Raw genomic sequence first — 227,971 nt, forward strand, 5'->3', positions numbered from 1 at the left:
TACAGGGCTTCTCCGCCGGCGCGGAGCTGGGCGGCGTGTCGGTCTATCTGGCGGAGATCGCTACGCCCGGCCGCAAGGGCTTCTACACCAGCTGGCAGTCGGGTAGTCAGCAGGTCGCCATTATGGTGGCGGCGGCGATGGGCTTTATCCTCAACGCCGTGCTGGAAGAGAGCGCCATCCGTGAATGGGGCTGGCGTATTCCGTTCCTGTTTGGCTGTCTGATTGTGCCGTTTATCTTCATATTGCGTCGCAAACTTGAAGAGACACAGGCGTTCAACAACCGTCGCAGCCATCCCGATGTGAAGCAGGTGTTCCGCATCCTGCTGGCTAACTGGCAGGTGGTGATTGCCGGGATGCTGATGGTGGCGATGACCACCACGGCGTTTTACCTGATTACGGTTTATGCGCCGACCTTTGGCAAAAAAGTGCTGCTGCTCAGCGCCTCTGACAGCCTGCTGGTGACCTTGCTGGTAGCAGTGTCGAACTTTATCTGGCTGCCGATTGGCGGCGCGATCTCCGACCGCTTTGGCCGTAAGCCTGTACTGGTCGCCATGACACTGCTGGCGATCGTCACCACCTATCCGGCCCTGAGCATGCTGGCGGCGGCACCAGGCTTTTCGATGATGCTGGGTGTGCTGCTGTGGCTGTCGATGATCTACGGGCTCTACAACGGCGCGATGATCCCGGCGCTGACCGAAATTATGCCAGCGGAAGTCCGTGTGGCGGGCTTCTCACTGGCCTACAGCCTGGCAACAGCGCTGTTCGGTGGTTTTACCCCGGTGATGTCAACCGGCCTGATTGAGATGACCGGCGATAAAGCCTCGCCAGGTTACTGGATGAGTTTTGCGGCAGTTTGCGCTCTGGGCGCGACACTCTACCTCTATCGTCGTACCCGCAGTGCCGTCACGCCTGCCCATGAAACTGTTAGCTGAGGAACGGAAGATGAAACTGAAAACGATGTCACTTTATGCTGCCCTGCTGTTTAGCGTGGCAGGCAGCGTCACAGCGCAGGCAAAAGAACTGACGGTAATGATCTCCGGCGGGTTTAAAGCAGCGTGGGATACCCTGTCGCCACAATTCGCAAAACAGGAAGGGATCACCATCAACACCGTTGCTGGTCCGTCAATGGGTAAAACACCGCAAGCCATTCCTGCCCGGCTGGCACGCGGTGAACCGGCTGATGTGGTCATCATGGTTGGCGATGCGCTAAGCAATCTGCAAAAAGAGGGCGCGACGCTGCCAGGCTCACGGGTTGAACTGGCGGACTCCCGCATTGGCGCCGTCATTAAAAAGGGTGCCACACCCATTAAAATCGGCAGCGAAAGTGAGTTGCGTACTGCCCTGCTGAATGCCTCTTCCATCGCCTATTCTGACAGCGCCAGCGGCAAATATGTCAGCAGTCAGCTGTTCAAACGGCTGGGCATTGAGGATCAGGTTAAAGGCAAGGCGGTAGAAGTTGAACGCATCCCGGTCGCTTCCCAGGTTGCTGAAGGTAAATACGCCATCGGGTTTCAGCAGGTCAGTGAGCTGTTGCCTGTTTCAGGCGTAACCTTCATTGGTGAACTGCCGGACAAGCTGCAATACACCACTCGTTTTGCCGGTGCCGTGGTGCGCAGGTCAGCACAGCCAGATGAGGCAGCGAAGCTGCTGCACTGGCTCGCCTCGCCCGAGGCTCAGCAGGCTGTCCACGCCAGCGGCCTGCACACCGTGAAAGCGTCAAAACCGGTTAAAGTCGCTGATACTGTTCAATGATCAGGTTCTCCAGTTCGCTGGCGATATGTGACAGTATCCGGCCATTTTTGCGCAGCAGGCCCACAGTGCGTTTCACCGGTGGATCGGTTAACGGCACCGCCGTCAGCAGCGCGTGCTCGTAGCCAGGTAGCGACATGGCGGGGACGGCAGCAATGCCGAGCCCCGCCTCAACCATCCCCAGCATAGTTGTCACGTGCCGGGTTTCACAGACACAGGGCTTCTCCGGCATAACAGCCTGTAACGCCTGATCGAGCAGGTTACGGTTGCCGGAGGTTTTATCCAGCCCAATCCATTCATGCTGATAAAACGCCTGCCAGCTCAGGCTCTTTTTGCCTGCTATCGGATGGTCTCGCCTGCAGGCCGCCACGTACGGGTCATCCATCAGCGGCTGAAAATGCACATCCGGCTGCGAGCGGCTGGAAAAACTGATGCCGAAGTCAGCCTGCCCGCCAATCACCGCGTCATAGACGTTAGCCGCACTGCTGTCGATCAGTTTCACGCGTACGCGGGGATAGCGCACCTGAAACAGCCGGATGATGTTGGGCATGAAATAGTAGGCCGCTGACGGCACGCAGGCCACAGTAATCAGTCCGGTGCGGGCTAAGCTCACCTCACTCAGATCGGCCATGACCTCTTCAAAATCGGCCAGCAGCTTTTCCGAACGCTGAGCAAACGCATGCCCTTTCAGCGTCAGCGTGACGCGGCGTGTGGTCCGCTCAAACAGCTTAATACCCAGCGTGGTTTCCAGCTTATCGATGCGGCGGCTTAGCGCCGACTGTGAAAGGCAAATCGATTCCGCCGCCAGGCGAAAATTGCCAAACTCCACCAGCGCGCGAAAGGCGTAGAGATCGTTGAGATCGAAATTAACCGGCATGGTTTTCTCTTCCCTTAACCTGCATCAGACTTTTGTTCATCATTTTCATCGCCTTCCGTTTGACCAAAGTCGGACACGAATCTGCTGAGCAGTTGTTCCAGCGTATCACGATCGCTTTCCGGCCAGTGCCGGAAGACGCGCTGATAAACCTGCACACGTTGCGCATCGATTTTATCCGTCATCGCTCTGCCATCCAGGGTGATTGCTGCCTCGTTAATTCTTTTGTCCTGCCGGTTTTTCTGCCGCCGGACCAGTCCGGTCTCTTCCAGTTTCGCGACCTGACGACTGACCGTGCTGTAGTCACGCCCTACCCGATCGGCCAGTTCACCCACGCCGATCGGCCCGAACCGGCTGACCTGCACCAGAAGCGGAAAAAGCGCCCGATCGAGGTCGATACCCGCCGCTTTAATCATCGCTACATCGCGCTGGGGCCGGTTAAGCGCGCTAGCAATCGTCAGCAGACAATTGTGCAGCGCATCGTATTTATGTGTATTTTGCACACTTTTCATTGACGCCATCCAGAGGCAGGAATAATGTGTGTACTTTACACTTAATTGCTTATTATTAGAAGGACAGCAACCTATGAAAGCAGCCATCATTCGTCAGGCCGGTCAGAAACCACACTATGGGGATTTCCCCACTCCTCAGCCCGCTGAAAACCAACTGCTGGTTCGCGTGAAAGCCGCCGCCATGAGCCAGCTGGTCAAAGCACGGGCGGCAGGCACGCATTACAGCGCCACTGCGCCCTATCCTCTGGTGCCAGGCATTGACGGCACCGGTTACCTCGAAAACGGCGATGCCGTTTACTTTCTGACCTTTGGTACCGCGTCGGGCAGCATGGCGGAAAGTGTGGTGGTCAATGCCCGCTGCGTCATTCCGCTTCCTCCAGCGCTGGACCCCGTGGTCGCCGCCGCGCTTGCCAATCCAGGCATGTCTTCATGGGCCGCACTCACCCGCCGGGCTGAACTGCGCAAAAGGGAAACCGTGTTGATTAACGGCGCAACCGGCACATCCGGCCGCCTGGCGATTCGCATCGCCCGCAGTCTTGGCGCGGGCAAAATTATTGCGACCGGCCGGAACCCGGAGATACTGCAGCAACTGCTTAATGAGGGCGCAGACAGCGTCGTGACACTGGATGCTATGGCCGCTGAACTTCCTGCCCTGATGGCAGACGGCATTGATGTGGTGCTGGATTATCTCTGGGGTGAGAGCGCGCTGGCGATCATGGAAGCGGCGGTGCGAGGCGGTGATCATGTCGTTCGCTTCGTTCAGATTGGCTCACTCAGCGCACAGGAGATTCCTTTGCACAGTCATTTGCTGCGTGCATCCGGGCTGACACTGATGGGGAGTGGTCTGGGCAGCGTATCCAACGCAGACCTGATTGACTCACTGGCAGAACTACTACAGGCTGCCGGGCAGCACGGCTTTTCGGTGCCTTTTAAACCACGGCCTCTTTCTGAGGTGGATACAGCATGGGATGAAGATGACAGCCGCTGTCGAACAGTGTTTACGCTGTAGTCTCCCGCGGCATCAACAGCGCGGGCCTGCCTGTCGGACAAGCCGCCACTAACCTTCGGACGGCATCGGATGCAGAAAACGGTCAGGATAATCGGGCGTGAGAGCATGCTGCTCGCTATAGCGGCCAAACAGCTTATAGCGGTTTAACGCGATGCGGTCGTAAGCCGCGTTATTGATCACGTCCGGAAAGTGACGCAGCACCGCCAGCCCGCGCCAGGGTGCTGGCAGGTGCTGCATAACACGGAAAACCGCCTGCGCCCGCAGCCAGTGCTGATTACCGTCAATGTAGACAAGGGTGCTGATATTCTCTTCCGGCAGTCCGGCCCAGCGCAACAGCGCTTTGCCCTGCTCGCTCTGCACCGAGGCAAAACGGACCTGCCGCGCCAGATGGTGGCGCAGCAGAAACTGAACCCAACCATTACACAGCTTACAGACGCCGTCATAAAGCACGGCGCTTTCACCGGTTTGCAGATACGGGGGCGACGACATCCTGCAACTCCTCACTCCTCTGATGATGAGCTGAAGTGTAGCGGGTTCTGGTCAGTTGCTGTTGCAGCCAGTGGATAACGGCAGCGTGATCCTGGGCGCAGGCATCCACCTCAAACAACGGCCCCAGCGTCATTGGCCTGGCCTGTTGTGCCAGCTGATGAAGTTCAGGCAGGTACTCAGCGCCTGGATGCCCCGGCAGTCGCTGGGTCAGTCGCGCCTGATAGCGCGCCACCGCCACCTCCGGTTCAATCTTCAGCCACAGCTCAAGCACCTCTTCGACGCCCGCCTGTTGCAGTCCCTGCTCCAGCAGCGCGCGCGGCTGAAAACCAAACCAGGCATCGATCAGCCAGACCTGACTGGCGGGTGCCTGTTCGACGATGTTCCAGATCGCCTGATAGGCCGCGCAGCCCAGTTGCCGGTTACGCTGCCGATCGACCGGCGCAAAAGCGTGCATAAAAGGCTCTTTCAGGCTGTCCAGCGTCAGCACCGGCCAGCCAAAGTGTTGTGATAGCGCGTGCGTCAGGGTGCTCTTACCCGACGCCGGAATGCCGTTAACCAGCACCACGCGTTTAGGGGGGATATTTTGTGTCATAGGATATCGATAACCTCCGCGACACTGCTGGCCCGACGTAACCGGACCAGCGTCTCCTCATCCTCCAGCAGCGACACAATCGCGCGGATCCCCTCTTCAATGTGGGCGTTGCTGTCGCGCGCGCCAAACATAATCACAATGTCCGCCTTTTCACTGCCCTCAAACGAGATCGGTTCATTCAGCAGGATCATACTGAAACAGTCGCGGATCACCCCCGCTTCCGGCCGGGCATGAGGAATGGCAATTCCCTCCTCAAACACATAATACGCCCCATGGGCCAGGGTGTTCGCGATCACCGCATCCGGATAGGTGGCGTCGAGATAGCCGCCGCTAACCAGCGGTTCGGCGGCCAGCGCGATAACCTGACGCCAGTCCGTGGCGTCGATGCCAATCTGAATGGCGTTGGCCTCTTGCAATAACTGCTTAATCGTCATCAGCTCTCCTTAAATCGACTGGCGAACCACATTGCGTAATTCATCGATTTTGACAAACAGCGCATCAATTTCATTACGATAGCGACGGCTTTTCGCAAATAAACTTAATGCCCGGTTATATTCCAGCATTAATTGTTTTTGCGTTTCGCCATCACGCGGGTTAATTGCGAGCTGCTGCTCCAGTTGCGTTATTTTCTCGCGACTGACTTCCGCCAGATGATCCTGCTGCTGCTCGCTGGGTTGTTCCGCAGCCGGAGACTTTTTTAAGAATCCAAACATAGGCTCTCCTGCCCCCTATATGCCGGGGTGTCTCAGATTAATAGTGATGATAAAAACGTTTAACGCAATAATTCGGTGATGGCGACGCGGGTAATTAACGGAATAACTGCATCTTCTCTACCAGCACATTGGTCACTGCATCATTGGCGGGCACCAGGAAATTACGCACGCTGTCATTGACCTTGCCTTTCTCAAAGGTCGATTTGCACTGCGCCACCCACTGCACATTCATTTCGGTGCCGACATTGACCTTCTCAATCCCGCTGCTTACCGCCAGTCGCATATCTTCATCGCTGACGCCGGTGCCACCGTGCAGCACCAGTGGCGTGTGGGTTGCCGCCGTAATATCCGCCAGGCGCTGATGCTGAATATGCGCCTTCCCGGTGTAAAGGCCATGTACGGTGCCGATTGAGATTGCCAGCATATCAACGCCGGTCTCTTCAACGAAACGGCGTGCATCTTCCACCGGCGTAAACGCGATCGCCTCCATCTCCACACATTTACCATCTTCCGAACCGCCAATCGCACCCAGTTCCGCTTCAACTGAAACATTATGCGGACGCGCCATATCAATCACCCGGCGGGTATTGGCAATATTCTCTTCAATCGGCAGATGTGACCCGTCATACATCACGGAACTGAATCCGGCATCTATCGCCGTCTGAATCGCCGCTAAATCGGAACAGTGATCGAGATGCAAACAGGTCGGCACATTCATACTCTCCGACAGCGATTTAATGGCATCGACCAGCAACTTATGACCGAGATATTTCGCCGTGCCGGTGGAGATCTGAATCATTAAGGGACTGTTGGTCTTCTCTGCCGCTTTAAAATAAGCGGGCAACATTTCCAGGCAGTGAAGATTAAAAGAACCCACCGCTTTAAAGTCACGCTGTTTAGCCAGCTTTAACAGGTCGGCGAAATTATAAAGTTTCATGGATTTTTTCCTCTTGAGGTTTGGTGGATTTGCCGTTAACAAACCAGGCAAGCGCGGTAACAAAAGCAATAAACAGGGCAACAAACAGCCAGTTATTCTGGAAGGCGTGGCCGAGTACCAGGCCGGTACTGATGACGTCCGAGTCACTGAAGGTCACGCCGGTGAAGCCGTAGCTCTCCAGCATTGGCACCAGGATGGCGGGCAGAATGGTGATAAAGAGTCCGTGGACGAAGCCGCCGATCATCGCGCCGCGTCGTCCGCCCATGGCATTACCAAAGACCCCAGCGGTGCCCCCGGCAAAGAAGTTGGTCAGCAGTCCCGGCAGGATCATCGCCAGTCCAAACATCGGGAAGACGAGCATGCCAACGATGGAGCCGAGCGTGGTGGCGAGGAAGCCGACAATCACCGCGTTCGGGGCGTAAGGAAACATCACCGGGCAGTCCAGCGCCGGTTTGGCATCGGGTACCACGCGCATGGCGATGCCCCGGAAAGCAGGCACCAGCTCGTTGAGCAGCAGGCGGACACCGCTGTAGAGCACAAAGACCCCGGCCACGAACTGAATCGACTGCATAAAGGCGTACATCAGGTAGTTCATGCCGTTGCTGTACTGGGCAATGAATGCCGGACCGGCCGCCACGGCGGGGATCAGGTACATCGGCACCATCACCAGCGCCATCGACAGATAGGTATCCTGCAGAAACTTAAAGTTATCGGGCAGCTTCAGGTCTTCGGTGGAGCGCGATCCTTTGCCCACCACCTTGGCGACCGCCGCCGTGACCAGATAGCCAATGGTGCAGAAGTGACCCAGCGCCACATCGTCGGAGTCGGTGATACGCCGCACCACCGGCTGTGCCAGCGCGGGCATCACGACCGCCATGATCCCGCCGAAGATGCCGCCGGTCAGGATCAGCGGCAGGCCAGTCAGCCCCGCTTTGTAGCCGATGACAGCGCCAATCGTCGCCATCCACAGCAGGGCCTGGCCCGTCAGGAAGATATACTTAAAGGGTGTCAGCCGCGCGATGATGATATTGACGATAAAGATCACCAGCAGCGTCAGCGCCACTTCAGATCCCAGCTCACGGTTAGCCAGTCCGGCGATAGCGGCTACATCGGTGATATAACCGCGCATGCCAAAACCGTGGGTAAAAATGGTATTGAGGAACGTCAGCGTCCCCACAATAATATTGATACCCGCCATCATAATTAAAAAGCCGAGCAGGGTTTTAAAGGTGCCTTCCACCACCTTGCCTGCTGATTTCTTCTGCAGCAGCAGACCAATCAGCGCAATAAACGCGATCAGAATTGAGGCCTGCCCCAGCAGATCTTTTACCAGAAAGTCGATCACACTATTCATGGGCAGCGACCTTCTCGTTACGTTCTTTTAAAAAGGCCAGGATCTTCTGCTCTATTTCCACTTTATCGGTGAGCCGGTTAAGAATAATGACCCGTTTAATCTGCTCCGGACTGGCGTCGGCATTTAATACATCGGCAAAGGCTTTTTGCGTCAGGATCATATCTGACTTAAATGCATTCGCTTCTGAAATGGTGGTGTGATCGATATCAGCCTCAATTTCCAGTTTTTTTAATACTGCTTTTGCGCTCATCTCAATCGCAAAACTGGAGCCTAATCCACAACCACAGACACATAATATTTTCAGCATGGTTTTTCCTCACACTATATTGAGTTGTTTAGCGAGTTTGTAATGGTGCCCGTCAATATCGACCAGGCGTTTTTGCATGCTTATTAAATCAATCGGGATCGGTTTATTGCTGCCATTAATAATGACCGCTTTATTCCGCATGCCTGACTGAATACAACGCACCACTTCACTGGCCATAATGGTGCCCTGATAAATTTCTTCGCAGGTGGGATCACCATTGCGCAGTCCGTAACCGAGAATAGTTTTACGGATGCGTACGCCAATAAGCGGCTCAAGCTGTTTGATCAAGGTGTCGATCGCCCCCTGAAAACCGGGCGAATATTCACGGGTGTAGCCTTCTGAACAGAGGATGACCACGCTGTTCTGTTCGGCCAGCCGTCCGGTGATGCGCTGTGCCAGTTGTGGCAAAGGAATCTGGCACTCCGGAATCAGGGCGATATCCGCATTGGATTTAATCGCCGATTGCAGCGTTAATTCGCCGCAATAGCCGCCGAGTAACTCCAGCATAAAAACCCGGCCCGGTAAGGCGCGGCCGGTATTACGCAGCTTTGCGACCTCTTTTAATACCTGCTCGCAGGCGGTAGAAAATCCCAGCGTGTAATCACTGCCGAAGACATCATTATCGATGGTCATACCGACGCCGAAACAATTAACGCCAGACTCCGACAGGATGTGGAGAAACTGCAGCGATCCGTCACCACCCGCCATGATTAATACGTCAATACGTGCGCTTTTCAGCTGGCGCGCAATTAAATCATATTCGCTGCGCACCAGTTTCTTTTCCGTCCTTCCGGACTGCATCACCGGAATCGGGGCGATGGCAAAGTCGAGCAGATCGCGCTGGCTGATATCACGATGGTTATTTGCCAGAAGGCCGGGAATGCCGCCGTCAAATATCACCATCTCAGCCTGCGCGAGACGCCCTATCTGGAAGACAAAGTTATTTATTCCGGTGACATCCCCGCCACTGATCACCATTCCAATGCGCATTTCCCTCACCCCGCTGGCTTACTCTGCTGAGGGCCATTCTTCCGGTTCACGGCGTTGCTATTTGCAGAGGAGATCACAGTTACGCGCGGTATTTTTCGGGCAGGCGTGTTGACAGCAGTAGCTTAAGGCCTTTATTTGTGAGCTGAGTCACTCTATTCCAACTTATTACTTCACGGACGAATCAATACAAATCATCAGCTTAGGTTGCCGAACAGGTTTTTGATTTGGCCAACAGAATAACGAATGATCGGGCATAAAAATGGCATTGCGAATTTGTGACTTTCACCTCATTTTTCCCGGTTCTGGCCCGGTTCAGGCGATTAAAATAGTTTTTATCGGGAGGGCTGGATTATTCAGTGCACGTAAAAAAGGGAATATTTCAGGAGATGCAGGAAAGGAAGAAAAATGAATCAGGGGCGCAGCGAGCTGCTGCGCCCCACACACTTATTTCGCGTAAGCTTCGGTAGACAGCGTCAGGGTGACGTCGTCGCTTACCGCCGGGACATATTTGTCCAGCCTGAAGTCAGAACGCTTGATGGTGCCGGTGGCATCAAAACCAATCGCCTGCTTCTTCACCATCGGATGCTCGCCCTGCTTGTTCAGCGTGGCGTGCAGCGTAACAGGCTTAGTGATCCCTTTCAGGGTCAGGTTACCTTCAACGTCAAATTTGTTGTCGCCCTTTGCAACCACTTTGGTGCTGTGGAAGGTCGCAGTTGGGTATTTGGCCGTGTCGAAATACTCAGCGCCTTTGAACTCTTTGGTCAGCGCCGCAACATGGCTGTCGATTTTGCTGACTGGCAGGGTTACGTCAACGCGTGATGCTTCCGGATGATCTTTATCAAACACCAGCGTACCGGTTGCATCCGGAATATCCGCGGTAGGATTTGAGAAGCCAAAATGGTTCCAGGCCACAATGACAGACGTATGCTCAGGATTCAGCTGGTAGTGCATCGCCTCAGCCTGAGATAACGGGGCGTAAAGGGTAGCAGCGGCTAACAGGGGCAGTGCGATACGTTTGAAGTTCTTCACAGTCAATTCCTTATCCGGACAAAAGTGAACTGAGTGTGGTTCAGTTAGCCCGAAATAGACAGTGAAGAGATTTGTCCGTAATTTTCAAATAAATTCAGCAACTTTATATCGGGCGCTATACATTTTCTCCCCCGGTAAACAGCACGCGCCAGCGGCGGCGATCCTGAATCAGTGTGCGGTGCAGCTGTTGCAGATCGGTAAGGGTCAGCGCCTCTATCTGCGCCGCATCCGGTTCTGCCAGACCATTTTCACGGCGTAACTGCGCCAGTGGCTGCGCCACTTCCCGGCTCAGCAGACGCGTTTTCAGTGCCACCAGGTCACACTCTGCCAGCGTCTCGTTAAGGGAACGCAGGAAGTTGCGGCAGTAGCGCAACAGTGACAGCGCGCTGTAATCGGGCGACTGCAGCGCAAACACTACGCCATCTTCATCGGCACAGCGCATATAGCGGCTGTTAACGACATACCCTATAGGTTGTTCAACCCGATAGCGCTGGAAGAAACGCGGCTCGTAGATCAGCGCCAGCGCACGTAATGCCGCAAGCTGTTCAGGACGGTGCAGTGGAATAAACAGCAACAGCGCGTTGTCCGTACTGGCGTGCAGCAGACGCGTCATGCCCGTTTGTGTGGTCATGCGTTTTGGTGGCGTGTCAGGGTTAACCGGCAGCGACAGCGCGCTCAGCCGCCGGGCAATCAGCGAATGCAGCGCCGCGTTGCCGCCTTTAAGCGCCGCCCGCCAGCAATCCGGCGCAAAGGTCGCTGCCAGCTGATAAGGCAGCTGCTGCTGCAGCGCGCGGATTGCGATGCTTTCGACAGGTGACGGCAGGTTTGCCTCAACCGGCAGCGACAGTGCACAGACAATCTGGCTCAGCGCCTGATCAGTGACCGCCTCATCTGTCGTCAGCTGAAGCGTGAGCTGCCATACGCCCTCTACTTCCTGCCAGCAGCCGTTACCGCCCTGGTGACGCAGCGCAGCAAACAGCGGACGCAACCGCCGCCCCAGCGCTTCGCCCACCTCGGCGGTAAACGTTGAGTAAAACTCGGGTCGCAGAATCAGCACGGGGTTCGGGTTATCTGACTGATAATGCGGTAACGCCACCGACTCTTCGGGCAGGGGATCAGGCGTAATGGCGACATTAAGCGGATAGAATGTGAAATTCACCGCGGGCAGCGCGTCAGGTGGTGCTGGCTGCCAGTGGGTCAGTGCCAGACTGTAACCCTGTGTGATGAGGTTTTCTGATGGCGGTTGCGGCGTACAGCAGAGCAGGGTGCCCGGCGCGCTGTTAAGCCTCTCCAGCAACAGTAGCAGTACAGGCAGCGTTTCATCAGGCGCAAAGCCAACGGCGCGCTGACGGAGTTGCTCCATAAGTGACAACGTCACAAATCGTTGCTGACTAAGCTCATGATAGTGCTGATGCTGTGCCTCACCGATCTGGCTCAGTGCCTGCAGGTAGCTATCAATCAGCGCATTCACGGTTTCTGGCATCTCAGTTTCGACACCCAGCGCCAGCCAGAGCGCACCGCCTGCCTGATAGATCCACTTCAGCTCCAGCGTTTCCGCCAGCCCCTGCTCGCGCAGCGTTGCCAGCAGCGATCCGGGTGCCTCATCCAGCAAAAATTCACGCCACAAAGTGACACCGTCACTACTTTCAATCAGCCAGGTGCGCCATAACGCTGGCGAGGCGCTATCCGCCAGTCGCCAGCAGGTCTGGCTGTTCAGCTGCGGCGGTGGCAGATCCTGTTGCCACTGACCAGCAGGCAGCGCGCTGGCAAACTGACGTGCCAGCTGCTCCAGTTCATCCAGTGACTGCGGTCCCTGAAGCCAGAGCCGCATATTACTGGCGAAATAGTAACGCTGATGGAACTGACGCAGCGCCCGTTGCAGCGCAGACATCTCGTCGCCAAAGCTCGCCCGGCTGCCGATATGGAAGCGCTGAAATTCCGCAGGTGATTGCGCGGAATGCAGCAGTGCCGCTTCGATGCGGGATGGCTCATGGCGCTGCAACAGCTGATACTCGGCGTCAATCACCGCCACTTCCTGCGCGATGGCCTGATTATCCAGCAGCGGAGAGACGAGCATATCCTGAAGTCGGGCCAGCCCGTCAGCCAGCAACGACGGCGTCACCTCAAAGAAAAACGCGCTGCGCCGGGCCAGCGTGGTGGCGTTGACCTTCCCGCCCTGGGTCTGAATCCAGCTCATCAGCCGGCCCTCATCAGGCCAGCCGCTGCTGCCGGTGAACAGCAGATGCTCCAGCAGATGCGCCAGTCCGGGCCAGCGTTCTGGCTCATCGTGGCTCCCTGCACCCACCTGAATCAGGGCAGCGGCCTGGCTGGCATCTGCCTGATGCACCAGTTCAATCATCAGACCGTTTATCACCAGGCCGCGCGTTTTCATCAGAGGTTCCGTGTTTTGTAGATCAGTTGCGAGTTGCTGCGGTTACGGAACTGCAGCTGACCAATTTTAATGTCGCTGCAATCCGCCTCACGCCGGGCTTCAAGGATTTTGCCGTGATGCGGCGATTTGCTGCAGACCGGATCGGTGTTGTCGGCATTGCCGGTCAGCATGAAAGCCTGACAGCGACAGCCGCCAAAATCTTTCTCTTTCTCATCACAGGAGCGGCACGGCTCCGGCATCCAGTCGAAACCGCGATAACGGTTAAAGCCAAACGAGTTATACCAGATATCGTCCAGGCTTTGCGTCAGTACAGAGGGAAATTCCACCGGCAGCTGGCGCGCACTGTGACACGGCAGCGCCGTGCCCTCTGGCGTCACGCTGAGGAAGATAGCGCCCCAGCCACCCATGCAGGGCTTGGGTCGCTCTTCGTAGTAGTCTGGCGTCACAAACAGCAGGTTGGTCAGATTGCCGGTGGTGCTCATCCGCTCACGGTAGGTTTTCACCACGGCTTCCGCACGGGCGATCTGCTCACGTGTCGGCAGCAGACCTTCACGGTTAAGCTGCGCCCAGCCGTAGAACTGACAGGTCGCCAGTTCAACGTCATCTGCCTCCAGCTCAATACAGAGGTCAATGATTTTATCGATCTGATCGATGTTATGACGATGCAGCACGAAGTTCAGCACCATCGGATAGCCGTGGGCTTTCACCGCTTTCGCCATCTCCAGCTTCTGCTGAAACGCTTTTTTCGATCCCGCCAGCGCCGCATTCAGGGTTTCGTCACTCGCCTGGAAGCTGATCTGGATATGATCCAGACCCGCTTCGCTGAACGCATCCAGCTTCTTCTCGGTCAGGCCAATGCCGGAGGTGATCAGGTTGGTATAGAAGCCAAGGTCGCGCGCCGCCTTGATCAGCTCAGGCAGATCTTTTCGCACCAGCGGCTCGCCGCCGGAAAATCCGAGCTGAACGCTGCCCATCGCGCGCGCCTGACGAAAGACTTCGATCCACTGCTCAGTCGTCAGCTCCTTCTCCTGCTGGGCGAAATCCAGCGGGTTAGAGCAGTAGGGACACTGCAGCGGACAGCGATAGGTCAGCTCTGCCAGCAGCCAGAGCGGCGGATTCACACCAGGTTTATGCGGGGTCACGGAACTGTATCCACTTCTGTTCATAGGCTGACTGCAGGAATTCTAAGACGTCCGGACCCACGCCGCCCGCTTCCGGAAAACGGTTATCCAGGGTCGCGATAATCGCGGCGATATTCTGTTTGCCATCCACCAGCTCAAGAATGGCGGCGGCGGTTTCGTTCAGCTTTGCCATGCCTTCAGGATAAAGCACCACGTGCGTATCCTGAGCAGCTTCCCACTGCATACGGTAGCCGCGACGAAACGCGGCAATCGAGTTTTCATTCATCTGTTATACCAGTCGGGTGGTGTGCCACGCCGCCTTGTCTGTGACGGTGTGATAAGGCGGACGTTTCAGCTCGTAAGCCATGGTCATGGCGTCCAGCATGCTCCATAAAATATCGAGCTTAAACTGCAAAATTTCCAGCATCCGGTTCTGCGTTTCAGCGGTAGTGAAGTACTCCAGCGCCAGCGCCAGACCATGCTCCACATCGCGGTTCGCCTGACCCAGGCGGCTGCGGAAGTAGAAATAGCCCTCTTCTTTGATCCATGGATAGTGCTGCGGCCAGCTCTCAAGCCGTGACTGGTGGATCTGCGGAGCGAACAGTTCGGTGAGCGAGCTGCAGGCCGCCTCCTGCCAGTTGGCGCGGCGGGCGAAGTTAATGTAAGCATCCACCGCAAAACGCACGCCCGGCAGCACATGCTGCTCTGACAAGAGTTCTTCGCGCGTCAGACCGACCGCCTCGCCCAGCCGCAGCCAGGCCTCAATGCCGCCCTCTTCGCCATTGCTGCCGTCGTGGTCAAGGATGCGCTGAACCCATTTGCGGCGGGTCGCCGGATCGGGACAGTTAGCCATGATCGCCGCATCTTTTAGCGGAATGGTGGTCTGGTAATAGAAGCGGTTTGCCACCCAGCCCTGAATCTGCTCGCGCGTGGCCTGACCGTTATGCATCGCAATGTGATACGGGTGATGGATATGGTAGTAAGCGCCTTTGTCGCGCAGGGCCTGTTCAAAAGCCTGTGGTGACAGCGTGTCAGTGATCTGCATGATTTAGCCCTGAAGATGGATCGCCATCCCGTCCCAGCTCACCTCTATTCCCTGCCCCGTCAGAAACTGACGCTGCGGTGACTGCTCGTTAAGGATCGGATTGGTGTTGTTAATGTGGATCAGAATTTTGCGTCTGGCCGGCAGAGACGCCAGCAACGCCATCAGTCCCTGCTCTTCCGCCAGCGCCAGATGGCCCATCGCCTTGCCGGTGTTGTGACCCACGCCGGTAGCCAGCAGCTCATCATCCTGCCAGACGGTGCCATCAATCAGCAGGCAATCCGCTTTTTGCAGCCACGGCAATATCACCGCATCGGGCTCGCCCAGACCGGGTGCGTAGAGCAGCGTCTGGCCATTCGCCCGGTTTTCAATAAACAGCGCCACGTTGTGGCCGGCAAGCGGCCTGTCGCGGAAGGGCGAGTAAGGCGGTGCATTGCTGATAATGGGAATCGCCGTGAACTTCAGATCTGTGCAGACATCGACGCTGAACGGCGTCAGTGGCGCAATCGGCCGGTGCTGTAAGCCGCCATTCCAGTGGGTGAGCATCGGAAAGATCGGGAAGCCGGTGCTGAGGTCAGCATGCACTTCCGGCGTACACCACACCTGATGCGGGCAGCCTTCACGCAGGCTCAGTAGCCCGGTGGTGTGATCGATCTGGCTGTCGGTGAGGATAATCCCCCCAATCGCCGTGCCGCGCAGCACGCCCTGGCGGGTCAGTTCTGGCGTATGCAGGATCTGCTGGCTGATATCGGGTGAAGCGTTGCATAGCACCCAGTCTTCGCCGTTATCGCTCAGGATAATTGACGATTGCGTGCGTGCCTGGGCCTGAATCGTGCCATTACGCACGCCGTGGCAGTTGGCGCAGTTACAGTTCCACTGCGGAAATCCGCCACCCGCGGCTGAACCGAGGATTTTGATAAACATAGAGGAAAACCAGAAGTTGAAAAAAAATGCCCGCTCAGAGGGCGGGCAGAACGATTAACGGTTGGAGATGTACAGAGTGACTTCCAGACCGAGACGCATATCAACGAAAGTTGGTTTTTTCCACATGAGTTACTTCCTCTTGGTTAACAGTAAAAAAGCTGTCTGAAATCAGCGTGACCGGCAATGAATGAGACGGCCGTCACAATTTCCAGGCAGATGTTGCGCCAATGGCGCGTCGGGATCAAGTCCGGAACGTAAGGAAATTGTTATCACAGCCCGGTCAGTTGTAAAACCCGCTGCCAGTTTCCCCATGCCAGTTTCTCAGTCAGTGTCTGATCATAGCCTGCTTCCTGAAAAGCAGCGAGCAATCGCGGCATTCCGCTGACATCGCCCAGCGCTGCTGGCGGGGTAATTCCGTCGAAATCGGAGCCAAACGCCACATGGTCGCTGCCCATTATCTTCAGGAGGTGATCACAATGCTTAACAATTTCTGTTAATGGCGTGTCAGCGTCGCGTTTACCGTCGGCGCGCAAAAACGCATTACCAAAATTAATGCCGACCAGACCGCCGCTGTCGCGGATCGCCAGCAGCTGGTCATCGGTCAAATTGCGCGGTTGCGGACAGAGGGCGTGCGCGTTGGAGTGGCTGGCGACCAGCGGCGCAGTGGAAAGCCGGGCGGTTTCCTGGAACGTCTTCATGTTCATGTGCGACACGTCGATCATCATCTTCAGCTCACCCGCCTGCTGAATCAACCTTTCGCCGGCAGCGGTCAGGCCCGGTCCGGTGTCGGGCGAGCCGGGAAAACTGCCGCTGACGCCTTCACCAAAGCGACTGCGCAGATTCCAGAATGGCCCGATGCTGCGCACCCCCGCCTGCCAGAAGGCGTGCAGCTGTTCGCCCTCCTCGTCCAGCGCATCAGCACCTTCAATGTGAGCCACCATCGCCAGTACACCGTCGGCGCGACAGGCAATAATATCTTCACTGCTGCGGCAGAGTCGCGCCCGCCCGCCTGACGCATCGGCCAGCTGCTGCAGGATCTCAAGCTGTTGCCACATGATCTCCAGCGGGCGATACGGCTCATCGGCCCGAACCGGAACGGTGCGGGCGATATATTCCTGCGGCGGCACAAAGATCGCAAACAGCCCGCCACCCATTCCGCCCTGCTGAATGCGCGGAAAGTCGAGATGCCCCCGCTCAATACCCTGATAAAACGCCTGCGCGGGCGCATCACGATGATGCAGCCAGAGGTTAAGCAACAGATCGTTGTGACCGTCAAAAATCAGCATAAGCGTCCACCCAGTTAAACAGGCGACCATGCTAACCCCACCAGGCGGATTCATCAAACCAGAGCGCACGGAGGGTGTTGTCACTTTTGCACATCAGGTTGTCAGCGTTGCGCGCGCGGTTTGCAGGGCTTGTCGTCAGACTGGTAAAAAAACACAAGGAGAATACTATGCTGACCCAACCTGCTGATAAATATCGTGCCTCTCCGGTCGTGTCTCTGCCCGATCGCCAGTGGCCTTCACGCCAGCTCACCCAGGCCCCGCGCTGGCTCTCCACCGATTTGCGTGACGGCAATCAGGCGCTGGCAGAACCGATGGATCGGGAGCGGAAGATGGCATTCTGGGATCTGCTTCTGCGCTGCGGGTTCCGCGAAATTGAGGTCGCCTTTCCCTCGGCGTCACAAACGGATTTCGATTTTGTGCGCGACCTGATTGAGCAGCAACGCATCCCGGCGGATGTGACGTTACAGGTGCTGACTCAGGCACGCGAGGATCTGATTACCCGCACATTTGTGTCATTACAGGGTGTTCCGCGTGCCATCGTTCATCTCTACAACGCCACCGCGCCGCTGTTCCGCGAGCGGGTATTTAAACAGAGCAAAGCGGAAATCGTAGAGCTGGCCATCGCGGGCGCATGCCAGATCCGCGCGGAATGCGAGGCGCAACCCGGGACTGACTGGACCTTTGAATATTCGCCTGAGACCTTCTGCTTTACCGAGCCGGAGTTTGTGCTGGAGATTTGCGAGGCGGTAGCCGATGTCTGGCAGCCTGACGCGCAGCGGCCGATGATTATTAATCTGCCCGCCACGGTGGAGGTGAACACACCCAATGTCTATGCCGATCAGATTGAATTTTTCTGCCGTCACTTCAGCCGTCGTGACGCCGTCTGTATCAGCGTGCATCCGCACAACGATCGCGGCACCGGGGTAGCCTGTGCCGAACTGGCCCTGCTGGCGGGCGCTGACCGGGTCGAGGGCTGCCTGTTTGGTAACGGTGAGCGTACTGGCAATGTGGACCTGGTGACGCTGGCGCTGAATCTCTATACCCAGGGCATTTCGCCGCAGCTCGATTTCAGCCAGATGCATGAGGTGATTGAGGTGGTGACACGCTGCAACCAGTTGCCGGTTCATCCCCGTCATCCCTATGCGGGTGAACTGGTCTTTACTGCCTTCTCGGGTTCTCATCAGGATGCGATTAAAAAAGGGTTCGCCATCCGCGCCGAACGACAGGAGAAAGCGTGGCAGATGCCCTACCTGCCGCTGGATCCAGCCGACATTGGCTGCAGCTATGAGGCGGTGATCCGTGTGAACAGCCAGTCGGGAAAAAGCGGTGCGGCCTGGCTGCTGGAGCAGAATCATGGACTACAAATGCCACGTTCGCTGCAGCAGGATTTCAGCCGCTGTGTTCAGCATGAGACAGACCGGCACGGCGGCGAGATGACGCACTACGCGCTGTGGCAGCTCTTCTGCCGTCAGTATGGTGTCACACAGCCCATGGTGGCGTTACAGCGGGCGGACAGCCAGAGCGACAGCGGCGGGCAGACGCAGATCAGCGCCAGCGTAGTGGTTCAGGACCGCTCACTGACACTGACCGGCAGCGGCAATGGCTGGCTTTCAGCGGCGGTGAATGCTCTGCGCAGCGCGTTTGATCTGCATCTGACCATTGAGGACTATCACGAGCACACGCTGGGACGGCGCAGTGACAGCCGCTCGGTGGCCTATATCAGCTGCGTGGATGTCCGTGGTGTGCGGGCCTGGGGAGTGAGTATTGATAACGACACGGCCCGTGCCGCATTGCAGGCGCTGCTCAGCGCGGCAGGCCAGTTTCTAGAGGGGGAAAATAGTCCGTGGGCGCCACGCCCAGCAGACGACGAAACATCGCACTAAACGCACTGGGGCTTTCATAGCCCAGCTCCAGTGCCACCCGCAGCACGGAGTCGCCCTGCGCCAGTCGCGTCAGGGCGATGGCCAGACGGGCGCGCCGCACCCAGTCACTGAACTGCAGGCCAGTTTCGCGCATGAAATGACGGGCCAGGGTGCGGCCCGAAACGTTAAGGTGGGCGCTGGCGCGCAGCAGCGTCCAGTTTTCACCGGGTGTCTGCTTGATCTGCTCGCACAGCGCCTGTAAACGGGGGCTGTTGGGTGTCGGCAGTGCAAAAGGCAGCACATCCATGCCGCGAATCTCATCCAGAATTAACTCCATCACCCGCTCAGCCCGGCTCCCGGCGCTGTAGTGCTCCGGCAGGCTGAGGGCCGTGACGATTAACTCACGCAGCAGCGGCGAGATCTGTACCACCTGACAACTGGCGGGCAGATCGGCGCGCGCCAGTGGGTCGATAAAAAGGGTACGTGCCGCCACGCTGCCGGTAATCTGCAGCGCATGGCGGGTAAAAGCCGGGAGCCAGACGCCGCGGCTCGGCGGCACAACCCAGCTGCCAAACTCTGTCTCGACCCGCACCACGCCGCTCAGAGTATGGATCAGTTGGGCGCAGGCGTGATGATGCCAGGGTTCGCTGGCCCCGTGCAGGTAGTCGTGCGCCAGCGGCACCAGCGGGCGCGTACTGAAGTCAAAATGCTGCTGACTCATTGCGCCTTCAGGTAGCGGTAGATGACCGCCAGATCCTCTTCGCCGTGTCCGGCGTCAACCGCCTGCTGCCAGAGCTGCGCGATGTTCTCCAGCGCCGGTAATGGCGTCTCTGCCGCATCCAGCGCCAGGCGGGCATCTTTGAGCGCCCAGATCAGATGCATCTGCGGTGTATAGTCGTCGCTGGCGATCATCCCAAGCTTCATTTTCGCATAAGGCGCAGCCAGTGGACCGCCCTCCAGCACCTGCCAGAGATCGTCGGTGGAGAAGCCGAACTGCCCGGCCAGTTGGGTACTCTCCGCCAGGCTCTGCATCATGCCGATCAGCCAGCTGTTGATGACCAGTTTCATGCGGCTGCTCTTGCCCGCCTCACCCAGCCACTTTGTCCCTTTACTGATGGCGGCAAACACCGCTTCTGCCGCCTGCGCCCGGCTCTGATCGCCGCTGGCCAGCACCAGAATCTGTGCGTTCTCTGCGGGCGCTTTGGTGCCGGAGACCGGTGCGTCGATCAGTAAAAGATCGGGCCGTTTTTCTGCGAAAAAGGCGATCAGCGCGTCGGTTTTCTCGATGCCAATGGTACCCATCTGGCACAGCGTCGCGCCCTGCTTAAACGTCTCTTTCGCCTGATGCAGCACCTGCTCGGTGGTGTCGCCATCGGAGAGCATGGCAATCACCACATCCGCCTGACGCACCGCCTCTTCCGGCGAGTCAGCCAGCTGTAAACCGGCCTCCAGCAGATCCTCACCGCGTGCGCGGGTACGGTTCCAGCCGTGTACGCGAAAGCCTTTTTTCAGCAGGTTGGCGGCAAATGCGTGCCCCATTGCGCCTAATCCCAGAACCGCCACTTCAGGTTGTTGCATGTTGACTCCCCTGGTTTATCTGTCTGTATCCGACCCTGTCGGATGATTTATCACGGAAAAGCTGAATTCCAGCCTGGCGGTAAACCGAAAAAAAATCCAGCCCGAAACGGTGTACCCCATCGCATCAAACCCTTACCATACGCGGCGATTGTTTCACCTGATTCATTTACGCTTCTTTTTTAGGCCTCTGATAATGAAAATAATCTCTCTGCGTCAGGCGACGCTGCTGATGTTGCCTGCCATTTTGCCGCTGCCGCTGCTGGCGGCAGATAATCAAAATACGCTGGTCGTAACGGCCGCGCCGCCGGAAACGGGCCTTAACGAACTCGACACGCCTGCCGCCCTGAGTGTGGTCAGCGGCGACGATATGCGTCAGGCAGCACCGCGCGTTAATCTGTCGGAAAACCTCAGCAGCGTGCCGGGTCTGCAGATCCAGAACAGGCAGAATTACGCACAGGACCTGCAGCTGTCGATGCGTGGCTTCGGCTCCCGTTCAACCTACGGCGTGCGCGGTCTGCGCATCTACGTGGATGGCATCCCGGCCACCATGCCGGATGGGCAGGCACAAACCTCCAATATTGATATCGGCTCAATTGATCATGTCGAAGTGCTGCGCGGCCCCTTTTCTGCGCTGTATGGCAATGCCTCGGGCGGCGTGATCAACGTGACGACCCAGCAGGGACAGCAGCCAACCACGCTTGAAGCCAGCAGCTGGTACGGCAGTTATGGCAGCTGGCGCAACAGCGTCAAAGCCAGTGGTGCGACCGGTGACGGCAGCCACGCCGGGGATGTGAACTACACGGTCTCCGCCTCCCGCTTCACCACTCACGGCTATCGCGATCACAGTGCTGCGCAAAAGAACCTCGGCAATGCCCGGCTGGGCGTGCGGATCGATGATGTCAGTACCCTGACGCTGCTGTTTAACAGCGTTCACATTGATGCACAGGATCCTGGCGGTTTAACCGAAGCGCAATGGCGTGACAATCCGCGTCAGGTGGTGAGTAACGTTTCGCTCTATAACACCCGTAAAACGGTGGATCAGACTCAGGGTGGCCTGCGTTATCAGCGCCAGATGAGTGAAAACGACGACCTCAGCGTGATGCTCTATGCCGGGATGCGCGAAACCACGCAGTTCCAGTCAATTCCTGCCGCTGTTCAGCGCACTCCGTCTCATCCGGGTGGCGTCATCGCCCTGACCCGCCACTATCAGGGCGTCGATACCCGCTGGACCCATCGCGACACGCTGCTGTCGATTCCGGTGGCGGTGACCGGCGGCCTCGACTACGAAACTATGACCGAGCGCCGCAAGGGCTATGAGAACTTCACGGTCAGCAACGGCGTGACGCAGTTGGGTGAACAGGGCAATCTGCGCCGCAATGAACGCAATCTGATGTGGACGCTTGATCCTTATCTGCAGACCGCCTGGCAGCTGACCGATAAGCTGTCGCTGGATGCCGGCGTGCGCTTCAGCACCGTGAACTTTGACTCCAATGACTTCTATATCCGGCCTGGTAACGGTGACGACAGCGGTGAGGCGCGCTATCACAAATGGCTGCCCGCTGCGGCGCTGAAATATGCCTTTGACCCAGGCTGGAATGCCTATGTTTCTGCCGGTCGCGGCTTTGAAACTCCGACCATTAATGAGCTGTCTTACCGTTCAGATGACGCGACGGGCCTGAATCTGGGCCTGAAACCGGCCACCAGCGACACGCTGGAGATCGGCAGCAAAAAACGCATCGGCAATGGCCTGGTCAGCGCGGCGCTGTTCCAGACCGACACCCGTGATGAGATTGTGGCGGATGCCAGCAGCGGCGGCCGCACGACCTATAAAAATGCCGGTCAGACCCGTCGTCGCGGTCTGGAGTTAAGCCTGGATCAACAGTTCGCCTGGAACTGGCGGCTGAAGATGGCCTATACGCTGCTGGATGCGCGCTACCGCAGTAACGCCTGTGGCAGCGACAGCTGTGACGGCAATCGCATCCCTGGCATCGCCCGCAACATGGCCTATGCCGGACTCGGCTATCTGCCGGAACAGGGATTTTACGCAGGCAGTGAGGTTCGCTATCTGAGCCAGATCGCCGCTGAAGATCAGAACAACGTGAATACCCCGTCTTACACCGTGGCGGCGGTGAACAGTGGCTATAAGTGGCTGGTTGGGAACTGGACGCTGGATCTGTTTGGCCGGGTCGATAACCTGTTTGACCGGCACTATGTGGGTTCAGTGATTGTGAATGAGAGTAATGGTCGCTACTTCGAGTCAGCACCTGGCCGTAACTACAGTGTCGGTTTAACGCTGGGTTACGCCTTCCGCTAAAAGCATCCGGGCCACCCTGGCGGTGGCCCCGATCTACTCGCTAATCAGCCGCGTGTTTTCAACTGCGCCTTAATATCCTCACAGCTGCCGGTTTCACCCAGACGCGGGAAGATCAATTTTACGCTGTTGTTGTGGGTATCCATGTTCAGATCGGTCATCGCATCCGTGGCTAACGTGACGTTGTAACCCAGCTCATACGCCTGACGCGCGGTCGATTCCACGCCGATGCTGGTCGCAATACCGCAAATCACCACCTGAGTGATGCCGCGCTGTTGCAGCTCATCGTGCAGTGACGTGGCATGAAAAGCGCCCCAGGTTTTTTTGGTGACGGTGAGGTCATTCTGCTGCGGGGTCATCGCCGGAACCAGCGTCGCCCAGTCGGCAGGGAATTCGCCGCTGTGACGCCCCTGCTCGTTGCGGCCTGGCGCTCCACCGGCCACGTTAACCAGCACGACCGGCAGATCGTGTGCGCGAAACGCTTCGGCCAGATCGGCACAACGTTCGATCACTGGCTGCGGTTCGTGAACCAGCGGCAGCGCCACAATGCCATGTTGCAGGTCGATAACAATCAGCGCAGTTTTTGCATCAAGTGTGGTGACAGCCATGTTGAATCCTCGGGGTTAATCGTCAGTAAGTCGTTGCAATAGAGGGAGAATGTCGGTCAGCTGCTGCTGTTCTGCCGGGCTAAGCCGCGCATCCAGCGTCCGGACCAGCCAGTCATCGCGCATCGCGCGACTTGAGCTAATCACCGCGAGGCTTGATTCGGTGGGCCGATAGCGGGTTTTACGACCATCGTGGGGATCCGGCTCGCCGGTCACCAGTTCTGCCGCCACCAGCCCAGCGACAGTTGTGCCCATTGACTGAGTACGTACGCCCTCGGCAGCCGCCAGTTGCGTTACCGTCATTGCCCCGTCGCGCACCAGATGGCCCAACACCGCCACCTGCGACCAGGTGAGTTCGCCAGGCGGTGCCGACTCGCGTAACCGGCGGCCCAGTTTGCCCACCAGCATCCGCAGCATGGCAGCAGATTCAGTCAGATCGCTCATTACTCGTCTCCATCGATAAGCGAAAGTATAAAGATAGGAAGGTAAACTGTGTAGTTTGCTGCGGTATCAATTTGTAACGTCCGGGCGTTGCAGGTAGTGAATCAGGCTGTGGAAGCGCAGCGGTGTGCTGAGCGGGTTCCGGTAGCTGTGCGGCACGTCGGCCCTGAACTGAAAGGCTTCACCGGTAAGCAGACGCCGCCAGACATCCCCGACACCCAGCAGCAGTTCACCTTCAATCACCACTACCTGCTCCACGCAGCCTGCTTCATGGGGCGAAGAATGACTCTGCGCGCCCGCTGCCAGCTCCACTGCCAGCAGATCAAATCGGAGGTGTGGATCGTAAGGCAGCAGCGAGCGCACGGACATTTCGGCATTAGTCTGACTGAATCCTGTCGCTGTGCCGGGAGGTAGTGCGCTGCCGTCGATAAAAAAGGAAAAAGGCACGTTAAAACCGGTGGCGATCTTCCATAGTGTCGCCACAGTGGGACTCGATTCACCTCGCTCAATCTGCCCCAGCATCGCTTTACTGACGCCGGTTCGCTCCGCCGTGAGTGTCAGGCTCCAGCCATTGGCCTGGCGCAACTGTCTGAGCGCGCCGCTCAGGTGTTGCTGAAAATCTGCCATTTTCTCTCCTGAATTCCGGTCACGGGTCTATGACACCAGGGTAATAGTGTAACACTTGTGCGTTATAGCGCATCATGCGACTATGTGCGCTATAACGCACAACCTTACTGAGAGTCTGATCATGACGAGAGCGGAATCGTCCCGTTTTACCCTGCCGATGCTGGTCTCGGGTTTTGTTGCTGTGCTGGTGGGCTACAGCAGCAGCGGCGCAATCATCTATCAGATGTTTCAGGCGGCAGGTGCCTCGCCCGCACAGATTGGGGGCTGGCTGTCAGTGCTGGGCCTCGCGCAGGGAATTGTCTCAATAGGGCTGTCATTGCGTTATCGCATGCCGGTGCTGGCCGCCTGGTCCACGCCGGGCGCCGCACTGCTGGCGACCAGTTTCCACGGCATTTCGCTGAATGAGGCGGTTGGCGTCTTTGTTTTCGCCAACCTGCTGATTGTCGTGTCGGGTGTGACGGGTCTGTTTGCCCGGCTGATGAACCACATTCCCGCTTCACTGGCAGCGGCGATGCTGGCGGGTATTCTGCTGCGCTTCGGACTTCAGACCTTTGCCGATTTACAGAGCAATTTTGTGCTGTGCGGCAGCATGTGCCTGGCCTGGCTGCTGGCGCGTCGCTGGCTTACCCGCTATGCCATTCTGGTGACGCTGCTGGTGGGCGTTGTGATTGCGCTGGCGCAGCACGCTATCCACTTTCCGCAGCAGTCGATTATGCTGGCTCTGCCGGAGCCGGTGATGCCGCACTTTACCCTGGCCACGCTGCTGGGGATGGGCGTGCCCTACTTCCTGGTGACGATGGCCTCGCAGAATGCCCCCGGCATCGCCACATTACAGGCGCACGGCTACCGACCGCCGGTCTCGTCACTGATGAGCTGGACCGGATTGGCTGGCCTGCTGCTGTCGCCGTTTGGAGGCTTTTCGGTCTGCGTGGCGGCGATTACGGCGGCGATCTGCATGAGCGATGAGGTCGACGAAAATCCTCAGCAGCGCTGGCGGGCGGCGGTGCTGGCCGGCATATTTTATTTGCTGGCGGGCGTGTCCGGTGCGCTCATTGCCGTGCTGTTCAGTGCGCTGCCTGCGGTGCTGATCGAGGCGCTGGCGGGTCTGGCACTCCTGGCAACGCTGGGCGGCAGCCTGCATCGCGCACTCGATGTGCCTGCCGAACGAGACAGCGCGTTAGTGACTTTTTTGATCACGGCGTCGGGTGTTTCGCTGCTGGGTATTGGTCCGGCATTTTGGGGACTGGCAGGCGGCATCATCGCTCACCTGGTGCTGGTGCGCAGAACCGTCTGATGACGTGATACCCGCTGAAATATCGGTTATTTTTCCACCCGCCGATGAAAAAAACACTGGATTTACCTCCTTTTCTGCCGTTTGATTTGTCATTGCCCCGCGTAAAATCAACCTAATCGTCGATAACACGCGATTTTCTGCCTCAGACAACGACCGATAAGGGCCCAACAGGTGGCAAAAACTATTCTGCGCAGCGGTAATCTGGATGCGGTTCTGGCGTTAGGTGAAAATGGCCAGCCGGTCTTCGCCTCCGCACTGCAAATTCGTGAAACCCTGCGTCTGCGCCGTCAGGGCGCACTGGCAGATTGCCTGGCGATACCCCAGGCTAATGATCGGGGCGATCGCCTCGACTGGTATTCACCTATTAACGGCCGGGTGAAATCCTGGCTGGGCGCCAGCGATCATGAACGTCGCGCCGCACTGCAGCAGCTTACCGCCTGTCAGCAGGATATGCAGGCACTCAGTACGCGCGCGCGCGCGGCAGAGAACCCGTCGATGCGCCTGTTTGGTGCCCTGCTGAGCAAAACCCTGCAATTCCCCGACCAGCAGTATGTCTATCTGGTTGATGGTAAACCGGTTATCACCTTCTGGGGCTTTGTCGATGCCCAGGCACGCAGTCGTGATGATGCACTGGCCTGCCTGCGTGAGACGCTGGATGAAAACCTGCCGGCTACACTGGTTGAACCGCTGCCTGAGCTGCCTGCCACGCCCGTGGTCGCTGAGCCGATCATTATCGCTGAGCCCGAACCTGAACCCGAAGCGGCGGCTGAACCGCTGCCGGTTGTGGTGCCTGCAGAACCTCAGCCAGCCGCGCCTGTAGCGGCTCGCCGCCCTTTCCGCATCTGGTATCTGTTACCGCCCGTGGCGATTGCCGCTGCCGTGACGGTGGCCGTGCTGCTGCATAAGCCTGAGCCTGTGGTTACACCGGTTGCGACAACGAAGCCCGCCACAGCGACGATTACAACGCCAGCGCCGGTATCTACTCCAACACCGGTTGCGAGTCAGGCACCAGTTGCGGCAACACCGTCAGCTGCGACGCCTCCTGCGGAGACAGTAACGGCCGAGAAACCACCCGAGTCGCTGCCTCAGGTCCCGGCAAACGCGGGCACCACCGACGCCGCGCCTGCTGCCTCATCTGCTACCCTTGCCAGTATGGTAACGCCGCCGGTGCCAGCTAAAGCTGATGATCTGATTGTAACGCCGGACGCCGTGCGTGAAGGCCAGGTACAGGTGATTGATGGCCGCTGGCGGGTCACTATCGACCAGATGCAAACGCCAACCGGTAAGCCGCCTGTGATGCGCTTCCAGTTTAAAAATGGCAAAGGCAGCGTGCAGGTCGCTCAGGGTAATACCACCTGTAAAGCCGATGTCAGCGCCGCCATGACCAGCGCGGGTAACCTGGTTATTGAGAGCCGCTATACGGCGAAGTGCCAGAACAATTCGCGCTACCGTATGCCGCTGCTGGTCTGCCATGCGAGTATAGGCGCCGCTGTGTGTGAAGCGCAGTATGCTGTAGACCGGGTTTTCCCGATGACGATTAAGCGTGAGAGTAAATAACGATGCTGGCTCCCCTGATCGATGACAAACAAAAAATTACGCTGATTGAAAACAGCGGTGTGCAGTTTCTGGATTTTGGCCTGCAACTCTCCGATACCCCGGCGCGCCGCCAGTTTGTGCGCCAGACCGCCAATGGCCCGCTGCTGCGCCTGAAGGTCGATGGCAACAGCGGTAAGTTTCTGCTCTATCCGGAAGATGGGGGTGCCGCTGAAGTGGTGCGCCCGGAGTCCGATATCGCCCTGGCAGACTCCCTGACCCTGCTGTCAGCCTGCTGGCTGCCCTTGCCGATGCTGCGCTGTGCCAGCGGACGTCGCTTTATTGGTGGCCCTGAAAACTGGGCGCGGATGCGCCTGGTTGCCCTGCCCACTCCTGATGCGGCGGGCAATACCCATCGCGTCAGCCTGGCTTTCGACACCCGCTGCGTGGCGGAACAGGACGGTGGCGAGCAGCTCGGCCTGAGCCCTGCTGATGCACAAAATGGCGTGACCTTTGCGCTCGCCTGGCACAACTACGAGCTGGGCGAATTTCTTGATCTGACCTGGGTTGACGGCTGGCTGCGCGAATCCTTTACCGACCGCGTGTCCGATCGCCGCGAACAGGCGATTAATCAGGCACTGCGCGAGTTTGAGTATCAGGCGCACTACCTCAATCTGCTGGAGCTGCTGGGCGAACAGCTCGACCTCAGCGAAATTCACATTCAGGCCGCTACATTGCAGACCCCCGCGGTCAATGTCGATATCATTCTGGATGTCGGCAACTCCCATACCTGCGGCGTTCTGGTGGAAGATCACCCGGAAGAGAGCAACGGCCTGAAGCAGACCTATGAGCTGCAGCTGCGCGATCTCTCCGAGCCGCATCAGGTTTATAACGAGCTGTTTGACAGCCGTCTGGAGTTTGCCGAAACCCGTTTTGGTAAAGCGAATTTCTCGCTGGAAAGCGGTCGTGAACAGGCCTTTATGTGGCCGTCTCTGACGCGCGTTGGACGTGAAGCAAGCCGTCTGGCCCTGCAGCGTGTGGGACTGGAAGGCAGCACCGGCCTCTCCAGCCCGCGCCGCTATCTGTGGGATGAAGCGCGCTATCAGCCAGGCTGGCGCTTTAACACCCCTGGCGATCAGGCTGAACCGCTGGCCTACGCCGCACCCTTTACCACATTGCTGAACGACGAAGGCCAGCCGCTCTCTACGCTGGCACCGGACGATCGTCTGCCGGTCTTTTCGCCGCACTACAGCCGCAGTTCGCTAATGACCTTTATGCTGTGTGAGCTGCTGGCTCAGGCGCTGATGCAGATGAACAGCGCGGCACAGCGTCAGCGCATGCCACAGAGCCACGCGCCGCGTCAGCTGCGCCATGTGATCCTGACGCTGCCATCGGCGATGCCAAAGCCGGAGCGTGAAATTTTCCGCCGCCGGATGCAGGAAGCGCTGGCGCTGGTCTGGAAAGCGGAAGGCTGGCTGGCGGACGAAGATGAATTTACCCCCTCGCTGTCGCGTCAGACCCCGAAACCGCTGCCGGATGTGCAGATGGAGTGGGATGAAGCGACCTGTGGTCAGATGGTCTGGCTGTTCAATGAAACCCAGGTCAACTTTGCCGGTCGTGCCGAAGACTTCTTCAGCAGCATGGCGCGTCCGGACCGTCCGCGTGAGGCCGACGAACTGCCAGGAAAAAGCCTGCGTATCGCCTCGATTGATATCGGCGGCGGCACCACTGACCTCGCCATCACCCAGTATCGTCTGGACGATGGTCAGGGCAACAATGTCAAAATCACCCCGCGCCTGCTGTTCCGCGAAGGCTTTAAAGTGGCAGGCGACGATATCCTGCTGGATGTGATTCAGCTGTGGATTTTACCGGCGCTGCAGCAGCATCTTCAGAAAGCAGGTCTGACGCTGGCAGAACCGCTGATGAACAAGCTGTTTGGTCACGACAGCCGCATGGACGGTCAGGCGACACTGCGTCAGCAGGTCACCTTACAGCTGTTTATTCCGCTGGCGCAGGCAGTGCTGGAGCGTTACGAAAACTGGGATCCGCTGGAAAGTCACGCCGAGATCAACGCGCTGTTTGGCGAGCTGGTCGATCAGCCTCCGGGCGACGCGGTGCTGGCGTTTGTTAACGGTGAAATTCAGCGCGAACTGGGTGGCAATAGCCGTTTTGACCTGCTGCAGGTGCCGCTGGTGGTCAGTCTGGCCCAGTTGCATGGCGAATTTATGCAGCACCGGATGGCAATTATTCCGGCGCTGCGCTCAATGTGTGAAGTGGTGTCGCTCTATCAGTGCGACGTGCTGCTGCTGACCGGTCGCCCGTCGCGCTTCCCGGGTATTCAGGCGCTGGTCCGTCATCTGCAGCCGCTGCCGGGCAGCCGTATTCTGTCGCTGGAAGGCTATCACACCAGCGACTGGTATCCGTTTAACAAACATGGGCGCATCGACAACCCGAAATCCACAGCGGCAGTCGGCGCGATGCTCTGTCTGCTGGCGCTGGATCTCCGCCTCAGCAGCTTCTGGTTCCGCGCGGGCGATTTTGAACCCTATTCGACCATTCGCTATCTTGGCATGCTTGACGAAAACCAGGCGCTAACGGATGAGAACCTGTGCTACAGCGAAATTGACCTCGACAATCCTGGCTATGCGCTGGATAAAAAAAGCAGTTTCCGTATTCGTGGTAACGTCTGTCTCGGCTTCCGTCAGCTTGATAACGAGCGCTGGCCCGCCTCGCCGCTCTATAGCCTGACGCTGAACGACACCACGCTGGCGCGTAAGGTGGCCGGTGAGAGCGTGCTGCGCATCAAACTGGCCGTAAAAGCCGGCCCCGATGCCTCCGGCCCGGAAACCCTGGTGCTGAGCGATGCGCGCCTGGATGATGGCACCCGCGTGCCGCTGGAGCAGTTAAGTCTGAAGTTGAATACCCTGTCGGCGACCGGCAATGCCAATGCGCAATACTGGATTGACAGCGGGAGCGTGTGTAAACGATGAAAGCTTTGAAACCTCGTCAGCCGCAAACGCTGGCAAAACGCCTTAGCCTGCTGCAGGACGCCCTGAATAACAGCCTGACGTGGATTGAAACTACCCGCGAGCAGTCGCCACGACTGGCGCTGGAAGCCGAAACCCTGACGCTGCAGCTGCGTCAGGCGCGCGTACAGGCGCAGGCACTGGCGCAGCAGGTCGCACGTCCGGTGACGCTGGCACTGTTTGGACAGTCACAGGCGGGCAAAGCCTGGCTGCTGAACGAAATGGTGGCTGATGCGCAGGGCCAGCTCGTGACCCGCATGGGCGATAAACAGCTGAGCTGGTTTCAGCACATCAATCCCGGCAATCTCGACTTTGCTACCGCGACCCGTTTCAGCCATCAGCGCGAGCCGCTCTCAAATGAGTGGCCGGTTGAACTGACGCTGCTGAGCGAAGCGGAGATTGTGCGGCTGATGGTCGCGTGTGCCGGAGAGACGTCGCCTGACACCGCGCAGATTGACAGCGCACTGCAGCGCCTGCAGCGTCATCGCCTCGCTACGCCGCTGGCCGGTCTTGACGGTGATGCACTGGTCACGCTCTGGTCCTGGTGCCGTCGTCGTTCACACCACGATGTGCGGCTGGACCGTCATTTCTGGCCGCAGGCGGTTGAGCTGGCGCCGTGGCTCAGCGTTGACGACCGGGTGCAGCTCTTTTCTCTGCTGTGGCCAGCTCAGCCGGAACTGAACGAGATGCTGCGCAGCCTGCTGCATCTTCGTCATCAGCTGCGTAACAGCACCCGCGTAATCGCGCCACTGAGCCTGCTGACCGACACCTCGCTGCTGCCGGCTGAGCAGCTGATTGTGCCAGCCAGCGAGCAGGATCAGCAGCAGCTGGTCGAAGTCTGCCCGCTGAACGGTAACCGCATCGGCAAGGCGCAGAACGTTCCGCTGGGATTACTGGCGCTGCTGACGCTGGAAGTGCTGGCGCCACTTAGTTCGACGCCGCGTACCGCCCTCTATGATGATGCCGACATGCTGGAGCTGCCCGCGCCGGGTCAGTCCGGTGATGCGGCCACCCAGGAAGATCGTCAGCGTCTGCAACAGCAGGATCCCCTGCGTGCGCAGCTGCTGGCGCAGAAACGCGCCCTGCTGCCTGGTCTTTATGCCGCGCGTCAGGCGATTGACCTGCTGCTGGTTTGTACCGCAGCCAGTCACCGTCAGGATGTGGATCTCGCCAGCGAAACGCTGCGCGAATGGCAGCGTCAGCAGCCCGCTCAGGAATCGGCAGAGAAACCGCGCCTGATCTGGGCGATTACCCCGTTCGATGCCCGTCATCAGCTGGTCAATGTGGATGAAGCGGTGCAGCGTCAGATGGGACAACCGGGTCAGCACTGGGGATCGATGCTGGCACTGGATCGTGCGGGAGTCGACCGCATGGCAAGCTGGTTACAGGATGAGATGCAGCCGGAAGCCCGCCGCGACCTGCTGCTGGCTCAGCTGGCGCAGATTCAGCACACCGTGGTAGAGCGGCGTTTACTGCCCTGGACCGAAGCGGGTGCCAGTCCGGAACAGGCGGCACGCAAACAGAACATCGCCGACACGCTGCTGAAGTGTTTGCAGCATCGTACTGGCCTGCATGGCGAACTGCTGGAACGCCTGCAGCCGCCGCGTGAGGCGCTGCGCCAGCTCTGGCTTAATCAGTCAGCATTACAGGGCAGCAAACCCGCGAACAGCCAGGCACCGGAAAATCAGTTCGGCATCGGGTTCGAATTTGACCTGTTCAGTGAAAGCCCGGCCCAAGCACCGGTTCAGCCGCGTCAGAGCCTGCAAAGCGCTCAGCAGTTCCCGCGTCAGGTGCTGCTGCTGTGGCTGGATCATCTGCGTCAGCTGCCGGAAAACCGCAGCCTGCTGGCGTTGCTCAACGTGGACAAGGCGACGATGGAGTGGCTGGTTGAAGAGTTAATTACGGCCGGTTTCCGTACCGATATCGCGCAGAAACTGCAGCAGGCGCTGCATGAACCCGATTCGCAGAGCGTCAGCCATGAATCACGCGCCGATCGTCAGGTGACGCGGGCGATGACGGTGCTGGGGGATTTTGTTGCCTGGCTCGGCTTTTTACAGCGCCCTGAAAGCGAACGCCCCGACAGCCGCGTTAACCGGGGTCAGGTGATATTCTCACGTCCTCCGGCGCCCAGCGTCAGCTTCAGTGCCGGTCAGCGTCTGACCAAACTCTCGGCTGCCCCGGCTAACCATACTGCCTATTATATCTACGACTGGCTGGTGGGGCTGAATCAGGTCATCATTGAGAACAATGGTTATACCGGCGGCGGCGATCTGCCACTGGCAGCCCGTGAAGCGCTGGTTGCCCTGCTCAGGCCACTGCGCGCTTAATCAATGATCAGGCGCAGTTCGCCCTCCAGCGACTGCGCCGCCTCTTCCAGCAGCGCCAGCACTGGCGCTAAATCGGCATGATGCGCAGCATAGTGCTGCAGCCAGACCGTAGCAGGCAGCGCCATCCCACCCGTCAGCCAGTCCCATAACGCATCCAGATTATGTCCGAACGTCTGCGGACAGCCGCTCTGATCAGCAAGCGCCTGATAAAAGGCCGCGCGCGTGGTGAGCTGACGCAGGTCAAAGGTCAGATTAAGCATGATCAGGGTACCTGTCTGAAGCTGCGGTAGTGATCGGTGGAGAGAAACACCAGCCCGTCAGAGGAGTAGACCAGACGATCGGCGTCGCGATGACCACAGCGATAATTCACATCCGCTTCATACCACTGACGACCTGCACGCGATGGCAGACGTTTTTCACGGTTGGTAAATCGATCGCCGCCGATAGCTTTTCCTGGCAGAACTTCGCACAGATTGCCTTTGGCTGGATTCCAGCCACGCTTACGCGCATCGCTTTTAGTGAGGTAGTAGTCCGGCAATTGCTGATGCTGCAGCACCCAGCGGGCCACGGTATGGGCATCGGTCAGGGTGGCGATATCCGTCTGGGCAGGTGTAGAACCCGTGTTCAGATAAGGTTTCAGGCCGTAGAAACAGGCCGCGAGGACAAGGAAAAGTCCAATCCAGAGTTTTTTTGACATGATGGCATCCGAGACAACAGGACGCAGATGATACCAGTTTTATGCACAGAGAAAAGCGCGGGCCAGACAAGCTGGCCCTGGCGAGGTTAAGCTGCGTGCGATTCCCCGCTGTGACGACGCCATGCACCCGGCGCGACACCATACTGACGTTTGAAACTGCGGTTAAAGGATTGCTGCGAGTCGAAACCTAACGAGATCGCCACATTGAGAATCGGCTCATCGGTGGTGGTCAGGCGATCGGCTGATTTTTTCAGCTTCTTAACGCGGATATATTCACCCAATGGATAACCGGTGTGCTCTTTGAACATACGCTGCAGGTGCCATTTGGAGTAACCCGCACGCTCTGAAACGGTATCCAGATCCAGACGTGCTTCGATGTTGTTATCAATCCAGTCGATTAAATCGTGAATAAAGGCATCACTCATCATTCCAGTCTCTCCTGTCGCCGTGGCGAAAAGTATTAGTATCAGTTGCAGTTACACTTAAGGGTGGCTGACTATGCCATTTAATGCAAGTTTTATTAGTACATTAAATGCCGCACTCTTTGTAGGGTTTATGCTGATCTGTTCAGGTCTTCATCGCCCTGCCCTAAACCGCACATAAAGTGTATCTGTTATTCTTGCAGTTGCCAGCCCCGCAAGCCTACACTCACCGCGATTAATTGCAATCTTAAAAGTTGCAAATATTGGCCTGCAGGCCGCCTGTTTATATCTATCGCGGAATAACAACAATGATTACGAACCGGGTTCGTCAGGGTTTAACCCTCTTAGGGATGGTACTGCTCATCACTCAACTGAGCGGCTGCGACAAGGGTGTGGCGCAAAACGCCCCGCCGCCACCGCCTGAAGTGAGCGCCGCACCCGTGCTGATCAAGCCAGTCAGTCAGTGGGACAACTTCAATGGACGGGTGGAAGCAGTGCAAAGCGTGCAGTTGCGTCCGCGCGTCTCGGGCTACATCGACTCGGTTAACTATCGGGAAGGCGATGAAGTCAAAAAAGGTCAGGTGTTGTTTACCATTGATGACCGGAGTTACCGCGCGGCGCTGGAGCAGGCCAAAGCGGAACTGGCTCGTGCACGCAGCCAGGCGAGTCTGGCCCGCAGTGAGTCCGGCCGCAGCGAGAAGCTGATCGGCACACAGGCGATTTCCCGCGAGGCGTGGGAACAGCGTCGTTCTGCTGCCAGTCAGGCGCAGGCCGATGTGCTGGCCGCAGAAGCCGCGGTCGATATGGCGCAGCTTAACCTGGACTTTACCCGCGTCACCGCACCGATTGATGGTCGCGCCAGCCGCGCGCAGATCACCGCTGGTAACCTGGTCACCGCTGGCGACAGCGCCAGCGTGCTGACCACGCTGGTGTCGCAGCAGCAGATGTATGTCTACTTCGATGTCGATGAGAACACGTTCCTCAACTATCAGGCGATGGCGCGTCAGGGCCAGCAGCGTCATGCGCTGCCGGTCGAGATTGCGCTGGTTGGCGAACAGGGTTTTCCGCATCAGGGCAAAATCGATTTCACGGATAACCAGCTGACCGCCAGCACGGGCACTATTCGGATGCGCGCCCTGCTCGACAATCAACAGCGTCAGTTTACGCCGGGTCTGTTTGCCCGCGTGCGTCTGCCAGGCAGCGCGCAGTTCGAGGCGGTGCTGATCGATGATAAAGCGGTGTTAACCGACCAGGATCGGAAATATGTCTACGTGGTGGATGGAGAAGGCAAAGCGCAGCGGCGCGATATCCAGCCCGGCGCGATGATAGATGGCCTGCGTATTGTTAAGTCGGGTCTGCACGCCGGTGACAAGGTAATCATCGCCGGTCTGCAAAAAGTGTTTATGCCCGGCATGCCGGTCACTGCTCAGCAGGTCGCCATGCGTGCGGCAGCCGCTCAATAATTCGAGGCCGCTATGGACTTTTCCCGCTTTTTTATCGACCGGCCAATTTTTGCTGCGGTGCTGTCGATCCTGATTTTTGTCACCGGCGTAATTTCCATCCCGTTACTGCCGATCAGTGAATATCCCGACGTCGTGCCACCCAGTGTGCAGGTGCGTGCTGAGTATCCTGGCGCTAACCCGAAGGTGATTGCAGACTCCGTGGCGACGCCACTGGAAGAGGCGATTAACGGCGTCGAGAACATGATGTACATGAAGTCTGTGGCCGGTTCGGACGGCGTGCTGGTGACTACCGTCACCTTCCGTCCAGGCACCGATCCCGATCAGGCACAGGTGCAGGTGCAGAACCGCGTGGCACAGGCGGAAGCCCGTCTGCCGGAAGATGTGCGTCGTCTGGGGGTAACAACCCAGAAGATGTCGCCGACCCTGACGCTGGTCGTTCACATGTTCTCACCCAACAATACCTATGATTCGCTCTACCTGCGTAACTACGCCACGCTGAAGGTGAAAGATGAGCTTGCGCGTCTGCCGGGCGTCGGTCAGATCCAGATTTTCGGCGCAGGCGAATATGCGATGCGCGTCTGGCTTGATCCCAATAAAGTCGCGGCGCGTGGTCTGACCGCCTCTGATGTGGTGACGGCGATGCAGGAGCAGAACGTGCAGGTCTCTGCCGGTCAGCTGGGTGCCGAGCCGCTGAAGAAGCAGAGCGACTTCCTGTTGTCGATCAACACGCAGGGACGACTGGAGAGCGAGCAGGAATTCGGCGACATCATCCTGAAAACCTCAGAAGATGGTTCGCTGGTGCGCCTGCGTGATGTGGCGCGGATTGAGATGGGTTCAGGCAGCTATGCCCTGCGTTCGCAGCTGAATAACAAAGACGCAGTGGGTATCGGTATCTTCCAGGCGCCTGGTGCTAACGCCATTGACCTCTCCAATGCGGTTCGCGCCAAAATGGATGAGCTGGCGACCCGCTTCCCCAACGATGTGAAATGGGCCGCGCCTTATGACCCGACGGTGTTTGTCCGGGACTCTATTAAAGCGGTGGTTCAGACTCTGCTTGAAGCGGTGATCCTGGTCGTGCTGGTAGTGATTCTGTTCCTGCAGACCTGGCGCGCCTCGATCATTCCGTTGCTGGCGGTGCCGGTTTCTATCGTCGGTACGTTTAGCGTGCTTTATCTGCTCGGCTTCTCGCTGAACACCCTGAGCCTGTTTGGGCTGGTGCTGGCGATTGGTATCGTGGTGGATGACGCCATTGTGGTGGTGGAGAACGTCGAACGTAATATTGAGATGGGACTTTCGCCACGTGCTGCGGCGCATCAGGCAATGCGAGAGGTCTCCGGGCCGATCATTGCGATTGCGCTGGTGCTGTGCGCAGTGTTTGTGCCGATGGCGTTTCTGTCGGGCGTTACCGGGCAGTTCTACAAGCAGTTTGCCACCACCATTGCGATCTCCACGGTGATCTCCGCCATTAACTCGCTGACGCTCTCGCCTGCGCTGGCAGCGATGCTGCTGAAAGGTCATGATGCGCCGAAAGATCGGTTAACGCGGATCATTGACGCGCTGTTTGGCTGGCTGTTCCGTCCGTTTAACCGCTTCTTCCAGCGCAGTGCGCATGGCTATGAATCACTGGTCGGTCGCACGCTGCGTCGCCGTGGTGCGGTGTTTGGTGTGTATGTGCTGCTGCTGGCCGGTGCCGGTTTTATGTTCCACACCGTGCCAGGTGGATTTATCCCAACACAGGATAAGCTCTACCTGATTGGTGGCGTGAAGATGCCGGAAGGCTCGTCACTGGCGCGCACCGATGAAGTGATTCGTAAGATGAGTGAAATCGGTATGCAGACCGAAGGCGTCGCCTATGCGGTGGCGTTCCCCGGCCTGAATGCGTTGCAGTTCACTAATACGCCAAACAGCGGAACGGTCTTCTTCGGCCTGAAACCGTTTAATGAGCGCAAACATACGGCAGCGGAGATCAACGCGGAGATCAATGCGAAGATCTCGCAAATCCAGCAGGGGTTTGGCTTCTCAATTATGCCACCGCCGATTCTGGGGCTGGGTCAGGGTTCCGGTTATTCGCTCTATGTGCAGGACCGTGCGGGTCTGGGCTATGGCGCATTGCAGACGGCAATCAATACGCTGTCGGGCAGCATCATGCAGACTCCAGGGATGCACTTCCCTATCTCCTCCTATCAGGCCAACGTTCCGCAGCTTGATGTGAAGGTTGATCGGGATAAAGCCAAGGCACAGGGCGTGTCGCTGACTGCCCTGTTCAGCACGTTGCAGACCTATCTTGGCTCGTCGTATGTGAATGACTTCAACCGCTTTGGCCGCACCTGGCGTGTAATGGCGCAGGCGGATGGCGATTTCCGCGACAGCGTGGAAGATATTGCTAACCTGCGCACCCGAAACGACCGCGGTGAGATGGTGCCGATTGGCAGCATGGTTAACATCACCACCACCTATGGCCCCGACCCGGTGATCCGCTATAACGGCTATCCGGCGGCGGATTTGATTGGTGATGCCGACCCGCGCGTGCTCTCTTCAGCGCAGGCAATGAGCCAGCTTGAGGCGATGTCCGGTCAGCTGTTGCCGAACGGCATGAACATCGAGTGGACTGACCTGAGTTATCAGCAGTCAACCCAGGGCAATACCGCGCTGATTGTCTTCCCGATGGCTGTCCTGCTGGCGTTCCTGGTGCTGGCGGCGCTTTATGAGAGCTGGACGCTGCCGCTGGCGGTGATCCTGATTGTCCCTATGACGATGCTCTCTGCGCTGTTTGGCGTCTGGCTGACCGGCGGTGACAACAACGTCTTCGTGCAGGTCGGACTGGTGGTGCTGATGGGGCTGGCCTGTAAGAACGCGATTCTTATCGTGGAGTTCGCACGGGAGCTGGAGATTCAGGGCAAAGGCATTGTGGAAGCGGCGCTGGAAGCGTGTCGCCTGCGTCTGCGTCCGATTGTGATGACCTCCATCGCCTTTATCGCTGGCACCATACCGCTGATTCTGGGTGAAGGCGCAGGTGCAGAAGTGCGCGGCGTAACTGGTATTACCGTCTTCTCCGGTATGCTCGGCGTGACGCTGTTCGGCCTGTTCCTGACGCCGGTGTTCTATGTCGCCCTGCGCAAACTGGTGACGCGCCGGTCTGGCAATGCAGAGTCAGTGACGGTGTAAACCACAGATGTTAACCGGGGCGATCAACTGATCGCCCTTTTTTTATTTGTGATTCATTGATTGCCTGTCAATCCGGCTTCGCGGTTAACGCTGACCTAATTTTTCATTCAGCGTTTCGATGATAAACGCATTGAGTGAAGTTTAATTTTCAGCTGCCGCCTGAGACAGGCGCTCTCCCAGTGATTCAGGGTATCGCAGCGTGAAGGTTTTTATTTTTTCCTGCTCAGCGTAAGGATTGATGCCGGAGGCTGCACAATCTTCCAGGTATTCGCGCAGCGAAATCTCGCCCTCTTTGTAGAGGCCCTTTACGCTGTCAGAGACAAAATCACAGTAACCTGACAGGCCAGTAAAGCGTCCACGGACATGTTGAGTTCGGGGACATAGGTGATCACCGCGGGTTGCCCGGCGACGGTGATTGATGAATTTGAACGATTATTCATAGGGATCAACTCCAATACTTTCCAGCCATTCGCGCAGATTAACAACAGCACCTCTGTCGGTGTCTGGCGAAGGATGCGGCCGGTGAAAACGCGCTATTTTTCCTCTGAGAAGAAAGCGGGCCCTTGAACCCCTGCCTTCTTTAATCTCACCACCCAGCGCCCTGATTATTGACTCAACTGCCAGCCATTTCAGTCCGCACGGAGGGGCATTTGAAAAATCTGCGCCAGTATTTCACGCTGTTTTTCCGTAATTCCCTGACAACGGCGTTCACCCTGACCTCCGTGACTTCATCCTGTGAAGTCATTCTATTGCTACGCGGTAAGAGTTCAAGATGGAATTTTCGGAAAGAAGGCCTGCATTGCAGGTTTGGCAAAGAAGTGGCTCAGAAATGGACGTTCAACAGGCATAAAAAAAGCCGCAATCAGCGGCTCTTTTTGCAGAGGTCATCAATCTCTTCGGGTTCAGGCTCTGGCACGGCAGTGCAGTTGCTGGTATCGCGTACCTTCAGCTCATTCAGCGCGTCTGCCACGGTGCGTTTTGCCAGCACATCCAGCGACGCCTGCTCGGCTTCATCAGCTATCGACTTAAAGTACCAGCAGAGGTTGGCACTGACCAGACAACGCGGTGCGACATCAGGACGCGCGGCCCAGATTTTTTTGTCTTCGATGACGGAGACATAGATATCCCGCAGGGTAATTTCCGCAGCAGGACGGCCCAGGTGAATGGAGCCTGTACGGCCCAGCGTCGAGACGATAATGCCGTCACGGGTCAGCGGAACCATTAATTTTCGTATGAAACTGGGATTCGCTTCAAGCCCGTAGGCCAGAATCGCGCTGGTAGAGCGTTTACCCATTTGCTCCGCCATCGCTACGCTCAGAACCATTTGCAAAGCTGTCGGGAAGCGATAATCAAGCATTTCTTTATCCTGAGTTGCGGTGGATCTTATTGTTTTATTGCCGCATAAGTGAACAATCAATGAGCAATAAATATAACAAACACTGTTGCTTTTTTGAAGCAAGCCAGCGGTGACAAGGCACGTATTCACCAAAGGCGGAGGCCCGATAGCACAAGGTGCTTAGCCTGCTAACGGCCCGCTTCTCTCAAAACTTAATGGCCCCTGCTATCGGGCGGTGGTGACCGATACCGCCGGTAATCGCTGCTTCAGCGCCATAACCAGTACCACGTTAAAGATTGCTAAGGTGCAAAGCAACCACAGCGTCGTCGGCGCGCCCATTCTTTCAAACACATATCCACCAATCAGCGGTGTCAGCGCCTGTCCCATTAATGCCGGGCGGGCCATTTTGCCCACCACGATTGCGTAAGACTCTGGTTTGACCATCACCAGCGGCAAAGTTCCGCGCACGATGGCACGTAAGCCATTTCCTGCGCCATACAACACCATGCTCAGTATCGCCATCTGTGGAAAGATCGCCAGCAACAGCAAGCCTGCGGCGACCAGTCCGACGGAGAAAAAGGTGGTTCGAATGGGATGACTGCGCTTAAAGGCGATGTCGACGAGTCGGGATCCCACCTGACACGGACCCATCACAGCACTGATCGCCAGCGCCGAGGTCAGCGTATGGCCCGTCGCCTGCAACAAAGCGATGAGCTGGACCGAAATCGCTGTCATGATCACGGACGCCAGCGTAAAAATGGCGCACAGTAGCCAGAACAGCGCAGGTTCGATCTCCGCTGAGGCAGGCTCCCTGCTCCGTCTTTTCACAGGCTGCTTCGCGTGGTTTGCCGGTATGGCAAACAGATAAGCAGGCAAAACGCAGACCACCATCATGGCTGCAATAATCAACGTGGCATCCCGCCAGCCAAAGCCGTGAATTAACAACGCCGTGCCTGGCCAGACCAGCGTGGTGCAGAAGCCCGAAATCAGTGTAATGCTGGTAATCGCGGAACGCGCCTTACCGCCATAGCAGGTGCCGAGGGTGGCAAACAGCGCATCATAGAGGCCCATCGCCATTCCGATGCCAATAATTACCCATGCGAACAGAAACAGCGGCAGCGTGACGCTGTAAGCCATTATCACCAGCCCCACCGCCATCACGACGCCACTCAGTGCCAGCAGCAGGCGGCCACCGGTTCGGGCGATAATTCTGCCCGCCAGCGGTGACAGCAGGCCCGACACCAGAATGCCGGTTGATAGCGCGCCGTAAATCCACTGCTGTGACCAGCCGGTCTCTGCGGCAATCGGATTCGCCATTACCGCCATCAGGTAGAACGACCCGCCCCAGGAAAGTATCTGTACCCAGCCAAGGGTAAAAATGGCGGCGATGCCGGGTTTGATGTTCTGATTCACAAGGGGTCTCTCCATTAGCAGGCGAACCGTTTTATAACATGTTCTGCGATAAGCCAAAATGCGTGATCTCCTTTTCGCTGGCAGGCCAGACAGACCGCACGGTTTTTTGATTAAACCTTATAGTATGTTGTAACTATATGGCGCTTGCATCCTTCCGACGCTTCTGCCACATTGTGGACGTTGTAACTATGGAGGCACAACATGACGCGCTATGACTTAGTGGCTGATATGCATCAGTGTGTTAACGATCTGGAACTGGCACTGGGTGAATTGCGTCAGCAGATTGAAGCTACACCCTTGCTGATCGCCCGTGTCTTCAGCCTGCCGCCCGTGGTTAAAGGCCGCGAACATGAGGCGATTACCCGGATTGCCGTTGAGCAGCATCTCGGTGAGCGCGCGTTAAAGATGGCGCTTGACCACTACTGCCGCCTTTTTATGCAGCACCAGTCTGAACAGCTGAGCACGAAAGCAGCCGTACGCTTACCCGGCGCACTCTGTATTGAATGTGATGCGCAACAGGAAGCGGAAATCGTCTCGCTGGTCGAACTTATCAACCAGCTGAAAGCAAGGCTGGAGCAGCTGATTACCGTGGATTCAGGGCTGCCGAGTGAAGCGCGTTTTGAGTTTGTCCACCAGCACCTGCGCGGGCTGATTACCCTGAATGCCTATCGCACCATTACCCTGCTGAGCGCGCCAGACAGCCTGCGTTTCGGCTGGGCCAACAAGCACATTATCAAGAATCTCAGGCGCGAAGAGGTGATCGCCCAGCTGGAAAAAAGCCTGAAGTCGGGACGGGCGAAGGCACCGTGGTCACGGGAACAGTGGGCGGAAAAAGTGCAGGAAGAGCTGGCAAGCGTACGCGCCCTGCCCGCTTCGGCACGGCTGAAAATCAAGCGTCCCGTAAAAGTTCAGCCGGTGGCTCGTGTCTGGCGCGCGGATGAACAGAAGCAAACGCAACTCGCCTGCCCGTCGCCAATACTGGTGATCTGTCGCGATCGCACTCAGGTTCCGGCGCTGGGCGAGTTACTCAATTACGACGCCGATAACATAACGCATCGTCATAAACCGGCCGCTGAGCCACTGAATTTGCTGATACCCCGCCTGCATCTGTGGGTTGATTGCCCCCTCTGAATAAAAAAGGCCAGCATCTGCTGGCCTCTGACTCATCCTGAATATCAGGACTTCATGCTGCCGACCATCTCTTCCGGCCGGACCCAGGCATCAAACTCTTCTTCGGTAAGATAACCCAGCTTCAGCGCGGAGCCTTTTAACGTCAGCCCCTCTTTGTGCGCCTTCTTGGCAATTTCTGCCGCTTTGTCATAGCCAATATGAGTATTGAGCGCCGTCACCAGCATCAGTGACTCGTTCAGCAGCTGGTCGATACGCTCGCGCACCGGCTCAATGCCGACAGCGCAATGATGATTAAAGCTGTCCATGCCATCTGCCAGCAGACGAATCGATTGCAGGAAGTTATGGATCACCATCGGACGGAACACATTGAGCTCAAAGTTACCGGACGCGCCGCCCATATTAATGGCGACATCGTTGCCCATCACCTGGCAGCAGAGCATGGTCATCGCTTCACACTGCGTTGGATTCACTTTGCCTGGCATGATGGAGCTACCCGGTTCATTTTCAGGAATAGCAATTTCGCCGATGCCGCAGCGCGGACCGGATGAGAGCCAGCGCACATCGTTGGCGATCTTCATCAGTGAAGCAGCCAGCCCTTTCAACGCGCCATGCGCATGCACCAGCGCATCACAGGTGGCCAGCGCTTCAAACTTGTTAGGCGCAGTGACAAACGGTTGCTGCGTGAGGTCGGCCAGCGCCTTCGCCACGCGCACTGCATATTCCGGGTGGGTATTCAGGCCGGTGCCAACTGCGGTTCCGCCCAGCGCCAGTTCCGCCACGTGCGGAATGCTCTGTTCGATATGCTTCAGATTATGCTCCAGCATCGCCACCCAGCCGGAAATCTCCTGGCCCAGCGTCAGCGGCGTCGCATCCTGCAGGTGAGTACGGCCAATTTTGACGATATCTTTAAAGGCGTCAGACTTCTGGCTCAACGTCTTTTTCAGTACCTGAATTTGTGGGATCAGCTGTTCGCGCAGGGCAATCACGGCGGCGACATGCATCGCCGTCGGGAAGACATCGTTGGAGCTCTGGCTCTTGTTCACATCGTCGTTGGGATGGACCAGGCGCGACATACCGCGCTCGCCGCCGAGGATTTCACTTGCGCGATTCGCCAGCACTTCGTTCATGTTCATATTGGTCTGCGTGCCGGAACCGGTTTGCCAGATTGCCAGCGGGAATTCATCCGCATGCTTGTCCGCCAGCACTTCATCCGCCGCGCTGATAATCGCATCGGCGCGATCTGCGGGCAGCAGGCCCAGATCGCGGTTCACGCTGGCGGCGGCGCGCTTGGTCAGTGCCAGTGCATGCACCAGCGCGGTCGGCATTTTTTCAGTTGAGATGCGGAAGTGTTCCAGTGAGCGCTGCGTCTGCGCGCCCCACAGTTTGTCTACCGGTACGTCGATGGGGCCCATTGAATCTTTCTCAATGCGGTTGGCTGCCATGAATACGTCTCCTTCACCTTGTTTTAAAGAATGACCGCCTGGTCCGTGATCACGATCGGCTGCCAGGCAGTCAGAATAGTAATATACAATAATTTAACATTATCAGAGCTTAGCGTCCTTTTGCGCTGGATATGTATTTTTACCGGTAGTTTCTGCTTTAATAGCCGCAATAATTTCCCGTGATAAAGGATTATGCGATGCAAAAAATGAACAATTCGCTGCAAAACTACGCGTGGGGCAGCAAAACTGCGTTGACTGAACTTTATGGGGTTGAGAACCCAAAAGGGCTGCCGATGGCGGAACTCTGGATGGGCGCACATCCGAAAAGCCCTTCAACCGTTATTGATCAGGGCAGCGAGCGTTCTTTGCGTGACGTGATTGATGCTTCGCCTGCGGCGATGCTGGGCGATGCGGTGGCGCAGCGTTTTGGTGAATTGCCTTTCCTGTTCAAAGTGTTATGTGCCGATCAACCGCTGTCGATTCAGGTTCATCCCAGCAAGCATGCCGCCGAAGTGGGTTTTGCGCGTGAGAATGCAGCGGGTATTCCACTGGCTGCGGCTGAGCGCAATTATAAAGATGCCAACCACAAGCCAGAGCTGGTCTACGCGCTGACTGCGTTTCAGGCGATGAATGGCTTTCGCACACTGACGCAGATGGTTTCACTGCTGGAACCGGTGGCGGGCGCACATCCACAGATTGCGCATTTTTTGCAGCACCCTGAAAAGGATACGCTGGCCGCGCTGTTCTCTACCCTGCTGTCACTGGAGGGCGAGGCGAAATCGCTGGCGCTGGGCGTGCTGAAATCTGCGCTTGACGTGCAACAGGGCGAGCCATGGGAAACCATCCGTATGATTGCGGCAGAGTATCCTGACGACAGTGGCCTGTTTTCACCGCTGCTGCTGAATGTCATTACCCTGCAACCTGGCGAGGCGATGTTCCTCTACGCGGAAACCCCGCACGCCTATCTGAAAGGCGTGGCACTGGAGGTGATGGCAAACTCCGATAACGTCCTGCGGGCCGGTTTAACCCCGAAATATATCGATATTGCCGAGTTGATGGCTAATCTGAAATTCGATGAGAAGCCCGCTAATGCGTTGCTGACAGCGCCGGAGCACCAGGGCAACACACTGCGCTTCCCGATTCCGGTCGACGATTTTGCCTTTGCTATTCACAGTCTCAATGCACAACCCCAGTCGCTGGCGCAGCAGAGCGCCGCGATAATGTTCTGCATCGAAGGCCAGGCCGTGATCGCCAAAGGCGAGCAGCAGGTGACGCTGAAGCCTGGCGAGTCCTGCTTCATTGCCGCCAGCGAATCACCGGTTACGGCGGCTGGCACGGGCCGACTGGCGCGGGTGTTTAACGACTTAGGGTGAAGCGGCTGACGGCATGCCTGTTAACTGCTATTATTTCAACCTATTAGCTTTTAAACGCCTGCGGGCGTTTTTCTTCGGTCGCCAGGCTAAACCTGCGGCATAAGCGGACTCAAGGATAAGGACGAATCAGCAATGAAAAAGACCAATGTTGCCGTAGGTGTGATCATCGCACTGGGCGTAGTCTGGACTGGCGCGGCATGGTTCACCGGCAAGCAGATTGAAAGCCACAGGGACCAGCTGGTGCAAAACGCCAACGCTCAGCTGAATGCTTATGCCCCGAACAGCCGACTGAAGATCAGCTATCAGGACTATCAGCGCGGCGTGTTCAGCAGCAAAGTAAATCTGGTGGTTCAGGCCAGCTCACAGACGGAAGATAATCCGCTGCTGAAACCGGGTCAGAGCATCATCCTGAATGAGACTATCGATCATGGTCCTTTCCCGTTCGCGCAGCTGAAGCATTTCAATCTGATCCCAAGCATGGCGTCCGTTCATACCGAACTGGCTAACACCGATGCGGTGAAAAAACTGTTTGAACTGACCGGGAACAAGTCTCTGATTAACGCAGACACCCGCATTGGTTACAGCGGCGCCACGGATACCGCGCTGCGCGTCTTGCCGGTTGACTATCAGAATGCCCAAACCGGCGAACGCCTGGCCACCAATGGCGGCACCTTCAACGTCAGTGCAGATAACAAAGGCGATAAAGTGTCGCTGGACGGTGACGTTGATAGCCTCGCGCTGACCAGCAAAAATGAGATGGGCCAGCCTGTCCTCTTCACCATTAATGGTCTGAAGCTAAGCGGTAACACACATCTCAGCCCGGAAGGCGTGCGTATCGGCGACCAGTCGGTAGACATTGAGAAGGTGAATGCCAGCATCAATGGTCAGGATGCCCTGACGCTGAATAAAATGAAAGGCACCTCCTCGTTCGATAATAGTGCCGGTAAGATTGGCGGCAATATCGATTACAAGGTTGAAGGCGTTCAGCTGCAGAAACAGGATTTTGGTCAGGCAGCCCTGAAAATGAAGCTGTCCCAGTTTGATGCCCAGGCAGTCAAAGCCTTCTCCGATCGTTACAACGCGCAGATGCAGGAACTGCTGAGCCAGCCTGGCGTTGCGGAAGACCCTATTCGCTATCAGGCGGGCGTTCATCAGATTCTGATGAACAACCTGTCGATGCTGCTGAAAGGCTCGCCATCCATCAGCATCGCTCCGCTGAGCTGGAAAAACGATAAAGGTGAAAGTACCTTCAATCTGACCGCCAGCTTCAACGATCCGTCCACCGTCACCGGCGAAGCGCAGACCCTCAGCGCCATGGTTGATCGGGTGCTGAAAAGCCTGGATAGCAAACTGGTCATCAACATGCCGATGGCCACCGAAACCATGCGTAAGGTAGGTCTGGCTGAAGGTTATCAGGCCGACGACGCGCAAAAGCTGGCGGATCAGCAGGTGAAGGGTCTGGCGGCGATGGGTCAGATGTTCCGCCTGACTCAGCAGCAGGATAACAACATCGTGACCAGCCTGCAGTATGCCAACGGTCAGGTGAACATGAACGGCGACAAGATGACGCTGGAGCAGTTCATGTCCCGCTATATGCTGGGCATGCCCACCAGCGAAGGCATGCCACAGTAATTGCGCTGTCTTCCATCAAAGGCGACCTCCGGGTCGCCTTTTTTATGCCGACCCGCGAATAACCAGCTGTGGCGGCATAATCACGTTTTGCCGGGCGGCGTCAGGATGCGCCATCCGCTGCAGGATACGATCTGCGGCCACGCGGCCAATCTCCCGTGCGGAACTGGTGACAAACGTCAGAGGGGGATCGGTGAGTTCCGCCTGCGGTTCATCGCCAAACCCCATTAAAGCCAGTTGTTGATCGTAATAGCTGTCGACTGCACCACGGGAAAATGTGCGCCCGGTGCGCATCAGCCCAAAATAACACCCCAGCGCGGTAGTGGCATTGTAAGCCAGCACGGCGGTCAATCGGGGATGGTGCTGAAACAACTGGACCGCCGCTTCGGCAGCCTCTTTCTGGGTACTGCCGCATTCAATAATCCATTCAGGCCTGAACGGCAGACCATATTGCAGCAGTGTGGCGCAATAGCCGCCAAGCCGTTCCGCCCGCGTCAGTGAAGCGCTATGGCCGCCCAGCCAGGCAATCCGCTGATGTCCCTGACGAATCAGGTATTCAGTGGCAAGACGCGCAGCCTGAGCATTATCGGGACGGATAGCGTCCACCTCTTCCAGGCTACTGGCGCGCGCGGCGCAGACTAACGCCATATTCAGTTCGCTGGCTCTCGTCACAATCTGGCTGGCCTTGTCGGCACCGCCTCCCAGCACTATACCATCCACCCCATGAGCGACCAGTGACTCAAAGCAGCGATGCAGATGCTGCCCCTGAGCACCGCTTTGCGTCAGGAACAGCAATTTGCCCTGCTTCTCCAGCGCTTCGCTCAGACCTGCCGTCATCTCGGCATAAAACGGCTGACTGAGATCGCGGACAATCAATCCAATCACACCACTCTCACCGCCACGCAGCATGGTCGCTGAACGGTTACGGACGAAGCCGAGTTGCTCAATGGCCTCATTCACGCGTGCCATGGTGGCCACAGAGATCCGTCCTTTACCGGATAACACCAGCGATACCGTGGTCACCGAGACGCCCGCCGCCGCCGCAACATCATTGATGGTGATTTTACTCATCAGATTACTCAACTGAACTACAGCATTAGAAAACAAGGTAAAACGTTACACCTTATGACGTCAGAATAATATCACCCATGACCTGAGGATTGTGATTCAGCGCGCATAAGATCCAGGTAAAACGTTTTATCATCCCGCCACTTTACTCAATGGTCCTTTTATCCAGGAGCGTTCATGTCACCTTCTCACCAAAAAATGTCCGTCTGGGAATTTTTCCAGAGTCTGGGGAAAACCTTTATGCTGCCGGTTGCCCTGCTCTCATTCTGCGGCATCATGCTCGGGATTGGCAGTTCACTGAGCAGCCATGACGTTCTGACTCTGTTACCTGTGCTTGATCACTCCTGGCTCCAATATCTCTTTCTGTGGATGGCCAAGCTGGGATCGTTTGCCTTCAGCTATCTGCCGCTGATGTTCGCTATTGCGATTCCGCTGGGTATGGCGCGCGAGAACAAAGGTGTTGCAGCGTTTGCCGGTTTCGTGGGTTATGCTGTATTAAACCTCAGCATCAACTTCTGGCTAAATATCAATGGCATTCTGCCGACCACTGATGCCGCCCTGCTGAAAGCGAATAACGTTCAGCCGATCATGGGGATTCCGTCGATCGATACAGGCATACTGGGTGCGGTGATTGTGGGTATCGTCGTGTTCTGGCTACACGAGCGCTTCCATAACATCCGACTACCCGATGCGCTGGCCTTTTTTGGCGGCACCCGGTTTGTCCCGATTATCACCACGCTGGTGATTGGGTTAATGGGGCTGGTCGTGCCGCTGATCTGGCCATTTTTCGCACGGGGCATTACCGGATTAGGCTGGATGATTAATAGCGCGGGTGACTTTGGCCCGATGATTTTTGGTACCGGCGAACGCCTGCTACTGCCGTTTGGCCTGCAGCATATTCTGGTGGCGATCATGCGCTTTACCGATGCAGGCGGCACACTGGATGTGTGTGGCAGGAGCGTCAGCGGTGCGTTAACCATTTTCCAGGCGCAGCTCGCCTGCCCGGAAACCCACGGTTTTGCTGAAAGCGCGACCCGCTTCCTGTCTCAGGGCAAAATGCCGGCCTTCCTCGGTGGTCTGCCTGGTGCCGCCCTGGCCATCTATCACTGCGCCCGGCCGGAGAATCGCCATAAGATTAAAGGTCTGTTAATCTCTGGCGTAGTGGCCTGCGTGGTCGGCGGCACCACTGAACCGATCGAATTTCTGTTTCTGTTTGTCGCCCCCTTCCTCTATCTTATCCACGCTCTGCTGACCGGTGTTGGCTTCACCATCATGGCGATACTCGGGGTTACTATCGGCAATACAGATGGCAATATCATCGACTTTGTCGTGTTTGGTGTACTACACGGCCTGTCGACAAAGTGGTACTGGGTACCGGTTGTTGCAGCGATATGGTTTGCCGGTTACTACCTGATTTTCCGTTTCGCCATTCTGCACTTCAACATCAAAACGCCGGGCCGGGAAGTAGAAAATACCAGTGCGGTTGCGCAGCAGGTCAGCAATGCCGGTAAAGGTAAATCGGGCTATAACTCACCGGCTATCCTGGCGGCGCTGGGCGGCGTTGAGAATATTACCTCGCTGGACAACTGCCTGACACGTCTGCGTTTAACCATGGCGGATATGAGTAAGGTGGACGATGCGGCGCTGAAAGCCAACGGCGCGATTGGGGTTGTGCATCTCAATCAGACCAGCCTGCAGGTGGTCATTGGCCCGCAGGTGCAGTCGGTGAAAGATGAACTGTCACACCTGATGAATGTGACTGCATGATGCGCTGGAGCCGATAATGTTTAACTTTGACGAAGTCATCGATCGCCGTGGCAGCTGGTCTACGCAGTGGGATTTTGTGGCTGACCGCTTTGGCGTATCCGATCTGTTGCCATTTACCATTTCCGATATGGACTTCAGAACAGCACCAGCGGTTCAGCAGGCGCTGGCGCAGCGCGTGGCACACGGCGTGTTGGGTTATAGTCGCTGGCAGCATGACGATTTTCTTTCCGCCTGCTGTCACTGGATGTCCAGTCGTTTCGGCTACCAGCCCGATGCTGACACGCTGGTTTATGGCCCGTCAGTGATCTATATGGTGGCGCAGATGCTGCGTCGCTGGAGTCACCTGGATGATGAAGTGGTACTTCATACTCCCGCCTACGATGCCTTTTATAAAACTGTACGCGGCAATCAGCGACAGGTGCTGGAGATGCCGTTGCAGCGGGATCGCGGGCGCTGGCGATGTGATATGGCCGCGCTGGAGACGCGACTGGCGCGCCCGCGCTGCAAAATCCTGTTGCTCTGCAGCCCCCACAATCCCACCGGCAAAGTCTGGACGACAACGGAGCTGCAACAGATGGCGGCGCTCTGCGATCGTCACGGCGTGCGGGTGATCAGCGATGAAATCCATATGGATATGATCATGGGTAATCAACCCCATACTCCGTGGGCCAGCGTGGCACGCAGTGACTGGGCGCTGTTTACCTCGGCGTCTAAAAGCTTCAACGTGCCGGGCCTGACGGGTGCGTGGGGCATCATCCCGGATGCGGCGGACAGAGCAGCCTGGTTTCAGGCGCTGAAAAATGCTGACGGCCTTTCGTCTCCGGCGGTGCTGGCCGTCACGGCACACGTTGCCGCCTACCGACATGGCGAGCCGTGGCTGGATGCGCTACGCAGCTATCTTTACGGCAATTTCACGCGGGTTGCCGATCGCCTCAACACTGAGTTTCCCGGACTTGACTGGCACATCCCTGAAGCGACCTATCTCGCCTGGATCGATATGAATGCGCTGGGTATTCCTGAAGAGGCACTGCAACAGGCGCTGATCCAGCAACGGGTGGCGATTATGCCCGGCTCAACCTACGGCGACGCAGGCAGCGGGTTTCTGCGTCTTAACGTTGGCTGTCCGCGTAGTAAGATTGAAGATGGCATTTCGCGCCTTATTGCGGCGATACATCAGTTGCAGGGCTGACATCCATCGGCGAAGTGGCTCTCACTCGCTGGTTATGGGTAATTAAGCAGCATCCGGCGAGGCTGTTGCGCAAATAGCTGGCGCTGTTGCGCAAGATATTTTTATAATGCTCTGCACTTCACCGACAACTGAGCGAGTGCGCCATGATCGATTCAAAAATCCCACTGACTGATATTCACCGCCACCTTGATGGCAACATTCGTGCACAAACCATTCTCGATTTAGGTCGCCAGTTTAACCTTACCCTGCCCGCCACCACGCTTGAGACTCTGCTTCCGCACGTGCAGGTCGGCGAGAATGAACCTGACCTGGTGAGCTTCCTGCAGAAGCTCGACTGGGGCGTGAAAGTGTTGGGCGATCTGGATGCCTGCCGCCGGATCGCGCAGGAGAATGTCGAAGATGCCGCGCGCGCCGGCATTCACTACACTGAACTGCGTTTTTCCCCTGGTTATATGGCGATGACCCACAACCTGCCGATTGCCGGTGTGGTCGAAGCGGTGATCGAGGGCGTACGCGCAGGTCGGCAGCAACACGATATCGACGTGCGTCTGATTGGTATTATGAGCCGTACCTTTGGCGAAGATGCCTGCCTCGGCGAGCTGGAAGGTTTGCTTGCCCATCGCGATCACATCACTGGGGTCGATCTGGCGGGAGATGAGCTGGGCTTCCCGGGCAGCGAGTTCCTGAGCCACTTTACCCAGGCGCGCGATGCCGGCTTCCGCGTTACCGTACATGCGGGCGAAGCGGCTGGACCAGAGAGCATCTGGCAGGCGATTCGGGAGCTGGGCGCTGAACGTATTGGTCACGGTGTGAAAGCGATCGAAGATCGCGCGCTGATGGATTTCCTGGCGGAGCACCGGATTGGTATTGAATCCTGCCTGACCTCCAATATTCAGACCAGCACTGTGCCCTCACTGGCGCAGCATCCGCTGAAAACCTTCCTGGAGCATGGCATTCTGGCGACCATCAACACGGATGATCCGGCGGTTCAGGGCATTGAACTGGCGCATGAGTATCAGCACGCCGCACCGGCTGCCGGTCTGAGCGCAGCGCAGATGCGTCAGGCGCAGGAGAATGGTCTGACGATTGCCTTCCTCAGCGAGGCTGAGAAAGCGGCTATCCGCGCACGCGTGCAGTAATCCTGAAGCGTAGCGACAAAAAACGGGCCGGATAACCGGCCCGTCACTCTGCTGCCCCAACACACTCCGGGCAATTCTGACAGCCACGCATATGCTTGACGCGCAGGGAACACGGTCAGAAGAGGAAAGCGTCCCGCGCCAGGGCGGCGAGGGCCGAGCATGCCATGGATGGCGGCTTTTGCGTCTTTCCGATCTGGCCGTGCTCCCTTCGCTGGCTCGGTCTTGCAGTTGGCGCTGCTAATAAAACGGGCCGGATAACCGGCCCGTTCTGCTTTCTGCATTAAGCACCTACAGATCAGACGCGCTTCAGCGACATCGTCTGGCGTTTCTCAGCGGATTGCAGACCCAGTTCAATCAGCTCCATCACCTGAATCGCCTCTTCCGCCGTCACCGGATTGTTACCGCGTCCGGCAATCGCATCGCGGATGCCCGCATAGTAAGCGGGATAGTTGCCCGGCTGAGTCAGTTGAGTAGTTTCCGTCAGTGAATCACCGTCAACTAACGTCAGCGTGCCGTCGCGCATGTCATAACCCCAGTCCTCCTGCGGCGGGAAATCCCCCGACTTCAGGCGATCTTCCTGTGGGTCCAGACCATATTTGACGTAACTGCCGCGCGTGCCGTGGACGGTATAACGGGCAGATTCTGCTGCCACCAGCATGCTGGCGTGCAGCACCACGCGGCGCTGCGGGTAGGTCAGCGTGGCGTGGAAGTAGTCGGTGGTCTGCGCGCCCGGACGCATCTCGGCCAGGTCGACATTAATAGCGACCGGCGGGCCAAACAGCTGCAGCGCCTGGTCCAGCAGATGTGGCCCCAGGTCATACCAGATTCCGCTGCCTGCGCCCTTCATTTCGCGCCAGCGATTACGCACTTCCAGACGGAAGCGGTCAAAGTGCGATTCGAAATAGCGCACTTCACCCAGTGAGCCTGTCTCAAGGAGGGATTTCAGCGTCAGAAAGTCACTGTCCCAGCGGCGGTTATGGAACACCGATAGCAGCAAACCTTTGGCTTTCGCCAGCGCATCCAGTTCGCGCGCCTGTGACAACGTCACGGTAAACGGCTTGTCGACCACCACATGTTTACCGGCGTTCAGCGCCGCTTTTGCCAGCGGGAAGTGGGTGTCGTTGGGGGTAGGAATAACAATCAGTTGCAGCGTAGGGTCGTCCAGCAGCGCCTGAGGATCGGCCACCACTTTAACAGCAGGCCAGTCGGCGTGGACTTTGCTGGCGTCGCTACTGGAAATGGCTGCCAGCTCGACGTCCGGTGTCCCTGCAATCAGCGGGGCGTGAAACGTTTTACTGGCAAAACCGTAGCCGATCAGACCAACACGTAATTTATCGCTCATTTTGATTCCTCTTTGTCGCTAACCTGATTGATTTAAGACTATTAACCAGGTGAGGACAAGGCGGAATCTCCCGAAAAAACTAAGAGATAGCACTCCGCGCCAGGGGCCAGGCCGTCTGCGCCGCCAGGCTGTCATGTGCGTCCTGATTGCGGCGGCGGAAATCGCTGGGACTGACACCAACACGCTTGCGAAACACGCGCGAGAAGTAGAGCTGGTCGTCGTAACCCACTTCACGCCCTACCGAGGCGATCGGTTCCTGGGTGGTCTGCAGCAACAGTTTGGCGCGAATAACGCGCTGATCTTCACGCCAGCGCAGCAGATTTACACCCATCTGCTCGCGGAACAGGTGTGCCAGCCGCGACGGTGACAGGCAGACGTGACGCGCCACCTCTTCAATCTTCACTTCGCTGGCAAGATGGTTGGTCACATACTGGCAGGCTTCAATTACGCGTGGATCGCGGATGAGCTGATGACTACGCGGATCTTCTTCAACGGCACGTAGCAGTAGTCGCTCCAGCAGGTTCATCGCCAGCTCTTCCGCAAAGCGCCGACCCGAATTATGGGTCTGTTCGATACTGGCAAACAGTCGGTCAAATTCGCCACGCAGTGACTCAGGCAGCAGCAGTCGTCCCACACCCTCCTGCTCATCCTGCCAGCGCAGCCAGTCGTGCCAGTAGGCGCGCGGACGGAAATAGACCCAGCGGTGGAACCACTGCGGACTGTCCGGCGCGCGACCATAGTAGTGGGCGGTTTTTGGCTGAAACAGCAGCATTTCGCCAGGCTCGCAGTCAAATGCCCGCTCGCCGTCGAATACCCGCCCTTTGCCTTTAATGGTGAGATTCAGAATGTAACCTTTCATGCCGTGCGGGCGGTCGATAAAAAAATCGAGCGGACCATCGGCAGTGATGGGCGTCAGCCCTGCCACCAGCCAGGCATTGAATGAATAGCCCGGCAACAAGGGGTTTTGCTGCTCAGCCGGTAATTCGCGGTGATACATAGCGTCCTCACTCAGTCTGTTATTGTTCGGATAGCCTGCAGACACCTCTGCGTCCGCAGGCCAACGGCTCGCTCAATCAGGCTTTTTTCTGTTTGTAACGGTCAAAAATCACCGCAGCTAACAGTATCAGACCGCGCACCACATACTGTGAGAATGGCGAGATATTCAATAAATTCATCGCATTCTCTACCGTGCCGAGGATCAATACCCCCGCCACCACGTAAGAGATCTTACCGATGCCGCCCTTCAGTGAAACACCACCCAGTACGCAGGCAGAAATCACCACCAGTTCATAGCCGATGGAGGTCATCGGCTGGCCGCTGGTCATACGTGACGCCAGAATAATGCCCGCCGCCGCAGAGACCAGGCCGGAGAGGATAAAGATGATGATACGGGTGCGCACTACCGGTACACCCGCCAGGCGCGCCGCCTCTTCATTGCCACCAATCGCGAGCGTATTACGACCAAAGGTGGTTTTGTTGAGCAGGAAGCCGAAGATCACCATGGTGGCCAGAGTCAGCCAGATCGGCGCGGGCACACCCAGCCAGTTGGCAAAGCCCAGTTCAAAGAAGCGCTCATCTTCAATACCAACGGCTTTACCGTCAGAGAAGATATAAGCCAGGCCGCGTACGATCTGCATCGTCGCCAGCGTGGTGATCAGGGCATTGATCTTCAGTCGCGCAATCACAAAGCCGTTGATAAAGCCGGTGATCATGCCGAGCACCAGTCCGGCACCCACACCAATCCACAGGCTTTCCGTCATATTGATGACCACGGCGGTGACGACCCCCGCACAGGCGATGACGGAAGCGACCGACAGGTCAAAATCACCGGAGGCCAGACAGAACAGCATGCCGCAGGCGACCATGCCGGACATCGACATCGCCAGCCCTAAGCCTTTCATATTGATAAACGAGCCGAAGTTCGGCACAAAAATCGCACAGACAATAAACAGCAGTGCAAATACCACCAGCATGCCGAAGTTGTCCCAGATGCGACCTAACTGCAGGCCGCCGCGTGAAGCGGGCTGCGGTGTATTTGAGGTCGTAGATGAAGCCATGATGATCTCCTGTCAGGCCACGGCGGCCGCTTGAGTGGTTTTGGGCATCGCCAGGCTCAGCGTCTGCTGCTCCGTGGCGTCGTCGTGCAGCAGTTCACCGGCAATGGCACCTTCACGCATCACAACGATGCGATCGGCCAGGCCCATCACTTCCGGTAAATCGCTCGAGGCGAACAGCACCGCAATGCCCCGGTTCGCCAGCTGATAAATCAGGTTATAAATTTCATGTTTGGCACCGACATCGATGCCGCGCGTTGGCTCATCCAGCAGGATCACTTTCATATCCTCAGAGAGCCAGCGTCCCAGGATCGCTTTCTGCTGATTACCGCCAGAAAGGTTCATGATCAGCTGATCGGCGCTGGGCGTTTTAATATTCAGCGAGCGGATATGGCTGTCGGCGTTCTTGTTTTCCCAGCCGTTTTTTATCAGGCAACCGGCAGTCAGGTTGTGACGGCGGGCGCTGATGTTGATGTTGTCGCGCACCGAGTGCACCGGAATAATGCCCTCAGCTTTACGATCTTCCGGGCAGAGCATGATGCCGGCACGAATGGCGTCAATCGGCTCACGCAGCGGCAGTGGCTTGCCGTCCAGGATGACCTGACCGCCACGCAAACGCGTGCCGCCGAACAGGCCCTTCAGCAGTTCACTGCGTCCGGCACCGACCAGTCCAAACAGTCCAACGATTTCACCGGCATGGACTTTCAGTGAAATTGGCGTACGCACGCCCTTCGCTTCAACCTTGTCCAGCTCCAGCCGCACTTCCCCTTTGGGACGCGGTGAGTAGCCATAGATATCACCCAGGTTGCGCCCAACCATCGCCTGCACCAGATCGTCGTGATGGGTGTTCGCCATGTCAGTAAATGTCCGCACGTAGCGGCCATCTTTAAACACGGTGATGGCATCGCTAAGGGCGAAAATCTCTTCCATACGGTGAGACACGTAGAGCACCACCCGGCCCTCCTCGCGGAGCTGGCGAATGACGCGGAACAGGTTGTCGATTTCACGCGCCGACAGGGAGCTGGTTGGCTCATCAAAGGCGATAATACGTGCGTTGCGCGCCAGCGCTTTGGCAATCTCCACCATCTGCCACTGGCCCAGTGACAGGTATTTCAGCGGCATATCGGGATCGATATCCATGCCGAGATTTTTCAGCTGTACGCCCGCCTCAAAACGCATCAGCTTACGGTTGACCAGTCCATGTTTGTGCGGAATCTGACCGAGATAGATGTTCTCCGCCACGCTCATTTCCGGCACCAGATGCAGTTCCTGGTAAATAATGGCGACGCCCGCGTCCAGTGCATCCGTCGTGCGCTGAAAACTCATCGGCTTGCCTTTAATACGAATCTCACCGCCGCTCGGCTGATAACTGCCGCTGAGTATTTTTAACAGCGTCGATTTGCCTGCGCCGTTCTCGCCCATCAGAGCGTGAACTTCACCGCCACGGCAGTCGAAGGAGATATCCTGCAACGCTTTCACGCCAGGGAAAGTTTTACTGATGCCATGAAACGACAGAAATGCTGAATCAGTGTTCATGTTAATCCTCACTCTTTCGCGCCACCGGCCGGTTATGGCGGGCGACGCGAAATGGGCTATTAAGGATGCCGGGCAACGAACAGCCCGGCAGGCTCGGAGTTACATCAGTCCTTTTTTCGCCAGTTCAGTTTTGAAGTTGTCACGGGTGATCAGCACCACATCAGTAACTTCGGTGAATTTAGGTGGCTCTTCACCTTTGCTGACCCAGTTGTAGAGCATCTGGCTGCTTTTGTAGCCGTGGATATCCGGGCTTGGCAGCAGCGAACCGTAGAAGCCGGTCGCCTTGTCTTTCGACAGTTCGCTGATGGCATCGACGCCGTTGATGCCGATACCGATGACGTCAGCCGCTTTAAAGCCCTGACCTTCAGTCGCACGTACGCCGCCCAGCACGGTGTTGTCGTTCATGCCGACAATCAGCCAGTGTTTGACTTCAGGATGCTGCACCAGCAGGGAGTTACCGGCATCAAACGCGCCAGGGATGTCGTTAGATTTGGTTGGGACCTGGTAGATCTGGGCTGCCGGGAAGCCAGCGGCTTTGATCGCGTCCATTGAGCCGCCAGTACGACGACGAGCGGTGTCGAGTTCGTTGGCGGTAATGGCCATCACGCCGGTGGTTTTCACATCCCAGCCGCGTTTCTGCATCTCTTTATAAAGCTCCTGACCCTGACGCTCACCAATTTTAGTGGCCGCCATCATCACCAGTGGCACGGTATCCATTGGCTTGCCTTTGGCGGTGACGAACTGATCATCCACTGCGATGACTTTCAGGCCGTAGCCGCGCGCTTTTGCCATGATGGCGGAACCGAGTTTTGGATCGGGCGTACAGATGACAAAACCTTTTGCGCCGTTCGCCGCCAGGCTGTCGATGGCATTCAGGGTTTTTTCACCATCCGGCACGGCAATTTTGATGACATCAAAGCCAAGATCTTTGCCCGCTTTATCGGCGAATTTCCATTCAGTCTGGAACCAGGGTTCTTCTGGTTGCTTGACTAAAAAACCCAGCTTCATGGTCTCGGCGATAGCGGATTGTGACATAACCGCTGCCAGGCCGATGGCCGCGAATGCTTTAGTGAATTTATGCATGATGCTCTCCGGTACCAGGTTATTTTTCGCTGCTAATAACGAATCGGTGTAAACGCTACCAGTAAGTTTTGTTTTGTGGGTACAGCCATAAATCAGTGCGTTAGGCTGGCATGTGCTGACAGAGTGTCCAGACGCTGGGCTAGTTTTAGCGGTATTAGCGAAGAAAAATGTAGAGCGGTATCACATCTTAAAATCACGGCAAAATCATCCATATATTCAGCAAATTTAACCGGCCCTTAACTTATGCAATGGATCACAAAATCACTGCCGATGACAGAAAAGTGCATATTGTCAGCCAGCCATGACTAACTGATTTGGCGCACCGAACCCAGGATAAAGGCGTTAACTAACTACAGGAGATTCCGATGCGTGCTGGAGCCATCACCCTTGGGCTGGACTTTGGTAGTGATTCGGTGCGTGCGCTGGCCGTGGATTGTCATAGCGGCAAAGAGCTGCAGAGTGCGGTGTTCAGCTATCCGCGCTGGCAACAGGGCTTATACAGCGATCCGCACACCAACCGTTTTCGCCACCATCCACAGGATTATATTGACGCTATGGAGCAGGCGCTGCTCGGCGTTCTGAATGCACTGAGTGAAGATCAGCGCAACGCCGTGGTCGGCATTGGCGTTGACAGCACCGGTTCTACCCCGGCGCCTATTGACCGCGACGGCAACGTGCTGGCGCTGCGTCCGGAGTTCGCTGAGAACCCCAACGCGATGTTCGTGTTGTGGAAAGATCACACGGCTATAGAAGAAGCGGAAGAGATTAATCAGCTTTGCCACAGTGGCCGCTTCCAGGATTACAGCCGCTATATCGGCGGCATTTATTCTTCGGAGTGGTTCTGGGCGAAGATTCTGCACGTGTCGCGTGAAGATTCGGCTGTGCGCGAAGCCGCCGTCTCCTGGGTGGAGCTGTGCGACTGGGTGCCCGCCCTGTTAAGCGGCACCACCGCACCAGATAAGCTGCGTCGCGGCCGTTGTGCCGCCGGACATAAAGCGTTGTGGCACGGCGACTGGAACGGCCTGCCCGATGTCGATTTCCTGAATGCGCTCGACCCGCTGTTAACGCAGCAGCTCGACTCCCCGCTGTTCACTGACACCTGGACCGCTGATATGCCGGTGGGCACCCTCAGCCCGGAATGGGCGCAGCGTCTTGGTCTGACGCAGACCGTGACGCTTTCCGGTGGCGCGTTTGACTGTCACATGGGCGCGGTCGGCGGCGGAGCTAAACCTTATACGCTGGTAAAAGTCATCGGCACCTCAACCTGCGACATTCTGATTGCTGACGCAGAAAAGGTCGGCGATCGCGATATCAAGGGCATCTGTGGTCAGGTTGATGGCAGCGTGGTACCTGGCGCTATCGGACTGGAGGCGGGTCAGTCTGCCTTTGGTGATATCTACGCCTGGTTCAGCCGTTTGCTGGGCTGGCCATTACAGCTGGCGGCGCAGCAGCATCCGGAACTGAAGCCTCAGCTGGCTGAGATGCAAAAAACGCTGATTAAGGATTTAACCGAGGCCTGGGCTGCCAATCCGCAGCTCGATCACCTGCCGGTGGTACTGGACTGGTTTAACGGGCGCCGCACACCGAATGCAAATCAGCGTCTGAAAGGGGTGATTACCGACCTGAATCTGGGCACTGATGCCCCTGCATTGTTTGGTGGTCTGGTCGCAGCAACCGCGTTTGGCGCGCGCGCCATTATGGAGTGCTTCGAGCAGCAGCAGATCCCGGTCGAGAGCATTCTGACTCTCGGCGGCATCGCGCGAAAATCTCCGGCGATTATGCAGGCCTGCTGCGATGTGATGAATCGGCCACTGGATATCGTCGCCTCTGACGAGTGCTGTGCATTGGGTGCGGCCATTTTCGCCGCCGTTGCCGCCGGTGTTCACGCCAGCGTCCCGGATGCTCAGCAGGTCATGGCCAGTCCGATTGCCGTGACGCTGCAGCCCGATCCGGCGCGCGTTGCCCGCTATCAACAACTGTATCAACGCTATCAACAATGGTGCGTGACGGCTGAACCGCAATACGCCGCCCGCCCCGCTTCCGCGACGAGCCTCTCCCAACAGGCGTAATTGTTGCAGGCAGTCTGGACACGGACAGTGCGGAGCAACCGGAGCGTAGAGGGCGTACGTGAGGATTACTCGCTGCGCTCGCCCCTTCAGGGCCGCCCTGACGGGCGTTCAGGTTGCTAAAGCAGCCTGTGTGAGCGCTGCCCAGGTTCGGAATGACAAATAAAATAGCCTATCAGGTAGGCGCTAAGTGAAGGAGTGGTTTTATGGAACAGTCAAACAATTACAGCGTGTGGTTTGTTATCGGCACGCAGCATCTCTATGGGGCGGAAACGTTACGCCAGGTTGAACAGAATGCACGTCAGGTCGTCGAGGGTTTAAATCAGGCCGGTTTACCACTGCGTCTGGAGCTGAAACCGCTGGTGAAGTCACCGGATGAAGCGCTGGCCCTGTGTCGCGATGCTAATTATGACAAGCAGTGCGTTGGGCTCATTACCTGGCTGCACACTTTCTCCCCGGCCAAAATGTGGATCGGCGGCCTGAGCGTACTGAATAAGCCGCTGCTGCAATTCCATACCCAGTTCAATGCCGAGATCCCGTGGGACAGCATGGACATGGACTTTATGAACCTGAACCAGACCGCACATGGCGGCCGTGAGTTCGGTTTCATCGGCGCGCGCATGGGTCTGCAGCACAGCGTGGTGACCGGTCACTGGAAAGACAGCGCCAGCCAGCAGCGCCTGGGCAACTGGATGCGTGCAGCACTGGCTAAACAGGCCAGCCAGCAGCTGAAAGTCGCTCGCTTTGGCGACAACATGCGTGAAGTGGCCGTAACCGAAGGCGATAAAGTCGCCGCGCAGATTCAGTTCGGCTATTCAGTGAATGGCTGGGGCGTTGGCGATCTGGTTGAGGTGATCAATGGCGTCAGCGATGGCGACGTGAATGCGCTGATCGACGAATATGAAAGTCTTTATCGCTTTACCGATGTCGCCGCATCTGGCGGTGAGAAACGTCAGAACGTGCTGGATGCTGCACGCATCGAACTCGGTCTGAAGCGTTTTCTGGAAGCAGAAGGTTGCCACGCCTTTACTACTAACTTCCAGACGCTGCACGGCATGACGCAGTTGCCCGGTCTGGCGGTTCAGCGTCTGATGGGTCAGGGTTATGGCTTCGCCGGCGAAGGCGACTGGAAAACCGCTGCCCTGCTGCGCATCTTCAAAGTGCTGGCCGGTGACCGCAAAGGTGGCACCTCCTTTATGGAGGATTACACCTATCACTTCTCACCAGGCAACGATTTAGTGCTTGGCTCGCACATGCTGGAAGTCTGCCCGTCAATTGCCATTGAAGAGAAACCCTTAATCGATGTGCAGTTCCTGGGCATTGGTGATAAAGCCGATCCGGCGCGTATGATTTTCTCCACCCCAGCGGGCCGTGCGGTTAACGCCAGCGTGATCGATATGGGCGACCGTTTCCGTCTGCTGGTTAACGTGGTGGATGCTATCGAACAGCCGAAACCGCTGCCGAAGTTGCCGGTTGCGCGCGCACTGTGGAAAGCGCAGCCATCACTGGCGACCGCCTCTGAAGCATGGATTCTGGGCGGCGGTGCACACCATACGGTGTTCAGCCAGGCGCTGACGCTGGAGGATATGTATCTGTACGGTGAGATGAACGATATTGAAGTGCTGGTGATTGATGAGCACACCACCTTGCCTGCGTTTAAAGACGCGCTGCGCTGGAACGAAGCGTACTACCGTCTGAAACGTTAATAAGTGATTAAACGGCGCTTTAGGGGTTCTGAAAAGAAATCGGTTCAGGATCGATAAAGCGCCGTTTGTTTGCAGGTTCGTGCTATTCAGTCGGGAATGGCGGGCGTTCCGTAAAGTCTCCGTAAATACATCCCTGTAGGCTCGGCCGCCGCGTCCCTGCGGCGGACGCTTTACTCCACTGCCCGCCATCCCCTCCTTAATTTTGCATTTTTGCGAATATTCAAAAGCTCAGCATGTAATAAAAGCCCTTACTGCGAAAGTCCCATTTCGCTGCAACTGTGCACTCCATTCTTTCAATCTCGCACTGTCCATTACAGCAATGATCAAGCCCAACCGGGAAGGAATGGTATGCCTGAAGAGCAAAGCGTCCGCGCCAGGGATGGCGCGGCCGATCCGCATGGATGCGGGAATCCTTTGCGATCAGGCCTACCTTTCCTGACCTTACACCTGAATCCCATAGCGATTGTTTTCCCGGTAATACATGAGAGCACCGGTCTCTTTGCTAAAACTCAACTCTTTCATCATCTTGCACTTTCCCCCACCAGCCTGTATTGCTTGTAGACTGACAAAACGAAGGTAACCAGCGCCATGCAAGTTGTCGATCTGAACCAACATCCCGACTACGCCAGACAAACAGCACAACTGCTGCACACTGAATGGTCACATCATCCAGCCTGGTCACATCAACCCACCATCCTTGCGCATTTACACCAAAGGAACCAGACAGGCTCGGCGGAATTTACCCTTGTTGCCACGCCGGATGGCGAAACGGTCATCGCGACCTGTAGCGTCATCCGCTATGAACTGGACGACATCCCGGCAAGAGAATACTGGATGGGTGAAGTGGTGACGGACAAAAAATTTCGCGGTCAGGGCGTAGCAAAAGCGTTGATCCAGCAGGTAATTGCGCGGGCCAGACAAAAGCGAATTAGTGAACTCTGGCTCTATACTCCCGATCAGCAGGCGTACTATCAGCGTTCAGGATGGCAGGCGGTGGAACAGCGGCACATAGCGGGAGAAGAAGTCACGGTGATGGTCCTGCATCTGGCGCAGTAAAAGGCGGCTCCTGAGAGCCGCCATTAACCGGGATACGCAATACTCAGGTTGGGATGCGTTTAACCGGTGCGTTCTGCTGACGATCCCAGATCACCGTCAGTAACCGCTGCAGCGCGATAAACGCAAACAGCAGAATCCCGATGGCGATCTTGGTCCACCACGAACTCAGCGTGCCGTCAAAATTAATCCACGTCTGAATCAGCCCCTGAATCAACACACCAAACAGCGTACCCAGCACCGTACCGACACCACCCGACAACAACGTGCCGCCAATCACCACCGATGCAATCGCATCCAGCTCCACACCCAACCCGGCCAGCGCATAACCTGCCGAGGTATAGATCGAGAACACGATGCCAGCCAGCGTCGCCAGCGTGGTGGAAAGCATATAAATCTTAATGGTGGTCGCACGGGTTGAAACACCCATCAGCTGTGCGGAGGTCAGATTCCCGCCAATAGCATAAACCCGATTACCAAAGCGCGTGCGGTGCGCCAGAATAATCCCGCCAATCACCACCACCAGCATAATCACGGCCAGCAGGCTCAGACGCCCACCACCCGGCACTTTCCACGCCAGACTGGAAAGCATGGTATAAAGCGGATGATCGATAGGAATCGAGTTCTCAGACACCAGATAAGAACAGCCACGCAGGAAAAACATTCCTGCCAGCGTAATAATAAACGCCGGGATCTTAAGCGCATCGATCAGCCAGCCCATCATGGCACCAAACAGCGCGCCCATTGACAGAATCAACGCAAAGGCCAGCAGCGGATCGACATGGAAATCACCAATTGCCCGCGCCAGAAAAACACCGGTAAAAGCAATCACTGCGCCGACCGACAGATCGATACCGCCAGATAAAATCACAAAAGTCATGCCGACGGCGATAATGCCAAGGAACGCGTTATCGGTCAGGATATTGCAAATTACCCGGGTAGAAGCAAAGCCCGGAAACTGACTCAGACAAAACAGATAACCCGCCACAAACACCAGCAAGGTAATCATCAGCGGAAGATGACGTTTAATCATGTCGGACGCCTCCGTTTTAACATCGCAATAAATCGCGGTGACTGCAGTAACAACACGCACATCACCACCACCGCTTTCACCACCTGATTCAGCTCAGGCGGGAAGCCGGAGAGCAGAATCCCGGTATTCATCGACTGAATAATCAGCGCACCAATCAGCGACAGCACCAGATTAAAACGGCCACCCATCAGGGATGCACCGCCTATCACCACGGCGAGAATCGCGTCCAGCTCCAGCCACAAACCGGCGTTATTGGCATCTGCACCGCGAATATCCGCCGCGACGATGAGCCCGGCCACTGCCGCACAGACGCCACTGATCGCGTAGGTGGACATCACCACCAGCCAGCCCGTCACACCCGCATTGCGGGCAGCGCGCAGGTTAATCCCCACCGCTTCGATAAACAGACCCAGCGCGGTTTTGCGCGTCAGCAGCCAGACGGCCAGCGCGACCACCAGCGTGATCCAGACCGGCACCGGCAACATCCACAGCGAGCCGTTACCAAACCAGCCAAGACTGTCACTGTCGAACGTCACAATCTGACCCTGGGTAATCAGCTGAGCAATACCTCGCCCGGCAACCATCAGAATCAGCGTCGCAACAAATGGCTGAATACGCAGCAGCGCCACCAGCACCCCGTTCCACAAACCACAGGCTAAACCGGTTGCCAGCGTGCAGAGAATAATAAACGGCACACCGTGCCCGGCGACGGTCAGTGTGGCGGCCGTTGCGCCCGCTATCGCCATCACCGCCCCTACGGAAAGATCGATGCCGCCAGTCGCGATCACCAGCGTCATCCCTATCGCCAGCAGGGCAACCGGTGCCGCACGGTTAAGAATATCGATCGGACTGCCGAACAGACGGCCATCCTGCAGATGCACTGCAAAAAAGTTATTGGCCACCAGACTGTCGATTAACAGCACCAACAGCAGCGCGGCGATTTGCGGCATCCCCGGCGGGAGTTTCAGCTTACGACGTGGCGTTTTTTCAGATGTCATAGGTGACTCAAGCATGTTTTGCCCCTCCGTCCGCGATAGCATTCACGATCGACGCCACCGAAAGCTGCTCCAGCGGAATTTCTGCCACCTGCTTCAGATCGCGCATGATCAGCACCCGATCGGCATAACCGACCAGCTCTTCGAGTTCAGAGGAGATCACCAGCAGCGCCAGACCATCGGCGCAAAGGGATTCGATTAAACGGATAATCTCGGCGTGCGCACCCACATCAATACCGCGTGTCGGCTCGTCGAGGATCAAAAACTGCGGTTTGGTCACCAGCCAGCGCGACAGCAACACCTTCTGCTGATTGCCACCCGATAACAGCTCTACCGGCTGCTCAGCGTGCGGCGTGCGAATGCCCAGACTTTTGATGAAACGATCGGCAATCGCCTGCTGCTCGCGTTTTTTAATGGGCCGTAACCAGCCGCGCTGCGCCTGCAATGCCAGAATAATATTTTCGCGCACGGAGGCCGCGCCAATAATCCCGTCTGTCTTACGATCTTCCGGGCAAAACCCCATGCCAAGCTGTGAGGCTTTCGCCGGGTTGGTAATACGCTGCACTTTACCTTTGATCGTCGCGGTTCCACGATCGGCGCGACGAATACCAAACAACACTTCTGCGGTTTCGGTGCGGCCTGAGCCCAGCAGACCCGCCAGTCCCACCACCTCACCGGGACGCACGGCCAGGTTAAAAGGCTCAATGGTGCCCTTTCTGCCGTAATCTTCAAATGACACCACCGGCTGATTGCTGCGCAGCGTGCTGCCCTGACGCTGTAACGCCGTCTCAAGCAGTTCACGTCCTAACATCAGCTTAATCAGTTCAATCTGTGGCAGCGTGGCGGTCTCACGAGTCGCGATAAATTGCCCGTTACGCAGCACGGTAATCCGGTCAGTAATTCGGTACACCTGGTCAAGAAAATGGGTCACAAAGATCAGGCTCATCCCTTTGGCTTTTAACTGCGCCATCAGGGTAAACAGCATCTCGACTTCACTGGCATCCAGACTGGCTGTTGGCTCGTCGAGGATCAGCACCTGAGCAGAAAGGTCGACCGCGCGACAGATAGCAATAATCTGCTGCATTGCCACCGAGTAGTGGCCCAGCGGACGCGTGACATCAAGGGAAAAACCGTAATTTCGCATCAGCGCATCGGCATCACGCACCATCTTCCGACGGTCAATCATGCCAAAACGACGCGGCTCACGCCCTATATAGAGGTTATCTGCCACCGACATGTTCGGCAGCATATTCACTTCCTGATAAACGGTGCCGATACCCATCTCCTGCGCCTGCGCCGTATTGTGCGGTGTAATCGGCTCGCCGTTCAGGGTAATGGTGCCGGCGTCGCGGCTGTAAACACCGGTCAGCACTTTAATCAGCGTGGATTTACCGGCACCGTTCTCGCCCAGCAGCGCCATGATCTCCCCTTTGCGTATATCAAAGGAAACATTATTCAGCGCTTTGACGCCGGGAAAACCTTTGCTAATGCCGCTGATGGATAGCAGCGGTGTTTCATTTTGCGTGGTCATTCTGCTCACTCCGCCTTACGTCATGAAAAACCGCCCCGGAGGGCGGTCTGCGGCTGGTCTTTGACGGGTCGGTGAATCAGTAACCCATACCGTTTTTCTTATCCAGCTCCGCCTGTGCATCAGCAGGCAGGAACAGCTTCGATTCGGTCTTGATCACTTTTGGCGGCAGCGTGCCATCTTTTTTGAATTTTTCCAGCGCATCAAACGCCGGACCCGCCATATTTGGCGTCAGTTCCACGTTGGCGTTAGCCTCACCCGCCAGCATCGCTTTGTAGATATCCGGTACGCCATCAATTGAGCCAGTCAGAATATCTTTGCCCGGTTTCAGACCGGCTTCCTTAATGGCCTGAATGGCACCGATCGCCATGTCATCGTTATGCGCGTAAACCATGCAGATGTTTTTGCCGTTGTTTTCCGCCTTGATAAAGCTCTCCATCACCTCTTTACCTTTACTGCGGGTAAAGTCACCGGACTGAGAACGGATCACTTTAATGTTAGGGTGGTTGCTGATTGCCTCGGCAAAGCCTTTCTTGCGGTCGATTGCCACGCTGGCACCGACCGTGCCCTGCAGTTCGACCACGTTACATTTTTTGTCGCCTACGGTTTTTACCAGCCAGTCGCCAATCAGCTTGCCTTCCAGCACGTTGTCAGCTGTCACCACCGCCTGATAGAGCGATTTGTCTTTCACCACGATGGCGCGATCCAGCAGGTAAACCGGTATTTTGGCATCTTTGGCTTCTTCCAGTACCGGCTCCCAGCCGGTCTGTACCACAGGCGCGATAAAGATGGCATCAACGCCCTGAGCAATGAACGAACGCACGGCTTTGATCTGATTCTCTTGTTTCTGCTGTCCGTCGGCGATTTTCAGGGTGATTCCGCGTTTTTTGGCTTCGCTTTTCGCTACGTTAGTTTCCGCTGAGCGCCAGCCAGATTCTGAACCGACCTGCGAGAAGCCGACCGTCATATCAGCAGCGAGTACCGGGCCGGTTAACGCGGCGCTGACCAGCGTGGTCAGAAGTAAACGTTTCCACATAGTTTTTAATCCTCTGAAAGGCGTTTGCTGTTTAGGGTAGAGAGCCTGCTTAGACTGGACTAAAAAAGCGTGCATAATGGCGACACACTTCACAAAACAGAGCAATTTAAAGGAGTTACGTGCAGAGCGAGCAGTTTTCCAACAGGGGTGTTATGGATAAAATCGCTGAGTAAAATTACAATGCCGGTTAAATAAATGTAATAAACAGAATCGCTTATGTTTAATGCCACTGGAAACGATTACAGGCAGGCGTACAAAATGGGTTATCCGGTTTGCGGTGAACAAAAAATGGGATTTGTGATTGTCCGCACAATCGATGGTGAAGACGAATCAGGCGCGAAACGTTTCTATGGCATTCGTTATTTAACGGTTAAATTTCCTGCGGTTAAAGTGTAATAAATAAGGTATTCATGTGCTGTCAGGGTCAAATGGAATAAAAAATAATATTGTGCTGCTTATTTTTAACGTTTAATTGCCGCAGTAACCCGAACCAGTCAGGCTGACGTAGTAAACTAAGGCGCTGAGTTACCAACATCGTGCATAATCAGAACGAGGAATATGGACTTTTAGTGACTAATAAGGTGATTTTGTCTGATTTTCGGCTTTTTTCACCTGCATGATCTGGACAGACCAAGCCCGCCCCCTATACTGAGCACTCCTTTGTTACTTCTATCTATTATGGCAATGATGACTGCGCACGATTACCTGCTTAAATTCCGCAAAGTAAATAATTCAGACAGTCTGGAAAAGCTTTTCGATCATCTTAATTACTCCCTGACCAATGATCTGGAAATTATCAATATGTACCGGGCTGCCGACCATCGACGCGCTGAACTGGTCTCTGGCGGACGGTTATATGATCTGGGCTGCGTACCAAAAACGGTGTGGCGCTACGTGGTCTGATTTCTCACTGATTTATCGCTTCGTTTACTGCTGACGTTGTCCGGATGGGCGTGCCTCTCTGGACATGTTATTCTGCTGCGCTTTGACTCTCCGAGACAGGAATAACTACGATGAATGAACAGGTTGCTGCGCCGCGCATTGGTGGCTGGCTTTTGCTGCCTCTGGCCTGGCTGATAATGACCCTGTTAACCACCGTTCTGGTGCTGGCGATGTATCTGACTCCCCTGTTTAATCCGGCGTGGCGTGTGGCGCTGTTTTCTCACGGCAGCACCCTCTTCTCATACTGGGCCATTTCCCTGCTTACCGCCGTGGCGGTCTGGGCCTATAGTCTTTGGATCAGCTGGCTGTTCCTGAAGCGCTCCCGACGCCTGCCGCGCCATTATCTGCTCTGGCTGCTGATTACCGTGCTACTGGCGCTGAAAACCTTTGCTTTCACACCCGTCGCTGATAGCCGAGCCCTTCAGACATTACTACTGTCGCTGCTTGCCGCGGCGGTGTTTGTGCCCTATTTCAAACGCTCAGAACGGGTAAAAAAGACCTTTATCGCGCCGTAACGCGGTGAGTTGTGTCAGGAATTTAATTCTGAGTGCGGTCTGCCGCCTTGCGGGTGGCGCGGGTGTTGAGATACGTCGCGCTATCAATGATAATAAGCCGCTTTCTGGCTCCCAGGCGAAAAAATGACCGATTATCTGCTTCTCTTTGTTGGCACCGTGCTGGTGAATAACTTCGTATTAGTGAAGTTTCTCGGCCTTTGTCCTTTTATGGGCGTTTCCAAAAAACTGGAAACGGCAATTGGCATGGGCCTCGCCACGACATTCGTCATCACGCTGGCGTCGATCTGCGCCTGGCTGGTCAATCATCTGATCCTGCTGCCGCTGGATCTGGTCTATCTGCGCACCATGGCGTATATCCTGGTGATCGCTGTTGTCGTGCAGTTCACCGAGATGGTAGTACGTAAGACCAGCCCGTCGCTCTATCGCCTGCTGGGTATTTTTCTGCCGCTAATTACCACCAACTGTGCGGTGCTGGGCGTGCCGCTGCTGAGTGTTAACCTCAACCACACCTTTATGCAGGCTGCGCTGTATGGTTTCAGTGCTTCCATCGGTTTTTCGCTGGTGATGGTCCTGTTCGCCGGTATGCGTGAGCGCCTGGTGCTGGCGAATGTTCCGGCCCCGTTCAAAGGCAACTCCATTGCCCTGATCACTGCGGGCCTGATGGCGCTGGCATTTATGGGCTTCAGCGGTCTGGTGAAATTCTGATGACCGCGATCTGGATTGCTGTTGCCGTATTAAGTGCGCTGAGCCTGGTGTTCGGCGCGCTGCTGGGTTACGCCTCGCGCCGCTTTGAAGTCGAAGAAGATCCTATCGTTGAGCAGATTGATGCCATTCTGCCGCAGAGCCAGTGTGGTCAGTGTGGCTATCCAGGCTGCCGTCCCTATGCGGATGCGGTCGGCAACAACGGCGAAGCGATCAATAAATGCGCGCCAGGCGGCGAGCAGACCATGCTCAAACTGGCTGCGCTGCTTAACGTTGATCCGCAGCCGATTGATGGCGATGAATCGGCGAAAGAGCCGGTGCGCACGGTGGCGTTCATTGACGAAGCCAACTGTATTGGCTGCACCAAATGTATTCAGGCCTGTCCGGTGGATGCGATTGTCGGGGCAACCCGCGCCATGCACACCGTGCTGAGCGATGTCTGTACCGGCTGCGATCTCTGCGTCGCACCCTGCCCGACAGACTGTATTGAAATGCGTCCGGTTGCCACCACACCAGCTAACTGGAAGTGGGATTTGAATACCATTCCTGTACGGGTGATTCCGGTAGATACTCATGCTTAATCTGTTTAACTTCCTGAAAAAAGAGAAGGTCTGGGATTTTCAGGGCGGTATTCATCCGCCGGAAATGAAAACCCAGTCTAACGGTACGCCACTCAGCGAACTGCCGTTGCCACACCGTTTTATTATCCCGCTGAAACAGCATATCGGACATGAAGGTGAGATCTGCGTTGCACCTGGCGACAAGGTGTTGCGCGGTCAGCCCCTGACGTTTGGCACGGGCCGTATGCTGCCGGTCCATGCACCCACTTCTGGTGTCATTGATGATATTGGTCAGCATATGACCGCGCATCCTTCGGGTTTGTCAGAACTGTGTATTTTTCTGACGCCCGACGGCGACGACCGCTGGATACCGCTTGATCCTCTGCCTGACTACCGTCAGCATCCGCGCGCCGACATTGTGCAACGTATTCACGACGCCGGCGTTGCGGGCCTGGGTGGCGCGGGCTTCCCTACCGCCACCAAACTCAAAGGCGGCCTGCGCGGGGTGAAAACCCTGATTATTAATGCGGCCGAGTGCGAGCCCTACATCACCGCGGACGATCGTCTGATGCAGGATTACGCCGCCGAAGTGCTGGAAGGCAGTCGCATTCTCGCATGGGTGTTGCAGGCTGAGCGGGTTTTGATTGGTATTGAAGATAATAAACCAGAGGCGATTGCCGCGCTGAAACAGGCATTGGGTAACGAACGCGATCTGCACATTCGCGTCATCCCGACTAAATACCCTTCTGGCGGCGCAAAGCAGCTGACCCGTATTCTGACCGGCATGGAAGTGCCACACGGCGGACGTTCCACCGATATCGGTGTGCTGATGCAAAACGTTGGCACCGCCTGGGCGGTTAAACGCGCCATAATTAATGGTGAGCCGATTACCGAACGTGTCGTGACGCTGACTGGCGAGTCAATTGCCCAGCCGCGTAACGTCTGGAGTCGTCTCGGCACCCCAATCAGCCATCTCTTGCACCATGTCGGTTTTACACCAGCACCGCGTCAGATGGTGATCATGGGCGGCCCGCTGATGGGCTTTACCCTGACGTCGCTGGATGTGCCGGTGGTGAAGATCACCAACTGTATTCTCGCCCCCTCTCCCAGTGAGATGGGTAACAACGATGAAGAGCAGTCCTGCATTCGCTGTTCCGCCTGCGCCGATGCCTGTCCGGCTAAGCTGCTGCCTCAGCAGCTTTACTGGTTCAGCCAGGGCGGCGATCATGATAAAGCGCGCTCACACCACATTGATGACTGTATTGAATGTGGCGCCTGCGCCTATGTCTGCCCGAGCAATATTCCGCTGGTGCAATATTATCGCCAGGAAAAAGCGGAGCTGCGCGCCATCGATCTGGAAGCGAAACGCACGCTGGAAGCCAAAGCTCGCTTCGAAGCCCGTCAGGCAAGGCTGGAGCGCGAGAAACAGGCCCGTGAAGCGCGTCATGAGGAGGCAAAACAGCGTGTAGCCCGTACCGATACCAGTGAGCTGGCGGCTGCGAAAGCGCGGGTGAAAGCCCGCCAGGCCGCTGAACCGGATGAAGCGACGCTTGAAGCGCAACGTGAAGCCCGTCATGCGCAGGCGCGTCTGCGTCAGGCCGAGGCTCAGGCGGAAACCCAACCAGTAACGCGTCAGACTGTCGATCCGCGCAAAGCCGCGGTTGAAGCGGCCATTGCCCGAGCTAAGGTGAAGAAAGTGTCACCGGTTGATGCGGTGGAGACCGTGGCTGAAGCCAGCGTCGATCCGCGCAAAGCCGCTGTCGAAGCGGCGGTAGCCCGCGCTAAGGCGAAGAAAGCTGCACAGGCTGAAGCCGCGGCTCCGGCTGACACGGCGAACGTTTCTGACGCCGCGCCAGACGCCGCTGCTGAAACTGACCCGCGCAAAGCTGCGGTGCAGGCCGCCATTGCCCGCGCCAAAGCGAAGAAAGCCGCGCAGGCTGAAGCCGCGACTCCGGCTGACACGGCGAACGTTAGTGAAGTCGCGCCAGACGCCGCTGCCGAAACCGACCCGCGCAAAGCTGCGGTGCAGGCCGCGATTGCCCGCGCCAAAGCGAAGAAAGCCGCGCAGGCTGAAGCCGCGGCTCCGGCTGACACGGCGAGCGTTTCTGAAGCCGCGCCAGACGCCGCTGCCGAAACCGACCCGCGTAAAGCTGCGGTACAGGCCGCGATTGCCCGCGCCAAAGCGAAGAAAGCCGCACAGGCTGAAGGCGCGGATGCGGCGACGCCGGCTGACACGGCGAGCGAGTCTGAAGCCGCGCCAGGCGCCGCTGCCGAAACTGACCCGCGCAAAGCTGCGGTGCAGGCCGCCATTGCCCGCGCCAAAGCGAAGAAAGCCGCACAGGCTGAAGGCGTGGATGCGACGACTCCGGCTGACGCGGCGAGCGTTACTGAAGCCGCGCCAGACGCCGCTGCTGAAACCGATCCGCGTAAAGCTGCGGTGCAGGCCGCCATTGCCCGTGTCAAAGCGAAGAAAGCCGCGCAGGCTGAAGATACGGATGCGGCGACTCCGGCTGACACCCCGAGCGTTTCGGAAGCCGCGCCAGACGCCGCTGCCGAAACTGACCCGCGCAAAGCTGCCATTCAGGCGGCGATTGCCCGTGCCAAAGCGAAGAAAGCCGCGCAGGCTGAACATGACGCGGAGATGGCTTCACGCGATGCCGCAGCAGTCGCTACTGCCGCGCATTTTGCGGTGGAGAAAGCTGAAGAGGCGCAGGAGCAGGCAAACAATGCGAATGCTGAACCTGAACAGGCACCTGAACTGAATCAACCCGATGATGCGCGCAAGGCCGCTATTGCTGCCGCCATCGCCCGTGCCAAAGCGCGTAAAGCGCAGTCGTCTAAGACGCTTGAGGATTAAATGGCTTTTCGTATCGCAAGTTCTCCTTACACCCATAACCGCCGCAGCACAGGCAACATCATGCTGCTGGTGGTGCTGGCTGCAGTGCCGGGTTTTGCTGCACAATGTTATTTCTTTGGTTACGGCACCTTTTTGCAGGTCCTGCTTGCGACGCTCACCGCCTGGCTGACCGAGGCGGCCATTCTGCGGCTGCGTAAAGCGCCCGTTGGCAGCACCCTGGCGGATAACTCTGCGTTACTGACTGCTGTGCTGATTGGTATCAGCCTGCCCCCGCTGGCGCCCTGGTGGCTGGTGGTGATCGGTACGCTGTTTGCTGTGGTCATTGCTAAACAGCTTTATGGCGGTCTGGGACAGAACCCGTTTAACCCGGCGATGGTCGGCTATGTGGTGCTGCTGATCTCCTTCCCGGTGCAAATGACCAGCTGGCTGCCGCCTGACACCCTTCAGGCGATCAAACCGGGGCTGATGGACAGTCTTAGCATGGTGTTCAGTGGCCATACGCTGGCGGGCGAAACCATGCAGCAGTTGCAGATGGGAGTGGATGGCATCAGCCAGGCGACGCCGCTTGATACCTTTAAAACCGGTTTACGCGCCGGTCACAGCGCAGAGCATTTGCTGGCCCAGCCGATCTACAGCGGCGTGCTGGCGGGCCTGGGCTGGCAGTGGGTCAATGTCGGATATCTGGTGGGCGGCCTGTTCCTGCTGTGGAAAAGTGCGATTCGCTGGCATATCCCTGCAGCCATGCTGCTGTCACTGGCGTTCTGCGCCACGCTGGGCTGGTTCTTCTCACCGGAATCACTCAACAGTCCGCTGATTCACCTGTTCTCCGGTGCCACCATGCTGGGGGCGTTCTTTATTGCCACCGATCCGGTGACCGCCTCCACCACCAATCGGGGTCGCCTGATCTATGGTGCGCTGATTGGATTGCTGGTCTGGCTGATTCGCAGCTTTGGCGGCTATCCTGATGGCGTGGCATTTGCTGTGCTGTTGGCAAACATCTGCGTGCCGCTCATCGATTACTACACCCAGCCGCGCGTTTACGGCCATCAGAAGGATTAAGCGATGCTGGAGACGATTCGCAAAAATGGTGTGACGCTGGCGATTTTCGCCGCAATTACCACGGCTGCTACTGCAGTAGTTAATACGGTCACTAAACCGACCGTAGAGCATCAGACCCTGCTTCAGCAGAAAAATTTGCTGGATCAGGTGGTGCCTGAAGACCTTTATGACAACAATATTCAGCAGGATTGTTACGTTGTCACAGATGCTGCACTGGGGAATAGCGCCCCGCACCATCTCTTCCTGGCGCGTAAAGGCGGCCAGCCGGTCGCTGCCGCACTGGAGACAACTGCGCCTGACGGCTACTCTGGTGCGATACAGATGCTGGTCGGTGCTGATTTCCAGGGTAAAGTACTGGGCGTGCGGGTGATCGAACACCATGAGACGCCTGGTCTGGGCGATAAGATTGAATTACGCATTTCTGACTGGATCAACAGCTTTAATGGCAAAGTGGTTCATGGTCCGGCGGATAAAGCGTTTGCGGTTAAGAAAGATGGCGGCGACTTCGATCAGTTCACCGGCGCCACCATTACCCCACGCGCGGTGGTCAATGCGACCAAACGCACCGCGCTGTTGATGAAAACGCTTCCGGAGAAACTCTCTTCGTTACCGGCATGTGGAGACGCAAATGAGTGAAGCTAAAAGTCTGCTGGTGGGTGGACTGTGGAAAAACAACTCGGCACTGGTGCAGCTGCTGGGCCTGTGCCCACTGCTGGCGGTTACGGCGACGGCAACGAATGCGCTGGGTTTAGGGCTGGCCACCACGCTGGTGCTGACCCTGACCAACAGTTTTATTTCGGCCTCGCGCCGTTGGGTGCCGTCTGAAATTCGTATCCCGATTTATGTGATGATCATCGCCTCCGTGGTGAGCTGCGTGCAGATGCTGATCAACGCCTACGCCTATGGTCTCTATCAGTCGCTGGGGATTTTTATCCCACTCATTGTCACCAACTGCATTGTGGTTGGTCGCGCTGAAGCGGTCGCCTCTAAAAGCAGCATCCCGCTTGCCGCGCTGGACGGCTTTGCCATCGGCATGGGCGCGACCTGCGCCATGGTGGTGCTGGGTTCGCTGCGTGAAATTATCGGCAGTGGCACACTGTTTAACGGTGCCGATCAGCTGCTCGGCCCATGGGCGAAATCGCTGCGTATCGAAGTGGTCCATTTCGATTCACCGATGCTGCTGGCAATGCTGCCGCCAGGCGCCTTTATCGGCCTCGGCATGATGCTGGCGGGTAAATACCTGATCGATCAGAAGATGAAACAGCGGGCTGCCCTGCGTGCTCAGGCTGCTGAAAACACGGCACCTCAGAACGCCGTCGGGAAGCCGGTGTGAACCAGACTAAACGCACCGAGATTCTTCATCGCCTGCAGCAGAACAATCCGCATCCCACCACCGAGCTGAACTTCAGCTCGCCGTTTGAGCTGCTGATTGCGGTACTGCTGTCGGCGCAGGCGACCGATGTCAGCGTCAACAAAGCCACCGCAAAGCTCTATCCGGTGGCGAATACGCCTGCCGCGATGCTGGCGCTAGGCGTGGATGGCGTAAAGGAATACATCAAGACTATCGGCCTGTTTAACAGCAAAGCGGAAAATGTGATTAAGACCTGCCGCATTCTGCTTGAGCAGCACAACGGAGAAGTGCCGGAAGATCGTGCGGCGCTGGAAGCCCTGCCTGGTGTTGGCCGTAAAACGGCCAATGTAGTGCTGAATACCGCCTTTGGCTGGCCGACAATTGCCGTTGATACTCACATCTTCCGCGTCAGCAACCGGACAAAATTTGCGCCGGGTAAGAATGTGGAAGAGGTGGAGCAGAAGCTGCTGAAGGTGGTTCCGGCTGCCTATAAAGTTGACTGCCACCACTGGCTGATTCTGCATGGCCGTTACACCTGCGTGGCGCGCAAGCCCCGTTGCGGCTCATGCCTGATTGAAGACCTCTGCGAGTATCCCGACAAAGTCGAGTGATTCGCCTGACTAACCCGCTGCGGCGGGTTTTTTATTGTCTGGTTGAACCCTCTGTAACCTTCTTTCCAGTCCGGTTCCCCCTTTTCGCCGCACGCTCTGGCTCGTCTGAATACCTCCACTGTTTGTCGGGTTGTTACATTGAGGTTGATGATGGAAAATCGCCGCCCCTGACGATAAGAAAATGTTATGACACGGTGAGTAAAGTAATGATCAAAGGTTCTTCTGCGGAGAGACATCCGCTGCGCCTGTTTCTGGCACGATTCTGGCCACATCCGCTGACAGTAAGTAAAAAGCATGTGGTGATTGCCGGACTGGGTGCGGGCATTGGCCTGGTACTCACCAGTCTGCTGAGTCACTGGATGCTGGGGGAGCTGAATCTGTGGTTTGTTGCCCCGGTGGGTGCTTCGGCCGTTTTACTCTTTGGTCTGCCCGCCAGTCCGCTGGCGCAGCCGTGGGCCATCGTCGGCGGCAACACCCTGTCCGCGCTGGCGGGCGTCACCGTCAGCCAGCTCATCCCCGATCCGGCGATTGCCTGCGGCGTCGCGGCCTGCGTGGCGATCCTGTTGATGTTTCAACTGCGCTGTCTGCATCCACCCGGCGGCGCAGTCGCGCTAACCGCTATTCTGGGCGGACCTTCCGTGGAGCAACTGGGTTATCAGTTTGTCCTTACGCCGATCATGCTTAACTCACTGACACTGGCGCTGCTTGCATTGCTGTTTAATAATCTGGCCGGTCGCCGCTATCCCCACCCACTGGCGCCACAGGAAGTTAAACCGGAGCCGATCGCGATGCCGGTCTCGCTGACGCGCGCCGATCTGCATCAGGCTTTACAGGGCGGTGAACTGCTGGATATTGATGAAGACGATCTGCAGGAATTGCTGCTGCGAGCCGAAGAGATTGCCGGATGCCGTCAGGTTAACGGCTGAAACCTGCCTGTTGTGGCTGTCGGTCCTCCGCTTTTCTCCTTGCGGAGGCGGGGATGCCGACATTGATCGCTGCCACACTTTTGCTTAGCCGCTGCGCCAGCCATATCCAATAACATATTGATAACACAGCCACCCAGGCCGGACGCCCATCGGGTCCTGGGCGAATGCCCATAGAGCTGCCCTTTTGCGCGCCCTACACTTTGCTCTTCTTTACGTTTCTTACGAGGAAGACCGATGGATAGCGCCTTGTCCCCCCAGCAAGATGAGCTGATCGCCTCCGCCATCAAAAAATTCTTCACCCATATCATCCCCATGCTGGTGGTGATGCTGATCATTAACCAGATCGATCGCGCCAATATTGGCTTTATCAAGGCGGAACTGCGTACCGATGCCGGGATCAGCGCGGCGGCTTTTGGTCTGGGTGCGGGCCTGTTTTTTATCGGCTATGCGCTGTTTGAAGTTCCCAGTAATCTGATGATGAAGCGCTTTGGCGCCCGCGTCTGGCTGACACGCATTATGATTACCTGGGGACTGGTGGTGGTCATGACGGGTTTCGTCACCTCACCCATCCAGTTTTACCTGCTGCGTTTTTTACTCGGCGTGGCTGAAGCAGGTTTCTTTCCCGGCGTACTGTTCTATTTCCGTCAGTGGGTCCCGAATGCCTGGCGCGGCCGGGCCACTGCGATGGTGCTGAGTGCAACTGCGGGCGCCTTCCTCTTCTCCGGGCCAATCACTGGCGCCATTCTGATGATGCACGATTTTTCAGGCATTGCCGGCTGGAAATGGGTGATGTTTCTTGAAGGCGGTGCTTCCGTGCTGGTCGGTATTCTCGCCGCATGGGTACTGGTGTCACGCCCCGGCGACGCACGCTGGCTGAGCGATGCGGAGAAACAGGCCCTGATACAGCAGCTGAATAGTGAAGAGGCACAGCGTGACGAGCTTAACCGCGCGCCCGGTAAAATGTCGCTGTTACGTAATCGCAGCCTGCTGTTCTTCTGCGCGATCTTCTTCACCATGACCATGACAGGCTATACCCTGGTGTTCTGGCTGCCGCAGATTATTCAGCGTATTCAGGGCTTCAGCAGTTTTGGCATCGGCATTCTCACCGCCGTACCCTGGCTTTGCGCCATTATTGCCATCAACCTGCTGAGTCGCTTTTCAGACCGCCACCGCGACAAACTCGATAAAGCGCTGGGCGTCGCCATGCTGGTCGCGGCCTGCGGCACCTTTATGGCTACGCTGGGTTCTCCATGGTTTGGCTTCCTGGCGATGATCGTGGCCTGTATCGGCTCGAAAGTCAGCGCCACCTTTTTCTGGCCGATGCCGCAGGGAGAACTGCCTGCCTCAATTGTTGCGCCTGGGATTGCGCTGGTGAACTCTGTTGGCAACCTTGGCGGCTTCTTCGCACCGACGGTGTTTGGCTATCTGGAGATGAAGACAGGCTCCACCACCGGCGGTCTCTATGCCCTGACCAGCGTCTCGCTGCTGACCGGGCTGTGGCTGCTGCTGCGCCGCAAGCCCTCCCCGCCTTCCCTTGATCCTATGGAGAATCACAATGTCAGACAGTCCAGTCATTAAAACAATGCGGGTGGTGCCTGTCGCCGGATATGACAGCATGCTGCTGAACATTGGCGGCGCGCACAACTGCTATTTTACCCGCATTCTGGTGATCCTGACCGATTCCGCTGGCCGTACCGGCGTCGGCGAAAGTCCCTGCCACGCCTCAACACTGGCGCTGCTGGCGCGCTTTCGTCCGCAGATTGAGGGCAGCGATCTGCTGCGGCTGAATGCCACCGTCGCGACGCTGTTTGCCAGCGACGCACGACACCAGCAGACCGCGCACACCGACGACATTCATATTCCGCAGATGAATCCCGAGAAGTTTTACAACGCCACCGCAGCCATTGAAGCTGCGCTACTTGACCTGCTGGGCCAGCACCTGAATCTGCCGGTTGCCGAGTTACTTGCCAGCGGCAAGCAGCGCGATCGCGTGCCGGTACTTGGCTATCTGTTCTATATCGCCGACCGTAACCTGACCAGCATGGACTATCAGGCGGGCCACGCTGGTGGTGATGCCTGGCTGCAACTGCGTCATGAGAAAGCGATGGATGCGGATAGCGTGGTGCGGCTGGCGGAGGCGGCAGCCGATCGCTATGGCTTCCGGGATTTTAAACTGAAGGGCGGCGTTCATCATGCCGAAGTGGAAGTGGAGACGGTTAACGCCCTGCTGACACGTTTTCCTCAGGCACGGGTAACGGTTGATCCCAATGCCAGCTGGTCGCTGGATGAGGCCATTTATTATGGTAAACAGCTGGCGGGCCGGATTCCCTATCTGGAAGATCCCTGCGGCGCGGAGCAGGGCTATTCCGGCAGGGAAACGCTGGCGGAGTTTAAGCGAGCCACGGGTATTCCGGTCGCCACCAATATGATCGCCAATGACTGGCGACAGTTGCAGCATGCCTTACAGCTTAATGCCATCGACATCCCCCTGGCCGATCCGCATTTCTGGACGATGCGTAATGCACATACCGTGGCGCAGTTGTGCCATGAATGGGGCCTGACAACCGGCTGCCACTCAAACAACCATTTTGATGTATCACTGGCAATGGTGGCGCATCTGGGAGCCGCGGCACCGGGCGACAGACTGACTGCGTTTGATACCCACTGGATCTGGCAGGATGGTCAGCAGCTGACGCAGCATGCGCCGCAGATTCGGGATGGCTTTCTGGAACTGCCTGAGGGGCCAGGATTGGGTATTACCCTGGACATGGCGCTGGTCGAAGCTGCCCATGAACTCTACCACTCGCTACCTGATAAAAACCGAAACGACGCGTTGGGCATGCAGTTTCTGATTGATAACTGGACGTTCAACGCGAAACGACCGGCCCTGTTGCGCTGATGACCGCCATCCTGTGACAGTGTCACAGGGTGGCTTTGTTTAGCGTTGCGCCAGTGCCGCCTGCATCCATGCAATCACCAGCGGAGAGTCTTTTTCCTGCAGTGCCGCGCGCTCAGACTGGAACAGCGTAGCCACATAGAAAGGATGATCCGGTAACTCCACGCCGCGAACGTCACCGGCATCATCCCAGGCGGTAATGCGCAGCGTATTATCGCCCAGCGCGTCACTGAATTCCGGGTTAACGCCAAAGTTACAGTGGTAGCCCTCGTCGCTTTCCAGCGTCCCGTAAGCCAGAGCAATACGGGAACCCGCTTCAAACCTCACCTTGCCACGCTGCTCCACCAAAGAGCAACTCAGCGGGGCAATGACCATCCGTCCGCCGGTATCCGTTTCAGCATGACGGGCATCGTGCCAGCCCAGGACGTTGCGCGCATACTCGATCACCGCATACTGGAATCCCCCACAGGAACCCAGGAAAGGTTTACCGCTCTCCCGCGCCCAGCGCAGGGTTTCAAATACGCCATTATCGTTGCGGTAAGGACTGCCAGGAACAACCCAGACCGCATCACTGCGCGTCAGGTCTGTCTGTTCGAGGTGGTCAGTAGCGATCCAGTTCGTTTCAACGATAAGATTTAGCCGACGTGAAGCACGTTCAATAGCAAGGGGGATAGCCTGATGGGCAACCGCATCGGCGCGGTAGTCACCGACGAGAGATAAATGCAGTGGAGACGACATGAACTGATCCTTCCTGGAGAAATTGAGAGGTTACAGTAATGTTAATTTTCTGTCGAGGGTGACATTGTGCATCCGCGTATTGATAAGATTTTAATATGACTGCGCGGTTTTTCACCGGCGGTCTGAAGTCATTTTAACTTCCTGCTGGCCGCCCCATGACCTCCACTTCCCCTCCCGATCTCACGACGCAATCGGTTTCTTTTTTTGCTTTCTGAAATAAATCATCTGATTGTGCGCCGGATCGCCTTTTGACTCTTTTTTCGCCAATGCCGGGCAGGTAATGTCTGATAATTCGTCAGATTGACTGCGATTCAGCCAGTAACCTTTCATTAGCACTGTCTGATTATTATTCAACAGCCGATTTATCTGGTTAGCTTCGATTTAGCAGTTAATATCATTACTCGCTAGTGCAAGGTGCTCATTCAGAGTATCTGTACTAATATTTTTTGCTGCTTCAACATTTAAAACCAATTAACGATTTGTTATAAGTTTTTTAACCCAACATCCCTGGATTCAACGGGTTGCCAGAAAATTCTTGCCCTGACGCCCGTAATCAGCCAAATTAGTCGCCGCTTTTCCCTTCTAATAACAATCTTGCGCATGGAAAACTCACATGACGCGGACTTAATTCCTGTCCCGAAACAGGGTATGAAAAAACTGAGGTACATGTGTCAACTGCAAACAAACACACTGATGAGGCTGTCAGTCTCAATGCGTTTAAACAGCCGAAGGCGTTCTATTTAATCTTCTCGATCGAATTATGGGAACGTTTTGGATTCTATGGCCTGCAGGCCATTATGGCGGTTTACCTGGTGAAGCAACTGGGATTGTCTGAATCAGACTCCATTACCCTGTTCTCTTCATTCAGTGCGCTGGTTTATGGGCTGGTCGCGATTGGCGGCTGGCTCGGTGATAAAGTGCTGGGCACCAAACGCGTCATCGTGTTGGGCGTGCTGGTGCTGGCATTGGGTTATGCGCTGGTCGCGTTCTCCGGTCATAACGTCAGCATTGTCTATATTGGCATGGCGACCATCGCGGTTGGTAGCGGCCTGTTCAAGGCAAACCCCTCTTCGCTGCTCTCGACCTGTTACGACAAAGATGATCCGCGTCTCGACGGTGCGTTCACCATGTTCTATATGTCGATCAACATCGGTTCCCTGTTTTCGATGATGCTGACACCGTGGTTAGCCGCGAAATATGGCTACAGCGTCGCCTTCTCACTGTGCGTCATTGGCCTGGTTATTACCCTGTTTAACTTCCTGTTCTGTAAACATATGGTTAAGGATTACGGCTCTAAGCCAGACTTTGCGCCGTTGCAGATCGGTAAACTGCTGATGACTCTTATGGGCGTCGTTGTGCTGATCGCGCTGGCCAACTGGATGCTGCATCATCAGGTTATTGCACGACTGGTGCTGGCGGTGATTGCGCTGGGTATTTTGCTGGTGTTTGCCAAAGAAGCCTTTGCGCTGCACGGCGCGGCGCGTCGTAAGATGATTGTGGCCTTCCTGCTGATGGTCGAAGCGATTCTGTTCTTCGTCCTCTATATGCAGATGCCAACATCGCTCAACTTCTTCGCTATCCGTAACGTTGAACACACCATTCTTGGTATTACGTTTGCGCCAGAGCAGTTCCAGGCACTGAACCCGTTCTGGATCATGCTGGCCAGTCCGCTGCTGGCGGCGCTCTATAACAAGCTGGGCGATAAACTGCCCATGCCGCATAAGTTTGCCTTTGGTATGGTGCTCTGCTCCGCTGCGTTCCTGGTGCTGCCGGTGGGTGCAAAGTTCGCCAGTGATGCAGGCATCGTTTCTGTAAACTGGCTGATCCTGAGCTATGCGCTGCAGAGTATTGGTGAGCTGATGATCTCCGGCCTCGGCCTGGCGATGGTCGCGCAGCTCGTGCCACAGCGCCTGATGGGCTTCATTATGGGTTCCTGGTTCCTGACCACGGCAGGTGCAGCTGTGATTGCAGGTAAAGTAGCAAACCTGATGGCCGTGCCTGAAAACGTAACCGATCCGCTGATTTCGCTGGCAACCTACAGTCGCGTATTCCAGCAGATTGGTATCGTGACGGCGGTGATTGCTCTGCTGATGCTGATTACGGCGCCGTTGCTGAACCGCATGACACAGGCGCAGGATAGCGACGCCAGATCAAACAATGTGAAAGCGTAATCGCTGCCACGTGACAAATCAGCCGGGCTCTGCCCGGCTTTTTTATGCCTCACACTCCCCCTTAACAGATCCCTGATCCTTATCACTGGTAATTCCATCCTGAGTCTTTACTATGCTGTGATCCCACTGCAACAAGGAGTACATGGTCATGAAACTGTTTTGCAAAGCAGGAGCCTGCTCTCTCTCTCCCCACATTGTTATGCGCGAATGCGGGCTGGACTTCACGCAGGTGAATGTTGATCTGGCAACCAAACTCACCGAACGGGGCGACGATTTTCGCCAAATCAACCCTAAAGGTCAGGTGCCCGCGCTGCAGCTCAGCGATGGTACCGTGCTGACGGAAGGCGCCGCGATTGTACAGTATCTGGCAGACCTCAAACCCGATCGCCATCTTCTGGCGCCGGTTGGCAGCCTGACGCGTTATCACACTCTGGAGTGGCTGAGCTACATCGGCAGCGAGCTGCACAAAAGCTTTGGGCCGCTGTTTCGCCCCGGATACTCCGATGAGGTGAAAGCGCAGACCCGCAACCAGCTGGAAGCGAAATTCCGCTATGTCGATGAGTCATTACGTGACAGGCAGTGGCTGATGGGGATGCATTTCAGCGTCGCGGATGCTTATCTGTTTGTGGTGACGCGCTGGGCAAAAGCGCTGGGGCTGGATTTGTCCGGCTTTACGGCACTTGGGGCATGGTTTGATCGTGTCGCGGAACGTCCTGCGGTGCAGGCGGCGCTGAAAGCGGAAGGCTTAGCCTGAGAGAACAGGGCCGGTTAACCGGCCCTGATGCGTTACAGCTTTTCTGCCGTGAAGTGCTGCGTCGGACGGGCAATGGCATCCTGTGCCGCCACCAGCTGCAGCTCATACTCGCCCATCTCATGAGTTTTCAGCATCACCTCATACACCGCGGCAGTGACGTGCTCCAGCGCATCCTGCAGTGATTTGCCGTGCAGCAGATTAACCAGCAGCAAACCACTGGTAAGATCGCCCACGCCGACGGGCTGACGGACACCGAAATCGACCAGCGGACGGCTGATGTGCCACGCGTCTTCTGCTGTTACCAGCAGCATCTCAAAACGGTCGCTGCGACGCCCTGCGCGTGCCAGATGCTTCACCAGCACCACACGTGGTCCCTGGGCAATCAGTGCCCGCGCAGCGTCTACCGCCGCGTCGACGTCAGTGATTGTACGTTCACTTAGCATTTCCAGCTCAAGCAGGTTCGGGGCGATAATGTCGCTGGCTGGCATCGCCATCTTGCAGTGGAACTCCGCCACACCCGGTGCCACGATGCAGCCTTTTTCCGGATGACCCATCACCGGGTCGCAGAAATACCAGGCCTGTGGGTTAGCCGCTTTGACCTGACGAACAATCTGCAGAATCTGCTCGCCCTGCTCCGCCGAGCCCAGATAACCGCTCAGCACCGCGTCACAGGTCTTCAGGCGGTCGATATCCGCAATGCCTTTAACGATGTCGGTTAAATGCGTTGCAGGCATGACCGTGCCGGTCCAGTGCCCATACTGCGTATGGTTGGAAAACTGCACGGTGTTCAGCGGCCAGACGTTTGCACCCAGGCGACGCATCGGAAATTCAGCTGCCGCGTTACCTGCATGACCAAATACAACGTGCGACTGAATCGCTAAGATATTTTTCACTAGTTTGCCCTGTCCTGCCTTGCCATAAAAAAGGGCCGGAAACCGGCCCTAAATCTTACTGCCAGTTAATCAGGCAGTAATGTTTCTTACCGCGACGCAGCAGCGTGTAGCGGTTAAACAGTTTGTCGCTGTCGCTGAAGCGGTATTCCGCATCGGACTGTTTTTCACCGTTCAGTGAGACGGCATTCGAACCGATCATGGTGCGAGCCTGGCCGCGAGACGGCACGAGCTCCGCTTTCACCAGCGCCTGCTGCAGGTCATCGTCTGCGCCCAGCGCGATAGTTGGCATACCATCCTGCGCCAGTTGCTCAAAGTCAGCTTCCGTCATTTCGCTTACAGAACCGGAGAAGAGGCTGGCGGTGATGCGTTTCGCCGCCGTCAGGCCCGCTTCGCCATGCACCAGACGCGTGACCTGCTCAGCCAGCACATACTGCGCGCGTGGCGCGGTACCGCTGTTTTTGTCCTCTTCTTCCAGCGCGTTGATCTCTTCTATGCTCAGGAAGGTGAAGAACTTCAGGAAACGATAGACGTCAGCATCCGCGGTGTTGATCCAGAACTGATAGAACTTGTACGGACTGGTTTTCTTCGCATCCAGCCAGACTGCGCCGCCTTCCGTTTTACCGAATTTGGTGCCGTCAGACTTGGTGATCAGCGGAACGGTCAGGCCAAAGACCTGGTTCTGATGCAGACGACGGGTCAGATCGATACCAGAGGTGATGTTACCCCACTGATCGGAGCCGCCGATCTGCAGCGATACGCCGTGCAGTTCATTCAGGCAGGCAAAGTCATAACCCTGCAGCAGATTGTAGGAGAACTCGGTAAAGGAGATGCCCTGGTCGTCACGGTTCAGACGCTGCTTCACTGCTTCTTTGTTAATCATCTGGTTAACAGAGAAGTGCTTGCCGATATCACGCAGGAAGGTCAGCACGTTCATGCTGCCGAACCAGTCGTAGTTGTTGGCGGCGATGGCGCTGTTGCTGCCGCAATCGAAGTCGAGGAATGGCGCCACCTGCTGGCGGATCTTTTCAACCCATTCGTTGACGGTGTCACTGGTATTAAGTTTACGCTCTGCGGCTTTAAAGCTTGGATCGCCAATCAGGCCGGTTGCACCCCCGACCAGGGCTACCGGCTTGTGGCCGGCATCCTGAAAACGCTTCAGGCAGAGCAGCGGTACCAGATGACCCAAATGCAAGCTGTCAGCAGTGGGGTCGAAGCCGCAATAGAGCGAAATTGGCCCCTGTGCCAGTTTCTCTGTTAACGCGGCTTCATCCGTCACCTGGGCGATAAGGCCCCTCTCCTGCAATTGTTGTATCAGGTTACTGCTGGTCATTACTGACTCCAAATTGATCAGACTGCACCTATGCTGGTACACAGCTTTCCGCTGACTTGCGGAATCGAAAAAAATCAGGGCTATAGCATAAAGCGCTGGCGCTTTCTGTGCCAGCGCTGATAGGGAGAAATCGTGCAGATTCAGGGAGCCAGACGGTCGATTTTCCAGCCGTCATTGTCGCGCTGGTAGATGAAACGATCGTGCAGACGATGTTCGCCCCCCTGCCAGAACTCCATTGTGTGAAATTTCACCCGGTAACCGCCCCAGAAGCTGGGCAGCGGCACCTCGCCCTGCTGAAACTTCTGTTTAAGCTCAAGGAACTTCCCTTCCAGAATCCCGCGCGCCGAAATCCGGCTCGACTGCTTCGATACCCAGGCACCAATCTGACTGTCACGCGGGCGGCTGTGGAAATATTTCAGCACCTCCAGCGGCGACAGTTTTTCCACTTCGCCCAGCACCATCACCTGACGTTCCAGAAAGTGCCACGGGAAGTGCAGGCAAATGTGCGGATTGTGCGCCAGCTGTAACGCCTTACGGCTGCCGAGGTTGGTGTAAAACACCATGCCCTGCGCATCAAAGTGTTTCAGCAGCACAATACGCTGCCACGGCTGACCCTGCTCATCCACGGTGGCCACGGTCATGGCAGTAGGATCGGGCAGTTTTGCCTCACAGGCCTGGCTCAGCCACTGTTCAAACAGCGCGATCGGATTGTCCGGCAGATCCTTGCGACGCAATCCGCCGCGGGTATATTCACGCCGCAGATGGGCAATGGTGTGTAGCGTTTCGCTGTCGCTCATTAATGCTCGCCTATTCAGAGATAAAGTCAGCTGGCAGGTTGCAGCTCACAATCATTCACGACAATTTTATCGTTTCGTTCGATAAATGCGCCGTTTCCTTTGGACCAGAAAACATAGGTGTCATCGCTGTAGCGCGCGCCGGAGGCGGAGACGGTCTGCTTCAACGTTAAAGGCTTGCCATCCATAATGAAACTTACCTGCTCCTGCGCCTCGTCCAGCGTCACGGTCAGGGGCATTGTTCCGCAGCGATAATGCAGGGTCTGTGGCGATGCCGGCTGTTTATGCATCAGGCTACAGCCTGACAATAGCAGCACCGCGACAACGGTTAATCCTTTCAACATAAGCGGGTCTCCTTCACGAGTGAAGCTGGCATTATAAGAAGGATTTGTCGCGAAGTAAGTGGGAATCCGCGCCAATCTGGAGGATGCTGTCAGCCAGGCTGAATTATTGCGCCTTTTCAGACGGTTGTCTGAATGCACAGGCCGTGTTATCAGGCTACGCTCTATAGATCTTAAGCGAGGAAGACAAACATGAAATTTGATAACGAAGATGCATTTAAGCTGGCCGTGGCGTTTATGAACCATAAAGAGAATGCCACCATCGCCAGCAGCTACTTTAAAACCTTTATCGACACCTACCAGAAGTTTGACCGCTGGCTGAGCGCATCTGACCCGGTCAGCGCCATGAAAGCGGAAAAAGCGGCCGCCAAAGCGGGCGAAGACTCTATTCTCTGATCCTTTTTCACGGGTCCGATAGCCCTTCAGGCGTCGGACCCGCGAATAGCGCCAGGTGCCGCCATCGATGTGGCATCCTGCATGCGATTCTTCCGCGTTAACGGAATTATCTGCGCTCTCTATTTCCCGCTTTTGCTCCGTTTTTTATTTCGATGCGGTCAGGGCTCAGCTGAAACGCATAAACAGCCGCATGCATTTGCAATAAATGCTATTCGCCGGCGCCATGCCTGCTAATTAACGCAATACACTCTGTTTTTGTATAAAAAACAGGCATCGACGCGCGACAGAGCCAGCAAAATTTATAAAGCCGTCTATGCTGTAAACGTCTGGATATACTTCATGGAGCAGAAAAATGAAAATGAAAACCCTGTCAGCCATCGCGCTGCTGGCACTCTCTTTAGGTACGCTTGCAGGTTGCGCCTCGAATCAGTCTATTAAGACGACCGATGGCCGCACGATTGTGACTGACGGCAAACCGCAGATTGATTCAGATACCGGTCTTGTTTCTTACCGTGATGCTCAGACAGGAAAAACTGAGCAGATCAATCGTAATGAAATCAGTAATATGAGCGAACTCGACAACTAATATAAGGTGAAGACGATGAAAAAAGCGCTGATTTTACCTCTCGCCGCATTGATTGGTATGACCGTATTAACTGGCTGCACCCGTACCAGTTATGCGATTCAGACTAACGATGGACGCACCATTATTAGTGATGGCAAGCCTTCTGAATCGGATGCTGGCCTGCTGGCCTATACCGATGCCAATGGTGTGAAGCAGCAGATTAATAAAGCAGACGTTAAAGCCGTCTCTGAAGTTCCGCACAAATAATCGCAATGCTGTTCTCGCGTTAATAAAGTCGCTTAAGAGCGGCTTTATTTTTGCCTTTTTTTCGCCTTTTACCTGATATAGCCCCACTCTCAGAGCGGGCTTTTTTAAAGCAGAAATATCCGATGCGATATGGCAATAATATTGCAAAGCATTATAAGGAACTGTGCAATTTATCGTTTATACAGGCGTAAAAAACCGACTGGAAAATGCTGTTGCGCACAGGCCACATCACTTATCTGAATTTCAGGCAAACGTCTGCTTCTTTAACCAGAACAATAGTTCAACCTGTTCACTTCAAAAATAATCTATTGTTTTTTATTATTTACTATCATGAAGTTATATCATGACACAAAGGTTCCCTTTATTTTTAACAAAATTATCTGGTGCCGTCTGTAACTTATGACCTTTTAGTCCAGCGCCTCTTTAACTAGACTATTTATATCGCTATCAATCAGGAGGCTATAAATGATTTATCACGATACAACGACTGGTCATATGATTCTTGGTGAAGCAGCAATTAATCTGGCATTTGAAGAACAGGATATTACGCTGGTATCGCTGATTCGTCAGTTGGGCGAAATGGCCGAAAAGGAGTGCAGCGATGAACGTGTAGAGCAGATTGCTGATGCACGACACTGGCTCAAAGGTTTCATTGAAGATTCGCCTCGTGACCGCGCCGAATTAAACTGGCTGGTCGAGACCGGGCAGGCACCGGTTTCCCTGAAAGATTATCGGTAGTCATAAGGCTTCGACGTTCATTTCTCATGAGAGCCGGACGCCCTTCTGGCTCTCATGCGCTTCATACTGCTGTCCCTTTGCTTCTCTTTACGGCCGCTCTCTCGCTGCCCGGCATCCTGACCAAAAAACGTCATTCATCATTACGCTGAAATAACTGTACAGATTCACTTTTTGCGTATAACTTCGCGGCTATTCGATCGTTTTTACATCAACAGCCAGGAAACGCACCATGTACCCGAACCCGAGACTGCCGCGGACGGCAGACGATATCGCCCGTTATTTCAATGCGGCAAGCCTGCCCTCACAGCAGGAGACACTGGGACAGGTAGTCGTGGAAATTTTGCATGCCGGCGGGAATGTGAACCGTAAGTCGATCTGTACCAAACTCCTGCGTCGCCTCGAAACAGCGTCCACTGAGGAAGAAGAGCGCCACTATCGCGCGCTCATCAGCCTGCTGTTTGGTCGTTAATCATCGCCACGCTTCGCCCCGGTCAGCGCGTCAGTGGCTCCCCACTCTCCGTCACCCGCTGTGCCTGAGGATGTTTCGCTGTCTGGGTTTCAAACCCACCACGGGCGGCAAAAACAGAACAGCCAATGGCTGCCACGAGTGTCAGTAAGATTGAAGTTTTCACGAAACGGGCCTTAATTTTCCACGCAATAGAATAAAGCGTAAAAGCCTGGCACATAATCAGACCCGGGGAAAGGAAGCGGAAGAATTTCTCTGTCCGGAAAGCGTATATCAGAGAAGCGCCTGTTTACGGATGCTGCTGTCCCCACTCAGAACACTTATCCCAGTATTTTCAATGCCAGCGCCAGCGTCTGCTCTTCATGGATCACATCACTGACTTTGCCCGACACGCGCATACCGTATGCGATGCAGAGAATTAAACCGGCTGCCGCTTCACTGTCCAGCGTGCGATTGATAGAGCCATCCTGTTGTCCCAACTCCAGCAATGAAACCAGGAAGCGCTGACTACGCTTGATGACATCATCAATGCGCTGCGCAAGATCTTCATCCATCGTCTGCAGCGCAATGGCGCTGGACACCACCAGACAGCCGCATCGCCCCTCAATGGCACGCGCCGAATCCAGGTAGAACTGTAACAACTCCGTGATTTTATCCCGTCCGCTGACACAGGGTGCCAGACGGCGGCGCAGTTCGGTATTTCTCAGCAACAGATAACGTTCGAACACCAGCAGAAAGAGGGAGCGTTTGTCTTTAAACGCTTTATAGATGCTGCCTGCGGAGAGGTTCATCGCCTCCCCCAGATCGCCTATTGATGCCGCGTGATAGCCTTTTTGCCGGAAAACGATCATGGCACGATCCAGAGCCTGTTCAATGTCGAACTCCCTGGGCCGTCCCCGCTCTTTGTTTTTATGCGCTGTCGCTGTCGTGCTCATTAATTACCGGCCTGAAGAAGTGCGTTCCTGTCAGAATCAACAGGGATTCTATCCCAGGCTCGGGTAACAAGTATAGCTGGCGGCGATCAGCCCGCAGCATACATTCGGACAGATCTCTGTTCCTGTCGCTGAATGGCAGAGGGGGTTTAACCGGTTGTGACCTGCAATCCGGCTCAGGTTACAGGACAAACCGCTCATGATTCACTCAGGTAGTAACGCGTTTTTTTTGCGGCAATCAGCCCGTTACTGTGTGTTTATTATGGTCAGCCATAATCTGAGCGGCTTAATTAACAGCCTGGCGTGGTTCTCATTGTCAGCAACATATAAAAAGAGTCGGTTTTTTATATCGCTGTTATCGTCGACCGCGTAAAGCTCATATTCATGATGATGGCGGACCAGCATCTACTTCAGCACAACCACCGGCAAATCCGTTACCCGCGTGGTATAGGCAGGTGACAGCATCTCGCGCTTCATCGCCCAGGCCTTGTTGATCCCCTGCCCGGCAAACCAGAGTTTTCTGCTGCCAGGTTTGTTAATTTTATTAATCAGCGGCATCAGACGACGAGTGGTGTATTCCTCAATAGCAAAATGATGCGAAGCACGGCTTTGCTGACCGAGACAGTCAGTCAGTTGATGTGATTTTAAGCGTCCATTCGCTGGTCCTCAGACCGGCCTGGGAGGAATCAGGCACGGTCTGATTCTGAATTAGTCGCGTTTTTCCATCTTTATCCAAAATACCGCGATGCTCAGCAGTAGACAGATAACAGCACCGACGCTGAACAGCAAATCAACAGCCAGATTCAGGCTGGCATGATCCACCACCGCACCTAACAGCACGGGCACCCAGTTAGCGATATAGGCAATGACGTAGAACAATGAAATCAGTTTTGCGTGACTGGCTGCAGGAGAGATCATATTTAGCAGGGTCGCACTTCCCACAAAGATGGCGCCATAGGAATATCCAGCCACAAGCAGTCCTGTGCATGCCCATACTAAAGAGTGGGTGCTAATAGCCCAGGTAAAAAACACAATCGAAATGGCCTGAGTAAGACAGCCGGCAGCAAGAGATGTGCGAGCGCTAATCCGGCGGCTCCAAATCTGACTGATACCGGCCACCATTAAGTATACCGCAATCACATAGCCATAAACGCCCTGACTATGAATGCCGAGCAGATGCTCCGATACTGCCGGTCCAATCGACAAAATACTGGCGGCAAACGCCCAGCTCATAAACAGAGCGCCAGCGCACAGGAAAAAACGTATGCCAGTCGCTTTCAGTCCGGCTTTAAGTGTCGTACCCGCTGAAATGGCAGACGAGGATGGCGCAGCCTTGGGTTGGTCGTGATGACGCGCTGGCCAGCTAAAACGTAATCCGATCAGGGCAATCGCAGCCGTGATCATAATCAGCAGAAACGGCAACGTCTGGCTGTGGAAATTTGTCTGAATCGCCACGCCGCTAAAAACTGGCCCCAGTGCCAGACCGGTGGTGAAAGAAAGCGTTGCGAGCAGAGCTGCAGCTTTACCGCCATCTTTAGGGCCAAAACGCAAAAGGGCAATATTAGCTGCGCCGGTTAATGCCCCGGTTCCTACGCCCGCCAGCAGGCGTGCCATAAACAGACAGGCAAACGAATCGGCGAGTGAAAACAGCAATGCACCTGCGAAGACGGCCAGTAGTGCAGGCATCATCAGGCTGCGCAGGTCAGCAACTTTCCCTGCAAGATTTCCTACACTGAACAACGCAATCAAAACACCTGCCGCATACGCGCCATAAATGATTGTCAGGCTGACGGCGGTTAAGCCCAACTGCTGTTGATAGAGGGGATAAAGCGGCGTTGGTGCACTGCTGTTCAATAAGGCAGCGACTAGCGCCAGTGCAAGAAAGAATAAAACGCTCTTTTTGGAAGCAGAATTCTTTTTGTCTGTCGGACGACTATCAATAGTTAACACTTCTGACATTTTTATTTCCTGAGCTGTAGATAAATCAACTCTGTGCAGCGAATGCGAATACCACAGAGCAGCAAACAAAGTGATGATAAAACCTGCTTATTCCCTATGGTAGAGACAAGATTGCATCACAAGCATTCATTTATGCAGCTTGATAATCCGCACTGAATGTGTCGTGTTACGCTGGATACGGGTTATAGCAATGCAAATCGCTAATAAGGCCTGCCCATGAAAAATGATTAATTAGCGCTGCTATTAATCATTTATAACTACCGCTTTTCGATCCCCATAAGCTCAAACATATGGAAGGATAGATAACCACTCGTATAAATGTGACTGATTTACTTATTCTGTAATTGAGCAATAAGGGCCTCGGCATAATTCAAAGCAACATCTGCTTTGATAGTTTCTCTTCCAACAACTTTATCTGAGGTAAACGCCGGGCAGGTAGTGTTAAAAAAATCATCTTCAAAAAATTTCATTTTCTAAATCCATTAGAATAAAAATAAAGATAATCAGAAGTAATGAGGAAAAAATGTGCGTTATATGAAAGGCTTCACATAACAAAACACATCGCGCCTATATCCAAAAAACGGCCCATCATAGTCACAATTCGAAATTTTTAAAGTTGCATTAATGCTTCACAACAATGCAGAAATACTTATAATTTTATGGTGCTGTTTATGATATGGCTTATGAGTTTTGATAATTTTTTAGCCACGTTGAAGATATCCGTTTAGTTAAAAATAACATGGAGCAGTGGATGAACTGGGATGATGTTCGCTTTTTCCTCGCATTAGCGAGACAAAAAACGTTGCGGGGTGCCTCAAAATCGTTGAACGTCGATCAGGCGACAGTCGGGCGCCGTATCGCCGCGTTCGAAAGCGCGCTCAGTTCCCGGTTATTTATACGTACGCCCCGCGCTTTTATGCTGAGCGAGTTTGGCGAACAGGTGATGGCAGAAGCCAGTGCTATGGAAAGCGCTATGCAGGCGATGAGTCGTAAAGCCGCCTGCGGCGATAGCATCCCTGCAGGTAACGTTCGCATCGCCAGCACAGACACACTCGCCACTGTGTTTGTCATACCTGCCATTCAGCGCCTGCGCGAACAATACCCGGATATCACCGTAACCTTATTGACCGGAATAGGCTTCTCCGATATCTCTTACCGTAGTGTGGATATAGCCATTCGTGGTGCCCGACCCGATTCTGAAGAGTTAATAGTTAAACGACTAGCGACCATTGATATGGGGCTTTACGCCAGCCAGCGTTATTTTGATCGGCTCGGAGAACCGCAGCAAGAAAGCGGATTGACTGATCATCAACTGGTCATGTTTCCGGCAGACATGGTGCCTCGTCATCGACAAAACCTGTGTGGCTTTGCAGTAAACAGCCAGCAAGTCGTGCTGGAATGTAATACACAACTGCTGATGCAATCCGCTATTAAACGCGGGATTGGCATCGGCCTGCTTTCGACATTTTTAGCTAACTGCGATCCGCAATTAATCCCGGTATTTCCTGAAAAGCGCGACCCGGTTGATATCTGGCTGGTGCTCCATCCGGATCTGCAAAAAGTCGCACGTATCAGGGCAGTGATTACGGCGCTGGAGCAGTGCTTTGCGGAAGAAACCAGGTTAAAAGAAATTTAGCAGACCTTGCGGTTTCAGTAGCTGAGGAAAACCACCCAACCTACTTAACCGCCGCCACCGGCAAATCCGTTACCCGCGTGGTATAGGCAGGTGACAGCATCTCGCGCTTCATCGCCCAGGCCTTGTTGATCCCCTGCCCGGCAAACCAGAGTTTGCCGCTGCCGCTTTTGTTAATCTTATCGATCAGCGTCATCAGCTCTTCGCTATTGCGGCGTGGCTGATGTTCGTCAAACAGATCAAGCTGGGCCACGCCATGGCTGAAAAAATCTCCCAGTACGATGCCCGCTTTCATGTAGCGATGCCCCTCAATCCAGATGTTATCCAGACACGCCATTGCAACGCCGACAATGTCGCGCGTGTCCTGCGTCGGGATCAGCAACTGACCGGTAGACTGATTACCATAAAAGGGTTCATCCGTAGCATGGGGGCTGGTACGCACAAAGACCCCTACCTGACGGCAATATTGATTGTCACGACGTAGTTTCTCTGCCGCACGTTCAGCATAGGCGCAGACGGCTTCGCGCATCTGGTCGTAGCTGGAAATACGGCTGCCGAACGAACGCGAACACATGATCTGCTGTTTATCCGGCATCACCGACTCCAGCTCCAGGCAGGATTCACCACGCAGCTCTCTGACGGTACGTTCCAGCACTACGCTGAACTGTTTGCGAATAGACTCGGTGCTTTGGCAGGCCAGATCTTTCGCCGTCGTAATGCCCATGGCGTTGAGCCGCTTGCCGATACGGTGACCGACACCCCAGACCTCAGCCACATCGACGAGTGCCAGTAGCTTTTTCTGCCGTTCGGGATCCGACAGATCGACAATGCCGCCGGTTTTGCTCCACTTTTTGGCCGCAAAATTCGCCAGTTTGGCCAGCGTTTTGGTCTGTGCAATGCCAACGCCCACCGTCAGATGGGTCTCTTTGCGTATCCGCTCTCTGACCTGGTGACCAAAGCTCTCCAGCGCCATACAGTTCTGCACGCCGGTGAGATCCATAAAGGCCTCATCGATCGAGTAGATCTCCACCGACGGCGCCATCTCTTCCAGAATCGTCATCACCCGAAGGCTCATGTCGGCGTAAAGCGCGTAATTTGAGCTGAAAACCTGTACATTGTGATGGGTCAGCGCTTCGCGCATTTTGAAATAGGGCGCGCCCATTTTGATGCCGGCTTTCTTCGCCTCGGCGCTGCGCGCAATCACACAGCCGTCGTTGTTCGATAGCACGACGACGGGCTTGCCTTTAAGGTCAGGCCGGAAAACGGTTTCGCACGACGCATAAAAGCAGTTCACATCCACCAGCGCGAACATGCTCAATGTGTCGCTTTAATCACAAACGTCACTACGCCAAACACCTCCAGCGCATCTTCGGTCTGGATAGCGATCGGTTTAAATTTGGTGTTCATCGGCATCAGTTGCAGGCAGGGATGAAGCTGAAGACGTTTAACGGTGAATTCACCGTCGACGGCAGCGACCACGATATCGCCGTGTGAGGCGGTGAGCGAGCTGTCGACGACCAGCATGTCACCATCATTGATGCCCGCCTCAATCATTGATTCACCGCTGACCCGCACAAAATAGGTGGCGCTGGGATGCTGAACCATGAGCGCATTGAGATCGATACGTTGTTCGACATAATCCTGCGCCGGTGAGGGAAATCCACACGGCACACGTTCGATATAAAGCGGTAAAGACATGACGGCGCGGACGTCCGCAGGTTTAATGAATTCCACAATTACACTCCTTTTTCAGATTACTGTATATAAATACAGTAATAGCTAATCCCCCTTTTAATCAAGTGACGTGGACCCCTTTTACGCGAAGAGATTGATGGTAATGCACTTTTTTTTAACCGTTTTTCTCTTACTGGTGTGAGAATAAACGGAAACAGGTTACTTTCGCCGCACTGCGGTAATAGTCTCGCTTTTTACTTACAGTCACGCCTCTTATAAATTAATCCGCCGATTATTTTGACTTAAGGAAAATCCGACAACGACTCTCTGGCATGGGGTGAGGTTTGAATATTTAGCGCGGGCTGGTTATTCTGCCTTTTTAAAGCATGGAGGGGTTATGGCAGACGACGATCGCATCAAACATCTGGAAGAGGTAGTCGCACAGTTAACCGTTGAGACGACGGTATTAAAAGCGATACTCGGTCAGCAAATTGCACTGAATAATCTCAATTACAAAGGGAAGTTTGACGATGTACTGGCGGCGCTGGCGAAAGAATATGCCGAACGCGGTCTGGAGGAAGGTAATAATCAGGCCATCCATGATGCCCTGCGTGAATATATTAAATATGAACCGCCCGCAATGGAATAAGCAAACGCTGGGCAACGTTCGCTTGCCGACGACGTTATCGGCTCCTGAACGCTGCCCTTCCCTGATCGGCCTGCTTCAGCAGCCGTTTCAGGCGAAGCGGTCAGAGATTAAGGCTGGCTGTCACTCTCCAGCGCATCCTGAATCGCATCGGCCAGATTACCAATTTCATTCGCCACAGCCTGCAGGTCCCAGGAGGTTTTTGAGCCGGTTGCCGACGTAGAAGCGCTGACGGACTCCTTTGCCACTGACAGCGCGGCCGCCACAGCAACTGAACGTTTATGTTGTTCCTGAGTCACGCCCGCAGGCGGAATCGCGAAATAGTCGTGAACCATGATCATTTCCTTGTGATGAATAAGAGGCCACCTTAGCTTTCTGCATCAGGCGTGGGAAGTGAATTATGCAGCCTGTGCCGTCAGAAGCACAAGATTGCAGCAGCCTGCCACCGCACTCTGACACTGCTCTCCATTTGTGGTGTAAAAAGCTGTACAGCTTTTGCTAAAATTCTCCTGAAAAACCGTTTTCACCCCGTCAGACAATCCGGGTAAAAAACGCAGAAACGGCCGCCTCAAAAAAACCCGCCTGACAAAAAAACTCATAACTTATTGTATTAGTTTAATTAAATAAAAAAATCGCATTCAGCGCACTTTACCACGGCTTATACCAGGCTAAAAAAATGAAATATTCTGTCAAATTTTCTTGTACAACTTTTAAATTGCTGTATAACTTTATCTCGTGATGTTAAATCACTTGTAACGAGGTGCTTTGCACCGCATCTGAAGGTGTTGTGGATTTCCACCTTCAGATGCAATTTTTTTGCGTCAGCCGGCAACCGGCTATCAACCGACGCACACTCCCCAATTCTTTATGAGGCCTGACATGCAAACAACAATGAATACAGAGTCTCAGATTTCTGATTACTTTATGAACTCTGGCGCCGCGATGACGACAGAAAAACAGGTTATCGCTGCGGTTCACGCTGAACTCGCCCATTCAAAAGCCCATGTCTCAGATAAAGACATTGTGCTGGGCCTGATTCATCGCCTGGAGAGCGAGCGTGACGTAGTTAAGCAGGATATTTACCGTCAGGCTCTGGAACACGTTTTGCAACGTGCAACGGCCACCAGTGAAAGCTGAATTGTTAAACAGCTATAGCGGAAGTGAGGATGCTTTCCCGTACTGAATCAGCCCCTTTTAATGGGGGCTTTTTTATCTCTTCTGCACTGAGTCATATGTCACTTTCTCATCGTTGATATTGCCTGTCCTGTCGTACCAGATATAGCTCCGAAAATGACCTATTTCCCCGCTTTTTTTACCGTAAATTCCGATTAATTGCTCTCGTTTCGCTTTATTTATCCGATATCTGTGTCCAGGCTTTTCCTGCATCTACTGCAAACACAGGCGAGGAAAATAGCTATGTTTCATCATTCATCAAAACTTCAATTCCCGGTTCGTGTAGAGAAGCCCGACCCAGAGTTTGCCATGCTGTTACAGCAAGCCATCGGCGGCGTCGAAGGTGAGATTCGTGTAGCGATGCAATACTTTTTCCAGGCGATGGGCGCGCGAGGTGATGCGCGGATTCGGGATCTGCTGATCTCCACCGCCACCGAAGAGCTGAGTCATATCGAAATGCTGGGCTACGCTGTGGCGCTGAACCTTGAAGGCGCACCGCTCTCTTACCAGGAAGCATCAGCCAAAGACCCGGTGGTTAATGCCATTCTGGGCGGCATGAACCCACGCCATATTCTCTCTTCCGGTCTGGCCGCGATGCCGGTAAACGCCAACGGCATGCCGTTCGACATGAGCCACATCTACGCGTCCGGCAACGTGGCCGCCGATATGCTGGCTAATGTCACCGCAGAAGCCACCGGTCGTGTTCTGGCGACCCGCCTCTACAACATGACCGAAGACAAAGGCATGAAGGATTTCCTCTCCTTCCTGATTGCCCGTGACACCATGCACCAGCAGCAGTGGCTGGCGGTGATCGAAGAGATGGGCGGATTGAACGCGTCGCTGCCGATCCCCAACAGCTTCCCGCAGGAACATGAAGCGCAGGAGCACGCTTACTACTGCCTGAATACCTCGCTGGATAAACCGCTGCCGGAAGGTCGCTGGAGCAGTGGTCCAGCTTACGATGGTCACGGCCAGTTCAGCGCGAAACAGCAGCCCGATATTCTGGGTGATGAACCGATACTCGGCAATGCCCGTCCCGGTTCCGGTGCACAGTCAGAACAGATCGATGGCGTCACACCACCAAAACCTTAATCCCTCGCCTGTCAGGGTCCAATGCCCTGACAGGGTTGATCCCTTTTTACGGAGGAAAAGTCATGTCATCCACTCAGCGTCCACTCCCCCCTTTTGCCGCGCAGCAGCAGACGTGGCCAGGCAGTACTGCCGCGATGCAGCCACAGCCCGATCACGGCGAAGAGAGCTATCAGGGTTCCGGCCGTCTGGCGGGTAAAAAAGCGATTATTACCGGCGGGGATTCTGGCATTGGCCGGGCCGTGGCCATTGCCTTTGCCCGGGAAGGTGCCGATGTGCTGATCTCTTATCTTGATGAGCATGAGGATGCGCAGGACACCGCCCGGCTTGTCGAGGCCGCCGGTCAGAAAGCGCTGCTGGTGCCAGGCGACATCACCGATGCCTCACACTGTAATGCGCTGGTTGATAAAGCCGTTGAAGCCTTTGGTGAGATTAACATTGTGGTCAATAATGCGGCATATCAGATGACACGCGAGTCGCTGGAGGAGATCAGCGACGACGAGTTTGATCGCACCATGAAAACGAATCTTTACGCGATGTTCTACATCACTAAAGCGGCCACAAAGCACATGCCAGCGGGCGGATCGATCATCAACACCGCCTCGATCAATGCCGACCAGCCGAAACCGAAGCTGCTCGCCTACTCCGCGACTAAAGCCGCCATTATTAACTTCTCCGGAGGCCTGGCTGCCCTGCTGGCAGAGAAAGGTATCCGAGCTAATGTGGTCGCGCCCGGTCCTATCTGGACACCGCTAATCCCCTCGACCATGCCGGTTGAACAGGTGAAAAACTTTGGCAGTGAAGTGCCGCTGCAGCGTGCCGGTCAACCTGCTGAGCTGGCACCCACCTACGTGATGCTGGCCAGTGACGAAGCCAGCTACATTTCCGGCGCGACTATCGCCGTTACGGGCGGCGTGGCTATTATTTAACGTTCGCCGCTTCCCTGGTCTCTTCGGCCAGGGAATTTCCTATCAGTTTCTGCGCGATCCCCCACTGATAAAGCGGTTCCCGCGCCAGATTCTTCATTTTCACTTCGCACATGATATCGAAATCCTGGAACGACAGTGCCCACGCATTCAGCGTCGGATTAAAGAAGTAGTCGGAGTGCGCCCGCAGTTTGCTTTTGCTCACACCCAGCTGCTGCTGATCGGGCCAGCCCTCCTCCGGAATAATTCCCTCCTGAGAAATCGAATAGTGCAGCACCGGCCGCACACCCCGCCATGAGTCAATGACGCTGGCAACACGCGCGTCATCCGGCTGAATAAACTCACTCTCTTTTACCCAGTGATGGTGAATATCCAGCACCACCGGACAGAGGGGTGCCGCCTGCAGCACATCATCCAGCGAGCAGGAAATCTCATCATTTTCAACCGTCAGCATCCGCCGCGCTTCCGGGCTGAGCTGAGTAAACGCGCGTTTAAAACCGTCGAATCCCGCCCTGCCATTCATATGAATGTTGATTTTAAAATCCTGGAAGGTCTTACCGTAGCCCATGAGACAGGCGCAAAGCGCGTGATACTCCACATCTTCCAGTGCGCGCGTCACCACATCCGGATTATCGGAAGCCAGCACCGTATATTGTCCCGGATGGAATGAGAGCCGGATTTGATGCGTCCGCGCCAGCTCGCCACAGCGGGCAAAGAGTGGATAAAGCTCAGGCAGAAACTCCGCAAAGAGCGGCGTGGCTTCGGGTACCGTATAGAGTGGCAGCAGGTCGCTGCCGATACGCATCATTCTGAGTGGCGCCGGTAACGTAGCCAGATGCTCCAGTGTCAGGTAGAGATTATTAAGGTTAGTAACGGTAATCTCATGAATCAGCTGATGACGTTCAGCCTGAGGTAAACTCAGAAATCGTTTACGGGTGGTGGCGCGAAACGGGAAAAACTGTTTACCGTCGCTATTGAGATACTTACATGCAAAACCTAATTTCATGTCTGCTCCTGATTTATGCTTATCAGAAGTGTAACAGGCCTCTGGCGACCAGCCAGTCGCGGGCCACAGAGATCGGGGTTAACCATGACAGGGAGAATCACTATGCAGGGTCACCAGATCCAGCGCACCGCTATCGACGCGGCTGAACGGCTGCCCGCCGCCGAATCAGGCTATCCCTTCGGGCCGGAACATCAGGTTTATAAAGTGTGTGAAAAAGTGTTTTTACTGCTGACGGAACTGCGGGGCGTGCCGATTATCACCCTGAAGTGTGAACCGCAGCAGGCAGAGCTGCACCGGGTGATCTATCCCTCGATCACCGCCGGTTATCATATGAATAAACGTCACTGGATCACGGTGTATCCGGGTGACGGCCTCTCACCCGGCCTGATTCAGCAACTGGTTGAAGAGTCGTATCAGCGAGTGGTGCGCGGCATCCCCGCCTCACGCCGTCCGGCCTGGGTGGGATGACGGCGGTGGCAGCGCGTCACAGAAACCCCGCTGTCATCAGCGGGCCATCCGATCCCGGCCCTTCACTTAATGGTGCAGCATCTCTTCCACGACCTGTGGATTTGTCATCTGGTAAGGGTAATAAGTTGGCCAGTTGTCCATTTCAGCCAGCAACGTCTGCTGAGACTGATTACCCATAAAGATGTGGAAGTGAGCAGACTTGCGTGGGCCGATGGTATGATCGCTGAACTGCACATATTTCGGGGCGTTGCTGCTGGCGTCCTGACACTCAAACAGGTAACGCACCCCTTTTTTACCCGAGGTATAGGTCAGGATTTTGTGGCCTGCATAGCGATAGTGGCAGGCGCTGACCCGATCACCGACATGGAACTCCATTACCCCGTTTTCAATACCGATATTATCGACGTCGGTGGCGTAGCCTTTGCGATAATAAGCTTTAATCTCCTCTGCCGTTTTGCTCTTGTCCTGCTGCGCTTTCTTCTGCCAGACCGGATCCAGCTCGCCGCTTTGCAGCAGCGGATAAACTGACTGCCACAGCCCGTCCCAGTCAGAGAGTGGGCGATCTTTCACGTCGCTGTCAGCAAAAACCCCTTCGGCTGCTTTCTGCTCCATTACTGATAGCGGTTTGCCATGTGTATGCGTGCTATGTGCCAGCGCCTGCTGGCTGATGAGCAGCGCGCTCATGATTCCCATCCATTTACCTGCATGATTCGTCAAAGCCTGATCCTCAGTCAACATTACAAAATGAAATGTTATGATATAACATTTCTAAACTCAATCAGGAATGACACCTCTCCCTATTAATTTTATTTATAGATTTTCACCCTCTCGCGGAATATCACGCAGTCCAGCGAGAGGCGAATCTGACAGGGTTACAAAGCAGGTAGCCAGCATAGCGGGTGCGGGCTGACACGCCGCTAAGCCAGACGGCACAAGGCGTGGATAAGCGAAGCGATAACAGACATTCAGACGTAAGCGTGGTTTTTCTGCCGGACAAAAAAGGGACAGTGACAGCGGTTAAATGGCCGGTTTACCCTCAGTATTGTTCAGGTTGTTCTATATTTAGTGTCGTCGAAAGTAAAATAACAGCTGGAGCATAGATTCATGTCGAAAGAAACAGAGAAGAAACCCCTGAGCGAACACGCCCCCACCACCGGTCCGGAATCATCAGAACCGGGTCTGGGATCGCTGGCACCGAAAGATGGTTCGCATCAGCCCCCAGCCGAACCGACCCCGCCAGGCAAACAGCCCACCGCCCCGGGCAGTCTGAAAGCGCCGCAGACACACAGCGCCAAACTTGACCAGCTTGAAGCCAGCCGTAAAAACGGCACCCATCAGGCTCTCACCACGAATCAGGGCACGCGCATCGCCAATGACCAAAGCTCACTGCTCGCGGGTTCGCGAGGTCCGACGCTGCTGGAAGACTTTATACTGCGTGAGAAAATCACGCATTTTGACCATGAACGTATCCCGGAGCGTATCGTTCACGCCCGTGGTTCTGCCGCACACGGCTATTTTCAGCCTTACCGCTCACTGAAAGATCTGACCAAAGCGCAGTTCCTGAGCGACCCCGAGCAGACCACGCCGGTGTTCGTGCGTTTCTCCACGGTTCAGGGTGGCGCTGGCTCTGCGGATACCGTACGTGATATCCGCGGTTTCGCCGCCAAGTTCTACACCGAAGAAGGTGTCTTTGACCTGGTCGGTAACAACACGCCGGTGTTCTTTATTCAGGATGCCCATAAATTCCCTGACTTTGTGCACGCCGTTAAGCCGGAGCCGCATAATGAAATCCCGCAGGGTCAGAGTGCCCATGACACCTTCTGGGATTACGTCTCTCTTCAGCCGGAAACCATGCACAACGTCATCTGGGCGATGTCTGACCGGGGTATTCCGCGCAGCTATCGCACCATGGAAGGTTTTGGCATTCACACCTTCCGCCTGATCAACGCCGAAGGCAAAGCGACCTTTGTCCGCTTCCACTGGAAGCCGGTGGCCGGTAAAGCTTCGCTGCTGTGGGATGAGTCGCAGAAACTGACCGGTCGCGATCCCGACTTCCATCGCCGCGATCTGTGGGAAGCGATTGAAGCCGGTGATTTCCCGGAATATGAACTGGGTCTGCAGCTAATCCCGGAAGAGGATGAATTCAAATTCGACTTCGATATTCTGGATGCCACCAAGCTGATCCCGGAAGCGCTGGTGCCGGTGGAAATTGTCGGCAAGATGGTGCTGAACCGTAACCCGGATAACTTCTTTGCGGAAACCGAGCAGGTGGCGTTCCACCCGGGCCATATCGTGCCGGGCCTGGATTTCTCCAACGATCCACTGCTGCAGGGCCGTCTGTTCTCCTATACCGACACGCAGATCAGTCGTCTGGGCGGACCGAACTTCCATGAGATCCCGATTAACCGTCCGACCTGCCCGTACCATAACTTCCAGCGTCAGGGCATGCATCGCCAGGACATCGACACCAACCCGGCGAACTACGAGCCGAACTCGATCAACGACAACTGGCCGCGCGAAACGCCACCGGCTGCGAAAGGCGGCGGTTTCGAAAGCTATCAGGAGCGGGTTGAGGGCCACAAAGTGCGCGAGCGCAGCCCTTCATTTGGTGAATATTATTCCCAGCCGCGCCTGTTCTGGAACAGCCAGACAGAAGTCGAACAGCAGCACATCATTGGTGCCTACTCATTTGAACTGAGTAAAGTGGGCCGTGCCTACATCCGTGAGCGCGTGGTGGATCTTCTGGCGCGTATCGATACTAAACTGGCACAGGGCGTAGCGGATAATCTGGGACTCGCCCTGACCGATGAGCAGCGCAATATCCAGCCTCCTGCGGCGGTGAATGGCCTGACGAAAGATGACAGCCTGAGCCTCTACGCTATCCCGGATGGTGAGATTAAAGGCCGTCAGGTGGCGCTGCTGCTGAGCGATGGTGTGAAGGCGGCGGATGTGCTGGCGATTCTGCAGGCGCTGAAAGCGGAAGGTGTGCACACAAAACTGCTGGCGCCGCATATGGGCCAGGTGCGCGCGGATGACGGTTCTGTGCTGCCGATCGATGCCACCTTCGCCGGCCTGCCGTCTCTGACTTTTGATGCGGTGATGGTGCCGAATGGTAATATTGATGCCCTGCTGTTAAGCGGCGATGCCCGCTACTTCCTGCTGGAAGCCTACAAACACCTCAAGGTGATTGGTCTGGTGGGCGACGCGCGTCGCTTTAAAGCGCAGTTCGGTCTGGAAGATGCCGATCAGGAAGAAGGCATTGTGCAGGGCGACGCGGCGGAGGACGCACTGATGTCTGATTTTACGCAGGCGATGAAAGCGCACCGCGTCTGGTCACGCAGCCAGAAGGCACAGTCCGTTCCTGCCTGATGCGTTAAGTGAATAAAAAACCGCCCCTGGGGGCGGTTTTTTTATGCTGAAACTGTAGCACGGCCGCGTGCGCAGTGATCCGTCAGATATTCCGTTATCAGAAAGTCTGCCAGTTCTCATTGTCTGTCACGGCGACAGGCTGACGTTTGGGCACGGCAATCGCCTTCGCAACCGGTGCGGCGGAGAACGCGGCGTGCATGCTGCCGGTTTTAAAGACCGATACCGTTTTACGCAGGTAGCTCGCCTGCTCTTCCAGTGAGGCAGCAGCAGTCGCAGACTCCTCCACCAGCGCGGCGTTCTGCTGCGTTACACCATCCATCTCAGAAACCGCAATGCAGACCTGCTCAATGCCGCGGGTCTGTTCAGTGGAGGAGGCAGCGATCTCTTCGATCAGCTGCGTCACCCGGCTCACCGACTTCACGATGCTCTCCATGGCGATGCCCGCCTGGGAAGCGTGACCGGCACCGGTTTTAATGCGCTCGGCTGAGCGGTCAATCAATCCACGAATCTCCTGCGCGGCACTGGCGCTGCGTCCGGCCAGCGAGCGTACTTCACCTGCGACAACGGCGAATCCACGCCCCTGCTCACCGGCACGCGCGGCTTCAACCGCAGCGTTCAGCGCCAGAATATTGGTCTGGAAGGCGATGCTGTCGATAATGGCGATAATACCGGCGATCTGATTCGAGCTTTCGCTGATCTGATCCATGTTGGCGATAACGCGGGCAACGGTTTCGCCGCCCTGCAGGGCGGTGGCTGACGCCTCTTTCGACACCGTTGTCGCCTGCTGCGCATTGTCTGCGTTGAGCTTCACCGTTGAGGTGAGCTGCTCCATGCTGGCGGCGGTCTGTTCCAGTGCGGCAGCCTGCTGTTCAGTACGGGAAGAGAGATCGGTGCTGCCAGCGGAAATTTCCGCTGCACCGGTAAAAATAGAGCGGGTCGCGTCATCGACCGAGGTAATGGTCACCACCAGCGCATCGCGCATCTGTTGCAGCTCCTCAATCAGCAGGCCCATCTCATTGCGGCCTTCGTGCTGAATATCAGAGGTTAAATCACCTGCCGAAATGGTGCGCATATGCCCTGTCAGCCTGGCCAGCGGACTAATCAGCAATTTTTGCAGTCCCAACCAGACCGCCACGCCAATCACGCCAGTGATCAGGCTAATCGTCAGCAGCGCCCAGAGCGCATCTGTCAGACTACGCTGGTTATGTTCTGAAGTATCTTTCATCAGCTGGATGTTCACCGCACGCCAGGCCTCATAGGCACTGTCGAGCTGGTCCTGCGCCGCCTGTGCTTCGAGGTTGCCATAGGCCGCGTAATTACCCTGCTTTAAAAAGGTAATTGAGGCCAGCATGGTCTCATGCATCTGCTGATAGGCGGTCTGAACCTGCGCCGACTGCGCTTCGCTCTGCCCCTCTTTGCGTGGCATCGCCTGCCAGGCTTTAAAGTCGGCATCGGCTCTGTCCGCAGACTGGCCCGCCTGCTCCAGCAGCGTGGCGATGGCGGCCAGTGATTTAGGATCCTGCTGGTTTTTCAGGAAACGGATAGCGACGCGGTTGATGGTAACGCGGGTTTTAATCAGGGTTTTCACCGCATCGCTCAGGTGCTGCTGCTGCAGGGTCAGCTGTTCTGCTGCCACGAAGTTTTTGTCGGCGTTTGAGACGCCGTTGTAAAACAGAAATCCGGTCAGGGTCAGTAACGTAATAAAGACGGCAAGCACCGCCAGAATACCGTGGGTTATTTTAAGATTTTTAAGCATGTCTGCAGGCTCATATCAGAGAAGTTAGAGTGGTTATCGGCTGGCTTGAGATTTATCTGAGTCTGCGAACAAAGAAGTTAACAAGACGCCACCTGCCGGGCGCAGCCAGCGCGCCGCTCAGGACAGAATAAAGTTGCGGCTCTGCCTGAACGCATTTGACGCTTAACAACCGACCCTGTGCTGTGGTTGAATTCGCCCCTTACTTTTTCGCACGTGGTTAACATGCATTACATTCAGAGTCTGATGAGTTTTATAGAGGGAAACAGAGTGCTGTCGATCAGCTTTAGCCTGTTGCTGCTGATCGTGGCCGGGCTGGTCACTCACCTGATCTGCAAATTCTTCATCGTCAAAGTGATCAGGAAGGTCTTTTTCAGCAGCCATAAAAAGGGTGTGCCACTGGATAAGGACATTCGCCTCTCTCAGAAGCTGTCAAATTTTGTGCCGGTAATTGTGGTCTACAACTTTCTGCAATTTATGCCAGGCCTGCCTGAAAACCTGAAAGTGGCGATTCAGACCATCTGCGGCATCCTGTTTTTTGTCTATCTGTCGATCTTCTTCAACGAAGTGCTGGAGATTGTTAACAACTCCTATACGCGCAAATCCAAGCGCAAGAATCACTCGATCAAGGGCTATATCCAGATTGGCAAAATCCTGGTGCATATCATCGCCGCAATCATGATTCTGGCGATTATGTCCAATAAGTCACCTGCCATTATTATCTCCTCGCTGGGTGCGGTTGCCGCGGTGCTGATGCTGATCTTCCAGCATACGCTGCTGTCGCTGGTGGCGAACATTCAGCTCTCCTCCAACGATGTCCTGCAACTGGGCGACTGGATTGAGATGCCGGACAGAAACATCAGCGGTGAGGTGATCGACATTGCGCTGCATACCATCACCATCCGCAACTGGGATAACACTATTTCACGTATTCCGACCAAGAACTTCCTGACCGAAACCTACACCAACTGGCAGGCGATGTTCTCGTCGGGTGCGCGCCGCATCATGCGCAGCTTTCATCTGGATCAGAAGTCGATCACCTTTGTGAATCAGGAGATGCTGCAATCGATGAGCCAGATCCGCCTTGCAGGCGAAACGATCACTGAACTGCTGGATGGACGCGATATCAATGCCGTCGGCGAACGCTGGTTTATGGAGAACGGCATCACCAATCTGATGGTGTTCCGCAAATACCTGTCTGCCTGGCTGGCCCAACGCGATGACATTATGAAAGAGATGTATATCGTGGTACGGCCGCTGAAGCCGTCGCCGGATGGGCTGCCGGTGGAGATCTACTGCTTCACCTCATCGATTTTCTGGGCGGATTATGAAAATACCCAGGCGGCGATTTTTGAGTATATCTATGCAATAGCCCGCGTGTTTGAACTGCAAATCTACCAGCATCCGGCAGGTTCCGATTTCGCCCGACTGGCTCAGCCACGGCCCGAGAGCCGGGATGCGCAGCAGAGCGGCATACAGTAACCGATGATGCGCGGTGGCAATCTCCTGCCACCGCCGTAGTAAACTTAGCTAAGCCTTAGCTCTTGCTGAGCGCATAGTTCAGCACTTTGTCATTTTTCATCTGCACGGTCAGCGTCTGCCCCTCGGTGGTGTTCAGGGTGCGCGCCTCGCTGTAGGTCCATTTCAGCAGCCGCTGTCCGTCCGGGTAAGGCGTTTCACTGTCAGGCTGACCAAACAGCGCAATCAACTGAGCTTTGGTGGTCTGACCGGCATGAATCTGCTGCAGATTACTGTTGTCCAGCCGATGTCCGACCCGATTAGAACAGGCGGCGAGCAGTAAAAGCGTGGCTAACAGAACGCGTTTCCTCACGTAACATCCTTTTGAAGTGTTCAGCGCCGCAGGTCATCCAGTACGACCTGCGCGATCGCGCTTAAGCTTATAGCGAATCCTCGCTATCCGGCAGGGTTTTCTGCGCCTGCACCGTCTCCTTTCCCCAGGCAGAGGCCGATTCAGGGTAATTAACGCAAATTAATGCCACCAGACACCTCGCCGCCCTGCGATTGCAACATCTTAGTCTATGATTACTTTCTGTATGCCGCGTGGAAGCGGTCTCACTCCCCCCTTCCCGCCGCATAACGCTGAACATCAGTCCTGCGTTCTGGCTGAAGAGACGCGCCAGCCCACCTGGCATCCTGGTCTCGCTGCACGGTTTATGATTTCTGACGCTTACGTCATCGACATCCTTTTCACGCGGTGGCCACCATCGCGTATTTCCAGGCTAAATGAGGCAACTGAATGGAATCCAAATCTTTTTTCAAAAGTTGGGGCGCTGAACGGGTTGCCAGTGATGAGGTGCGTTTCCGCCTCTGGGCAACCGGTCAGCAACGCGTGACGCTGCGGCTCTCCGGTAAAGACATTGAAATGACACCGCAGGCGGATGGCTGGTTTGAAACCCAGGTCGCGGGTGTGGCAGCAAATGCCGAATATGATTTTGTGCTGGCGGATGGCACGGCCGTGCCCGATCCCGCCGCCCGTGCTCAGAAAGCGGAGGTTAACGGCCCGTCGCTGGTGATCGATCCTGATGCGTATCAGTGGCAAAACACAGGCTGGAAGGGCCGTCCGTGGCAGGAGTCGGTAGTGTACGAACTGCACATCGGCACCTTTACGCCTGAAGGCACCTTCCGGGCGGCAATTGAAAAACTGCCGATGCTGGCTGAAACCGGCATCACCATGATTGAAGTGCTGCCGGTGTCGCAGTTTGGCGGTAATCGCGGCTGGGGCTACGATGGCGTACTGCTCTATGCACCCCATGCTGCCTACGGTTCGCCCGATGATTTCAAAGCCTTTATCGATGCGGCGCACGGCCATGGTCTGTCTGTTGTGCTGGATATCGTGCTGAACCACTTCGGCCCGGAGGGCAACTATCTGCCGCTGCTGGCGCCAGACTTCTTCCACAAAGAGCGCCAGACGCCGTGGGGCGCGGGTATCGCCTATGACGTGGATGCGGTACGCCGCTATATCGTGGAAGCGCCGCTCTACTGGCTGCAGGAGTTCAATCTGGATGGCCTGCGCTTTGACGCCATCGATCAGATTGATGATCCGAGCGAAAAACATGTGCTGATTGAGATTGCTGAGCGCATCCGCGCCACCATTACCGACCGCCCTGTTCATCTCACTACCGAAGACTGCCGTAACGTCACCTTCCTGCATCCGCGTGATGAAAACGGAGAAGCGCCGCTGTTCACCGGCGAATGGAACGATGACTTCCATAACGCCGTGCATGTGCTGGCAACCGGTGAAACGCACGCTTATTACCAGGATTTCGCCGACCAGCCGGAACAGCGGGTCGCGCGGGCGCTGGCCGAAGGCTTTGTCTATCAGGGCGAGGTTTCACCGCAGTCGGGTGAGCCACGCGGCGTGAAAAGCAGCCGTCAGCCGCCTGTCGCCTTTGTCGACTTTATCCAGAACCATGATCAGACGGGTAACCGTGCACAGGGCGAAAGGCTGGTCTCGCTGGCAGGTGCAGAGCGGACGCAGGTGCTGCTGGCCATGTTACTGGCCTCGCCGCACATCCCGCTGCTGTTTATGGGTGAAGAGTATGGTGAAACCCGGCCGTTCCTGTTCTTTACCGATTTCCACGGCGATCTGGCCAAAGCGGTGCGCGAAGGCCGTGCCCGCGAGTTTGAAGGCCATGCCGGTCACGGCGAAACGGTGCCGGATCCCAATGATGTCACCACCTTTGAACAGTCGAAGCTTAACTGGCCGCGCACAGAAACGCCGGAAGGTCAGCAGTGGCTGGCGCTGACGCGTCATCTGCTGGCGCTGCGTCAGGAACATATTGTGCCGCTGCTGCAGACGGCCGGGGGTGATGCCGGTCAGATAGTGAAAACGTCAGAAGGTTTCCTGGCCGTTCGCTGGGACTTCCCGCTGGGCACACTGTCACTGGCGCTGAACGTCGGCGACAGCACGCAGCCGATCCCGGATTTACCGGGCGAAACCCTGTTTGCCTGGCCGCAGACCGCCACCGAACTGATTCCCAACGCGATTGTCGTGCGTCTGGAAAAGAGAGAAGCAGAATGAATATTCCAACCGCAACGTACCGCATTCAGTTCCGCAACGGCATGACCTTTGACCGTGCGGCGGCGCTGGTGCCCTACCTGAAACAGCTGGGTATCAGCCATCTCTATGCGTCGCCGATCTTCAGCGCGACCGCAGAGTCGACTCACGGCTATGACGTGACCGACGTTAACCAGATCGAGCCGTCGATTGGCGGCCGTGAAGGCTTTGATCGCATGGCTGGCGCACTGAAAGCCGCCGGTCTGGGGCTGATTCTCGATATCGTCCCTAACCATATGGCCGCCTCGCTGGAGAACACCTGGTGGCGTGACGTTATTGAGCATGGCGAACAGAGTCGCTATGCCCGTTATTTCGATATCGACTGGTCGCGCCGCCTGACGCTGCCGTTCCTCGGTGACACTTTTGAGGCGGTGCTGGAAAAAGGTGAAATCAGCGTGCAGCGCGATCCGCAAACCGGCAAGCCGGCGCTGGCCTACTTCGATAATTTCTATCCGCTGAAGCCGGAGACCTGGCAGGATCGGGAAGAGGCCGTACTGGCCCTGCGTGATGCCGCACAGATTGCTGAACTGCATGACCAGCAGCCGTGGCAACTGATCTCCTGGCGCGATGCGCCCAACAATCTCTCCTACCGTCGCTTCTTCGAAGTGACCGGTCTGGTGGGCGTGCGTGTGGAAGATAAAACGGTCTTTGATGCCGCACATCAGCTGATCCTCGAACTGGTCCACAGCGGCGCGGTGCAGGGATTGCGCGTTGACCACGTGGATGGTCTGGCCGACCCGCGCGGCTATCTGGAGCAGTTACGCCAGGCTGCCGGTCCCGACTGCTATCTTACCGTGGAGAAAATCCTCGGCGACAATGAACAGCTGCCTGACGAGTGGCCGGTTTCCGGCACCACCGGGTATGAGTTTATGGCTGCTCTCGCCAATCTGCTGGTCGACAGCGACCGCCTGAGCGGCCTGCGCAAGGCGTATCAGGCCGTTATCGGCAAAACCGTTGACATGAAAGCAGAGCTGCGTGCCGCCAAACTACTGATGGCGAACCGCAATTTCGCCGGTGAATTTAACCGGTTACAACAACTGGCACTGAAGATTGCCGATGCAGACGGCAAACCACAGCCGGAGGCGGAACTGAAAAATGCGCTGCGGGAACTGCTGGTTGCCTTTCCGGTTTATCGCACCTATGGCACGCCAGAAGGCCTGACACCCGCCGACACCGCGCTGCTGCAACAGGTGGTCAGCGAGGTCAAAGCCAGCGACCACGCGCCAGACACCCAGGCGCTCGACTTCCTGACGCGTATTCTGCGCGCTGACGTTGCCGACGCTGCTCGCGACGATGCCACGCAGTTCCGCACCCGCTTCCAGCAGCTGACCGGGCCGTTGATGGCGAAATCAGTCGAGGACACCCTCTTCTTCCGTCAGCATATGGCGCTGGCGCTGAATGAAGTCGGCGCTGAACCGCTGGCACGTCACTTCTCGCTGGATCAGTTTCATGCCGAGATGCAGGCGCGGCGCGAACATCAGCCTGATGCGCTGTCAGGCACCTCAACGCACGATACCAAGCGCGGTGAAGATGCCCGTGCGCGTCTCTATACGCTGACCGAAGCGCCGCAGCGCTGGGCCGAGTGCGTCAGCCGCTGGCGGGAGATCAATCAGGATCATGTCGTTCGGCTGAAAGATGGTCCGGCACCGGAGCCGGCCGTCGAGTGGATGCTGTATGAAGCACTGGCCGGGGTCTGGCCTACGACGCTTCAGCCGCAGGATGCTAACGGCCTGGCGGCGCTGGAAGCCCGCTTTGTGGTCTATGTGGAGAAAGCGCTGCGTGAAGCCAAACTCCGCACCGACTGGGCCGATAACAACGACGCCTATGAAGAGGCGGTGCTGGGTTATGCCCGTCACCTGCTCGCGCCCGCTAACAGCGCATTCCTCAATGACTTCTGCCAGTCGCTGCAACCCTTTATGCGTGCCGGACTGGTTAACAGTCTGACCCAGACCGTGGTGAAACTTACCGCACCTGGCGTACCCGATATTTACCAGGGCAGCGAGGCGCTGGACTTCAGCCTGGTCGATCCCGATAACCGCCGCGAGCCTGATTTCGATGCCCTGGCGGCGATGCTTACGGCGCCACAGCACGACGGCAGCGAAGCGCACTGGCTGCATGGTCAGGTCAATCAGCAGGCAATTGTGAAGCTGCTGGCGTTGCGTCAGCAGCAGCCTGAGCTGTTCCGTCGCGGCGACTATCTGGCGCTGTCGGCGGAGGGCGAGCAGCAGGATAAGGTGCTGGCTTTTGCCCGCACGCTTCAGGATCAGGCGGTGATTGTAATTGTGTCACGCCGGGTGTTTAACGCGCTGCCAGAGAATCTCGATCAGCCACCTGCCGCGCGCTGGGCTGATACGGTCATCGCCCTGCCTGCGGCACTGAGCCAGCGTAAGTATCAGGATGTCCTGAGCGGTAAAACGCTTGATGCAGGCGACCAGTTGCCGCTTACAGCGCTGGCGGCACAGTGGTGCGCTGTGCTGGTCGCAAAATGACAACCGGCATTAATGTTTTATACGCGTCAATCTGTTCATTGAATAACGAGGCATAAATGTCAAACAGTCAGCGTTTTGAAATTACGGCGGGTTACAGCCATTTACTGGGGGCCAACTTTGATGGTCAGGGCGTGAACTTCGCCCTGTTCAGCGCCCACGCCGAGCGGGTTGAACTCTGTCTGTACGATCCCAGCGGCAAAACGGAAATTGCCCGGCTGGAACTGCCGGAATATACCCACGAAGTATGGCACGGCTACATTCCGGGGCTGAAACCCGGCGCGCTCTATGGCTATCGCGTCTATGGCCCTTATGATCCGGAAAATGGTCATCGCTTTAACCCGAACAAGTTACTGCTCGACCCGTACGCGCGTGAACTGGCGGGTGATATCGCCTGGAACGAGGCACACTTCGCGTACGATCTCTACCACGACGATAAAGATCTGACGTTCGACACCCGCGACAGCGCACCGTTTACACCAAAGTGCCGGGTTATCGATCCTAATGAATTCGACTGGCACGATCAAAACCGCCCGAACGTGCCGTGGCCGAAAACCGTCATCTATGAAACCCACGTCAAAGGCTTCACGCAGCTCAACACGGCACTGCCACCGGAGATGCGCGGCACCTTTGACGGCATGAGCCATAAATCGACCGTCAACTACATTAAAAGCCTGGGCATTACCTCGGTTGAACTGCTGCCAGTGCACTGGTTCCCGGATGATCAGCATCTGCTGGATAAAGGGCTGAAAAACTTCTGGGGTTACAACACGCTGGGCTTCTTTGCGCCCGCGACACGCTATTTCGGGCCGCGCGGCATTCAGGGCTTCCGTGACATGGTGCGCGCCTTCCATGATGCCGGTATCGAAGTGATCCTCGACGTGGTCTACAACCACACCGCCGAGGGCAATGAGCTGGGCCCGACGCTGTCGTTTAAGGGCATCGATAACTTTTCCTATTACCGTACGATGCCAGACCAGCATCGTTACTACATCAACGACACCGGCACCGGCAATACCGTCAACACCTCACATCCGCGCGTGCTGCAGATGGTGCTCGACTCCCTGCGTTACTGGTCAGAGTCGATGCATATCGACGGTTTCCGTTTTGACCTCGGCACCATTCTCGGTCGTGAGCCCGATGGATTCGACCCGCGCGGCGGCTTCTTCGATGCCATCATGCAGGACCCAATCCTGTCGCAGAAAAAGCTGATTGGCGAACCCTGGGATATCGGTCCGGGCGGCTACCAGGTGGGCAGCTTCCCGCCTGGCTGGGCAGAATGGAACGATCAGTACCGCGATACCGTGCGTGATTACTGGAAAGGCAACAACGTCTCTACCGACTTTGCCGCCCGCCTGCTGGGGTCTGGCGACCTTTACGATCAGCACGGCCGTCGTCCGTGGGCCAGCGTCAATTTCATTACCGCACACGATGGCTTCACCCTCAACGATCTGGTGTCGTACAACGACAAACATAACGATGAGAATGGCGAAGATAATAACGACGGTCACAACGACAACCGCTCATACAACTACGGCGTTGAAGGCCCGACCGATGACGAAGGCATTAACGCGGTGCGTGAGCGTCAGAAACGTAACTTCCTTGCAACGCTGATCTTCTCTCACGGCACGCCGATGCTGCTGGCAGGCGACGAATTTGGCCGCAGCCAGATGGGCAACAACAACGGCTACTGTCAGGACAGCGAAATCTCCTGGGTACACTGGGATAACCTGCCCGAGTCTGCTGAGGCACTGCGCGAGTTCACTCGTCAGATCCTGACGCTGCGTGCTCAACAGCCGTTGCTGCGCCGCGAAAACTGGCGCGACGGTATGGATATCAAATGGTTTAACGCCGGTGGCGGCTTCCAGCAGTCTGAGCAGTGGGATGAAGGCTCAACGCTGGGGGTTTATATCGGCCGGCCGGATCTGCAGACCGAGGAAGGCATCTGGCATGACGTACTGATGCTGCTTAACCCGTTTGAAGGCAATGTGCCGTTCCGCATTCCGCAGTTCGGTGAAGGTGGCTGGGTGCTGGAGCTGACCACCAGCGACACCGCGAAGCGCGGTCTGGTGATCACCAAAGAGAAGGATTTCGAACTGGAAGGACGCAGTTTCGCCCTTTTCAGACGTCCCTAGCCGTTAACTCCGGTTAAAAAGCCGTCATCTGGCGCAGCGCATTTCGCGCTGCGCTTGTATTTCTGCCAATGGGTGCCAGGCTTAACCGGTTGTTAATAGTAAGAATTGATGCTGATAAGGAGGCATGATGTCCAGATTTACGCAGAAAGTTGTGGTTGTGACAGGTGCCGGGTCCGGCATTGGCGAAGCCAGCGCGAAGCGCTTCGCTGAAGAAGGGGCATCAGTGGTGCTGGTGGGACGTACCGCACAGAAACTGGAAGAGACGCTGGCTGGGATGACACCGGGCGACCACCTGGTGGCAGCATGCGACGTCTCAGAAGCCGAACAGGTTAAGCAGTTGTCAGAAACCGTGCTGAAGAAATATGGCCGTGTTGACGTGCTGGTGAATAATGCAGGTGTTATCGTGCAGGGCCGCGTTCATAAAGTCGGACTCGACGCATGGAAAACCCTGATGAAAACCGACCTTGATGGCGTTTTCCATGGTGTGCACTATTTCATGCCTGCCCTGCTAAAAAGCAAAGGCAACGTGGTCAACATCTCTTCCGTTTCCGGCTTAGGCGGCGACTGGGGCATGAGCATTTATAATGCAGCCAAAGGGGCGATTACCAACTTCACCCGTGCGCTGGCTATGGACTACGGCGCAGATGGCGTAAGGGTCAATGCAATCTGTCCTGGCTTTACCTTAACCGATCTGACTGAAGATGCCAGTCAGGACCAGGAGTTGATGGAGCGCTTTTACGATCGTATTCCGCTGCAGCGCGCCGGGAAAGCCGATGATATCGCCCATGCCATTCTGTTTATTGCCAGCGAAGAAGCCAGTTATATTACAGGTGTTAATTTGCCGGTCGATGGCGGAATTACCGCATCAAATGGTCAGCCTAAGCAGGCATAAATATCAGGGCAGCGTTATTACGCTGCCTGTATATTCTGAGCACCTGTCCTGATTAATTCGCTTTATTCTCTTTTTTATACAGCAAATTAATGTGAATACATTAATGTCTTGGCGTATGACGGGTTGGCGTTGCCGCACGCGCCGTTTTAATGGCCGTACTGCTACTGGTCGGGCAAATAAACGTGCTCAGGCAGGCATTACAGAGCATAGCATTTGCGTGATGAACTTTTGCCACGGCCAGCGCCTGCTGGCGGGTATAAAGTGAACCAATAAAAATGCGTTTGTCGTTCTTTGACAGATTAACGCAACCTTCTTTGTGTAAAATCCACCCACCCATGGGGCGCGGGCACAGATAATAATAGCTGGCTTTAAGCATGGTAGTCATCCTGATAGTTGCTGTATGTATCTTAAAAAACGAACCAAAATTCGTAAGAGGTTTTTGTTGTAATCTGAAGTGTTATTAAACTAACTGAGAATTATCCCTAAAACCACTTTATTGCGTAACTCAAACTGACTTTGAGAATATACCCTTTTTTGCCGTTTACATCGCTTCAGGCATTCGACGCACTGAAACATTCCCACCCGTTTTACACCCCCGATTGTATTTGTAATGCTAATGCATCAATAAATCAGCAAAACTTAAAATAATGCATTAAAAACAACAGTCTAATGATTAAACCGGCAAGCATTCCCTGTAAGTACCCTCCGTTATGATTAGAGTCACAACTAACAAAATTAACCCCCGCCGGGGTAAGTATGAGTATTGATAAACAGAGACTGAAAAAGAAAAAAAGCAGCCTCCAGCGCCCCTTTAAGCGAAGCGCCAGTGTGCCCGCCGTCGGGGATTTATCAATACCGCCGTGTGCAAAGAATAGGAATGGGCTTGAAAAAGTAAAACGATCGGTTTACTTTTGAGTCATGAAAAAGAGAAACGATATCATTCAGGCTGCCGAGCGGCTCTTCTACACACATGGCTTTCACGCCACCAGCACCGATCAACTCTGTCGGGAAGCCGGCGTCTCTACGCGTACGTTTTATCATCATTTCGCTTCACGCGAAGCACTGACCTCTGCCGTGCTGAGTGCGCGCGAGCAGCGTTTTATGGCTGAACTGCTGCCACCGCAACAGCCAGAGGCGATAGAGCAGCTGTTTGTGGTGCTGGGCGACTGGACCAGGGCGAACGGTGCCCACGGCTGCTTCTTCCTGAAAGCCTGGGGGGAATACGCTGAGCGTGACAGTGAGCTGGCCGCTCAGGCACTGGCCTTCCGTGCCACAATGCGCCACTACATAACACAGTGTGTGACGCATCTGTACGGTGCTGAAGATCGGCAACTGAGTGATGCCATCTGGATACTCTTCGAAGGCGCGATTACTACGGCGCTGCTCACCGGTCCCGCCGCAGCCCGACAGGCGGCTCAGGTCGCCCGTCAGCTACTGCGTCAAAACGGCGTGACCGGATGAGATCGTCTACCGCCCTGGCACTCACCGGCTTCAGTCTGATCGCCGCGACTTATGGCATGGCCCGCTTCTCATGGGGATTGATGCTGCCCGCTATCTCGTCAGATATCCCGTTTACCCCACAGCAGGCGGGGTTGCTGTCGGCATGCAGCTTTGCGGCTTACTGCTTCACTATTCTCACTTCAGCCGCGCTGACAGATCGCTATGGCACACGCGTGACCGCGCTGCTGGCCTCACTCAGTGCAACGGCAGGTCTGCTTCTGCTCGCCAGTGCCTCGTCAGTACTGATGCTGGCGGCCGGACTGTTTATCGCCGGATTGAGTTCTGGTCTGGCTTCACCCGCACTGGCCGCGGCAGTCAGTCACAGAATTCCTGCAGCACGTCAGCCGCGCATAAATACGCTGATTAATGCAGGTACCAGCGCGGGCATTATCCTGACGGTAGTGATCCTGAGCATGCTGCCAGGCGGCTGGCGCGCGGCCTGCCTGCTGTTTGCCCTGCTATCACTGTTCTGTGTGCTGCCGGTAATACGCGTGTTAAAGGATCAAGCGGCGGAACGTACCTCCAGAGTGCGTCACTGGCAGCAGCGATTGTATCGCCGCGCTATGCGTCAGCTGATGGGTATCGCGCTGACGTCGGGCCTGGTCAGTGCAGCCTGGTGGAGCTTTGGGTCGGCGCTTCTGCGTCAGCATGTCGGTGTTGATGCAGATACCGCCCGCTTACTCTGGCTGATTGCGGGAAGTGCAGGCATTGTGGGTGCGGCAACCGGCCTGGTCGCTGCCCGTATAGGGCTAAATGGCGTTTACCGGCTGTCATTGTGTGGTATGGCACTGCCGCTGCTTGTGCTGGCCCTGAGTCAGGGTGAATCTATCGGCTTAGGTATCGCGGTTGCCTGTTGCGGCGCAGGTTACGTTACCCTGTCGGGCGTGCTGTTGGTCTGGGGCGCTCGCGCCACCGCCGAAGACCCGGCGACTGGCGTCGGCATCCTGTTTTTTATGCTGGCGGTAGGTCAGGTTGTGGGATCGCTGCTGTTTGGCCAGCTCTACGCCTGCTGGGGTGCCACTACGGCCTTAACGCTCTTTGTGATCGTTGCTCTGCTGTTGCTGTTTGTTTTACCGGCAGAGAACAGCGGTGAGGCGGTTAAATAAACAGGCGGAGATGAAAGAAATAAAAGCGCCGGCAAACGTAATTAATAGTCGCTAACGTGCCATGCCAGACAGCCCGAAAATAGGTATCCGGAGAATGAGGCGTAATAATTTTACGCGGCGGACTCTATCGCGTGATAACAATCACCCGCGCGAATCAGATAGCGCGGATATTTTTAATGCGAGGATTAATTTGCTGCTGGAGTAAATCGTCTTCAGGACCCAGGTAATAAGGCACAGCGCACTGCTTACCGTCTTTAGTGAAAATAATCTGATTGTCGTGCAGAAATAGCGCCGTGAAATGGCCCAGCACCACGCCATTTAATTCAAAGCAGTGATTTCTGGCTGCATGCAGCCCCTGCTTACTATTCAGAAAATCCACAAATCGCATCACGCCACGCCTCCAGATAAATAATCGCCCCTGCCCTGATTGCAAAGATAATAACGTTAACTCTGGCCCGGATCATCTGACGAACACCGTTTTCAGAATAGGCTTAACCGCCATTGAGTCGTGGCACTAAATCCACCTGTTTTATTTAACTATACCTGCCAGGACTTTTCCTGGAGAACGGCGCTATAAAAAATCATTGAAAGGCGAAATATTTATATTGCGACCTCTTACCTCTCGCTATACCGTTGTTTTTTCACCAGGTGCAGATTTTTGGGGTAAAACCAGATAATGGAATTTTTTGAGGCTGATGAGCGCCACATCACAGCGATTCAGCAAATCTACGCCTGGCATGTCATTAACGGAACCGGCTCCTTTGAGACCGTGCCGCCCGACGCTGACGCGATTGGCGAGCGGATAGGTAAAGTTCAGCAGGCGGGCCTGCCGTGGTTCGTCGCTGTCAGTGAGGGTGACGTCCGTGGGTTTTGCTATCTGGCCCCCTATCGTCCACGGCACGCCTACAGGCATACGCTGGAAGACTCTATTTATATCGATCCCGGATTTCAAAAGCGTGGAGCCGGTTCACATCTGTTAGCACATGCCATCAGGTGGGCTGAGCAGGCAGGATATCGCCAGTTGATCGCTAACATTGGTGACAGCGAGAATCAGGGTTCGATTGCCCTGCATCGCGCCGCGGGCTTTGAAATGACCGGCATTCTGCGATCGGTGGGTTTTAAACAGGGCCGCTGGCTGGATACCGTTTTTATGCAGCGTACTCTGGGACTGGGCGATTCAGCGTTACCGAGTAAAGACTAAATATTGCGCTGGCGAGAAAGGCACACGGCCCCACGTTCTCCCGTAGAGAACCTTCTGGTAAAGTGTGTTAACAAAAATTAAAAATTCCGGAAAACTTTATGTTGTCGACAATCATTTATCGCAGCCACATTACAGAGAATGTGCCGCTGAAAACCCTGAATGATCTGGCGTTAAAAGCGAATAAAATCAATAAATCATCCAATGTCACCGGAATTTTGCTGTTCAATGGCACGCACTTTTTCCAACTGCTCGAAGGTCCAGAGGCGGCGGTTAAGGCGGTCTACAGCCGGATTTGCCAGGACCCGCGCCATCATAATCTGGTCGAACTGCTGCGTGACTACGCCCCAGCGCGTCGTTTTGGTCACGTCGGAATGGAGCTGTTCGATCTGCGGCTGCATGATAAAGAGACGGTGCTGGAAGCGGTGCTGGCAAAATGCACCACGAAATATCAACTGACCTACGCTGATCGTGCCCTGCAGTTCCTGCGAACTTTTGTCGAAGCGCGGGAAAAAGAGAACTATTTTGAAATTCCAGCCACCAGCGGCTGGACGTTTATCCGTAACGAATCAGAACAGCGCGAAGGCGACGCGGCACTGTTGGCTGAGAATGCCGTCAGCTTTGCTTTTCAGCCTATCGTCGATCCTTTTGCCTGCGAAATTGTCTCGCTGGAGGCCCTGCTGCGTGGCCCACAGGGTGAATCCCCGCTGGCCTATTTTTCCCGATTGTCTCGGGAGCAGCTCTATCAGGTTGATCTGACCTCTAAAAAGGTCGCGTTTGCCCAGGCAAAGCAGTTGGGGATCGAGGGGATGACCTTGTCGATCAATCTGCTGCCGATGACTCTGGTGGAAATGCCCGACGCGGTGCCGTTTTTGCTGGCTGAGATTGCTGCCCAGGGGCTGGTACCGGAGCAGATTATGGTGGAATTCACCGAGAATGAAATCATCTCGCAACCTGAGGCATTTGAAGCCGCTATCAGGCAGCTGAAAGCCGCCGGCATCAGCCTGGCGCTGGATGATTTTGGTGCCGGCTTTGCCGGGCTTTCGCTGCTGACCCGCATTCAGCCCGACAAGATTAAGATTGATCGTGCCATCATTTCGGATGTGCATAAAAGCGGGCCCAAGCAGGCGATCATTCATGCCATTCTGAAATGCTGCTCCTCGCTGGAGATCGGCGTTATCGCCGAGGGCATTGAAAAGCCAGAAGAGTGGATGTGGCTTGAAGCGGCAGGCGTGACTCAGTTCCAGGGTTTCCTGTTCTCACAACCGCAACTTAATGGCCTTGCAGCCGTCGCCTGGCCCGAGCTGGTTTAATTCCACTGCGATTTGGATGAATTTTCAATCCCCTGCCTTGCTGGATTTCCCGGCGGCTGCTAAATAATTAACAGCGCCGGGGGATCATCTTTCTGTCATCTTCCCGCGTCACAGTCAGACCTTACCCAGTCAGTGATTAAATGTTTAGCAGTCAGATGTTCAGTGTTTAGGCCAGCGCTACGCGCCATGCGTGCGACGTGACTCCAGGGACAGCATTTGAGGAACTGAATGAAGCAAATCATCCGCGGTGATAAAGAGCCCTCCCATATCCTGGCAGCGACCCGTGCGCTTGAAGCGCACTACTCACGCTACGGAGAAGGTAATAAGTACCATCCCATTATCTATTCTATCGCCTACCGCAGCCGGTTTTACCAGGTTGAGGTGATTACCCGACGCGAAACCATGGTTGCTACGGTCATTACCGGAGTCCGCAATCTGACGCACCTCTCCGGCGCCGCCTGACGGCCGCTTGTCATAGCGCGGGGGCAAAGTGCCCCCGCCATCCCCGCTTAACGGCGATAGAGAGAATTGGCCGGATAGATTGCGCCAATCACACTCTTTTCCCGTGCGCCCGTTACCGCAGGCAGATTGCCCGGCAGGCCGGAGAGTGTGCGAAACGCCAGCCACGCAAATGCCAGCGCTTCCATGTCATCGCCACTGATTCCCGCCGCATCAGTAGGGGTGACTTCCGTTCCAGGAAGATGCGCCGCCAGGCGCGCCATCAGCTGGGGATTACGACTCCCGCCGCCACACACCAGCAGACGGTCGCAGCCATCATTGAGTAACACCTGCTGCGTGATAGTGATGGCGCTCAGCTCAACCAGTGTGGCCTGCACATCCTGTGGGGCCAGCCCCGGGAAATAGCGCAGATGCTGTTCAAGCCAGCCAAGATTGAAGTGTTCGCGCCCGGTGCTTTTCGGCGGCGGCAACGCAAACCATGGCTCACGCAACAGCGCCTCCAGCAGTGGCTGAATCACGGTTCCGCTGCGCGCCCACTGTGCATCTTTGTCATACGGCTGCCCCTGATTGCGCCAGATCCAGGCATCCAGCAGCATATTCCCAGGGCCGGTATCAAAGCCGCGCACTGGCTGACCCGGGATGAGCAGCGAGAGATTGGCAATGCCACCAATATTCAGCACCATGCGGCGTTCAGTGGCATCCATCAGCAGCGCCTGATGAAAGGCAGGCACCAGCGGCGCACCCTGCCCACCCAGCGCCATGTCACGGCGGCGGAAGTCACCCACCACCGTCACGCCGGTCGCCGCGACAATCTGATTATTGTCACCTATCTGCAGCGTATTAGGTGCGTCACTCTGGGGCTCATGCCAGACGGTCTGACCATGACAGCCAATCGCCGTGATGTCACTGGCCTCCAGCGCTTCACGCTTCATCAATGTCACCACGGCTTCAGCAAAGAGCTGGCCGAGGCGGGTATCAAGCTGGCCAAGCTGCGACAGCGTCAGAGTTTGCCCCTGACACACTCCCAGAATCGCCTGACGCAGCGCGGCTGGCATCGGATGGCAGTAGCTTGCCTGCTGTGCCACCATATTTTCATCAATGGCAGCCAGCACCACATCCACCCCATCCAGGCTGGTGCCTGACATCACACCGATATAGCGTCCTGATTTCATAGCTATTCCTTACTTCCGGCAGGAAGTGCAATTCGTCTGCGGCTAGCCTGACAAATAATGATCGCTAATTCTATGATTAAATTGTTTTTATCCAATCGTGCTCACTGATAACGTTATGGGACTATTTTTAGACCACGATTGAATTATTGTTAATCCTGCATAGTCTATGCTTCGTTCAACCGTGTTTTATTCGGACAGGGATTAATTTGCCAGGTTTGTGTCTTATACTGTGTGCAGGATACAGCGGTAAACGTGGCGCCTTCTCGACTAAAGGAGTTTCAAATGATTAAGCGTGTAATTGTGGTCGCTCTGACCGGTGCTATGCTCGCAGGTTGTAGCAATACCAGTACGCTGTCGGGTGATACCTACAGTGCCAGTGAAGCAAAGCAAATCCAGAGCGTTTCGTACGGTACCTTAGTCTCCGTTCGTCCTGTGAAGATCCAGGGCGGCGATGAGAGCAACGTCATCGGTGCCATTGGTGGTGCGGTGTTAGGTGGCTTCCTGGGTAATACCATTGGTGGCGGCACCGGACGTAGCCTGGCGACAGCCGGTGGTGCCGTTCTGGGTGGCGTTGCGGGTCAGGGCGTTCAGGGCGCAGTGAATAAAACGGATGGCGTAGAGCTGGAAATCCGTAAGGATGATGGCAACACCATCATGGTGGTTCAGAAGCAGGCCGCCTCGCGCTATTCTGTTGGCCAGCGTGTTGCAATGGCATCCAACGGCAGCCAGGTGACGGTTTCACCTCGCTGATGTTGTGAAACAAAAAACCGACGCCTGTGCGTCGGTTTTTTTATTTCTCTTTGTTCTGAAGTTCGAGAATATTTTTCTCAAGCCGGGCGATCAGCGTCACCATCTGACGGATCTCTTCCTGGCTGATGCCGGAAAGAATGTCATCCCGCGTCTCATCAATTACCGTCTCAACCTGTTCGATAATCGGCTCAGCCTGCTGCGTCAGCTTAATTCGCTTGGCACGACGATCGTTAGCGCAGGTCGAACGGGTTATAAGTCCTTTCTCTTCCAGTTGATCCAGCGTGCGCACCAGCGAAGGTTGTTCAATCCCAATTGCTTTGGCTAACTGAATCTGCGACTGTTCTGGCGGCAGTTGATGAATATTGTGCAACGTCACCCAGTGTGTCTGAGTCAGCTCAAGCGGTTTCAGCCGCTGATCAATCAACGCGCGCCAGATGCGCACCAGGCGAGATAAATCCGTTCCGAGGGGCGTATCCATTTCATCTCCTTATAATTAGCTTGCTAGCTATCAAGCCAGATTTTACACTATTCTGCGAGTTTACAGGACAAATTACAAATCCCGGGCCAGGCCACGATAACGCGGCAGCGCATCCCGTCTGCTGTTTGGGTTAACGAAGGATGTTATCACGTGCTCACTCCTGCTTTTTCAGGTGAGAACCCGCTGACCGATCTGGTGGTTGGCGCCTCACTCTTTTTCCCGCCGATGTTCAAGGCGGTGATCCTCGGTTTCTTTTTCTGGCTGCTGATTCACCCGCTGGTGCGCGGCTGGATCTACTCCGGTGATATCTGGCATCCCACCCTGTTTGATCTCTCGCTGTTTGTGCTGTGCGTAACCGCCGCTCTCTGGCTCATCGGTCATGGATAATCGATATGAAATTTAACGCGGTAAAATATTTTTCAACGCTCATTGTCTTTGCACTGGCGTTACTGGCCGGCGGCTGGCTGTGGAACTACTACATGCAGTCGCCCTGGACCCGTGACGGGAAAGTGCGGGCAGAGCTGGTGGATATCACGCCTCAGGTCTCGGGCCGGGTTACGGAACTGAAGGTCAAAGACAATCAATTTGTGCACAAGGGCGAGCTGCTGGTCACGCTGGACACGGTGCCGTGGCAGATTGCGCTCGACAACGCCGCCGCTCAGCTCAGCAAAGCGCAAGCGGACCTGGCGAAAGCGCAGCACGAGTTTAACCGGCGCAGCAGCCTGCCGCGCAACATCATCTCTGCCGAGGATCTCGATGCGGCACGCTTAAGCGCCGGAGCTGCGGCTGCCAGCACTAAAGCCGCGCAGGCGGAGTGGGAACGGGCGCGCTGGAATCTGCAACAGACAACGCTGACCGCACCGGCGGATGGCTGGATCACTAATCTCACGCTTCGGCCCGGCAGCTATGCCACTGCGGGTTCGCCTCTGTTTGCCCTGGTCGACAGCCACTCTTACTACGTCATGGGCTATTTCGAAGAGACCAAGCTGCGCCATATTCATCCAGGCGCAACGGCACAGGTGGTGCTCTACAGCAGTAGCATGCGGCTGCAGGGCAAGGTAGACAGCATTGGCCGCGCCATCTATGACCAGAGCATTGAGACTGACAGCGGCCTGGTGCCCGATATCAAGCCAAACGTGCCCTGGGTGCGGCTGGCGCAGCGCGTACCGGTACGCATTCGTCTCGATTCGCTTCCGGCCAATGCTGATCTGGTGGCCGGCACCAGCTGCACCATCACCATCCAGCCATGAATGTTCAGTGGCTGGCCTGGGATCAACTGCCCTGGATTAAAGCGAACAGAGGCCAGTGGCGCTATGCGTTACGTAACGCGATCGCCATGTGTCTGGCACTGAGCATCGCCTATGGACTGGATCTCGATGAACCCTACTGGGCGATGACCTCTGCTGCCGTGATCAGCTTTCCCACCGTTGGCGGCGCGATCAGCAAAAGTCTTGGCCGCATTGTCGGCAGCCTGCTGGGGGCCACCGCCGCACTGCTGATCGCCGGCCACACCCTGAACGAGCCCTGGCTGTTTACCTTTGCCATTGCCGGCTGGCTGGCGCTCTGCACCGGCATTTCGAACCACTACCAGAACAACGTCGCTTACGCGTTTTCACTGGCGGGTTACACCGCTGCCATCATCGCTTTCAGCAGCGTGAATATCACCGATATCACCACGCTGTGGACGATTGCGCAGGCACGCGTCTGCGAGGTGATCTCCGGCATTCTCTGCGCCGGATTGATGATGATGGTGCTGCCGAGTACCTCGGATGGCGAGGCGCTGATTACCTCACTGAAGCAGATGCATGCCCGTTTGCTGGAGCATGCGGTGTTACTGCTGCAGCCCTCGGCCAGTGATACCATTCGTGTCGCGCATGAAAACGTCATCAGCCAGATCCTGACCATGAATCTGCTGCGGATTCAGGCGTTCTGGAGCCACTACCGCTTTCGCCGACAGAACAACGTCCTGAACTATGTGCTGCATCAGCAGCTGCGACTCACCAGCGTGCTTTCGAGCCTGCGGCGCATGTTGCTGAACTGGCCCGATGCGCCAGAGCCGCTGTTTGAAGCCTTGCAGCGCCTGCTGGCTGAGCTGGCGAAACCGGCGTGTGATAAATATCGTCTTGCGCAAATCCTGCGCAGCGTGACGCCTGGCGCAGACGGCGACTACCGGCAGCGCGCGTTTTGTCAGCGGCTGCGCTACTTCTGCTGGATGTACCTCAACGTACTGCGCTGGATTCGTCTGCTGGATCGTGCCGATGCCGATACCCGCTTTCAACCCCCGCCGGTTCCGGCGCTGGCGCGCGACAGTGACAGTGCCGAAGCGGGCTGGAGCGCCCTGCGCACCTTCTGTGTGATCGTGCTGGGCTGCGCCTTCTGGATCAATACGCAATGGTCTTCCGGCGCTTCCGCGCTCACCCTGACCGCTATTGCCTGCGTGCTTTACGCCTCCGTGCCCTCACCCGGCGGCAGCGTCACGTTGCTGCTGAAAACCCTGCTGTGGCTGTTTGCGTTTAGCTTTGTGATGAAGTTTGGCCTGATGGTGCAGATCAGTCAGCTGTGGCCGTTTTTACTGTTTCTCTTTCCGCTGCTGGTGACGTTACAACTCTTCAAGCTGCAGCAGAAACAGCGCGCCGGGATGTGGGGACAGTTCATCGTCTTTATGGGCTCGTTTATCGCGGTGACGAACCCACCGACCTGGGATTACCAGGACTTTTTCAACGATAACATTGCCAAAGTCTGCGGGGTGCTGCTCGCCTGGCTGGCGTTCCAGATTCTGCGGCCCAGCTCTGATGCGCGGCGCAGCCGACGCCATATCCGCGCGCTGCGGCTGGCATTTCTCGATCAGCTGCGGCAGCGGCCACGACTCAGTGAGAGTCGCTTCGAATCGCAGATTTACCACCGCATCAGCCAGCTCAGCCATAGCCGGGATGAGCAGGCGCGCACCTGGCTACTTCGCTGGGGCGTAGTGCTACTCAACTGCTCACATATTGTCTGGCAACTGCGTGAATGGCGCGCCGGTTCGGCGGCCCTGACAGGGTTTCGTGATAGCAGTCTGCACAATCTGCAGCAGATCATCAGCAGCCGTGGCGTGCGCCACAGCTCGCTGGATCAGATGCTAAGGGAACTGGAGGAGAGTATCACCGCATTACTGGCGCTGGAAAACAACGAAGCCAGCGAACTGGCTGGCATTATCTGGCGTCTGCGCTGTTCGCTTGCACAACTGAAACAGGCGGTGCCGGCGTGATTACTGGCAATATTGCTGTTGCTGCCGGTTAAAATCTTCCTGCAACTGCTGCAGCGTTTTATGACCTTCAAAGCGGGTTTTATCCATCTCGGTCATCGGTTCAATGACCAGCGCTTTCTCGTCGGGTGAAAAGATGAAACGGCGTGTCAGTTCAGTGCCGGTAAAACTTTGACCGTGGATGCCACCACACACCATCGTCATGGTGCGACGATAGATGGTGGTATCCGTGAAATTGGTTTCGGTTGCGCTACGAAAAACCTGATCACAACCCTGTGCCTCCAGCTTACGCACCCTGCTGCGACTCAGCCATTCACGACCCTGAGCAATCTTTTCACAGGTGGCACGCATCGGGCTGGTATCAATGGTGCGCTGAAGTTCCCGACCGGTTTCGGTCACCAGCTGCGTATCATTGGGTTTATCGCATCCCACCAGCAGCAGACATAGCAGTAATGCGCCCTTGAATTTCATTATCCTGCTCCTTTCCCCATCACGCTTTCTTACCTGAATCAACATCATAGGGGGGAAATGTCAGGGATGGTACAACATTTCATAAACAGTCAGGAGAAAATCGGGCGGCCATTATCTGCCGCCCTGACACTCAGATTACACCGCAGGCATAACGCGCCCCGCCGCCGCCCAGCGGTTTAGGATGATCGGCGTGGTTATCCCCGCCAGCATGCACCATCAGCGCTTTTCCTTTGATCTCGTTTAAGGATTTCAGACGAGGTGCCAGCACCGGATAGGTTGCATTGCCTTTGTCATCGACATAAATCGCAGGCAAATCCCCGAGATGTCCCTCAGCGTAAGGCCCCAGATGTTTGCCACTGTTGGCAGGATCAAGGTGACCGCCCGCAGCACCGGCGGCGACCACTTTGCCTTCAGACTCGCCCGGCTCACAGCTGCCTTTAGCATGGACATGGAAACCATGAATGCCTGGCTGAAGGCCTTTCAGATCGGGCGTGAACTGCAGACCATACTGTGTCTCGTCAATTTTTACCGTGCCAACCGATTTTCCGATGCCTTCAGCGGTAACCTGATGGACCGTAACCTGCTCGCTGGCAGCCTGTGCTGCACCGCAGGCGATCAGGGCGAATAGCGCAACAGCTTTCATTTTCATGATGACTCCTTTTTCATCCCAGGGATTGAGGTAAGTCTGGTCGCTGTTGCGCTATTTTGCTGAAGATTGACGCACTTTTACGCTTCAGGGCACATCAAAACCCAGCGCCGCCTTACGAATGCGGAACCACTGCTGACGTGTCAGCATGACATTCAGTGCACCAGCGGCTTCGCTGACCCGGGATGTTTTACCTGAACCGATAATGGGCAGTGGGCGCGACGGCAGCATCAGTATCCAGGCATAAACGACCTGATCCAGGCTGGTGGCGCCGGTTTCCTGCCGCACAGCTTCCAGTTCGTTACGCAGTGGCTGATAGTGCGGATCGTTAAACAGGCGGCCTCCTCCCAGACAGGACCAGGCCATCGGACGAATGCGCAGTTGCTGGCATTGATCCAGCGATCCATCCAGCAGCACGCTTTGCTGAACCGGTGAAATCTCCAGCTGATTGGTGACCAGCGAGAACGGCAAGCGGGATTGCAGCAGGGAGAACTGAGAGGGTGTGAAGTTTGAGACGCCAAAATGCAGAACCTTGCCGCTCTGATGCAATGCCATAAAGGCTTCAGCCACGTCGTCAGCCGCCATCAGCGGATCGGGGCGATGGATCAGGAGCAAATCAAGGCGATCGGTGTGGAGATGGCGCAGCGAGTTTTCAGCGCTCTGCAGGATATGGTTTTTATCGGTGATGTAGTGGCCAATCTGATGCTCAGGCCGGGCGCGGGTAGCAATACCGCATTTGGTCACAATCTGCAGCTGGTCGCGCAGTCCGGGTGCCAGTTTCAGCGCCTCGCCAAATGCCGCTTCACACTGGTAGTCACCGTAGATGTCGGCATGGTCAACGGTGGTAATGCCAAGCCGCAGATGGTGCTCAATAAACGCGACGCGCTCCTGAGGTGACATGCCCCACTCCATCAGGCGCCAGTACCCCATAACCAGCGGTGAAAATTCTGGCCCCTGTGAAGCGATGGCTTGCGGTTCTAACATGACGTTCTCCCTGTTGCGCGTGGGCTGTAATTAATGTGTCAGAGAGTATAACGGAAAGCGCAAAGTCGTCAGAATAACTCTGGCTGTTGTGGCTCGGGTGGCTCGTCGCCTTTCTGTTGACGCTGCAGACGCTGTCGACGCTGCTGACAAAGGCGTATCACCTCACGCTTTTGCGCATCACTAAAGCGCAGCCAGTTGAACCGCTCATCGCGGCTGCGTAAACATCCCAGGCAGTAACCGCGTGCATCCGTCTGGCAGATGCCGCGACAGGGGCTGGGAACCGGAAAAAACTCAAGCTGCTCGGCCACCACGACTCCAGATTCATTAAATAAAAAGCAAAATCAGTCCACTCAAAAGCGTAGCCTGGTTGCGCAGGAAGAAAATCCTGACCGGTCAGAATTATCCTTTTCTTTCTCTCTGGGGTGAACACTCTGTGCCAAATGCAACAGACTGAGTTGCGTTAGACCGACTGGTCTACTAATCTCAGAGCCATGAATAAGACGCTGCAACGTAATGAAACCCGTGAACACCTGCTCCAGACAGGGGAGACACTCTGTCTTCAGCGCGGCTTTGCCGGAATGGGCCTCAGTGAGCTGCTGACGCAGGCGGCGGTGCCGAAAGGCTCCTTCTACTACTATTTCCGCTCTAAAGAAGCGTTTGGCGTGGCGTTACTGGAACGTTACTTTGCGCGTTTCCTGCAGGATGTCGAGCTGCAGCTCAACCAGACCAGCGGCACCCCGCGTGAGCGTCTGCTGAACCACTTTCGTGCGGCCGTTGAGCTGTTTGTGCAGCAGGGTCACATTATGGGTTGTCTGGGCGTTAAGATCTCCGCTGAGGTATGCGATCTTTCTGAGCCAATGCGTGACGCACTGCAGCAGGGCGCAGCGAAAATCACGGCCCTCTACGCCCGGACGCTGATCACTGCAGAACAGCAGGAGTCGATGAACCTGCCACAGCCTCCCGCGCAGATGGCGGAATTACTGTCGTTGCTGTGGCTTGGCGCCAGCCTGCAGAGCAAAATTTCCCGCGAGGCGCAGCCACTGCGCCTGGCATTGAGTACCATCGAACAGTGGCTTAAGAGCCACTGATTTTTAAAAAACGCATTTGTAGACGACTGGTCTACTAATCAGGAGCTATTATGGCGAGTACCCAGCTGTTTAATCCGCTGAAAGTCGGCGCAATTACCGTCCCAAACCGCGTATTCATGGCACCGCTGACCCGTCTGCGCAGCATCGAGCCTGGCGACATCCCTACCCCGATGATGGCGGAATATTACCGTCAGCGCGCCAGCGCCGGTCTGATCATCACTGAAGCAACCCAGATCTCTTTCCAGGCGAAAGGCTATGCTGGTGCACCAGGCTTACATACGCAGCCACAGATTGCAGCGTGGAAAGCGATTAACGAAGGCGTGCATCAGGCTGGCGGCCACACCGCCGTGCAGCTTTGGCATACCGGTCGTATCTCTCATAACAGCGTGCAGCCGGAAGGTAAAGCACCGGTGGCTCCCTCGGCGATTGCTGCAGGCACCCGTACTTCACTGCGTGCGGAAGATGGCAGCGTTTATCGCGAAGATACCTCAACACCGCGTGAACTGACCGTGCCGGAGATCAAGCAGATCGTGGCCGATTTCGGTCAGGCTGCGGCCAACGCACGTGAAGCGGACTTTGATCTGCTTGAGCTGCACTCGGCGCACGGTTATCTGATTCACCAGTTCCTGGCACCAGACTCCAACCAGCGTACCGATGAATACGGTGGCAGCATTGAAAAACGCGGTCGCTTTGCGCAGGAAGTAGTTGATGCGGTCATTGCTAACTGGTCTGCCGATCGCATTGGTATTCGCGTATCACCTATCGGTAGCTTCCAGAATCTGGATAACGGTCCGGACGAAGAAGAAGCGGCGTTGTGGTACATCGGCGAGCTGGCAAAACGCAATATCGCCTATCTGCACCTCTCTGAGCCAGACTGGGCCGGTGGTCAGCCTTACACCGACGCTTTCCGCCAGAAAGTGCGTGATCTCTTCCCGGGTGCCATCATCGGTGCGGGTGCCTACACCGTTGAGAAAGCCGATGACCTGATTGGTCGTGGTCTGATCGATGCCGTTGCCTTTGGTCGCGATTACATAGCTAACCCGGACCTGGTTGAGCGTCTGCAGCAGGATGCGCCGCTCAATCCACAGCGCCCGGAAAGCTTCTACGGCGGCGGCGCTGAAGGGTATATCGACTACCCGACGCTGTAATCGTTTTGGGCTGCCGTCCGGGACGATGACGGCAGCCATTATTCAATGGCGATTTTCATCGCTATACTTATCGCCTGGGTCATCCGGCGATGGCGTTTTATTTAAAAGAGGATGTTATGCGTTTACTTCATACCATGCTGCGCGTTGGCGATCTGCAACGTTCAATCGATTTCTACACTCGTGTGCTCGGCATGCGCGTGCTGCGTCAGAGCGAAAACACCGAATATAAATATACCCTGGCCTTTGTGGGCTACACCGACGAGAGCGAAGGTGCGGTAATCGAACTGACCTATAACTGGGGCGTCGATAAGTATGACCTCGGTAATGCGTATGGTCACATTGCACTGGGCGTGGATGACGCGGCAGCTGCCTGCGAACGCATCCGTAAAGATGGCGGCAACGTGACGCGTGAGGCTGGCCCGGTCAAAGGCGGCTCTACCATTATTGCCTTTGTTGAAGATCCCGATGGTTACAAAATCGAGCTGATCGAAAACAAAGATGCCGGCAACGGCCTGGGCAACTAAACCTGCCCCTCAGCCTGCCCGTTCGGGTGGGCTGAATCCCCTTCTCTGCGCTTCATCTGCTGCACCCGGCCCCGTTTTTTGCCATAATACGCGCTGCCCTTTTTCTGCAACGAGATCCTGATGTCTGAATCGAATTCCCCTAATGCACTCAATCAACGTTTCCGTGGCTTCTATCCGGTGGTGATCGACGTTGAAACCGCAGGTTTCAACGCGCAAACCGATGCGTTACTGGAGATTGCTGCCATCACGCTGAAAATGGATGAAGAGGGCTGGATTCAGATTGACCAGACGCTGCATTTCAACGTCGAACCTTTTGTCGGTTCGCTGCTGCATCCTGAAGCGCTGGCGTTTACCGGTATCGATCCCAGCAATCCGCTGCGCGGAGCAGTCAGTGAATATGAAGCGCTGCATGCCATTTTCAAAATGGTGCGCAAGGGGATTAAGGACAGTGGCTGCAATCGCGCCATTATGGTGGCGCACAATGCCACTTTTGACCTGAACTTTATGTCAGCAGCGGCAGAGCGTGCCAGCCTGAAGCGCAATCCGTTTCACCCCTTTGCCACCTTTGACACCGCGGCACTCAGCGGACTGGTGCTGGGTCAGACGGTTCTGGCGAAAGCCTGTATTGCGGCGGGAATGGAGTTTGACAGTACCCAGGCGCATTCGGCGCTTTATGACACGCAGCAGACAGCAACACTGTTCTGCGAGCTGGTGAACCGCTGGAAACGCTTAGGCGGCTGGCCACTGCCTTTCGCGGAAGGCGATGCAGAAGCCAGTGCATCCGCATAAGGGATGCTGCAATGGAAAAGGCCGACGTGATGTCGGCCTTTTTTTATTCTGCTTCTTTAAATTTTTCTGCAGTCTCTTTGATCAGCGTCTGCAGTTCACCACGCTGTAACATCTCAACGATGATGTCGCAGCCACCGACCAGCTCGCCATCAACCCACAACTGCGGGAAGGTTGGCCAGTTAGCGAATTTCGGCATCTCGGCACGAATGTCCGGATTCTGCAGAATATCCACGTAAGCAAAACGCTCACCACAGGCTGACAGCGCCTGTACCGCCTGTGCAGAGAAACCGCAGCTAGGCAGTTTCGGGGAACCTTTCATGTACAGCAGGATCGGATTTTCTGCGATCTGGCGCTGAATTTTTTCTACAGTACTCATAATTGCCTTCCTTAAATCGTGACTTCGTGTTTGTTTATTGTAGCGACTTCGCAGCGTGACTGAAAACGAGATTTTGTCCGCTACCGATTATACCGCCATCATTGTTAAGTCCTGCAGCGGGATGCACGACCCTCTGATTATTAACAGCGGGTAACAGTTTAATAATTCGTAATAATTTCGCTGATATAAGACGCTGAAAATGTTCATTTTCAGCGCGATTACGTGGGTTGCACAGATTAATATTAAAAGGCATTACAGTTTTTAAACGAACTGGACTAGAATGGCCTGGGCCCTGATCCTGGATCAGATTAATCTCAACTTTGTCGCGGTGCGTAGTGGCCCTGACAACTTAACTAATCAACGGACTATGCGTTTAATCATTACGCTTTTCATGCTGGCCATTGCGCAACTGTTTTTCAACGTCGCTGCTGCTTCACCGCACACGCCGGTGAACGTCAGTACGCATAAAGCAGAAAAAAAGAGTGCGCGCGACGATGAACGCCGCAAACGTCGCCAGGTAAAAACGGTGACGAAAAAGACTCGCCTCAGCCCTGTTCAAAAACTTAAAACGAAAAAACAGAAAAAAGTCGAACTCACTGCCAAACAGACGCCTGCTAAGAAGACCTCGCTTAAAACCGCCCGTATAAGCAAAAGCCAGCAAAAGAACAAAGAGAAGAAACGCTATGGCCATCAGCGCCTGCTAAAAACCGCTGAGGTCACCACCAGCGAGCCGGGCACGATTAAAATGAGCAAATCCCACCGTCAGCGTTATCAGAAGGCTCGCGAAACCGCGATGACCAAACTGATGGGCCAGCTGGGTAAACCCTACCAGTGGGGCGGCACTTCGCCGCATACCGGCTTCGATTGCAGCGGCCTGGTCTGGTACGCCTATAAAGATCTGGTGAAGTTTAAGATTCCGCGTACCGCTAATGAGATGTATCACCTGCGTGACGCCGCACCCATCAAGCGTGAGTCGCTGGAGAAAGGCGATCTGGTCTTCTTCCGTATTAATGGTCGCGGTACAGCGGATCACGTTGGCGTGTACCTGGGAGATGGCAAGTTTATCCAGTCACCGCGTACCGGAAAAGACATTCAGATTAGCGCATTAGGGGAAGATTACTGGCAGCGTCATTACATTGGTGCCCGTCGTGTGATGACGCCGAAAACCATACGCTAACCAGAAAACAGTCGTAAAAAGCCGGGAGATTCCCGGCTTTTTTTTAGTGCAGAATGGCGGTAAAACTAAAGGCTACAATCATCAGCAGACAGCCCGCAGTCGTCATTAAAGCCAGTTTAAGATCGGTACTCATTGTTTGCTCCTTAGTCACACAATTTGTGGGGATATCGCATTTTCCCACAGGGCCCGGTAAAAATCTCGTTTTATCCGTTCAGCCTTGTTAGAATCCCGCCTTTGTTGCGCAACGCGCGCAATCCTGATTCCGTTTGCGCCGGTTTTCAGGCGTTTGATTTTCGCCAGCGGCCTGTAAACCGGCCAGAAACGCGGCATTTTTGCGGAAAAAACCCTGAGCAGACGCAAACGTTTAACACTACGCTTATCATAGAGTTAGATAAGCACTGGAGTCCGATTTTCATGGCAACAATTAAAGATGTGGCGAAACGCGCTGGCGTCTCAACGACGACAGTTTCGCACGTCATCAATAAAACCCGCTTTGTCGCAGAAGAGACGCGCAACGCGGTCTGGCAGGCGATAAAAGAACTGCACTATTCGCCAAGCGCCGTGGCGCGCAGCCTGAAAGTGAATCACACCAGAACGCTGGGCCTGCTGGCGACCTCCAGCGAAGCCCCCTATTTCGCAGAGATTATTGAAGCGATTGAGAATCACTGTTTTGACAAAGGCTATACGCTGATTCTGGGGAATTCGCATAACGATCTGCAAAAACAGCGCGCCTATCTCAGCATGATGGCGCAGAAGCGTGTCGATGGTCTGCTGGTGATGTGCTCAGAATATCCAGACGACCTGCTGCAGATGCTGGAAGAGAACCGTAACATCCCGATGGTGGTAATGGACTGGGGCGAATCGCGCGCCGACTTCACCGACACGGTTCTGGATAACGCGTTCCAGGGCGGCTATCTGGCAGGACGCTATCTGATTGAACGCGGTCACCGCGACATTGGTGCTATCCCCGGTCAGATGGAGCGTAATACCGGTGGCGGACGTCATGCCGGTTTCCTGAAGGCGCTGGAAGAAGCCAGCATTCAGCCGCGCGCCGAGTGGATTGTCCAGGGTGACTTTGAGCCGGAGTCGGGCTATCAGGCGATGCAGCAGATCCTGTCACAGAAACAGCGCCCGACGGCGGTGTTCTGCGGTGGTGATATCATGGCAATGGGTGCAATTTGCGCCGCCGACGAAATGGGTTTGCGCGTACCGCAGGATATTTCGGTGATCGGTTATGATAATGTGCGCAACGCCCGCTATTTCGCACCGGCCCTGACCACCGTGCATCAGCCTAAAGCTCAGTTAGGTGAAAAAGCGCTGGATATGCTGCTGGACCGCATCACCAGTAAGCGTGAAGTGTCACAGACGATTGAAGTACACCCTACGCTGATTGAGCGCCGCTCGGTGGCCGACGGTCCATTCCGCGACTATCGCCGTTAATCCTCGCTTAACCACTCCTGATTAAGCGTTTGCGCATCACCCAGGTAGCTGAGCAACCAGCCAGTCGCCGGTGATGCGCGATCCTCAGCCCAGCTGACACAGCAGGGACTGTCCGGAAACGCCACCGGCAGAGTCAGTTCAACCAGATCGCCGCTGTCGAGCAGTGGCCTGGCAAGATGACCGGGCACCATCGCCACACACAATCCCGCCTGCACGCACTCCAGCCCGGTTTGCCATTCCGGCACCACCAGCCTGCGCTGGTTATCCAGCGTCCATGTCATTCGGCGCGGCAGTGCGCGTGAAGTATCTTCCAGCACCAGTGACGGCCAGCTACGCAGCGTGTCGTCATCGATCTGGCTCGCCTGCGTCAGGGGATGATCGGGCGCGACCACGCAGCGCCAGTTGAGTGTGCCCATATCGCGAAACGCAAAACGTCCGCCCACCGGAATCGCCTGGGTGGCCCCAATGGCCACTTCTACCCGGCCATCGGCCAGCGCATCCCAGACGCCGTTAAAAACTTCATAACTGATGATCAGCTCCATGTCGGGGAAATGGCGATAGAAATCTTTAACCAGTTGCGGGGTGCGCTGAGGTTTAGCGATACGGTCAACCGCGATGCTGAGCTGACCGCGCCAGCCGTTGGCCAGCTGCTGACACTGTCGTCGTGTGGCTAGCATTTTTTTGATGACGCTGCGCCCTTCACGGACAAAATGCTCGCCTGCCGGAGTCAGTACCACTTCACGGTGCTGACGCTCAAACAGCGGCACCGCCAGCCAGCTCTCCAGCTGCCGCACCGTGTAACTGATGGCAGAGGGCACCCGATGTAACTCCTGCGCAGCAGCGCTAAAGCTGCCGCCACGGGCGACTGCGTCAACCACTTCTAATGCATATTCTGACCACATAATCTGCCTTCAAAATTTTTAACAGCAAGCGGCAAATATTACCGTTTCACAGCAGCAAACGCACCTTTTACACTCTGCCGCGTTTATCCTGCAAAAATGAGAATGAGATGTTGTCGAATAAAGGATTTATGCCTTACCTTGCCCTGCTGAGCATGCTCGGCTTTTTAGCCACCGATATGTACCTGCCCGCCTTCGGCGCGATGCAGCAAACGTTTAACACCTCACCCGGCCTGATCAGCGCCAGTATGAGTCTTTTTCTGGGAGGCTTCGCTGTGGGTCAGCTCTTCTGGGGACCCCTTTCCGATCGCATTGGCCGTAAACCTGTGCTGCTTACCGGGCTGGCCATGTTTGGGATCGGTTGTGCAGGCATGCTGTGGGTCAATGATATCTATCTGATGCTGGCGCTACGTTTTGTTCAGGCGATTGGCGTCTGTGCTGCTGCCGTTAGCTGGCAGGCACTGGTCGTGGATCGCTACCCTGCCGCACGTGCCAACAAAGTTTTCGCCACCATTATGCCGCTGGTTGCACTCTCTCCGGCACTGGCCCCGTTGCTGGGCGCCTGGCTGATTGGTCATTTCCACTGGCGTTCAATCTTCCTGGTGCTGACCCTGATTGCGGTAGCCCTGATTCTGACCACGCTGCGTCTGCCCACTGTTCGCAAAGTCGCAGGTGAAAAAAAGGCACAGCCGGGTTTCTTTACCCTGCTCAAATCGCGGGTTTATAGCGGCAACGTGCTGATCTACTCAGCCTGTTCTGCCAGCTTCTTTGCCTGGCTGACGGGTTCGCCGTTTATTCTGGCAGATTTAGGTCTCTCGCCTGCCGACATCGGCCTGAGTTATGTGCCACAGACCCTCGCCTTTTTGATAGGTGGCTTCGGCTGTCGCGCCCTGCTCAACCGCTTTAACGGTTCACAGTTGCTGCCCTGGTTACTGGGTATCTACAGCCTGAGCATTCTGGCGCTGTTTGCTGTTGCGCTTGCCGGCAACAGCACGCTGGTTAGCCTGATGGTTCCATTCTGCGGCATGGCGCTGGCGAACGGCGCGATCTATCCGATTGTGGTCTCCAGTGCATTAATGCCCTTCCCGAATGCTACCGGCAAAGCGGCCGCATTGCAGAACACACTGCAGTTAGGTCTGTGCTTCGCCGCAAGCCTGGCGGTATCAGCCGGATTAACTCAGGCGCTGTTTACCACCACACTCACGATGACGGCGACCATTGTGCTCGCGCTGTTCGGCTTCGCCATGCAGCGTGCCGACAGCGCACAAAGTGTTGTTGCCTCAGCGCAACCTGCCTGCCAGGATAATCACTGACACACTGACTTCTTAGTTAGCATCCTAACAATAAGTCATTGAATATTGACCCGCGTGAGAATATACTCATTCGGGTCAACAAATCTGTAATAAATCAACAATATAATAACGTAATAATCTGATTGGCACCCTGTTGCCGGGACGGTATTCGCGCGCGTTATTCTCATCTTGCCCGTCCAGCTGCAGGCTATTCCAGTCCTCTGTATCACACAATAACCGGTGTGCGGAGTCATCCGTAACGTTTCTCAATGCCTGACGAAATTGGCTACTCTTTGTTCAGGTTCAGATTGGACAGGTGGTGGAAAAGCTATGAGTTCATCTTATGCTGAAGTAGTGAGCCCGGAAGAGAACCATTGGTATCGCATCGTTCATGAACTGCTGGAATCAGCGGATGTCGAAATCAATGGTTCACGTCCATGGGATATTCATGTCACGCATCCAGGTTTTTTTAAACGTGTTCTGCAGGAGGGTTCACTTGGGCTCGGTGAGAGCTATATGGATGGATGGTGGGAGTGTGACCGGCTGGATATGTTCTTTCACCACGTACTTAAACATAAACTCGATCAGCAATTGCCTCATCATTTTAAAGATACGTTGCGCATTGCCGCCGCTCGCTTAACGAATCTGCAATCAAAAAAACGGGCCTGGATTGTCGGTAAAGAGCATTACGATCTCGGCAACGATCTTTTTTCACTGATGCTTGATCCTTATATGCAATATTCCTGTGGCTACTGGAAAGAGGCCACGACGCTGGCGACAGCACAGGAAGCCAAGCTGGATATGATCTGCCGGAAATTAGCGCTGGAACCCGGGATGTCGCTGCTGGATATTGGCTGTGGCTGGGGCGGACTCGCGGAATTTGCTGCACGTCATTACGGCGTCAAAGTGCATGGCGTGACGATTTCCGCCGAACAGCAAAAACTGGCGCAGCAGCGCTGTAACGGATTAGACGTCACAATTCTGTTGCAGGATTATCGCGATCTGAATGAGCAGTTTGATCGTATTGTTTCAGTGGGAATGTTCGAACATGTCGGGCCAAAAAATTACGCCACCTATTTTGATGTGGTCGATCGTAATTTAAAACCTGACGGTATTTTCCTGCTTCACACTATTGGTGCAATTAAGACCGATATGAGCGTCGATCCCTGGATCGATAAATATATCTTCCCCAATGGTTGTCTGCCGTCAGTGCGTCATGTAGCGGATGCCAGCGAGCCCCACTTTATTCTGGAAGACTGGCATAACTTTGGTGCTGATTACGACAAAACATTGATGGCCTGGCATGAACGCTTTGTGCAGGCCTGGCCAGAACTGGCGGATAAATATGGTGAACGCTTTAAGCGGATGTTCTCTTATTATCTCAATGCCTGTGCCGGTGCCTTCCGGGCGCGTGATATTCAGCTGTGGCAGATTGTGTTCAGTCGCGGTGTTGAGGGCGGATTACGGGTGGCGCGGTAGGGTCATGTTAAGAAGATGCTGCCGCGCCAGGGGCTTTAAAAAGGGGCCTGTTCAGTTTTGAGCGTGTAACAGCACAGGAACACAGAAAGATTTGAAAGAGACAAACCCGTTATCCGTGGCGGGGGACGCTTTCCTCTTCTGACTGTGTTCCCTGTGCTTCAGGCTATTATATCGCTGCCAGATTCACCCGGATGGGCTCCCCAGCAATCTTTGACGCTTATTAGCTCTCGGCGTCAGTCTGGCCGGTCAGCATGCTCATCGCTGCCGCGGCATCGCGCTGTGCTAATACCCGCTCAACGGTCTCTACGATTGCCTGCGTGTGTGGATCGATCTCAATATTAACCCGATCGCCAAACGTCTTCGCGCCCAGCGTGGTGCGCTCCAGCGTTTCCGGGATCAGATAGACGCAGAATTTGGTTTTCGTCACATCGCCGACTGTCAGGCTGATACCGTCGATGCCGACAAAACCTTTATGCAGAATATATTTCATCTGCGTCGGGTCCTGGATTTTAAACCAGATTTCGCGGTTATGTTCTGACTGGATAATCTTGCAGATCTCAGCGGTGGTCATAATATGACCTGACATCAGATGACCGCCTATTTCATCGCTGAATCGGGCTGCACGCTCAATATTGACCACATCACCCTGACGTAAATCACCCAGGTTAGTTACCCGCAAGGTCTCTTTAATTAAATCAAAACTGACGCAGTCGCCGTCAATTGCCGTCACGGTTAAACAGCAACCGTTGTGCGCGACAGATGCGCCCAGCGCCAGACCCGGTAAAAGCGCTTCCGGCAGTCGGACAGTGTGGGTACGAAACAGTTCTTTCTCTTCAATGGACACGATTTCTGCGGTGCCCTGCACAATACCGGTAAACATAGTCTTTGCCTCTGCGAAGTTTGCGCTAGTTTATCACAGCTCAGGTCAGGTGTTAGATTTCAGCCGACGCCCTCTATTTAATGACGGCGTAAAACGCATTGTGTGACAAAGATTGGCGAATGCTATTGCGCCAGTTACACTAGCCCGCGCAATTTCCTGGGCTTTTCTGCCCTTTTAATTCTTTCAACAAATCAGGTGTTAACGTGCAGAAGTATTTAACAGAAGCGCGTCAATTGCTGGCCCTTGCGATTCCAGTCATCCTTGCTCAGGTGGCGCAAACCGCAATGGGATTTGTGGATACCATTATGGCCGGTGCAGTCAGCGCCACGGATATGGCCGCCGTTGCTGTCGGCACCTCTGTCTGGCTTCCGGCCATCCTGTTTGGTCATGGTCTTCTGCTTGCATTGACGCCCACCGTTGCGCAACTCAACGGTTCAGGTCGCCGCGAACGCATCGGCGAACAGATTCGTCAGGGATACTGGCTCGCTTTCTTCGTCTCGCTGCTGATTATGGTGCTGTTATGGCATGCAGGCTATCTCATCCGGGCGATGCATGACATCGATCCTGCGCTGGCGCTGAAAGCAGAAGGCTATCTGCATGCCCTGCTGTTTGGCGCGCCTGGCTATCTCTTCTTTCAGGTGCTGCGCAATCAGTGCGAGGGGCTGTCGAAAACCAAACCCGGCATGGTGCTGGGCTTTCTGGGCTTGATGTTCAACATCCCGCTCAACTATGTCTTTATTTATGGGCACTTCGGCATGCCTGCCCTGGGTGGTGTCGGCTGTGGTGTAGCGACCGCCTCTGTTTACTGGGTGATGTTTATCTGTATGCGCTTCTGGGTACGCCGGATGGGCAGCATGCGTGATATCCGGCTTGAGAGCCGCTGGTCGCCTCCTTCGCGTCCGATTCTGAGCCGCCTGATGACGCTGGGATTGCCAGTGGCATTGGCACTCTTTTTTGAGGTCACCTTGTTTGCCGTTGTTGCTCTGCTGGTCTCGCCACTGGGTATCGTCAATGTGGCGGGTCACCAGATTGCGCTGAACTTCAGTTCACTGATGTTTGTGTTGCCGCTGTCGCTGGGTGTCGCGACCACCATTCGCGTCGGTTATCGTCTGGGTCAGGGGTCCACCGAGCAGGCACGGGTCGCGGCCTGGACCGCTCAGGGTGTGGGCATCAGCATGGCCGCGCTGACCGCGATTTTTACCGTCACGTTTCGTCATCAGATCGCCCTGCTCTATAACGATAATCCCGAGGTGGTGACACTGGCGGCACAGCTGATGCTGCTGGCGGCCATTTATCAGTTTTCGGACTCGATTCAGGTGATTGGCAGCGGGATCCTGCGCGGCTATAAAGATACGCGGTCGATTTTCTTTATTACCTTTATCGCTTACTGGCTGCTGGGACTGCCCGCGGGCTACCTGCTGGCACTGACCGACTGGATTGTGCCGCGGATGGGTCCGGCGGGTTTCTGGTGCGGTTTTATTATTGGTCTGACCTCAGCGGCTTTGATGATGCTCTGGCGTATCAGGCGGTTACAGCAGTTACCGGCGGACATCATCCTGACACGTGCAGCACGATAGCTTTAAACGCGGGTCATTCGTGGCCCGCAATGTCGAAAAAAACGACGGTTAGCACAGTTGCTGCTCAGTCATGGCGAAAAAACTATTTTCCCCTTGCCAGGCTTACACACTGCCGTTAATATTCGTCCCCGCTGTCGCCCTGACAGCATGTTGCGCTCTTAGCTCAGTTGGTTAGAGCACCACCTTGACATGGTGGGGGTCGATGGTTCGAGTCCATTAGAGCGCACCAAGTGCGTCCGTAGCTCAGTTGGTTAGAGCACCACCTTGACATGGTGGGGGTCGGTGGTTCGAGTCCACTCGGACGCACCAATATTTAGTATGCGCTCTTAGCTCAGTTGGTTAGAGCACCACCTTGACATGGTGGGGGTCGATGGTTCGAGTCCATTAGAGCGCACCACTTTCAGAATTCCTTCAGTTTGCGCAACGCCTCCTTTTATTGATCTGCATCGCTTCTCCCCTCTGCTTTTTGATTGGTTTTCGCATACTTAGCGTCTATACTGTCCCGCGTTGCTTACTTGAAAGGTTTCAGCGATCACGTGCTTACTGCGATAACTCAAATGATTTGCGCAACAACAGCGTGGTGGTTACCAACCGTAACCGCACAACTTCCCTGCACGCCTGGCCTTCGTCACCTATTCTTACTCAGTACTGCCCTTTTCAGTCTCAATCAGAAATTTCACTTCGATGCGCTGCCATCGAATTCCGCCCTTATTCATCCATCACAACTTACAGAAAATCCGTCATGAAAAAGACTAAAATCGTTTGTACAATCGGCCCGAAAACCGAATCCGAAGAGATGCTGACTCAGCTCCTCGAAGCTGGCATGAATGTCATGCGTCTTAACTTCTCTCACGGCGACTATGCAGAACATGGTCAGCGCATCACCAATATGCGTGCCGTTATGCAAAAAACCGGTCGTCAGGCCGCGATCCTGCTGGATACCAAAGGCCCTGAAATCCGCACCATGAAGCTGGAAGGCGGTAACGATGCAGCGTTGAAAGCCGGCCAGACATTTACCTTTACGACTGATCAGAGCGTGATCGGTAACAGCGAACGCGTTGCAGTTACCTATCCAGGCTTCACGGCTGACCTGAAAATCGGCAACACAGTGCTGGTCGATGATGGCCTGATCGGCATGGAAGTGACCGAAGTCACTGAAAATACCGTGGTGTGTAAAGTCCTGAATAATGGCGATCTGGGTGAGAACAAAGGCGTTAACCTGCCAGGTGTTTCTATCCAGCTGCCCGCTCTGGCTGAAAAAGATAAGCGCGATCTGATTTTTGGTTGTGAGCAGGGCGTTGACTTTGTCGCTGCCTCTTTCATCCGTAAACGTTCAGACGTGCTGGAAATTCGTGAGCACCTGAAACAGAACGGTGGCGAACACATCCAGATCATCTCCAAAATTGAAAACCAGGAAGGCCTGAATAACTTCGACGAAATCCTCGAAGCGTCAGACGGCATCATGGTTGCACGTGGCGACCTGGGCGTTGAGATCCCGGTTGAAGAAGTGATCTTCGCGCAGAAGATGATGATCAAAAAATGTAATAAAGCACGCAAAGTGGTTATCACAGCCACCCAGATGCTTGATTCCATGATCAAGAACCCGCGCCCTACCCGCGCAGAAGCCGGTGACGTCGCCAACGCCATCCTTGATGGGACTGATGCTGTCATGCTGTCAGGTGAGAGCGCCAAAGGCCGTTATCCGCTGGAGTCAGTCACCATTATGGCGACCATCTGCGAACGTACCGACCGTGTGATGAAGTCACGCATCGACAGCCAGAGTGATAACCGCAAAATGCGTATCACAGAAGCCGTCTGCCGTGGTGCTGTTGAGACCGCTGAGAAGCTGGAAGCGCCTCTGATTGTGGTGGCTACCGAAGGCGGTAAGTCGGCGAAATCTGTACGTAAATATTTCCCGAACGCAACTATCCTGGCGCTGACTACCAATCCGACCACTGCACGTCAGCTGATCCTGAGTAAAGGCATTGAGACGCGTCTGGTGACTGAGATCGCATCAACCGACGATTTCTATCGTCTGGGTAAAGAAGCGGCGCTGGAAAGTGGCTTTGGCCAGAAAGGTGATGTCGTGGTTCTGGTGTCCGGTGCATTAGTACCAAGCGGAACTACCAACACCGCTTCCGTTCACGTCCTGTAAAACTTTCTTAAGCCATTATTTTGAAGCGCCTGAGTCAGGCGCTTTTTTTATTTCTACCTAAACCAAATACCAGAAAATTCCAATCGAAAATAACTATTCAAATACTCTTAATATTAAGGTTAATCCGATTAAATCCCTCTGTTTTCCCTTAATTTTTTTATCATATTCTGTGATCCGCTGCTTCTTTGAGCGAACGATCAAATTTAAGCATCTTCTCATCAAAAATTTATTCTCAACTTAAAAAGCTTTGTGTAATACTTGTAACGCTACATGGAGATTAACTCAATCTAGAGGGTATAAATAATGAATCGTACTAAACTGGTACTGGGCGCGGTAGTTCTGGCTTCAACTATGCTGGCTGGTTGCTCAAGCAACGCTAAAATCGACCAGCTGTCTTCAGACGTTCAGACTCTGAACGCTAAAGTTGACCAGCTGAGCAACGACGTGAACGCAGTGCGTTCAGACGTTCAGGCTGCTAAAGATGACGCAGCTCGCGCTAACCAGCGTCTGGACAACCAGGCTCACTCTTACCGTAAGTAAGAGTTCTGGTTTAAAAATGGCGCCTTTATGGCGCCATTTTTTTTGCCTGAATTCAGCACCCTTTCGGGTACGTGTTGCTTCAGGGTTGAACCGCTTTACCTTCAGTCTGTGAAACCGGATTCTCCGCGCTCGCAGATGCACTCTCCAGCCCCGCAGGCAGCACGGTGTCACTCTGTACCGGCTCTCCACTGCTCACCAGCACAGGCATGCCTGAGCGGCGCGTTAAGCTGGCTTTAATCAGCGCGCTATCACTCTTCTCACTTTTCATAAACTTCTTCAGGTCACCGGTGATCGCAATCGGCATGGTCTGGGGATCGTCTTTGTCGCTATGGGATAGCGGCTGGTGTACTTCCACGTAGCGTTTCCCATCCGGCTCCACGGCGTACTTCACCGGCTGATTGATGATCTGAACACGCGTGCCTTTTGGCGCCGCGTTAAACAGCGCTTCAATATCCTCTGAGCGCAGGCGGATGCAGCCTGAACTGACGCGCATGCCGATGCCAAACTTCGCATTGGTGCCGTGGATCAGGTACTGGCCAGTGCCGCGCGCCAGACGCATGGCAAACTGTCCCATCGGGTTATCCGGTCCGGCCGGGACCACGCCGGGTAGCGTAATGCCCTCTTTGGCGTAACGCTTGCGGATGTTCGGAGTGGGCGTCCAGGTAGGATTCGGGATTTTCTGGCTGATTTGCGTCACCATGACGGGTGTTGCTGCGCCCAGCTGGCCAATGCCGATGGGATAGACGATGACTTTATCTTCCCCTTTGGGATAGTAGTAGAGGCGAAGCTCGGCGAGATTCACCACAATCCCTTCGCGCGGCGTATCGGGCAGGATCATCTGCAGCGGCACCGTCAGCTGGGTGCCCGCTTTGGGCAGCCAGGGATCGGTTCCGGGATTTGCCTCCAGCAGACCCAGCAGGCCGACCTGGTAACGGGACGCGATCGATTCCAGGGGTTGTTTATCATCGGGAACCTGTGTCAGGACGTTCTCGCCAATCAGGCGACTGTCAGGCGGTGGCAGCGGATATTCGGTGGCGAACGCGGGTGCAGAGAGCCCAAAACAGGTCAGCAGCAATGCACCGGCTAAACGTAAAGCAGGTTTCATGCAATTTTCTCGTCAGATAAAAAACAGACGCCGGATGGCGTCTGTGGAGTGTAACTTAGCTGAGGTTCTGAGCGGTATGGCGAATAGACCGAATCATCGCCTCCAGCCCCTGCGACCGGGTGGGCGTCAGGTGCTGCATCAGGGCCAGTTCGCCAAACCAGTGGCGCACATCCAGCGCCAGAATGTCGGCGGGCTGAAGGTTCTGATAAAGACTAAATACGATAGCAATCAGTCCTTTAACGATAGCGGCATCGCTGTCGCCTTCAAACGCAATCGAACCATCTTCCTGCGGGATCATTCTGATCCACACCTGACTCTGACAACCCGAAATCACGTTTTCCGGCTGGTGTAAGGTTTCAGAAGATTCCGGAAGCTTTGAACCCAGTTCGATAATGTAGAGGTACTTCTCTTCCCAGTTGGCGCAACGATTAAAGTTGCGAACCAGTTTCTCTTTTTCAGGCAAAGTCGCCATCACTAACTCCGTTAAAACTGTTCAGCCGCCCAGCAGACGATGAATGCGCGTCAGACCGGCAGCCAGACGATCCACTTCCTCTTCACTGTTATAGAAGGTGAAGGAGGCACGGCACATCGCCGGAACATTGTAGTGCTGCATCAGCGGCATCGCACAGTGATGTCCGGTGCGAATCGCAATACCATATTGATCCAGGAAGCTGCCGACGTCGTAGGCGTGATGTTTACCCAGATTAAAGGCAATCACACCGGCACGTGACTGCGGGCCGTAAATCTGAATATCGGGTACGGTGCCCAGCTTATCGAGCGCGTAGTTCATCAGTGCAGTTTCACGCTGATGAATGGTGTCCAGCCCCAGCGCCTGTACATAGTCCAGTGCCGCACCAAAGCCGATGATACCGCCGGTATTCGGCGTACCCGCTTCAAAACGCCACGGCGCACTGTTCCAGGTGGTGCCGGTGGGCAGCATGACCTGACCAATCATCGAACCGCCGCCTTCCCACGGTGGCATCTCATCCAGCAGCGCTTTGCGGCCGTAAAGAATACCCACGCCGTTCGGGCCATAGAGTTTATGGCTGGAGAAGACATAGAAGTCGCAGCCGATATCCTGCATGTCGACCTTGTCATGCATCACCGCCTGTGCGCCATCCACCAGTGTGACGACGCCAGCGGCTTTGGCCTGGGCAACAATCGCTTTAACCGGGTTAACGGTGCCGAGTACGTTTGAAACGTGCGTGACGGCCAGTAACCGGGTGCGGCTGTCAATCAGACCCGCCAGATGCTCCAGCGCCAGCTCACCATTGTCATTTAATGGCAGCACGCGCACTTCTGCACCCGTACGCTGTGCCAGCATTTGCCAGGGAACGATATTGGCGTGATGCTCCATCTCGGTGATGATCAGGTTGTCGCCCGCCTGGAGGTTACTGCTACCCCAGGTGTTCGCCACCAGATTGATACCTTCGGTGGTGCCTTTGACAAAGACGATCTCTTCCTGCGACTGCGCATTGATGAAACGGGCAGCCTGTTCGCGCACATTCTCCATGTCGCTGGTTGCCTGCTGGCTCAGCGTATGAATGCCGCGATGCACGGCCGCATAGCCATGCTGGTAGAAATGACTCTCGGCGTTAATCACCGAGAGTGGACGCTGTGCGCTGGCTGCACTGTCAAGATAGGCCAGCGGATGACCGTTGACCTCACGCTTCAGGATAGGAAAATCAGCCCTGATGCGTTCGAGATCGAAGTTCATCATACGTCGCCTCCGGGAAAGCGTTCAGCAATACGCTGCAGCACGGCCTGACGCATCACACTGTTTTCCAGCGTTTCTGTCAGTTCTGCGGCAAATGCATGAATGATCATGGTCTGCGCCGCATCCTGTTCAATACCGCGCGAACGCAGGTAGAACATCTGCTCATCATCGATGCGACCAATGGTGGCACCGTGACTGCATTTCACGTCATCCGCATAAATTTCCAGCTGCGGTTTGGTATCGACTTCAGAGAGTTTGCCCAGCAACAGGTTATTGTTGGTCATCTGCCCGTCGGTCTTCAGCGCATGCTGAGCCACTTTGATGTGACCATTAAACACCGCACGGCCTTTATCACGCACGATGGTTTTATGCATCTGGCGGCTCATACAGTGGCCTTTATTGTGCTCCAGGTAGGTGCGGGTGTCCGCCACTTCCTGTTTCACCGGCAGCACCAGGCTGTTAATCGCCAGCGTGGTATTTTCGCCGTTCAGCTGCGTACTGGTGTTGTGACGCGACAGGCCGGCACCCAGCAGGAAGCTGGTGCTGCTGACCTGGCCATCGTTACCAATAACCAGATCGTTGTGCGCGAAGTGGTAGCTGGCACTGCTTTCAAAGGCCAGCTTAGTGTGGGTCAGCTTTGCATTGTCGCCGACCGCAAAGGTAAAGCGCGTGCCAGTGAAATGGGCGCGCTCATCCAGGGAAACGTAGTGCTCAATGACTTCCGCTTCTGCACTCTCTTCAAGCTGCAGATGATGACGATAGTGAACCGTATTCATGCCCGTCTGCTGGCCGCTGGTGATATGCAGCAGGTAGATCGGACGCGCAGCGGATTTACCGCGTGCCAGACGCAGGGTCGTCACCTCTTCCGCCAGACTTTCTGTCAGATGCAGGAAAATTTCCGGCTGAACCGCAGCGGGGAGCGGAGGACGCTCAGCGGCCATGCTGTGCTGAACCTCGAACAGTTCGACGTCGCGGCTGCTGAATTCAGGCTGAAACTGACCGTCAACATACACCAGACGGATCGCATCCAGCGGCAGTGCCAGCGCATCAACCTGTTCAGCGCTCAGGGTCTGAGGCACATCGGGCAGCACAAACTGCTGAGACAGCAGCGTATCCAGCGGCGTGTACTTCCAGTTTTCATGCTTGCGGGTTGGCAGGCCAACGCGCATCAGTTGCTGCCAGTGCTGCTGAGCCTGCAGAGAACGCACGTCGCCGCGTGATTCAAACAGGTGATGCCACTGTTGCAGCGCAGAATCACTCTTCGTCGGTAAGCCAGCCATAACCTTGCTCCTCCAGCTGTTTCACCAGCGAGAAGTCGCCAGATTTCACGATTTTGCCCTGATACAGCACATGAACGAAGTCTGGCTTGATGTAGTCCAGAATACGCTGGTAGTGCGTCACGATGATAAAGGCGCGCTTCTCGTCGCGCAGGCTGTTCACGCCATTCGCAACAATTTTCAGGGCATCAATATCCAGACCGGAGTCGGTCTCATCCAGGATGCAGAGCTCAGGTTCCAGCGCTGCCATCTGCAGAATATCGTTACGCTTCTTCTCACCACCGGAGAAGCCGACGTTAACTGAACGGGTCAGCAAATCTTCCGGCATCTTCAGCAGCTGAATTTTCTCTTCAATGAAGTCCTGGAAATCGAAGCGATCCAGCTCTTCCTGCTGACGATATTTGCGCACCGCGTTCACCGAGGTTTGCAGGAAAAACTGGTTGCTGACGCCTGGAATTTCGACCGGATACTGGAAGGCCATAAAGATGCCTTCACCGGCACGCTCTTCAGGCGCCAGTTCCAGCAAATCTTTGCCTTTGAAGGTCACCGAACCGCCCGTGACTTCATAATCTTCGCGGCCTGCCAGCGTAGCCGACAGCGTACTTTTACCTGAGCCGTTCGGGCCCATGATGGCATGCACTTCGCCTGGTTTAATTTCGAGATTCAGGCCACGCAGAATGGCTTTATCTTCAACACTGACCTGCAAATCTTTAATGCTTAACATTCTTATTCCTTCACATTGCTTCCGGCAAGGCGTGTGACGGCATCAGCCCACACTGTGCTCAAGGCTGATGGCTAACAATTTCTGGGCTTCCACGGCAAATTCCAGTGGCAACTCCGAGAATACGTCTTTACAGAAGCCGTTCACGATCATCGAGATCGCATCTTCTTCACTGATACCGCGTTGCAGACAGTAGAACATCTGATCTTCGCCGATACGTGAGGTAGTAGCTTCATGCTCCAGCTGGGCGGTATTGTTGCGGGTTTCGACATACGGGAAAGTATGCGCACCGCAATCCGGACCGATCAGCATCGAGTCACACTGCGTAAAGTTACGGGCATTGGTGGCGGTTGGCATGATCTTCACCAGCCCGCGATAGGTGTTCTGACTTTTACCGGCCGAGATCCCCTTAGAGATAATGGTCGATTTGGTGTTTTTACCAATGTGGATCATCTTGGTGCCGGTGTCGGCCTGCTGACGACCGCTGGTCAATGCCACTGAATAGAATTCGCCTACCGAGTAGTCCCCGCGCAGAATGCAGCTCGGATACTTCCAGGTGATAGCAGAACCGGTTTCAGACTGCGTCCAGGACATTTTGCTGTGGTCACCTTCACACAGCGCACGCTTGGTCACGAAGTTAAGGATACCGCCCTCACCTTCGCCGCCAGGGAACCAGTTCTGAACGGTCGAATATTTCACTTCAGCATTTTTGTGGATAATCACTTCCACCACGGCCGCGTGCAGCTGGTAAGTATCACGTACTGGCGCGGAACAGCCTTCAATGTAGCTGACGTAGCTGTCTTCATCGGCAATGAGGATAGTGCGCTCGAACTGACCGGTTTTCGCCGCGTTAATACGGAAATAGGTCGACAGCTCCATCGGGCAACGCACCCCTTTCGGGATGTAGACGAAGGTGCCGTCTGAGGCGACCGCTGAGTTCAGCGCAGCAAAGAAGTTATCATTCGCCGGAACCACCGTGCCGAGGTACTGCTTCACCAGCTCAGGATGTTCCTGAATGGCTTCGCCGAATGAACAGAAGATAATCCCCTGCTCCGCCAGCTTGCCCCTGTAGGTGGTCGCGACCGACACGGAGTCGAAAATGGCGTCAACCGCCACTTCACGGCCTTCACGTACCGGCACACCCAGCTGATTAAACGCATTTTCCACTTCCTGCGTCAGATAGTCGCTGGCTGGCGCGCTGCCTGAAGCCTGCATGGCACCCGGCTCAGAAGCACAGCTGTCATCGCAGTTGCCGCAGGAGGGCGCGGAGTAGTAGCTGTAATCCTGGTAGTCGAGTTTTTCGTAGTGGGCTTTCAGCCAGTGTGGCTCTTCCATTTCAAGCCAGGCACGAAAAGCCTTAAGACGAAACTCCAGCATCCACTCTGGCTCGTTACGCTTGGCCGAGATCGCCCTCACCACATCTTCATTGATGCCGTTGGCAAATTCTTCGGTCTGCAGTTGGGTAAAGAAGCCCTCTTTATAATTGAGCTTGCCTTCCCAGATTTGTACATCGTCAGATGTTTCGCTGTGTCGTGACATATTTCACTTACTCGACGCCAAAGCTTTCACCGCACCCGCAGGCGTGCTGAGCTTTAGGGTTATTGAATTTAAAAATCTGATTCAGGCCTTCGCGAACGTAATCCAGCTCGGTGCCATCAACGAATGGCATCGCCTGAAGCGGCACAAACAGCGTTGCGCCGTGGAATGAGAACTGCAGATCGTCTTCGACAGGCTCTTTAACCAGATCCATGACGTAGCCAAACCCGGCGCAACCGGATTGTTTCACGCCAAGCCGCAGACCCTTGACTTCAGGATCCTGAGCCGCCAGATTGAGAATTTGTTGTGCTGCGGTTTCAGTCAGCGTCAACCCTTTCCAGACAAAATCGTCGGGTGAGAAAGAGTCTGTATTAACGGATGCCATGTTGATACCTCTTGAGTCCGGACCTTTTCAGGCTATCCCCCTATGGTAGTGATCTGTACAATCACTTCAACCTCTTGTTTTGCAGGGATAATCATCTAGTGCTGTTTTATCTGCTTATTTATTAAGCATAGCTGCTCCCGCTCACCCTGCGGTAAGAGAATCAGCGTCAATAAGCGGGTGATAACCTATTAATAAATCACTCTTTTTAAAAAAACCATTTTTGATCAAAGTGCTTATTGATAGGTTACGCCTTTCTTTGATGTAAACAGATTGTTATTTCCGATTATACCGACAGGCAGGATAAATCGATAAATTTTTCTGCCCACCCGTTGCAATCACGGCCGGGATGAATATGATAATTATTATCATTAACATTCAGGGCGACGCGATGACCCTTTCTGTCTCAGCCTGGCTGCAGCATAAAATCGACGAATACCAGTTTTCGATGCGGGATATCACCGTCGACTTTTATATGGCACAGGCAAAACTTGACCGGGCCGACTGCACGATCCATCAGCTACGTCAGTTCAATGATGCCTGTCAGGATATGGCAGAAATCTGCCAGATGAACGGTGACGATCAGAGTTACCTGCACGCCATGGGTAAACTGCATCACCGACTGCTGCAGGAGATGGGAAACAACGATCGCGATCGCCTGTTTCGCCTTCAGGCTTATCAACTGGCGCGATTGTCCCTGACCCGACTCTGCCATCAACTGGCCATGGTCGGAGAATGGAACAAAGCCACCGTGCTGCAAAGTGACTTTATGCGTCACGCAGGCTGGATATTCTAATCCAGCCACGGCGTGACGTCGCGCACAATTTTTTTACATTATCTCTAACAATGCCTGAAGCGGATGGCGCATGCCATTGCCTTCTACACGCTTGACCTGACTACGGCATGAATAACCCGTGGCCAGGCAGCGCTGACGAGGCAGTCGCTGAAGCTGTGGATGCCAGGAGAGTGCATAGATTCCCAGCGAATTTTCGAGGTTTTTACTTTCGTGGCCGTAGGTGCCCGCCATGCCGCAGCAGCCGACATTGATGTTTTCAAGCTTTGCACCAAACCGGGCAAAGATCCCCTGCCACTCATTCGGTGTGGAGGGCTGCGCGGTCACCTCAGTGCAGTGCGCGAAGAGATACCAGGATTCCCCGCCTGTTGCCTGCACGTCACGTTCTGACAGCGCACGCGCTAACCACTCATGCACCAGCAATACGCTGAAGTCGCCGCGCGACTCACCCAGCGTCTGACGATACTCATCGCGATAGCAGAGCACGGTAGCGGGATCCACACCGACCATAGGCAGTTCCAGTTTTGCTACCCGATTAAGAAAATCGGCGGTGCGAGCTGCCGTACGTGCAAAACGCTGCAGGAAACCTTTCACATGCTGCGCTTTGCCGTTAGGCGAGAATGGCAGCAGTACCGGACGGTAGCCCAGCTTCTCAATCAGCCTGACAAAATCATTTACTAACTGTGCCTCATAAAAGCTGGTAAACGGATCCTGCACCACCAGCACACAGTTTGCGCGATCGGCAGCTGGCAACGCTTCCAGCTGTTCCAGCGTCATGTTCATGGCGGGATGACCGCTGAGCTGCTGTTTCAGATTTGGCGCCGAGAGCAGAGGCAGATCGACCATGCCGATATGCGTTTTACTTAACTCTTTCACCCAGGGCTGACGCAGGAAGAAATTGAACACCTTCGGCGCTTTCGCCATCAGGGGTGCATAGCTTTCAACCGCCGCCACCAGATGATCGCTGACCGGCCGCAGATAGCGGGTGTGGTAAAGCTGGAGGAAGCGCGAACGGAACGCGGGTACGTCAATTTTGATCGGACACTGGGTCGAGCAGGCCTTACAGGCCAGACAGCCCGACATCGCCTCCTTTACCTCGTGAGAGAAGTCATACTCCCCTTTGCTGGCGTGCCAGCTGTTGCGTGTGCGGGTAATCAAGCCGCGCAGCGACAGCGTGTTTTCCGGCAGCTGCTTTTCCAGTACAAGGGGATCGACACCCTGTTCAGCCAGCAGCCGCAGCCATTCCCGCGTCAACGTCGCCCGTCCCTTAGGAGAGTGAATGCGGTTGCGGGTAATCTTCATGGAAGGACACATCGGGCTGCGGGCATCAAAGTTAAAACACAACCCGTTGCCGTTACACTCCATCGCCCCACGCCATTCATCGCGCACCGTGACCGGAATCTGCCGATCAAAGGTGCCGCGCTTCACTGCATCCACCTGCATCATCTCGTCGTTGCGGTTAAAGGGCGTGCAGATTTTGCCTGGGTTAAGACGGTTTAACGGGTCAAAGGCGGCTTTGATGCGGCGCAGTTCGTTAAACAGCGTCTCGCCAAAGAATGCCGGACTATACTGGGCGCGGAAACCTTTGCCATGTTCGCCCCACAGCAGGCCGCCGTAGCGCGCAGTCAGCCCCACCACATCGTCGGAGATCTGCTTCATCATCATCTCCTGCTGCGGATCGCACATATCCAGCGCCGGACGCACGTGCAGGACGCCTGCATCGACGTGACCAAACATGCCGTAACTCAAACCGTGGCTATCAAGCAGGGCGCGAAATTCGACAATATAGTCCGCCAGTTTTTCCGGCGGAACGGCAGTGTCTTCCACAAACGGAATCGGCTTAGCGCGGCCTTTGGCATTCCCCAGCAGACCCACCGCTTTTTTACGCATGTTATAAATGCGCTCAATGCCATCCAGATCGTTACAGAACTGATAGCCAATGACGCCTCCCTGCTGCTGCGCCATCAGCGCGTCAAGGCGGGCGCAAAGTTGTTCAATCTGCTGATCGATCAGCGCTGCGTTGTCACCGGCAAATTCAACAATATTGAGACCCAGCATCGCTTTGTCGGGTACGTCAGTAATTAATTCACTCACCGAGTGCCAGACGATATCTTCACGTGCCAGATTCAGTACTTTAGAGTCAACAGTCTCGACTGAGAGCGCCTGCGCTTCCACCATCAATGGCGCGTTGCGCAGGGCCGAGTCAAAAGAGTCATATTTAATGTTCACCAGCCGCCGCACTTTTGGCAGCGGGGTGATATCGAGTCGCGCTTCGGTGATAAAGGCCAGCGTTCCTTCAGCGCCGCACAACAGGCGTGTCAGGTCAAAGGTCTGCATATCGTCACTGAAAACGTGGCGCAGATCATAGCCGGTCAGGAACCGATTCAGCTTTGGAAACTTTTCCAGAATCAGCGCACGATGCTCGCGGCAACGCGTCAGCACCTGCTGATAGATCCGCCCTTCCGGGGTGGCCGTCTGTGCCAGTGTTTCTGCCAGCGCCGTCGCCATGGGCCGCGTATCAAGCATATCGCCGCCCAGCAACACAGCCCGCAAGCCCAGAACGTGATCCGACGTTTTGCCGTAAACCAGCGAGCCCTGACCAGACGCATCGGTATTGATCATTCCGCCCAGTGTCGCACGGTTACTGGTCGATAATTCTGGCGAGAAGAAAAAGCCAAATGGTTTCAGCCAGGCATTCAGCTGATCTTTAATCACCCCGGCTTCAACCCGCACCCAGCCCTCATCCGTATTAATCTCCAGGATGCGGTTCATGTAGCGCGACATATCGACCACAATCCCATGATTCAGCGACTGCCCGTTGGTGCCAGTGCCGCCGCCACGTGGGGTAAAAACCAGACTGGCAAAGCGCGCTTCGCCGGCCACGCGGGCGAGCAGTGCAACATCGGCGGTTGAACGTGGAAAGAGCGCCGCGTCGGGCAGCAACTGATAGATGCTGTTATCGGTAGAGAGTGAAAGACGATCGGCATAGCTGGTTGCCATGTCACCGGTAAAACCCTGCTCTTTCAGTGACTCAAGGAACGTCAGCACCAGTTGAACGAGGCCCGGCGCCTGCGAAATCTGTGGGATCATGATTGTCTGACCGAAGGTGTTGTAAACGTTTGCGTTTATACGTTAGCGATTTCTCGTTTTATCATATTTTTCCTGCGTCTGCCCTTTTTTCAGAAAAGGCAAAAACCTTTCACCACGACGCTGTTTAATCCCTGGCAAATAGATCATGATAAAAACAGGCATCCGAATGCCCGAAAATGAAGGATTAAGACGAGGTTATGAGTCAATGATGAAAAGCCAGTACCGGGATATGGATTTACCGCAAATACTCTTCACCCTGATGTTCATTCTGCTGCTGATCGTCGCCTGTTTATGGGTGGTGCAACCGTTTATTCTGGGCTTTGCCTGGGCCAGCATGGTAGTGATTGCCACCTGGCCATTGATGCTGAAATTCCAGCGACTGTTATGGGGACGCCGTTCACTCGCGGTGATCGTCATGACACTGCTGCTGCTCTTGCTGTTTATTATTCCTATTGCCCTGCTGGTCAGCAGCCTGATCGATAACAGTGCGCCTGTGATTGCCTGGGTGACCCAGGGCCACACGATGCCGAAACTGACGTGGCTCAGGGAAATCCCGATGGTGGGTAAAAAGCTGTATGTCAGTTATGACACGCTGGTGGCGAGTGGCGGTGCCGGCGTGATGGCGAAAATACAGCCTTACATCGGCCGCACCACAGGCTTTTTTGTGGCTCAGGCCGGTCATTTCGGGCGCTTTATGATCCATCTGGGCGTGATGTTACTGTTCAGCGTGCTGCTTTACTGGCGTGGCGAACAGGCTGCCCAGGGCATCCGTCACTTCGCGTTTCGTATGGCGGGACGACGCGGTGATGCTGCGGTGCTGCTGGCGGCACAGTCCATTCGTGCCGTAGCGCTGGGTGTGGTGGTGACGGCGCTGGTGCAGGGTGTGCTGGGCGGCATCGGTCTGGCGATTTCCGGTATTCCTTATGCCACGCTGTTAACGGTACTGATGATCCTCTGCTGCCTGGTACAGCTCGGTCCACTGCTGGTGCTGGTTCCTGCCATCATCTATCTCTACTGGAGCGGCGATACCACCTGGGGCACCGTGCTGCTGGTCTGGAGCTGTGTGGTCGGCACGATGGATAACGTTCTGCGCCCGATGTTAATCCGTATGGGTGCAGACCTGCCGATGATTCTGATCCTCTCAGGCGTGATTGGTGGCCTGTTCGCGTTCGGCATGATTGGTCTGTTTATCGGCCCGGTGGTTCTGGCGGTTTCCTACCGTCTGGTTTCGGTCTGGGTACATGAAGCGCCCGTCCCGGATAAAGACCCGATGGCCTCGGCTGATGCACTGGCCGATCACGAAGGTACCCCGCCAGCTGTATGATGCGGTGCAATGGCACTTTGCGCCAATCCCCCTGATGTACATTGATTAGTGCGGTTAATGATGATTAACCGCACCTCTCTTCATCATTCAGATAAATTCTGTTTTTCATTAGCGATTTTTAATAAAAAAGCCATCTTTGACCTAAAAACGACCATTCAGGGCTAAAAAAGATTACTTTCTGCACTGTTTCTTAAGCCAAATGACCAGGTAAAGATGACAAAAGATTATCGGCTTTAAACTAATAAGAGGATTCTTAAAGACGACAGCCAGCCGTATGAATAACATGTTTCCTATGTTCGAAATCAACCTGATGATTTTCAGACAAACTTATTCCCCTGAGTAGAGTAAAGAATTGCTGTGTGTAGTCTTTGCCCATCCCCTGTGATGGGCTTTTTTTTGCCTGAAATAAGCCAGCTATAAATAGAAAAGGCCCGCAATGCGGGCCTTTATGCTTGTTACAGCGGGGATCAGGCGGTTTTATTTAACTGCGCCAGACTCACCCAGGTTTCCACTACGGTATCCGGGTTCAGCGACAGGCTGTCGATGCCCTCTTCCATCAGCCATGCGGCAAAATCCTGATGGTCGGACGGTCCCTGCCCACAGATTCCGACATATTTACCCTGTTTTTTGGCCGCTTTGATCGCCATGGAAAGCAGCGCTTTCACGGCTTCATTACGCTCGTCAAACAGTGCAGAGACAACGCCGGAGTCGCGGTCCAGCCCCAGCGTCAGCTGGGTCATGTCGTTAGATCCAATTGAGAAGCCATCAAAGTGCTGCAGGAACTGATCCGCCAGTAGCGCATTGGACGGAATCTCGCACATCATAATGATTTTCAGTCCGTTTTCGCCGCGCTTCAGTCCCTGACGTGCCAGCTCTTCCACCACCGCCTGCGCCTGATCCACGGTACGGACAAACGGAACCATGATCTCAACGTTCGTAAGGCCCATCTCATTGCGAACACGCTTCACCGCTTCACACTCAAGCGCGAAACAGTCCCGGAAGCTGTCCGCTACATAGCGACCTGCACCACGAAACCCCAGCATCGGGTTTTCTTCTTCAGGCTCGTAGCGCTCACCGCCCACGAGATTGGCATATTCGTTCGTTTTGAAGTCGGAAAGTCGGACAATTACACGTTTCGGTGCAAATGCCGCGCCAAGTGTGGCAATTCCTTCAGTCAGGCGGCCAATGTAAAACTCGACCGGATTATCAAATCCTTTCATCATTTTACGGATCTGCTGCTGCAGTTCCGGTGTCTGTTGATCGAATTCCAGTAGCGCTTTAGGGTGGACGCCAATCATACGGTTAATGATAAATTCCAGACGCGCCAGACCGACACCTTCGTTAGGCAGACAGGCGAAATCAAAGGCACGATCGGGGTTGCCCACATTCATCATAATTTTCAGCGGCAGTTCAGGCAGCGAATCGACCTGAGAACTGGTGACATCAAAATCAAGCAGCTGATCGTAGACGTAGCCGGTGTCGCCCTCAGCACAGGAAACCGTGACCTGATGACCCTCCTTCAAACGATCGGTTGCATCGCCACAGCCAACGACAGCAGGGATACCCAGTTCACGCGCGATGATTGCCGCATGACAGGTTCGTCCGCCACGGTTAGTGACAATCGCTGACGCCTTTTTCATGATCGGTTCCCAGTCCGGATCGGTCATATCCGTCACCAGCACATCACCTTTTTCAATGCGGTGCATTTCGCTGATATCGTGGATGACCTTCACCACGCCTGCGCCAATACGATGACCGATAGCACGGCCTTCCACCACCACGCTGCCCTGACCCTGCAGCGTATAACGTTCCATGACCTGACCATTTGAGCGCACAGTTTCAGGACGCGCCTGAACGATGAACAACTTACCGGTGTGCCCATCTTTGGCCCACTCAATATCCATCGGACGCTGATAATGCTGTTCAATTAAGACAGCCTGTTTAGCCAGGGCCTGCACTTCCTCATCACTTAAGCAAAAACGATCGCGTTCGGCTTCAGGCACATCTTCGATCTGAACCTGCTCGCCATGCGCCTGAGAATCGGCATAGACCATGCGAACCTTTTTCGACCCCATATTGCGGCGCACGATAGCGGGACGATCCGCTGCCAGCGTGGGCTTGTGGACGTAGAATTCGTCCGGGTTAACGGCACCCTGCACCACCATTTCACCCAGTCCCAGCGCAGCAGTAATAAAGACCACCTGATCAAAGCCAGACTCCGTATCAATGGTGAACATCACACCTGAAGAGGCCAGGTCAGAGCGCACCATGCGCTGAATACCCGCAGAGAGCGCCACGCCACGGTGATCATAGCCCTGGTGCACGCGGTAAGAGATAGCGCGGTCATTAAACAGCGAAGCAAAGACATGCTTCACCGCCACCATCACGGCGTCGATACCCTGCACATTCAGGAAGGTTTCCTGCTGACCAGCAAAGGAGGCATCGGGCATATCTTCCGCGGTGGCCGAGGAGCGGACAGCAAACGACGCGGCCTCATCATCGGCAGAAAGTTGCTGATAGGCATCCAGAATGGCGGACTCCAGTTCCGGCAGAAAAGGGGTCTCCACCACCCACTGACGAATCTGCTTACCCGCTGATGCCAGCGCATTCACATCATCAATATCGGTCTCGTCCAGCAGCGCGTAAATTCGCTGATTGAGCCCGCTTTGATCAAGAAACAGGTTAAAGGCATAGGATGTCGTCGCGAATCCATTGGGTACAGAAACACCCAGCGAAGAGAGATTAGTAATCATTTCACCCAGAGAGGCATTCTTACCGCCTACCCGATCAACATCATGCATACCAAGCTGGTTATACCAGAGCACGAGTGGCTGTTCGCCATTAATGGACATTGCGCTTATCCTTTATCAATTAACAATGAATGGACACAGGGAGTTATCTCTTTTCAGCCTGGCATATCACCCCCTCAATAACGATGTGTTGAATCGTTAAAGCAGAATTTCAGCAACAGTTTCAGAATTGTGAGCGAAATTTTTTGCTGTTGCGCAATGACGCTATTTTTCGCTAAATGATTGATGCAGCAGGAAATGACAGATTTTCAGCCATTTAATCCCTCTGTTTTGTTGCGCAACAGTTGCGTGACTATTTGCAGCGTAATAAGGGTTTAAAGCATCCCGGTGAAGCGAAACCGCGGTTAGTTTTTAATTATCCTGATGAAACAGCAGACAAAAAATCCGGACAGGCATTACAGAAACTAAAATCAGAGATGAATTATTTAAGCGCATGGCTCATGCTAACGGCTCACTCTTGTCTGAGGCTGATTACGTTATGACAACTGACAGAAGCGTTTTTTATATCTCCGATGGTACGGCCATTACGGCTGAAGTACTGGGTCATGCGGTGCTGTCACAATTTCCGGTTAATATCACCAGTCTGACGCTGCCCTTCGTAGAAAATGTCCAGCGTGCGCTGGCGGTTAAAGCCCAGATTAACGCCCTTTATCAGCAGAGCGGTGTGCGGCCACTGGTGTTTTTCTCGATCGTCACCCCGGAAGTGCGCGACATCATCGTGCAGAGCGACGGCTTTTGTCAGGATATCGTGCAGGCGCTGGTGGCACCGCTGCAGCAGGAGCTGGGTTTGTCCCCCGCACCGGTTGCTCACCGTACTCACGGACTGGATGCCAGTAATCTGGGTAAATATGATGCGCGTATTGCGGCGATCGATTACGCACTGGCGCATGATGACGGTATCTCGCTGCGCGGACTCGAGGATGCGCAGGTTATTCTGTTGGGTGTCTCGCGCTGTGGTAAAACTCCCACCAGCCTCTATCTGGCGATGCAATTTGGTGTGCGCGCCGCCAACTACCCGTTCATCGCAGATGACATGGATAACCTCAAACTGCCGCCCGCGCTGCGCGCGCATCAGAATAAACTGTTCGGGCTGACTATCGATCCGGAACGCCTGGCGGCGATACGTCAGGAGCGGGCGGAAAATACCCGTTACGCCTCAATGCGTCAGTGCCGACTGGAAGTGGGCGAAGTAGAAGCGCTGTTTCGCACCCATCAGATCCGCTATCTCAACAGCACCAACTACTCGGTGGAAGAGATTGCCACCAAAATTCTCGACATCATGGGTCTGACGCGCCGCATGTACTGAGAGTGTTATCGATGCTGAGTTGTAAAGCGATGCTGCCGTCGCTTTTGATTTCATTATCAAATCCCGGGTTGAATTCGCAGGCTAATGGTTTATTGTGACCACCATCACTTCCCGGTATTTCACCGCTGCGAAGAACCGTTTTCGAGAAACTCATGAACAAAACCGACGAACTGCGTACCGCACGCATTGGTAGTCTGATTACCCCCGCCAGCCTGGCGGCTGACCATCCCGTTTCCCCGGCCATTGCCGACAATGTCACGGCTGCCCGTAAACGTATAGCCCGTATTCTGACCGGTGAAGATCCCCGCCTGCTGGTGGTGATTGGCCCCTGCTCACTGCACGACCCGAAAGCGGCTCTGGAGTATGCAGAGCGTCTGAACGCATTGCGCAGCCGCTATGACGATCGGCTGGAAATTGTGATGCGCGCCTACTTCGAGAAGCCGCGCACCGTGGTGGGCTGGAAAGGCTTAATCTCTGATCCGAACCTGGATGGCAGCTACGATGTAAACCGGGGCATTGGTATCGCCCGCAAACTGCTGATTGATATCAACGCGCTGGGATTGCCTACCGCCACAGAGTTCCTGGATATGGTGATCGGCCAGTTTATTGCCGACCTGATCAGCTGGGGAGCGATTGGCGCTCGCACCACCGAAAGCCAGATCCACCGAGAAATGGCGTCGGCCCTCTCCTGCCCGGTCGGCTTTAAAAACGGCACCGACGGTAACGTTCAGATTGCCGTGGATGCGATTCGCGCCGCACGCGCCAGCCATATGTTCCTGTCGCCGGACAAGCTGGGGCAGATGACGATCTATCAGACCAGCGGCAACCCGCATGGACATGTGATCCTGCGTGGTGGCAAGCAGCCTAACTATCATGCCAGTGATGTCGCTGCCGCGGCGGAGAGTCTGTCTGCCTTTAATCTGCCAGAGCAGCTGGTAATCGACTTCAGTCACGGCAACTGCCTGAAGCAGCATCGTCGTCAGATGGATGTGGCGGCAGAGGTAGCGGAGCAGATTAAAGCAGGATCGCGGGCTGTTGCCGGTGTGATGATTGAGAGCTTCCTGGAAGAGGGTAATCAGAAAGTGGTGAGCGGCGAACCGCTGGTTTACGGCAAGTCGATTACCGATCCCTGCCTCGGCTGGCAGGAGAGCGAAAAAGTGCTCGCCCTGCTGGCCGAGGCGGTTTCTCATCGCCTCTGATTTTCAGTTAGCTGGAGCAGCTCACCTCTAACGTTTTGCCCCAGTCTGGCGGCCGCTGACGATATTCAGCGGCCGTCTCATCGCTAAAGGGCTGCTGTAACGCCTGATGCAGGCGTGCCAGCGCACCCTGCTCGCCCCGCTCCGCCTCTTCAATCGCCTGCTGTGCCAGATAGTTGCGCAGAATCACCGCCGGATTAGCGGCCTTCATCACTGCCTGACGTTCCGTATCACTGACCTGCTCGTCCATCAGACGGCTGCGATAGCGCTGATACCAGCCATCAAACGCCTCACGATCGATAAACTCATCGCGCAACGGTGAGCGGCTTTCAGCCTGTTGAGTCTCACTTAGCAGCCGGAACGTCAGCGTGTAATCGCTGTGCTCCTGGGTCATCAGGGCCAGCAGATCGGTCAGAATCTCATTATCGTTGCTCTGCTGTGTCAACAGACCGAGCTTCGCACGCATCCGCTCGCCCCAGACCCGCATAAGTTCAGGTTCATAGGCGCTCAGTGCCGTCCGCAACTGCTCCGTGGTCAGCAGACCCGAAAGCGCGTGCGCCAGCCGGTTAAGATTCCACAGGCCAATCATCGGCTGATTTTCAAAGCTGTAGCGACCCTGATAGTCGCTGTGATTGCAGATGAAGTGAGGCTGATAATCATCCAGAAAACCAAAGGGGCCATAGTCGATGGTCAGGCCAAGAATCGACATGTTGTCGGTGTTCATCACCCCATGCGCAAAGCCCACGCTCTGCCACAGGGCAATCAGCCGCGCGGTACGTAACACAATGTCGGTAAACCATTGCTGATAGCGGTCCGCTTCCGCTTCCAGATGCGGCCAGTGATGACGAATCGCGTAGTCGGCCAGCTGCTGCACTTTCTCCTGCTGCTGACTATAAAAGAAATGCTCGAAATGCCCGAACCGCAGATGGCTCGGTGAGATACGCATCAGCATTGCGCCACGCTCGGTGGTTTCGCGGTAGACCGGCTCATCGCCTATCGACAGGGTCAATGCTCGCGTGGTGGGAATGCCAAGATGGTGCAGCGCCTCTGAGGCGAGGAACTCTCGCACGCTGGAACGGATGACAGCGCGACCATCCCCCATCCTTGAGTAAGGCGTCAGGCCTGCGCCCTTGAGATGCCAGTCAAGTTTACTGCCATCATCAAGGCGCTGTTCACCCAGCAGAATGCCGCGCCCGTCACCAAGCTGGCCCGCCCAGACACCAAACTGATGGCCACTGTAGACCTGCGCCAGCGGCTGCATGCCGGGCAGCAGGGCTGCGCCGTGCCAGACGTCATGACCGTTACCGGCAAAAAGTTCGCTATCCAGACCCATTGAGGTTGCAAGTGGTGCGTTGTGATACAGCAGGCGTCCGCCTGTCAGCGGTGTGGGGTTTAGCGCGGTGTAACACCCTGTCAGTTCCCGAAACCAGGTGTTGTCAAAAATGGCCTTACCAGAAGACATTATTTCTCCCATGCGCTGCTCAGCGGTACGTAGATGAGTCCTCTAGTGTAACGCTGATAGCGGGGATTAAAAGAGGGTATCAACCAGGATGCTGAGAAGATGGCATACGATCATCGGCGCAGAGCAGTGAACGCAGTGCATCCGATTTTACTACCGGGAAGAGCGCACCCTGGAAGTCGACACCGTTCAGCTGGCTGACTTTATCGAACAACACTTCATCGTCAATGCCACAAATAATGAGTCGGTCACAATGGGCGCGAAAATTATCGATAATGCTCTGAATAAACGGCACGAATGACGCGCGTTTTGCCAGCGAATGAATAAACTCTTTATCCAGACAGATACAACTGAATAAATTATCGTAGACTGCATTAGAGGGTGTCTTACCCGCGCCGAAATGTGAAAGTGCTAAATTAAATTCAGCGTGCAGGTCAGCCAGTAAGGGATTATTTTTGCCCAGTTTCAGTTGCGGAAACGTTTCAGTGATATTCAACAGAATGAACGGCAGCTGCTTTATTTTCCGCATAACTAATTCACTGGCCTGCAGTGTCCGGGCCATCCCTTCATCAATACGGATAAATGCTGACACAGAATGCGCTTCAAATAACGCGCGATTCTGCTCCAGCAATCCAATCTGACTTTGCAGAAGGCGCAGCTGCTGCGACTCATCAAGCTGCGGCAGCAACAGATCCTGCGGCAGAGTGATGGGAGCACTTTCATGCACCAACTGCGTTACCAGCTCGACAGCGGTCAACCGTCCGTGAACATCACAGACAGGATAGAACCAGATTTCCGACTGATAGTCGGCCGAGAGATGAATTTTCATTTTGATGCCAGAATAAGCGGCGATGGAGATATCGTATAGTAATGGTTGGGTACAGGCAATAGTGCCAAATCATTGAAGAGACGGACTTCTTTGCCCTTCCACCGCCGTTTGACAACAGGCAGTCACGCTTAAGCCAAATAATAGCGATAAAATACCGCTTATTAGTGGAATTAAAAAAGCATTTATTCTGGTTATTAAAACCCACAGTCAATAACTGTCATTTAAAATAAAGCTTTTACTCTCTGTTTCGGCTCTATTTAAAATTGGACTTAAGTCAGATTTGGCGAACGGCGTTTAAATACGGCGCGCCTGCCAGAACACTTTCCGCCAGTAGACATTGTCGAGCGAAGAGCGGACTACGCCCTGGCTGGTTGACGCGTGGATGAAGGCATTATCGGTGTCATAAATACCCACATGCAGGCCATTTTCGCCACGTCCGGTTTTGAAAAAGACCAGATCGCCTGGCAACAGTTCATCTTTACTGATTCGGGTGCCAATATCGCTTTGGGCTGAGGTGGTGCGCGGCAGCTGTAGCGAAAATTTGTCGCGGAAGGTCAGATAGACAAAGCCAGAGCAGTCAACGCCGTTACGACTCATGCCGCCATAGCGATAAGGCGTGCCACGCCAGTGACCGAGCTGATCGTTCAGTTCCGCTATCACAGTGATCGAATCGGAAAGACGGCCATTAATCGGCGGAGCGTGATGACTGCATCCCGACAGCAGCAGAACTAAAATCAGCAAACCCAGGCGCATCGCCAAATGTCCTTATCAGAAGTTACAACCGGCTTAATGTAGCGGTAAAGCCCGCCATGTAGCAAGTGTCAGGGCAGGACGGTCAGTAGCGTGCGTCCTTCGAGTTGAATCTGCCGGAAAGTTATCTGGTAAAGGGGAGTCAGGCGCTGCGGCGTCAGGACCTTTGCCGGTTCGCCCTGTGCAACCACCTGTCCCCTGTTCATCAGCCAGACCCGATCGGCGTGTTGCAGGCTGTGGTTGAGATCGTGACTACTGGCGATAACGCTGATACCTGCCGCGCACAGCGCCGCAATCAGATCGTCTGCCGCTTTCTGCTGGCCGATATCCAGCGCCGTCATTGGCTCATCGAGAATTAACAATCGCCCGTGGGGATTGATGAGAGGATCAATCTGCGCGCAGACTGCCGCCAGCCTGACGCGCTGCCATTCACCGCCGGAGAGTCTGGTCAGGGAACGGGTTAATTTATCCTGCAGCTGCAGCTGTTGCAGCAGCGTACTGAGCCGGACATCGGACTGCGACCCCGCCTGCTTCAGATGCAGACGTAAATAGTGCCAGACCGGCATCTGGCTCAGCGGCGCCTGCTGCTGGGGCAGCCAGCCCCGAACCCTAGAGAGCGCCGCGCCGCGCCAGTCAATCAGCGGCTTTTCATCCAGCAGCACCCTCCCTGAGGCGGGTTGCAGACCCGCAATCACACTCAGTAAGGTGCTTTTACCTGCGCCATTCGGGCCTGCCACGTGCAGCAGCTGACCGGCGGCAAGTTCACCGTTCATTGGCAGCAGCCGCCCGGGAACAGCAGCCTGATGCAGGCGTAACAGCATCTATTTTGCCAGCGCCTGCTTAATGGTTTCCAGAATGATTGGATCTTCCGGCGTCATATCAGGTGCAAAACGCTGGATCACGCTGCCGTCACGGCCAATCAGGAATTTTTCGAAATTCCACAGAATGTCGCCCTGCGCTTTCGGCGCGCGGCCTTTACTCTCCATACGCTCGTAAAAGCCGCTGCCTTCCGGACGCACCGCGTCAGGACGGGCCGCGATCATCTGCGCATAGAGTGGATGACGACCTTCGCCGTTGACCTCGGTTTTGGCAAACATCGGGAACGTGACGCCATAGGTCGTGCTGCAGAAGGTTTTGATCTCCTCACTGCTGCCCGGCTCCTGCTCCAGAAACTGATTGCAGGGGAAACCGAGTACGCTGAAGCCCTGATCCTGCCAGGCTTTCTGCAGGTTTTCCAGCTCTTCATATTGCGGCGTCAGACCACATTTAGAGGCCACATTGACCACCAGCAGAACCTTGCCCTGCCACTGTGACAGCGTGGTTTTTTCTCCATCGAGCGTAACCAGTTCAGTCTCATAAATGTTCATGCTATTTCCTTTGTGGATGCTGTTGTGGATCCAGAATAACCAGCCGAAGCTAGCGCGAAGATTTCACCAGTAAAATAATAAACAGCGGCGCGCCCAGTGTCGCGGTCACGACACCTATCGGCAATTCCGCCGAGGTCAGCGCCAGACGTGCCACGATATCGGCGGCCAGAAGCACCGCCGCGCCCGCCAGCGCCGAGGCCGGCAGCAGATAACGGTGATCGCTGATACCGCTCAGGCGCAGGAGATGCGGGATGACCAGCCCGACAAAACCAATGGCACCGGCCATCGCGACGCTGATACCCACCAGCCATCCCATCGCCAGCACCAGCAGGTTACGCCAGTAAAAGAGGGACAGTCCGAGCTGACGGGCGGATGTCTCGCCCAGCGCCAGCAGATTGAGGATGGGCCCGGTCGCTCCCAGGGCCAGCATCACCGGCAGCAGCGCCAGCATCATCCAGCCATAGCGCCAGTCAATCCCGCTGAATCCCCCCATCATCCAGTACATCAACTGACGCAGATCGAGACTGGTGCTGAAGTAGACCGCCCAGGTCATGATGGCGCTGCAAATAATCCCCAGCGCCACACCGGTCAGCAACAGCCGGGTGACCGAAAGCTGACGATGCGCAAAATGCAGCAGAATCAGCGTAATAATCAACGCACCGGCCATCGCCGCCAGCCCGAGGCTCCACAGCGAGCCGCTGCCCAGCAGCACGCCGAGCACCAGGCCAATACCGGCGCCGTTCGAGACGCCAAGGAGGCCAGGCTCTGCCAGCGGATTGGTAAACAGCGCCTGCATCACCACACCGCATATCGCCAGAGACGCCCCCACCAGCACCACCGCCAGGCTGCGGGGGAACCGCAACTGCCAGACAAAGAGTCTGCCGCTCTCGGAGAACCACGCTGCGGGCGCGATCCAGCTGTCTCCGGCACAGAGGCTGAGACAGAGCAGTGCACAGAGCGTAAGAGCCAGCGCAATCAGCCATTTCTGGCCGCGCTGGTCGGACTGGCGCGCGAACGTGTCGAGCAGAGACATAAGCAGGATTAGCTGAGAAAACAGTGATTTGATTGTAGAGAGATTGCAGAAAAAAGAAAGGCTGATGAGGCGGTTTACGCTGGCCTGCCGTGGCGATTAACGGCGCGGGGAGTGGTGAGGTTGTGTGCCGGAACCATGAAAAAAGGCCGCTTTCGCGGCCTTTTTGAAACGCTGAAATTCAGTCAGTCTCTTTGGGTGTAGCGTTCTCTACGCGGCTTTTCAGCTTCTGTCCTGGGCGGAACGTTACTACGCGACGCGCAGTAATCGGAATATCTTCACCCGTTTTCGGGTTTCTGCCAGGACGCTGGTTTTTGTCACGCAGGTCGAAATTACCAAACCCAGACAGTTTAACCTGTTCTCCATTTTCCAAAGCGCGGCGAACCTCTTCGAAAAACAGCTCCACTAACTCTTTGGCATCGCGTTTGCTTAACCCGAGTTTCTCAAACAGGTACTCTGACATCTCAGCTTTTGTAAGCGCCATAGGTTCAATCCCTCAAGGTTGCCTGGAATCGCTCTTTTAATGCCGCAACGCATTTGCCAACGGTCGCGGCAATCTCCTCTTCTTCGAGTGTCCGGCTGGTATCCTGCAAAATCAGGCTGATTGCGAGGCTCTTGTAGCCCTCAGAAACGCCCTTACCGCGGTACACGTCAAACAAGTTTACGCCAACTACCTGATTTACGCCAACTTTCTTACACTCTGCGATGATATCTGCTGCAGGGACGTTTTCAGCCACCACAACAGCAATATCACGACGGTTCGCCGGGAAGCGAGAAATCTCGCGCGCGTCAGGCAGGACGCGGTCTGCGACCTTATTCCAAAGCAGTTCAAAGACTAAGGTGCGGCCATTAAGATCAAGCTTACGTTCCAGCTCAGGATGAACCACGCCGATAAAACCGATATGTTCATCATGCAAATAAATCGCCGCGCTCTGTCCTGGATGCAACGCCGGATTCACTTCAGCACGGAAGCTGATGTTATCCAGTTTGCCGGTTAAATCGAGCAGCGACTCTAAATCGCCTTTCAAATCATAGAAGTCAACGGTCTGACGCGCCAGATCCCAGTGCTCTTCAACGCGGTTGCCACTGATCACGCCAGCCAGCATAAGATCCTGACGGATACCTAAATCCGCCTGGCTATCGGGCACAAAACGTAAGCCGCTCTCGAACAGGCGTACGCGGCTCTGCTGACGGTTCTGGTTGTAAACCACTGCACTGAGCAGGCCAGTCCAGAGTGACAGACGCATCGTCGACATGTCGCTGGAGATCGGGCTTGGCAGTAGCAGCGCCTCTTCACCCGGATGAAGCAGCTGCTGGATTTTTGGATCAACGAAGCTGTAGGTAATCGCTTCCTGATAACCTTTATCCACCAGCATGTTTTTAGCGCGCTTCAGCGACAGGTTCGCTTCGCGGTGCTGGGTCATTACCAGCCCGGCCTGTACTGGCACATCCGGAATGTTGTTATAGCCGTAAATACGCGCCACTTCTTCGACCAGGTCTTCTTCGATCGCCATATCGAAGCGCCAGCTCGGGGCCACAGCCTGCCACTGCCCTTCACCCACGGTGACTTCACAGCCCAGGCGGGTCAGGATGTCAGTGACCTGATCATCCGCAATGACGTGGCCAATCAGACGGTCCAGTTTTTCACGGCGCAGGGTGATCGTCGCCGGTACAGGGAGTGCTGTCTGATGGGTCTGATCGATGACTGGGCCCGCTTCACCGCCGCAGATTGACAGCAGCAGCTCGGTCGCACGCTCCAGCGCGGTGTGTTGCAGCGCCGGATCAACGCCACGCTCGTAGCGATGTGACGCGTCGGTATGCAGACCATGACGACGTGCGCGACCGGTGATAGAAAGCGGGTCAAAGTATGCGCACTCGAACAGGATGTTTTGCGTTTCGCCGTTCACACCTGAATGTTCGCCACCAAAAATACCGGCCATGGCCAGCGCTTTCTGGTGATCGGCGATCACTAAGGTATCACTTTGCAGACTGGCTTCAGTGCCATCCAGCAGTGTCAGCTTTTCGCCCTCTTTCGCCATGCGCACCACGATACCGCCGTCAATGCGGTCGAGGTCGAAGGCGTGCATCGGCTGACCCAGTTCCAGCAGAACGTAGTTAGTGATGTCTACAACCGGATCGATTGAGCGAATGCCGCAGCGACGCAGCTTCTCTTTCATCCACAGTGGCGTCGCCGCCGCAACGTTAATCCCTTTCACTACGCGGCCCAGATAGCGCGGACAGGCTTCTGTTGCGTCAACCTGGATCGGGAATGTCTCGTTGAGCGTAGCCGTGACCGGCTGCATCTGCGGCTTGTTCAGCGGTAAACCGTTCAGCACAGCGACATCACGGGCGATACCGATCAGACCCAGGCAGTCGGCGCGGTTAGGCGTGACGCTGATTTCAATGGTGTTGTCATCCAGCTGCAGGTATGTGCGGATGTCGGTGCCAATGGGCGCATCGGCAGGCAGTTCGATAATGCCGTTGTGGTCGTCGGAAATGCCCAGCTCGGAGAACGAGCAGAGCATACCTTCAGACGGCTCGCCACGCAGTTTGGCCGCTTTGATTTTGAAATCACCTGGCAGCACGGCACCCACGGTCGCGACGGCGACTTTCAGTCCCTGACGGCAGTTCGGCGCGCCACAGACGATATCCAGCAGACGCTCGCCGCCCACATTGATTTTGGTCACACGCAGCTTGTCGGCATTGGGGTGCTGACCGCACTCCACCACTTCACCGACCACGACGCCATGAAACGCACCCGCAACCGGCTCAACGCCGTCCACTTCCAGGCCAGCCATGGTGATTTGTTCAGACAGCGCAGCGCTGTCCAGGGCTGGATTTACCCATTCGCGTAACCAGAGTTCACTGAATTTCATTGGATATCCTGCCCTTACTTAAATTGTTTGAGGAAACGTAAATCATTTTCGAAGAAAGCACGCAGATCGGTCACGCCGTAGCGCAACATGGTCAGACGCTCCATGCCCATACCAAAGGCGAAGCCGGAATAGACTTCCGGATCGATGCCGACATTACGCAGCACATTTGGATGTACCATGCCGCAACCCAGCACTTCGAGCCATTTACCGTTTTTACCCATCACGTCCACTTCTGCGGACGGCTCAGTAAACGGGAAGTAAGAAGGACGGAAACGGATCTGCAAATCTTCTTCGAAGAAGTTATTCAGGAAATCGTGCAGCGTCCCTTTCAGATTGGTAAAGCTGATGTTTTTATCAACAATCAGCCCTTCCATCTGATGGAACATCGGCGTATGCGTCTGGTCGTAATCGTTACGGTAGACGCGGCCTGGTGCAATAATGCGGATTGGCGGCTGCTGAGCCTGCATAGTACGGATCTGCACGCCAGAGGTCTGAGTGCGCAGCAGGCGGGTAGCGTCGAACCAGAAGGTATCATGATCGGCACGCGCCGGATGATGGGCAGGAATATTCAGCGCATCGAAGTTATGATAATCATCTTCAATTTCTGGTCCGGTCACGACAGCAAAGCCTAACTCACCGAAGAAAGTCTCAATGCGATCCATGGTGCGGGTCACAGGATGCAGACCGCCATTCTCAATACGACGGCCCGGCAGAGAAACATCAATGGTCTCTTCCGCAAGACGGGCGTTCAGCACTGCGGATTCCAGCGCATCTTTGCGTGCATTGAGACGCTCGGTGACCTGCTGTTTCGCTTCGTTGATAACAGCGCCCGCTGCAGGACGCTCTTCGGCTGGCAGCTCGCGTAATGTGGTCATCTGCAGTGTCAGATGTCCTTTCTTACCCAGGTATTCGACGCGCACCGCGTCAAGGGCGGCGATATCCGTCGCCCCGTCGATGGCCGCCGTGGCGCTGGCCACCAGTTCTGCGAGTTGGGACATAATTTCCTCTTTTTCCAGTCAGGCTGGTCAGTTCTCGTTGGGACCTGCCGGTCCAATATGCTAGCGCCAGAAACAAAAAAGCCTCCACGAGGGAGGCTTTCAGCGCGATTTTTCGTTTCTTCTCTTATGCGCAAAAGCCCCCGAATGTCAGGCGCTAAAGTAAAAAAAGAAACGGAAAATAGCAGCATTCATGCTTGCGGTTACCTTGTGATGCTATACAGGGGTACTATTGAAATGCTCAGCGACTAAAATGTCAATCATTTGCGTAAGTTACAGGCAATAAAAAAGGGAGCAAGCTCCCTTTTCCATCTGACTTACGCCAGGGCTGATTTCGCTTTTTCGACCAGTGCAGAGAATGCCACTTTGTCGAATACAGCGATGTCGGCCAGGATCTTACGGTCAATCTCAATGGCTGCTTTCTTCAGACCATTGATGAAACGGCTGTATGACATGCCGTTCTGACGTGCCGCTGCGTTAATACGCGCGATCCACAGCTGACGGAACTGACGCTTACGCTGACGACGGTCACGATAAGCATACTGACCAGCTTTGATAACAGCCTGGAAAGCAACACGGTAAACACGTGAACGTGCACCGTAATAGCCTTTAGCTTGTTTTAAGATTTTTTTGTGACGTGCGCGAGCAACTACACCACGTTTTACACGAGCCATTTAGCTCTCCTGTTTAATATTCTGAATTAAAGAAAAAAATTTACTTATGCGTACGGCAGGCAGGCAATAACCAGACCCAGATCGCCTTTAGACACCATGCCTTTCGGACGCAGGTGACGTTTACGCTTAGTAGATTTTTTAGTCAGAATATGACGCAGGTTTGCGTGTTTACGCTTGAAGCCGCCAGAAGCGGTCTTCTTGAAGCGCTTAGCCGCGCCACGTACAGTTTTAATCTTTGGCATTTTAAAAATATCCACTTCGCATTGTTAATAACATGACCCAGACAGGCGAACAGACAATCGCACAACGCAAGCGCTGCGCGATTACTGCTACTTGAAAGCCTACTGTTTCTTCTTAGGAGCGAGCACCATGATCATCTGGCGGCCTTCGATCTTCGAAGGGAAGGATTCGACAATGGCCAAATCCAGATCTTCACACAGGTCTTTACGGACGCGGTTAAGCACTTCCATACCGATCTGCTGGTGCGCCATCTCACGACCGCGGAAACGCAGCGTGATTTTGGCTTTATCGCCATCTTCCAGAAAGCGAATCAGGTTGCGTAGTTTGACCTGATAGTCGCCATCATCGGTTCCAGGACGGAATTTGATTTCCTTAACCTGAATAACTTTCTGCTTCTTCTTCTGTTCCTTAGAAGATTTGCTTTTTTCATAGAGGAACTTGCCGTAATCCATAATACGGCAGACCGGCGGTTCGGCATTCGGGCTGATTTCGACTAAGTCGCCGCCCGCTTCCTCAGCTTTTTCCAAAGCTTCGCGTAATGTGACAATGCCAATCGGCTCGCCATCCATGCCTGTTAAGCGCACTTCAGTTGCGCGAATTTCACTGTTAATCTTGTTCGGACGCGTAGGTAGTACTCGTTTTCCGCCTTTAATACTTTATTCCTCCAATTGTTGAAGATTTCGGCTGCGAACCTCTTGTTGCAATTTCGCAACAAACACATCGACATCCATCGACCCAAGGTCTTTACCACGGCGGGTGCGAACGGCAACTTTGCCAGCTTCCACCTCTTTATCACCGCAGACCAACATATAAGGGACGCGACGTAATGTGTGCTCGCGGATTTTAAAGCCTATCTTCTCATTTCTCAAGTCTGCTTTCACACGAATGCCAGCATTCTGCAGCTTACGCGTCAAAGACTCAACATATTCCGCTTGTCCATCGGTAATATTCATTACCACGACTTGCAGCGGTGCCAGCCAGGTTGGGAAGAAACCGGCAAATTCTTCGGTAAGAATACCGATGAAACGCTCCATTGATCCCAGAATCGCACGGTGAATCATCACTGGCGTCTGACGATCATTGTTTTCACCCACATACGTTGCTTCAAGGCGTTTTGGCAGGGAGAAGTCTAGCTGAACTGTGCCGCACTGCCAGGCGCGATCAAGGCAATCATACAACGTGAACTCAATTTTAGGACCGTAGAACGCACCTTCGCCAGGCTGGAATTCAAACTCAATATTGTTTTCGTTCAGCGCGGCAGCCAGGTCTTCCTCGGCACGATCCCACATTTCATCTGTACCGATGCGCTTCTCAGGACGGGTGGATAACTTCACCACGATCTTTTCAAAGCCGAAGGTGCTGTACATGTCATAAACCATGCGGATACAGCTGTTTACTTCGTCACGTACCTGCTCTTCAGTACAGAAGACGTGCGCGTCATCCTGGGTAAAGCCACGTACACGCATCAGACCGTGCAGCGCACCTGATGGTTCATTACGGTGACAGCTACCGAACTCCGCCATACGCAATGGCAGGTCACGGTAAGATTTCAGACCCTGATTGAAGATCTGAACATGCCCAGGACAGTTCATCGGTTTGATGCAATATTCACGGTTCTCAGACGAGGTCGTGAACATCGCTTCTTTGTAGTTTTCCCAGTGCCCGGTTTTTTCCCACAGGACGCGGTCCATCATGAAGGGACCTTTAACTTCCTGGTACTGGTACTCTTTTAATTTGCTGCGGACAAACACTTCCAGTTCGCGGAAGATGGTCCAGCCGTCATTATGCCAGAAGACCATGCCTGGTGCTTCTTCCTGCATATGGTAGAGATCCAGCTGCTTACCAATCTTACGATGGTCACGCTTCGCCGCCTCTTCCAGACGCTGCAGATAGGCTGCCAGCTGCTTTTTGTCTGCCCATGCGGTGCCATAAATACGCTGCAGCATTTTGTTGCTGCTGTCGCCGCGCCAGTAGGCACCGGAGATCTTCTGCAGTTTAAAATGATGGCAGAACCGCATGTTCGGCACGTGCGGACCGCGGCACATGTCGACATATTCTTCGTGATGATACAGGCCAGGTTTATCGTCATGGCTGATGTTTTCATCAAGTATGGTGGTCTTGTAAATTTCGCCACGCGCCGCAAAGACGTCACGTGCTTCCTGCCAGCTGACCTTTTTCTTCACCACATCGTAGTTGGTTTCAGCCAACTGATGCATGCGTTTTTCCAGCAGGTCGATATCTTCCTGAGTCAGGGTACGATCGATGTCGACATCATAATAGAAGCCGTTATCAATGACCGGACCGATCGCCATTTTGGTATCCGGCCACAGCTGTTTAATCGCATGCCCTAACAGGTGCGCACAGGAGTGACGGATGATTTCCAGGCCCGCTTCATCTTTAGCGGTAATAATCGCAACAGCAGCATCTTCGGTAATGGGATCGACAGCATCAACCAGTTCACCGTTAACGCGGCCAGCGATGCAGGCTTTTGCCAGACCCGGACCGATGTCCAGCGCAATATCCATCACACTGACGGGGCGGTCAAAGACACGCTGGCTGCCATCAGGAAGCGTAATTACAGGCATTTCATATCCTTATTTGCAGTGGTAAGCCACACGAAAGCCTACATGCAATGTAATGTAGAATGAGTGACCTGGCGTGATATCAGACCCACATTGTCGGAATGTCGCCAGGATTTTAGTGCGGGGCAGATAATAGCAGTTTTCCCCGTTGAGAAAAACCCATCCCCTTTTCCCTAAGCCATGGAGAGGACAAAAAAAAGCGGCCTGACACACTGTCAGGCCGCCGGATACACCCAGGCAAAAATGCGCTTACATGGCGTAAGAGAGCATGATTGAGGTTTTGGTATCCGTACGATCCGGCGCAGATTCAGCCGGATGGTTGTTCCAGCTCACGTTGTAAGCCAGTTTCAGCGCGAAATGGCTGTTGATCGCTACCTGCAGACCGGTTTCGGAGTTCACCGTGGTGTCTTCTCCGAAGGTACTCAGCACGGAGACACCCTGAATGAATTTAGTGGTATCGGTCAGCTGCCACTGATAGCTGACTGCGCCATAGCCCAGCGCCTTGGTCTCATGGCCACCGGCGTGGTAATCATCATAACGTACGCCCGGACCGAATTCCGCACGCAGCGAGTGTACCGGGCCATTCAGAATCTGACGACCGTAACCGGCAGTCAGGACGTCGCGTGAATCGTAACCGTTGAAACGATCGCTTAACCAGCTCGCCTGTCCAAACAGGTAGTCATACGAGTTAAGGTTGTAACGTGAACGACCACCAATGTTGTAGGTCTCAGAAGAGCGCTCATCATTTGAAGAGGTATTAGCTGCGTTACCCCACAAGCTGTATGCCATAGATGACTGATACCAGGTCATATTGGTCTGGGCCGTTGTGGATGAGCTGGTCGTGTTACCGGTTTGCGCCAGGTATCCCGCAGCAGCAGAACCTTCAAATGGCTTTTTAGCGGTAGAAGGGTCATCCATTGATGTAAATACGGCGTTATCGGCCAGTGCCTGGTGACAAAAAGCTCCGGCGGAGAGCAAAAGAACAGCAGACAGCTTGTTATAGGCTTTCATTAAATGTGATCCGTGCGACTGTTTAAAAAACGGAGAGTCTGAAGCGTTTTGCCAGGCATTCAATGCAATTTACGGTAAGTTTTGTAAAAAATTATTAACTTACACAAAATGCCTGGAATTGCCCTGACAACCCCTGTTAATTGGGACTCATCTTATTAACGTCGCGCATTATAGTGCTGCACAAATGAAAAGCCAGACGTAACGGCAGAAGAATTTTTCATCATCCTCCTGGCTCCTTACACAGATTTACGCTGTGCGTCACGTCCGATACCCGGCATCTCCTTCATAATTCGCCTGATTTTTCGCCATGGTCTACGCTCAGTTCAGTTTCTTTTCCCCTGGAGGTACCGCATGAGCAGCAATGATTTAACCCGCTACATTGTGACCTTTCATTATCAGGAGTCGGGATTGAGTGACATCCTGGAACTGACCAGCGCAATGACCGCCGCCGGTTTTACCACCACGCTGACTGACAACGACGGTCACCCCCATGAGCTGGGAACGAACAGCTATGGCATTGTCAGTTCACTGGAGGCTGAAGATCTGCGACAACAGGTTACGGCGGCCGGTGAAAGCGCGTTGGGTCAGAAACCTGTAGTGACTGTCATGACCGTTGAAGAGTATCTGCGCAACACGGCGGATTCTCGCCCCGCCACCTCCGCGCCAGAATAAGAGGTGCAATCGTGCGCGTTTTGGTGAATATTTAGGCAATACAATCGTTCTTACGCAGCGAATAACGAGGATAGCCCAATGTGGTCAGCCATTAGTCGTCTGTTAAGCGAGCAGTTAGGCAACGCCGAAATCACTCAACGTCACGCCCTTGCGGGTGGTGATATCCATCCTGCCTGGCATATCCGCTACGGTGAACATGACGTCTTTGTCAAAAGTAACAGCCGCGATATGCTTTCGCTTTTTACCTGGGAAGCCGATCAGCTGGCCTTGCTGGCGCGCACCGGCACAGTTCGGGTGCCTAAAGTCTATGGTGTGGGTCATCACCGTGAGGAGAGCTTTCTGCTGCTGGAATATATCCGGCCACAGCCGCTGGATGAACAGAGCGCGTTTCAGTTGGGACAGCAACTGGCTCGCCTGCACCAGTGGAGCGAGCAGACCCAGTTCGGACTGGATTTCGACAATAATATTACCACCACGCCACAACCTAACAGCTGGCTGCGGCGCTGGTCGGTGTTTTTTGCCGAACAGCGCATTGGCTGGCAATTGCAGCTGGCGGCGGAAAAAGGCATTCAGTACGGCGATACGGAGTTGATTATCGCCTCCGTGCAGCGGGTGCTCGCGTCCCATCATCCGCAACCGTCGCTGTTGCATGGCGATCTCTGGCCCGCTAACTGCGCCAGCAGCGACCAGGGCCCCTGGCTGTTCGATCCCGCCTGCTACTGGGGTGACCGCGAATGTGATTTAGCGATGCTAAGCTGGTACCCCGACCTGCCTCGCCAGATTTACGACGGTTATCAATCGGTGTGGCCGTTACCCGATGGGTTTTCACAGCGCCTGCCCGTTTATCAGCTTTACTATCTGCTGAACCGGGCTAACGTGTTTGGCGGGCACTGGCCTGGCGATGCACAGTTCGCTATTGGCGAGTTGCTGGATGAAGATGCACTCGGCAACAGTCAGGCCAGGCCGGCCTGACGAGGTTTACCGTCAGATAAAACCCAGCAGCGACAGTGCAAAATAACCGGCTATCGCAATCACCACTGGCAGCACATAAAGCGGGAAAATCTGCAGGAAGATGGTGTGGCGGGGGACGCGCACCTTCTCTTCCAGTTGCTGACGGGTGCGCCCTTCCGGGCCCTTTGCCTGTTCCAGAATCATCTGGTCCTCAATGCCCTCTTTAACGTGACGCGCCTGACGTCCCATCCGCGCGCCTGACGACTCCAGCGCCAGCCCGACAAAAATCAGAATGTAGATCAGCCAGAAGCCCAGGTTCATCTGACCGTTAAATTCGGGTACCGGCGAGTTATGCCAGAAAACGTTCAGGAACGGCGTATTGAAGCGCAGCATATCGACAATGACATGAACGAAATCAAGCATAACGGCATCAATGCCGGGCTGCTTTTCGCTGTGCTTAAACATAAAGCTCAGCACAGAAATAATGGTCGACATCAGCGCCACTAAAAAGAGCACCCAGCCCGCCACGCGCTTAAGGATGGCGATACGGCCAGCCTGTTGATAGGTCATGATATCTCCTGAACCTGGAATCCAATTTGCCGTCAGTCTACCTGCCAACGGTGAAATTTCCCAAATAAAGCGTGGTCGATGGGGCAGAGAGTGCGCCCGCAGAGAATGATGTTAAGGTAAAGCCGACTTTATAAGGAGAACTCTGATGCCGTATCACCGCCCTGTCCTCGCCGCCCTGTTTGATATGGATGGTTTACTGATCGATTCTGAGCCGCTGTGGGATCAGGCTGAGCTGGATATCTTTTCAACGCTGGATGTTGACCTGTCACGTCGCAGTGAAATGCCCGACACTCTGGGTCTGCGCATCGATCAGACTGTACGGATGTGGTACGAAACACTGCCCTGGCAGGGTCCTTCGCAGCAGGAGGTTACTGACCGTATTATTGCCCGTGCGATGACGCTGGTGGATCAGACGCGGCCCCTGCTGCCAGGCGTGGAAACGGCGCTGCAACTGTGCCGCGAACAGGGACTGAAAATCGGCCTTGCCTCAGCCTCACCGCTCAGGATGCTTGAGCAGGTGCTGGAGATGTTCAATCTGCGCCACTATTTCGATGTGCTCTCTTCCGCAGAAGCCCTGCCCTACAGTAAGCCTCATCCGCAGGTCTATCTCAACGCAGCCGACAGCCTGGCAATCGATCCGCTTAACTGTGTCACGCTGGAAGATTCCTTTAACGGCATGATCGCCACCAAAGCGGCGCGTATGCGGTCAATTGTGGTACCCGCCGCTGAACACCGTGACGACCCTCGCTGGGCGCTGGCGGATGTCCGGCTGGATGCTCTGACACAGCTCAGCCTGCAGCATCTGCAGGGATGAAGAACCGCCCGCCTGATGCGGGCTTTTTTTTGCCTGGCAATCTTCTCACTTGATCTCACTCGCAATAAAATAAAACAACGTTTCATTTTTATTGAATTCCAGTACCACTCTGCCTAAGATGCCCGAAGCGTCCCCATTCGGGGCATAAAAACCTGACCTGCAGAGAGGCCTGAGATGGACATTCGTCAAAGCATTCACAGCGATCACGCTAAACAACTCGACACCGATGCGTTGCGCCGTGAGTTCCTGATTGAAACGATTTTCACTGCCGATGACTACGCCCTGACTTACAGCCACATCGACCGCATCATCATTGGCGGCGTCATGCCGGTAAACGCGCCCGTGACGATGGGTGATGAAATGGGAAAACAGCTGGGCGTCAGCTATTTCCTCGAGCGCCGCGAGCTGGGCATGATCAATATTGGCGGACCGGGGCGTGTGGAAGTGGACGGTAAAGCGTGGGAAATCGGTCACGAAGAGGCGCTTTACATCGGCAAAGGTGCCCGCAACCTGCTGTTCCGCAGTCTGAATCCGTCTCAGCCCGCCAAATTCTATTTCAACAGTGCACCCGCACACAGCACCTTCCCGGACAGGAAAATCACGCTGCAGGAGGCGGCTACCGCCACGCTGGGCGATGCCGCGACCTCGAACCGCCGAACCATTCATAAATTCATCGTGCCGGATGTGCTGCCCACCTGTCAGCTCACCATGGGCTTGACCAAACTGGATGAAGGCAGCCTGTGGAACACCATGCCCTGCCACACCCACGAACGTCGCATGGAAGTCTATTTCTACTTCGATATGAGCGAAGAGAGCGCCGTCTTCCACATGATGGGGCAACCGCAGCAGACCCGTCATCTGCTGGTACATAACGAGCAGGCGGTGATCTCACCCAGCTGGTCAATTCACGCCGGTGTCGGTACCCAGCGTTACACCTTTATCTGGGGCATGGTGGGTGAGAATCAGGTCTTTGATGACATGGATCACGTCAAAATCAGTGAACTGCGCTAAGCAGAGGAGAAATACTATGGTACTGAATACGTTTAGCCTGGAAGGTAAAGTGGCAATGGTAACCGGCTGCAACACCGGTTTAGGTCAGGGCATGGCGCTGGGTCTGGCACAGGCGGGCTGCGATATTGTCGGCGTTAACCGTAACGGCCCGGATGACACCCAAAGCAAGGTGGAGGCGCTGGGTCGCCGCTTCTGGCCGGTGCAGGCCGATCTGTTGCAGACCAGCGTAGTAGCCTCTGTGGTTGAGCAGGCGCTGGCCGCTGCAGGTAAAATTGACATTCTGGTCAATAATGCCGGTATTATTCGCCGGGAAGACGCCCTGGACTTCAGCGAGCAGGACTGGGATGACGTGATGAATATCAATAGCAAGAGCCTGTTTTTCCTGTCTCAGCAGGTTGCCCGTCAATTTATCGCACAGGGACACGGCGGCAAGATTATCAATATCGCGTCCATGCTCTCCTTCCAGGGCGGAATTCGGGTGCCCTCTTATACCGCCTCGAAAAGTGCCGTGATGGGCCTGACCCGTCTCATGGCAAACGAGTGGGCAAAGCATGGCATTAACGTCAATGCCATCGCACCTGGCTACATGGCGACCAACAATACCGAGCAGTTGAGAAATGACGCGTCCCGCAGCGAAGAGATCCTGGGCCGGATACCGGCCGGACGCTGGGGCGTGCCTGATGACATGATGGGCCCGATAGTCTTCATGGCTTCTGCTGCGTCTGATTATGTCAACGGCTACACCCTGGCCGTCGATGGCGGCTGGCTGGCGCGTTAATTTCCCCAACGGGCAGTGTCCTGGCACTGTCCATTTTATTAATAAAATTCACGCTTCGTTACAGCGTCACATGTTCTCATTTACTGGATAAATCCCTATACTGGATGCATCGACAGTTTTCTTTGTAACCAGGTTCTATCATGACGGGCGAAGGCCACATCATTTTTGCCATTGCCAGCGCTATTTTTGCCAAGCGTGCTGAGCTGACACCCGTGCTGGCACAGGCCGACTGGTGGCATCTTGTTCCCTCAGCCCTGCTGACCTGTCTGCTGCCCGACATCGATCATCCTAAATCTCTGCTGGGACAGCGACTCAGCTGGCTCTCTCATCCTATTGCACGGGCGTTCGGCCATCGGGGATTTACCCACAGTCTGCTGGCGATTGCCGCCGGTTTATGGCTTTTTCAGATTAACCTGCCTCAGTCGTCACCGATTCCACCGGATGTGCTGCAGGGTCTGACGCTCGGCTACCTGAGCCATATAGTGGCCGATATGCTGACGCCCGCCGGGGTTCCGCTGCTGTGGCCCTGCCGCTGGCGCTTCCGCCTGCCGATTCTGCGCAGCCAGAAGGGCAATCAGCTGGAGCGGGCATTGTGTCTGGGACTGGTAGGCTATGCGCTGTGGTTCCCGGTAGGGATGCCATCTTTTGGTGCAAACGGCTGGCCATCTCAGCTGTTCGATACGCTACAAAATGGCGTCGGGCGATTAATTTCCAGTCATACTGCGCAATAAAAACGCGCAAAACGCCATTTGGTTATAAACCATGCCATTTGGATATAAGGCACCCTCTGCACCTGCTGTTACCATTCCTGCTGTCTTAATTCGTGATTAACATTATGCGGCCTTCCCATGACGGAAGGCCGCATTACTCTGGAGTTTCAGCATGGACCTTCCTCTTACGCTTAATATCGTGGCCTTTGTGGTGCTGCTGGTATTGCTCTCCCGCTTCAGCCGTCATAACTGGAGCCTGTCGAAAAAAGTGCTGACCGGTCTGGTGATCGGCGTACTGTTCGGCCTGGTGTTGCAGTTGATCTACGGCGAAAACAGCGCAGTGGTTAAAGAGTCGATTAGCTGGTTTAACATCGTCGGTAATGGCTATGTCCAGTTGCTGCAGATGGTCGTCATGCCGCTGGTGTTCGTTTCCATTCTGAGTGCGGTCGCTCGTCTGCATAACGCCTCTTCGCTGGGAAAAATCAGCGTGCTGACCATCGGCGTTCTGCTGTTTACCACCGCCATCTCAGCACTGGTCGGCGTCTTCGTCACCGGCCTGTTTGGTCTGAGCGCAGAAGGTCTGGTACAGGGCGTGCAGGAGACCGCGCGTCTCAGTGCGATCCAGAGCAACTATGTCGGCAAAGTGGCTGACCTGACCGTGCCACAGCTGGTGCTCTCCTTTATCCCGAAAAACCCGTTTGCCGATCTGACGGGCGCCAGTCCGACCTCAATCATCAGCGTCGTGATCTTTGCCGCGTTCCTGGGTGTGGCTGCACTGCAGTTGCTTAAAGATGATGAAGTGAAAGGTCAGCGCGTGCTGGTGGCGATCGATACGCTGCAGTCGTGGGTGATGAAGCTGGTGCGTTTAGTGATGAAGCTGACGCCGTATGGTGTGCTGGCGCTGATGACTAAAGTGGTTGCCGGTTCAAACCTGCAGGACATCATCAAACTGGGCAGCTTTGTGGTCGCCTCATACCTCGGTCTGGCCATCATGTTTGGTGTCCACGCCCTGCTGCTGTCGGTTAATGGTATCAACCCAATGCGCTTCTTCCGTAAAGTGTGGCCGGTTATCACCTTCGCCTTCACCAGCCGTTCCAGCGCAGCCAGCATTCCGTTGAGCGTTGAAACCCAGACCCGTCGTCTTGGCGTGCCGGAGTCGATTGCCAGCTTCGCGGCATCCTTTGGTGCCACAATCGGCCAGAATGGCTGTGCCGGTCTTTATCCGACCATGCTGGCCGTGATGGTTGCGCCAACCGTCGGGATTAACCCGTTTGATCCACTGTGGATTGCCACGCTGGTTGGGATAGTCACGCTGAGCTCAGCCGGTGTGGCCGGTGTTGGTGGAGGTGCAACGTTTGCTGCACTGATTGTCCTGCCTGCGATGGGCCTGCCGGTGACCCTGGTGGCGCTGCTGATCTCCATTGAGCCGCTGATTGATATGGGCCGTACAGCGCTGAACGTCAACGGTTCGATGACCGCAGGTTCCCTGACCAGCCGCTGGTTAGGCATGACCGATAAGCGCGTACTGGAAAGTGACGACAACGCCGAGCTGGCGCACCGTTAATCTGCCTTAAACCTGGCGCGCCCGCGCCAGGTTTTTTCCGTCTCTCTTCTCCATAATCTCCCCCATAGATGGCGACGCCGTTAAGAAAGCGTTAAGCATGGTAAACAGGCGAAAAATCCGCGCTTTAGTGCTTGTCTTTGCCCGGTAAAAGGCGAATTCTTCATCCAGTCTTATGAGGAGAACACCTGATGAAAAAGATAATCGCCTCGCTTCTGACGCTGACGCTTCTGACACCCGCTCTGGCTTTCGCCCATCCTGGCGACTGGGGCCCGGGATGGGGTCGACATGGCGGACCGGATCCACACTGGGTCGGTCCAGGGCATCACTGGGGCGGACCTGGACCGATTCGCTTTCTGCCTGAAGCCGCAACGGCGGTGCTGATCGGCGGACTGACCTACTACCTGCTCAATGGCAGTTACTATCAGCGCCACGGCGATGAATATGTGGTGGTAGAGCCGCCAGCAGAGTCGCGGGTCAGCAGTGAGATGCGGGTACTCGACTTTAACGGCAAACGCTTCTATGTGCAGGCAGGTCATTTCTACCAGCGGCAGATAGACGGTGATTATGTTGAGGTGCCGCGCCCGGCAGGATTGTAGTCAGCGCCACAACGAAAAACGGCCCGTCAAATGACGGGCCGTTAACTATTCAGAGAGACGAAAACTTACTGCTGAACCTGCGGGTCGGTATCATATTCCGCACAGCTCTGGAAGCCGTAGTTCATCACACGGCCCGTGTCGTTGTAGCTCACGAAATAAGTCTGTGCTTTACCATCGCGCTGACCCAGAACATAAGTCTGGCAGGTGCCGCGCGCGTGGACCATGGTGATTTCAGTAGAAGGTGCACCCGCGATCTGACGAACCTGATCACGTGTCATACCCTTTTTAACATCCTTTACCACTGGCTTAGTCACGTAGCTTTCCGCACGATCGTAAGTCGTACAACCAGACAGTGCAGCCAGTGTCAGCGCCGCAGCGATACATCCCATCACTTTATTCATCTTGTTGTTCCTCATTTATTGTCCATGTGGAAACAAGCCTGGAACATAAATGCTGATTTATCAAGTTTATGAGGAACAATTAGTGGTGCATCAAATGTCAGGATTTCGTAAAGAAGGCTGTTTTGTTGTCAATGCGGCCGTATACTTTCCGCCAAAACAGGTTTTGGATAGCCCCGCCGATTCAGACACCCTCTGCCTCATGGGTATCCGCGCAGAGCGGTGAGATTATCGCCCTTCGGACGCTGTTCGCTTGTCATGCCCGCTTCTGTTCACCCATCGCTGACTATCCCGAGGAACAATGACCCCTGCTCACTCTGACCGCCTGGTTTATGCGATTACACTGGGCCTGCTGGCCGCACTGGGCCCGCTCTGTATCGACCTTTATCTGCCAGCCCTGCCACAAATGGCGCAGGATCTGCACACCGAAACTGCGACCGCGCAGTTGAGTCTGACCGCCGGTCTGTTGGGCCTGGGCTTTGGGCAGCTGCTGTTTGGCCCGATGAGTGACAAATTCGGTCGCCTGCGTCCGCTAACCCTGTCACTGATACTGCTGTTTATCGCCTCAATCGGCTGTGCGCTGGCGCAGGACATCCACCAACTGCTGGTGGCGCGGCTGTTTGAAGGATTAGCGGGGGCGGGCGGCGCGGTATTGTCGCGGGCGATTGCACGCGATATGTACAGTGGTCATGAGCTGACGCGCTTCTTCGCGCTGCTGATGCTGGTTAACGGTCTGGCTCCAGTCGGCGCGCCGGTACTGGGTGGTGTGCTGATGACGATAGTCGACTGGCGCGGCATCTTCATGGTACTGGGCGGCATTGCCATTCTGCTGATCCTGCTGGCGCGCTGGAAGCTGCATGAAACCCTGCCTGAAGCCCGCCGCAACCAGGGCTCGATTTTCTCCGCCTACGCGGCACTCGGTCAGGTGGTCACCCATCGACCCTTTATGGGCTTCTGTCTGACCCAGGGCTTTATGATGTCCGGCATGTTCGCCTATATCGGTGCCTCGCCGTTTGTGCTGCAACAACTCTATGGCCTGTCGCCCCAGGCCTTTAGCTTCTGCTTTGCGGCCAACGGGTTTGGCCTGATCATTGCTTCGCAGACCAGCGCTCGCCTCTGTCCGTTGTGGGGCGAATATCGGGTGCTGAAAGGCGGTCTGACACTGGCTTTTGTCGCCTCTAGCCTGCTGCTGCTGGCCGCGCTACTACACGCACCGTTAGCGCTGCTGCTGCTGGCGCTGTTCTTTACCATCGCCAGCAACGGCGTGATCGCTACCACTGCCTCGTCACTGGCGATGCAGAGTCAGGGCCACCGTGCTGGCAGCGCCTCTGCAGTCATTGGCGTCACCATGTTCACGCTGGGTGCGATTACCGTGCCGCTCACCGGCATTGGCGGCACGTCGGTACTGAGCATGTGCGCCACCATTTTTGGCTGCTTTATGATGGCGATTCTGATGTTTAACGTGCTGGCGAAAAAACCGCTGTCGTAATTAAAAACTCACTGATTTCGCAACGTTTAGCCGCAATCAGTTGCCGCTTAAGCTTGTTGTTTTCGCTTCGGCACGTTAGCTTTACTAAAACGTTCGCATCGAGCCGACTGGCCACTGACCTGAGGAGAAGTTCATGTCACTGCAGCAGGAAATTATTGAAGCACTGGGTGTCAAGCCCGTTATCGACGCCGACCAGGAAGTGCGTGTCAGCGTCGATTTTCTTAAAGCCTATCTGAAACGTCACAGCGGACTGAAAACGCTGGTGCTGGGGATTAGCGGCGGTCAGGATTCAACCCTTGCGGGCAAGCTGGCGCAAACGGCGATCAGCGAGCTGCGTCAGGAGAGCGGCGATAACGACTACACCTTTATTGCGGTGCGTCTGCCGTATGGCGTGCAGGCGGATGAGCAGGATTGTCAGGACGCGCTGGCCTTTATTCAGCCCGACCGTTCGCTGGCGGTGAACATCAAAGAGTCCGTGCTGGCCAGTGAGCGCGCGTTGAAAGATGCCGGTATCACGTTGTCTGATTTCGTGCGCGGCAATGAAAAAGCGCGCGAGCGAATGAAGGCGCAATACAGCATCGCCGGCATGACCAAAGGGGTGGTGGTCGGCACCGACCATGCCGCTGAAGCGGTCACCGGGTTCTTCACCAAATATGGCGATGGCGGTACTGACATCAATCCCCTTTTCCGCCTGAATAAGCGTCAGGGCAAACAGCTGCTGAAGCATCTTGGCTGCCCGGAACATCTTTATCTGAAGAAACCGACTGCCGATCTGGAAGATGATCGTCCAGGCCTGCAGGATGAAGTGGCGCTGGGTGTCACCTACGAGATGATTGATGACTATCTGGAAGGCAAAAGCATCGATCCTGACAACGCCCGTATTATCGAAGGCTGGTATCTGAAAACTGAGCACAAACGTCGTCCGCCGATCACTGTGTTCGACGACTTCTGGAAGTAATCCTGCGCCTCCTTTGCTCCGGCAAAGGAGGCTTCACTCATTTAATTTGTTGAACGCTGCATGCCTCCCACCGTCTCGCGCGCTACCCTCATCGGGCTTATCGCCATTTTGCTCTGGAGCACCACCGTGGGTCTGCTGCGCAGCGTCAGTGAAGCCTTCGGTGCCACTGGCGGCGCGGCGCTGATCTACACCACCACGGCGATCCTGCTTTGCCTGACCCGCGGTTTGCCCAGACCTGGCGCACTGCCCGCGCTCTACCTGTGGCTGGGCGGTGCCCTCTTTGTCGGTTACGAGATCTGCCTGGCGCTGGCTATCGGGCTGGCCAGCGATCGCACCCAGTCGCTGGAGCTGGGAATGATCAATTATCTCTGGCCCTGCCTGACCATCGTGCTGGCGATTCCGTTTAATCAGCAGCGCTTCCGTGTCTGGCTCTGGCCAGGGCTGCTGCTGTCGCTGCTGGGGATCGTCTGGGTGATGAAAGGCAGTGGCAGCAGTTCGCCCGCGCTACTGTGGCAGAATATACTGCGCAACCCTGTCGCCTATGCACTCGCCTTTATCGCCGCCCTGACATGGGCGGTCTACAACAACCTTACCCGCCGTTTTGCCCGCGGCTCGAACGGCGTCACGCTGTTTTTTATACTGACCGCACTGGCGCTGTGGCTGAAATATGCCTTCAGCGATCGTCCTGTGCCGTTAACGTTCGATCTGATACCGATAATGGAGGTGCTGTTTGTCGGCCTCTCCACTGCTATCGCCTATTCCGCCTGGAATCATGGGATTCAGCAGGGCAATCTGACGCTGCTGGCCACCGTGTCCTACTTCACGCCAGTGCTGTCGGCTCTGCTGGGATCGCTGTGGCTGGGTCTGACGCCGCCGCTGGCTTTCTGGCAGGGCGTTGCGATGATTACACTGGGCTCGCTGATTTGCTGGCTGGCGACACGGCGTCTTTAACAGACAGCTGGCGATCATTTCACCTGCCTGTTATGCTGTATGGACAACCAGTAAATGGAGTCCATTTTGGTCAGACGTGCTGCCATTCTTCGCCCCGAACCCGACGCGAATACAATTTATCAATATCCCGAACACCTGCGTGAATGGCTGGAAGGCCTGCCGAATCATCCTGGCGTCTACACCTTTCATGGCGAAAGTGAGTCACTGCCGCTTTATATCGGTAAAAGTGTCAATCTGCGTTCGCGAGTGATGTCCCATTTCCGCACGCCGGACGAGGCGAAAATGCTGCGCCAGTCACGGCGCGTAAGCTGGATCCCCACAGCAGGCGATCTCGGTGCGCTGCTGCTGGAAGCGCAGATGATCAAAACCCAGCAGCCGCTGTTCAATAAGCGACTGCGCAAAAATCGCCAGCTCTGTTCGCTGCAGATTACCGACGGCAAACCGAATGTGGTTTACGCAAAAGATCTCGATTTCAGTCAGTCACCCAACCTGTTTGGACTTTATCGCAGCCGCTTTGCGGCGCTGGAACGGCTCAAGCAACTGGCGGATGAGTATCAGCTCTGTCATGGGCTGCTGGGTCTGGAAGCGCTGAGTGCGGGACGCGGCTGCTTCCGCTCGGCTCTGCGTCGTTGCGCCGGAGCCTGTTGCGGTAAAGAGCCGGTCAGCGACCATCAGGATCGGCTGCTGGAGGCACTGGAAAATGTGCGGGTTTTCTGCTGGCCGTGGCAGGGTGCCGTAGGTCTGGTGGAGGAAGGCAAAGAGATGACGCAGATCCATGTTATCGATCACTGGTTCTATCTCGGTTCGGTGAGCAGCATGGATGAGGCCAGAAAACTCCAGCGGCCCAAAGGCGGTTTTGATCACGACGGCTATAAAATCCTCTGCCGCCCGATTCTGTCGGGTGTCTACCCTATTCTTCCGCTATAAAAAAAACCGCCGACGCTGCCCACTCACGTTCAGTGGACAGCGTCGGCGGTCTCAGACCGTTCGCTTAACGAATATTATTCAGCCGGTTCTGCTGGGGGCGCCATTTTGCCGTCGTGCGGGGCTTTCTCAGTCAGACGCTTTTCAAAGTTCGCGTTGTACTGTTTCTTCTGCTCCGGCGTCAGCACGTTATAGAGCTTGTTCTGAGTTTCCAGCATCTTCAGCGCATGCTCTTTCGCGTTGGCGGACATCTTCTCTGCCTGCGCTTCGGCTTTGCTCTGGTCAAAGCTGTCAGACGCAATAATGCTGTGAGCCGCGCGACGCTCGTCCAGTGACGGACGTTTCATCTCTTTGTGGCTCTCTTTCATGATGTCGCGCATCTGGGTTTTCTGCGCGTCGGTCAGGTTCAGACCTTTAAACATCATCTCCATGCCGTGGCGCATTGGCGGTTTGTGCATCGCCTTTTCGCTGCCCGCTGGCGGTGGAGTCAGGTTATCTGCTGCTGCATGGACGGCGCTGGCTGCACCAAACGCCAGCGAAGAAGCCAGTAAAAGGGAAGTCAGTTTGCGCATAATAGTGTCCTTATAATTCATGATAATGACGACAGCACTCTGTCGCGTCTTCGGAAACAAGCATACGACGCTGAACGTCAACTACTCAGAGCCTGAGTAAAGCCGTGAAAGCATAAAAGATAAAAAACGGGCAATCATGAAGAGAATAAGAAGAAAGGCGTGAGGAATTGAAAAAGTTTATGAATTTAAAGCGAATTTGGCAGAAATCATGGAGGAGTGTAATGGTTACGACTGGAAAGCGGAAGGCGATCTCCCGCTTTCCTGTCGATTTTTTTAGCGCCGATGAACTGCAACAGTAAGAACGGTTATCACACCGGCAGCGCCTGAGTCTGTTCACCCTCTTCAATCAGCATCAGTCCGGCACGCAGCCCGGCGGCCACGTTGGGATTGGGGAACAGCACATATTCCCGCGCCTGCTGCACGTAATAGCGCGTATTACCATCTTCCGCCAGCAACGTCCCTTGAGGAAACGCGGTAAAGTTCAGCGTTTCCGGCGACATATGCAGCGTAAAGTGCTCACTCAGTCGGGTGATCTGCTGCGCAACCCGATAGTGACGCGGTTTCACCCTCGCGACAGGCATCGCTTCGCCATAGAGCAGAGAAGCCAGCGCCTGCTGCGCCGCGCTGAACTGGCTGAGATCGTTCTCGCCAAACGGCAGCGCCTTGCCCAGTTCAAGCGTGCAGCTGGCCGCACCGAAGTGCTCGCAGCTGAAATGCGTGAAGGTACCGCCTGGCGAGCGATGAAACACCAGCGCTTCCAGCCCGGCAGCGGCCAGCCAGTCCAAAAATGCAGGCGGCCAGGGACGCTCGTTATGCGGCATCACCCCGAACTGAGGGTGATAAGAGCCGCGAATGGCGGTGTGCATGTCGAGGTGCCAGCGCGTCTCATCGCACTCACCCAACTGCCAGAAGGTTTCCAGCGCCTGCTCCAGCCGCAACACGCGGCGGGCCTCATCACCATCATCAATCTGCTGCCAGCGTCCGCCAAATAGCCGGTTGATGTCATAACGCACATAGCGCTTACCGGCGCGTAGCGCTGAGGGATTACCCAGAATGACCAGCATGCGCTGCTGTAACGGCTTTTCGCCTCGCAGCAGCGGGTTAACCAGCTGGTTTACGATTTCTACCGGGGCCGTTTCATTGCCGTGGATCCCGGCAGAGAGCACCAGCGCCTGTTTAACCGGCACCGTCGGCTCCATCAACAGTATGCCGTGATACAACCACTGCCAGCGAAGATGCGCCGTTTCACCACTACGCTTACGCGGCACCTCGCCGGAAAGCGTTTGCTGTAAAAAGTCCTGCATCATTCCTCCTTTGCGCCCTGAGCAGACGGCAGACTGTGCTGCCTCCTGCTTCACTGCTGAAATGCGTAAACATTTCCTAAGTCTAGCAGCTTCGTCAGTTCATCCAGCGCGTCATGTCCCTCACGCAGCAACTGTGGGTCGACCAGATCGGCCTGGGTCAGGCGATCGCGGTAATGACGGTCAACCCAGCTATTCAGTGTGCTGAAGAGGTTATCGTTCATCAGCACCGCCGGATTCACTGCCTGCTGCTCCTCTGGCGTCAGCACGACCCGCAAACGCAGGCAGGCTGGCCCCCCTCCGTTATACATGCTTTCGCGCAGATCAAACACCTTCAGAGCTTTCAGTGGTGTATCCGCCTCGACCTGTTCACACAGGTAGCGCCACACACCCGGATGCTGGCGTGACTCTTCCGGCAATACCAGCATCATCGTGCCGTCGGGACGGCTCAGCAGCTGGCTGTTAAACAGATAAGTCTCTACCGCATCTTTCACCGAGACACGGTCTGCCGGCACTTCCAGAGCGACAAAGCCGGGGATGCGCGCCCGAAGTTGCGCGAGCAGTTCAGGCTGATCAACAAAGGCGTGCTGATGACAGAACAGCATCTGCTGGTTACTGACCGCAATCACATCATTATGAAATACGCCCTGATCGATCACCGCAGGATTCTGTTGGGCGAACAGTACGCTTTCGGGTGAGAGCTGATGAAGGCGGGCAATCGCCTCGCTGGCCTCACGGGTTTGCCGCGCCGGATAGCGCTGCGGCGCTTTGCCTTCGTGGCTGCTGTCGCGGCCATACACAAACAGCTGCACGCCGCGCTCGCCATAGGCACCGCCGAGACGGTTGTGGTTAGCCGCCCCTTCATCACCAAACATCGCCACCTGCGGCAGCGCATCGTGCACGGCAAAATGGCGATCGTCGCGGAAGATGGAACGCAGCAGCCAGGCGGTTTCTGGCGCTTCTATCGCCCGATGAAACTTGTTGTTCAGGTTCGCCACCGTCAGGTGAACCCGGTCATCCAGACTGTCTGCGGACGGCGAAACCGTAGCGGCATTGGCGACCCACATCGCCGACGCGGAGCTGGCGGCGGAGAGTAATCCCGGCGCGGTTTTACCGGCTGACGTCAGCACCTGCTCATCACTGCCGCTAAAGCCGAGCTGACGCAGCACCGCAATGTTGGGTCGCTCGTGCGGCGGGATCACGCCCTGCACGTAGCCCATATCAGCCAGCGCTTTCATCTTCAGCAACCCCTGCTTTGCCGCCAGACGGGGATTCGACGGCTGCAGCTGGTTGCGGGTCGAGGCTTCGTTCCCAAAAGAGAGCCCGGCATAGTGGTGCGTTAATCCTACCAGCCCATCAAAGTTGGCTTCGGTTGCCTTCATGAGCGCTTCTCCGGCGCGGAGAAATCGAGTCCCGGCGACAATGTGGCGGGCAGCGTCAGGTCCGGCGTCTCCAGTGAGGCCATTGGCCAGGCACAGTAATCCGCCGCATACCAGGCACTGGCGCGATGGTTGCCCGAAGCGCCGATGCCACCAAATGGCGCGGTGCTGGCTGCGCCGGTCAGCGGTTTGTTCCAGTTGACGATACCGGCACGGGCTTCCAGCAGCAGCTGATCGAACTGCTGACGTGAAGGCGATATCAATCCGCACGACAGGCCGTAACGGGTCTGGTTCGCCAGCGCTATCGCCTCGTCAAAGGTGTCATAGCGGATTACGCCGAGCAGCGGACCAAAGACCTCTTCATCCGGGATGCCCTGCACACCAGTTAAATCGATAATGCCCGGTGTAAGAATGGCACTGTGACGATCCGGCCAGCGCATCGCCAGCAGCACCTCGCCACCCGCATCAACCCGCCGTTGCCACTCACCTATAATCTTCTCTGCCGCGCCGGTAGAGATCACGCTTCCCATAAAGGGTTGCGGTTCAGCATTCCAGGCGGCCGGCTGCAGTCGCCCCGCCACCTCTGTCAGCCGCTGCAGAAAGGCATCGCCCGCATCACCACGTTTAACCAGCAGACGCCGGGCGCAGGTGCAGCGCTGACCCGCAGTAATAAAGGCTGACTGCACGGTAATATTGACGGCGGCATCCAGGTCAGCCGGATCTTCCACTATCAGGGCGTTGTTCCCGCCCATTTCCAGCGCCAGCATCTTCTCAGGCTGACCGGCAAACTGGCGATGCAGCTGATAGCCGGTATGGGCGCTGCCGGTAAACAGCAGGCCATCGATCTGGCTGCAGGTTGCCAGCGCCTGACCGGTCTCCCGACCACCCTGTAACAGCGCCAGTACACCTGCAGGCAAACCCGCAGCCAGCCAGATCTCAACCGTTTTTTCGGCGGTCAGCGGCGTCAGTTCACTGGGTTTAAAGACCACGCAGTTGCCCGCCAGCAGCGCCGGAACAATATGACCGTTTGGCAGATGGCCGGGGAAGTTGTAAGGGCCAAATACCGCCAGCACGCCGTGCGGACGATGGCGCAGCGAGCTTTCGCCCTCATGCTGCTCACCGGTGCGGCTATGGTACGCCTTCACCGAAAAGCCGATTTTGTTGATCATCGCACCGACTTCGGTCAGTGCTTCCCAGCGTGGCTTGCCGGTTTCACGGGCAATGGTTTCTGCCAGGTCTGTTTTGTGAACCTCAAGCCCGGCCGCAAATTTCTCAATAATCGCCTGCCGTTCCGCCAGCGGGCGTCTGGCCCAGCCCGGAAAGGCAGCGCGCGCCGCGTCACAGGCTGCCGTGACCTGTGCGACTGATGCCGCCTTGCCCTGCCATAACGTCTCGCCGCTGACCGGATCCGCTTTCGTCAGGACCTCCGCGTCACCGTCTACCCATTCTCCCTTTATCAGGTGCGTCATGCTGTTTTCTCCTCTTTGCAGAGCGTCACTACGCGCAGGCTGTCGCCCGGCTGACAGTGGAGCGCCCGCATCTGTTCATCCGTCAGTTGCACGCTGTCGCTGTCGGCATGGGCCGGGATCAGCACCACACGGAACTGGCGGTAATTGTTATTAGCAACCAGACAGAGTGGCGCATCCGCCGGATTTTCACCCCGTTCAGCGCTGCGCAGACGACTTTTACGCACGGCGCGGATGTGGTCGATATCGCACTCCAGCGTCGGGCCGCCATCAAAAATGTCGACATAGTTAAGGTAGCGGAAGCCCTCCGCCTCCAGCACGGCACGGGCAGGTGCCGTTTGTGGATGCACCTGTCCGATGACCGCCTGCGCCTCTGGCGTCAGGTAATCAATATAGAGCGGATGCTTCGGCATCAGCTCAGCAATAAAGGATTTCTGGCCGGTGCCGCTGAGGAAATCGGCTTTGCTGAATTCCATTGAGAAGAAGCGGCTGCCCACGCTCTCCCAGAATGGCGAATGCCCCTGCTCATCGCTGACGCCACGCATCTCAGCTACAACCCGATTCGTGAAGTGCTCACGGAAATTAGCCATAAAGAGGAAGCGGGATTTCGACAACAGGTAGCCATTTTTGCCGTCACGGTAATCGGGATCGAGAAATAGCGTGCAGAGTTCACTGCTGCCAGTGTGATCGTTACTCAGTGACAGGGTTGGCAGCGCGGCATAGACATTCAGTTCTTTTGAGGCATGCACCTGCGTGCCGACACGAAAGTTATACCAGGGCTCCTGCAGGCCGACAGCCACTTCAATGGCACAGATGCCGACGGCGCGGTTATCTTCGCTGTCCGCCAGCACAAAGACATAGCCCTGTTCAGCGCGGGGCAGCGTACCCTCCCAGGTCTGCAGCGATCGATCAATACGCGCCTGTAACGTTGCGCTATCGACGGGCAGCGAGGTCAGCCCGCCACCGGTTTTGCCGGCCAGTGCCATCAGCTGACTTAAGTCATCGCGTTCAACGGGACGGATTACCATCATGATGCGGACCCTCGGACCAGACGCTCACACACCTCGGCAAAGCGAGCCATGCCCAGCTTCACTTCCTGCTCACTGATATTCAGTGCCGGGGCAAAACGCACCACGTTGGCACCGGCAATCAGCACCATCACGCCCATCTCAGCGGCGGCCAGGTTGATCTCTTTGGCTTTACCGGCAAAGTTGTCGCTCAGTACGGCACCAATCAGCAGCCCCAGACCGCGCACTTCTTTAAACAGATGCAGACGCTGGTTGATCTCATCCAGTGCCGCAACAATCCACGCGTGACGTTGTGTGACACCGGTCATCATCTCAGGCTGATTGATCAGCTCCATCACTTTACCGGCCACCGCACCCGCCAGCGGATTGCCGCCATAAGTGGTGCCGTGGGTGCCAACGCCCATCACCATTGCGAGATCTTCGCGGGTCAGCATCGCACCAATCGGGAAGCCGCCGCCCAGCGCTTTAGCGCTGGTGAGTACATCCGGCGTGACACCATAATGCATGTAGGCGTAAAGCGAGCCGGTGCGGCCAACGCCGCTCTGCACCTCATCAAAAATCAGCACGGCCTGATGCTTATCACAAAGTTCACGCAGTCCGCGCAGAAACGCCGGATCGGCAGGCAACACGCCGCCCTCACCCTGAATCGGTTCAACAATCACCGCGCAGGTGTGGTCATTAATCAGTTCAGCCGCAGCGGCCAGATCGTTAAATGGCGCATGCTGAATCTCTGGCGGCAGCGGTGCAAAATCTTTTGAGTAAGCGGGCTGCCCTCCGGCTGACACAGTAAACAGGGTGCGTCCGTGAAACGCATTTTTGAACGCCACGATACCACTTTTATGCGGCCCGACCCGGTCATGCGCCACTTTACGCGCCAGTTTCAGGGCTGCTTCGTTCGCTTCCGCGCCGGAGTTACAGAAGAACACACGGTCAGCAAAAGTGGCGTCAATTAACTGTTTCGCCAGCCGCAGGATCGGTTCGTTGGTGTAGCCATTCCCGGTGTGCCATAACCGTGCGGCCTGGTCCTGCAACGCCTGTTGTAAAGCCGGATGCGCATGTCCTAACGCATTGACGGCAATGCCACCAGCAAAGTCGATATAATCCTTGCCGTTTTGATCCCAGACGGTGGAGCCTTCCGCGCGAACCGGTATAAAGGTCGCAGGTGCATAAACCGGCATCATCCATTGATCGAAATCGTGACGTGAAACGTGCAGTGCCATAACCCATTCTCCTGCGTGACTTTACCGGCTGGGTAAAGCTTATGTTTTAAAATTGTTAAAAGATGTTGTAATGCTGCCCTACTGTAGAGTGCAGTTAACGTGCCAGCCAGAGAATTAATGCATAAAATGGTCTTCACAACGTAATATCAATAACTTACAACCAATCAATATTCACTTAATTTGCATATATAGTGAATAATTGTCTGATTGCAGCGGCATAGCCGGGTTTTAAACAGCGGAATTATGCATTCACGGGATGAAATATCGCTTTTGTGATCGCTGATAAATTATCTCTCCAGAAAACCCCCGCCGGCGCCCTGTTTTAGCGCGGTTTGCCTCACACTGGTGCAGCGCGGGATCGATGAGTCATCCTTCCAAAAGACGCTGATCGTTTAGATTTAACAAAATAATTTCATTTATCGCGACTGACGCAGAGATCCGTGCATCTGAACCTGATTAATTAATCAGCAACCAGACGATAATTTGATCAGTGACTGGAAAGATTATTTCTGGCGTGATTATATGGAATAAAAATATTATTCATTAAAATATGTTCAGATATTAATATGCACGCTAATGGTTAGAATAAAAACATTACAATTTTATTCTTCTACACCTGTTACTCATAATTAATGCATTGAACGCGTTGATTTAAAAATGAACAGACGGGATTTGTTAATGTCACCCTGGAACAAATCAAACCCATGATTATAAAGGATTAAGTTAAAATTACCCATAATTTTATATAAGAAGAAAATCTTATTATCTTTTCAGTTAATCTCCTTCTCTATCGCTTTCCTGCCTGCGGAATATCTAAATCACATTTTGTTACTTATATTCCACTTTGTAAATTTATCTTTTTGTGTCATTTTCTTTTCGCCCCGCATCAGGGGAATAATAATTAATGAAGACAGGATAATAATTAAATGATGAAGCGCACTTCACTGGCGGTTGTTATGCCGTTACTGATCGGTCTCTCCTCCGCACAGGCCGCAGAAGTTTATAACAAGGATGGCAATAAGCTGGATCTGGTCGGCAAGATTAACGTATCTCACCTTTTTTCAGATGATAATAATAACAACGGTGATACCTCCTCTTATGCCCGCTTTGGTTTTAAAGGTGAGACAAAGATTACTGATCAACTCACTGGCTATGGTTTCTGGCAGTATCAGTACAGCCTTCACAACTCCGAAGGCAGTGATGCGCAGGCGACCAACCGTACCCGTCTGGGTTATGCAGGCCTGAAGTTTGGCCAGGCGGGATCGCTGGATTATGGCCGCAACTATGGCCTGGTGTATGACGTGTTGAGCTATACGGATATGCTGCCATTCTTCGGCGGCGACTCCGGTTATACCGATGCCTTCCTCTCTGGCCGCTCAACCGGCGTGCTCACCTGGCGTAATAGTGATTTCTTTGGTCTGGTAGACGGATTAAACCTTGCAGCGCAGTATCAGGGCAAAAACGACCGCAGCAATAATATCGATGGCGTACGTCGCTCCAACGGTGATGGTTTCGCCCTGTCCGCGTCTTATGACTTTGATTTCGGTCTGAGCTTCGCTGGCGCGTTTGCCAGTCTTGATCGCACGACCGCGCAAAACAGAGCCGCACGTGGTGAAGGCGAGAAAGCCCAGCACTGGGCGACGTCGGTCAAATATGATGCGAACCAGGTTTATCTGGCCGCCATGTACGGTGAGACCCTGAATGCCACCCCAATTAGCGGCGGCTTCGCTAACAAAGCGCAGAATTTTGAAGCTGTGGCGCAGTACCAGTTCCTGAACGGTTTCCGTCCATCCCTGGGTTACGTCTCATCAAAGGGCAAGGACATTGAGAATGTCGGCGATGCCGACATCATTAAATACACCGCAGTGGGTGCGACTTACTACTTCAACAAGAACATGTCGGTTTATGGTGAATACCGCATTAACCTGCTGAAAGATAACAATCCGCTGGGTCTGGCAACCGACGACATTACCGCGCTGGGTCTGATTTACCAGTTCTGATGTCATTATGGGCCTGGCACTTCACGCCAGGCCCGTTTATTGTCTCACGCCACACTTCAGACACCGTCACGCGGCGTTAACCCAGTGCCCTGACTAAGCTGACGGCTACCGTCGCTTCCTGCATCAGTTCTTCCACATTGGCAGACGCCAGCAGCGTGGTTGCCTGTCCGGCAGGCACCGGACGACTGAAAAGATAGCCCTGACCGTAATCACAGCCGCGTTTTCTCAGCCATCTCAGCGTGGCGACATCTTCTATCCCCTCTGCCGTGATCACCACATTCAACCCCTGACAGAGCGCCAGTAGCGTTTCAACGACTTTCCGCTGCTCCGATCCGGTCACGATGCCGGCGATAAATGACTGATCAATTTTGATTTTGGTAATACCCAGCCCCAGCAATACCGACAGGTTGGAATAGCCGGTGCCAAAATCATCCAGTACCACGCCGATACCTGTCTCTTTCAGCTGACGAATCGCCTCGCGGGCATCATCGGAAATGGCCATAACATTTTGTTCGGTGATTTCGAGTTCCAGCATTACCGGTCCGGCATGCTGCATAATGCGAGACAGACAGCTGGTGAGTGACGGTCTCAGCAGCTGTTCCGGAGTGATGTTCAGCGACAGGCAGAGCCCGGCGGGCCATGCACGGGTGGCACTGACCGCATCCTGCAGAAGCGCCACGGTCATACTGTCCATAAGCCCCAGTCGCTCCACCACCGGCAGAAACTCTGCGGGTGAAACCGTCTGGCCTGACGCAGTGATCCAGCGTGCCAGTATCTCAAAACCGGTAATGTTTCCGGTGCGCAAAGAGACCAGCGGCTGGAGAAAGGGAACAATGGCGTGACCGCTGACGGCGGCCACCACCTCCTGCTCCAGCCATTCACGCTGGCGAAAGCGCAGCTCCATGTCCGGGGAGAATCGTGCCAGATGAGAGCACTTATCCTGCTTCGCTTCATATAACGCCAGGTCGGCCGCCCGCATGACATCAGCCTGCCCCGTACAGGCGGAACTTGCAATGCCTGCTGAGAGGCTCAGAAAGGTGTGCGGCCCTGTCCGTATCGATGCTGCCTGTTCGCATAAACTTTCGGCGAAAGTCTGCGCCTGCTCAGCCTGTGAATCTTCGGCAACAATGGCGAATTCATCCCCGCCCACACGAAACACCTTGCTCGTGCTGCCTGCCGAAGCGGTCAGCAGATCAGCCAGTGCGATCAGGGTCGCGTCACCCTGACGATGGCCATTCAGATCATTGATACTCTTGAAGTGATTAACGTTCAGCAGAGTCAGAGTGTAGGCCGCGCCGCATGCTTTAAGCGAAGCAATGTGTGCATTGAAGGATCGGCGGTTCATAACACCGGTCAGCTCATCGGTTCCGGCTAGCCTGAGTGCGTTTTTTTCCGCCCTTCGGGTTTTGCGAATCAGCCCCGCGATAAGCAGCGCAGGAACAACCATCGCCAGCCCGGCAAACGAGGAGGAGGTGAGAATAAACCGCAATCGCTCGCTGATTTCAAAACTTGTATCGTAGCCCAGGCCTAGCAGGCGGCAAATCCGCGCTTCAAGCCCAAACTCCCACAGTGTGGAGAGTAAAATAATGGTCGCAATATTCAGCATTGCGAGCCAGAAAAGTTTCAGGCGCATGCGTTAGTTCCCGGTGATGGCAAGTATCAGAGTTTTGTTTTAATGATCAGTAAAAAAACCGGGGCGTACTTCTCATACCCTATCAGTTAAGCCGTCTGCAATAAGCCCGCCTCCGCTATGTCTGGACATAGCATTCGCCCGTTCTCAGCCTTACGGCAGCAAGACAAACGATCGGCGGAGCCCCGAACATGTCGGTTCCGTTATCAATCCTGCTGAGTGTTCTATCGGCAGCGCGGGCAAAATTAACAGGCCAGTCCAGTTATATTTGTGAACACGGACGGCTTTAACCGCTTAAGCAGTGTGAACAGCTTGCGGGTATTCTGAGGAAAGCAAGCCCTGGCATCAGACGATAAAAACAGGTTTATCAATCTATTGGCCGCTTATGTCTATCCACCCGATTACAACAGGGTGAACGCATGAGACAGAGGGACGGAAAACCTCTCATTTCTCTGGACACTCGTGCGCAGTGGTCCTTAACGGAAATAATAAAATCGCCAGCAGCTGGACGCCGCGCCCTGACGCGTTAAAAGCACACCCGATTCCCGGAAAGGCTGACACCGAAGGTCGATTACACGGGCAATGTGCTCCTGTCAGCCCGCCAAAGTGCTTAAATTTTGCAGTCGATTTACTCTGTATTACATCAATAAGCGCGAGGTAAGCCGGAAGGTACATCCGGTTATATTGACTTCAATTTAGTTTGACTCAATACTGTGCTTTCTTTCAGTCAGACGTGCACTGTAGCCTGCTCCCTCCGTCGCGATAGCGCCTGAACATCTGATGTCTGACACCAGCAAAGAGAGGCTGCAACAAGCCATTTCTCCTGAGACACTTAGCGAGAATTCAAGGCTGGCAAACTGCCCGTCATCGGGCTTTATCTCCCCCGACTCAGAATGAGTAAAAGTATGAATGACGAAATCGCGGGGAACTCTGAAACGCCTCCCGCCAGCGCAGCGCCTGAAACCATTGATCAGTTTCTCTGCTTTGCGCTCTATTCCGCCTCACTTGCCATGACAAAGCTCTATCAATCCCGGCTAAAACCGCTGGGACTCACTTATCCGCAATATCTTGTGCTGCTGGTGTTGTGGGAAAAAGATGGCCTGACCGTCTCTGAGATTGGTGCCCGCGTTCGGCTCGATTCCGGCACGCTTAGCCAGCTTCTGAAGCGGCTGGAAGGTGCGGGCATCCTCTGCCGCCAGCGTGACACCGGTAACGATGAGCGCCGGGTGTTCATCTCTCTGACAGAACAGGGCCACCAGCTTAAAATCGACGCGGCTGGCGTCCCGGCGGATATGGTGTCGGTAATGGATACTGACTGTAGTGAGCTCGGCCTGCTGACAACCCAGGTCGCCATGCTGCGCGAAAAATTGCTCAGGGCTCTGCCATGAAAGGGGCTTTTGATAAACGAATGAACATGTTAAATAATCAGCGTATTTCGTTATGCGCAATTCAGCCAACCAGTTACCGCTGGAGTTTCTTTTGAGTAGCGATAAACCGGGGGATATGGATGATGTCCATGCCGTTGTCGGCCATGCTGTATCAAGCCTGCTGAAGTCAGGCCAGAGTGCGGGTGTACTGGAAATCATCGCATTTCTGCAATCTCAACAGGCGCGATCGTTCAACGGCCAGAGAGAAATTTACGCCAAAGCCGTTCGCGTTGTGACAAAACTGGTTAACTGATCATCAGATCACTCTGCCTGACGGCGTTCCAGACCGCCCTCCTTCCTCTCTTTTAGCAGAGCTTACCCGCTAAAGTGCTGCACCAGCAGGCGCCATCAAATCATAACGATCGTTCTGCGGAGCCGTGTCCAGGCCCATGGGTGGCTCAACTTTTAAGGTAATCCAGTTAGAGGTCACACGCTGCTGCTTGCTGTCCTCAAGGGTTACCGACAGGCGGTATTCATTGCTGGCCTCTGGTGAGGGATCCCATTGCGGTAAGATGACACTCCAGCCCTGCGGATCGGCATTATTGGCCGGTGGCGTCAGGCTCAGCGCCTGCGTATCACCCTGCCAGCTTACCGCCCTGATGTCATTGCTGGCCCGCACCTGCAGCTTCAGCGGCAGACTCTCGCCACTGCTCAGTTGCCACGGCGGCGTTGCCAGAAATACGGAGAGCGTTTTGCGCTGACGGAATGAGAGCACCGGCGTATCACTGCGGGTCACGGTATCATAACGGCTGCCGCGCAGGGAGCGCGCCTCTGCGACATTACCGGCATCAAGCTGACGGCTCAGCGCCACGCCGAAGCGATAATTGAGTTTAAGCCCCAGCTGATCCTGGCTTTCACCAGCGCTACTGGCTTTGTGAGTGGCTGAAAAGGTGACCAGCGGCACCGGCGTGTAGGAGAGGCCAAACGACATGGCGGAGGGGTTGTGATAACGGTTGCCGCTATTAAACAGATCGACATTCTCACCCAGATATTGCTGATAGCTCACCGAGACACCCAGCTGGCGATAAAAAGGCAGATAGCTCTGGCTGGTGATGTCATAGCCGCGCGCCATGCGCTGCTGCTGTGAATCATTCAGGTTTTTCCAGCCGGAAAGCGGCTGATAGTAGTTGGCAGAAAAGCGCATCGAATCGCTCCACGCCTCTGTGCCCACCGATGCACGTTGCAGGCCGCTGCTGAAGGTGCGATCAATAAAACCGTTATAGCCCAGCAGCCAGTCACCCGCGTCCCAGCGTTGTCCCAGCCCCGCGTTGCCAACCAGACCATCATCGGTATCGTGCAGGCCAAGCTGGCTGAAGGTGAGCAGGCTGTTCTCATCGGACAGGGCGCTAAAGAGATCGCCACCGGTGCCCGCGAAGTTCCCGTTCATATCGACTTTCAGGTCCAGCTGCGCGTTGCCGTATGGGGAAAGCAGTGACTGCCCTTCGCTCTCAACCCGGCCCGCCACTTCATCCCGCAGATGATTGAACGCCCAGACACCCGCCTGTTGACCAAACGTGACATTGCTGTCGCTGTTGTTACTGGCTTCCCCGATACTTTTGGCCACGGCCGCCAGCTTTTTGCTCCACTCTTCATCCTGATCGCTGGCACCGCCCAGCGTCGGCAGCGATGCACTGTAGCGCGCCGGATCATCGAAGGGCGTTTCGGACACCGCTGTTTCAGTCTGGAAAGCGCGAGCACTCTGCGTCGCAGTCAGCGACAGCGCAATCAAAGAGAGAACTCCTGTTTTCCGTATCATGTCACCCGGCACATTGATCAGTTCGTTGCTGTGATTAAAGACAAATCATTAGCACTTACCTTAACATATTGTGACGGTGATGCAGGACAGCAGCGGCAAATTGTGCATATAACAGAAAAATCCGCACTCAATAAGGCCTGCATTTAACGCAGGCCCAACGCAGAAAAGCCTCTGTCAGGAGAAGATTAACCCGCCATCCACGTTAATGGTCTGCCCGGTGATATAGCGCGCATCGTCCGAGGCAAGAAAGGCCACCAGTCCCGCCACGTCTTCCGGCTGACCGGCGCGCTTCAGCGGAATGTTTTTCACCCACTCCGCCATCAGCTCACCTTTGCCGTAGGTTTTCTCCTCGCTGCTGAGGATCTCACCCCAGACACGATCGTTGTAATCCCACATCTCACTTTCGATGATGCCGGGACAGAAAGCGTTGACAGTGATATTCCACGGCGCCAGCTCCAGCGCCAGACTCTGCGTAATGCCAATCACGCCCATTTTGCTGGCGGCATAGTGCGGCGTGTAGATAAAGCCCTGCCGTCCCTGCCCGGATGACGTGTTGATCAGGCTGCCGCTGCGTTGCTGCACCATATATTTTGCCGCTTCACGACAACAGAGCCAGACGCCGGTGGTATTCACCGCCAGAATCCGTTCAAAGTCGCTCTTCGGCATGGTGTCAAAGCGGTCGATGGTGATCACACCCGCATTCTGTATTGAGACGTCAATCTGACCAAAGCGCTCAGATGCCTGCTGATAGAGCTGCTGCACCGCCGCTTCATCCGTGACATCGACCTGCAGCGCCAGAATCTCACTGCCATATTGCTGCTGAATCTGGTCGGCGGTCGTGAAGACCCGGTCAGCATTTGACACCATCACCAGCCTGGCCCCGTCGCGGGCGAAACGCGCCGCAATCCCGGCACCAATGCCGCGACAGGCACCGGTAATCACCACTGTTTTTCCACGTTGTTCGCGGCTCATAATTGCTCCTGTTATGTGTGACGGACATCAGTGAGAGGCGCTGCCTGCTGCTTTTTTTCATGGCGACGCAGCAGCACCACTTTGCTTTGCAGACGTTGCTGGAACTGGTCGATCACCACCGCAGTCACAATCACCAGGCCTTTAATGACCATCTGCCAGAAATCGCTGACGCCCATCATCACCATGCCATCCGCCAGAAAGACGATAACAAACGCGCCAATAATCGAGCCGGAAACCCGCCCACGGCCGCCTGCCAGCGCCGTACCGCCGAGTACCGTGGCACCAATGGCGTCCATCTCAAACATATTGCCGGTCATCGGATGTGCGGTCTGTAATTGCGAGGCCACTACCAGCCCGACCAGACCGGCGCAAAGGCCAGAAAAGGCGTAGACGAAGACTTTTACTTTGATAATCGGTACGCCCGCCAGACGTGCGGCGGACTCATTGCCGCCGATGGCATAGATATAACGACCCAGCGGGGTTTTGCGTGTCAGGTAGAGGCCGAGCAGTAAAAAGCCGAGCATCAGCCAGATAGGCAGATAAACACCCAGTACAGTGCCGGAGCCAAGCAGCGCAAAACCGGTGTTGCCCAGTGCGGGCAGCCCTATCAGGTTGGCGTAGGTGCCGCCGTCGTTGAACAGCAACGCTGCACCGCGCGCCACATACATCATTCCCAGGGTGCAGATAAAGGGCGCCACGCCCAGACGGGTGATCACCGTGCCGTTAATCAGCCCCACCAGCACGCCAAAGATGGCCACCACCAGAATGACTTCAGGCACGTTGAGAAATAGCGTATTGCCGCCCCACAACGGAATGCCATTGGTCAGCAGCGCACCCGCCACCATGCCGCAAATCCCCGCGACCGCGCCCACCGAAAGGTCGATACCGCCGGTGAGGATCACCAGCGTCATACCAATCGCCAGCAGTCCGGTAATCGCCACGTGCTGCGTCATGATCAACAGGTTGGAGGGCGTCAGAAAGTTTGGCACCATCACGCTGAAAAAGCCGACCACTATCAGCAATGCAATAAAAGTGCGCGCTTTAAGCAAATACATATAAAGCAGATATTTTTGGTTCATGACATTCTCCGGCCAGCTTAGAGCCTGTTCCAGTTCGCGTAATCGTTGCAGGCAGTCGGGACAGGGACAGCGCATAACAACCGAAACGTACACGCAGTACGTGAGGATGGTGAGCACTGCCCCGCTTCAGACTGACAAATAAAATAAGGCGCTTAATCCTGCGGGGTTGATGCCGCGATCAGATGTTCCCGCGTCGCCGCTGCGCGCGGCAGATCGGCCGTGATCCTGCCATCGGCCATCACTAAAATGCGGTCTGCCAGCGCCATGACCTCATCCAGTTCGGACGATGAAAACATCACGGCCAGCCCCTGCTGCGCCAGGTTGCCAATAAGGTGATAGACGTCGGTTTTAGCGCCCACATCAATGCCGCGCGTTGGCTCATCGAGTAACACCACCTGCGGTCCGGTCATCAGCGCTTTACCCAGCACCACCTTCTGCTGATTACCGCCGCTCAGCGCCGTCACCGGCAGGTCAGGATCGCTGACCTTGATCGCCAGATGGCCGATCATCTCATTCACCCGCTGATGCTCCCGGCCCGGATTCAGCAGCCCAAGCGCCCGGCGAAAACCGCGCAGACTGAAGTCAGAAAGCGTCATGTTGGCCGTCACCGACATCAGTTCAATGACCCCTTCGCCCTTGCGATCTTCAGGCACCAGCGCGATGCCGCTTTTCAGCCGCTGCTGGAAACTGCGTTTCGCCAGATCTTTACCGGCCAGCCGAACCCGGCCCGACTGACAGGACATCAGGCCAATCAGCCCCTTGAACAACTCAGTACGTCCGGCCCCCAGCAGTCCATAAATGCCAATCACCTCGCCTTTGCGCAGGGTAAAACTGACCTCATTCAGCTTGTAGCCGCCGTTCTGATGCAGCGCGGTCAGTCCCTCGACCTCCAGCACCGTTTCCCCTTGTGGCGCAGGCTGATAGTCGAACTGTTTTTTCTTATCACCCACCATCTGAGCGATGATCCAGGGCACGCTGGCGTCGCGCACCTCACGCTCACTGATGAAGCGGCCATCGCGGAAAATGGTGATGTGGTCGCCAATCTCCATCAGCTCTTCCAGCCGGTGAGAGATGTAGATGATGGTGACGCCGCGCCGCTTCAGCTGGTCGATAACGCTGAACAGCACTTTGACTTCCGACTGGCTCAGGGCGCTGGTCGGCTCATCCATGATCAACACCCGGGTATCCTTCGACAGCGCGCGGGCGATCTCTACCAACTGCTGATGACCAATGCCCAGCTCGCCCAGCGGCGCGTAGGGATCGACATCCAGTTGCAGCCGGTCCAGCAGCGACTTCGCCAGCGCGTATTGATACTTTTCATTGATTACACCGCGCTGGAAAAACTCATTGGCGATAAAAATGTTGTCCATCACGTTCATGTTCGGAAACAGGTTTAGCTCCTGAAAAATGATGCTGATACCCTGTTTTTCCGCCTGATGTGTGGAATTGAGTGAGACTACTTTGCCATCCAGCAGAATCTCACCCGACGACGGTGTTTCCACTCCCGCCAGCATCTTCATCATGGTGGACTTACCGGCCCCGTTCTCACCAATCAGGACATTCACTTTGTTGCGGTAAACCCGATAGCTGACCTGATCGAGCGCAGTCACACCGGGATAGAGGCGCGACACATTGCGCGTTTCGATAATCACGTCGCCGGACGGTTGCGGTTGAGGGTTTTGCATCTGCCGCTCCTTATTGCCGGGTAATCGCAGCCGGGGTGATATCCGGCAACTGCTGCGGAATATCCCAGCTACTGAACACACCGGAAACACTCACTTTATCGCCCACTTTCGGCGCGAACTGCTGCATCAGGGTGGAAGCGTGCTGGTTGATCGCCTTACCGTAGTCACCAAACAGCACCTGGTCATTAAAGTCCTGATAGCTCGCACCTTTATAGGCATCGCGCAACGCGGTCCCGCGAATAATCGGCCCGGTCTGAATAGTGACACTGTCACCTGATTCGTCTTTCACCGTCATTTTTCCGCTGCGCGACGTTGTGTTTACCGCGGTCACCTCACCGCGAACCGAGACGCTAAAGACACACGGATTCTCAGCCTGACTGCGATAGCCATAAGTCTGACAGGCGCTGTCAAAGTCTTTGGCAGACTGCAGCGACTTCATCAGCGTCGCCAGCGGTTTCGCCTCTGCCTGGACCTGCGGCACCAGTTTTTGCTGCCACAGCTGGTCGATGTTAGCCATTTTTGGATTGGGTGGATTTTTCAGGTCAGCCAGCTCCTGCTGCGACACAATTTTGCAGCCGCTTAACAGTAAGACCACCAGCGTCAGCCAGACTCTTCGGGACATCTTCTTCTCCCTGGCGCCCGCTAATGCAGGCGCGGCAGCGTTTAGTTACGACTTGTAGTTGAAGTCCTGGACGTTTTTGGCATTTTCCGGGGTAATCAGAATGCCGCGGAACATCACACGCTGTTTTTCCGGCTTCACGCCCTTCTGAATGAAATTATCGAGATCGGTGACACCTTCGGCGGCAATCGCCTGGGCCTGCAACATCACGGTGGCTTTCAGCGTGCCCGCTTTCACTGCATCGCGTTCATCGTTACTGCCATCAATGCCCACCACAATCACATCGTTGCGCCCGGCCGCCTTGAGCGCAGCGATCGCGCCCAGCGCAACCGGGCCGTTGCCGCAGATCACCCCTTTTACATCCGGATGCGCCTGCAGAATACTGTCCATAATGCGCTTGCCGTCGATCAGCGTGCCTTTCGCATCCTGACGCGCCACGCTCTGCATATCAGGATATTGATCCAGTACCTGATGGAATGACTTTGAACGGGTGACGCAGTTATTGTCGGCCAGGTTACAGGCCAGCTCGGCGTATTTGCCCTTTTCGCCCATTTTCTCAACAAAGACGTTGGCTACATCGGAACCTGCCTGGAAGTTGTTATGGGTAATCTGCGCCAGTGCCACGTCATCGACCGGGATTTCACGGTTAATTAAAACCACCGGAATGCCGGCATCTTTAGCCTTTTTAATTGCCGCCACGCTGGCGGTGGAGTCGGCGTTATCCAGTACGATACCCTGCACTTTCTTACCGATAGCGGCATCAATCAGTTCGCTCTGCTTCTTCACATCTTCGCCATGCGACAGCACCGTGGTCTTGTAACCCAGTTCCTGCGCTTTGAGATTGGCGCCTTTGGCTTCGGAGGCGTAGTAGGGATTATCGAGTGAGTTAACCAGAATCATAATGGTGCCTTTTTCGGCGGCAAACGCCGCCTGCGAAACCAGACAGGCAGCCACGGCAGTGCAAAGCAGGGTACGTTTTTTCATGATGTTCTCTCTTATCGTTATGGCAGGGTATGAAGTCCCGGATGTTGGGCTGGCATTACCAGATAGTGAATCCACCATCGATCATTAAATCGGCACCGGTAATCATGTCGCTGCCGTTACTGGCGAAGAACAGAACGGCGGCGGCAATTTCATCGGTATAGGCAAAGCGGCCCAGCGGAATCAGTTTTTTCATCTGCTCGCCCTTCTCGCCTCGCCAGGCTTTCTCGCCCATAGGCGTCAGCACCACGGTGGGCGACAGGGTGTTCACGTTGATGCGATGCGGCGCAAACTCTTTGGCCATCACTTTGGTCATGCCCAGCAGACCTGCTTTGGCGGAGGTGTAGGCGACATGGTTATCGATAGCGATGGACGCCGCCTGAGAGGCGATATTAATAATTTTGCCGCCCGCACCGGCACGGATCATCAGCTTTGCAGCTGCCTGCGAGCAGAGAAAAGGCCCGGTAAGATTCACCGCGATCTGCTTCTGCCACTCGGCAAAATCGGTTTCAATCACGGGTTGCAGCATCACGTAGCCCGCGCAGTTCACCAGGATATCGATGCGGCCATAATGTGAAACGACCGCGTCAAACGCCTCTTCCACCGATGCGGGATCGGTGACATCACAGCAGACAAACTGCACCCGATCGGCCGCAAAATCCGCCTGCAGACTGGCAACCTTCTCCGCTTCAAACGGCGGATAGAGCAGAGCCAGACGCGCACCCTTCTCCAGCAACATGCCATTCGTCGCCATGGCGATACCGCCCAAACCACCGGTCACCACCGCCACTTTGTCAGCCAGATTCATTGCGGTATCTACGCCGTAGCGCAGGTTTACGTCATATTCGCCACTCATCCCACTCTTCCCCTCAGATTTTTGCTGATGCGGTTGATTCATTCATTTTCGAACAAAAATATATGCTATCGAAAAGAAATGATGTGTGGAGCAGATCAAATTTCGACCATCTGCCTCTCAAAGCCGCTTATCTGATTGAAAAGACGTGATCTGGCTTCCAGTCCCGAAATAAAGCCGCACTGCTGCAATCGGGAAAGCATGAGAGATTCAATAACATGCGGATTGTTAATTTTCGTTCGAAAACCAATGGCCTATCTGGCTATCTCGCATTCATAAAAATGGCGCGTTAAACTCAGCCACAGAGACCTTGTTTGCCCGACCTCTCAGGTTATTGGAAAAGGGAGCATTTCGATTGAAAAGCAAAAGTGAGCAGTTCGCTGACATGCAGCAACGCCGCGAGAAAATTCTGGAGATGATCCGTGAGGATGGCACGGTCACGGTCAAAGCACTGACGGAGACCTTTGGCCTGACCGAAGCCACATTACGCAGCGACCTGCGCATGCTGCAGAAACAGGGCTTTGTGCAGCGCTACCACGGTGGCGCAACGCTGATGACGGGCAAGCAGAATACCGGGGCGATGCTGCTGGAGCGGCAGACCCATCTGGAAGAGAAAGAGGCAATTGGCCGGCTGGCGGCGCAGCATATCGAAAATGGCGACACGGTGATTTTCGATTCCGGTACCACGACCACCGCGATTACTGACGCCATCAGCCACATCCGCCGTCTGTCAGTGGTGACCACGGCAGTCAATATCGCCCTGAAACTGGGTGGCGAGCCGGGGATCAACATCCTGCTGACCGGCGGCACCTTTAAATTTCCGACGCTCTCCACCTCAGGCGAGAAAGCGGCCAGTTTTTTTGAAAACGTGCTGGCTGAAAAACTCTTCCTGGCGACCGCCTGCATCTCGCCGCGTCTGGGCCTGAGTTTCCCCAGTGAAACGGATATCAAAGTAAAACTGGCGATGATCAAATCCGCCAGCACAGTGTATGTGGTGGCGGACTCCAGCAAAATCGACAAGGTATCCATGTTCGCGCTCCCCTGTGACTGGAGCAACATCCACTACCTGATCACCGACAGCGGCATCAGCTCCGCGCAGGTCAAAGCGTTTGAAGCCCTTGGCGTAAAAGTGCTGGTGGCCCCACTGCCGCTGAAGCGGGCGATGTGATTTAAAATTCGTACCCCGCTAAAGTGAGTGATTCCAGAGCGGTGAGAAACGAAAATGTGAGGCACAGGAAAGCGTGGAAATTTCAGTCAGCCACTAAAACCCCGCACCATCGCCAACAATGCAGGTAAGGCCTGCCTGAAGAGCAACGTGTGCGAGCCAGGGAAGGCGAGCCCAATCCGCAGGGATGCGGGATCCCTTTGCGATCAGGCAGGCCTTTCCTGCACGACGCACCGGCTCACCCAAACAATCCCGCATACTCGCAGACCTGCATCAGCAAAACGCCGCACCATCGCCAGCAGTGCAGGTAAGGCCTGCCTGAAAAGCAAAGTGTGCAAGCCAGGGAGGGCGAGCCCAATCCGCAGGGATGCGGGATCCCTTTGCGATCAGGCAGGCCTTTCCTGCACGACGCACCGGCTCACCAAACCCTCCCAGCCTGCTCACCCGAACAATCCAGCATACTCGCAGACCTGCTCCAGCAAAACGCCGCACCATCGCCAGCAGTGCAGGTAAGGCCGGCCTGAAGAGCAAAGTGTGCGAGCCAGGGAGGGCGAGCCCAGTCCGCAGGGATGCGGGATCCCTTTGCGATCAGGCAGGCCTTTCCTCCGCAACGCATCTCTCCCCAACTCCCCCACCCCGAACCTGCAAATCCGCCCGATAAAACCGCACCACCTCACCCACCACCAGCAGCGACGGCGACACCGGCTGATCCCGCGCGACCGTCTCCGCCAGCCCACCCAATGTGGTAATCAGCACCCGCTGATCCGGCCGGGTTCCCTTCTCAATAATCGCCACCGGCGTCTCCGCATCCCGTCCCTGCGCCTGCAACTGCGCACTGATCGACGCACTCCAGCTCAACCCCATATAAAACACCAGTGTCTGATTCTCTGCCGACAGCGCAGCCGCATCCAGCTGCGGCTCGCCACTCCGGCCATGACCGGTAATCAACCGCAAAGACTGCGCACAATCCCGGTGCGTCAACGGAATGCCGCTGGCCGCCGCACAGCCCACCGCCGCGGTAATCCCTGGCACCACCTCACAGCGAATCCCGGCCTCCTGCAGGCTCATCATCTCCTCGCCACCCCGACCAAAAATAAACGGGTCGCCTCCCTTCAGGCGGATCACATTGCGCCCGCTACGCGCCAGATCCACCAGCAACTGATTAATCTGCGCCTGCTTCAGCCCATGCTGCCCCGGCTGCTTACCCACATCAATGCATAACGCACTCTCCGGCACCTCTGCCATCACCGCTTCACTCACCAGCCGGTCATACACCACCACCTCTGCCCGCTGCAGTAAACGCAATGCTTTCACCGTCAGCAACTCCACATCACCAGGGCCTGCACCGACCAGCCACACCACACCCTGCGGCTTTGTCACACCGGCCGGAGCCAGTAACTTATCCAGAGAATCAATTGCTCGCGTCATCATTCCTCCACAACCACATCGGACAGCAATAACTGCTTCAGCTCCGGAATACAGGAGCCGCACTGTGTGCCGCACTTTAGCTTCTCGCCTAACGCCTGAGTAGTGCGACACCCCTGCGCCATCGCCTGCAAAATCGTCTGCTCACCCACCGACATACAGCTACAGATAATCCGTCCCGCTGCACGCCGCTGCATCGCCTGCCCCGCCAGCACGCTGTGCCGCCCGGCTGCATCCTGCGGCGCATCCGCAAACGCCGCCGCAACAAACGCACTATCCAGCGACGGCAAGGCGCTACCGGCATAAAACGCCAGCTGCAATGCACCGTCGCGCCATGCCAGCAACCGGTAATCAGCGCCGCTGCCAGTGGCGACCTGCACGTCACAGCCTGACAGATCAATCTGCTCTGCCAGCCACGCCTGCGGCGATCCCGCACCCGCCACGGCATAGCGCTGCACTGCCGGATAAGGCGCGCGCGACCAGTAACGTAATCCCGCGAGCGGCGCAATCTCACGCTGCCAGAACCAGCCCTGCCAGGTCACCGCCAGAGGACGAATCCGTACCGGCGTCTGCTTCAGCGCAGGCTGCCCTGAAAACGAACAGGCCTGGCCGGCGATCAGCATATCGACGTGACTCTGCTGACTGAACTGCCGGTTCCAGTGCATCGGCACAAACAACTCGCCGCGCCGCATCCCCGCATCAATACGCACCCGGGCGCTGATCCAGCCCTGCGCAGACTGCACCCGCGCCAGAACGCCCACCGTCACGCCATACTGCGCGGCGTCAGCAGGATGCAGCGCCACAAAGGGCTCATCGCAATGCTGCATCAGACGCGGCACCAGCCCGGTACGCGTCATGGTATGCCACTGATCGCGCACCCGACCGCTATTCATCAGCAGCGGGTAAGCAGAATCTCGCCGCGGCAGGAGAGGCGTGGCCGGGACAAGCAGACGGGCTTTACCGTCCGGATGGAAAAAGCGGCGATCGCCAAACAGTCGGGCGCAACCCTGTGGAAAATTACAGTTCACCGGCCACTGCACCGGACGCAGTGCATCCCATTCAGCCTGACTCAACTGCGCCAGCCCGCTGATATCAAACGCGCGCTGGCCATGATTTTCAAAGCCCGACAGCGCGGCATGCTCGCGGAAAATCTCCGACGGATGCTGCCAGTTGAAGCCCTCACCAAAGCCCAGCCGCTGCGCCACCTGCGCCAGCAGCCACCAGTCAGGCCGTGCATCACCTGGCGCGGCGGCAAAAGCGCGCTGACGCGAAATACACCGTTCTGAATTTGTCACCGTGCCGTTCTTCTCACCCCATCCCTGGGCCGGCAGCAGAATATCGGCAAAGGCGCTGGTATCGGTCTGCGCCATCACATCCGACACAATCACCAGCGGGCAGGCCGCCAGCGCCTGCGCTACGCGATTCCCCTCCGGCATCGACACCGCCGGATTAGTGCCCATAATCCACACCGCTTTCACCTCGCCTGCCGCAATTGCCCTGAAAAGGTCCAGTGCGGTCAGCCCCGGCTCGCGGGCAATCGTCGGGCTGCGCCAGAAGCGCTGCACCCGATCGCATTCTGCTGCCGTAAAACTCATGTGCGCCGCCAGCTGATTTGCCAGACCACCCACTTCACGTCCGCCCATCGCATTCGGCTGTCCGGTCAGCGAAAAAGGTCCGCAGCCCACGCGCCCTATTTTACCCGTCAGCAGATGCAGATTAAGAATCGCCTGGTTATTGTCGCTGCCGGTGACGGACTGATTAATCCCCATACACCACAGCGTAAGTACACGCTCATGCTGGCTGAACAGCTGGAAAAAATGCGCGACCTGCTGCTCCGTTAAATCACAGGTATCAGCCACCCGCACCACATCCCACTGCGCAGCAGCGGCCAGCGTTTCATTCACGCCATTAAGGTGAGGCAACATGCTGCTATCAAGGCCATCGTGCTGAGCCAGCCAGTGCAGCAGACCGGAGAACAACGCCGAATCACTGCCGGGCCGGAGCGGCAGGTGGAGATCGGCCTGGTCACAACTTGCCGTGCGGCGCGGATCAATCACCACAATTTGCATTGCAGGTCGTTGCTGCTTTGCCTGCATCAGCCGCTGCCAGACCACAGGATGCGCCCAGGCAGCATTGGAGCCAACCAGCAACACCAGATCGGTCTGCTCCAGATCCTCATAGCAGCAGGGCACCGCATCGGCTCCCAGCGCCCGCTTATAGCCGACCACCGCCGATGCCATACAGAGCCGTGAATTGGTGTCGATGTTGGCGACACCGATGTAGCCTTTCATCAGCTTATTGGCGACGTAGTAATCCTCCGTCAGCAGCTGGCCAGAACCATAAAATGCCACTGCCTGCGGACCATATTGATCGATCACCGCACGCAATCCCGCCGCCGCCGCATCCAGCGCCGCATCAAGGCTGACCGGCTGGCCGTTAACTTCGGCGGTCAGCAGACGTCCCTGCGACGTCAGCGTCTCACCCAGCGCCGCCCCCTTAACGCACAACCGGCCCGCATTGGCCGGATGCTGCGGGTCGCCAGTCACGGTTGCCTGATGAGGTCCCTGCGGCGTGACGCAGACGCCACAGCCGACGCCGCAATAGGGACAGGTGCTGTTCATGATGCCTGCGCCAGCTGATTGAGCGGACGATTTGCCAGCCAGATCTGCCCCGCTTCGAGCTTCACCGGCCAGCAGCGCAGCTGGTGCTGCGGATTATCCAGACTCTGGCCGTCACGCAATCGTATCCGCTGCTTGTAAAGCGGAGAGATCACCACCGGCTCACCGCCGACATCGCCCAGGATCCCGCGCGACAGCACGCTGGCGTCGCTGCCAGGTTCGCGATCTTCCAGCGCAAACAGCGCGTCACCCAGACGGAACAGCGCGACACGCTCACTGCCAAGTCGTGCGCCAATCCCCGCCTCTGGGGGAATCGCCTCCAGCGCACAGATAGCACTCCAGGGCTCAGCGGGCAGTTGCAGCAGCGGACGCGCGGCCACGGATTCAGGCTGACGCTGTCCGCGTACCCGGCTGTAGTGCAGGGTTTCATCAGCGTGGTCGCTGTTAACCGTTGGCGTAAACAGCGCACGGCGCGACGGGTCCGCCAGCGTGGTCTGCCACTCGCACTGGTATGCGTCTGCCACCTGCTGCATCTCCTGCTCCAGCGTCTCGCCCAGCCCAAGGCTATCCTCAATGATGACCTGCCGCAGATAATCCAGACCACCTTCCAGATTGTCCATCCAGACACTGGTACGCTGCAGCCGATCGGCGGTACGGATGTAAAACATCAGCAGGCGATCGACATAGCGCAGCAGCGTCGCGTCGTCGAGATCGCTGGCGAACAGATCAGCATGGCGCGGCTTCATCCCGCCATTCCCGCAGACGTAGAGGTTCCATCCCTTTTCAGTGGCGATCACTCCGATATCTTTGCTCTGCGCTTCTGCACACTCTCGGGTACAGCCCGAAACCGCCATCTTGATCTTGTGCGGTGCGCGCAGCCCCTTGTAGCGGTTCTCCAGCGCAATGGCGAAGGCGGTCGAATCCTGCACGCCGTAGCGACACCAGGTCGATCCCACACAGGACTTCACCGTTCGCAGCGATTTGCCGTAGGCGTGACCGGTTTCAAAACCCGCTTCCAGCAGCGTCTGCCAGATATCCGGCAACTGGTCGAGCCGCGCACCAAACAGGTCGATACGCTGACCGCCGGTGATTTTGGTGTAGAGGTCGTAACGCGCCGCCACCTCGCCAATGGCGATCAGCCCCTGCGGCGTGATCTCACCCGCCGGAACGCGCGGCACCACGGAATAGGTGCCATCTTTCTGGATGTTGGCGAAGTAGCGGTCGTTGGTGTCCTGCAGCGGCAGATGTGCCGGTTTCAGCAGATAGTCATTCCAGCAGGAGGCGAGCAATGATGCCACCAGCGGCTTGCAGATCTCGCAGCCTTTCCCCCGACCGTGCGATGCCAGCAGCGCATCGAAGGTTTTAAACTCGCCAGCCCGCACCAGGTGATACAGCTCCTGGCGTGAATAGCCGAAGTGGTCGCAGACATCTTTTTTCACCTCAACGCCGAGATTTTCCAGCTGAAACTCCATCACTTGCTTCACCAGCGCTGCACAGCCGCCACAGCCGGTGGCCGCTTTGGTGCAGCTCCTGATGCTGCTCATCTCACCGCAGCCCCCTTTCACCGCCGCGCAGATATCGCCCTTGCTGACGTTGTGGCAGGAGCAGACCTGGGCGCTGTCCGGCAACGCCGCGACGCCTGGCGCTTTTGGCGCACCGGCAAGTGCAGGCAGAATCAGGCTTTCCGGTGCGGCAGGCAGCGGTAAGTCATTAAGCATCATCTGCAACAGCGTGGCGTAATCGCTACTGTCACCCACCAGCACGCCGCCCAGCAGCCGGGTGCCCTCCGCAGAGACCACGATTTTCTTGTAGATGCCTTTTGGCCCGTCGGTCCAGTGATAGTGCTGGCTGCCCGGCGTGCGGCCGTGAGCGTCACCAAACGAGGCGACCTCCACGCCCAGTAGTTTCAGCTTAGTGCTCATGTCTGCACCGCTGAATGCGGTGGGTTCAGCCGCCAGATGTCCGGCCAGCACCCGCGCCATCTGATAACCCGGCGCGACCAGGCCAAAGATCTGACCGTTCCACAGCGCGCATTCGCCGATGGCAAACACGTCGTCATCGCTGGTCTGGCAGCGATCGTTAATCTCAATGCCGCCGCGCGGTCCCAGCGTCAGACCCGCCTCACGCGCCAGCTCATCGCGCGGCCGGATACCGGCGGAAAACAGCACCAGATCGCCGGGTAAACTGCTGCCGTCGGCAAAGCGCAGCACCACGCTGCCGTCAGGCTGTCGCTCAATCAGTTCGGTCTGTTTCGAGGTGTGAACCGTCACGCCCAGCGCATCGATCTTCTGACGCAGCATCAGCGCACCGCCCTCATCAAGCTGCACCGCCATCAGGCGCGGCGCAAACTCCACCACGTGCGTTTCGACCCCGAGCTGCCGCAGCGCATTCGCCGCCTCCAGACCCAGCAGGCCGCCGCCAATCACGATGCCGCGCTGGCTATGGCGGGCGCAGGTGGCAATGGCATCAAGGTCGTCCAGCGTGCGATAGACAAAGCAGCGATCGCCGTCGTGGCCCGGCACCGGGGGGACAAACGCGCGTGAGCCAGTCGCCAGCACCAGCTTATCCCAGGCAAGTTCACTGCCCGTGCTGTCACGCAGGCTGTGCTGCTGGCGGTCGATCGCGACAACCGAATAGCCACTCCGCAGTTCGATACCGTGCCGGGCAAAGAAGTCCCCGTCGACCAGCGACAGGTCGTCGGCCGTTTTGCCGTTGAAATAGTCCGACAGATGCACCCGATCGTAAGCCTGCTGGCGCTCCTCGCCATAAACCACGATGTGATAGTGCTGATGCATTTCGCGGGCAACCAGCTGCTCAAGAAAATGGTGACTGACCATGCCGTGACCCACCACGGCTAAAACCGGTTTACTCATTTCAGGACTCTCTGCAGCCTGTGGCTGCGGTTCAGGTTGATCGTGATCGAACAGGGCAGCGAACGTGACAGGTTCGGCGTGCTGAAGACGCTCCATCAGCGCAGGCCCTTGCCGGGTGTCGCCAGAAAGCAGCACGCCACAGAGGCGGCCATGGCGAAGAAAAAGACGGCGATAGTCGCCAGAGATCGGGTCAAAACTGCTGATAGAGGGCGCCTCACTGACGTCGCCCGCACTGAACAGTGAAATGCCACTCACTTTGAGGCGTGTCGCCAGCGGCTGGCTGACAAAATCCGCCAGCGGCGATCCGGCCAGTTGCGCCGCCAGAATCTGTGCCTGCGCCAGGCAGGGCGCGACCAGACCAAAGGTTTCGCCCGCAATTTCACAGCACTCACCCACCGCGTAAACCCCGGGAATGGCGCTGCGCAGCTGACCATCCACCAGAATGCCGCGCTGACACGGCAGACCCGCCGCCTGCGCCAGCGTTATTTCGGGCTGAACGCCGATGGCGATGACCACCTGTGTGGCGGCAACGTGGTGGCCGCTGGTCAGCGTCACACCCGTCTCGTCAATCGCCACAAGTCCGCTGTTGAGTTCACAGCGGATGCCGCGCTGCGCTAATGCCGTCAGCAAGAGCTCGCCCGCTTTTGCATCCAGCTGGCGATCCAGCAGCCAGGGTTTGTGGTGGACCAGCGTGACATCACGGCCACGGGCGCGGAGTGCTGCTGCCGCTTCAATACCCAGAAAGCCGCCGCCTACCACCACCACCGGTCCCTGACCTGCCAGCAGTTGCCGGACGTCAGCAATGCTGCGAAAAACCCGGACGCAATCCGCATCGATGCCAGGAATCGCGGGCAGACGAGGCTGCGAACCGGTGGCAAACACCAGTTGATCCCAGCTGAGCTGGCGCCGATCGGTCTGCACAGTACGCGCGGCAAGATCGACCTGCAGGACGGTTTCACCGCTCAGAAGCGTGACGCTGTGCCGCTGATACCACGCCTGATCGTGGATCAGGGTGTCACTGAAGGATTTTTCACCGGCCAGCACCGGCGACAACAGCACGCGGTTGTAGTTGCCGTGCGGCTCGCGGCCAATGACCGTGATGGCGTAACGCTGCGGCGCACGTTGCAGCAGGCTCTCCACCATCTGCATCCCCGCCATGCCATTACCTATCACCAGCAACCGTTGCCTCATGGTCTGCTCCTTATGCCGCCGTGGTCTGTTTTTCATAAAGAAAATGCAGCACTTTCTGGCGCAGCTGGTGGTAGCGCGGCTCATCCGCCAGCGCGACCCGCGAGCGCGGACGCGGCAGATTGACAGTCAGGATTTCGCCGACCTGCGCTGCCGGCCCGTTAGTCATCATCAGTACCCGGTCGGAGAGCAGCACCGCTTCATCCACGTCATGGGTGATTAGCACGATAGTGGTATTCAGCTCCTGCTGGATACGCATCACGCTGTCCTGCAGGTGGGCGCGGGTTAACGCATCCAGCGCGCCAAACGGCTCATCCAGCAGCAACACTCGCGGCTTCATCGCCAGGGCACGCGCAATGCCAACGCGCTGCTTCATGCCACCCGAGATTTCGCCAGGCCGCTTGTGCATGGCGTGGCTCATCTGTACCCGATTGAGGTTGTGTTCGATCCAGTCGCGCATCTCCGCTTTGCTGAAGCGCCCTTTAAACACCTGCTGCACCGCCAGTTCAACGTTCTGAAATGCCGTCAGCCACGGCAGCAGCGAATGGTTCTGAAACACCACCGCACGCTCCGGACCCGGTCCGGTGATTTCGCGGTTATCACACAGCAGTACGCCGCTGCTGGGACGGGTTAATCCGGCAATCAGGTTCAGCAGGGTCGATTTGCCGCAGCCCGAATGGCCAATAAGGCTCAGGGTTTCGCCTTCGCGGATATCAAAACTGACGTTGTCCAGGGCCAGGAACTCGCCGCTGGCGGTATTGAAACGCTGGCTCACCTGCTGAACGCGAATAATGTGTTGCTGCATGATGTTCTCCTTATTTTTCCCAGCTGAAACGACGCACCAGCAGCATCAGACCCTGCTCCAGCAGGAGCCCGACCACGCCGATAATCAGAATGGCGATCAGAATGTTTGCCACGTTGAGGTTGTTCCACTCGTTCCAGATCCAGAAACCGATGCCCAGACCACCGGTCAGCATTTCGGCGGCGACGATCACCAGCCATGCGATGCCGATAGAGAGACGTACGCCGGTGAGCACCGCAGGCAGCACGGCGGGCAGCAGAATCCGGCGCATCACCGTCCATTCAGAGAGCTGTAACACCCGCGCGACGTTGAGGTAATCCTGCGGAATGCGCTGCACCCCTTCGGCGGTGTTGATGATCATCGGCCAGATGGAACAGATGAAAATGGTCCAGCTGGCGGCCGGCTCGGCGCGCTGAAACAGCAGCAGTCCAATCGGCAGCCAGGCCAGCGGGCTGACCGGGCGCAGCAGAGCGATAATCGGATTGAACATCCGCGCCATAAAGGTAAAGCGTCCCAGAAGAAAACCGGCCGGAATGCCCACCAGCGCGGCGAGGCCGAAGCCGATGGCGACGCGCTGCAGCGAGGCCATTACATTCCAGCCGATGCCCTGATCGTTGGGGCCATTGCTGTAGAACGGGTCAGCGAACAGAACCTGTGCAGCCTGCCAGGTCGCGTAAGGCGAAGGAAACGAGGGTTCAAACAAGGCGGCGATCTGCCACACCAGCAACATCAGCAGCAGGCCGCCCGCAGCCGGAATGCAGCGCTGCAAAAACGGACGCAGACGTGCCGGACGAACGGCGGCTTTCGGGGTGACCTGTAACGGAATTACGGTGGCACTGTCGGGGGTTTGCTCCGGCTGAGCCAGCGCGCGCGCGTCAGTTCTCATAACAACCTCTCTTAACGTTTGATAGCGAAACTGGCGGCGTAGGCGGCAGGATTGCTGCCATCCCAGACTTTGCCGTCGATCAGGGTGCTGCTGCGCATCTCACTGGCGGGCAGTGCAATCTGCCCGACTGCGCTGGCCGCCTGTTTGTAGATGTCGATACGGTTGATCTGGCGGGCCACGGTAAGGTAGTCGGGATCGCTGGCGAGCAGGCCCCAGCGTTTCATCTGCGTCAGGAACCACATGCCGTCGGAGAGCCACGGAAAACTGACGTTGCCGTTGTCGAAGAAGCGCATCGGGTGCGCGTCCTGCCAGGACTGCCCCAACCCGTTCTGATACTGGCCGAGCATTCGCCCCTGTAGCGTCTCCACTTTGGTGTTGATCCAGGCCCGCCCGGCTAACACCTGCGCGGTTTCACGGCGGTTATCGTCTGAGGCATCAATCCAGCGCGCCGCCTCCAGCACCGCGGCGGTCAGCGCGCGGGCCGTATTAGGATTCTCTTTCACCCACTGCGCGCGGGTGCCGAGCACTTTTTCCGGATGCTCCGGCCAGATCTGCTGGCTGGTGGCGGCGGTGAAACCGATGTTGTCGCTGATGGCACGCTGGTTCCACGGCTCACCGACGCAGAAGCCGCTCATGTTGCCAATCTTCATGTTCATCACCATCTGCGGCGGCGGCACGACCACGGTGCGCACATCGTTAAACGGATGAATGCCGGCATTAGCCAGCCAGTAGTAGAGCCACATAGCGTGCGTGCTGGTGGGAAAGGTATGCGCGAAAGTCAGGCTGCCTTTGGGACTGCCATCCACGGCTTTTTTCAGGCTGACCGCATCGGTGACGCCACTGGCTTTCAGCTGGTTCGAGAGGGTGATCGCCTGGCCGTTGTGATTGAGCGTCATCAGGTTCGCCATGTCGTGCTGCGGTCCCGCCACACCCAGCTGCAGTGCGTAGATCATGCCGTAGAGCACATGCGCCGCATCCAGTTCACCGGAGGTCAGCTTGTCGCGCACCGCCGCCCAGCTCGCCTCTTTGCTGACCGCCAGCGTCAGGCCATACTTCTTGTCGAAGCCTTTGACCGACGCCATGACCACGGGCGCACAGTCGGTAAGCGGAATAAAGCCCACCCGCACCTGCGGCTTTTCTGGCGCATCGGAACCTGCCGCCCAGACTGCATTTCGTAATCCCGGAACGATCCAGGCCGCACCCAGTGCAGCACCGGAGATCAGCGCCTGACGTCGTGTCAGTGAAAAAGGCGTTTTGCTCATCATGTTGCCCCTGAACAGAAATAAAAAAAGGCGTCCTCCGACAAGCCGAAGCCTGCGGATGGACGCCTTTATCCAAAGCACTGACCCCACCGCCATTGGCGGGAGCAATGCGTACTCTCTGTAAGGTTAAAGCAAAGGGTGTGCCAGATCGCCGAAGCCGCGTGAATGCCGATCTGCGGGAAGAGGCTGGTGATAAATTAACCGTTTTTGCACGTTTCTGACGCAGATCACGCACAAACGCTGTGCAGCTACCTCATCCGGGTTAGGTGTTCAGAGTCTTCGCCACCGCCAGCACCGCCTGCGCGATCTCCAGTACCCGCTTATTCTGATTCATCGCACTTTTGCGCAGCGCCTGCCAGGCCGCCTCTTCGGTGAAACCCTGCTGCTGCATCAGCCAGTGCTTGGCCTGATCGATCACCCGACGTTCGTCGAGTGAGGCACGCATTGACGCCAGCTCATTCGTCTGCTGCTGCAAACGCTGCGACTGTTCTCCAATCAGCGACAGCACCGAGCGCCCGAGCTGCGGGGCAAGGCCGTCACTGTTGAGCGCAGCTGCACCATGCAGCCAGTCAGCGCCGGAGACATAAAGCGAAAAGTTGCTGTCGCCCTGTACCATCGTGAACATCGGCTGTTGGTGCGCCTGATCAATCGCTTCACGACAGCGCTGCATCAGCGTAGCTGTCAGGGCATCCTCAAGGGTTTTCATCTGATCGAGCCGCCTGGAGAGCAGAGAAAACCAGTGGAGTGCGCCGGTCTCATCACAGGGCCCTCCGGTACAGGCGATGCGCCGCAGACGTTCAATGTCCCGGCTGGCCTGAGACAGCGGCTGCCAGCGTTTGCAGGTCGCGCTGTCAGCAAATTCCTGGAAAGTGGCAAAACTCTGCTCCTGGGCCGCAATCAGGGCCACCAGCTGGCTACGCTGATCGGGTGTGAAATGACGCGCCGCAAAGCCCGCAGCTCCGATTGCCCGTTCCTGCCCGGCCAGCTCTTTGCCCTGCATAAAACTGAACAGCGCGATAAGCGCACGGGAAATCGCGGGATAGCTTGCCGTGTCGGCGGCTTCAAAGACCAGATTAAGTAAGGTGCGAATAACCTGATTAAACGCGGACATCGCTGCAGCCTGATCATGCTCTCGCTGGCTGATCTGCTCACGCAGCGCGGGTAATCCGTCCAGCGCCTGCAGGGCCGAAGCAATCAGATTGCAAAAGCGGCTAAAGCCAGGCTGCGCAACGGCGGGCGGTAGCGCCCGGTAAAAATGCTGCAGGCTGGCACTGACCTCCTGCTGACGGGCGTGACGTTCGGCGCTGAAGAGCGCGCCATTTGAGCAGATCCAGAGGTTGTTTGCGCCACGTTCCCGCTGCAGTCGATGAACCAGTTCACTGATAGCGGTTATCAACTCACCTGTCTCAAGCAACCGTTGCAGACTGGCAATATCGCTATCACGCGATGCCTGCAGCCATGTCATGGCATTACCCATTGCTCACCTCTGTGCGGTTAAAAGCTTTGAGAAGCAAAAGGCGTGCCGCTTTCGGTAAAAACGCGGACCAGAACAGGGCGTAAATTCTGATTTTGATAATATTCTTAACGCAAATCGATAAAATTTTTCGACAACAAGTTATTAGTAAAACTTAATAGTTTCCAATCGGATTAATTGCATGTCAGAATGCGCGGCACTGTTCTCAGGCAGTTTGTTGCCGCGATAATTCAGTTAACTTTAACTATCATATCTGCTGGCGCTTTTCTGGCTTCAAAACCCGCACGTAAAGTGCCCACTATCACGCATCGGCAGTGGGTGCAATGGTTTGAATTCTCAAAAGTCTTAGGTAGACTAAAAGCGTTACTATCCCGATGTAAACTGACCTTTTTTTGGAACACAGAATTTTGGCACGATGCGGCGCGACAAACAGCGCCTCATGACATCGGGTCCGGCAACATGCAGTTACTTTGATGAGATCACGAGGAACATGGTGAAAAAGAGTCTTGCGTTAACACTGCTGGCGGTCCTTACCCTGGCAGGCTGTAAGGCCCCGCCGCCGCCCGTCACTGACGATACGCTGGTCACCAGCGAAATTAACGGCGTCAAACTGGTCCATCGACACGCTGTCGCGGCACCGACTGAATTTGAACCCGTTAACCAGACCTGGCGCGCGCTCTATGGTGCATCAGTGATGACCTCGCCTGACTACGGCGGCAAAGTCGTTCGTTATCTCGAAACGGGTAAACCCTTTGAAGTATTGGGTAATGTGGAACACAGCTGGCTGGCCATTGCCGACCAGGCTGACGGTCCACTGATCGGCTATGTGCCGCTAAAAGCAGGCGTCGCGAGCGATCGTTATGATGCGACCGTGCAGAGCGACCGTCCCCGTCCCCGCAAAACCAAGCAGGTCTGCGTAGCCGTTGGCGGTGACAGTAAAGCCTGTCGGACTAACGATACCGCGACCTGGATCTTAGACTGAATATGAAATCCGGCGCATATTGCCTGCAGCACCGTCCCGGGCTGTGGGTACAGGGATTAGCCATTGGCTGGAAGATCACTAATTAATGACTGTGGAATCCCCTGCGCGTGAGGCGCCCCCCTCAGGCAATGAGAATCTATTACTTCAGGCTGCGGCGCCACTACTGAACGCGGTAGTACAAATTCGTCAGGCAGCCACACATGACGACCCTGCGGGTCTGCGCCAGTCTCTGATCGATGAAATCCGCCAGTTTGAACAACGCTGTAAACAGGCAGGGCTGCCTTTTGAGATGATTATCGGCGCGCGTTACTGCATCTGCACTGCGCTGGATGAAGCCGCGGCGCAGACCCCATGGGGCACGCGCGGGGTCTGGTCTGGCAACGGCATGCTGGTCACCTTCCACAATGAAAGCTGGGGCGGTGAAAAATTCTTTCAGCTACTGTCACGCATTTCACAGAGCCCGCAGCAGCATCTCTGGCTGCTGGAAGTCGTGCAGTACTGCCTGCTACTGGGCTATGAGGGCCGCTATCGCGGCAGCGAAAATGGTCGCAACCAGTGCGACGGCATCCGTAATCGCCTGAAAAGCCTGATTGATGAAACGCGCGCTCAGCGCCAGACGCCGCAACCGCCACTGGTAGAAGTTCATCCGCTGGTGAGCACTCTTGCCCGTCCCATGGTACCGCTCTGGGCCTGTGCCATGCTGGTCGCGCTGATTGGCTGCCTGATCTACAGTGGACTAAACTGGCGGCTTGGCAATGCCGCCGAACCCCTGCTGCGCGCCATCTATCAGACCCCCCTGCCGCAAATTACCGCGGGCCGCCGACCCTCTTCGCCACAGGCATTGCTGGACCTCCGTCAGCGCCTGAATGATGTGATTGCGGCCGGACAGCTTGAAGTCAGTGACGGCGCCTTTGGCAGCAAAGTGATTATTCCGGCGGACAAACTGTTTGCTGAGCAAGGTACGGTGATCAATCCGGTGGGCCGGGCGCTGCTGGCGCGCGTCTCAAACGCGATGAAAGATGTCAAAGGGACCATCCTGGTCTCGGTGTTTACCGACGATCATCCGGTGGATAACAGCCGCTTTGCCTCCAGCTATGAGTTTTCCTTTGCCCGCGCCCGCACGATCACTCAGCTGTTACAGGTTCAGCTGAACGACGGTCATACCGTTCGCTCTGAAGGCCGTGGCGATAGCGATCCGCTGCTGCCTAATGACAGCAGCGAAAACCGGACCCGCAACCGTCGCGTCGAAATTACCCTGTTTGCCGCGCCTGAAACGCTCAGTAATCATCAAGGAGCACAATAATGCGCGCCTCACTTCGCCTGCTGTTAACACATCGCCTGCTGTGGAGTTTTATTGGCGTTACGGCGCTGAGCTGCCTGGTCTGGATGCTCGGCCCGTTCTGGTCATGGGGCCAGTCACGCCCCCTGGAACCGGTTCTGCCCCGCCAGCTCACCGTAGGTGCGCTCTATTTTCTCTGGATCCTGTTTCAACTCATTCCGTCGCTTTATCGTGCCTGGTTTAACAGTCGCTTACTGACCCAACTTCAGCTGTCGGATAACGACGATCCTGCCGAGCGCCAGATGACAGATGAGCGGCTCAACCAGCGCTTCAGCGAAGCCGCGTTGCAGCTGAAACGCACGCAGTTTGGACGCCGTCACAGCGGCAGTTTACTGTCTCGCTTTAACGCCAATTATCTCTACCAGCTCCCCTGGTATCTGGTGATGGGTGCGCCCGGTGCCGGTAAAACTACCGCGCTGTTTAATGCCGGTCTTGAGTTTCCGCTCACTGACACCCTGGGCCAGCAGGCGATTCGTGGCGTTGGCGGCACCCGCAACTGCGACTGGTGGTTTACTGACAGTGCAGTGCTGATCGATACCGCCGGACGGTATGCGTTGCAGGAAAGCCAGCGCGTGCGCGATGCTGCGGAGTGGCACAGCTTTATCAATCTGCTGAAACGCTATCGCACTCGTCAGCCGATCAACGGTGTCATCATGACCATTAGCGTTGCCGATCTGCTGAGTGATTCCGCCGAGGCGCGTTTCGCCCAGGCCAGCGCGCTGCGCGAGCGGATGGCGGAACTGCATCAGCAGACCGGCATTCACTTCCCGGTCTATGTGATGGTCACTAAAACCGACCTGCTGAAAGGTTTTATGAGCTACTTTGGCTCTATGGATAAAGCGCGGCGTGACGCTATCTGGGGCTTCACCTTTAACTGGGATTCGGGTAAGCCGCACAAAGATGACTGGCACCGCAATTTTGGCGAGCAGTTCCAGCGGCTGGAAGAGAATCTCCAGCAGCATCTGTCAGGACAGATGACCCAGGAGCGAGATCTGAACGCGCGTGCAGAGTGCTTCCTCTTCCCGCAGGAGTTTGCCTCACTGCGTCCACTCCTGAACGAATATCTGGATATCGTTTTTTCTGAGCATCAGGATGCGGTCGCCTGGAGCCCGCGTGGCCTGTTTTTCACCAGTGGCACGCAGGAAGGCCTGCCGTTTGACCGGGTGATGGGAGAACTGAGCCGCAAACTGCAGTTACGTCAGGCGGGCGATCACTCCATTGCGGCCTGGGACAGTGTTAACCGCAACAGTCCGATTCCGGGCAACAAAGGCCAGAGCTTCTTTATTCGTGACCTGCTCAGCGATCTGATTTTCAAAGAAAGCGGTCTGGCGGGCAGTAATCGTCGCTGGGAGTACCGTAATCAGCTGTTCCACTGGATTGGCTATGGCGTACTGGCCGGTGCACTTCTGATCGCCTCCAGCCTTTGGAGCCTCAGCTACTATCAGAATCAACATTATCTGCAACAGGTTGCCGCGCGGGTACCGGCGATACGCGAGCAGAGTCAGCAGGTGATTCATCAGCCTGCTGATAATATTTTTGATCTGCTACCCTTTCTGAACAACCTGGTAAAGCTACCGCTCTCAGAACGTTTTTCTCTCGATAATCCACCGCTTACCATGCGGGCGGGTTTATATCGCGGTAGCCAGGTCAGCGATGCCGCCTGGGTGCTTTATCAAAATGCGCTTAAGTCTTTATTGCTGCCGCGGGTAGCACAGCAGATCACTAACATTCTGCGTAACGATCCCGGTGATGATAACGCTTACAGCCGCAATGCGCTGCGCGCCTATCAGATGCTTTATCAGCCGCGAAACTACGATGGCGAATTTTTGCGGGCCTGGCTGCTGCAAAATTTACAGCGTTCACTGCCCGACACAGTAAGCGCCCGCGATCTGCAGCAACTCGACTGGCACCTGAGCCAGTTGCTGGACCAACAGATTCAGTCATCGCCTTATGCACGGGATAATGCATTAATGATGCGTAAGCTGGCGGAGAATCTGAACATTGCGGGCCAGAAAGGTGACATGCTGGCGGTTACGCCGCTGCACCAGGCCCCGCCATCACACTCGCAAAGCGAGTAACGGTGAGGTGAATATGGCTGCTTACATCGCCCCCGGCTGGTATGGCAAACTGCCATCGACCGGTGACTTTTTGCACCGTCGGCTGAGCGAGCAACAGATTAGCCCCTGGAATCACTGGTTCCAGCAGGGATTGATGCACTGGCATCAGCAGGCGTGGTCCAGTAGCGCGAACTTCCTTCACGCGCCAGTGTGGAATTTTGTCCTGCCGGTGACCGCGACCCGACCCCAGATACAGATGGGCTGTTTACTGCCCTCCTGTGACCGTGTTGGACGCGCCTGGCCGCTTCTGGCACTGCACAGCTTTTCACTGGCGCAGTGGCATCCGGCCCAACTGACCATCTCTGGTGACTGGTTTCAGGATCTGGGCGCGACGCTGTTACAGGCTGTTCAGACCCCGCTGGATGGTGAGCAGTTAGAGCAGCAGATTCAGGCATTGCCGCCGCTGCTGGTTCCCGCCAGAAAGCCTTCTGAAATTATGGATGTGCTCGGCTTTCAGGATCTGCCCTGCACGCTGAGCTGGCGTGAAGTGGCTGAACGCTTTGACCCTCAGCAGCACATGAGCTACTGGTGGAGTAATCGTAGTGATGGGTTTGTCCATGCGACCCACAAGCACAGCGGCAATCTCACTGCGCAACTGTTTTCGTTACTGTTCAACCCGGCGGCAGGTTCACTGCCGGGACGTAATGGCCTCTATCCTCCGATGTTCGAGTGAGGCCGGATGCGTTTGCTGTTTAATCTGGGATAACTCATGCAATTTACCATTGTGCAAAGCACCGCGGATTTTCCGGTCAAAAGCGTTGCGTTTCAACCGCCTGGGGGCACCATTGGCCGCAGTCAGGACAACGATCTGGTGCTGCCTGATGAGACGCGGGCTATTTCGCGTCTGCAGGCACTGGTTCACCTGTCACATGACGGAGAGTGTCGCCTGACCAATCAGGGCAGCGTGACGCCGGTAGAACATAACGGCATCGCCCTGGGGCGCGGCATGCAGGTGCTTCTGAAGCATGGCGATGCGTTGCGCATCGGTGACTATGCCCTGGAAGTGCGTGATCCCGCCTGCAATGACGCGCGAAACGATCCCCTGGCGCTGTTTGCTGGCGACAGCGCCGAGCCTGCAAACCCGCTGGGCATTCACGAACATCATGAAGTTGAGGATCGGCTGCTGGTCAACGATTCTCCTCCTTTACGCCACGAGCGCCACAACGATGCGCGTCTGGCCATCGATCCGCAGGCCAGTGAGCCGCAGAAAGCGTTCATGACACAGCCGGTGGATCAGGATCGGCTCATCGCCGCACTGCTGGACGGCATGGGGCTCAGCAATGTGCATGCCACACCGATTGACGAAGAGCAGATGCGGATTACTGGCCGGATGCTGAGCCTGTTTTCTCAGGGCACCGTGGCACTGCTCTCGTCGCGATCCATTCTCAAGCGTGGCGTAAAAGCAGACATGACGATGATCCTGAACGAAGCCAATAATCCGTTCAAGATCCTGCCCTCCGGTAAAACTGTATTGATGCAGATGTACCAGAGCCAGATGCCCGGTTTTATGCCGCCGGAACAGGCGGTACGTGATGCACTGGTCGATTTGCAGGCCCACCAGCTGGGCATGATTGCCGGTATCCGCGCCATTATTGCGGCAATGCTGCAATCCTTTAATCCACAGCGTCTGGAAGAGCAGGCGCGTGCCGATGGCGTGGTATCAAAGCTGCCATTTTCCACCGTCAAAAAGGCGGCGCTGTGGGACTACTTCATGCGTAATTACCAGCGAACTGCCGGGGAGATTGAAGATGATTTCCACACGCTGTTTGGCGAGGCCTTTCTTCATGCCTATGACATGGAGGTGAATCAGTACAAGGACTCGCAGACGCGGGTAGATGAAACATGAAAATTGTTTTTGCCAGCCGCTGCCAGCAGGGCTTACGCGATGAAAATCAGGATCGCACCGGCACAGCGCTGGATGAGCATAAGGCCTGTTTTGTGGTCTGCGATGGCGTAGCCGGTTTGCCTGGCGGGGAGATCGCGGCGCAGCTGGTGCGCGACACCCTGCTCAGCCAGATAGAGGCGCATGACGGTTTTACGCCGGAAATGA

At 55.7% G+C, this 227,971-nt stretch carries 213 protein-coding genes, 3 tRNA genes, 1 other RNA gene, 3 pseudogenes and 1 other annotated feature (2 of these 221 cut by a window edge); of the genes and pseudogenes, 103 read left to right on the forward strand and 117 right to left on the reverse strand.

All coding sequences use genetic code 11. From position 1 onward, the window contains the following. A protein-coding gene (locus KTJ90_RS09995; protein ID WP_105099194.1) for an MFS transporter crosses the window boundary here: on the forward strand, window positions 1-932 show its 3' portion. Its footprint begins 376 nt before the window's first position; the window shows 932 of its 1,308 coding nt (coding positions 377-1,308); its start codon lies beyond the left edge, outside the window; it ends in the stop codon at window positions 930-932. A 10-nt stretch (window positions 933-942) separates the two neighbouring features. Then, window positions 943-1,752: a molybdate ABC transporter substrate-binding protein gene (locus KTJ90_RS10000; RefSeq protein ID WP_499024410.1), complete on the forward strand. Its 810-nt coding sequence runs from the start codon at window positions 943-945 to the stop codon at window positions 1,750-1,752. Here the strand turns inward: KTJ90_RS10000 and psrA are convergent. Beyond that, window positions 1,727-2,626 (reverse strand): L-proline-binding transcription factor PsrA, encoded by a 900-nt coding sequence (gene psrA, locus KTJ90_RS10005; protein ID WP_003853527.1) that lies wholly within the window; start codon window positions 2,624-2,626, stop codon window positions 1,727-1,729. The genes KTJ90_RS10000 and psrA overlap by 26 nt on opposite strands. Before the next feature lie 14 nt (window positions 2,627-2,640). Then, a complete protein-coding gene (locus KTJ90_RS10010; RefSeq protein ID WP_499024413.1) occupies window positions 2,641-3,135 on the reverse strand; it encodes a MarR family winged helix-turn-helix transcriptional regulator in 495 nt (164 codons plus the stop codon). A gap of 73 nt (window positions 3,136-3,208) precedes the next feature. Here KTJ90_RS10010 and KTJ90_RS10015 point away from each other — a divergent pair, with 73 nt between their 5' ends. Then, window positions 3,209-4,144, forward strand: a complete 936-nt coding sequence (locus KTJ90_RS10015; RefSeq protein ID WP_140915586.1) for a quinone oxidoreductase family protein — start codon at window positions 3,209-3,211, stop codon at window positions 4,142-4,144. A gap of 48 nt (window positions 4,145-4,192) precedes the next feature. Here KTJ90_RS10015 and KTJ90_RS10020 read toward each other — a convergent pair whose 3' ends face one another. From KTJ90_RS10020 to KTJ90_RS10095, 16 genes are all read right to left on the reverse strand, one after another. Further along, complete coding sequence (locus tag KTJ90_RS10020; RefSeq protein ID WP_008925158.1) at window positions 4,193-4,633, reverse strand: thiol-disulfide oxidoreductase DCC family protein; 441 nt, start codon at window positions 4,631-4,633, stop codon at window positions 4,193-4,195. Beyond that, window positions 4,602-5,225, reverse strand: coding sequence for a P-loop nucleotide/nucleoside kinase family protein (locus tag KTJ90_RS10025; protein WP_003853517.1), 624 nt, complete (start codon window positions 5,223-5,225; stop codon window positions 4,602-4,604). Before KTJ90_RS10025 ends, KTJ90_RS10020 begins: the two co-directional genes overlap by 32 nt. Next, on the reverse strand, window positions 5,222-5,659 hold the full coding sequence (locus KTJ90_RS10030; protein ID WP_078804386.1) for a PTS sugar transporter subunit IIA: 438 nt from the start codon (window positions 5,657-5,659) through the stop codon (window positions 5,222-5,224). The genes KTJ90_RS10025 and KTJ90_RS10030 overlap by 4 nt, the downstream gene beginning before the upstream one ends. 9 nt (window positions 5,660-5,668) lie before the next feature. Continuing rightward, on the reverse strand, window positions 5,669-5,938 hold the full coding sequence (locus KTJ90_RS10035; protein ID WP_003853512.1) for a hypothetical protein: 270 nt from the start codon (window positions 5,936-5,938) through the stop codon (window positions 5,669-5,671). 94 nt (window positions 5,939-6,032) lie between these two features. Continuing rightward, window positions 6,033-6,875, reverse strand: coding sequence for a class II fructose-bisphosphate aldolase (locus KTJ90_RS10040; protein WP_003853511.1), 843 nt, complete (start codon window positions 6,873-6,875; stop codon window positions 6,033-6,035). Next, the gene (locus tag KTJ90_RS10045) at window positions 6,862-8,229 is read right to left on the reverse strand and encodes a PTS sugar transporter subunit IIC (protein WP_008925155.1); all 1,368 of its coding nucleotides are present in this window, start codon (window positions 8,227-8,229) and stop codon (window positions 6,862-6,864) included. Before KTJ90_RS10045 ends, KTJ90_RS10040 begins: the two co-directional genes overlap by 14 nt. After that, window positions 8,222-8,536 (reverse strand): PTS sugar transporter subunit IIB, encoded by a 315-nt coding sequence (locus KTJ90_RS10050; RefSeq protein ID WP_003853506.1) that lies wholly within the window; start codon window positions 8,534-8,536, stop codon window positions 8,222-8,224. Before KTJ90_RS10050 ends, KTJ90_RS10045 begins: the two co-directional genes overlap by 8 nt. Window positions 8,537-8,545: 9 nt before the next feature. Further along, window positions 8,546-9,526, reverse strand: a complete 981-nt coding sequence (locus KTJ90_RS10055; protein ID WP_008925154.1) for a 6-phosphofructokinase — start codon at window positions 9,524-9,526, stop codon at window positions 8,546-8,548. 444 nt (window positions 9,527-9,970) lie between these two features. Then, window positions 9,971-10,555, reverse strand: coding sequence for a YceI family protein (locus tag KTJ90_RS10060; RefSeq protein WP_003853502.1), 585 nt, complete (start codon window positions 10,553-10,555; stop codon window positions 9,971-9,973). Between the two features lie 115 nt (window positions 10,556-10,670). Beyond that, window positions 10,671-12,947 (reverse strand): pyrroloquinoline quinone biosynthesis protein PqqF, encoded by a 2,277-nt coding sequence (gene pqqF, locus KTJ90_RS10065; protein WP_182629776.1) that lies wholly within the window; start codon window positions 12,945-12,947, stop codon window positions 10,671-10,673. Next, the gene (gene pqqE, locus KTJ90_RS10070) at window positions 12,947-14,113 is read right to left on the reverse strand and encodes a pyrroloquinoline quinone biosynthesis protein PqqE (protein WP_003853499.1); all 1,167 of its coding nucleotides are present in this window, start codon (window positions 14,111-14,113) and stop codon (window positions 12,947-12,949) included. The genes pqqF and pqqE overlap by 1 nt, the downstream gene beginning before the upstream one ends. After that, the gene (gene pqqD, locus KTJ90_RS10075; protein WP_003853497.1) at window positions 14,076-14,354 is read right to left on the reverse strand and encodes a pyrroloquinoline quinone biosynthesis peptide chaperone PqqD; all 279 of its coding nucleotides are present in this window, start codon (window positions 14,352-14,354) and stop codon (window positions 14,076-14,078) included. The genes pqqE and pqqD overlap by 38 nt, the downstream gene beginning before the upstream one ends. 3 nt (window positions 14,355-14,357) lie before the next feature. Beyond that, on the reverse strand, window positions 14,358-15,113 hold the full coding sequence (gene pqqC, locus KTJ90_RS10080; protein ID WP_003853494.1) for a pyrroloquinoline-quinone synthase PqqC: 756 nt from the start codon (window positions 15,111-15,113) through the stop codon (window positions 14,358-14,360). 3 nt (window positions 15,114-15,116) lie between these two features. After that, window positions 15,117-16,034: a pyrroloquinoline quinone biosynthesis protein PqqB gene (pqqB, locus tag KTJ90_RS10085; protein ID WP_039660279.1), complete on the reverse strand. Its 918-nt coding sequence runs from the start codon at window positions 16,032-16,034 to the stop codon at window positions 15,117-15,119. Between the two features lie 54 nt (window positions 16,035-16,088). Further along, entirely contained in the window at window positions 16,089-16,160 is a 72-nt protein-coding gene (gene pqqA / locus KTJ90_RS10090) for a pyrroloquinoline quinone precursor peptide PqqA (protein ID WP_010245082.1), read from the reverse strand. A gap of 143 nt (window positions 16,161-16,303) precedes the next feature. Beyond that, window positions 16,304-17,320, reverse strand: coding sequence for a dipeptidase (locus KTJ90_RS10095; RefSeq protein ID WP_105099285.1), 1,017 nt, complete (start codon window positions 17,318-17,320; stop codon window positions 16,304-16,306). 167 nt (window positions 17,321-17,487) lie between these two features. Here KTJ90_RS10095 and leuA point away from each other — a divergent pair, with 167 nt between their 5' ends. After that, window positions 17,488-19,203 carry a 2-isopropylmalate synthase gene (gene leuA / locus KTJ90_RS10100; RefSeq protein ID WP_312545715.1) on the forward strand — a complete coding sequence of 572 codons (1,716 nt, stop codon included), beginning with the start codon at window positions 17,488-17,490 and terminating at the stop codon, window positions 19,201-19,203. On the opposite strand, the gene KTJ90_RS10105 is transcribed toward leuA, so the two are convergent. Together KTJ90_RS10105 and KTJ90_RS10110 are read right to left on the reverse strand one after the other, a co-directional pair. Next, entirely contained in the window at window positions 19,124-19,903 is a 780-nt protein-coding gene (locus KTJ90_RS10105) for an AraC family transcriptional regulator (RefSeq protein ID WP_033762954.1), read from the reverse strand. The two genes, leuA and KTJ90_RS10105, sit on opposite strands and share 80 nt — an antisense overlap. Continuing rightward, entirely contained in the window at window positions 19,900-20,760 is an 861-nt protein-coding gene (locus tag KTJ90_RS10110) for an NAD(P)-dependent oxidoreductase (protein WP_140915580.1), read from the reverse strand. Before KTJ90_RS10110 ends, KTJ90_RS10105 begins: the two co-directional genes overlap by 4 nt. A gap of 193 nt (window positions 20,761-20,953) precedes the next feature. Between KTJ90_RS10110 and pqqU the strand changes: the two genes are divergently transcribed. Continuing rightward, window positions 20,954-23,074, forward strand: a complete 2,121-nt coding sequence (gene pqqU / locus KTJ90_RS10115) for a TonB-dependent receptor PqqU (RefSeq protein WP_182629775.1) — start codon at window positions 20,954-20,956, stop codon at window positions 23,072-23,074. Between the two features lie 44 nt (window positions 23,075-23,118). Here pqqU and KTJ90_RS10120 read toward each other — a convergent pair whose 3' ends face one another. The 3 genes from KTJ90_RS10120 to KTJ90_RS10130 all read right to left on the reverse strand — a co-directional run bounded on the left by KTJ90_RS10120 (window position 23,119) and on the right by KTJ90_RS10130 (window position 24,744). Then, a complete protein-coding gene (locus KTJ90_RS10120) occupies window positions 23,119-23,679 on the reverse strand; it encodes an isochorismatase family protein (protein ID WP_110411445.1) in 561 nt (186 codons plus the stop codon). 15 nt (window positions 23,680-23,694) lie between these two features. After that, window positions 23,695-24,120 carry a MarR family winged helix-turn-helix transcriptional regulator gene (locus tag KTJ90_RS10125; protein WP_003853479.1) on the reverse strand — a complete coding sequence of 142 codons (426 nt, stop codon included), beginning with the start codon at window positions 24,118-24,120 and terminating at the stop codon, window positions 23,695-23,697. Window positions 24,121-24,186: 66 nt separating this feature from the next. Further along, a complete protein-coding gene (locus KTJ90_RS10130; RefSeq protein WP_039660285.1) occupies window positions 24,187-24,744 on the reverse strand; it encodes a helix-turn-helix domain-containing protein in 558 nt (185 codons plus the stop codon). Between the two features lie 121 nt (window positions 24,745-24,865). Here KTJ90_RS10130 and KTJ90_RS10135 point away from each other — a divergent pair, with 121 nt between their 5' ends. The 4 genes from KTJ90_RS10135 (at window position 24,866) to KTJ90_RS10150 (ending at window position 32,924) form a co-directional block, all read left to right on the forward strand. Further along, entirely contained in the window at window positions 24,866-26,038 is a 1,173-nt protein-coding gene (locus tag KTJ90_RS10135; RefSeq protein WP_039660287.1) for a benzoate/H(+) symporter BenE family transporter, read from the forward strand. A gap of 171 nt (window positions 26,039-26,209) precedes the next feature. Next, entirely contained in the window at window positions 26,210-27,595 is a 1,386-nt protein-coding gene (locus tag KTJ90_RS10140) for an SrfA family protein (RefSeq protein ID WP_499024431.1), read from the forward strand. Window positions 27,596-27,597: 2 nt separating this feature from the next. Further along, window positions 27,598-30,561 carry a virulence factor SrfB gene (locus tag KTJ90_RS10145; RefSeq protein WP_039660289.1) on the forward strand — a complete coding sequence of 988 codons (2,964 nt, stop codon included), beginning with the start codon at window positions 27,598-27,600 and terminating at the stop codon, window positions 30,559-30,561. Beyond that, window positions 30,558-32,924: a virulence factor SrfC family protein gene (locus tag KTJ90_RS10150; protein WP_192377571.1), complete on the forward strand. Its 2,367-nt coding sequence runs from the start codon at window positions 30,558-30,560 to the stop codon at window positions 32,922-32,924. Before KTJ90_RS10145 ends, KTJ90_RS10150 begins: the two co-directional genes overlap by 4 nt. Here the strand turns inward: KTJ90_RS10150 and KTJ90_RS10155 are convergent. From KTJ90_RS10155 to KTJ90_RS10165, 3 genes are all read right to left on the reverse strand, one after another. Next, a complete protein-coding gene (locus KTJ90_RS10155) occupies window positions 32,921-33,184 on the reverse strand; it encodes a barstar family protein (RefSeq protein ID WP_286863612.1) in 264 nt (87 codons plus the stop codon). The two genes, KTJ90_RS10150 and KTJ90_RS10155, sit on opposite strands and share 4 nt — an antisense overlap. A 2-nt stretch (window positions 33,185-33,186) precedes the next feature. Next, window positions 33,187-33,621, reverse strand: coding sequence for a ribonuclease domain-containing protein (locus tag KTJ90_RS10160; protein WP_286863613.1), 435 nt, complete (start codon window positions 33,619-33,621; stop codon window positions 33,187-33,189). Between the two features lie 86 nt (window positions 33,622-33,707). Continuing rightward, window positions 33,708-34,049 (reverse strand): helix-turn-helix domain-containing protein, encoded by a 342-nt coding sequence (locus KTJ90_RS10165; RefSeq protein WP_003853463.1) that lies wholly within the window; start codon window positions 34,047-34,049, stop codon window positions 33,708-33,710. Between the two features lie 302 nt (window positions 34,050-34,351). Here KTJ90_RS10165 and KTJ90_RS10170 point away from each other — a divergent pair, with 302 nt between their 5' ends. Together KTJ90_RS10170 and oqxB are read left to right on the forward strand one after the other, a co-directional pair. Further along, complete coding sequence (locus tag KTJ90_RS10170) at window positions 34,352-35,506, forward strand: efflux RND transporter periplasmic adaptor subunit (RefSeq protein ID WP_003853461.1); 1,155 nt, start codon at window positions 34,352-34,354, stop codon at window positions 35,504-35,506. A gap of 12 nt (window positions 35,507-35,518) precedes the next feature. Beyond that, complete coding sequence (gene oqxB, locus KTJ90_RS10175; RefSeq protein ID WP_003853459.1) at window positions 35,519-38,671, forward strand: multidrug efflux RND transporter permease subunit OqxB; 3,153 nt, start codon at window positions 35,519-35,521, stop codon at window positions 38,669-38,671. A 141-nt stretch (window positions 38,672-38,812) separates the two neighbouring features. Here the strand turns inward: oqxB and KTJ90_RS10180 are convergent. The 4 genes and pseudogenes from KTJ90_RS10180 to KTJ90_RS10195 all read right to left on the reverse strand — a co-directional run bounded on the left by KTJ90_RS10180 (window position 38,813) and on the right by KTJ90_RS10195 (window position 41,435). Further along, window positions 38,813-39,111 (reverse strand): annotated as a pseudogene (locus KTJ90_RS10180) (type II toxin-antitoxin system HicB family antitoxin). Continuing rightward, window positions 39,104-39,363 (reverse strand): annotated as a pseudogene (locus KTJ90_RS10185) (type II toxin-antitoxin system HicA family toxin). The pseudogenes KTJ90_RS10180 and KTJ90_RS10185 overlap by 8 nt, the downstream one beginning before the upstream one ends. A 170-nt stretch (window positions 39,364-39,533) precedes the next feature. Continuing rightward, window positions 39,534-40,028, reverse strand: a complete 495-nt coding sequence (locus KTJ90_RS10190) for an RrF2 family transcriptional regulator (RefSeq protein ID WP_003853455.1) — start codon at window positions 40,026-40,028, stop codon at window positions 39,534-39,536. A gap of 204 nt (window positions 40,029-40,232) precedes the next feature. After that, window positions 40,233-41,435 carry an MFS transporter gene (locus tag KTJ90_RS10195; protein WP_499024437.1) on the reverse strand — a complete coding sequence of 401 codons (1,203 nt, stop codon included), beginning with the start codon at window positions 41,433-41,435 and terminating at the stop codon, window positions 40,233-40,235. Window positions 41,436-41,621: 186 nt separating this feature from the next. Between KTJ90_RS10195 and tus the strand changes: the two genes are divergently transcribed. Then, the gene (gene tus, locus KTJ90_RS10200; protein WP_003853450.1) at window positions 41,622-42,551 is read left to right on the forward strand and encodes a DNA replication terminus site-binding protein; all 930 of its coding nucleotides are present in this window, start codon (window positions 41,622-41,624) and stop codon (window positions 42,549-42,551) included. Between the two features lie 44 nt (window positions 42,552-42,595). Here the strand turns inward: tus and fumC are convergent, their stop codons facing one another. Further along, window positions 42,596-43,993: a class II fumarate hydratase gene (gene fumC, locus KTJ90_RS10205; RefSeq protein ID WP_003853448.1), complete on the reverse strand. Its 1,398-nt coding sequence runs from the start codon at window positions 43,991-43,993 to the stop codon at window positions 42,596-42,598. A 197-nt stretch (window positions 43,994-44,190) separates the two neighbouring features. Between fumC and manA the strand changes: the two genes are divergently transcribed. Next, the gene (gene manA, locus KTJ90_RS10210) at window positions 44,191-45,366 is read left to right on the forward strand and encodes a mannose-6-phosphate isomerase (RefSeq protein ID WP_003853447.1); all 1,176 of its coding nucleotides are present in this window, start codon (window positions 44,191-44,193) and stop codon (window positions 45,364-45,366) included. A 132-nt stretch (window positions 45,367-45,498) separates the two neighbouring features. Continuing rightward, entirely contained in the window at window positions 45,499-46,998 is a 1,500-nt protein-coding gene (locus KTJ90_RS10215) for a YdgA family protein (RefSeq protein ID WP_039660294.1), read from the forward strand. 42 nt (window positions 46,999-47,040) lie between these two features. Here the strand turns inward: KTJ90_RS10215 and malI are convergent, their stop codons facing one another. Next, complete coding sequence (gene malI / locus KTJ90_RS10220; RefSeq protein WP_008926237.1) at window positions 47,041-48,066, reverse strand: Mal regulon transcriptional regulator MalI; 1,026 nt, start codon at window positions 48,064-48,066, stop codon at window positions 47,041-47,043. Between the two features lie 174 nt (window positions 48,067-48,240). Here malI and malX point away from each other — a divergent pair, with 174 nt between their 5' ends. The 3 genes from malX to add all read left to right on the forward strand — a co-directional run bounded on the left by malX (window position 48,241) and on the right by add (window position 52,158). Next, a complete protein-coding gene (malX, locus tag KTJ90_RS10225; protein WP_003853444.1) occupies window positions 48,241-49,830 on the forward strand; it encodes a maltose/glucose-specific PTS transporter subunit IIBC in 1,590 nt (529 codons plus the stop codon). A gap of 16 nt (window positions 49,831-49,846) precedes the next feature. Then, entirely contained in the window at window positions 49,847-51,019 is a 1,173-nt protein-coding gene (locus KTJ90_RS10230; protein ID WP_078804374.1) for a MalY/PatB family protein, read from the forward strand. Between the two features lie 143 nt (window positions 51,020-51,162). Then, the gene (gene add, locus KTJ90_RS10235; RefSeq protein WP_003853442.1) at window positions 51,163-52,158 is read left to right on the forward strand and encodes an adenosine deaminase; all 996 of its coding nucleotides are present in this window, start codon (window positions 51,163-51,165) and stop codon (window positions 52,156-52,158) included. Between the two features lie 295 nt (window positions 52,159-52,453). Here the strand turns inward: add and KTJ90_RS10240 are convergent, their stop codons facing one another. From KTJ90_RS10240 to KTJ90_RS10260, 5 genes are all read right to left on the reverse strand, one after another. Continuing rightward, entirely contained in the window at window positions 52,454-53,500 is a 1,047-nt protein-coding gene (locus KTJ90_RS10240) for an oxidoreductase (RefSeq protein ID WP_003853441.1), read from the reverse strand. A gap of 79 nt (window positions 53,501-53,579) precedes the next feature. Continuing rightward, complete coding sequence (araC, locus tag KTJ90_RS10245) at window positions 53,580-54,497, reverse strand: arabinose operon transcriptional regulator AraC (RefSeq protein WP_003853440.1); 918 nt, start codon at window positions 54,495-54,497, stop codon at window positions 53,580-53,582. A gap of 76 nt (window positions 54,498-54,573) precedes the next feature. Next, a complete protein-coding gene (gene araH, locus KTJ90_RS10250) occupies window positions 54,574-55,557 on the reverse strand; it encodes an L-arabinose ABC transporter permease AraH (RefSeq protein WP_003853439.1) in 984 nt (327 codons plus the stop codon). A gap of 12 nt (window positions 55,558-55,569) precedes the next feature. Then, entirely contained in the window at window positions 55,570-57,090 is a 1,521-nt protein-coding gene (gene araG, locus KTJ90_RS10255; protein ID WP_003853438.1) for an L-arabinose ABC transporter ATP-binding protein AraG, read from the reverse strand. A 99-nt stretch (window positions 57,091-57,189) separates the two neighbouring features. Beyond that, window positions 57,190-58,173, reverse strand: coding sequence for an arabinose ABC transporter substrate-binding protein (locus KTJ90_RS10260; protein ID WP_003853437.1), 984 nt, complete (start codon window positions 58,171-58,173; stop codon window positions 57,190-57,192). Between the two features lie 365 nt (window positions 58,174-58,538). Here KTJ90_RS10260 and KTJ90_RS10265 point away from each other — a divergent pair, with 365 nt between their 5' ends. From KTJ90_RS10265 to KTJ90_RS10275, 3 genes are all read left to right on the forward strand, one after another. After that, window positions 58,539-60,242: a ribulokinase gene (locus KTJ90_RS10265; protein ID WP_154926210.1), complete on the forward strand. Its 1,704-nt coding sequence runs from the start codon at window positions 58,539-58,541 to the stop codon at window positions 60,240-60,242. A 203-nt stretch (window positions 60,243-60,445) separates the two neighbouring features. After that, window positions 60,446-61,945, forward strand: a complete 1,500-nt coding sequence (araA, locus tag KTJ90_RS10270; RefSeq protein WP_499024446.1) for an L-arabinose isomerase — start codon at window positions 60,446-60,448, stop codon at window positions 61,943-61,945. Between the two features lie 588 nt (window positions 61,946-62,533). Continuing rightward, on the forward strand, window positions 62,534-63,001 hold the full coding sequence (locus KTJ90_RS10275) for a GNAT family N-acetyltransferase (protein WP_499024449.1): 468 nt from the start codon (window positions 62,534-62,536) through the stop codon (window positions 62,999-63,001). A 43-nt stretch (window positions 63,002-63,044) separates the two neighbouring features. On the opposite strand, the gene yjfF is transcribed toward KTJ90_RS10275, so the two are convergent. The 4 genes from yjfF to ytfQ form a co-directional block, all read right to left on the reverse strand. Beyond that, window positions 63,045-64,031, reverse strand: a complete 987-nt coding sequence (gene yjfF / locus KTJ90_RS10280; protein ID WP_003853433.1) for a galactofuranose ABC transporter, permease protein YjfF — start codon at window positions 64,029-64,031, stop codon at window positions 63,045-63,047. After that, window positions 64,028-65,044: a galactofuranose ABC transporter, ATP-binding protein YtfT gene (gene ytfT / locus KTJ90_RS10285; protein ID WP_008926230.1), complete on the reverse strand. Its 1,017-nt coding sequence runs from the start codon at window positions 65,042-65,044 to the stop codon at window positions 64,028-64,030. Before ytfT ends, yjfF begins: the two co-directional genes overlap by 4 nt. Next, on the reverse strand, window positions 65,037-66,557 hold the full coding sequence (locus KTJ90_RS10290; protein WP_003853431.1) for a sugar ABC transporter ATP-binding protein: 1,521 nt from the start codon (window positions 66,555-66,557) through the stop codon (window positions 65,037-65,039). Before KTJ90_RS10290 ends, ytfT begins: the two co-directional genes overlap by 8 nt. Before the next feature lie 76 nt (window positions 66,558-66,633). Further along, on the reverse strand, window positions 66,634-67,590 hold the full coding sequence (ytfQ, locus tag KTJ90_RS10295; RefSeq protein ID WP_008926228.1) for a galactofuranose ABC transporter, galactofuranose-binding protein YtfQ: 957 nt from the start codon (window positions 67,588-67,590) through the stop codon (window positions 66,634-66,636). A 216-nt stretch (window positions 67,591-67,806) separates the two neighbouring features. Here ytfQ and KTJ90_RS10300 point away from each other — a divergent pair, with 216 nt between their 5' ends. The 13 genes from KTJ90_RS10300 to KTJ90_RS10360 all read left to right on the forward strand — a co-directional run bounded on the left by KTJ90_RS10300 (window position 67,807) and on the right by KTJ90_RS10360 (window position 80,012). Further along, a complete protein-coding gene (locus KTJ90_RS10300; RefSeq protein WP_140033476.1) occupies window positions 67,807-67,986 on the forward strand; it encodes a hypothetical protein in 180 nt (59 codons plus the stop codon). A 291-nt stretch (window positions 67,987-68,277) separates the two neighbouring features. Continuing rightward, complete coding sequence (gene ydgT / locus KTJ90_RS10305) at window positions 68,278-68,493, forward strand: transcription modulator YdgT (RefSeq protein ID WP_003853427.1); 216 nt, start codon at window positions 68,278-68,280, stop codon at window positions 68,491-68,493. Window positions 68,494-68,603: 110 nt separating this feature from the next. Then, a complete protein-coding gene (locus KTJ90_RS10310; protein WP_003853425.1) occupies window positions 68,604-69,047 on the forward strand; it encodes a DUF2569 domain-containing protein in 444 nt (147 codons plus the stop codon). A 123-nt stretch (window positions 69,048-69,170) separates the two neighbouring features. Beyond that, on the forward strand, window positions 69,171-69,752 hold the full coding sequence (rsxA, locus tag KTJ90_RS10315; RefSeq protein ID WP_003853423.1) for an electron transport complex subunit RsxA: 582 nt from the start codon (window positions 69,171-69,173) through the stop codon (window positions 69,750-69,752). Then, complete coding sequence (gene rsxB / locus KTJ90_RS10320) at window positions 69,752-70,330, forward strand: electron transport complex subunit RsxB (protein WP_008926226.1); 579 nt, start codon at window positions 69,752-69,754, stop codon at window positions 70,328-70,330. The genes rsxA and rsxB overlap by 1 nt, the downstream gene beginning before the upstream one ends. Then, window positions 70,323-73,166: an electron transport complex subunit RsxC gene (gene rsxC, locus KTJ90_RS10325; RefSeq protein ID WP_499024454.1), complete on the forward strand. Its 2,844-nt coding sequence runs from the start codon at window positions 70,323-70,325 to the stop codon at window positions 73,164-73,166. The genes rsxB and rsxC overlap by 8 nt, the downstream gene beginning before the upstream one ends. Then, a complete protein-coding gene (gene rsxD, locus KTJ90_RS10330; RefSeq protein WP_039660307.1) occupies window positions 73,167-74,225 on the forward strand; it encodes an electron transport complex subunit RsxD in 1,059 nt (352 codons plus the stop codon). Window positions 74,226-74,228: 3 nt separating this feature from the next. Then, a complete protein-coding gene (rsxG, locus tag KTJ90_RS10335) occupies window positions 74,229-74,861 on the forward strand; it encodes an electron transport complex subunit RsxG (RefSeq protein WP_003849005.1) in 633 nt (210 codons plus the stop codon). After that, window positions 74,854-75,558: an electron transport complex subunit E gene (locus tag KTJ90_RS10340; RefSeq protein ID WP_078804367.1), complete on the forward strand. Its 705-nt coding sequence runs from the start codon at window positions 74,854-74,856 to the stop codon at window positions 75,556-75,558. Before rsxG ends, KTJ90_RS10340 begins: the two co-directional genes overlap by 8 nt. Continuing rightward, window positions 75,555-76,187 (forward strand): endonuclease III, encoded by a 633-nt coding sequence (nth, locus tag KTJ90_RS10345; protein WP_003849001.1) that lies wholly within the window; start codon window positions 75,555-75,557, stop codon window positions 76,185-76,187. Before KTJ90_RS10340 ends, nth begins: the two co-directional genes overlap by 4 nt. 206 nt (window positions 76,188-76,393) lie before the next feature. Next, window positions 76,394-77,113 (forward strand): HPP family protein, encoded by a 720-nt coding sequence (locus tag KTJ90_RS10350; protein ID WP_187512646.1) that lies wholly within the window; start codon window positions 76,394-76,396, stop codon window positions 77,111-77,113. Between the two features lie 234 nt (window positions 77,114-77,347). After that, window positions 77,348-78,691 (forward strand): MFS transporter, encoded by a 1,344-nt coding sequence (locus KTJ90_RS10355; RefSeq protein ID WP_003848999.1) that lies wholly within the window; start codon window positions 77,348-77,350, stop codon window positions 78,689-78,691. Beyond that, the gene (locus tag KTJ90_RS10360; RefSeq protein WP_499024463.1) at window positions 78,669-80,012 is read left to right on the forward strand and encodes a glucarate dehydratase family protein; all 1,344 of its coding nucleotides are present in this window, start codon (window positions 78,669-78,671) and stop codon (window positions 80,010-80,012) included. Before KTJ90_RS10355 ends, KTJ90_RS10360 begins: the two co-directional genes overlap by 23 nt. A 39-nt stretch (window positions 80,013-80,051) precedes the next feature. Here KTJ90_RS10360 and KTJ90_RS10365 read toward each other — a convergent pair whose 3' ends face one another. After that, window positions 80,052-80,747 carry a CTP synthase C-terminal region-related (seleno)protein gene (locus KTJ90_RS10365; protein WP_003848997.1) on the reverse strand — a complete coding sequence of 232 codons (696 nt, stop codon included), beginning with the start codon at window positions 80,745-80,747 and terminating at the stop codon, window positions 80,052-80,054. A gap of 668 nt (window positions 80,748-81,415) precedes the next feature. Here KTJ90_RS10365 and dtpA point away from each other — a divergent pair. Further along, window positions 81,416-82,918 carry an MFS transporter gene (dtpA, locus tag KTJ90_RS10370; RefSeq protein WP_499024465.1) on the forward strand — a complete coding sequence of 501 codons (1,503 nt, stop codon included), beginning with the start codon at window positions 81,416-81,418 and terminating at the stop codon, window positions 82,916-82,918. Between the two features lie 148 nt (window positions 82,919-83,066). Further along, window positions 83,067-83,672, forward strand: a complete 606-nt coding sequence (gene gstA / locus KTJ90_RS10375) for a glutathione transferase GstA (RefSeq protein WP_003848994.1) — start codon at window positions 83,067-83,069, stop codon at window positions 83,670-83,672. 32 nt (window positions 83,673-83,704) lie between these two features. Here gstA and pdxY read toward each other — a convergent pair whose 3' ends face one another. The 4 genes from pdxY to KTJ90_RS10395 form a co-directional block, all read right to left on the reverse strand. Next, the gene (gene pdxY, locus KTJ90_RS10380; protein WP_003848993.1) at window positions 83,705-84,565 is read right to left on the reverse strand and encodes a pyridoxal kinase PdxY; all 861 of its coding nucleotides are present in this window, start codon (window positions 84,563-84,565) and stop codon (window positions 83,705-83,707) included. Between the two features lie 55 nt (window positions 84,566-84,620). Beyond that, window positions 84,621-85,895 carry a tyrosine--tRNA ligase gene (gene tyrS / locus KTJ90_RS10385; RefSeq protein ID WP_008926220.1) on the reverse strand — a complete coding sequence of 425 codons (1,275 nt, stop codon included), beginning with the start codon at window positions 85,893-85,895 and terminating at the stop codon, window positions 84,621-84,623. A gap of 140 nt (window positions 85,896-86,035) precedes the next feature. Further along, window positions 86,036-86,692 carry a pyridoxal 5'-phosphate synthase gene (gene pdxH, locus KTJ90_RS10390; RefSeq protein WP_499024468.1) on the reverse strand — a complete coding sequence of 219 codons (657 nt, stop codon included), beginning with the start codon at window positions 86,690-86,692 and terminating at the stop codon, window positions 86,036-86,038. A 26-nt stretch (window positions 86,693-86,718) separates the two neighbouring features. Then, window positions 86,719-87,033 carry an MliC family protein gene (locus KTJ90_RS10395; protein ID WP_003848990.1) on the reverse strand — a complete coding sequence of 105 codons (315 nt, stop codon included), beginning with the start codon at window positions 87,031-87,033 and terminating at the stop codon, window positions 86,719-86,721. A gap of 189 nt (window positions 87,034-87,222) precedes the next feature. Here KTJ90_RS10395 and KTJ90_RS10400 point away from each other — a divergent pair, with 189 nt between their 5' ends. The 5 genes from KTJ90_RS10400 to ycgZ all read left to right on the forward strand — a co-directional run bounded on the left by KTJ90_RS10400 (window position 87,223) and on the right by ycgZ (window position 89,465). After that, window positions 87,223-87,426: a hypothetical protein gene (locus KTJ90_RS10400; RefSeq protein ID WP_003848989.1), complete on the forward strand. Its 204-nt coding sequence runs from the start codon at window positions 87,223-87,225 to the stop codon at window positions 87,424-87,426. 352 nt (window positions 87,427-87,778) lie between these two features. Continuing rightward, on the forward strand, window positions 87,779-88,012 hold the full coding sequence (locus KTJ90_RS10405; RefSeq protein ID WP_003848987.1) for a YgdI/YgdR family lipoprotein: 234 nt from the start codon (window positions 87,779-87,781) through the stop codon (window positions 88,010-88,012). A gap of 15 nt (window positions 88,013-88,027) precedes the next feature. Beyond that, on the forward strand, window positions 88,028-88,258 hold the full coding sequence (locus KTJ90_RS10410; protein ID WP_003848985.1) for a YgdI/YgdR family lipoprotein: 231 nt from the start codon (window positions 88,028-88,030) through the stop codon (window positions 88,256-88,258). 465 nt (window positions 88,259-88,723) lie between these two features. Next, complete coding sequence (locus KTJ90_RS10415; RefSeq protein WP_008926219.1) at window positions 88,724-88,996, forward strand: hypothetical protein; 273 nt, start codon at window positions 88,724-88,726, stop codon at window positions 88,994-88,996. 229 nt (window positions 88,997-89,225) lie between these two features. Continuing rightward, window positions 89,226-89,465: a regulatory protein YcgZ gene (gene ycgZ, locus KTJ90_RS10420; protein WP_003848978.1), complete on the forward strand. Its 240-nt coding sequence runs from the start codon at window positions 89,226-89,228 to the stop codon at window positions 89,463-89,465. 22 nt (window positions 89,466-89,487) lie between these two features. On the opposite strand, the gene KTJ90_RS10425 is transcribed toward ycgZ, so the two are convergent. From KTJ90_RS10425 to KTJ90_RS10445, 5 genes and pseudogenes are all read right to left on the reverse strand, one after another. Continuing rightward, window positions 89,488-89,628, reverse strand: coding sequence for a hypothetical protein (locus KTJ90_RS10425; RefSeq protein ID WP_223296456.1), 141 nt, complete (start codon window positions 89,626-89,628; stop codon window positions 89,488-89,490). Between the two features lie 154 nt (window positions 89,629-89,782). Continuing rightward, on the reverse strand, window positions 89,783-90,397 hold the full coding sequence (locus KTJ90_RS10430) for a TetR/AcrR family transcriptional regulator (protein WP_008926218.1): 615 nt from the start codon (window positions 90,395-90,397) through the stop codon (window positions 89,783-89,785). A 402-nt stretch (window positions 90,398-90,799) separates the two neighbouring features. Then, window positions 90,800-90,955, reverse strand: a pseudogene (locus KTJ90_RS10435) (DUF4113 domain-containing protein); the annotation flags it as partial. 147 nt (window positions 90,956-91,102) lie between these two features. Continuing rightward, on the reverse strand, window positions 91,103-92,353 hold the full coding sequence (locus tag KTJ90_RS10440; protein WP_499026494.1) for an MFS transporter: 1,251 nt from the start codon (window positions 92,351-92,353) through the stop codon (window positions 91,103-91,105). Between the two features lie 329 nt (window positions 92,354-92,682). Further along, complete coding sequence (locus KTJ90_RS10445; RefSeq protein ID WP_499024477.1) at window positions 92,683-92,823, reverse strand: hypothetical protein; 141 nt, start codon at window positions 92,821-92,823, stop codon at window positions 92,683-92,685. Window positions 92,824-93,104: 281 nt separating this feature from the next. On the opposite strand from KTJ90_RS10445, the gene KTJ90_RS10450 reads away from it, so the two are divergent. Then, window positions 93,105-93,989, forward strand: a complete 885-nt coding sequence (locus KTJ90_RS10450) for a LysR family transcriptional regulator (RefSeq protein WP_008926215.1) — start codon at window positions 93,105-93,107, stop codon at window positions 93,987-93,989. A 40-nt stretch (window positions 93,990-94,029) separates the two neighbouring features. Here KTJ90_RS10450 and umuC read toward each other — a convergent pair whose 3' ends face one another. Continuing rightward, window positions 94,030-95,298: a DNA polymerase Y subunit UmuC family protein gene (gene umuC, locus KTJ90_RS10455; RefSeq protein ID WP_499026498.1), complete on the reverse strand. Its 1,269-nt coding sequence runs from the start codon at window positions 95,296-95,298 to the stop codon at window positions 94,030-94,032. A 2-nt stretch (window positions 95,299-95,300) separates the two neighbouring features. Beyond that, window positions 95,301-95,720 carry a translesion error-prone DNA polymerase V autoproteolytic subunit gene (umuD, locus tag KTJ90_RS10460; protein WP_003848963.1) on the reverse strand — a complete coding sequence of 140 codons (420 nt, stop codon included), beginning with the start codon at window positions 95,718-95,720 and terminating at the stop codon, window positions 95,301-95,303. A 337-nt stretch (window positions 95,721-96,057) separates the two neighbouring features. Here umuD and KTJ90_RS10465 point away from each other — a divergent pair, with 337 nt between their 5' ends. Continuing rightward, entirely contained in the window at window positions 96,058-96,309 is a 252-nt protein-coding gene (locus KTJ90_RS10465) for a hypothetical protein (RefSeq protein ID WP_140033482.1), read from the forward strand. A gap of 107 nt (window positions 96,310-96,416) precedes the next feature. Here KTJ90_RS10465 and KTJ90_RS10470 read toward each other — a convergent pair whose 3' ends face one another. Further along, complete coding sequence (locus tag KTJ90_RS10470; RefSeq protein WP_003848959.1) at window positions 96,417-96,641, reverse strand: hypothetical protein; 225 nt, start codon at window positions 96,639-96,641, stop codon at window positions 96,417-96,419. A 607-nt stretch (window positions 96,642-97,248) separates the two neighbouring features. On the opposite strand from KTJ90_RS10470, the gene KTJ90_RS10475 reads away from it, so the two are divergent. The 3 genes from KTJ90_RS10475 to KTJ90_RS10485 all read left to right on the forward strand — a co-directional run bounded on the left by KTJ90_RS10475 (window position 97,249) and on the right by KTJ90_RS10485 (window position 99,497). Then, the gene (locus KTJ90_RS10475) at window positions 97,249-97,443 is read left to right on the forward strand and encodes a biofilm development regulator YmgB/AriR family protein (RefSeq protein ID WP_223296455.1); all 195 of its coding nucleotides are present in this window, start codon (window positions 97,249-97,251) and stop codon (window positions 97,441-97,443) included. Between the two features lie 279 nt (window positions 97,444-97,722). After that, window positions 97,723-98,571, forward strand: coding sequence for a manganese catalase family protein (locus tag KTJ90_RS10480; protein ID WP_003848955.1), 849 nt, complete (start codon window positions 97,723-97,725; stop codon window positions 98,569-98,571). A gap of 62 nt (window positions 98,572-98,633) precedes the next feature. Next, window positions 98,634-99,497: a glucose 1-dehydrogenase gene (locus KTJ90_RS10485; protein WP_003848953.1), complete on the forward strand. Its 864-nt coding sequence runs from the start codon at window positions 98,634-98,636 to the stop codon at window positions 99,495-99,497. Here the strand turns inward: KTJ90_RS10485 and KTJ90_RS10490 are convergent. Continuing rightward, window positions 99,490-100,500: a UV damage endonuclease UvsE gene (locus tag KTJ90_RS10490; RefSeq protein ID WP_039660325.1), complete on the reverse strand. Its 1,011-nt coding sequence runs from the start codon at window positions 100,498-100,500 to the stop codon at window positions 99,490-99,492. The two genes, KTJ90_RS10485 and KTJ90_RS10490, sit on opposite strands and share 8 nt — an antisense overlap. Before the next feature lie 102 nt (window positions 100,501-100,602). On the opposite strand from KTJ90_RS10490, the gene KTJ90_RS10495 reads away from it, so the two are divergent. Next, window positions 100,603-100,968, forward strand: coding sequence for an MmcQ/YjbR family DNA-binding protein (locus tag KTJ90_RS10495; RefSeq protein ID WP_499024487.1), 366 nt, complete (start codon window positions 100,603-100,605; stop codon window positions 100,966-100,968). A gap of 66 nt (window positions 100,969-101,034) precedes the next feature. Here KTJ90_RS10495 and zinT read toward each other — a convergent pair whose 3' ends face one another. Further along, entirely contained in the window at window positions 101,035-101,685 is a 651-nt protein-coding gene (zinT, locus tag KTJ90_RS10500; protein WP_499024489.1) for a metal-binding protein ZinT, read from the reverse strand. 387 nt (window positions 101,686-102,072) lie between these two features. Here zinT and katE point away from each other — a divergent pair, with 387 nt between their 5' ends. Then, window positions 102,073-104,337 carry a catalase HPII gene (gene katE, locus KTJ90_RS10505; protein ID WP_003848945.1) on the forward strand — a complete coding sequence of 755 codons (2,265 nt, stop codon included), beginning with the start codon at window positions 102,073-102,075 and terminating at the stop codon, window positions 104,335-104,337. A 97-nt stretch (window positions 104,338-104,434) separates the two neighbouring features. On the opposite strand, the gene KTJ90_RS10510 is transcribed toward katE, so the two are convergent. Continuing rightward, window positions 104,435-106,093, reverse strand: coding sequence for a methyl-accepting chemotaxis protein (locus KTJ90_RS10510; protein WP_499024492.1), 1,659 nt, complete (start codon window positions 106,091-106,093; stop codon window positions 104,435-104,437). A gap of 222 nt (window positions 106,094-106,315) precedes the next feature. Here KTJ90_RS10510 and KTJ90_RS10515 point away from each other — a divergent pair, with 222 nt between their 5' ends. After that, window positions 106,316-107,572 (forward strand): mechanosensitive ion channel family protein, encoded by a 1,257-nt coding sequence (locus KTJ90_RS10515; protein ID WP_003850244.1) that lies wholly within the window; start codon window positions 106,316-106,318, stop codon window positions 107,570-107,572. A 55-nt stretch (window positions 107,573-107,627) separates the two neighbouring features. Here the strand turns inward: KTJ90_RS10515 and KTJ90_RS10520 are convergent, their stop codons facing one another. Then, window positions 107,628-107,921: a hypothetical protein gene (locus tag KTJ90_RS10520; RefSeq protein WP_003850246.1), complete on the reverse strand. Its 294-nt coding sequence runs from the start codon at window positions 107,919-107,921 to the stop codon at window positions 107,628-107,630. 426 nt (window positions 107,922-108,347) lie between these two features. On the opposite strand from KTJ90_RS10520, the gene treZ reads away from it, so the two are divergent. The 4 genes from treZ (at window position 108,348) to budC (ending at window position 115,681) form a co-directional block, all read left to right on the forward strand. Beyond that, a complete protein-coding gene (treZ, locus tag KTJ90_RS10525) occupies window positions 108,348-110,132 on the forward strand; it encodes a malto-oligosyltrehalose trehalohydrolase (RefSeq protein ID WP_003850248.1) in 1,785 nt (594 codons plus the stop codon). After that, window positions 110,129-112,657 (forward strand): malto-oligosyltrehalose synthase, encoded by a 2,529-nt coding sequence (treY, locus tag KTJ90_RS10530; protein ID WP_499024497.1) that lies wholly within the window; start codon window positions 110,129-110,131, stop codon window positions 112,655-112,657. The genes treZ and treY overlap by 4 nt, the downstream gene beginning before the upstream one ends. A 56-nt stretch (window positions 112,658-112,713) precedes the next feature. Further along, window positions 112,714-114,789 carry a glycogen debranching protein GlgX gene (gene glgX, locus KTJ90_RS10535; RefSeq protein ID WP_003850253.1) on the forward strand — a complete coding sequence of 692 codons (2,076 nt, stop codon included), beginning with the start codon at window positions 112,714-112,716 and terminating at the stop codon, window positions 114,787-114,789. Between the two features lie 127 nt (window positions 114,790-114,916). After that, complete coding sequence (budC, locus tag KTJ90_RS10540; RefSeq protein WP_499026500.1) at window positions 114,917-115,681, forward strand: SDR family NAD(P)-dependent oxidoreductase; 765 nt, start codon at window positions 114,917-114,919, stop codon at window positions 115,679-115,681. Window positions 115,682-115,781: 100 nt separating this feature from the next. On the opposite strand, the gene KTJ90_RS10545 is transcribed toward budC, so the two are convergent. Further along, a complete protein-coding gene (locus tag KTJ90_RS10545; protein WP_003850257.1) occupies window positions 115,782-116,057 on the reverse strand; it encodes a hypothetical protein in 276 nt (91 codons plus the stop codon). Between the two features lie 542 nt (window positions 116,058-116,599). Between KTJ90_RS10545 and KTJ90_RS10550 the strand changes: the two genes are divergently transcribed. Together KTJ90_RS10550 and KTJ90_RS10555 are read left to right on the forward strand one after the other, a co-directional pair. After that, complete coding sequence (locus KTJ90_RS10550; RefSeq protein WP_003850258.1) at window positions 116,600-117,142, forward strand: TetR/AcrR family transcriptional regulator; 543 nt, start codon at window positions 116,600-116,602, stop codon at window positions 117,140-117,142. Continuing rightward, entirely contained in the window at window positions 117,139-118,287 is a 1,149-nt protein-coding gene (locus KTJ90_RS10555) for an MFS transporter (RefSeq protein ID WP_039660334.1), read from the forward strand. Before KTJ90_RS10550 ends, KTJ90_RS10555 begins: the two co-directional genes overlap by 4 nt. Before the next feature lie 154 nt (window positions 118,288-118,441). Here KTJ90_RS10555 and KTJ90_RS10560 read toward each other — a convergent pair whose 3' ends face one another. Further along, window positions 118,442-118,675, reverse strand: coding sequence for a hypothetical protein (locus tag KTJ90_RS10560; RefSeq protein ID WP_003850261.1), 234 nt, complete (start codon window positions 118,673-118,675; stop codon window positions 118,442-118,444). Window positions 118,676-118,963: 288 nt separating this feature from the next. Between KTJ90_RS10560 and KTJ90_RS10565 the strand changes: the two genes are divergently transcribed. The 3 genes from KTJ90_RS10565 to KTJ90_RS10575 all read left to right on the forward strand — a co-directional run bounded on the left by KTJ90_RS10565 (window position 118,964) and on the right by KTJ90_RS10575 (window position 121,260). Next, window positions 118,964-119,488: a GNAT family N-acetyltransferase gene (locus KTJ90_RS10565; protein ID WP_039660336.1), complete on the forward strand. Its 525-nt coding sequence runs from the start codon at window positions 118,964-118,966 to the stop codon at window positions 119,486-119,488. A 98-nt stretch (window positions 119,489-119,586) separates the two neighbouring features. Beyond that, on the forward strand, window positions 119,587-120,798 hold the full coding sequence (locus tag KTJ90_RS10570; RefSeq protein ID WP_039660337.1) for a diguanylate phosphodiesterase: 1,212 nt from the start codon (window positions 119,587-119,589) through the stop codon (window positions 120,796-120,798). A 228-nt stretch (window positions 120,799-121,026) separates the two neighbouring features. Continuing rightward, entirely contained in the window at window positions 121,027-121,260 is a 234-nt protein-coding gene (locus KTJ90_RS10575; RefSeq protein ID WP_003850264.1) for a DUF4060 family protein, read from the forward strand. A 47-nt stretch (window positions 121,261-121,307) separates the two neighbouring features. On the opposite strand, the gene anmK is transcribed toward KTJ90_RS10575, so the two are convergent. Continuing rightward, on the reverse strand, window positions 121,308-122,429 hold the full coding sequence (gene anmK, locus KTJ90_RS10580; protein ID WP_003850265.1) for an anhydro-N-acetylmuramic acid kinase: 1,122 nt from the start codon (window positions 122,427-122,429) through the stop codon (window positions 121,308-121,310). A gap of 282 nt (window positions 122,430-122,711) precedes the next feature. Between anmK and slyB the strand changes: the two genes are divergently transcribed. After that, the gene (slyB, locus tag KTJ90_RS10585) at window positions 122,712-123,179 is read left to right on the forward strand and encodes an outer membrane lipoprotein SlyB (RefSeq protein WP_003850267.1); all 468 of its coding nucleotides are present in this window, start codon (window positions 122,712-122,714) and stop codon (window positions 123,177-123,179) included. A 40-nt stretch (window positions 123,180-123,219) separates the two neighbouring features. Here the strand turns inward: slyB and slyA are convergent, their stop codons facing one another. Further along, entirely contained in the window at window positions 123,220-123,657 is a 438-nt protein-coding gene (gene slyA, locus KTJ90_RS10590) for a transcriptional regulator SlyA (RefSeq protein ID WP_003850268.1), read from the reverse strand. Between the two features lie 150 nt (window positions 123,658-123,807). Here slyA and KTJ90_RS10595 point away from each other — a divergent pair, with 150 nt between their 5' ends. The 3 genes from KTJ90_RS10595 to KTJ90_RS10605 are packed head-to-tail and all read left to right on the forward strand — an operon-like array spanning window position 123,808 to window position 126,904. After that, window positions 123,808-124,044, forward strand: coding sequence for a DUF1656 domain-containing protein (locus tag KTJ90_RS10595; protein ID WP_003850269.1), 237 nt, complete (start codon window positions 123,808-123,810; stop codon window positions 124,042-124,044). A gap of 5 nt (window positions 124,045-124,049) precedes the next feature. After that, window positions 124,050-124,907: an efflux RND transporter periplasmic adaptor subunit gene (locus KTJ90_RS10600; RefSeq protein ID WP_003850270.1), complete on the forward strand. Its 858-nt coding sequence runs from the start codon at window positions 124,050-124,052 to the stop codon at window positions 124,905-124,907. Continuing rightward, window positions 124,904-126,904 carry an FUSC family protein gene (locus tag KTJ90_RS10605; protein ID WP_003850271.1) on the forward strand — a complete coding sequence of 667 codons (2,001 nt, stop codon included), beginning with the start codon at window positions 124,904-124,906 and terminating at the stop codon, window positions 126,902-126,904. The genes KTJ90_RS10600 and KTJ90_RS10605 overlap by 4 nt, the downstream gene beginning before the upstream one ends. On the opposite strand, the gene KTJ90_RS10610 is transcribed toward KTJ90_RS10605, so the two are convergent. The 4 genes from KTJ90_RS10610 to KTJ90_RS10625 all read right to left on the reverse strand — a co-directional run bounded on the left by KTJ90_RS10610 (window position 126,905) and on the right by KTJ90_RS10625 (window position 129,310). Next, the gene (locus KTJ90_RS10610) at window positions 126,905-127,372 is read right to left on the reverse strand and encodes a hypothetical protein (protein ID WP_003850272.1); all 468 of its coding nucleotides are present in this window, start codon (window positions 127,370-127,372) and stop codon (window positions 126,905-126,907) included. Window positions 127,373-127,502: 130 nt separating this feature from the next. Next, the gene (gene sodC, locus KTJ90_RS10615) at window positions 127,503-128,021 is read right to left on the reverse strand and encodes a superoxide dismutase family protein (protein WP_003850273.1); all 519 of its coding nucleotides are present in this window, start codon (window positions 128,019-128,021) and stop codon (window positions 127,503-127,505) included. Between the two features lie 84 nt (window positions 128,022-128,105). Beyond that, a complete protein-coding gene (locus KTJ90_RS10620) occupies window positions 128,106-129,002 on the reverse strand; it encodes an aldo/keto reductase (protein WP_003850274.1) in 897 nt (298 codons plus the stop codon). Between the two features lie 68 nt (window positions 129,003-129,070). Beyond that, window positions 129,071-129,310: a DUF1289 domain-containing protein gene (locus KTJ90_RS10625; RefSeq protein ID WP_003850275.1), complete on the reverse strand. Its 240-nt coding sequence runs from the start codon at window positions 129,308-129,310 to the stop codon at window positions 129,071-129,073. 183 nt (window positions 129,311-129,493) lie between these two features. Between KTJ90_RS10625 and KTJ90_RS10630 the strand changes: the two genes are divergently transcribed. The 4 genes from KTJ90_RS10630 to rnt all read left to right on the forward strand — a co-directional run bounded on the left by KTJ90_RS10630 (window position 129,494) and on the right by rnt (window position 132,551). Next, complete coding sequence (locus KTJ90_RS10630) at window positions 129,494-130,090, forward strand: TetR/AcrR family transcriptional regulator (RefSeq protein WP_499024506.1); 597 nt, start codon at window positions 129,494-129,496, stop codon at window positions 130,088-130,090. 50 nt (window positions 130,091-130,140) lie between these two features. Then, complete coding sequence (locus KTJ90_RS10635; RefSeq protein WP_499024509.1) at window positions 130,141-131,238, forward strand: alkene reductase; 1,098 nt, start codon at window positions 130,141-130,143, stop codon at window positions 131,236-131,238. 116 nt (window positions 131,239-131,354) lie between these two features. Beyond that, window positions 131,355-131,762 carry a lactoylglutathione lyase gene (gene gloA / locus KTJ90_RS10640; RefSeq protein WP_008926200.1) on the forward strand — a complete coding sequence of 136 codons (408 nt, stop codon included), beginning with the start codon at window positions 131,355-131,357 and terminating at the stop codon, window positions 131,760-131,762. A 120-nt stretch (window positions 131,763-131,882) separates the two neighbouring features. Continuing rightward, entirely contained in the window at window positions 131,883-132,551 is a 669-nt protein-coding gene (gene rnt, locus KTJ90_RS10645; RefSeq protein WP_003850282.1) for a ribonuclease T, read from the forward strand. Between the two features lie 43 nt (window positions 132,552-132,594). On the opposite strand, the gene KTJ90_RS10650 is transcribed toward rnt, so the two are convergent. After that, window positions 132,595-132,930 carry a Grx4 family monothiol glutaredoxin gene (locus KTJ90_RS10650; protein ID WP_170933470.1) on the reverse strand — a complete coding sequence of 112 codons (336 nt, stop codon included), beginning with the start codon at window positions 132,928-132,930 and terminating at the stop codon, window positions 132,595-132,597. A 364-nt stretch (window positions 132,931-133,294) separates the two neighbouring features. On the opposite strand from KTJ90_RS10650, the gene KTJ90_RS10655 reads away from it, so the two are divergent. Continuing rightward, window positions 133,295-134,104 carry a C40 family peptidase gene (locus tag KTJ90_RS10655; RefSeq protein WP_078804509.1) on the forward strand — a complete coding sequence of 270 codons (810 nt, stop codon included), beginning with the start codon at window positions 133,295-133,297 and terminating at the stop codon, window positions 134,102-134,104. Window positions 134,105-134,147: 43 nt separating this feature from the next. Here KTJ90_RS10655 and cydH read toward each other — a convergent pair whose 3' ends face one another. After that, complete coding sequence (gene cydH / locus KTJ90_RS10660) at window positions 134,148-134,237, reverse strand: cytochrome bd-I oxidase subunit CydH (protein ID WP_010245592.1); 90 nt, start codon at window positions 134,235-134,237, stop codon at window positions 134,148-134,150. A 281-nt stretch (window positions 134,238-134,518) separates the two neighbouring features. Between cydH and purR the strand changes: the two genes are divergently transcribed. Beyond that, the gene (purR, locus tag KTJ90_RS10665; RefSeq protein ID WP_003850290.1) at window positions 134,519-135,544 is read left to right on the forward strand and encodes an HTH-type transcriptional repressor PurR; all 1,026 of its coding nucleotides are present in this window, start codon (window positions 134,519-134,521) and stop codon (window positions 135,542-135,544) included. On the opposite strand, the gene punR is transcribed toward purR, so the two are convergent. Then, entirely contained in the window at window positions 135,541-136,446 is a 906-nt protein-coding gene (punR, locus tag KTJ90_RS10670; protein WP_110411483.1) for a DNA-binding transcriptional activator PunR, read from the reverse strand. The genes purR and punR overlap by 4 nt on opposite strands. A gap of 107 nt (window positions 136,447-136,553) precedes the next feature. On the opposite strand from punR, the gene punC reads away from it, so the two are divergent. After that, on the forward strand, window positions 136,554-137,756 hold the full coding sequence (punC, locus tag KTJ90_RS10675) for a purine nucleoside transporter PunC (RefSeq protein WP_105099223.1): 1,203 nt from the start codon (window positions 136,554-136,556) through the stop codon (window positions 137,754-137,756). A 309-nt stretch (window positions 137,757-138,065) separates the two neighbouring features. Then, window positions 138,066-139,214: a cyclopropane fatty acyl phospholipid synthase gene (gene cfa / locus KTJ90_RS10680; protein ID WP_003850297.1), complete on the forward strand. Its 1,149-nt coding sequence runs from the start codon at window positions 138,066-138,068 to the stop codon at window positions 139,212-139,214. A 220-nt stretch (window positions 139,215-139,434) separates the two neighbouring features. Here cfa and KTJ90_RS10685 read toward each other — a convergent pair whose 3' ends face one another. Beyond that, window positions 139,435-140,094: a riboflavin synthase subunit alpha gene (locus tag KTJ90_RS10685; RefSeq protein ID WP_105099225.1), complete on the reverse strand. Its 660-nt coding sequence runs from the start codon at window positions 140,092-140,094 to the stop codon at window positions 139,435-139,437. A 203-nt stretch (window positions 140,095-140,297) separates the two neighbouring features. On the opposite strand from KTJ90_RS10685, the gene KTJ90_RS10690 reads away from it, so the two are divergent. From KTJ90_RS10690 to KTJ90_RS10715, 6 genes are all read left to right on the forward strand, one after another. Continuing rightward, window positions 140,298-141,671, forward strand: a complete 1,374-nt coding sequence (locus tag KTJ90_RS10690) for an MATE family efflux transporter (protein ID WP_003850300.1) — start codon at window positions 140,298-140,300, stop codon at window positions 141,669-141,671. A gap of 152 nt (window positions 141,672-141,823) precedes the next feature. Beyond that, a tRNA-Val gene (locus KTJ90_RS10695) sits at window positions 141,824-141,900 on the forward strand. A 3-nt stretch (window positions 141,901-141,903) separates the two neighbouring features. Next, window positions 141,904-141,980 (forward strand) — tRNA-Val (locus KTJ90_RS10700). Between the two features lie 11 nt (window positions 141,981-141,991). Then, window positions 141,992-142,068 (forward strand) — tRNA-Val (locus KTJ90_RS10705). Between the two features lie 345 nt (window positions 142,069-142,413). Then, on the forward strand, window positions 142,414-143,826 hold the full coding sequence (pykF, locus tag KTJ90_RS10710; RefSeq protein ID WP_003853214.1) for a pyruvate kinase PykF: 1,413 nt from the start codon (window positions 142,414-142,416) through the stop codon (window positions 143,824-143,826). Window positions 143,827-144,129: 303 nt separating this feature from the next. Beyond that, window positions 144,130-144,366 carry a major outer membrane lipoprotein gene (locus KTJ90_RS10715; RefSeq protein ID WP_003853216.1) on the forward strand — a complete coding sequence of 79 codons (237 nt, stop codon included), beginning with the start codon at window positions 144,130-144,132 and terminating at the stop codon, window positions 144,364-144,366. Between the two features lie 79 nt (window positions 144,367-144,445). Here KTJ90_RS10715 and KTJ90_RS10720 read toward each other — a convergent pair whose 3' ends face one another. The 7 genes from KTJ90_RS10720 to sufA are packed head-to-tail and all read right to left on the reverse strand — an operon-like array spanning window position 144,446 to window position 151,107. After that, a complete protein-coding gene (locus KTJ90_RS10720; protein ID WP_039660350.1) occupies window positions 144,446-145,471 on the reverse strand; it encodes a L,D-transpeptidase family protein in 1,026 nt (341 codons plus the stop codon). 55 nt (window positions 145,472-145,526) lie between these two features. Then, complete coding sequence (gene sufE, locus KTJ90_RS10725; RefSeq protein ID WP_499024516.1) at window positions 145,527-145,943, reverse strand: cysteine desulfuration protein SufE; 417 nt, start codon at window positions 145,941-145,943, stop codon at window positions 145,527-145,529. 21 nt (window positions 145,944-145,964) lie between these two features. Next, complete coding sequence (sufS, locus tag KTJ90_RS10730; RefSeq protein WP_039660498.1) at window positions 145,965-147,188, reverse strand: cysteine desulfurase SufS; 1,224 nt, start codon at window positions 147,186-147,188, stop codon at window positions 145,965-145,967. Continuing rightward, entirely contained in the window at window positions 147,188-148,468 is a 1,281-nt protein-coding gene (sufD, locus tag KTJ90_RS10735; protein WP_499024519.1) for a Fe-S cluster assembly protein SufD, read from the reverse strand. The genes sufS and sufD overlap by 1 nt, the downstream gene beginning before the upstream one ends. After that, window positions 148,443-149,189 carry a Fe-S cluster assembly ATPase SufC gene (gene sufC / locus KTJ90_RS10740; protein WP_003853225.1) on the reverse strand — a complete coding sequence of 249 codons (747 nt, stop codon included), beginning with the start codon at window positions 149,187-149,189 and terminating at the stop codon, window positions 148,443-148,445. Before sufC ends, sufD begins: the two co-directional genes overlap by 26 nt. Before the next feature lie 42 nt (window positions 149,190-149,231). Further along, a complete protein-coding gene (gene sufB, locus KTJ90_RS10745) occupies window positions 149,232-150,725 on the reverse strand; it encodes a Fe-S cluster assembly protein SufB (protein WP_003853227.1) in 1,494 nt (497 codons plus the stop codon). A gap of 7 nt (window positions 150,726-150,732) precedes the next feature. Further along, entirely contained in the window at window positions 150,733-151,107 is a 375-nt protein-coding gene (sufA, locus tag KTJ90_RS10750; protein ID WP_003853229.1) for a Fe-S cluster assembly scaffold SufA, read from the reverse strand. A 388-nt stretch (window positions 151,108-151,495) separates the two neighbouring features. On the opposite strand from sufA, the gene KTJ90_RS10755 reads away from it, so the two are divergent. Further along, window positions 151,496-151,900, forward strand: coding sequence for a hypothetical protein (locus tag KTJ90_RS10755; protein ID WP_033743294.1), 405 nt, complete (start codon window positions 151,496-151,498; stop codon window positions 151,898-151,900). Between the two features lie 33 nt (window positions 151,901-151,933). Here KTJ90_RS10755 and ydiJ read toward each other — a convergent pair whose 3' ends face one another. Then, the gene (gene ydiJ / locus KTJ90_RS10760; RefSeq protein WP_499024523.1) at window positions 151,934-154,987 is read right to left on the reverse strand and encodes an FAD-binding and (Fe-S)-binding domain-containing protein; all 3,054 of its coding nucleotides are present in this window, start codon (window positions 154,985-154,987) and stop codon (window positions 151,934-151,936) included. 205 nt (window positions 154,988-155,192) lie between these two features. Here ydiJ and ydiK point away from each other — a divergent pair, with 205 nt between their 5' ends. Both ydiK and rprA read left to right on the forward strand, forming a co-directional pair. Beyond that, entirely contained in the window at window positions 155,193-156,311 is a 1,119-nt protein-coding gene (ydiK, locus tag KTJ90_RS10765; RefSeq protein WP_499026507.1) for an AI-2E family transporter YdiK, read from the forward strand. Between the two features lie 292 nt (window positions 156,312-156,603). Continuing rightward, window positions 156,604-156,711, forward strand: an RNA gene (gene rprA / locus KTJ90_RS10770) — antisense sRNA RprA. Window positions 156,712-156,778: 67 nt separating this feature from the next. Here the strand turns inward: rprA and ppsA are convergent. Further along, the gene (gene ppsA, locus KTJ90_RS10775) at window positions 156,779-159,163 is read right to left on the reverse strand and encodes a phosphoenolpyruvate synthase (RefSeq protein ID WP_008926189.1); all 2,385 of its coding nucleotides are present in this window, start codon (window positions 159,161-159,163) and stop codon (window positions 156,779-156,781) included. A 436-nt stretch (window positions 159,164-159,599) separates the two neighbouring features. On the opposite strand from ppsA, the gene ppsR reads away from it, so the two are divergent. Together ppsR and KTJ90_RS10785 are read left to right on the forward strand one after the other, a co-directional pair. Beyond that, the gene (gene ppsR / locus KTJ90_RS10780) at window positions 159,600-160,427 is read left to right on the forward strand and encodes a posphoenolpyruvate synthetase regulatory kinase/phosphorylase PpsR (RefSeq protein WP_003853242.1); all 828 of its coding nucleotides are present in this window, start codon (window positions 159,600-159,602) and stop codon (window positions 160,425-160,427) included. 152 nt (window positions 160,428-160,579) lie between these two features. After that, on the forward strand, window positions 160,580-161,626 hold the full coding sequence (locus tag KTJ90_RS10785; RefSeq protein WP_039660358.1) for a 3-deoxy-7-phosphoheptulonate synthase: 1,047 nt from the start codon (window positions 160,580-160,582) through the stop codon (window positions 161,624-161,626). Window positions 161,627-161,633: 7 nt separating this feature from the next. Here KTJ90_RS10785 and KTJ90_RS10790 read toward each other — a convergent pair whose 3' ends face one another. The 15 genes from KTJ90_RS10790 to KTJ90_RS10860 all read right to left on the reverse strand — a co-directional run bounded on the left by KTJ90_RS10790 (window position 161,634) and on the right by KTJ90_RS10860 (window position 175,436). Beyond that, window positions 161,634-163,085 carry a protein adenylyltransferase SelO gene (locus KTJ90_RS10790; RefSeq protein WP_140033492.1) on the reverse strand — a complete coding sequence of 484 codons (1,452 nt, stop codon included), beginning with the start codon at window positions 163,083-163,085 and terminating at the stop codon, window positions 161,634-161,636. Between the two features lie 79 nt (window positions 163,086-163,164). After that, entirely contained in the window at window positions 163,165-163,911 is a 747-nt protein-coding gene (locus KTJ90_RS10795) for an EAL domain-containing protein (protein ID WP_105099231.1), read from the reverse strand. Between the two features lie 294 nt (window positions 163,912-164,205). Next, entirely contained in the window at window positions 164,206-164,664 is a 459-nt protein-coding gene (locus KTJ90_RS10800; RefSeq protein ID WP_105099232.1) for a C40 family peptidase, read from the reverse strand. A gap of 68 nt (window positions 164,665-164,732) precedes the next feature. Then, the gene (btuD, locus tag KTJ90_RS10805) at window positions 164,733-165,482 is read right to left on the reverse strand and encodes a vitamin B12 ABC transporter ATP-binding protein BtuD (protein ID WP_003853253.1); all 750 of its coding nucleotides are present in this window, start codon (window positions 165,480-165,482) and stop codon (window positions 164,733-164,735) included. Continuing rightward, window positions 165,483-166,028, reverse strand: coding sequence for a glutathione peroxidase (locus KTJ90_RS10810; protein ID WP_008926185.1), 546 nt, complete (start codon window positions 166,026-166,028; stop codon window positions 165,483-165,485). 49 nt (window positions 166,029-166,077) lie between these two features. Further along, a complete protein-coding gene (gene btuC, locus KTJ90_RS10815; RefSeq protein WP_105099234.1) occupies window positions 166,078-167,061 on the reverse strand; it encodes a vitamin B12 ABC transporter permease BtuC in 984 nt (327 codons plus the stop codon). 178 nt (window positions 167,062-167,239) lie between these two features. Continuing rightward, window positions 167,240-167,542, reverse strand: a complete 303-nt coding sequence (ihfA, locus tag KTJ90_RS10820) for an integration host factor subunit alpha (RefSeq protein WP_003853259.1) — start codon at window positions 167,540-167,542, stop codon at window positions 167,240-167,242. A gap of 4 nt (window positions 167,543-167,546) precedes the next feature. Then, on the reverse strand, window positions 167,547-169,934 hold the full coding sequence (gene pheT / locus KTJ90_RS10825) for a phenylalanine--tRNA ligase subunit beta (protein ID WP_105099235.1): 2,388 nt from the start codon (window positions 169,932-169,934) through the stop codon (window positions 167,547-167,549). Between the two features lie 14 nt (window positions 169,935-169,948). Next, window positions 169,949-170,932, reverse strand: a complete 984-nt coding sequence (gene pheS / locus KTJ90_RS10830) for a phenylalanine--tRNA ligase subunit alpha (protein WP_003853264.1) — start codon at window positions 170,930-170,932, stop codon at window positions 169,949-169,951. A gap of 71 nt (window positions 170,933-171,003) precedes the next feature. Continuing rightward, window positions 171,004-171,129: a sequence feature (Phe leader region), on the reverse strand. Continuing rightward, complete coding sequence (pheM, locus tag KTJ90_RS10835) at window positions 171,080-171,124, reverse strand: pheST operon leader peptide PheM (protein WP_106120997.1); 45 nt, start codon at window positions 171,122-171,124, stop codon at window positions 171,080-171,082. (Overlaps the previous feature by 45 nt.) A gap of 117 nt (window positions 171,130-171,246) precedes the next feature. Beyond that, window positions 171,247-171,603, reverse strand: coding sequence for a 50S ribosomal protein L20 (gene rplT / locus KTJ90_RS10840; protein WP_003853267.1), 357 nt, complete (start codon window positions 171,601-171,603; stop codon window positions 171,247-171,249). A gap of 44 nt (window positions 171,604-171,647) precedes the next feature. Beyond that, the gene (gene rpmI / locus KTJ90_RS10845; RefSeq protein WP_004157374.1) at window positions 171,648-171,845 is read right to left on the reverse strand and encodes a 50S ribosomal protein L35; all 198 of its coding nucleotides are present in this window, start codon (window positions 171,843-171,845) and stop codon (window positions 171,648-171,650) included. Window positions 171,846-171,944: 99 nt separating this feature from the next. Beyond that, window positions 171,945-172,496 (reverse strand): translation initiation factor IF-3, encoded by a 552-nt coding sequence (gene infC / locus KTJ90_RS10850; RefSeq protein WP_033732471.1) that lies wholly within the window; start codon window positions 172,494-172,496, stop codon window positions 171,945-171,947. A 3-nt stretch (window positions 172,497-172,499) separates the two neighbouring features. After that, window positions 172,500-174,428 (reverse strand): threonine--tRNA ligase, encoded by a 1,929-nt coding sequence (gene thrS / locus KTJ90_RS10855; protein ID WP_078804353.1) that lies wholly within the window; start codon window positions 174,426-174,428, stop codon window positions 172,500-172,502. A 246-nt stretch (window positions 174,429-174,674) separates the two neighbouring features. After that, window positions 174,675-175,436, reverse strand: a complete 762-nt coding sequence (locus KTJ90_RS10860; protein WP_003848331.1) for a DUF481 domain-containing protein — start codon at window positions 175,434-175,436, stop codon at window positions 174,675-174,677. A gap of 351 nt (window positions 175,437-175,787) precedes the next feature. Here KTJ90_RS10860 and ghoS point away from each other — a divergent pair, with 351 nt between their 5' ends. Then, complete coding sequence (ghoS, locus tag KTJ90_RS10865; protein WP_499024532.1) at window positions 175,788-176,108, forward strand: type V toxin-antitoxin system endoribonuclease GhoS family antitoxin; 321 nt, start codon at window positions 175,788-175,790, stop codon at window positions 176,106-176,108. Window positions 176,109-176,186: 78 nt separating this feature from the next. Beyond that, a complete protein-coding gene (locus KTJ90_RS10870) occupies window positions 176,187-177,080 on the forward strand; it encodes a fructosamine kinase family protein (RefSeq protein WP_008926180.1) in 894 nt (297 codons plus the stop codon). A gap of 12 nt (window positions 177,081-177,092) precedes the next feature. Here KTJ90_RS10870 and KTJ90_RS10875 read toward each other — a convergent pair whose 3' ends face one another. Continuing rightward, complete coding sequence (locus tag KTJ90_RS10875) at window positions 177,093-177,629, reverse strand: YniB family protein (RefSeq protein WP_003848337.1); 537 nt, start codon at window positions 177,627-177,629, stop codon at window positions 177,093-177,095. Window positions 177,630-177,774: 145 nt separating this feature from the next. Between KTJ90_RS10875 and hxpB the strand changes: the two genes are divergently transcribed. The 6 genes from hxpB to KTJ90_RS10905 all read left to right on the forward strand — a co-directional run bounded on the left by hxpB (window position 177,775) and on the right by KTJ90_RS10905 (window position 183,102). Beyond that, entirely contained in the window at window positions 177,775-178,443 is a 669-nt protein-coding gene (hxpB, locus tag KTJ90_RS10880) for a hexitol phosphatase HxpB (RefSeq protein ID WP_003848339.1), read from the forward strand. A gap of 174 nt (window positions 178,444-178,617) precedes the next feature. Then, window positions 178,618-179,454, forward strand: coding sequence for a 5-dehydro-4-deoxy-D-glucuronate isomerase (gene kduI / locus KTJ90_RS10885; RefSeq protein WP_008926179.1), 837 nt, complete (start codon window positions 178,618-178,620; stop codon window positions 179,452-179,454). A 16-nt stretch (window positions 179,455-179,470) separates the two neighbouring features. Beyond that, a complete protein-coding gene (gene kduD, locus KTJ90_RS10890) occupies window positions 179,471-180,232 on the forward strand; it encodes a 2-dehydro-3-deoxy-D-gluconate 5-dehydrogenase KduD (RefSeq protein ID WP_003848343.1) in 762 nt (253 codons plus the stop codon). Window positions 180,233-180,372: 140 nt separating this feature from the next. Continuing rightward, on the forward strand, window positions 180,373-180,963 hold the full coding sequence (locus KTJ90_RS10895; RefSeq protein ID WP_003848345.1) for a metal-dependent hydrolase: 591 nt from the start codon (window positions 180,373-180,375) through the stop codon (window positions 180,961-180,963). Between the two features lie 151 nt (window positions 180,964-181,114). Beyond that, window positions 181,115-182,506 (forward strand): L-cystine transporter, encoded by a 1,392-nt coding sequence (locus KTJ90_RS10900; protein ID WP_003848346.1) that lies wholly within the window; start codon window positions 181,115-181,117, stop codon window positions 182,504-182,506. Between the two features lie 188 nt (window positions 182,507-182,694). Further along, window positions 182,695-183,102, forward strand: coding sequence for a DUF6515 family protein (locus tag KTJ90_RS10905; protein WP_039660377.1), 408 nt, complete (start codon window positions 182,695-182,697; stop codon window positions 183,100-183,102). A 65-nt stretch (window positions 183,103-183,167) separates the two neighbouring features. Here the strand turns inward: KTJ90_RS10905 and osmE are convergent, their stop codons facing one another. Continuing rightward, complete coding sequence (gene osmE / locus KTJ90_RS10910) at window positions 183,168-183,503, reverse strand: osmotically-inducible lipoprotein OsmE (RefSeq protein WP_003848350.1); 336 nt, start codon at window positions 183,501-183,503, stop codon at window positions 183,168-183,170. Between the two features lie 49 nt (window positions 183,504-183,552). On the opposite strand from osmE, the gene KTJ90_RS10915 reads away from it, so the two are divergent. The 5 genes from KTJ90_RS10915 (at window position 183,553) to cho (ending at window position 187,825) form a co-directional block, all read left to right on the forward strand. Next, complete coding sequence (locus KTJ90_RS10915; protein ID WP_008926177.1) at window positions 183,553-183,726, forward strand: hypothetical protein; 174 nt, start codon at window positions 183,553-183,555, stop codon at window positions 183,724-183,726. Window positions 183,727-183,801: 75 nt separating this feature from the next. Further along, a complete protein-coding gene (locus tag KTJ90_RS10920; protein WP_003848351.1) occupies window positions 183,802-184,989 on the forward strand; it encodes a multidrug effflux MFS transporter in 1,188 nt (395 codons plus the stop codon). 133 nt (window positions 184,990-185,122) lie between these two features. Then, window positions 185,123-185,947 (forward strand): NAD(+) synthase, encoded by an 825-nt coding sequence (gene nadE / locus KTJ90_RS10925; RefSeq protein WP_008926176.1) that lies wholly within the window; start codon window positions 185,123-185,125, stop codon window positions 185,945-185,947. Window positions 185,948-186,007: 60 nt separating this feature from the next. Further along, on the forward strand, window positions 186,008-186,898 hold the full coding sequence (yddG, locus tag KTJ90_RS10930; protein ID WP_499024536.1) for a drug/metabolite transporter permease: 891 nt from the start codon (window positions 186,008-186,010) through the stop codon (window positions 186,896-186,898). Window positions 186,899-186,964: 66 nt separating this feature from the next. Continuing rightward, a complete protein-coding gene (gene cho / locus KTJ90_RS10935; protein ID WP_039660501.1) occupies window positions 186,965-187,825 on the forward strand; it encodes an excinuclease Cho in 861 nt (286 codons plus the stop codon). A gap of 74 nt (window positions 187,826-187,899) precedes the next feature. Here cho and spy read toward each other — a convergent pair whose 3' ends face one another. The 6 genes from spy to KTJ90_RS10965 all read right to left on the reverse strand — a co-directional run bounded on the left by spy (window position 187,900) and on the right by KTJ90_RS10965 (window position 194,788). Further along, a complete protein-coding gene (gene spy / locus KTJ90_RS10940; protein ID WP_003848356.1) occupies window positions 187,900-188,394 on the reverse strand; it encodes an ATP-independent periplasmic protein-refolding chaperone Spy in 495 nt (164 codons plus the stop codon). A 308-nt stretch (window positions 188,395-188,702) separates the two neighbouring features. Next, on the reverse strand, window positions 188,703-189,698 hold the full coding sequence (astE, locus tag KTJ90_RS10945; RefSeq protein ID WP_003848357.1) for a succinylglutamate desuccinylase: 996 nt from the start codon (window positions 189,696-189,698) through the stop codon (window positions 188,703-188,705). Between the two features lie 50 nt (window positions 189,699-189,748). Then, a complete protein-coding gene (gene astB / locus KTJ90_RS10950) occupies window positions 189,749-191,077 on the reverse strand; it encodes an N-succinylarginine dihydrolase (RefSeq protein ID WP_008926173.1) in 1,329 nt (442 codons plus the stop codon). After that, window positions 191,074-192,543 carry a succinylglutamate-semialdehyde dehydrogenase gene (gene astD / locus KTJ90_RS10955; RefSeq protein WP_008926172.1) on the reverse strand — a complete coding sequence of 490 codons (1,470 nt, stop codon included), beginning with the start codon at window positions 192,541-192,543 and terminating at the stop codon, window positions 191,074-191,076. The genes astB and astD overlap by 4 nt, the downstream gene beginning before the upstream one ends. Then, a complete protein-coding gene (gene astA / locus KTJ90_RS10960; protein WP_008926171.1) occupies window positions 192,540-193,571 on the reverse strand; it encodes an arginine N-succinyltransferase in 1,032 nt (343 codons plus the stop codon). Before astA ends, astD begins: the two co-directional genes overlap by 4 nt. Beyond that, window positions 193,568-194,788, reverse strand: coding sequence for an aspartate aminotransferase family protein (locus tag KTJ90_RS10965; RefSeq protein WP_003848361.1), 1,221 nt, complete (start codon window positions 194,786-194,788; stop codon window positions 193,568-193,570). Before KTJ90_RS10965 ends, astA begins: the two co-directional genes overlap by 4 nt. Before the next feature lie 926 nt (window positions 194,789-195,714). Here KTJ90_RS10965 and KTJ90_RS10970 point away from each other — a divergent pair. After that, a complete protein-coding gene (locus KTJ90_RS10970) occupies window positions 195,715-196,788 on the forward strand; it encodes a porin (protein WP_499024541.1) in 1,074 nt (357 codons plus the stop codon). A gap of 76 nt (window positions 196,789-196,864) precedes the next feature. Here KTJ90_RS10970 and KTJ90_RS10975 read toward each other — a convergent pair whose 3' ends face one another. Next, window positions 196,865-198,421 (reverse strand): putative bifunctional diguanylate cyclase/phosphodiesterase, encoded by a 1,557-nt coding sequence (locus KTJ90_RS10975; RefSeq protein WP_039660381.1) that lies wholly within the window; start codon window positions 198,419-198,421, stop codon window positions 196,865-196,867. 890 nt (window positions 198,422-199,311) lie between these two features. Here KTJ90_RS10975 and KTJ90_RS10980 point away from each other — a divergent pair. Beyond that, window positions 199,312-199,806 carry a MarR family winged helix-turn-helix transcriptional regulator gene (locus tag KTJ90_RS10980; protein WP_033743259.1) on the forward strand — a complete coding sequence of 165 codons (495 nt, stop codon included), beginning with the start codon at window positions 199,312-199,314 and terminating at the stop codon, window positions 199,804-199,806. Between the two features lie 91 nt (window positions 199,807-199,897). Next, on the forward strand, window positions 199,898-200,098 hold the full coding sequence (locus KTJ90_RS10985; protein ID WP_238343213.1) for a hypothetical protein: 201 nt from the start codon (window positions 199,898-199,900) through the stop codon (window positions 200,096-200,098). A gap of 69 nt (window positions 200,099-200,167) precedes the next feature. On the opposite strand, the gene KTJ90_RS10990 is transcribed toward KTJ90_RS10985, so the two are convergent. From KTJ90_RS10990 to KTJ90_RS11020, 7 genes are all read right to left on the reverse strand, one after another. Next, window positions 200,168-201,601: a YchO/YchP family invasin gene (locus KTJ90_RS10990; RefSeq protein WP_186336223.1), complete on the reverse strand. Its 1,434-nt coding sequence runs from the start codon at window positions 201,599-201,601 to the stop codon at window positions 200,168-200,170. Between the two features lie 174 nt (window positions 201,602-201,775). After that, window positions 201,776-202,573, reverse strand: coding sequence for an SDR family oxidoreductase (locus tag KTJ90_RS10995; RefSeq protein ID WP_003848368.1), 798 nt, complete (start codon window positions 202,571-202,573; stop codon window positions 201,776-201,778). 11 nt (window positions 202,574-202,584) lie between these two features. Beyond that, entirely contained in the window at window positions 202,585-203,652 is a 1,068-nt protein-coding gene (locus KTJ90_RS11000; protein WP_110411497.1) for an ABC transporter permease, read from the reverse strand. 152 nt (window positions 203,653-203,804) lie between these two features. Beyond that, window positions 203,805-205,337: a sugar ABC transporter ATP-binding protein gene (locus KTJ90_RS11005; RefSeq protein ID WP_003848372.1), complete on the reverse strand. Its 1,533-nt coding sequence runs from the start codon at window positions 205,335-205,337 to the stop codon at window positions 203,805-203,807. A gap of 10 nt (window positions 205,338-205,347) precedes the next feature. Beyond that, the gene (locus KTJ90_RS11010; protein ID WP_003848375.1) at window positions 205,348-205,959 is read right to left on the reverse strand and encodes a DUF2291 family protein; all 612 of its coding nucleotides are present in this window, start codon (window positions 205,957-205,959) and stop codon (window positions 205,348-205,350) included. A gap of 45 nt (window positions 205,960-206,004) precedes the next feature. Beyond that, window positions 206,005-206,940, reverse strand: a complete 936-nt coding sequence (locus KTJ90_RS11015; protein ID WP_003848377.1) for a D-ribose ABC transporter substrate-binding protein — start codon at window positions 206,938-206,940, stop codon at window positions 206,005-206,007. A gap of 55 nt (window positions 206,941-206,995) precedes the next feature. Continuing rightward, window positions 206,996-207,793: a GolD/DthD family dehydrogenase gene (locus KTJ90_RS11020; RefSeq protein ID WP_039660385.1), complete on the reverse strand. Its 798-nt coding sequence runs from the start codon at window positions 207,791-207,793 to the stop codon at window positions 206,996-206,998. Window positions 207,794-208,145: 352 nt separating this feature from the next. Here KTJ90_RS11020 and KTJ90_RS11025 point away from each other — a divergent pair, with 352 nt between their 5' ends. Next, the gene (locus tag KTJ90_RS11025; protein ID WP_008926167.1) at window positions 208,146-208,958 is read left to right on the forward strand and encodes a DeoR/GlpR family DNA-binding transcription regulator; all 813 of its coding nucleotides are present in this window, start codon (window positions 208,146-208,148) and stop codon (window positions 208,956-208,958) included. A 585-nt stretch (window positions 208,959-209,543) separates the two neighbouring features. Here KTJ90_RS11025 and cobA read toward each other — a convergent pair. From cobA to KTJ90_RS11060, 7 genes are all read right to left on the reverse strand, one after another. Continuing rightward, window positions 209,544-210,383, reverse strand: a complete 840-nt coding sequence (gene cobA, locus KTJ90_RS11030) for a uroporphyrinogen-III C-methyltransferase (RefSeq protein WP_140033685.1) — start codon at window positions 210,381-210,383, stop codon at window positions 209,544-209,546. Continuing rightward, window positions 210,383-213,001, reverse strand: a complete 2,619-nt coding sequence (locus KTJ90_RS11035; RefSeq protein ID WP_105099244.1) for a nitrate reductase — start codon at window positions 212,999-213,001, stop codon at window positions 210,383-210,385. The genes cobA and KTJ90_RS11035 overlap by 1 nt, the downstream gene beginning before the upstream one ends. Continuing rightward, window positions 212,998-217,062 carry a nitrite reductase family protein gene (nirB, locus tag KTJ90_RS11040; RefSeq protein ID WP_499024547.1) on the reverse strand — a complete coding sequence of 1,355 codons (4,065 nt, stop codon included), beginning with the start codon at window positions 217,060-217,062 and terminating at the stop codon, window positions 212,998-213,000. Before nirB ends, KTJ90_RS11035 begins: the two co-directional genes overlap by 4 nt. Window positions 217,063-217,072: 10 nt before the next feature. Next, window positions 217,073-217,864 (reverse strand): ABC transporter ATP-binding protein, encoded by a 792-nt coding sequence (locus KTJ90_RS11045; RefSeq protein WP_499024550.1) that lies wholly within the window; start codon window positions 217,862-217,864, stop codon window positions 217,073-217,075. A gap of 10 nt (window positions 217,865-217,874) precedes the next feature. Beyond that, window positions 217,875-218,747 carry a nitrate ABC transporter permease gene (gene ntrB, locus KTJ90_RS11050; RefSeq protein ID WP_003853116.1) on the reverse strand — a complete coding sequence of 291 codons (873 nt, stop codon included), beginning with the start codon at window positions 218,745-218,747 and terminating at the stop codon, window positions 217,875-217,877. A gap of 11 nt (window positions 218,748-218,758) precedes the next feature. Further along, a complete protein-coding gene (locus KTJ90_RS11055) occupies window positions 218,759-220,009 on the reverse strand; it encodes a CmpA/NrtA family ABC transporter substrate-binding protein (protein WP_033743252.1) in 1,251 nt (416 codons plus the stop codon). A gap of 262 nt (window positions 220,010-220,271) precedes the next feature. Beyond that, complete coding sequence (locus tag KTJ90_RS11060; RefSeq protein WP_499024554.1) at window positions 220,272-221,486, reverse strand: nitrate regulatory protein; 1,215 nt, start codon at window positions 221,484-221,486, stop codon at window positions 220,272-220,274. A 487-nt stretch (window positions 221,487-221,973) separates the two neighbouring features. On the opposite strand from KTJ90_RS11060, the gene KTJ90_RS11065 reads away from it, so the two are divergent. From KTJ90_RS11065 to KTJ90_RS11090, 6 genes are all read left to right on the forward strand, one after another. Further along, the gene (locus KTJ90_RS11065) at window positions 221,974-222,465 is read left to right on the forward strand and encodes an SH3 domain-containing protein (RefSeq protein ID WP_181162208.1); all 492 of its coding nucleotides are present in this window, start codon (window positions 221,974-221,976) and stop codon (window positions 222,463-222,465) included. 85 nt (window positions 222,466-222,550) lie between these two features. After that, window positions 222,551-223,768, forward strand: a complete 1,218-nt coding sequence (icmH, locus tag KTJ90_RS11070) for a type IVB secretion system protein IcmH/DotU (RefSeq protein ID WP_003853120.1) — start codon at window positions 222,551-222,553, stop codon at window positions 223,766-223,768. Continuing rightward, window positions 223,768-225,882 (forward strand): type VI secretion system membrane subunit TssM, encoded by a 2,115-nt coding sequence (gene tssM / locus KTJ90_RS11075; RefSeq protein ID WP_003853121.1) that lies wholly within the window; start codon window positions 223,768-223,770, stop codon window positions 225,880-225,882. Before icmH ends, tssM begins: the two co-directional genes overlap by 1 nt. A 13-nt stretch (window positions 225,883-225,895) precedes the next feature. Further along, window positions 225,896-226,594 carry a type VI secretion system-associated protein TagF gene (tagF, locus tag KTJ90_RS11080; protein ID WP_003853123.1) on the forward strand — a complete coding sequence of 233 codons (699 nt, stop codon included), beginning with the start codon at window positions 225,896-225,898 and terminating at the stop codon, window positions 226,592-226,594. Between the two features lie 36 nt (window positions 226,595-226,630). Continuing rightward, window positions 226,631-227,767, forward strand: coding sequence for a type VI secretion system-associated FHA domain protein TagH (tagH, locus tag KTJ90_RS11085; RefSeq protein ID WP_003853124.1), 1,137 nt, complete (start codon window positions 226,631-226,633; stop codon window positions 227,765-227,767). Beyond that, window positions 227,764-227,971: the start of a PP2C family protein-serine/threonine phosphatase gene (locus KTJ90_RS11090; RefSeq protein WP_003853125.1), read on the forward strand. The gene runs 569 nt beyond the window's last position; the window shows 208 of its 777 coding nt (coding positions 1-208); it begins with the start codon at window positions 227,764-227,766; its stop codon lies off the right edge, out of view. Before tagH ends, KTJ90_RS11090 begins: the two co-directional genes overlap by 4 nt.

This window comes from Pantoea jilinensis, from assembly GCF_019104105.1.
GTDB lineage: Bacteria > Pseudomonadota > Gammaproteobacteria > Enterobacterales > Enterobacteriaceae > Pantoea > Pantoea eucalypti.

What these genes read in the sequence shown, in the direction of transcription:
- KTJ90_RS10000 (WP_499024410.1), top strand. Translation starts at nt 943, where the DNA reads ATGAAACTGAAAACGATGTCACTTTATGCTGCCCTGCTGTTTAGCGTG.
- psrA (WP_003853527.1), bottom strand. Translation starts at nt 2,626, where the DNA reads ATGCCGGTTAATTTCGATCTCAACGATCTCTACGCCTTTCGCGCGCTG.
- KTJ90_RS10010 (WP_499024413.1), bottom strand. Translation starts at nt 3,135, where the DNA reads ATGAAAAGTGTGCAAAATACACATAAATACGATGCGCTGCACAATTGT.
- KTJ90_RS10015 (WP_140915586.1), top strand. Translation starts at nt 3,209, where the DNA reads ATGAAAGCAGCCATCATTCGTCAGGCCGGTCAGAAACCACACTATGGG.
- KTJ90_RS10020 (WP_008925158.1), bottom strand. Translation starts at nt 4,633, where the DNA reads ATGTCGTCGCCCCCGTATCTGCAAACCGGTGAAAGCGCCGTGCTTTAT.
- KTJ90_RS10025 (WP_003853517.1), bottom strand. Translation starts at nt 5,225, where the DNA reads ATGACACAAAATATCCCCCCTAAACGCGTGGTGCTGGTTAACGGCATT.
- KTJ90_RS10030 (WP_078804386.1), bottom strand. Translation starts at nt 5,659, where the DNA reads ATGACGATTAAGCAGTTATTGCAAGAGGCCAACGCCATTCAGATTGGC.
- KTJ90_RS10035 (WP_003853512.1), bottom strand. Translation starts at nt 5,938, where the DNA reads ATGTTTGGATTCTTAAAAAAGTCTCCGGCTGCGGAACAACCCAGCGAG.
- KTJ90_RS10040 (WP_003853511.1), bottom strand. Translation starts at nt 6,875, where the DNA reads ATGAAACTTTATAATTTCGCCGACCTGTTAAAGCTGGCTAAACAGCGT.
- KTJ90_RS10045 (WP_008925155.1), bottom strand. Translation starts at nt 8,229, where the DNA reads ATGAATAGTGTGATCGACTTTCTGGTAAAAGATCTGCTGGGGCAGGCC.
- KTJ90_RS10050 (WP_003853506.1), bottom strand. Translation starts at nt 8,536, where the DNA reads ATGCTGAAAATATTATGTGTCTGTGGTTGTGGATTAGGCTCCAGTTTT.
- KTJ90_RS10055 (WP_008925154.1), bottom strand. Translation starts at nt 9,526, where the DNA reads ATGCGCATTGGAATGGTGATCAGTGGCGGGGATGTCACCGGAATAAAT.
- pqqF (WP_182629776.1), bottom strand. Translation starts at nt 12,947, where the DNA reads ATGAAAACGCGCGGCCTGGTGATAAACGGTCTGATGATTGAACTGGTG.
- pqqE (WP_003853499.1), bottom strand. Translation starts at nt 14,113, where the DNA reads ATGAACAGAAGTGGATACAGTTCCGTGACCCCGCATAAACCTGGTGTG.
- pqqD (WP_003853497.1), bottom strand. Translation starts at nt 14,354, where the DNA reads ATGAATGAAAACTCGATTGCCGCGTTTCGTCGCGGCTACCGTATGCAG.
- pqqC (WP_003853494.1), bottom strand. Translation starts at nt 15,113, where the DNA reads ATGCAGATCACTGACACGCTGTCACCACAGGCTTTTGAACAGGCCCTG.
- pqqB (WP_039660279.1), bottom strand. Translation starts at nt 16,034, where the DNA reads ATGTTTATCAAAATCCTCGGTTCAGCCGCGGGTGGCGGATTTCCGCAG.
- KTJ90_RS10095 (WP_105099285.1), bottom strand. Translation starts at nt 17,320, where the DNA reads ATGCTGATTTTTGACGGTCACAACGATCTGTTGCTTAACCTCTGGCTG.
- leuA (WP_312545715.1), top strand. Translation starts at nt 17,488, where the DNA reads ATGCTGACCCAACCTGCTGATAAATATCGTGCCTCTCCGGTCGTGTCT.
- KTJ90_RS10105 (WP_033762954.1), bottom strand. Translation starts at nt 19,903, where the DNA reads ATGAGTCAGCAGCATTTTGACTTCAGTACGCGCCCGCTGGTGCCGCTG.
- KTJ90_RS10110 (WP_140915580.1), bottom strand. Translation starts at nt 20,760, where the DNA reads ATGCAACAACCTGAAGTGGCGGTTCTGGGATTAGGCGCAATGGGGCAC.
- pqqU (WP_182629775.1), top strand. Translation starts at nt 20,954, where the DNA reads ATGAAAATAATCTCTCTGCGTCAGGCGACGCTGCTGATGTTGCCTGCC.
- KTJ90_RS10120 (WP_110411445.1), bottom strand. Translation starts at nt 23,679, where the DNA reads ATGGCTGTCACCACACTTGATGCAAAAACTGCGCTGATTGTTATCGAC.
- KTJ90_RS10125 (WP_003853479.1), bottom strand. Translation starts at nt 24,120, where the DNA reads ATGAGCGATCTGACTGAATCTGCTGCCATGCTGCGGATGCTGGTGGGC.
- KTJ90_RS10130 (WP_039660285.1), bottom strand. Translation starts at nt 24,744, where the DNA reads ATGGCAGATTTTCAGCAACACCTGAGCGGCGCGCTCAGACAGTTGCGC.
- KTJ90_RS10135 (WP_039660287.1), top strand. Translation starts at nt 24,866, where the DNA reads ATGACGAGAGCGGAATCGTCCCGTTTTACCCTGCCGATGCTGGTCTCG.
- KTJ90_RS10145 (WP_039660289.1), top strand. Translation starts at nt 27,598, where the DNA reads ATGCTGGCTCCCCTGATCGATGACAAACAAAAAATTACGCTGATTGAA.
- KTJ90_RS10150 (WP_192377571.1), top strand. Translation starts at nt 30,558, where the DNA reads ATGAAAGCTTTGAAACCTCGTCAGCCGCAAACGCTGGCAAAACGCCTT.
- KTJ90_RS10155 (WP_286863612.1), bottom strand. Translation starts at nt 33,184, where the DNA reads ATGCTTAATCTGACCTTTGACCTGCGTCAGCTCACCACGCGCGCGGCC.
- KTJ90_RS10160 (WP_286863613.1), bottom strand. Translation starts at nt 33,621, where the DNA reads ATGTCAAAAAAACTCTGGATTGGACTTTTCCTTGTCCTCGCGGCCTGT.
- KTJ90_RS10165 (WP_003853463.1), bottom strand. Translation starts at nt 34,049, where the DNA reads ATGATGAGTGATGCCTTTATTCACGATTTAATCGACTGGATTGATAAC.
- KTJ90_RS10170 (WP_003853461.1), top strand. Translation starts at nt 34,352, where the DNA reads ATGATTACGAACCGGGTTCGTCAGGGTTTAACCCTCTTAGGGATGGTA.
- oqxB (WP_003853459.1), top strand. Translation starts at nt 35,519, where the DNA reads ATGGACTTTTCCCGCTTTTTTATCGACCGGCCAATTTTTGCTGCGGTG.
- KTJ90_RS10190 (WP_003853455.1), bottom strand. Translation starts at nt 40,028, where the DNA reads ATGCTTGATTATCGCTTCCCGACAGCTTTGCAAATGGTTCTGAGCGTA.
- KTJ90_RS10195 (WP_499024437.1), bottom strand. Translation starts at nt 41,435, where the DNA reads ATGGAGAGACCCCTTGTGAATCAGAACATCAAACCCGGCATCGCCGCC.
- tus (WP_003853450.1), top strand. Translation starts at nt 41,622, where the DNA reads ATGACGCGCTATGACTTAGTGGCTGATATGCATCAGTGTGTTAACGAT.
- fumC (WP_003853448.1), bottom strand. Translation starts at nt 43,993, where the DNA reads ATGGCAGCCAACCGCATTGAGAAAGATTCAATGGGCCCCATCGACGTA.
- manA (WP_003853447.1), top strand. Translation starts at nt 44,191, where the DNA reads ATGCAAAAAATGAACAATTCGCTGCAAAACTACGCGTGGGGCAGCAAA.
- KTJ90_RS10215 (WP_039660294.1), top strand. Translation starts at nt 45,499, where the DNA reads ATGAAAAAGACCAATGTTGCCGTAGGTGTGATCATCGCACTGGGCGTA.
- malI (WP_008926237.1), bottom strand. Translation starts at nt 48,066, where the DNA reads ATGAGTAAAATCACCATCAATGATGTTGCGGCGGCGGCGGGCGTCTCG.
- malX (WP_003853444.1), top strand. Translation starts at nt 48,241, where the DNA reads ATGTCACCTTCTCACCAAAAAATGTCCGTCTGGGAATTTTTCCAGAGT.
- KTJ90_RS10230 (WP_078804374.1), top strand. Translation starts at nt 49,847, where the DNA reads ATGTTTAACTTTGACGAAGTCATCGATCGCCGTGGCAGCTGGTCTACG.
- add (WP_003853442.1), top strand. Translation starts at nt 51,163, where the DNA reads ATGATCGATTCAAAAATCCCACTGACTGATATTCACCGCCACCTTGAT.
- KTJ90_RS10240 (WP_003853441.1), bottom strand. Translation starts at nt 53,500, where the DNA reads ATGAGCGATAAATTACGTGTTGGTCTGATCGGCTACGGTTTTGCCAGT.
- araC (WP_003853440.1), bottom strand. Translation starts at nt 54,497, where the DNA reads ATGTATCACCGCGAATTACCGGCTGAGCAGCAAAACCCCTTGTTGCCG.
- araH (WP_003853439.1), bottom strand. Translation starts at nt 55,557, where the DNA reads ATGGCTTCATCTACGACCTCAAATACACCGCAGCCCGCTTCACGCGGC.
- araG (WP_003853438.1), bottom strand. Translation starts at nt 57,090, where the DNA reads ATGAACACTGATTCAGCATTTCTGTCGTTTCATGGCATCAGTAAAACT.
- KTJ90_RS10260 (WP_003853437.1), bottom strand. Translation starts at nt 58,173, where the DNA reads ATGCATAAATTCACTAAAGCATTCGCGGCCATCGGCCTGGCAGCGGTT.
- KTJ90_RS10265 (WP_154926210.1), top strand. Translation starts at nt 58,539, where the DNA reads ATGCGTGCTGGAGCCATCACCCTTGGGCTGGACTTTGGTAGTGATTCG.
- araA (WP_499024446.1), top strand. Translation starts at nt 60,446, where the DNA reads ATGGAACAGTCAAACAATTACAGCGTGTGGTTTGTTATCGGCACGCAG.
- KTJ90_RS10275 (WP_499024449.1), top strand. Translation starts at nt 62,534, where the DNA reads ATGCAAGTTGTCGATCTGAACCAACATCCCGACTACGCCAGACAAACA.
- yjfF (WP_003853433.1), bottom strand. Translation starts at nt 64,031, where the DNA reads ATGATTAAACGTCATCTTCCGCTGATGATTACCTTGCTGGTGTTTGTG.
- ytfT (WP_008926230.1), bottom strand. Translation starts at nt 65,044, where the DNA reads ATGCTTGAGTCACCTATGACATCTGAAAAAACGCCACGTCGTAAGCTG.
- KTJ90_RS10290 (WP_003853431.1), bottom strand. Translation starts at nt 66,557, where the DNA reads ATGACCACGCAAAATGAAACACCGCTGCTATCCATCAGCGGCATTAGC.
- ytfQ (WP_008926228.1), bottom strand. Translation starts at nt 67,590, where the DNA reads ATGTGGAAACGTTTACTTCTGACCACGCTGGTCAGCGCCGCGTTAACC.
- KTJ90_RS10300 (WP_140033476.1), top strand. Translation starts at nt 67,807, where the DNA reads ATGTTTAATGCCACTGGAAACGATTACAGGCAGGCGTACAAAATGGGT.
- ydgT (WP_003853427.1), top strand. Translation starts at nt 68,278, where the DNA reads ATGACTGCGCACGATTACCTGCTTAAATTCCGCAAAGTAAATAATTCA.
- KTJ90_RS10310 (WP_003853425.1), top strand. Translation starts at nt 68,604, where the DNA reads ATGAATGAACAGGTTGCTGCGCCGCGCATTGGTGGCTGGCTTTTGCTG.
- rsxA (WP_003853423.1), top strand. Translation starts at nt 69,171, where the DNA reads ATGACCGATTATCTGCTTCTCTTTGTTGGCACCGTGCTGGTGAATAAC.
- rsxB (WP_008926226.1), top strand. Translation starts at nt 69,752, where the DNA reads ATGACCGCGATCTGGATTGCTGTTGCCGTATTAAGTGCGCTGAGCCTG.
- rsxC (WP_499024454.1), top strand. Translation starts at nt 70,323, where the DNA reads ATGCTTAATCTGTTTAACTTCCTGAAAAAAGAGAAGGTCTGGGATTTT.
- rsxD (WP_039660307.1), top strand. Translation starts at nt 73,167, where the DNA reads ATGGCTTTTCGTATCGCAAGTTCTCCTTACACCCATAACCGCCGCAGC.
- rsxG (WP_003849005.1), top strand. Translation starts at nt 74,229, where the DNA reads ATGCTGGAGACGATTCGCAAAAATGGTGTGACGCTGGCGATTTTCGCC.
- KTJ90_RS10340 (WP_078804367.1), top strand. Translation starts at nt 74,854, where the DNA reads ATGAGTGAAGCTAAAAGTCTGCTGGTGGGTGGACTGTGGAAAAACAAC.
- KTJ90_RS10350 (WP_187512646.1), top strand. Translation starts at nt 76,394, where the DNA reads ATGATCAAAGGTTCTTCTGCGGAGAGACATCCGCTGCGCCTGTTTCTG.
- KTJ90_RS10355 (WP_003848999.1), top strand. Translation starts at nt 77,348, where the DNA reads ATGGATAGCGCCTTGTCCCCCCAGCAAGATGAGCTGATCGCCTCCGCC.
- KTJ90_RS10360 (WP_499024463.1), top strand. Translation starts at nt 78,669, where the DNA reads ATGTCAGACAGTCCAGTCATTAAAACAATGCGGGTGGTGCCTGTCGCC.
- KTJ90_RS10365 (WP_003848997.1), bottom strand. Translation starts at nt 80,747, where the DNA reads ATGTCGTCTCCACTGCATTTATCTCTCGTCGGTGACTACCGCGCCGAT.
- gstA (WP_003848994.1), top strand. Translation starts at nt 83,067, where the DNA reads ATGAAACTGTTTTGCAAAGCAGGAGCCTGCTCTCTCTCTCCCCACATT.
- tyrS (WP_008926220.1), bottom strand. Translation starts at nt 85,895, where the DNA reads ATGACCAGCAGTAACCTGATACAACAATTGCAGGAGAGGGGCCTTATC.
- pdxH (WP_499024468.1), bottom strand. Translation starts at nt 86,692, where the DNA reads ATGAGCGACAGCGAAACGCTACACACCATTGCCCATCTGCGGCGTGAA.
- KTJ90_RS10395 (WP_003848990.1), bottom strand. Translation starts at nt 87,033, where the DNA reads ATGTTGAAAGGATTAACCGTTGTCGCGGTGCTGCTATTGTCAGGCTGT.
- KTJ90_RS10400 (WP_003848989.1), top strand. Translation starts at nt 87,223, where the DNA reads ATGAAATTTGATAACGAAGATGCATTTAAGCTGGCCGTGGCGTTTATG.
- KTJ90_RS10405 (WP_003848987.1), top strand. Translation starts at nt 87,779, where the DNA reads ATGAAAATGAAAACCCTGTCAGCCATCGCGCTGCTGGCACTCTCTTTA.
- KTJ90_RS10410 (WP_003848985.1), top strand. Translation starts at nt 88,028, where the DNA reads ATGAAAAAAGCGCTGATTTTACCTCTCGCCGCATTGATTGGTATGACC.
- KTJ90_RS10415 (WP_008926219.1), top strand. Translation starts at nt 88,724, where the DNA reads ATGATTTATCACGATACAACGACTGGTCATATGATTCTTGGTGAAGCA.
- ycgZ (WP_003848978.1), top strand. Translation starts at nt 89,226, where the DNA reads ATGTACCCGAACCCGAGACTGCCGCGGACGGCAGACGATATCGCCCGT.
- KTJ90_RS10430 (WP_008926218.1), bottom strand. Translation starts at nt 90,397, where the DNA reads ATGAGCACGACAGCGACAGCGCATAAAAACAAAGAGCGGGGACGGCCC.
- KTJ90_RS10440 (WP_499026494.1), bottom strand. Translation starts at nt 92,353, where the DNA reads ATGTCAGAAGTGTTAACTATTGATAGTCGTCCGACAGACAAAAAGAAT.
- KTJ90_RS10445 (WP_499024477.1), bottom strand. Translation starts at nt 92,823, where the DNA reads ATGAAATTTTTTGAAGATGATTTTTTTAACACTACCTGCCCGGCGTTT.
- KTJ90_RS10450 (WP_008926215.1), top strand. Translation starts at nt 93,105, where the DNA reads ATGAACTGGGATGATGTTCGCTTTTTCCTCGCATTAGCGAGACAAAAA.
- umuC (WP_499026498.1), bottom strand. Translation starts at nt 95,298, where the DNA reads ATGTTCGCGCTGGTGGATGTGAACTGCTTTTATGCGTCGTGCGAAACC.
- KTJ90_RS10465 (WP_140033482.1), top strand. Translation starts at nt 96,058, where the DNA reads ATGGCAGACGACGATCGCATCAAACATCTGGAAGAGGTAGTCGCACAG.
- KTJ90_RS10470 (WP_003848959.1), bottom strand. Translation starts at nt 96,641, where the DNA reads ATGGTTCACGACTATTTCGCGATTCCGCCTGCGGGCGTGACTCAGGAA.
- KTJ90_RS10475 (WP_223296455.1), top strand. Translation starts at nt 97,249, where the DNA reads ATGACGACAGAAAAACAGGTTATCGCTGCGGTTCACGCTGAACTCGCC.
- KTJ90_RS10480 (WP_003848955.1), top strand. Translation starts at nt 97,723, where the DNA reads ATGTTTCATCATTCATCAAAACTTCAATTCCCGGTTCGTGTAGAGAAG.
- KTJ90_RS10485 (WP_003848953.1), top strand. Translation starts at nt 98,634, where the DNA reads ATGTCATCCACTCAGCGTCCACTCCCCCCTTTTGCCGCGCAGCAGCAG.
- KTJ90_RS10490 (WP_039660325.1), bottom strand. Translation starts at nt 100,500, where the DNA reads ATGAAATTAGGTTTTGCATGTAAGTATCTCAATAGCGACGGTAAACAG.
- KTJ90_RS10495 (WP_499024487.1), top strand. Translation starts at nt 100,603, where the DNA reads ATGCAGGGTCACCAGATCCAGCGCACCGCTATCGACGCGGCTGAACGG.
- katE (WP_003848945.1), top strand. Translation starts at nt 102,073, where the DNA reads ATGTCGAAAGAAACAGAGAAGAAACCCCTGAGCGAACACGCCCCCACC.
- KTJ90_RS10510 (WP_499024492.1), bottom strand. Translation starts at nt 106,093, where the DNA reads ATGCTTAAAAATCTTAAAATAACCCACGGTATTCTGGCGGTGCTTGCC.
- KTJ90_RS10515 (WP_003850244.1), top strand. Translation starts at nt 106,316, where the DNA reads ATGCATTACATTCAGAGTCTGATGAGTTTTATAGAGGGAAACAGAGTG.
- treZ (WP_003850248.1), top strand. Translation starts at nt 108,348, where the DNA reads ATGGAATCCAAATCTTTTTTCAAAAGTTGGGGCGCTGAACGGGTTGCC.
- treY (WP_499024497.1), top strand. Translation starts at nt 110,129, where the DNA reads ATGAATATTCCAACCGCAACGTACCGCATTCAGTTCCGCAACGGCATG.
- glgX (WP_003850253.1), top strand. Translation starts at nt 112,714, where the DNA reads ATGTCAAACAGTCAGCGTTTTGAAATTACGGCGGGTTACAGCCATTTA.
- budC (WP_499026500.1), top strand. Translation starts at nt 114,917, where the DNA reads ATGTCCAGATTTACGCAGAAAGTTGTGGTTGTGACAGGTGCCGGGTCC.
- KTJ90_RS10545 (WP_003850257.1), bottom strand. Translation starts at nt 116,057, where the DNA reads ATGCTTAAAGCCAGCTATTATTATCTGTGCCCGCGCCCCATGGGTGGG.
- KTJ90_RS10550 (WP_003850258.1), top strand. Translation starts at nt 116,600, where the DNA reads ATGAAAAAGAGAAACGATATCATTCAGGCTGCCGAGCGGCTCTTCTAC.
- KTJ90_RS10555 (WP_039660334.1), top strand. Translation starts at nt 117,139, where the DNA reads ATGAGATCGTCTACCGCCCTGGCACTCACCGGCTTCAGTCTGATCGCC.
- KTJ90_RS10560 (WP_003850261.1), bottom strand. Translation starts at nt 118,675, where the DNA reads ATGCGATTTGTGGATTTTCTGAATAGTAAGCAGGGGCTGCATGCAGCC.
- KTJ90_RS10565 (WP_039660336.1), top strand. Translation starts at nt 118,964, where the DNA reads ATGGAATTTTTTGAGGCTGATGAGCGCCACATCACAGCGATTCAGCAA.
- KTJ90_RS10570 (WP_039660337.1), top strand. Translation starts at nt 119,587, where the DNA reads ATGTTGTCGACAATCATTTATCGCAGCCACATTACAGAGAATGTGCCG.
- KTJ90_RS10575 (WP_003850264.1), top strand. Translation starts at nt 121,027, where the DNA reads ATGAAGCAAATCATCCGCGGTGATAAAGAGCCCTCCCATATCCTGGCA.
- anmK (WP_003850265.1), bottom strand. Translation starts at nt 122,429, where the DNA reads ATGAAATCAGGACGCTATATCGGTGTGATGTCAGGCACCAGCCTGGAT.
- slyB (WP_003850267.1), top strand. Translation starts at nt 122,712, where the DNA reads ATGATTAAGCGTGTAATTGTGGTCGCTCTGACCGGTGCTATGCTCGCA.
- slyA (WP_003850268.1), bottom strand. Translation starts at nt 123,657, where the DNA reads ATGGATACGCCCCTCGGAACGGATTTATCTCGCCTGGTGCGCATCTGG.
- KTJ90_RS10600 (WP_003850270.1), top strand. Translation starts at nt 124,050, where the DNA reads ATGAAATTTAACGCGGTAAAATATTTTTCAACGCTCATTGTCTTTGCA.
- KTJ90_RS10605 (WP_003850271.1), top strand. Translation starts at nt 124,904, where the DNA reads ATGAATGTTCAGTGGCTGGCCTGGGATCAACTGCCCTGGATTAAAGCG.
- KTJ90_RS10610 (WP_003850272.1), bottom strand. Translation starts at nt 127,372, where the DNA reads ATGAAATTCAAGGGCGCATTACTGCTATGTCTGCTGCTGGTGGGATGC.
- sodC (WP_003850273.1), bottom strand. Translation starts at nt 128,021, where the DNA reads ATGAAAATGAAAGCTGTTGCGCTATTCGCCCTGATCGCCTGCGGTGCA.
- KTJ90_RS10620 (WP_003850274.1), bottom strand. Translation starts at nt 129,002, where the DNA reads ATGTTAGAACCGCAAGCCATCGCTTCACAGGGGCCAGAATTTTCACCG.
- KTJ90_RS10630 (WP_499024506.1), top strand. Translation starts at nt 129,494, where the DNA reads ATGAATAAGACGCTGCAACGTAATGAAACCCGTGAACACCTGCTCCAG.
- KTJ90_RS10635 (WP_499024509.1), top strand. Translation starts at nt 130,141, where the DNA reads ATGGCGAGTACCCAGCTGTTTAATCCGCTGAAAGTCGGCGCAATTACC.
- gloA (WP_008926200.1), top strand. Translation starts at nt 131,355, where the DNA reads ATGCGTTTACTTCATACCATGCTGCGCGTTGGCGATCTGCAACGTTCA.
- rnt (WP_003850282.1), top strand. Translation starts at nt 131,883, where the DNA reads ATGTCTGAATCGAATTCCCCTAATGCACTCAATCAACGTTTCCGTGGC.
- KTJ90_RS10655 (WP_078804509.1), top strand. Translation starts at nt 133,295, where the DNA reads ATGCGTTTAATCATTACGCTTTTCATGCTGGCCATTGCGCAACTGTTT.
- cydH (WP_010245592.1), bottom strand. Translation starts at nt 134,237, where the DNA reads ATGAGTACCGATCTTAAACTGGCTTTAATGACGACTGCGGGCTGTCTG.
- purR (WP_003850290.1), top strand. Translation starts at nt 134,519, where the DNA reads ATGGCAACAATTAAAGATGTGGCGAAACGCGCTGGCGTCTCAACGACG.
- punR (WP_110411483.1), bottom strand. Translation starts at nt 136,446, where the DNA reads ATGTGGTCAGAATATGCATTAGAAGTGGTTGACGCAGTCGCCCGTGGC.
- punC (WP_105099223.1), top strand. Translation starts at nt 136,554, where the DNA reads ATGTTGTCGAATAAAGGATTTATGCCTTACCTTGCCCTGCTGAGCATG.
- cfa (WP_003850297.1), top strand. Translation starts at nt 138,066, where the DNA reads ATGAGTTCATCTTATGCTGAAGTAGTGAGCCCGGAAGAGAACCATTGG.
- KTJ90_RS10685 (WP_105099225.1), bottom strand. Translation starts at nt 140,094, where the DNA reads ATGTTTACCGGTATTGTGCAGGGCACCGCAGAAATCGTGTCCATTGAA.
- pykF (WP_003853214.1), top strand. Translation starts at nt 142,414, where the DNA reads ATGAAAAAGACTAAAATCGTTTGTACAATCGGCCCGAAAACCGAATCC.
- KTJ90_RS10715 (WP_003853216.1), top strand. Translation starts at nt 144,130, where the DNA reads ATGAATCGTACTAAACTGGTACTGGGCGCGGTAGTTCTGGCTTCAACT.
- KTJ90_RS10720 (WP_039660350.1), bottom strand. Translation starts at nt 145,471, where the DNA reads ATGAAACCTGCTTTACGTTTAGCCGGTGCATTGCTGCTGACCTGTTTT.
- sufE (WP_499024516.1), bottom strand. Translation starts at nt 145,943, where the DNA reads ATGGCGACTTTGCCTGAAAAAGAGAAACTGGTTCGCAACTTTAATCGT.
- sufS (WP_039660498.1), bottom strand. Translation starts at nt 147,188, where the DNA reads ATGAACTTCGATCTCGAACGCATCAGGGCTGATTTTCCTATCCTGAAG.
- sufD (WP_499024519.1), bottom strand. Translation starts at nt 148,468, where the DNA reads ATGGCTGGCTTACCGACGAAGAGTGATTCTGCGCTGCAACAGTGGCAT.
- sufC (WP_003853225.1), bottom strand. Translation starts at nt 149,189, where the DNA reads ATGTTAAGCATTAAAGATTTGCAGGTCAGTGTTGAAGATAAAGCCATT.
- sufB (WP_003853227.1), bottom strand. Translation starts at nt 150,725, where the DNA reads ATGTCACGACACAGCGAAACATCTGACGATGTACAAATCTGGGAAGGC.
- sufA (WP_003853229.1), bottom strand. Translation starts at nt 151,107, where the DNA reads ATGGCATCCGTTAATACAGACTCTTTCTCACCCGACGATTTTGTCTGG.
- KTJ90_RS10755 (WP_033743294.1), top strand. Translation starts at nt 151,496, where the DNA reads ATGACCCTTTCTGTCTCAGCCTGGCTGCAGCATAAAATCGACGAATAC.
- ydiJ (WP_499024523.1), bottom strand. Translation starts at nt 154,987, where the DNA reads ATGATCCCACAGATTTCGCAGGCGCCGGGCCTCGTTCAACTGGTGCTG.
- ydiK (WP_499026507.1), top strand. Translation starts at nt 155,193, where the DNA reads ATGATGAAAAGCCAGTACCGGGATATGGATTTACCGCAAATACTCTTC.
- ppsA (WP_008926189.1), bottom strand. Translation starts at nt 159,163, where the DNA reads ATGTCCATTAATGGCGAACAGCCACTCGTGCTCTGGTATAACCAGCTT.
- ppsR (WP_003853242.1), top strand. Translation starts at nt 159,600, where the DNA reads ATGACAACTGACAGAAGCGTTTTTTATATCTCCGATGGTACGGCCATT.
- KTJ90_RS10785 (WP_039660358.1), top strand. Translation starts at nt 160,580, where the DNA reads ATGAACAAAACCGACGAACTGCGTACCGCACGCATTGGTAGTCTGATT.
- KTJ90_RS10790 (WP_140033492.1), bottom strand. Translation starts at nt 163,085, where the DNA reads ATGTCTTCTGGTAAGGCCATTTTTGACAACACCTGGTTTCGGGAACTG.
- KTJ90_RS10795 (WP_105099231.1), bottom strand. Translation starts at nt 163,911, where the DNA reads ATGAAAATTCATCTCTCGGCCGACTATCAGTCGGAAATCTGGTTCTAT.
- KTJ90_RS10800 (WP_105099232.1), bottom strand. Translation starts at nt 164,664, where the DNA reads ATGCGCCTGGGTTTGCTGATTTTAGTTCTGCTGCTGTCGGGATGCAGT.
- btuD (WP_003853253.1), bottom strand. Translation starts at nt 165,482, where the DNA reads ATGCTGTTACGCCTGCATCAGGCTGCTGTTCCCGGGCGGCTGCTGCCA.
- KTJ90_RS10810 (WP_008926185.1), bottom strand. Translation starts at nt 166,028, where the DNA reads ATGAACATTTATGAGACTGAACTGGTTACGCTCGATGGAGAAAAAACC.
- btuC (WP_105099234.1), bottom strand. Translation starts at nt 167,061, where the DNA reads ATGTCTCTGCTCGACACGTTCGCGCGCCAGTCCGACCAGCGCGGCCAG.
- ihfA (WP_003853259.1), bottom strand. Translation starts at nt 167,542, where the DNA reads ATGGCGCTTACAAAAGCTGAGATGTCAGAGTACCTGTTTGAGAAACTC.
- pheT (WP_105099235.1), bottom strand. Translation starts at nt 169,934, where the DNA reads ATGAAATTCAGTGAACTCTGGTTACGCGAATGGGTAAATCCAGCCCTG.
- pheS (WP_003853264.1), bottom strand. Translation starts at nt 170,932, where the DNA reads ATGTCCCAACTCGCAGAACTGGTGGCCAGCGCCACGGCGGCCATCGAC.
- rplT (WP_003853267.1), bottom strand. Translation starts at nt 171,603, where the DNA reads ATGGCTCGTGTAAAACGTGGTGTAGTTGCTCGCGCACGTCACAAAAAA.
- rpmI (WP_004157374.1), bottom strand. Translation starts at nt 171,845, where the DNA reads ATGCCAAAGATTAAAACTGTACGTGGCGCGGCTAAGCGCTTCAAGAAG.
- thrS (WP_078804353.1), bottom strand. Translation starts at nt 174,428, where the DNA reads ATGCCTGTAATTACGCTTCCTGATGGCAGCCAGCGTGTCTTTGACCGC.
- KTJ90_RS10860 (WP_003848331.1), bottom strand. Translation starts at nt 175,436, where the DNA reads ATGAAAGCCTATAACAAGCTGTCTGCTGTTCTTTTGCTCTCCGCCGGA.
- ghoS (WP_499024532.1), top strand. Translation starts at nt 175,788, where the DNA reads ATGAGCAGCAATGATTTAACCCGCTACATTGTGACCTTTCATTATCAG.
- KTJ90_RS10870 (WP_008926180.1), top strand. Translation starts at nt 176,187, where the DNA reads ATGTGGTCAGCCATTAGTCGTCTGTTAAGCGAGCAGTTAGGCAACGCC.
- KTJ90_RS10875 (WP_003848337.1), bottom strand. Translation starts at nt 177,629, where the DNA reads ATGACCTATCAACAGGCTGGCCGTATCGCCATCCTTAAGCGCGTGGCG.
- hxpB (WP_003848339.1), top strand. Translation starts at nt 177,775, where the DNA reads ATGCCGTATCACCGCCCTGTCCTCGCCGCCCTGTTTGATATGGATGGT.
- kduI (WP_008926179.1), top strand. Translation starts at nt 178,618, where the DNA reads ATGGACATTCGTCAAAGCATTCACAGCGATCACGCTAAACAACTCGAC.
- kduD (WP_003848343.1), top strand. Translation starts at nt 179,471, where the DNA reads ATGGTACTGAATACGTTTAGCCTGGAAGGTAAAGTGGCAATGGTAACC.
- KTJ90_RS10895 (WP_003848345.1), top strand. Translation starts at nt 180,373, where the DNA reads ATGACGGGCGAAGGCCACATCATTTTTGCCATTGCCAGCGCTATTTTT.
- KTJ90_RS10900 (WP_003848346.1), top strand. Translation starts at nt 181,115, where the DNA reads ATGGACCTTCCTCTTACGCTTAATATCGTGGCCTTTGTGGTGCTGCTG.
- KTJ90_RS10905 (WP_039660377.1), top strand. Translation starts at nt 182,695, where the DNA reads ATGAAAAAGATAATCGCCTCGCTTCTGACGCTGACGCTTCTGACACCC.
- osmE (WP_003848350.1), bottom strand. Translation starts at nt 183,503, where the DNA reads ATGAATAAAGTGATGGGATGTATCGCTGCGGCGCTGACACTGGCTGCA.
- KTJ90_RS10915 (WP_008926177.1), top strand. Translation starts at nt 183,553, where the DNA reads ATGCTGATTTATCAAGTTTATGAGGAACAATTAGTGGTGCATCAAATG.
- KTJ90_RS10920 (WP_003848351.1), top strand. Translation starts at nt 183,802, where the DNA reads ATGACCCCTGCTCACTCTGACCGCCTGGTTTATGCGATTACACTGGGC.
- nadE (WP_008926176.1), top strand. Translation starts at nt 185,123, where the DNA reads ATGTCACTGCAGCAGGAAATTATTGAAGCACTGGGTGTCAAGCCCGTT.
- yddG (WP_499024536.1), top strand. Translation starts at nt 186,008, where the DNA reads ATGCCTCCCACCGTCTCGCGCGCTACCCTCATCGGGCTTATCGCCATT.
- spy (WP_003848356.1), bottom strand. Translation starts at nt 188,394, where the DNA reads ATGCGCAAACTGACTTCCCTTTTACTGGCTTCTTCGCTGGCGTTTGGT.
- astE (WP_003848357.1), bottom strand. Translation starts at nt 189,698, where the DNA reads ATGCAGGACTTTTTACAGCAAACGCTTTCCGGCGAGGTGCCGCGTAAG.
- astB (WP_008926173.1), bottom strand. Translation starts at nt 191,077, where the DNA reads ATGAAGGCAACCGAAGCCAACTTTGATGGGCTGGTAGGATTAACGCAC.
- astD (WP_008926172.1), bottom strand. Translation starts at nt 192,543, where the DNA reads ATGACGCACCTGATAAAGGGAGAATGGGTAGACGGTGACGCGGAGGTC.
- astA (WP_008926171.1), bottom strand. Translation starts at nt 193,571, where the DNA reads ATGATGGTAATCCGTCCCGTTGAACGCGATGACTTAAGTCAGCTGATG.
- KTJ90_RS10965 (WP_003848361.1), bottom strand. Translation starts at nt 194,788, where the DNA reads ATGGCACTGCACGTTTCACGTCACGATTTCGATCAATGGATGATGCCG.
- KTJ90_RS10970 (WP_499024541.1), top strand. Translation starts at nt 195,715, where the DNA reads ATGATGAAGCGCACTTCACTGGCGGTTGTTATGCCGTTACTGATCGGT.
- KTJ90_RS10975 (WP_039660381.1), bottom strand. Translation starts at nt 198,421, where the DNA reads ATGCGCCTGAAACTTTTCTGGCTCGCAATGCTGAATATTGCGACCATT.
- KTJ90_RS10980 (WP_033743259.1), top strand. Translation starts at nt 199,312, where the DNA reads ATGAGTAAAAGTATGAATGACGAAATCGCGGGGAACTCTGAAACGCCT.
- KTJ90_RS10990 (WP_186336223.1), bottom strand. Translation starts at nt 201,601, where the DNA reads ATGATACGGAAAACAGGAGTTCTCTCTTTGATTGCGCTGTCGCTGACT.
- KTJ90_RS10995 (WP_003848368.1), bottom strand. Translation starts at nt 202,573, where the DNA reads ATGAGCCGCGAACAACGTGGAAAAACAGTGGTGATTACCGGTGCCTGT.
- KTJ90_RS11000 (WP_110411497.1), bottom strand. Translation starts at nt 203,652, where the DNA reads ATGAACCAAAAATATCTGCTTTATATGTATTTGCTTAAAGCGCGCACT.
- KTJ90_RS11005 (WP_003848372.1), bottom strand. Translation starts at nt 205,337, where the DNA reads ATGCAAAACCCTCAACCGCAACCGTCCGGCGACGTGATTATCGAAACG.
- KTJ90_RS11010 (WP_003848375.1), bottom strand. Translation starts at nt 205,959, where the DNA reads ATGTCCCGAAGAGTCTGGCTGACGCTGGTGGTCTTACTGTTAAGCGGC.
- KTJ90_RS11015 (WP_003848377.1), bottom strand. Translation starts at nt 206,940, where the DNA reads ATGAAAAAACGTACCCTGCTTTGCACTGCCGTGGCTGCCTGTCTGGTT.
- KTJ90_RS11020 (WP_039660385.1), bottom strand. Translation starts at nt 207,793, where the DNA reads ATGAGTGGCGAATATGACGTAAACCTGCGCTACGGCGTAGATACCGCA.
- cobA (WP_140033685.1), bottom strand. Translation starts at nt 210,383, where the DNA reads ATGACGCGAGCAATTGATTCTCTGGATAAGTTACTGGCTCCGGCCGGT.
- KTJ90_RS11035 (WP_105099244.1), bottom strand. Translation starts at nt 213,001, where the DNA reads ATGAACAGCACCTGTCCCTATTGCGGCGTCGGCTGTGGCGTCTGCGTC.
- nirB (WP_499024547.1), bottom strand. Translation starts at nt 217,062, where the DNA reads ATGAGGCAACGGTTGCTGGTGATAGGTAATGGCATGGCGGGGATGCAG.
- KTJ90_RS11045 (WP_499024550.1), bottom strand. Translation starts at nt 217,864, where the DNA reads ATGCAGCAACACATTATTCGCGTTCAGCAGGTGAGCCAGCGTTTCAAT.
- ntrB (WP_003853116.1), bottom strand. Translation starts at nt 218,747, where the DNA reads ATGAGAACTGACGCGCGCGCGCTGGCTCAGCCGGAGCAAACCCCCGAC.
- KTJ90_RS11055 (WP_033743252.1), bottom strand. Translation starts at nt 220,009, where the DNA reads ATGAGCAAAACGCCTTTTTCACTGACACGACGTCAGGCGCTGATCTCC.
- KTJ90_RS11060 (WP_499024554.1), bottom strand. Translation starts at nt 221,486, where the DNA reads ATGGGTAATGCCATGACATGGCTGCAGGCATCGCGTGATAGCGATATT.
- KTJ90_RS11065 (WP_181162208.1), top strand. Translation starts at nt 221,974, where the DNA reads ATGGTGAAAAAGAGTCTTGCGTTAACACTGCTGGCGGTCCTTACCCTG.
- icmH (WP_003853120.1), top strand. Translation starts at nt 222,551, where the DNA reads ATGACTGTGGAATCCCCTGCGCGTGAGGCGCCCCCCTCAGGCAATGAG.
- tssM (WP_003853121.1), top strand. Translation starts at nt 223,768, where the DNA reads ATGCGCGCCTCACTTCGCCTGCTGTTAACACATCGCCTGCTGTGGAGT.
- tagF (WP_003853123.1), top strand. Translation starts at nt 225,896, where the DNA reads ATGGCTGCTTACATCGCCCCCGGCTGGTATGGCAAACTGCCATCGACC.
- tagH (WP_003853124.1), top strand. Translation starts at nt 226,631, where the DNA reads ATGCAATTTACCATTGTGCAAAGCACCGCGGATTTTCCGGTCAAAAGC.